The 230686-nt window shown below is 61.3% G+C and carries 207 protein-coding genes, 1 tRNA gene and 10 pseudogenes (2 of these 218 cut by a window edge); 82 read left to right on the top strand and 136 right to left on the bottom strand.

The genetic code is table 11. The annotated features are described in order from the left end of the window. Positions 1–361: the 3' portion of a DUF4197 domain-containing protein gene (locus PSH80_RS05555; RefSeq protein WP_057958683.1), read on the top strand. The gene continues 326 nt to the left of window position 1, outside the view; only the last 361 of its 687 coding nucleotides appear in the window; its start codon lies off the left edge, out of view; its stop codon occupies positions 359–361. A gap of 83 nt (positions 362–444) precedes the next feature. Here the strand turns inward: PSH80_RS05555 and PSH80_RS05550 are convergent, their stop codons facing one another. The 3 genes from PSH80_RS05550 to PSH80_RS05540 all read right to left on the bottom strand — a co-directional run bounded on the left by PSH80_RS05550 (position 445) and on the right by PSH80_RS05540 (position 4941). After that, complete coding sequence (locus PSH80_RS05550; protein ID WP_057958682.1) at positions 445–627, bottom strand: hypothetical protein; 183 nt, start codon at positions 625–627, stop codon at positions 445–447. A 138-nt stretch (positions 628–765) separates the two neighbouring features. Next, the gene (locus tag PSH80_RS05545) at positions 766–3831 is read right to left on the bottom strand and encodes an efflux RND transporter permease subunit (protein ID WP_057958681.1); all 3066 of its coding nucleotides are present in this window, start codon (positions 3829–3831) and stop codon (positions 766–768) included. 6 nt (positions 3832–3837) lie between these two features. Continuing rightward, positions 3838–4941 (bottom strand): efflux RND transporter periplasmic adaptor subunit, encoded by a 1104-nt coding sequence (locus PSH80_RS05540; protein ID WP_057958680.1) that lies wholly within the window; start codon positions 4939–4941, stop codon positions 3838–3840. 92 nt (positions 4942–5033) lie between these two features. Between PSH80_RS05540 and PSH80_RS05535 the strand changes: the two genes are divergently transcribed. Continuing rightward, positions 5034–5669 (top strand): TetR/AcrR family transcriptional regulator, encoded by a 636-nt coding sequence (locus PSH80_RS05535; protein ID WP_057958679.1) that lies wholly within the window; start codon positions 5034–5036, stop codon positions 5667–5669. Here PSH80_RS05535 and PSH80_RS05530 read toward each other — a convergent pair. Next, entirely contained in the window at positions 5647–6441 is a 795-nt protein-coding gene (locus PSH80_RS05530) for a class I SAM-dependent methyltransferase (protein ID WP_057958678.1), read from the bottom strand. The genes PSH80_RS05535 and PSH80_RS05530 overlap by 23 nt on opposite strands. Before the next feature lie 95 nt (positions 6442–6536). Here PSH80_RS05530 and PSH80_RS05525 point away from each other — a divergent pair, with 95 nt between their 5' ends. Next, on the top strand, positions 6537–7157 hold the full coding sequence (locus PSH80_RS05525; RefSeq protein ID WP_057958677.1) for a hypothetical protein: 621 nt from the start codon (positions 6537–6539) through the stop codon (positions 7155–7157). Between the two features lie 3 nt (positions 7158–7160). On the opposite strand, the gene PSH80_RS05520 is transcribed toward PSH80_RS05525, so the two are convergent. The 7 genes from PSH80_RS05520 to ppc form a co-directional block, all read right to left on the bottom strand. After that, positions 7161–7859, bottom strand: coding sequence for an extensin family protein (locus PSH80_RS05520; RefSeq protein WP_120731787.1), 699 nt, complete (start codon positions 7857–7859; stop codon positions 7161–7163). Positions 7860–7862: 3 nt separating this feature from the next. After that, the gene (locus PSH80_RS05515; protein WP_120731785.1) at positions 7863–8690 is read right to left on the bottom strand and encodes an oxaloacetate decarboxylase; all 828 of its coding nucleotides are present in this window, start codon (positions 8688–8690) and stop codon (positions 7863–7865) included. A 25-nt stretch (positions 8691–8715) separates the two neighbouring features. After that, positions 8716–9576, bottom strand: coding sequence for a DUF72 domain-containing protein (locus tag PSH80_RS05510; RefSeq protein ID WP_057441772.1), 861 nt, complete (start codon positions 9574–9576; stop codon positions 8716–8718). Continuing rightward, positions 9576–9896, bottom strand: a complete 321-nt coding sequence (locus PSH80_RS05505) for a hypothetical protein (protein ID WP_057441774.1) — start codon at positions 9894–9896, stop codon at positions 9576–9578. Before PSH80_RS05505 ends, PSH80_RS05510 begins: the two co-directional genes overlap by 1 nt. A 192-nt stretch (positions 9897–10088) precedes the next feature. Beyond that, positions 10089–10772 carry a tRNA (adenosine(37)-N6)-threonylcarbamoyltransferase complex dimerization subunit type 1 TsaB gene (gene tsaB / locus PSH80_RS05500; protein ID WP_057958675.1) on the bottom strand — a complete coding sequence of 228 codons (684 nt, stop codon included), beginning with the start codon at positions 10770–10772 and terminating at the stop codon, positions 10089–10091. A 90-nt stretch (positions 10773–10862) separates the two neighbouring features. Next, positions 10863–11510 (bottom strand): adenylate kinase, encoded by a 648-nt coding sequence (gene adk, locus PSH80_RS05495; protein ID WP_057441778.1) that lies wholly within the window; start codon positions 11508–11510, stop codon positions 10863–10865. Between the two features lie 293 nt (positions 11511–11803). Continuing rightward, complete coding sequence (gene ppc / locus PSH80_RS05490) at positions 11804–14449, bottom strand: phosphoenolpyruvate carboxylase (RefSeq protein ID WP_057441780.1); 2646 nt, start codon at positions 14447–14449, stop codon at positions 11804–11806. A gap of 184 nt (positions 14450–14633) precedes the next feature. On the opposite strand from ppc, the gene PSH80_RS05485 reads away from it, so the two are divergent. The 3 genes from PSH80_RS05485 to PSH80_RS05475 all read left to right on the top strand — a co-directional run bounded on the left by PSH80_RS05485 (position 14634) and on the right by PSH80_RS05475 (position 16533). Then, positions 14634–14978: a hypothetical protein gene (locus tag PSH80_RS05485; protein ID WP_057441782.1), complete on the top strand. Its 345-nt coding sequence runs from the start codon at positions 14634–14636 to the stop codon at positions 14976–14978. A 292-nt stretch (positions 14979–15270) separates the two neighbouring features. Beyond that, entirely contained in the window at positions 15271–15696 is a 426-nt protein-coding gene (locus tag PSH80_RS05480) for a DUF4398 domain-containing protein (RefSeq protein WP_057441784.1), read from the top strand. A gap of 54 nt (positions 15697–15750) precedes the next feature. After that, a complete protein-coding gene (locus tag PSH80_RS05475; RefSeq protein ID WP_057958673.1) occupies positions 15751–16533 on the top strand; it encodes an OmpA family protein in 783 nt (260 codons plus the stop codon). 85 nt (positions 16534–16618) lie between these two features. Here the strand turns inward: PSH80_RS05475 and PSH80_RS05470 are convergent, their stop codons facing one another. The 16 genes from PSH80_RS05470 to PSH80_RS05395 all read right to left on the bottom strand — a co-directional run bounded on the left by PSH80_RS05470 (position 16619) and on the right by PSH80_RS05395 (position 33301). After that, positions 16619–16933 (bottom strand): hypothetical protein, encoded by a 315-nt coding sequence (locus PSH80_RS05470; protein ID WP_057958672.1) that lies wholly within the window; start codon positions 16931–16933, stop codon positions 16619–16621. Positions 16934–17030: 97 nt separating this feature from the next. Beyond that, on the bottom strand, positions 17031–17357 hold the full coding sequence (locus PSH80_RS05465; RefSeq protein WP_057441790.1) for a hypothetical protein: 327 nt from the start codon (positions 17355–17357) through the stop codon (positions 17031–17033). Further along, the gene (locus tag PSH80_RS05460) at positions 17354–18268 is read right to left on the bottom strand and encodes an alpha/beta hydrolase (protein ID WP_057958671.1); all 915 of its coding nucleotides are present in this window, start codon (positions 18266–18268) and stop codon (positions 17354–17356) included. The genes PSH80_RS05465 and PSH80_RS05460 overlap by 4 nt, the downstream gene beginning before the upstream one ends. A gap of 143 nt (positions 18269–18411) precedes the next feature. Beyond that, complete coding sequence (locus PSH80_RS05455) at positions 18412–19689, bottom strand: flavohemoglobin expression-modulating QEGLA motif protein (protein ID WP_057441794.1); 1278 nt, start codon at positions 19687–19689, stop codon at positions 18412–18414. A 21-nt stretch (positions 19690–19710) separates the two neighbouring features. Continuing rightward, positions 19711–20259, bottom strand: coding sequence for a hypothetical protein (locus tag PSH80_RS05450; protein ID WP_057958670.1), 549 nt, complete (start codon positions 20257–20259; stop codon positions 19711–19713). Positions 20260–20302: 43 nt separating this feature from the next. Then, entirely contained in the window at positions 20303–21019 is a 717-nt protein-coding gene (locus tag PSH80_RS05445) for a TetR/AcrR family transcriptional regulator (protein ID WP_081044192.1), read from the bottom strand. A 109-nt stretch (positions 21020–21128) separates the two neighbouring features. Continuing rightward, entirely contained in the window at positions 21129–22628 is a 1500-nt protein-coding gene (gene lysS, locus PSH80_RS05440; RefSeq protein ID WP_057441798.1) for a lysine--tRNA ligase, read from the bottom strand. Between the two features lie 83 nt (positions 22629–22711). Beyond that, positions 22712–23807, bottom strand: a protein-coding gene (prfB, locus tag PSH80_RS05435; RefSeq protein ID WP_104911704.1) for a peptide chain release factor 2 whose coding sequence is annotated in 2 segments (ribosomal slippage) — positions 22712–23734 and positions 23736–23807 — 1095 coding nt in all. Because the reading frame shifts where the segments join, the coding sequence is not laid out codon by codon here. Positions 23808–23976: 169 nt separating this feature from the next. Further along, on the bottom strand, positions 23977–24978 hold the full coding sequence (locus PSH80_RS05430) for a diguanylate cyclase (protein WP_057441800.1): 1002 nt from the start codon (positions 24976–24978) through the stop codon (positions 23977–23979). 51 nt (positions 24979–25029) lie between these two features. Beyond that, a complete protein-coding gene (locus PSH80_RS05425; RefSeq protein WP_120731778.1) occupies positions 25030–26040 on the bottom strand; it encodes a chemotaxis response regulator protein-glutamate methylesterase in 1011 nt (336 codons plus the stop codon). After that, complete coding sequence (locus PSH80_RS05420) at positions 26037–28343, bottom strand: hybrid sensor histidine kinase/response regulator (protein WP_120731776.1); 2307 nt, start codon at positions 28341–28343, stop codon at positions 26037–26039. The genes PSH80_RS05425 and PSH80_RS05420 overlap by 4 nt, the downstream gene beginning before the upstream one ends. Beyond that, complete coding sequence (locus PSH80_RS05415; protein ID WP_120731774.1) at positions 28340–29035, bottom strand: chemotaxis protein CheW; 696 nt, start codon at positions 29033–29035, stop codon at positions 28340–28342. Before PSH80_RS05415 ends, PSH80_RS05420 begins: the two co-directional genes overlap by 4 nt. Continuing rightward, positions 29032–30300 (bottom strand): protein-glutamate O-methyltransferase CheR, encoded by a 1269-nt coding sequence (locus PSH80_RS05410; RefSeq protein WP_057958667.1) that lies wholly within the window; start codon positions 30298–30300, stop codon positions 29032–29034. Before PSH80_RS05410 ends, PSH80_RS05415 begins: the two co-directional genes overlap by 4 nt. Then, the gene (locus PSH80_RS05405; protein ID WP_057441807.1) at positions 30300–30821 is read right to left on the bottom strand and encodes a chemotaxis protein CheW; all 522 of its coding nucleotides are present in this window, start codon (positions 30819–30821) and stop codon (positions 30300–30302) included. The genes PSH80_RS05410 and PSH80_RS05405 overlap by 1 nt, the downstream gene beginning before the upstream one ends. Further along, positions 30821–32443: a methyl-accepting chemotaxis protein gene (locus tag PSH80_RS05400; RefSeq protein ID WP_057958666.1), complete on the bottom strand. Its 1623-nt coding sequence runs from the start codon at positions 32441–32443 to the stop codon at positions 30821–30823. The genes PSH80_RS05405 and PSH80_RS05400 overlap by 1 nt, the downstream gene beginning before the upstream one ends. Positions 32444–32590: 147 nt before the next feature. Continuing rightward, on the bottom strand, positions 32591–33301 hold the full coding sequence (locus PSH80_RS05395) for a tellurite resistance TerB family protein (RefSeq protein WP_057958665.1): 711 nt from the start codon (positions 33299–33301) through the stop codon (positions 32591–32593). A 308-nt stretch (positions 33302–33609) separates the two neighbouring features. Here PSH80_RS05395 and PSH80_RS05390 point away from each other — a divergent pair. Then, positions 33610–34784: pseudogene (locus PSH80_RS05390) on the top strand (integrase core domain-containing protein). 704 nt (positions 34785–35488) lie between these two features. Here PSH80_RS05390 and PSH80_RS05385 read toward each other — a convergent pair. Further along, positions 35489–36852 (bottom strand): IS3 family transposase gene (locus PSH80_RS05385; protein ID WP_090412738.1). Its coding sequence is split into 2 segments (ribosomal slippage): positions 35489–36387 and positions 36387–36852, totalling 1365 coding nucleotides; the frame shifts between segments, so codons are not numbered across the junction. Between the two features lie 339 nt (positions 36853–37191). Between PSH80_RS05385 and PSH80_RS05380 the strand changes: the two genes are divergently transcribed. Further along, entirely contained in the window at positions 37192–38817 is a 1626-nt protein-coding gene (locus PSH80_RS05380; protein WP_198818461.1) for a glucan biosynthesis protein D, read from the top strand. 49 nt (positions 38818–38866) lie between these two features. On the opposite strand, the gene PSH80_RS05375 is transcribed toward PSH80_RS05380, so the two are convergent. The 5 genes from PSH80_RS05375 to PSH80_RS05355 form a co-directional block, all read right to left on the bottom strand. After that, a complete protein-coding gene (locus PSH80_RS05375) occupies positions 38867–39052 on the bottom strand; it encodes a hypothetical protein (protein ID WP_057438021.1) in 186 nt (61 codons plus the stop codon). A 246-nt stretch (positions 39053–39298) separates the two neighbouring features. Continuing rightward, positions 39299–39832 (bottom strand): GNAT family acetyltransferase, encoded by a 534-nt coding sequence (locus PSH80_RS05370; RefSeq protein ID WP_057438019.1) that lies wholly within the window; start codon positions 39830–39832, stop codon positions 39299–39301. Between the two features lie 105 nt (positions 39833–39937). Next, positions 39938–41044, bottom strand: coding sequence for an NADH:flavin oxidoreductase/NADH oxidase (locus tag PSH80_RS05365; RefSeq protein ID WP_169960794.1), 1107 nt, complete (start codon positions 41042–41044; stop codon positions 39938–39940). A gap of 170 nt (positions 41045–41214) precedes the next feature. Then, a complete protein-coding gene (gene recJ / locus PSH80_RS05360; RefSeq protein ID WP_115127502.1) occupies positions 41215–42924 on the bottom strand; it encodes a single-stranded-DNA-specific exonuclease RecJ in 1710 nt (569 codons plus the stop codon). Between the two features lie 249 nt (positions 42925–43173). Next, positions 43174–43716: a YaeQ family protein gene (locus PSH80_RS05355; RefSeq protein WP_057438005.1), complete on the bottom strand. Its 543-nt coding sequence runs from the start codon at positions 43714–43716 to the stop codon at positions 43174–43176. Between the two features lie 147 nt (positions 43717–43863). Between PSH80_RS05355 and PSH80_RS05350 the strand changes: the two genes are divergently transcribed. Together PSH80_RS05350 and PSH80_RS05345 are read left to right on the top strand one after the other, a co-directional pair. Next, positions 43864–45063 carry a CaiB/BaiF CoA-transferase family protein gene (locus PSH80_RS05350; protein ID WP_057444507.1) on the top strand — a complete coding sequence of 400 codons (1200 nt, stop codon included), beginning with the start codon at positions 43864–43866 and terminating at the stop codon, positions 45061–45063. 25 nt (positions 45064–45088) lie between these two features. Continuing rightward, complete coding sequence (locus PSH80_RS05345) at positions 45089–45973, top strand: TIGR02285 family protein (protein ID WP_115127501.1); 885 nt, start codon at positions 45089–45091, stop codon at positions 45971–45973. Positions 45974–46143: 170 nt separating this feature from the next. Here the strand turns inward: PSH80_RS05345 and PSH80_RS05340 are convergent, their stop codons facing one another. Continuing rightward, on the bottom strand, positions 46144–46428 hold the full coding sequence (locus PSH80_RS05340; protein ID WP_057438042.1) for a DUF3509 domain-containing protein: 285 nt from the start codon (positions 46426–46428) through the stop codon (positions 46144–46146). Between the two features lie 270 nt (positions 46429–46698). Between PSH80_RS05340 and PSH80_RS05335 the strand changes: the two genes are divergently transcribed. After that, positions 46699–47361, top strand: a complete 663-nt coding sequence (locus PSH80_RS05335) for a response regulator transcription factor (protein WP_057959551.1) — start codon at positions 46699–46701, stop codon at positions 47359–47361. A gap of 28 nt (positions 47362–47389) precedes the next feature. On the opposite strand, the gene PSH80_RS05330 is transcribed toward PSH80_RS05335, so the two are convergent. The 12 genes and pseudogenes from PSH80_RS05330 to ffh all read right to left on the bottom strand — a co-directional run bounded on the left by PSH80_RS05330 (position 47390) and on the right by ffh (position 61310). Continuing rightward, positions 47390–48619 (bottom strand): EAL domain-containing protein, encoded by a 1230-nt coding sequence (locus tag PSH80_RS05330; RefSeq protein WP_128593887.1) that lies wholly within the window; start codon positions 48617–48619, stop codon positions 47390–47392. Positions 48620–48691: 72 nt separating this feature from the next. Further along, positions 48692–52315, bottom strand: coding sequence for a transporter substrate-binding domain-containing protein (locus tag PSH80_RS05325; RefSeq protein ID WP_370693718.1), 3624 nt, complete (start codon positions 52313–52315; stop codon positions 48692–48694). Between the two features lie 123 nt (positions 52316–52438). After that, a pseudogene (thrC, locus tag PSH80_RS05320) lies at positions 52439–53850 on the bottom strand (threonine synthase). A 66-nt stretch (positions 53851–53916) separates the two neighbouring features. Beyond that, the gene (locus tag PSH80_RS05315; RefSeq protein WP_029296281.1) at positions 53917–55221 is read right to left on the bottom strand and encodes a homoserine dehydrogenase; all 1305 of its coding nucleotides are present in this window, start codon (positions 55219–55221) and stop codon (positions 53917–53919) included. Between the two features lie 127 nt (positions 55222–55348). After that, positions 55349–56080 carry a thioredoxin fold domain-containing protein gene (locus PSH80_RS05310; protein WP_057437999.1) on the bottom strand — a complete coding sequence of 244 codons (732 nt, stop codon included), beginning with the start codon at positions 56078–56080 and terminating at the stop codon, positions 55349–55351. A gap of 141 nt (positions 56081–56221) precedes the next feature. After that, positions 56222–57118 carry a site-specific tyrosine recombinase XerD gene (xerD, locus tag PSH80_RS05305; protein WP_057437997.1) on the bottom strand — a complete coding sequence of 299 codons (897 nt, stop codon included), beginning with the start codon at positions 57116–57118 and terminating at the stop codon, positions 56222–56224. Positions 57119–57242: 124 nt separating this feature from the next. Beyond that, positions 57243–57656, bottom strand: coding sequence for an acyl-CoA thioesterase (locus PSH80_RS05300; RefSeq protein ID WP_057437995.1), 414 nt, complete (start codon positions 57654–57656; stop codon positions 57243–57245). Between the two features lie 82 nt (positions 57657–57738). Further along, positions 57739–58089 (bottom strand): 50S ribosomal protein L19, encoded by a 351-nt coding sequence (gene rplS / locus PSH80_RS05295; RefSeq protein ID WP_003175895.1) that lies wholly within the window; start codon positions 58087–58089, stop codon positions 57739–57741. Between the two features lie 45 nt (positions 58090–58134). Next, the gene (trmD, locus tag PSH80_RS05290) at positions 58135–58908 is read right to left on the bottom strand and encodes a tRNA (guanosine(37)-N1)-methyltransferase TrmD (protein WP_024077235.1); all 774 of its coding nucleotides are present in this window, start codon (positions 58906–58908) and stop codon (positions 58135–58137) included. Beyond that, positions 58890–59426, bottom strand: a complete 537-nt coding sequence (gene rimM, locus PSH80_RS05285) for a ribosome maturation factor RimM (protein ID WP_010565276.1) — start codon at positions 59424–59426, stop codon at positions 58890–58892. Before rimM ends, trmD begins: the two co-directional genes overlap by 19 nt. Positions 59427–59431: 5 nt before the next feature. After that, complete coding sequence (rpsP, locus tag PSH80_RS05280) at positions 59432–59683, bottom strand: 30S ribosomal protein S16 (RefSeq protein ID WP_003175899.1); 252 nt, start codon at positions 59681–59683, stop codon at positions 59432–59434. Positions 59684–59933: 250 nt separating this feature from the next. Next, a complete protein-coding gene (gene ffh / locus PSH80_RS05275; protein WP_029296179.1) occupies positions 59934–61310 on the bottom strand; it encodes a signal recognition particle protein in 1377 nt (458 codons plus the stop codon). Between the two features lie 233 nt (positions 61311–61543). On the opposite strand from ffh, the gene PSH80_RS05270 reads away from it, so the two are divergent. The 3 genes and pseudogenes from PSH80_RS05270 to PSH80_RS05260 all read left to right on the top strand — a co-directional run bounded on the left by PSH80_RS05270 (position 61544) and on the right by PSH80_RS05260 (position 65265). Further along, positions 61544–62356: an inner membrane protein YpjD gene (locus PSH80_RS05270; protein ID WP_057437993.1), complete on the top strand. Its 813-nt coding sequence runs from the start codon at positions 61544–61546 to the stop codon at positions 62354–62356. A 12-nt stretch (positions 62357–62368) separates the two neighbouring features. Continuing rightward, a pseudogene (locus tag PSH80_RS05265) lies at positions 62369–63608 on the top strand (transporter associated domain-containing protein). A 346-nt stretch (positions 63609–63954) separates the two neighbouring features. Continuing rightward, a complete protein-coding gene (locus PSH80_RS05260; RefSeq protein ID WP_029296174.1) occupies positions 63955–65265 on the top strand; it encodes an MFS transporter in 1311 nt (436 codons plus the stop codon). A 78-nt stretch (positions 65266–65343) separates the two neighbouring features. Here PSH80_RS05260 and purT read toward each other — a convergent pair whose 3' ends face one another. From purT to PSH80_RS05235, 5 genes are all read right to left on the bottom strand, one after another. Then, the gene (purT, locus tag PSH80_RS05255; RefSeq protein WP_057437989.1) at positions 65344–66525 is read right to left on the bottom strand and encodes a formate-dependent phosphoribosylglycinamide formyltransferase; all 1182 of its coding nucleotides are present in this window, start codon (positions 66523–66525) and stop codon (positions 65344–65346) included. A 69-nt stretch (positions 66526–66594) separates the two neighbouring features. Continuing rightward, positions 66595–67062 carry a VUT family protein gene (locus PSH80_RS05250; protein ID WP_029296170.1) on the bottom strand — a complete coding sequence of 156 codons (468 nt, stop codon included), beginning with the start codon at positions 67060–67062 and terminating at the stop codon, positions 66595–66597. Positions 67063–67205: 143 nt separating this feature from the next. After that, a complete protein-coding gene (locus PSH80_RS05245; RefSeq protein ID WP_057437987.1) occupies positions 67206–67421 on the bottom strand; it encodes a DUF1289 domain-containing protein in 216 nt (71 codons plus the stop codon). Continuing rightward, positions 67418–67942, bottom strand: coding sequence for a gamma carbonic anhydrase family protein (locus PSH80_RS05240; RefSeq protein WP_186626222.1), 525 nt, complete (start codon positions 67940–67942; stop codon positions 67418–67420). Before PSH80_RS05240 ends, PSH80_RS05245 begins: the two co-directional genes overlap by 4 nt. Before the next feature lie 35 nt (positions 67943–67977). After that, positions 67978–68580: a CoA pyrophosphatase gene (locus tag PSH80_RS05235; RefSeq protein WP_057959545.1), complete on the bottom strand. Its 603-nt coding sequence runs from the start codon at positions 68578–68580 to the stop codon at positions 67978–67980. Between the two features lie 146 nt (positions 68581–68726). Here PSH80_RS05235 and PSH80_RS05230 point away from each other — a divergent pair, with 146 nt between their 5' ends. The 8 genes and pseudogenes from PSH80_RS05230 (at position 68727) to PSH80_RS05195 (ending at position 83030) form a co-directional block, all read left to right on the top strand. Continuing rightward, positions 68727–69275: an NUDIX hydrolase gene (locus PSH80_RS05230; protein WP_200660296.1), complete on the top strand. Its 549-nt coding sequence runs from the start codon at positions 68727–68729 to the stop codon at positions 69273–69275. Between the two features lie 35 nt (positions 69276–69310). Then, positions 69311–69814: a murein L,D-transpeptidase family protein gene (locus tag PSH80_RS05225; RefSeq protein ID WP_057437979.1), complete on the top strand. Its 504-nt coding sequence runs from the start codon at positions 69311–69313 to the stop codon at positions 69812–69814. A gap of 261 nt (positions 69815–70075) precedes the next feature. After that, positions 70076–70834: a GntR family transcriptional regulator gene (locus PSH80_RS05220; RefSeq protein WP_057959542.1), complete on the top strand. Its 759-nt coding sequence runs from the start codon at positions 70076–70078 to the stop codon at positions 70832–70834. Between the two features lie 9 nt (positions 70835–70843). Continuing rightward, positions 70844–71950 (top strand): N-acetylglucosamine-6-phosphate deacetylase, encoded by a 1107-nt coding sequence (gene nagA / locus PSH80_RS05215; protein WP_128593884.1) that lies wholly within the window; start codon positions 70844–70846, stop codon positions 71948–71950. Then, positions 71943–72949, top strand: a pseudogene (locus tag PSH80_RS05210) (SIS domain-containing protein). The gene nagA and the pseudogene PSH80_RS05210 overlap by 8 nt, the downstream one beginning before the upstream one ends. A gap of 36 nt (positions 72950–72985) precedes the next feature. Next, positions 72986–75504, top strand: a pseudogene (ptsP, locus tag PSH80_RS05205) (phosphoenolpyruvate--protein phosphotransferase). 26 nt (positions 75505–75530) lie between these two features. After that, positions 75531–77237: an N-acetylglucosamine-specific PTS transporter subunit IIBC gene (gene nagE, locus PSH80_RS05200; RefSeq protein WP_305419450.1), complete on the top strand. Its 1707-nt coding sequence runs from the start codon at positions 75531–75533 to the stop codon at positions 77235–77237. 81 nt (positions 77238–77318) lie between these two features. Beyond that, positions 77319–83030, top strand: coding sequence for a membrane-targeted effector domain-containing toxin (locus tag PSH80_RS05195; protein WP_305419448.1), 5712 nt, complete (start codon positions 77319–77321; stop codon positions 83028–83030). Between the two features lie 92 nt (positions 83031–83122). Here PSH80_RS05195 and PSH80_RS05190 read toward each other — a convergent pair whose 3' ends face one another. Beyond that, a complete protein-coding gene (locus tag PSH80_RS05190) occupies positions 83123–83434 on the bottom strand; it encodes a hypothetical protein (protein WP_057437975.1) in 312 nt (103 codons plus the stop codon). Between the two features lie 4 nt (positions 83435–83438). Then, positions 83439–87336: pseudogene (purL, locus tag PSH80_RS05185) on the bottom strand (phosphoribosylformylglycinamidine synthase). A 287-nt stretch (positions 87337–87623) separates the two neighbouring features. Between purL and mltF the strand changes: the two are divergent. Continuing rightward, on the top strand, positions 87624–89084 hold the full coding sequence (gene mltF, locus PSH80_RS05180) for a membrane-bound lytic murein transglycosylase MltF (RefSeq protein ID WP_128593877.1): 1461 nt from the start codon (positions 87624–87626) through the stop codon (positions 89082–89084). Between the two features lie 49 nt (positions 89085–89133). Here mltF and PSH80_RS05175 read toward each other — a convergent pair whose 3' ends face one another. The 5 genes from PSH80_RS05175 to treP form a co-directional block, all read right to left on the bottom strand. Then, positions 89134–89418, bottom strand: coding sequence for a PTS transporter subunit EIIB (locus PSH80_RS05175; RefSeq protein WP_128593878.1), 285 nt, complete (start codon positions 89416–89418; stop codon positions 89134–89136). Between the two features lie 2 nt (positions 89419–89420). Then, the gene (ptsP, locus tag PSH80_RS05170) at positions 89421–91952 is read right to left on the bottom strand and encodes a phosphoenolpyruvate--protein phosphotransferase (protein ID WP_305419445.1); all 2532 of its coding nucleotides are present in this window, start codon (positions 91950–91952) and stop codon (positions 89421–89423) included. A 169-nt stretch (positions 91953–92121) separates the two neighbouring features. Further along, positions 92122–93342 (bottom strand): carbohydrate porin, encoded by a 1221-nt coding sequence (locus PSH80_RS05165; protein WP_128593881.1) that lies wholly within the window; start codon positions 93340–93342, stop codon positions 92122–92124. 72 nt (positions 93343–93414) lie between these two features. Then, positions 93415–95064, bottom strand: a complete 1650-nt coding sequence (gene treC / locus PSH80_RS05160) for an alpha,alpha-phosphotrehalase (RefSeq protein ID WP_186626239.1) — start codon at positions 95062–95064, stop codon at positions 93415–93417. Between the two features lie 119 nt (positions 95065–95183). After that, positions 95184–96626, bottom strand: coding sequence for a PTS system trehalose-specific EIIBC component (treP, locus tag PSH80_RS05155; protein ID WP_057437971.1), 1443 nt, complete (start codon positions 96624–96626; stop codon positions 95184–95186). Between the two features lie 200 nt (positions 96627–96826). Here treP and treR point away from each other — a divergent pair, with 200 nt between their 5' ends. The 3 genes from treR to PSH80_RS05140 all read left to right on the top strand — a co-directional run bounded on the left by treR (position 96827) and on the right by PSH80_RS05140 (position 98721). Continuing rightward, complete coding sequence (gene treR / locus PSH80_RS05150; protein ID WP_057960558.1) at positions 96827–97531, top strand: trehalose operon repressor; 705 nt, start codon at positions 96827–96829, stop codon at positions 97529–97531. A gap of 22 nt (positions 97532–97553) precedes the next feature. Next, positions 97554–98324: an APH(3')-II family aminoglycoside O-phosphotransferase gene (locus tag PSH80_RS05145; protein ID WP_169990401.1), complete on the top strand. Its 771-nt coding sequence runs from the start codon at positions 97554–97556 to the stop codon at positions 98322–98324. Between the two features lie 88 nt (positions 98325–98412). Next, a complete protein-coding gene (locus PSH80_RS05140; protein ID WP_305419442.1) occupies positions 98413–98721 on the top strand; it encodes a hypothetical protein in 309 nt (102 codons plus the stop codon). A gap of 80 nt (positions 98722–98801) precedes the next feature. On the opposite strand, the gene guaA is transcribed toward PSH80_RS05140, so the two are convergent. From guaA to PSH80_RS05120, 4 genes are all read right to left on the bottom strand, one after another. Continuing rightward, a complete protein-coding gene (guaA, locus tag PSH80_RS05135; RefSeq protein ID WP_017134673.1) occupies positions 98802–100379 on the bottom strand; it encodes a glutamine-hydrolyzing GMP synthase in 1578 nt (525 codons plus the stop codon). An 81-nt stretch (positions 100380–100460) separates the two neighbouring features. Further along, a complete protein-coding gene (guaB, locus tag PSH80_RS05130) occupies positions 100461–101930 on the bottom strand; it encodes an IMP dehydrogenase (RefSeq protein ID WP_003209646.1) in 1470 nt (489 codons plus the stop codon). A 159-nt stretch (positions 101931–102089) separates the two neighbouring features. Next, a complete protein-coding gene (locus PSH80_RS05125; RefSeq protein WP_057437964.1) occupies positions 102090–102638 on the bottom strand; it encodes a hypothetical protein in 549 nt (182 codons plus the stop codon). A 135-nt stretch (positions 102639–102773) separates the two neighbouring features. After that, the gene (locus PSH80_RS05120) at positions 102774–103541 is read right to left on the bottom strand and encodes a sulfite exporter TauE/SafE family protein (RefSeq protein ID WP_057960561.1); all 768 of its coding nucleotides are present in this window, start codon (positions 103539–103541) and stop codon (positions 102774–102776) included. Between the two features lie 99 nt (positions 103542–103640). Between PSH80_RS05120 and PSH80_RS05115 the strand changes: the two genes are divergently transcribed. The 4 genes from PSH80_RS05115 (at position 103641) to leuA (ending at position 108839) form a co-directional block, all read left to right on the top strand. Beyond that, a complete protein-coding gene (locus PSH80_RS05115; RefSeq protein WP_305419438.1) occupies positions 103641–104531 on the top strand; it encodes a LysR family transcriptional regulator in 891 nt (296 codons plus the stop codon). Positions 104532–104561: 30 nt separating this feature from the next. Continuing rightward, a complete protein-coding gene (gene xseA / locus PSH80_RS05110; RefSeq protein WP_057960563.1) occupies positions 104562–105941 on the top strand; it encodes an exodeoxyribonuclease VII large subunit in 1380 nt (459 codons plus the stop codon). Between the two features lie 3 nt (positions 105942–105944). Further along, positions 105945–106766: a M23 family metallopeptidase gene (locus tag PSH80_RS05105; RefSeq protein ID WP_128593883.1), complete on the top strand. Its 822-nt coding sequence runs from the start codon at positions 105945–105947 to the stop codon at positions 106764–106766. A gap of 393 nt (positions 106767–107159) precedes the next feature. Beyond that, the gene (gene leuA / locus PSH80_RS05100; RefSeq protein ID WP_057960565.1) at positions 107160–108839 is read left to right on the top strand and encodes a 2-isopropylmalate synthase; all 1680 of its coding nucleotides are present in this window, start codon (positions 107160–107162) and stop codon (positions 108837–108839) included. 883 nt (positions 108840–109722) lie between these two features. Here leuA and PSH80_RS05095 read toward each other — a convergent pair. The 21 genes and pseudogenes from PSH80_RS05095 to trmJ form a co-directional block, all read right to left on the bottom strand. Further along, on the bottom strand, positions 109723–110514 hold the full coding sequence (locus PSH80_RS05095; RefSeq protein ID WP_057438035.1) for an amidohydrolase: 792 nt from the start codon (positions 110512–110514) through the stop codon (positions 109723–109725). Then, positions 110502–111650: a pyridoxal phosphate-dependent aminotransferase gene (locus tag PSH80_RS05090; RefSeq protein WP_282405721.1), complete on the bottom strand. Its 1149-nt coding sequence runs from the start codon at positions 111648–111650 to the stop codon at positions 110502–110504. The genes PSH80_RS05095 and PSH80_RS05090 overlap by 13 nt, the downstream gene beginning before the upstream one ends. Before the next feature lie 231 nt (positions 111651–111881). Then, a pseudogene (gene der, locus PSH80_RS05085) lies at positions 111882–113340 on the bottom strand (ribosome biogenesis GTPase Der). Between the two features lie 134 nt (positions 113341–113474). Continuing rightward, positions 113475–114626 (bottom strand): outer membrane protein assembly factor BamB, encoded by a 1152-nt coding sequence (bamB, locus tag PSH80_RS05080; RefSeq protein ID WP_057437953.1) that lies wholly within the window; start codon positions 114624–114626, stop codon positions 113475–113477. Beyond that, positions 114619–115260, bottom strand: coding sequence for a tetratricopeptide repeat protein (locus tag PSH80_RS05075; protein ID WP_057437951.1), 642 nt, complete (start codon positions 115258–115260; stop codon positions 114619–114621). Before PSH80_RS05075 ends, bamB begins: the two co-directional genes overlap by 8 nt. 41 nt (positions 115261–115301) lie before the next feature. After that, complete coding sequence (gene hisS, locus PSH80_RS05070; protein ID WP_057437949.1) at positions 115302–116591, bottom strand: histidine--tRNA ligase; 1290 nt, start codon at positions 116589–116591, stop codon at positions 115302–115304. 23 nt (positions 116592–116614) lie between these two features. Further along, a complete protein-coding gene (gene ispG / locus PSH80_RS05065; protein WP_057437947.1) occupies positions 116615–117724 on the bottom strand; it encodes a flavodoxin-dependent (E)-4-hydroxy-3-methylbut-2-enyl-diphosphate synthase in 1110 nt (369 codons plus the stop codon). A gap of 2 nt (positions 117725–117726) precedes the next feature. Further along, positions 117727–118722: a RodZ family helix-turn-helix domain-containing protein gene (locus PSH80_RS05060; RefSeq protein ID WP_198818063.1), complete on the bottom strand. Its 996-nt coding sequence runs from the start codon at positions 118720–118722 to the stop codon at positions 117727–117729. Further along, positions 118722–119480, bottom strand: coding sequence for a type IV pilus biogenesis/stability protein PilW (gene pilW, locus PSH80_RS05055; protein ID WP_057437943.1), 759 nt, complete (start codon positions 119478–119480; stop codon positions 118722–118724). The genes PSH80_RS05060 and pilW overlap by 1 nt, the downstream gene beginning before the upstream one ends. A 12-nt stretch (positions 119481–119492) precedes the next feature. Further along, positions 119493–120641 carry a 23S rRNA (adenine(2503)-C(2))-methyltransferase RlmN gene (gene rlmN, locus PSH80_RS05050; protein WP_057437941.1) on the bottom strand — a complete coding sequence of 383 codons (1149 nt, stop codon included), beginning with the start codon at positions 120639–120641 and terminating at the stop codon, positions 119493–119495. A 28-nt stretch (positions 120642–120669) separates the two neighbouring features. Next, complete coding sequence (gene ndk / locus PSH80_RS05045) at positions 120670–121095, bottom strand: nucleoside-diphosphate kinase (protein WP_017846179.1); 426 nt, start codon at positions 121093–121095, stop codon at positions 120670–120672. Positions 121096–121186: 91 nt separating this feature from the next. Beyond that, the gene (iscX, locus tag PSH80_RS05040; protein WP_057437937.1) at positions 121187–121387 is read right to left on the bottom strand and encodes a Fe-S cluster assembly protein IscX; all 201 of its coding nucleotides are present in this window, start codon (positions 121385–121387) and stop codon (positions 121187–121189) included. A gap of 14 nt (positions 121388–121401) precedes the next feature. Then, complete coding sequence (gene fdx / locus PSH80_RS05035; RefSeq protein ID WP_016977666.1) at positions 121402–121743, bottom strand: ISC system 2Fe-2S type ferredoxin; 342 nt, start codon at positions 121741–121743, stop codon at positions 121402–121404. Positions 121744–121746: 3 nt separating this feature from the next. Next, complete coding sequence (gene hscA, locus PSH80_RS05030) at positions 121747–123609, bottom strand: Fe-S protein assembly chaperone HscA (RefSeq protein WP_057960568.1); 1863 nt, start codon at positions 123607–123609, stop codon at positions 121747–121749. Positions 123610–123660: 51 nt separating this feature from the next. Beyond that, positions 123661–124182, bottom strand: coding sequence for a co-chaperone HscB (gene hscB / locus PSH80_RS05025; protein ID WP_305419429.1), 522 nt, complete (start codon positions 124180–124182; stop codon positions 123661–123663). Between the two features lie 8 nt (positions 124183–124190). Beyond that, on the bottom strand, positions 124191–124514 hold the full coding sequence (gene iscA, locus PSH80_RS05020; RefSeq protein ID WP_010565230.1) for an iron-sulfur cluster assembly protein IscA: 324 nt from the start codon (positions 124512–124514) through the stop codon (positions 124191–124193). Positions 124515–124542: 28 nt separating this feature from the next. Continuing rightward, a complete protein-coding gene (iscU, locus tag PSH80_RS05015) occupies positions 124543–124929 on the bottom strand; it encodes a Fe-S cluster assembly scaffold IscU (protein ID WP_028617851.1) in 387 nt (128 codons plus the stop codon). Between the two features lie 99 nt (positions 124930–125028). Beyond that, positions 125029–126243: an IscS subfamily cysteine desulfurase gene (locus PSH80_RS05010; protein WP_057437931.1), complete on the bottom strand. Its 1215-nt coding sequence runs from the start codon at positions 126241–126243 to the stop codon at positions 125029–125031. A 50-nt stretch (positions 126244–126293) separates the two neighbouring features. Next, positions 126294–126785 carry a Fe-S cluster assembly transcriptional regulator IscR gene (gene iscR, locus PSH80_RS05005; RefSeq protein WP_038446306.1) on the bottom strand — a complete coding sequence of 164 codons (492 nt, stop codon included), beginning with the start codon at positions 126783–126785 and terminating at the stop codon, positions 126294–126296. 299 nt (positions 126786–127084) lie between these two features. Beyond that, positions 127085–127870, bottom strand: a complete 786-nt coding sequence (gene cysE / locus PSH80_RS05000) for a serine O-acetyltransferase (RefSeq protein ID WP_057960569.1) — start codon at positions 127868–127870, stop codon at positions 127085–127087. A gap of 2 nt (positions 127871–127872) precedes the next feature. Beyond that, positions 127873–128643: a tRNA (cytosine(32)/uridine(32)-2'-O)-methyltransferase TrmJ gene (gene trmJ, locus PSH80_RS04995; protein ID WP_057960570.1), complete on the bottom strand. Its 771-nt coding sequence runs from the start codon at positions 128641–128643 to the stop codon at positions 127873–127875. Positions 128644–128788: 145 nt separating this feature from the next. On the opposite strand from trmJ, the gene suhB reads away from it, so the two are divergent. Next, positions 128789–129604 carry an inositol-phosphate phosphatase gene (gene suhB, locus PSH80_RS04990; RefSeq protein WP_003175971.1) on the top strand — a complete coding sequence of 272 codons (816 nt, stop codon included), beginning with the start codon at positions 128789–128791 and terminating at the stop codon, positions 129602–129604. Positions 129605–129807: 203 nt separating this feature from the next. Here suhB and PSH80_RS04985 read toward each other — a convergent pair whose 3' ends face one another. The 6 genes from PSH80_RS04985 to queA form a co-directional block, all read right to left on the bottom strand. After that, positions 129808–130350, bottom strand: coding sequence for a glycine zipper 2TM domain-containing protein (locus PSH80_RS04985; protein ID WP_029298576.1), 543 nt, complete (start codon positions 130348–130350; stop codon positions 129808–129810). A gap of 123 nt (positions 130351–130473) precedes the next feature. Further along, entirely contained in the window at positions 130474–131388 is a 915-nt protein-coding gene (secF, locus tag PSH80_RS04980) for a protein translocase subunit SecF (protein ID WP_057960571.1), read from the bottom strand. Between the two features lie 9 nt (positions 131389–131397). Continuing rightward, positions 131398–133266, bottom strand: coding sequence for a protein translocase subunit SecD (secD, locus tag PSH80_RS04975; protein ID WP_057960572.1), 1869 nt, complete (start codon positions 133264–133266; stop codon positions 131398–131400). A 62-nt stretch (positions 133267–133328) separates the two neighbouring features. Beyond that, the gene (yajC, locus tag PSH80_RS04970; RefSeq protein WP_003175975.1) at positions 133329–133667 is read right to left on the bottom strand and encodes a preprotein translocase subunit YajC; all 339 of its coding nucleotides are present in this window, start codon (positions 133665–133667) and stop codon (positions 133329–133331) included. A 43-nt stretch (positions 133668–133710) separates the two neighbouring features. Then, complete coding sequence (tgt, locus tag PSH80_RS04965; RefSeq protein ID WP_162947783.1) at positions 133711–134826, bottom strand: tRNA guanosine(34) transglycosylase Tgt; 1116 nt, start codon at positions 134824–134826, stop codon at positions 133711–133713. Positions 134827–134831: 5 nt separating this feature from the next. After that, a complete protein-coding gene (gene queA / locus PSH80_RS04960) occupies positions 134832–135881 on the bottom strand; it encodes a tRNA preQ1(34) S-adenosylmethionine ribosyltransferase-isomerase QueA (RefSeq protein WP_057437921.1) in 1050 nt (349 codons plus the stop codon). Between the two features lie 108 nt (positions 135882–135989). On the opposite strand from queA, the gene PSH80_RS04955 reads away from it, so the two are divergent. The 3 genes from PSH80_RS04955 (at position 135990) to PSH80_RS04945 (ending at position 136903) form a co-directional block, all read left to right on the top strand. Next, positions 135990–136074 (top strand) — tRNA-Leu (locus tag PSH80_RS04955). Positions 136075–136167: 93 nt separating this feature from the next. Next, the gene (locus PSH80_RS04950; RefSeq protein ID WP_057437918.1) at positions 136168–136497 is read left to right on the top strand and encodes a hypothetical protein; all 330 of its coding nucleotides are present in this window, start codon (positions 136168–136170) and stop codon (positions 136495–136497) included. A 34-nt stretch (positions 136498–136531) separates the two neighbouring features. After that, entirely contained in the window at positions 136532–136903 is a 372-nt protein-coding gene (locus tag PSH80_RS04945) for a PH domain-containing protein (protein WP_057437917.1), read from the top strand. Between the two features lie 122 nt (positions 136904–137025). On the opposite strand, the gene PSH80_RS27280 is transcribed toward PSH80_RS04945, so the two are convergent. After that, on the bottom strand, positions 137026–137094 hold the full coding sequence (locus PSH80_RS27280) for a hypothetical protein (protein WP_370693731.1): 69 nt from the start codon (positions 137092–137094) through the stop codon (positions 137026–137028). Between the two features lie 136 nt (positions 137095–137230). On the opposite strand from PSH80_RS27280, the gene PSH80_RS04940 reads away from it, so the two are divergent. The 8 genes from PSH80_RS04940 to phnX all read left to right on the top strand — a co-directional run bounded on the left by PSH80_RS04940 (position 137231) and on the right by phnX (position 144256). Beyond that, complete coding sequence (locus tag PSH80_RS04940; RefSeq protein WP_120731731.1) at positions 137231–137710, top strand: hypothetical protein; 480 nt, start codon at positions 137231–137233, stop codon at positions 137708–137710. 12 nt (positions 137711–137722) lie between these two features. Beyond that, complete coding sequence (locus PSH80_RS04935) at positions 137723–137965, top strand: hypothetical protein (RefSeq protein ID WP_120731729.1); 243 nt, start codon at positions 137723–137725, stop codon at positions 137963–137965. A gap of 352 nt (positions 137966–138317) precedes the next feature. Continuing rightward, positions 138318–139454: a colicin E3/pyocin S6 family cytotoxin gene (locus tag PSH80_RS04930; RefSeq protein WP_120731727.1), complete on the top strand. Its 1137-nt coding sequence runs from the start codon at positions 138318–138320 to the stop codon at positions 139452–139454. Then, positions 139451–139675, top strand: a complete 225-nt coding sequence (locus PSH80_RS04925; RefSeq protein WP_120731725.1) for a hypothetical protein — start codon at positions 139451–139453, stop codon at positions 139673–139675. The genes PSH80_RS04930 and PSH80_RS04925 overlap by 4 nt, the downstream gene beginning before the upstream one ends. Positions 139676–139956: 281 nt before the next feature. Further along, a complete protein-coding gene (gene psrA, locus PSH80_RS04920) occupies positions 139957–141048 on the top strand; it encodes an iron-containing alcohol dehydrogenase PsrA (protein ID WP_305419421.1) in 1092 nt (363 codons plus the stop codon). 92 nt (positions 141049–141140) lie between these two features. Beyond that, positions 141141–142436: an MFS transporter gene (locus PSH80_RS04915; protein WP_057960577.1), complete on the top strand. Its 1296-nt coding sequence runs from the start codon at positions 141141–141143 to the stop codon at positions 142434–142436. A 37-nt stretch (positions 142437–142473) separates the two neighbouring features. After that, positions 142474–143346: a LysR substrate-binding domain-containing protein gene (locus PSH80_RS04910; RefSeq protein WP_057437906.1), complete on the top strand. Its 873-nt coding sequence runs from the start codon at positions 142474–142476 to the stop codon at positions 143344–143346. 82 nt (positions 143347–143428) lie between these two features. Next, positions 143429–144256 carry a phosphonoacetaldehyde hydrolase gene (gene phnX, locus PSH80_RS04905; RefSeq protein WP_305419418.1) on the top strand — a complete coding sequence of 276 codons (828 nt, stop codon included), beginning with the start codon at positions 143429–143431 and terminating at the stop codon, positions 144254–144256. A 63-nt stretch (positions 144257–144319) separates the two neighbouring features. Here the strand turns inward: phnX and PSH80_RS04900 are convergent, their stop codons facing one another. Further along, positions 144320–144703, bottom strand: a complete 384-nt coding sequence (locus tag PSH80_RS04900) for a cytochrome c family protein (RefSeq protein WP_057437904.1) — start codon at positions 144701–144703, stop codon at positions 144320–144322. A gap of 55 nt (positions 144704–144758) precedes the next feature. After that, positions 144759–145319, bottom strand: coding sequence for a hypothetical protein (locus PSH80_RS04895; RefSeq protein WP_169990407.1), 561 nt, complete (start codon positions 145317–145319; stop codon positions 144759–144761). A 174-nt stretch (positions 145320–145493) separates the two neighbouring features. Here PSH80_RS04895 and PSH80_RS04890 point away from each other — a divergent pair, with 174 nt between their 5' ends. Then, a complete protein-coding gene (locus PSH80_RS04890; RefSeq protein ID WP_186626018.1) occupies positions 145494–146213 on the top strand; it encodes an SDR family oxidoreductase in 720 nt (239 codons plus the stop codon). 17 nt (positions 146214–146230) lie between these two features. Here the strand turns inward: PSH80_RS04890 and PSH80_RS04885 are convergent, their stop codons facing one another. After that, a complete protein-coding gene (locus tag PSH80_RS04885; RefSeq protein ID WP_220172713.1) occupies positions 146231–147163 on the bottom strand; it encodes a hypothetical protein in 933 nt (310 codons plus the stop codon). Positions 147164–147356: 193 nt separating this feature from the next. On the opposite strand from PSH80_RS04885, the gene PSH80_RS04880 reads away from it, so the two are divergent. The 3 genes from PSH80_RS04880 to PSH80_RS04870 all read left to right on the top strand — a co-directional run bounded on the left by PSH80_RS04880 (position 147357) and on the right by PSH80_RS04870 (position 150788). After that, positions 147357–147734 (top strand): response regulator, encoded by a 378-nt coding sequence (locus PSH80_RS04880; RefSeq protein WP_057444523.1) that lies wholly within the window; start codon positions 147357–147359, stop codon positions 147732–147734. Between the two features lie 202 nt (positions 147735–147936). Next, the gene (locus PSH80_RS04875) at positions 147937–148551 is read left to right on the top strand and encodes a biliverdin-producing heme oxygenase (protein WP_057437896.1); all 615 of its coding nucleotides are present in this window, start codon (positions 147937–147939) and stop codon (positions 148549–148551) included. After that, complete coding sequence (locus PSH80_RS04870; RefSeq protein WP_305419412.1) at positions 148548–150788, top strand: ATP-binding protein; 2241 nt, start codon at positions 148548–148550, stop codon at positions 150786–150788. The genes PSH80_RS04875 and PSH80_RS04870 overlap by 4 nt, the downstream gene beginning before the upstream one ends. Before the next feature lie 70 nt (positions 150789–150858). On the opposite strand, the gene PSH80_RS04865 is transcribed toward PSH80_RS04870, so the two are convergent. Then, on the bottom strand, positions 150859–151317 hold the full coding sequence (locus tag PSH80_RS04865) for a transposase (RefSeq protein ID WP_305419409.1): 459 nt from the start codon (positions 151315–151317) through the stop codon (positions 150859–150861). Positions 151318–151493: 176 nt separating this feature from the next. Here PSH80_RS04865 and PSH80_RS04860 point away from each other — a divergent pair, with 176 nt between their 5' ends. Both PSH80_RS04860 and PSH80_RS04855 read left to right on the top strand, forming a co-directional pair. Continuing rightward, positions 151494–153413, top strand: a complete 1920-nt coding sequence (locus PSH80_RS04860) for an alkaline phosphatase D family protein (protein ID WP_305419407.1) — start codon at positions 151494–151496, stop codon at positions 153411–153413. Between the two features lie 138 nt (positions 153414–153551). Next, the gene (locus tag PSH80_RS04855; RefSeq protein WP_120731714.1) at positions 153552–154565 is read left to right on the top strand and encodes a diguanylate cyclase domain-containing protein; all 1014 of its coding nucleotides are present in this window, start codon (positions 153552–153554) and stop codon (positions 154563–154565) included. Positions 154566–154568: 3 nt separating this feature from the next. Here PSH80_RS04855 and PSH80_RS04850 read toward each other — a convergent pair whose 3' ends face one another. Further along, positions 154569–155597, bottom strand: coding sequence for an amino acid ABC transporter substrate-binding protein (locus tag PSH80_RS04850; RefSeq protein ID WP_057437889.1), 1029 nt, complete (start codon positions 155595–155597; stop codon positions 154569–154571). 148 nt (positions 155598–155745) lie between these two features. On the opposite strand from PSH80_RS04850, the gene PSH80_RS04845 reads away from it, so the two are divergent. From PSH80_RS04845 to PSH80_RS04835, 3 genes are all read left to right on the top strand, one after another. After that, entirely contained in the window at positions 155746–156672 is a 927-nt protein-coding gene (locus PSH80_RS04845; protein WP_128593804.1) for a LysR substrate-binding domain-containing protein, read from the top strand. Positions 156673–157711: 1039 nt separating this feature from the next. Then, complete coding sequence (locus PSH80_RS04840) at positions 157712–158980, top strand: aspartate aminotransferase family protein (protein WP_186626328.1); 1269 nt, start codon at positions 157712–157714, stop codon at positions 158978–158980. Beyond that, on the top strand, positions 158968–159249 hold the full coding sequence (locus PSH80_RS04835) for a hypothetical protein (protein ID WP_057960587.1): 282 nt from the start codon (positions 158968–158970) through the stop codon (positions 159247–159249). Before PSH80_RS04840 ends, PSH80_RS04835 begins: the two co-directional genes overlap by 13 nt. 32 nt (positions 159250–159281) lie before the next feature. On the opposite strand, the gene PSH80_RS04830 is transcribed toward PSH80_RS04835, so the two are convergent. The 3 genes from PSH80_RS04830 to PSH80_RS04820 all read right to left on the bottom strand — a co-directional run bounded on the left by PSH80_RS04830 (position 159282) and on the right by PSH80_RS04820 (position 164090). Continuing rightward, complete coding sequence (locus PSH80_RS04830; protein ID WP_057960588.1) at positions 159282–161315, bottom strand: c-type cytochrome; 2034 nt, start codon at positions 161313–161315, stop codon at positions 159282–159284. Positions 161316–161479: 164 nt separating this feature from the next. Further along, positions 161480–163087, bottom strand: a complete 1608-nt coding sequence (locus PSH80_RS04825; protein ID WP_305419401.1) for a 5-guanidino-2-oxopentanoate decarboxylase — start codon at positions 163085–163087, stop codon at positions 161480–161482. Positions 163088–163205: 118 nt separating this feature from the next. Next, entirely contained in the window at positions 163206–164090 is an 885-nt protein-coding gene (locus tag PSH80_RS04820; RefSeq protein ID WP_305419399.1) for a LysR substrate-binding domain-containing protein, read from the bottom strand. A 234-nt stretch (positions 164091–164324) separates the two neighbouring features. Between PSH80_RS04820 and PSH80_RS04815 the strand changes: the two genes are divergently transcribed. The 8 genes from PSH80_RS04815 (at position 164325) to PSH80_RS04780 (ending at position 172161) form a co-directional block, all read left to right on the top strand. Further along, a complete protein-coding gene (locus PSH80_RS04815; RefSeq protein ID WP_038446245.1) occupies positions 164325–165107 on the top strand; it encodes an ABC transporter ATP-binding protein in 783 nt (260 codons plus the stop codon). Between the two features lie 47 nt (positions 165108–165154). Beyond that, the gene (locus PSH80_RS04810; RefSeq protein ID WP_305419397.1) at positions 165155–165928 is read left to right on the top strand and encodes a transporter substrate-binding domain-containing protein; all 774 of its coding nucleotides are present in this window, start codon (positions 165155–165157) and stop codon (positions 165926–165928) included. Between the two features lie 18 nt (positions 165929–165946). After that, entirely contained in the window at positions 165947–166660 is a 714-nt protein-coding gene (locus PSH80_RS04805) for an ABC transporter permease (protein WP_057437878.1), read from the top strand. 12 nt (positions 166661–166672) lie between these two features. Continuing rightward, positions 166673–167362: an ABC transporter permease gene (locus PSH80_RS04800; RefSeq protein WP_057437876.1), complete on the top strand. Its 690-nt coding sequence runs from the start codon at positions 166673–166675 to the stop codon at positions 167360–167362. 21 nt (positions 167363–167383) lie between these two features. Then, the gene (locus tag PSH80_RS04795; RefSeq protein WP_057437874.1) at positions 167384–168565 is read left to right on the top strand and encodes a pyridoxal phosphate-dependent aminotransferase; all 1182 of its coding nucleotides are present in this window, start codon (positions 167384–167386) and stop codon (positions 168563–168565) included. Between the two features lie 132 nt (positions 168566–168697). Then, complete coding sequence (locus PSH80_RS04790) at positions 168698–170434, top strand: amidohydrolase (RefSeq protein ID WP_120731706.1); 1737 nt, start codon at positions 168698–168700, stop codon at positions 170432–170434. Continuing rightward, positions 170431–171348, top strand: a complete 918-nt coding sequence (locus PSH80_RS04785; protein WP_057960594.1) for a GTP-binding protein — start codon at positions 170431–170433, stop codon at positions 171346–171348. Before PSH80_RS04790 ends, PSH80_RS04785 begins: the two co-directional genes overlap by 4 nt. Before the next feature lie 108 nt (positions 171349–171456). Next, positions 171457–172161 (top strand): hypothetical protein, encoded by a 705-nt coding sequence (locus tag PSH80_RS04780; RefSeq protein ID WP_198830811.1) that lies wholly within the window; start codon positions 171457–171459, stop codon positions 172159–172161. Positions 172162–172308: 147 nt separating this feature from the next. Here the strand turns inward: PSH80_RS04780 and cyoE are convergent, their stop codons facing one another. The 5 genes from cyoE to cyoA are packed head-to-tail and all read right to left on the bottom strand — an operon-like array spanning position 172309 to position 177133. Beyond that, positions 172309–173196, bottom strand: a complete 888-nt coding sequence (cyoE, locus tag PSH80_RS04775) for a heme o synthase (protein ID WP_029300217.1) — start codon at positions 173194–173196, stop codon at positions 172309–172311. 11 nt (positions 173197–173207) lie between these two features. After that, positions 173208–173543, bottom strand: coding sequence for a cytochrome o ubiquinol oxidase subunit IV (gene cyoD, locus PSH80_RS04770; RefSeq protein ID WP_029300215.1), 336 nt, complete (start codon positions 173541–173543; stop codon positions 173208–173210). Further along, the gene (cyoC, locus tag PSH80_RS04765; protein ID WP_038446230.1) at positions 173543–174169 is read right to left on the bottom strand and encodes a cytochrome o ubiquinol oxidase subunit III; all 627 of its coding nucleotides are present in this window, start codon (positions 174167–174169) and stop codon (positions 173543–173545) included. Before cyoC ends, cyoD begins: the two co-directional genes overlap by 1 nt. Positions 174170–174172: 3 nt before the next feature. Next, the gene (gene cyoB, locus PSH80_RS04760) at positions 174173–176191 is read right to left on the bottom strand and encodes a cytochrome o ubiquinol oxidase subunit I (protein ID WP_057444528.1); all 2019 of its coding nucleotides are present in this window, start codon (positions 176189–176191) and stop codon (positions 174173–174175) included. Between the two features lie 3 nt (positions 176192–176194). Then, positions 176195–177133: a ubiquinol oxidase subunit II gene (gene cyoA / locus PSH80_RS04755; protein ID WP_029300208.1), complete on the bottom strand. Its 939-nt coding sequence runs from the start codon at positions 177131–177133 to the stop codon at positions 176195–176197. A 27-nt stretch (positions 177134–177160) separates the two neighbouring features. On the opposite strand from cyoA, the pseudogene PSH80_RS27275 reads away from it, so the two are divergent. Next, positions 177161–177375: pseudogene (locus PSH80_RS27275) on the top strand (hypothetical protein). Between the two features lie 77 nt (positions 177376–177452). Here PSH80_RS27275 and PSH80_RS04750 read toward each other — a convergent pair. The 3 genes from PSH80_RS04750 to hmpA form a co-directional block, all read right to left on the bottom strand. Further along, on the bottom strand, positions 177453–177773 hold the full coding sequence (locus PSH80_RS04750) for a hypothetical protein (RefSeq protein ID WP_128593286.1): 321 nt from the start codon (positions 177771–177773) through the stop codon (positions 177453–177455). 155 nt (positions 177774–177928) lie between these two features. Then, the gene (locus PSH80_RS04745; protein WP_057958354.1) at positions 177929–178435 is read right to left on the bottom strand and encodes a disulfide bond formation protein B; all 507 of its coding nucleotides are present in this window, start codon (positions 178433–178435) and stop codon (positions 177929–177931) included. Between the two features lie 240 nt (positions 178436–178675). Then, positions 178676–179857 (bottom strand): NO-inducible flavohemoprotein, encoded by a 1182-nt coding sequence (hmpA, locus tag PSH80_RS04740; RefSeq protein WP_115127459.1) that lies wholly within the window; start codon positions 179855–179857, stop codon positions 178676–178678. A 156-nt stretch (positions 179858–180013) separates the two neighbouring features. Here hmpA and norR point away from each other — a divergent pair, with 156 nt between their 5' ends. Further along, positions 180014–181555 carry a nitric oxide reductase transcriptional regulator NorR gene (gene norR / locus PSH80_RS04735; RefSeq protein ID WP_057958352.1) on the top strand — a complete coding sequence of 514 codons (1542 nt, stop codon included), beginning with the start codon at positions 180014–180016 and terminating at the stop codon, positions 181553–181555. A gap of 57 nt (positions 181556–181612) precedes the next feature. Here the strand turns inward: norR and PSH80_RS04730 are convergent, their stop codons facing one another. After that, positions 181613–182524 (bottom strand): DMT family transporter, encoded by a 912-nt coding sequence (locus PSH80_RS04730; RefSeq protein ID WP_057437865.1) that lies wholly within the window; start codon positions 182522–182524, stop codon positions 181613–181615. Positions 182525–182660: 136 nt separating this feature from the next. On the opposite strand from PSH80_RS04730, the gene PSH80_RS04725 reads away from it, so the two are divergent. Next, on the top strand, positions 182661–183536 hold the full coding sequence (locus PSH80_RS04725; RefSeq protein WP_120731702.1) for a helix-turn-helix domain-containing protein: 876 nt from the start codon (positions 182661–182663) through the stop codon (positions 183534–183536). Positions 183537–183567: 31 nt separating this feature from the next. Here PSH80_RS04725 and dacB read toward each other — a convergent pair. The 8 genes and pseudogenes from dacB to PSH80_RS04685 all read right to left on the bottom strand — a co-directional run bounded on the left by dacB (position 183568) and on the right by PSH80_RS04685 (position 191638). Next, positions 183568–185023, bottom strand: a pseudogene (gene dacB / locus PSH80_RS04720) (D-alanyl-D-alanine carboxypeptidase/D-alanyl-D-alanine-endopeptidase). A 69-nt stretch (positions 185024–185092) separates the two neighbouring features. Further along, positions 185093–187516, bottom strand: a complete 2424-nt coding sequence (locus tag PSH80_RS04715) for a TonB-dependent receptor (RefSeq protein WP_305419390.1) — start codon at positions 187514–187516, stop codon at positions 185093–185095. A gap of 110 nt (positions 187517–187626) precedes the next feature. After that, positions 187627–187776, bottom strand: a complete 150-nt coding sequence (gene ykgO / locus PSH80_RS04710) for a type B 50S ribosomal protein L36 (protein ID WP_020297337.1) — start codon at positions 187774–187776, stop codon at positions 187627–187629. Between the two features lie 102 nt (positions 187777–187878). Then, positions 187879–188856, bottom strand: coding sequence for a FecR family protein (locus PSH80_RS04705; RefSeq protein ID WP_198830815.1), 978 nt, complete (start codon positions 188854–188856; stop codon positions 187879–187881). After that, positions 188853–189431 (bottom strand): RNA polymerase sigma factor, encoded by a 579-nt coding sequence (locus PSH80_RS04700; RefSeq protein ID WP_289139076.1) that lies wholly within the window; start codon positions 189429–189431, stop codon positions 188853–188855. The genes PSH80_RS04705 and PSH80_RS04700 overlap by 4 nt, the downstream gene beginning before the upstream one ends. A gap of 7 nt (positions 189432–189438) precedes the next feature. Further along, positions 189439–189765: a DUF3325 domain-containing protein gene (locus PSH80_RS04695; protein ID WP_169960563.1), complete on the bottom strand. Its 327-nt coding sequence runs from the start codon at positions 189763–189765 to the stop codon at positions 189439–189441. After that, entirely contained in the window at positions 189765–191339 is a 1575-nt protein-coding gene (locus PSH80_RS04690; protein ID WP_305419381.1) for a PepSY domain-containing protein, read from the bottom strand. The genes PSH80_RS04695 and PSH80_RS04690 overlap by 1 nt, the downstream gene beginning before the upstream one ends. After that, a complete protein-coding gene (locus tag PSH80_RS04685) occupies positions 191336–191638 on the bottom strand; it encodes a DUF3649 domain-containing protein (protein ID WP_057958346.1) in 303 nt (100 codons plus the stop codon). The genes PSH80_RS04690 and PSH80_RS04685 overlap by 4 nt, the downstream gene beginning before the upstream one ends. A 211-nt stretch (positions 191639–191849) precedes the next feature. Here PSH80_RS04685 and PSH80_RS04680 point away from each other — a divergent pair, with 211 nt between their 5' ends. The 3 genes and pseudogenes from PSH80_RS04680 to fecA all read left to right on the top strand — a co-directional run bounded on the left by PSH80_RS04680 (position 191850) and on the right by fecA (position 195716). Continuing rightward, positions 191850–192338, top strand: a complete 489-nt coding sequence (locus tag PSH80_RS04680) for a sigma-70 family RNA polymerase sigma factor (protein WP_057958345.1) — start codon at positions 191850–191852, stop codon at positions 192336–192338. Beyond that, positions 192335–193279, top strand: coding sequence for a FecR domain-containing protein (locus PSH80_RS04675; protein WP_057958344.1), 945 nt, complete (start codon positions 192335–192337; stop codon positions 193277–193279). The genes PSH80_RS04680 and PSH80_RS04675 overlap by 4 nt, the downstream gene beginning before the upstream one ends. Before the next feature lie 90 nt (positions 193280–193369). Then, positions 193370–195716 (top strand): annotated as a pseudogene (gene fecA, locus PSH80_RS04670) (TonB-dependent Fe(3+) dicitrate receptor FecA). 123 nt (positions 195717–195839) lie between these two features. Here the strand turns inward: fecA and PSH80_RS04665 are convergent. Together PSH80_RS04665 and PSH80_RS04660 are read right to left on the bottom strand one after the other, a co-directional pair. Next, on the bottom strand, positions 195840–196247 hold the full coding sequence (locus tag PSH80_RS04665; protein WP_057437847.1) for an HPF/RaiA family ribosome-associated protein: 408 nt from the start codon (positions 196245–196247) through the stop codon (positions 195840–195842). Between the two features lie 212 nt (positions 196248–196459). Continuing rightward, a complete protein-coding gene (locus PSH80_RS04660) occupies positions 196460–197407 on the bottom strand; it encodes a LysR substrate-binding domain-containing protein (RefSeq protein ID WP_271043958.1) in 948 nt (315 codons plus the stop codon). A gap of 138 nt (positions 197408–197545) precedes the next feature. Here PSH80_RS04660 and PSH80_RS04655 point away from each other — a divergent pair, with 138 nt between their 5' ends. The 3 genes from PSH80_RS04655 to PSH80_RS04645 all read left to right on the top strand — a co-directional run bounded on the left by PSH80_RS04655 (position 197546) and on the right by PSH80_RS04645 (position 200859). Beyond that, entirely contained in the window at positions 197546–198922 is a 1377-nt protein-coding gene (locus tag PSH80_RS04655; protein WP_271043959.1) for an L-serine ammonia-lyase, read from the top strand. A 60-nt stretch (positions 198923–198982) separates the two neighbouring features. Further along, positions 198983–200272 carry a serine/threonine transporter gene (locus tag PSH80_RS04650; RefSeq protein ID WP_186625451.1) on the top strand — a complete coding sequence of 430 codons (1290 nt, stop codon included), beginning with the start codon at positions 198983–198985 and terminating at the stop codon, positions 200270–200272. 269 nt (positions 200273–200541) lie between these two features. Then, the gene (locus PSH80_RS04645) at positions 200542–200859 is read left to right on the top strand and encodes a DUF3509 domain-containing protein (RefSeq protein ID WP_057444533.1); all 318 of its coding nucleotides are present in this window, start codon (positions 200542–200544) and stop codon (positions 200857–200859) included. 1 nt (position 200860) lies between these two features. Here PSH80_RS04645 and PSH80_RS04640 read toward each other — a convergent pair whose 3' ends face one another. From PSH80_RS04640 to PSH80_RS04630, 3 genes are all read right to left on the bottom strand, one after another. Further along, the gene (locus tag PSH80_RS04640) at positions 200861–201310 is read right to left on the bottom strand and encodes a phosphate-starvation-inducible protein PsiE (RefSeq protein WP_057958341.1); all 450 of its coding nucleotides are present in this window, start codon (positions 201308–201310) and stop codon (positions 200861–200863) included. A 160-nt stretch (positions 201311–201470) separates the two neighbouring features. After that, positions 201471–201659 (bottom strand): antitoxin, encoded by a 189-nt coding sequence (locus tag PSH80_RS04635; RefSeq protein ID WP_081044175.1) that lies wholly within the window; start codon positions 201657–201659, stop codon positions 201471–201473. Between the two features lie 66 nt (positions 201660–201725). Beyond that, entirely contained in the window at positions 201726–202055 is a 330-nt protein-coding gene (locus PSH80_RS04630) for a DUF6124 family protein (protein WP_164844828.1), read from the bottom strand. A gap of 429 nt (positions 202056–202484) precedes the next feature. Between PSH80_RS04630 and PSH80_RS04625 the strand changes: the two genes are divergently transcribed. After that, positions 202485–202745: a YebG family protein gene (locus PSH80_RS04625; RefSeq protein WP_003188807.1), complete on the top strand. Its 261-nt coding sequence runs from the start codon at positions 202485–202487 to the stop codon at positions 202743–202745. 32 nt (positions 202746–202777) lie between these two features. Here PSH80_RS04625 and PSH80_RS04620 read toward each other — a convergent pair whose 3' ends face one another. Next, positions 202778–203818, bottom strand: coding sequence for a Glu/Leu/Phe/Val dehydrogenase dimerization domain-containing protein (locus PSH80_RS04620; RefSeq protein ID WP_057958339.1), 1041 nt, complete (start codon positions 203816–203818; stop codon positions 202778–202780). Between the two features lie 185 nt (positions 203819–204003). Here PSH80_RS04620 and PSH80_RS04615 point away from each other — a divergent pair, with 185 nt between their 5' ends. Next, positions 204004–204807 (top strand): SirB1 family protein, encoded by an 804-nt coding sequence (locus tag PSH80_RS04615; protein WP_057437838.1) that lies wholly within the window; start codon positions 204004–204006, stop codon positions 204805–204807. 77 nt (positions 204808–204884) lie between these two features. Here the strand turns inward: PSH80_RS04615 and PSH80_RS04610 are convergent, their stop codons facing one another. From PSH80_RS04610 to hmgA, 4 genes are all read right to left on the bottom strand, one after another. Beyond that, the gene (locus tag PSH80_RS04610) at positions 204885–206240 is read right to left on the bottom strand and encodes an aromatic acid/H+ symport family MFS transporter (protein ID WP_057437836.1); all 1356 of its coding nucleotides are present in this window, start codon (positions 206238–206240) and stop codon (positions 204885–204887) included. Between the two features lie 67 nt (positions 206241–206307). Then, positions 206308–206943, bottom strand: a complete 636-nt coding sequence (gene maiA / locus PSH80_RS04605) for a maleylacetoacetate isomerase (RefSeq protein WP_057437834.1) — start codon at positions 206941–206943, stop codon at positions 206308–206310. 12 nt (positions 206944–206955) lie between these two features. Next, positions 206956–208254, bottom strand: coding sequence for a fumarylacetoacetase (gene fahA, locus PSH80_RS04600; RefSeq protein ID WP_120731688.1), 1299 nt, complete (start codon positions 208252–208254; stop codon positions 206956–206958). Positions 208255–208257: 3 nt separating this feature from the next. Continuing rightward, a complete protein-coding gene (gene hmgA, locus PSH80_RS04595) occupies positions 208258–209541 on the bottom strand; it encodes a homogentisate 1,2-dioxygenase (RefSeq protein ID WP_200656629.1) in 1284 nt (427 codons plus the stop codon). 119 nt (positions 209542–209660) lie between these two features. Here hmgA and PSH80_RS04590 point away from each other — a divergent pair, with 119 nt between their 5' ends. Continuing rightward, positions 209661–210449, top strand: coding sequence for an IclR family transcriptional regulator (locus tag PSH80_RS04590; protein ID WP_057958335.1), 789 nt, complete (start codon positions 209661–209663; stop codon positions 210447–210449). 144 nt (positions 210450–210593) lie between these two features. Here PSH80_RS04590 and PSH80_RS04585 read toward each other — a convergent pair whose 3' ends face one another. The 8 genes from PSH80_RS04585 to PSH80_RS04550 form a co-directional block, all read right to left on the bottom strand. Next, positions 210594–213134, bottom strand: a complete 2541-nt coding sequence (locus tag PSH80_RS04585; protein ID WP_057958334.1) for a LuxR C-terminal-related transcriptional regulator — start codon at positions 213132–213134, stop codon at positions 210594–210596. Positions 213135–213287: 153 nt separating this feature from the next. After that, positions 213288–214655 (bottom strand): DUF1329 domain-containing protein, encoded by a 1368-nt coding sequence (locus PSH80_RS04580; protein WP_115127445.1) that lies wholly within the window; start codon positions 214653–214655, stop codon positions 213288–213290. Positions 214656–214685: 30 nt separating this feature from the next. Next, complete coding sequence (locus tag PSH80_RS04575) at positions 214686–216476, bottom strand: DUF1302 domain-containing protein (RefSeq protein ID WP_057958332.1); 1791 nt, start codon at positions 216474–216476, stop codon at positions 214686–214688. A gap of 483 nt (positions 216477–216959) precedes the next feature. Further along, entirely contained in the window at positions 216960–217871 is a 912-nt protein-coding gene (locus tag PSH80_RS04570; protein ID WP_057958331.1) for an SDR family oxidoreductase, read from the bottom strand. 198 nt (positions 217872–218069) lie between these two features. Continuing rightward, positions 218070–219014, bottom strand: coding sequence for an alpha/beta fold hydrolase (locus PSH80_RS04565; protein ID WP_057958330.1), 945 nt, complete (start codon positions 219012–219014; stop codon positions 218070–218072). Then, a complete protein-coding gene (locus PSH80_RS04560; RefSeq protein WP_057958329.1) occupies positions 219014–219796 on the bottom strand; it encodes a class II aldolase/adducin family protein in 783 nt (260 codons plus the stop codon). The genes PSH80_RS04565 and PSH80_RS04560 overlap by 1 nt, the downstream gene beginning before the upstream one ends. 153 nt (positions 219797–219949) lie before the next feature. Further along, positions 219950–220636 carry an LrgB family protein gene (locus PSH80_RS04555; RefSeq protein ID WP_057958328.1) on the bottom strand — a complete coding sequence of 229 codons (687 nt, stop codon included), beginning with the start codon at positions 220634–220636 and terminating at the stop codon, positions 219950–219952. Beyond that, complete coding sequence (locus PSH80_RS04550; protein WP_169990146.1) at positions 220626–221018, bottom strand: CidA/LrgA family protein; 393 nt, start codon at positions 221016–221018, stop codon at positions 220626–220628. The genes PSH80_RS04555 and PSH80_RS04550 overlap by 11 nt, the downstream gene beginning before the upstream one ends. Positions 221019–221110: 92 nt before the next feature. Here PSH80_RS04550 and PSH80_RS04545 point away from each other — a divergent pair, with 92 nt between their 5' ends. Then, positions 221111–222007 carry a LysR family transcriptional regulator gene (locus PSH80_RS04545; RefSeq protein WP_169990145.1) on the top strand — a complete coding sequence of 299 codons (897 nt, stop codon included), beginning with the start codon at positions 221111–221113 and terminating at the stop codon, positions 222005–222007. Here PSH80_RS04545 and PSH80_RS04540 read toward each other — a convergent pair. Then, positions 221988–222443, bottom strand: a complete 456-nt coding sequence (locus PSH80_RS04540; RefSeq protein ID WP_057444540.1) for a flavodoxin — start codon at positions 222441–222443, stop codon at positions 221988–221990. The two genes, PSH80_RS04545 and PSH80_RS04540, sit on opposite strands and share 20 nt — an antisense overlap. A 103-nt stretch (positions 222444–222546) precedes the next feature. Between PSH80_RS04540 and PSH80_RS04535 the strand changes: the two genes are divergently transcribed. Together PSH80_RS04535 and PSH80_RS04530 are read left to right on the top strand one after the other, a co-directional pair. Beyond that, positions 222547–223014 (top strand): PAS domain-containing protein, encoded by a 468-nt coding sequence (locus tag PSH80_RS04535; protein ID WP_057437813.1) that lies wholly within the window; start codon positions 222547–222549, stop codon positions 223012–223014. Between the two features lie 58 nt (positions 223015–223072). Beyond that, positions 223073–223678, top strand: a complete 606-nt coding sequence (locus tag PSH80_RS04530; protein WP_115127440.1) for a hypothetical protein — start codon at positions 223073–223075, stop codon at positions 223676–223678. Between the two features lie 2 nt (positions 223679–223680). Here PSH80_RS04530 and PSH80_RS04525 read toward each other — a convergent pair whose 3' ends face one another. Then, positions 223681–224640: a MerR family transcriptional regulator gene (locus PSH80_RS04525; protein WP_128593279.1), complete on the bottom strand. Its 960-nt coding sequence runs from the start codon at positions 224638–224640 to the stop codon at positions 223681–223683. 213 nt (positions 224641–224853) lie between these two features. Between PSH80_RS04525 and PSH80_RS04520 the strand changes: the two genes are divergently transcribed. The 5 genes from PSH80_RS04520 to PSH80_RS04500 all read left to right on the top strand — a co-directional run bounded on the left by PSH80_RS04520 (position 224854) and on the right by PSH80_RS04500 (position 227261). Then, on the top strand, positions 224854–225414 hold the full coding sequence (locus PSH80_RS04520) for a hypothetical protein (protein WP_057958325.1): 561 nt from the start codon (positions 224854–224856) through the stop codon (positions 225412–225414). 61 nt (positions 225415–225475) lie between these two features. Next, positions 225476–226183 carry a dihydromonapterin reductase gene (folM, locus tag PSH80_RS04515; RefSeq protein WP_057437799.1) on the top strand — a complete coding sequence of 236 codons (708 nt, stop codon included), beginning with the start codon at positions 225476–225478 and terminating at the stop codon, positions 226181–226183. 55 nt (positions 226184–226238) lie between these two features. Then, positions 226239–226610: a dihydroneopterin triphosphate 2'-epimerase gene (gene folX, locus PSH80_RS04510; RefSeq protein WP_057437798.1), complete on the top strand. Its 372-nt coding sequence runs from the start codon at positions 226239–226241 to the stop codon at positions 226608–226610. A gap of 23 nt (positions 226611–226633) precedes the next feature. After that, entirely contained in the window at positions 226634–226930 is a 297-nt protein-coding gene (locus PSH80_RS04505; RefSeq protein WP_057437796.1) for a DUF1244 domain-containing protein, read from the top strand. Continuing rightward, positions 226923–227261: a HopJ type III effector protein gene (locus PSH80_RS04500; protein ID WP_120731674.1), complete on the top strand. Its 339-nt coding sequence runs from the start codon at positions 226923–226925 to the stop codon at positions 227259–227261. Before PSH80_RS04505 ends, PSH80_RS04500 begins: the two co-directional genes overlap by 8 nt. An 87-nt stretch (positions 227262–227348) precedes the next feature. Here PSH80_RS04500 and trxB read toward each other — a convergent pair whose 3' ends face one another. Further along, positions 227349–228311 (bottom strand): thioredoxin-disulfide reductase, encoded by a 963-nt coding sequence (gene trxB / locus PSH80_RS04495; RefSeq protein ID WP_057958322.1) that lies wholly within the window; start codon positions 228309–228311, stop codon positions 227349–227351. 294 nt (positions 228312–228605) lie between these two features. On the opposite strand from trxB, the gene cysZ reads away from it, so the two are divergent. The 3 genes from cysZ to PSH80_RS04485 all read left to right on the top strand — a co-directional run. Beyond that, the gene (gene cysZ, locus PSH80_RS04490; protein ID WP_305419352.1) at positions 228606–229370 is read left to right on the top strand and encodes a sulfate transporter CysZ; all 765 of its coding nucleotides are present in this window, start codon (positions 228606–228608) and stop codon (positions 229368–229370) included. Positions 229371–229436: 66 nt separating this feature from the next. Beyond that, positions 229437–230114 carry a DUF6538 domain-containing protein gene (locus PSH80_RS27270; RefSeq protein ID WP_370693717.1) on the top strand — a complete coding sequence of 226 codons (678 nt, stop codon included), beginning with the start codon at positions 229437–229439 and terminating at the stop codon, positions 230112–230114. Between the two features lie 143 nt (positions 230115–230257). Further along, on the top strand, positions 230258–230686 hold the 5' portion of the coding sequence (locus PSH80_RS04485) for a recombinase family protein (RefSeq protein WP_305419350.1). It continues 84 nt past the right edge of the window; only the first 429 of its 513 coding nucleotides appear in the window; it begins with the start codon at positions 230258–230260; its stop codon lies off the right edge, out of view.

Below are 230686 nucleotides of genomic sequence, written 5' to 3'. Positions count from 1 at the left end.
GATTCTGGTGAATGCCGTGAAAAACATGAGCGTGAACGACGCCAAGGGCATCCTCAGCGGTGGCCAGGATTCGGCGACCCAGTATCTGGACAAAAGCAGCCGTGAGCAGATCCGCGCCAAGTTCCTGCCGATCGTCAAGCAATCCACGGACAAGGTCGGTGTAGCCCAGCAATACAACGCGCTCGCCAAAAAGGCGCCCCTGGGTTTACTGGGTGGCAAGAGCGACAGCGTCGAAAACTACGTGACTGAGCAAGCGCTGGACGGCTTGTTCAAGATGATTGCCCAACAGGAAGAAAGCATTCGCCAGAACCCGGCAGCCGCCGCGACCAGCCTGGCGAAGAAAGTGTTCGGTGCCCTCTAGGTACACCGTCGGTAACAAACAACAACGCCCCGAATAATTGGGGCGTTGGTGTTATTGCCCAGCGGACATGCCCCTTACTACCATCAGCTGTAGCTGATTTTTCCCTCGTACTTGATGGTACTGGAGAACTGCGGCGGTTGAGCGTGGTGGTGGTGGTGGCAGGGCGGAGGCTTGCATTTGGATTTACCGCGCTTGCCCATTTTGAAGGCCATCATCGGCATCATGCCCAGACCTATACCTATACCACCCATTGCAAATAAACCCATAGGTAATTCCTCGCAGGTTGATAAAGCCTTGTTCTGTAACAACCCCGTTGCCAGAAGAAGGTACCTGTAACTCAGGTACCCCTAAGTGGCAAACACGCAGGAAAAAGTTCCTAAACCCTGTAGCCGATTCACGCAGGCTTATGCCGAGTGCGGCTTGACCCGGAACCACGCCGCATACAGCGCCGGCAAAAACAGCAGCGTCAACGCCGTCGCCACAATCAACCCGCCCATGATCGCCACCGCCATCGGCCCGAAAAACACACTGCGCGACAGCGGGATCATCGCCAACACCGCCGCCAGGGCCGTCAGCACAATCGGCCGGAAGCGCCGCACGGTGGCTTCGATAATCGCCTGCCAAGGCTCCAGGCCTGCCTTGATGTCCTGCTCGATCTGGTCCACCAGGATCACCGAGTTACGCATGATCATCCCCGACAACGCGATGGTCCCCAACATGGCCACGAAGCCAAACGGCTGGCGGAACACCAGCAGGAACAGCGTCACCCCGATCAGCCCCAGCGGCGCGGTCAGGAACACCATGGCCGTGCGCGAGAAGCTGCGCAGTTGCAGCATCAGCAAGGTCAGCACCACCACGATAAACAGCGGCACCCCGGCCTTCACCGAGTTCTGCCCTCGGGCGGAGTCTTCCACGGTGCCGCCCACGTCCAACAGGTAACCGTCCGGCAATTCGGCACGTACATCTGCCAGGGTCGGCAGGATCTGCTGGACCAGGGTCGCCGGTTGCTCCTTGCCGTAGATATCAGCACGTACAGTCACCGTTGGCAGGCGGTTGCGGTGCCAGATAATGCCTTCCTCGAAGCCATATTCCAGGGTGGCGATCTGCGACAGCGCCACGCTGGTGCCGTTGTCGGTCGGCACCGCCAGGCTCGGCAGCAGCGACAGTTCGGTGCGCTCATGCACGGTGCCGCGCAGGAGGATTTCGATCAACTCGTTGTCTTCCCGGTATTGGCTGACGCTGGAGCCGGTCAGGGAACTCTGGAGGAATTTCGACAGGTTGGCGGTGCTCACGCCCAAGGCGCGGGCGCGGTCCTGGTCGACATTGAGGTAGACGATCTTGCTCGGCTCTTCCCAGTCCAGATGCACGTTGACCACGTGGCTGTTCTCACGCACCTTGGCCGCGACCTTGCGCGCCAGGGCCCGCACTTCTTCGATGTGCTCGCCGGTCACGCGGAACTGCACCGGGTATCCAACCGGCGGGCCGTTCTCCAGGCGGGTGACCCGCGAACGCAGGTCGGGGAATTGCTCGTTGAGGGTTTCGATCAACCAGGTGCGCAGGGTTTCGCGCTCCTCGATGGTCTTGGCCAACACCACAAACTGGGCAAAGCTGGCCGCCGGCAGTTGCTGGTCCAGGGGCAGGTAGAAGCGCGGTGAGCCGGTGCCGACATAGGCCACATAGTTTTCGATCCCCTCATGCGCCTTGAGCAAGCCTTCGAGACGCTTGACCTGCTCGGCGGTGCTGCTCAGGGAGGCGCCTTCCGCCAGTTTCAGGTCGACCATCAGTTCCAGGCGCCCGGACGCCGGGAAGAATTGTTGCGGGACAAAACGGAACAGCGCCACCGAGCCGATAAACAGCAGCACGGTCAGCACAATCACGGTTTTGCGGCGGCGCACACACCACTCCACCCAGCGCCTTACGCGCTGGTAGAACGGCGTGCCGTACGGATCCGGCCCATCAGTACCGTGCTTGGCCGCATGAATTTTCGCCAGGTCCGGCAGAAGCTTTTCCCCCAGATACGGCACAAACACCACAGCGGCGACCCACGAGGCCAGCAGCGCGATGGTCACCACCTGAAAGATCGAGCGGGTGTATTCGCCGGTACTCGATTGCGCGGTGGCAATCGGCAGGAAGCCGGCTGCGGTGATCAGCGTACCGGTGAGCATCGGAAACGCCGTACTGGTCCAGGCGAAACTGGCTGCCTTGAGACGGTCGTAGCCCTGCTCCATTTTGATCGCCATCATTTCCACGGCGATGATCGCGTCGTCCACCAACAGGCCCAGGGCTAGGACCAGCGCCCCCAGGGAAATCTTGTGCAGGCCGATGCCCAGGTAATACATGCAGGCAAACGTCATCGCCAACACCAGCGGAATCGCCAATGCCACCACCATGCCGGTGCGCACACCGAGGGAAAAGAAACTCACCAGCAATACAATCGCCAAGGCCTCGGCCAAGACCTGGACGAATTCGCCCACGCTGGTCTTCACCGCAGCCGGCTGGTCCGACACCTTGCGCAGTTCCATGCCTGCCGGAAGGTTCTTCTGCAGGCGTGCGAACTCGCCCTCCAGGGCCTTGCCCAGTATCAGGATATCGCCACCATCGCGCATGGCCACGGCCAGGCCGATTGCGTCGTCCCCCATATAGCGCATACGCGGCGCCGGTGGGTCGTTGAAGCCCCGGTGAATCTCGGCCACATCGCCGATGCGGAAGGTACGGTCGCCGACGCGGATCGGGAAATTGCGGATCTCTTCGACCGTCTTGAAGTTACCCGACACCCGCAGTTGCACGCGCTCGCTCGGGGTCTCGAAGAACCCGGCGGTGGATACCGCGTTCTGCTCCTGCAACGCCTGCTGCACCGCTGCCAGGGGCAGGCCGAGGGTGGCGAGCTTGAGGTTGGACAGCTCGATCCAGATCTTCTCGTCCTGCAACCCCAGCAGCTCGACCTTGCCCACATCCGGCACCCGTTGCAGCTGGATCTGGATACGGTCGGCGTAGTCCTTGAGCACCGCGTAGTCAAACCCCTCGCCGGTCAGGGCGTAGATATTGCCAAAGGTGGTGCCGAATTCGTCGTTGAAGAACGGGCCCTGGATGTCCGGTGGCAGGGTCTGGCGGATATCGCTGATCTTCTTGCGCACCTGGTACCACAGGTCGGGAATCTGCGCCGAGTGCATCGAGTCCCGCGCCATAAACGTGACCTGGGATTCGCCCGGGCGGGAGAACGAGACAATGCGCTCGTACTCGCCGGTTTCCATCAGTTTCTTTTCAATGCGCTCGGTGACCTGGCGCGAGACTTCCTGGGCCGTGGCCCCTGGCCAGTTGGTCTTGATGACCATGGCTTTGAAGGTGAACGGCGGGTCTTCACTTTGCCCCAGCTTGGTGTAGGACAACGTACCGACGACGGCCAACAGCAGCATCAGGAACAGGACGATCTGGCGATTACGCAACGCCCATTCGGAAAGATTGAAACCCATCGGGGACTACTCCTTGTTGGCCGCCAGATTCACCACCCGGTTGGAGCGATCCACCGGGCGTACTTGCTGGCCCTCATGGAGCACATGGACACCGGCGGCAATCACCCAGTCGGAGGGGCTCAGGCCTTCAAGCACCGGTACGCTTTTTTCGCCGAACGCGCCGATGCGCACCGCCGTGCGCTTGAGGGTGTTATCCGGCTTGACCAGCCAGACGTAGGACGCGCCGTTCTCTGCGCTGAGGGCAGACAGCGGCACCGACAACGGAATCACGCCGTCGGCCTGGATAAAGACCCTCGCGCTCTGCCCCAGCTCCGCCGGGACTTTGCCGGCGTTGAAGGCGACACGGGCGGCGAAGGTGCGCGACTTGGGATCGGCCGCCGGCGACAGCTCGCGAATGCGCCCCTCGAAGCGTTGGTCGGGCTGGCTCCACAGCTCCACGGAGACCGGCTGGCCGACCTTGAAGCGACCGAAGCTCTGCTCCGGGAAGCTGATCAACACTTCACGCTCGCCATCGGTGGCCAGGGTGAACACGGTCTGCCCGGCCGACACCACTTGCCCGACTTCCACTGCACGCTTGGCGACCACGCCATCCTGGGGGGCGCGCAGCACGGCATAGCCGGCCTGGTTATTGGCCACGTCGAATTCAGCCTTGATCTGCTGCAGGCGTGCGACACCAGAACGGTAGAGGTTTTCGGAATTGTCGTACTGGGAACGGCTGACCATCTGACGGTCCATCAGGGTCTTGTAGCGATCACGCTCGGCCCGTACCAGGCTCAGGTTGGCCTCGGCTGCCGTGACCTGGGCACGGGTGGCCTGCAGTTGCAGGCGTACATCCTGGGGGTCGAGCTCTGCCAGCGGCTGGTTGGCCTTGACGCGCTCGCCCTCCTCCACCAGCCGGCGACTGACTTTGCCACCAATGCGAAAGGCCAGGTCCGGCTCATAACGGGCGCGAACCTCGCCTGGATAACTGTCCATTGCCAGCGCCGAGGGCTGTGGCTGCACCACCATGGCCGGGCGGACGGTGGTTTGGGCCGCTTCTTCATGGCCGCAGGCAGCCAATAAAAGAGCAAGGCTGGCAGGCAACGCGAGGTGCAGAAAAATGCTGCGCATGCTGAAGGACCTTTCGCAAATGGTGCTTGGAGTAATTATACTGGCCAGTATGTTATTAATACCAAACTCACCAGTCCAGTATTAAAGTGAAAATGTCCGACAATCCTGTAAACACCAATAGCCCCGGGCGTCCCAAGGACATGGCAAAACGCCAGGCAATCCTCGACGCGGCGAAAATCCTGTTTTTGAGCAATGGTTACGCGAGTACCAGCATGGATGCCGTGGCCGTTGAGGCTGGCGTGTCGAAACTGACGGTCTACAGCCACTTCACCGACAAGGAAACGCTGTTCACCGCCGCCGTTGAGGCCAAGTGCGAAGCACAACTGCCGGTGATGTATTTCGAGTTGCCGGACGACGTGCCAGTGGAGAAGGTGCTGCTGAACATCGCCCGAGGCTTTCACCTGCTGATCAACAGCGAGGAATCGGTGAACCTGCATCGCCTGATGATGACCTCAGGCAATCAGGATCCGAAGCTGTCGCAGATCTTCTTCGAAGCCGGCCCCATGCGGATGTTGCAGGGCATGGAGCGCCTGCTGGGCAAGATCAATCAAAGTGGCGCATTGCGCATCGACAAGCCATTTACCGCAGCCGAGCACTTCTTTTGCCTGCTCAAGGGCACGGCAAACTTCTGCTTGCTGTATGGCTGCGGCGAACGCTTGAGCGAAGCGGCCGCCGAGGAGCATGTGCAGGAAGTGGTGGGATTGTTTATGCGGGCGTACCGGCCTTGAGCGCTTTCTTCGGATAAATATCGTACCGGCTGGATTTGCCATCCAGCGCATGGCTCGGCTTGGGCCCCTCAATGCACGGCGCCTTGCGTGGGCGCTTCACCACCACCCGGTGGCTGGCCAGGGCCAAGGCCGCCGCGAGCAATGCCGGGGCATCCGGATCGTCACCCACCAGCGGGCGGAACAGGCGCATTTCCTTCTTCACCAGGGCGGTTTTCTCCCGATGGGGAAACATTGGGTCGAGGTAGATCACCTGCGGCGGCTCACCTTCCCAATTTCGCATCACCTCGATGGAATTGCCCTTGAGCAGGGTCATCCGCGCAACAATCGGCGCCACTTCAAAATCCTCCGCCCCACGCGCCAGACCATCTTCGAGCAAGGCACCGATCAACGGCTGACGTTCGATCAGGCTCATCTCGCAGCCCAGGCTGGCCAGCACGAAGGCATCCTTACCCAGGCCGGCCGTGGCATCCAGCACTCGCGGGCGCACGCCTTGGGACACCCCCACCGCCTTGGCAATCATCTGCCCGCTGCCACCCCCATAGAGCCGCCGATGGGCCGCACCGCCCTCGACAAAATCCACCCGCACCGGGCCAGGCGCATCCGGGCCCAGCTGTTGCAACTGCAGGCCATGCTCACCCACTTGCAGGGCAAAATCGGCGTCCGCCAGTTGCACAGGCAAACCGAGCTGCTCGGCCCAGTGCTGGGCACGGGCCTGAAAACCGTCGGCCAAGGCCTCGACCCGAATGCGGCTGGCCGCGGGTTGTTCGCTCATCGTTTACTACGCTCAAAAATATTAAGGATCGGCAAACAGCGGCCGATAAAAAAGGATCAGGCATTTTGCCAGACCCTGAGCGTCGACCGAGAGAAATGTCAGACATTCATTCCCTATTCACCGGTGTCCTGCCGACCCACAACCACTTCGGCCTGCGCAATACCCAAGCGCTGGCCGGCGTCAGTCATGTGTGGCAGGACTTCTTCGCCCGGGCGTTGGCCGAGCAGCTTGGCCAGGAGCCAGGCGCGCAGTTGGCCGCCGATCCGGTGCCGGTGGATGCCTCGGTCGAACCCAGCGCCGGCAGCGACCTGCTGACGCAAATCGTCACCCAGCGTCATTGCGATGTCCAGGACACCGAGATCGCCCCGCCTGAGCCACTGTTCCTGCCGATTGCCGAGTTCGAACTGGACCTGCTGCCACCGGCGGCCGTGCCGTTCCCGGAGGATGAAATCGTTGCCCAGCAACGCCAGCAGAACTTCGAGAGTGGCTGGGTACGGCCGATTGTCCTGACCGCCGGCCAGCCATTGCCCGAGCCAGGCCCGGCGCCGCAACCCAAGCCGCTGTTCCTGCCGATTGCCGAATTCGAACTGGACCTGCTGCCACCGGCGGCCGAGCCATACCCCGACGAGGAACTGGTGCAACAGCAAAAGGCCCTGGACTTCGATTGCGGCTGGGCCCGCCCATTGATCCTCAACAACCTGCGCCTGGCGGCCTGACCCTTAGCGGCACACCCACCAACGCCCCATATCCAAATGGAAATGGTTGCGATGGGCGGCGTTGTAATCCGGGCTCAAGACCACGTTGAAATCATTGCACGCACTGTCGCGCACCTGCCGCAAAAAACGCGCGCTGGCCCCCTCTCCTGGCCAATCCTTCAACACATTGATGCTGCGTCCATCCGCCAGGCGAAACCCGGCAATGTCCAGGGCATTGGCCGAGGCATGCTGGCTGAGTCGCCCTTCAGCCCGCCCATACATATTGCGGCAGGCAAAACTGCCGAGGTGATCGACCCGCGTCACCGCCTGGCCAAACACCGCCTGGGCAGCCGGCTGCAAGCTGTGGCGCTCGAACAGGGCAAACGCCACCGCCAAGGGGCAACTGGCGAGAAAACTGCTGCTCAACCCCACCTCCGCGCCCTGAACCCGCAACGTGTTGCGCAATGGGCAAGCCGCATCCGCCGGGCTGTCCGCTTGATGGCTGACCCGCAACCCGGAGGTTTTCAGCACCTGGTCGCACAGGGCGGGATCGTCCTGCAAGCGCCCCAGTTTGAAGCGGGTCAGCAGGTTAGGCGCAGCTTGCACATCCAAGGGCGCCCAGGGGTTCCACTCAGCGGGCAGCGGCACCCAGCCGCGCCAGATGCCTACGAGTAGGCCGCCGGCGAGTAGCAGCAACACACCCAACACTTTGAAAAAAGCCACGTCTCAACCCTTGCACAACTGATTTGCCTGGCTGAACGGCATCGAGCGCTCGGTAAAGGTAAAGGTTCCCAGTTCCTGAACCTCCCGCGCGGCCCTGAAGAACTCCCCATAGGCCGCCAGGGCCATGGCCGAGCCGACGCTGATGCGCTTGACGCCCATCTCGCTCAGTTGCGCCACCGAGAGCTTGAGGCCACCTGACATCAACACATTCACCGGTTTTGGCGCCACCGCCCGCACCACCGCCAATACTTCCTCAGCACTGCGCAGGCCTGGAGCATAAAGCACGTCGGCACCCGCTTCGGCGTAGGCCTGCAAACGGCGAATAGTGTCGGGAAAATCCAGGCGACCATGTAGGAGGTTTTCCGCACGGGCCGTCAGCATGAAGGGAAATGGCAAGCTGCGTGCCGCAGCGACGGCAGTCTCGATGCGTTCAACCGACAGATCAAAGGGGTAGATCGGGTCGACCGCAATCCCGGTAGCGTCTTCGATAGAACCGCCGACAATGCCGGTAGCGGCTGCCCGCAACAGGCTCTGGGCACAACCTTGAGGCGTATCGCTGAAGCCGTTTTCCAGGTCCGCCGCCACCGGCAGCGAGGTGGCCTGAACGATCATCCCGGCGTTGCCCAGAGTATCCTCCAGCGATAGCGCGCCTTCAGCATCCGGACGCCCCAGACTGAAGGCAAAACCCGCGCTGGTAGTGGCCAGGGCTTCAAAACCGAGGCTGGCGAGCATCTTGGCGGAACCGGCGTCCCACGGGTTGGGCATCACGAATGCACGATCACGCTCGTGCAGGGCTCGAAAGGATTCGGCGCGAAGGGTTTGGGCATCCATGACTGACTCCAGGCACAAAAAAACCCTAGAGTAACCCCAGTTGCTCCACCGCGGGTTCCCGATGCAACTGCGCCAGCGCCGGCAACCCCGGCAACCGCTCCATCAATTGCTGATGAAAGCGTATGGCCAGTTGGGCCGCCAGGCGGTTATCCGAGGTGTGCAGGAACACATAAGGCGTGCGCCCCTCCTCAATCCAGCCTGCGACTTTCTCAAGCCACGGCACGAGGAACGGGTCGTTGGCTTCCAGGTCCGGGTGGCCGATAAAGCGTACCTGGGGAAACTGGGTCAACGCCGCTGGCCGGGGCGGTACCTTGGGCTTTTTCGATTGGGCGTGGAGCACCGCTGCCGAAGTCGACGTGCAACTGAACAAAGCTCGTGGATCCAGGCAGATACGCTCGACCCCGCGATCACGCAGCAGGCGGTTGAGGCTGCGCTCGGCGTCACCCTTGGCGAAGAACTCACGATGACGCACCTCCACCGCCAACGGGCGCTCCAGGCCGTCGATAAACCCTGCCAGCTCCCCCAGCCGCTGCGGGGTGAAGCTGGCCGGCAGTTGCAGCCACAACGGCGACACCCGCTCGCCCAGCGGGCTCATCAAGCCAAGAAAGCTTTCGGCGGCGGGCAACTGTTCGCGCAGGTCGGCACTGTGGCTGATATCACCGGGAAATTTGGCGGTAAACCGAAAGTGCGCGGGCATGATCTCGGCCCAACGCTGCACGGTGGCCACCGAGGGCCGCGCGTAGAAGGTGGTGTTGCCTTCGCAGGCATTGAACACTTGGCAATACAGCCCGAGAAAATCCGTGGCGCGGGCGTCTTGCGGATACAGGTACTCGCGCCAGGCGTTTTCACTCCAGGACGGGCAACCGAGGAAATAAGGCAACAGCATCAGATGTGGATATCGAGACCCAGCACTTCCATATCCCATTCGACAAAGCCGGCAGTGGTCAGGTAGCTGGCCAGGGCCGTAGCGACGTTTTTGCTCATGGAGCGCGGGAAGATCATGTCTTGCTGGCGGGCCGGAACGCCGCCGATACGCGAACCGCTGGCACCTTGGGCACGGGCGGAAACTGCCGCGCCCTGGGAGGTTTCGGGCTGGACTTCAATAAAGTCGGGGGATTCTTCGACGGACTCGTCTACCGTCACGTTCGCCTTGCGTGGCTTGCGCTTGAGGGGGTAGGACTGGGTAGAAAAGCCGTCTATACGCATACATGCAGATCCGCTATCAATGATGGCAATTTAGCGGCACTTTCCTTGGCACGCAAATGCTCTGGTGATAACTAGAACACATAAACGGGCAAAGGTTTAAACCCAGGGGCAAATTCTGACGATTGGCGCGAATTGCCTGCGATCAACGGTGGGGCTCGACAGCTCCCACACTAGAGGCTGAGCGCAATAAGCCTAGAGCCCGCGCTCGGCCTTGGTCTGTGCCACTTTATCGCGCAGGTACACCGGAGCGGCCTGATCAGCCGGGATCGCCTCGCCGCGCTCCCAGGCAAAACGCGCCAGGCTCAGCAGGTCTTCGGCATGGGGCAACATCCCGGCATCCTGGCCGGCCGTGGCCACGGCGATGCGTTCGCCATAACCCCACCCCGTACCAGCGCCAAACCAGTCGCCACTGGCATCGGCCGGCAACGCGGCGGCCTCGGGCGGCTGCACGGCCTCGACGCCGACCAGGCGCATCTCACCAGCGGTTTCGCGGTAGCAGCCCCAATAGACCTCATCCATCCGCGCATCAATGGCGGCCGCGACCTGGCGTGCGCCATGTTCACGCAACGCACGCTGGGCCAACACGGCCAGGTTGGACACCGGCAGTACCGGCCGCTCCAGGGCAAACGCCAGGCCCTGCACCACACCGATGGCGATGCGCACGCCGGTGAATGCACCCGGGCCGCGGCCAAAGGCGATGGCGTCTACCGCCGACAGGGTGGTGCCGGCATCGAGCAATAGCTGCTTGATCATCGGCAGCAGCTTTTGCGCGTGCAGGCGCGGGATCACCTCATAGTGGCTCGTGACCTTGCCGTTATGCAGCAGGGCAACGGAGCAAGCTTCAGTCGCGGTGTCCAGGGCCAGCAGGGTGCTCATCGGTATGGGTGTCCAAATCGAAAAAAAGTGCGCCAGTATAAACAACAACGGCCCGCAAGCGGGCCGTTGAACGTCAAGCCAATCGTCAGATCAGTTCAGCGCTTCCAGCACCTTGGCGGTGATGGCTTCCACCGAGCCAACGCCCGGGATGTGGCTGTATTTCGGCTTGCCCTGGGCAGCCGACAGCTTCTGGTAGAACTCTACCAGCGGCTTGGTCTGGGAGTGGTAGACCGACAGGCGATGACGCACGGTTTCTTCAGTGTCGTCTTTGCGCTGCACCAGGTCATCACCGGTCACATCATCCTTGCCAGCCACTTTTGGCGGGTTGTAGACGATGTGGTAGACGCGGCCCGAGGCTTCGTGAACGCGGCGACCGGCGATACGCTGGACGATCTCTTCATCTTCAACGGCGATTTCAACCACAGCGTCCAGCTCGACGCCGGCTTTCACCAGGGCTTCGGCCTGGGGAATGGTGCGTGGGAAACCGTCGAACAGGAAACCGTTCTTGCAGTCGTCCTGGCTGATGCGTTCCTTGACCAGGTTGATGATCAGGTCGTCGGAGACCAGGCCACCGCTGTCCATCACGCTCTTGGCGATCAGGCCCAGCTCGGTGCCGGCCTTGACGGCAGCGCGCAGCATGTCGCCAGTGGAGATTTGTGGAATGCCGAACTTTTCAGTGATGAACTTTGCCTGAGTACCTTTACCGGCCCCGGGAGCTCCCAGCAGAATGACGCGCATCGATGTGCTCCTCAATTTTTTATAGAGATGACGCTCGGATTCGCCGCGTGGGGCCAATCTCGTAGAATATGCTCGTAAAAATACGAATCCAGGCCGCCCAACCGGCCAAAGGCTGATCAAGATACACAGCGAGCCCTAACCACACAAGCCGCCAAAAGTCGGAAGAACCCGCACCACACAAGCCTTTTGGTCGCGGTATCCCTTGGTGCAACCCGGACACAAAACCGCCGGCACAGCCCTTTCGGGTCAGCCGGCGGTTTTGTGTGCAAGCCCTTGAGAACACGCCAGAAATGTCAGCCGGTGTTACGCAGCCCGGCGGCAATACCGGCCACGGACACCAGCAGCGCCTGTTCCAGAGGGCTGTCCTGTGTCGCTTCCTGCTGGCGGGAGCGGGCCAGCAGTTCGGCCTGCAACAGGTGCAACGGGTCGAGGTAGGTGTTGCGCAGGCGGATGAACTCCAGGGTGTCGGGGCTATGGGCCAGCAGCTGCGACTGGCCGGTCAGGCCAAGCACCACGGCGCAGGCCTGCGACAATAGGTCGCGTAAATGCGCACCCAATGGCAACAGGTCGGCTTGTACCAGGCGCTGGTCATAGAGCCGGGCGATATCGGCGTCAGCCTTGGCCAGAACCATTTCCAGCATGTCGATACGGGTGCGGAAGAACGGCCATTGTTCGCGCATCTGCCCCAGCAATTCACCTTCGCCGCGCTCCAGGGCCTTGCTCAATGCCGCTTCCCAGCCGAGCCAGGCCGGCAGCATCAGGCGGGTCTGGGTCCAGCCGAAGATCCACGGGATTGCACGCAGGCTCTCTATGCCACCGGCACGGCGCTTGGCCGGGCGACTGCCCAGGGGCAAGCGGCCCAGTTCCTGCTCGGGGGTGGACTGGCGGAAGTATTCGACGAACTGCGGATTTTCCCGCACCACCGCACGATAGGCGCTGACACCATCAGCCGCCAATTCATCCATCAAATGGCGCCAGGCCGGCTCCGGTGGTGGCGGTGGCAATAAGGTCGCCTCCAGCACTGCGGCCAGGTACAGATTGAGGTTCTGCTCAGCGATATCCGGCAAGCCGAACTTGAAACGAATCATCTCGCCCTGCTCGGTGGTGCGGAAACGCCCGGCTACCGAGCCCGGTGGCTGCGACAGAATCGCCGCATGGGCCGGGCCGCCGCCACGGCCCACGGTGCCGCCGCGACCATGGAACAACAACAGTTCCACCTGCTGCTCGCGACAGATATCCACCAGACGTTCCTGCGCCCGGTACTGGGCCCAGGCCGCAGCCGTGGTGCCAGCGTCCTTGGCCGAGTCCGAATAGCCGATCATCACTTCCTGCGGGCCTTGCAACCGCGCGCGATAACCGGGCAGCAGCAACAGGCGCTCGATTACCGGGCCGGCGTTGTCCAGGTCGGCCAGGGTCTCGAACAACGGCACCACACGCATCGGCCGCTGCACCCCGGACTCCTTGAGCAGCAACTGCACTGCCAGCACATCGGATGCCGCGCCCGCCATGGAGATGACGTAGGAACCGAGGGAAGCCGCCGGCGCAGCGGCGATTTCCTTACAGGTATTGAGCACTTCGGCGGTATCGGCCGAAGGCTTGAAATACCCCGGCAACAACGGGCGACGATTGGCCAACTCCTTCATCAGGAAGGTGATGCGCGCGTCTTCGTCCCAGTCCTCATAGCGACCCAGACCCAGGTAATCGGTGATTTCGGTCATCGCCGCCGAATGCCGGCTGGAATCCTGGCGTACATCCAGGCGTACCAGGAACAGGCCGAATGTCACTGCACGGCGCAGGCAATCGAGGAGCGGGCCGTCGGCAATCACGCCCATGCCGCAGGCGTGCAGGGACTGGTAGCACAGCTCCAGCGGCTCCAGCAGGTCACGATTGTTTTGCAGCACATCGGCCGGCGCCGGGAGGCTGCCGGTCAACGCCGCGTGCGCCCAGTTGCGGGTGGCGCGCAGGCGTTCGCGCAGTTGTTTGAGCAAGGCCCGATAAGGTTCGACGCTGTCGCCGACCTTGGCCTGCAACTCAGGGCTGGCCTGCTGCATGGACAGTTCCGAGGCCAGGTGGTCGATATCCCGTAAATACAGATCTGCCGCCATCCAGCGCGCCAGCAGCAGCACTTCACGGGTCACCGGCGCCGTCACGTTGGGGTTGCCGTCACGGTCGCCACCCATCCACGAGGCGAAACGGATCGGCGCCGCCTCCAGGGGCAGGCGCAGGCCGGTGGCGGCGTGCAAGGCTTGATCGGCCTTGCGCAGGTAGTTGGGGATCGCGTGCCACAGCGAATGCTCGATCACCGCAAAGCCCCACTTGGCCTCGTCCACCGGGGTGGGCCGGGTACGGCGGATTTCTTCAGTGTGCCAGGCTTCGGCGATCAGCCGTTGCAGGCGTTGGCGAATCTGCTCGCGCTCGGCGCTGGTCAGGTCACGATGATCCTGCAAGGCCAGTTGTGCGGCGATGGCGTCGTATTTCTGGATCAGGGTGCGGCGCGCGACTTCGGTCGGGTGGGCAGTGAGTACCAGTTCGATCTCCAGCCGCGCCAACTGCCGGGCCAGGGATTCGCTGCTGTGGCCCTCACTCTGCAGCCGCGCCAGCAACTCGGGCAGCACCCGCGATTCGAACGGGGCCGGCTGGGACTCATCGCGCCGATGAATCAGTTGGTACTGCTCGGCGATATTGGCCAGGTTGAGGAACTGGTTGAACGCCCGTGCTACCGGCAGCAGCTCGTCTTCCTGCAACTGGTTGAGGCTGGCGCTGAGTTCTTCACCGGCCGCTGCATCCGTGGTCCCGCCCCGGCGATCGGCCTTGGCGCCCTTGCGAATCTGCTCGATCTTGGCGAGGAACTCATCACCGTACTGTTCTCGAATCGTGTTGCCCAGCAATTCACCCAACAGGTGAACATCTTCACGCAAACGTGCATCGATATCGCTCATCAGCCAATCTCCAGCCAGGAATCCGTGATGCTTTGATCTTTAAGAGTGCCGATCAAGCCTTGGTCTGACAAGGAACTTTAAACCTTGGCGGTTGCAGCTAGTCTCAAGGGTACGTCGTCGCGTTATCCACGCTACGACTGGTCACTCATCACCGCCCGCTACCCCGGGCATCACTGAGGTTGCCATGAAAATCCGAGAACTGGCCCAGCAATGGGAAGAAACCGCCAAGGGTCGCCTGACCAAGACCGAATATGCCATCCACCTGGATGTAGAGGCCGCTGCCCGGCTGGCGGCCATCCGCGAGATGTACCCCAAGCGCAGCACCGAGGAATTGCTCGGCGAGCTGATCGGCGCCGCCCTGGAAGAGCTGGAAGCCAGCTTTCCGTATATCCGGGGCCAGCATGTGGTTGCCACCGATGAAGAGGGTGACCCGTTGTATGAAGACGTCGGCCCCACGCCGCGTTTCCTGTCGCTGTCACGGCGCTACTTGCACGATATGTCAGCCACGCCTGACGATCAGAAACACTGATCCACATTCGCTGATAAAAACCATCCCCCAGCGTACCGGGCCTTTCATAGGCCCGGCATACCGCTGCAGGTGGCAAAAGTTCCGATTTTTTATCGCCGCCCCCTCAGTCAGATTTGTTCAGATATTTTTTCGGGCAAATCGCCATCTTTGGCTGAACTATTCAAAAAAGCCTCGGGTCACAGCCAGTAAGCCATCACTTGGAACAGGCGTTTGAAAAGGCACACTGAGCTTCACCGCCAAACGCAGACGCTGAACACCGTAGATGGATTTGATGTTTTTCAGGAGTTATCTAATGGAGTTGAAGACGATGAAGACCAGCACTGCCAAATCCTCGTTTAACCACCTGCGCGGGCTCAAATTGGCCGCGTTGGCAATCGGCACCAGCTTCGTCCTCGCGGGCTGCGCCGGCAACCCGCCGACCGAACAGTACGCAGTGACCCAATCGGCCGTGAACAGCGCTGTAAGCGCTGGCGGTACCGAATACGCTGCCGTGGAAATGAAAGCTGCACAGGACAAGCTCAAGCAAGCCGAGCTGGCCATGCATGACAAGAAATACGACGAAGCCCGTCGTCTGGCCGAGCAGGCTGAGTGGGACGCTCGCGTGGCAGAGCGCAAGGCCCAGGCTGCCAAGGCCGATCTGGCGCTGAAGGATTCTCAGAAGGCTATTGAGGAGCTGCGTAACGAAGGCATGCGCCCTGCTGTGATCCAGCAGAAGTAAGCACCGCCATTGTTTGCATCGCACCCGAAATCGAATTGAAAGGACGACACCACTATGCGTAAACAATTGATGATCCCTGCCCTGCTGGCGATGAGCGTTGCACTGGCGGCTTGCTCCACCCCGCCTAACGCGAACCTGGAAAACGCACGGACCAACTTCTCGGCCCTGCAAGCCAACCCGCAAGCGACCAAAATCGCCGCCCTGGAAACCAAGGACGCCAGCGAATGGCTGGACAAGGCTGACAAGGCGTACCGCGACAAGGAAGACGAGAAGAAGGTCGACCAACTGGCCTACCTGACCAACCAGCGCGTTGAAGTGGCCAAGGACACCATCGCCCTGCGCGAGTCCGAAGCCAAGCTGAAAAACGCTGGCGACCAACGTGCCCGCGCCCTGCTCGAAGCCCGTGACGCGCAGATCAAGCAACTGCAAAGCAGCTTGAACGCCAAGCAGACTGAACGCGGGACCCTGGTGACCTTTGGTGATGTGCTGTTCGCTACCAGCAAGGCTGATCTGAAATCCAGCGGCCTGGTGAACATCAACAAACTGGCGCAATTCCTCCAGGAAAACCCGGATCGTAAAGTCATCGTCGAAGGCTACACCGACAGCACCGGCAGCGATGCCTACAACCAGACCTTGTCCGAGCGCCGCGCTACTTCGGTGCAGGTTGCACTGATCAAGATGGGCGTTAACCCAAGCCGCATCGTGACTGCTGGCTACGGCAAGGCATACCCGGTTGCCGATAACGCCAGCGTTTCGGGCCGTGCCATGAACCGCCGCGTTGAAGTGACCATCTCCAACGACAACCAGCCGGTCAAGCCACGTTCTTCGGTTCAATAACCGACTGACAGCTACTGGTCTGAAAGCCCTGCCTGTGTTCCAGGCAGGGCTTTTTTGCATAAGAACTGCGGGCAGACTCTGCGGATCAGCCGAAATTGATTTGGCTGTTGTTCTCTTGAGGCATCTGCATGCCTTGCTGCTGATCGCCACTCATCTGCTTGCGCAGCGGGTCCTCTTCCTCGTTAGCACCGCCACTGCCGCCACTGCCCTGGGAGCCGCCTGCACCTCCCGCACCGCCCAACAGTTGCGCCAGGAGTTTCTTCAGCGCTTCAGGGTCCATACCGCCCTGCTGCTGACCGCCTTCGACGCCCTTGCCAACCATATTGCCGGAATCCCCCATGCCGGCGCCGCCGAAGTTACCGAACCCGCTGCCACCACCGCCTACTCCATTAATACTCATAGTGATACTCCACGTAATTAAGGGTTACTCGTCAGCGCTGCTGACGACCCAATCAGTGGTGTCATACGGAATATGGTTCCAAAAACTACCGGCAGGCTCACTCCTGCAGTTGCGGGGTTTCCTGGCCCATGCAACGCACCGCCTGCTTCTTGCTGTTTACCAGCACGCCCGTCAGCCCCTTTTGCTCGGTATCGAACAGCACCAGCACACCGTCGACGCATTGCGCCACTTGGGGGGCCGGGGTCAGGGAAACTTTGTAGTCCTCGCCGGGCACGGTCTTGAGCATGGTGTAGTCGCTGAGCAGCAACGCATCCTCAGGCTTGGCGAAGTGCAGGTAGCCGTAGTACCACAGGCAGCCAACGGTACCGATGATGGTGCCGATGCCGGTGAGGATCAGGGGGATCATGTTGCGTTCTTCGCTCATTGCGGGCTCTCTGATGATTCGGTTTTAGGATTGGCAGCCGCCGGATAATTGGGAATTTCCCCCAGGCGGCGCAAACCGTTGAAATGCTGCGGATCGTCAAGATAGCGCAGCATTACGGTTTGCCAGGTCTTGTCGGCAAAGGTCTGCACGTGACCGCCCCGGGTCAGTTGCAACACCCTTGGCGGCGGCGCAGCTTGATACAGACGGATGCCGTTGGAAAGCGGCACGATCGGATCATCCAGACTGTGGAACAGCAGTTTCGGCACGCCAGTCAGCTGTGGCATGCCATGGATCGCACTGTCGGCGTCTGGCACCAGCCACGACAACGGCACCTGGAACGGCCATGTTAGCCAGGAAGTGCTCAGGGCGAATTGCCCTACATCACGATAACTGGCGGGCACGCCATCGAGCACCAGCGCTTTGAGCCGGGGCTGTCGCTCGGGGTGTGCGGCCAGGTAATGCACGGCCAACGCCCCGCCCAGGCTCTGGCCGAGGACCACCAGCGGCTGCCCTTGGGTTTCAGGGGCCTGGTCGAGCCACTGGAAGGCGGCATCCAGATCCTGGTAAATGGCCGGCAACGAAGGTTTGCCTTCTGACACGCCATAGCCGCGATAGTCCAGCATCAGCACTTGATAGCCCTGGGCCGGCAACCACCAACTGCCGCCCAGGTGCCCGGAGAGGTTGCCCCCATTACCGTGCAGGTGCAGCACCGTGCCCTTGAGCGGCACGCCGGCCTTGGCTGGCAGCCACCAGGCCCGCAACTTCAGGCCATCGGCGGTGGTCAGGGTGACGTCACGGTATTCCAGGCGCGCCTGCTGTGGACTGAACGGCAGGCCGGGCTCGGGGTAGAACAGCAGCGAGCTGCAGCCATTGAGGGTGAGGAGCAGGCATAGAATGCCGAGGAGTCTCATCCGTTGAAACCTCGCAAATGGGTGGGGACACAACCCTGATAATCAATGAAGACTAACTGTGGGAGCTGGCTGTCAGTTACTCCACCGGTGGCTGACAGACCGCGATCGCAGGCAAGCCTGCTCCCACAGTTGATGGGATTTGGTCAGAGGATATTGGAGTAATCCGCCTCGATCCGGTCCAGGCTCAGGTGGTTGAGGAAGTTGGAGAAGCACATCCATGCCGACAGCGCGTTCATGTCACGGAACTGATCCGGCAGGTATTTGGGCGGCACCACCAGGCCTTCGTCCACCAACTGGCGCAAAGTACGCATGTCTTCCAGGGTGGTCTTGCCGCAGAACAACAGCGGCACCTGCTCCAGCTTGCCCTTGCGCACGGCCAGCTGGATATAGTTGTAGACCATGATAAAGCCCTTGAGGTACGACAGATCCTTGGTAAACGGCAGCCCCGTCGGCGTCGAGCCGCGGAACACCCGGCTGGCGTTGCCGTAGCTCTCGGCCATTTCAAAGCCTTGCTCGCGGAAGAACTCGAACACCTGCAGGAAATCGGCGCCCTCTTCCACCATATGGATCGCGCGGGTGCGGTTGGTCAGCTTGCGCAGGCGGCTGGGGTAAGAGGCAAAGGTGATGATCTCCATCAAGATTGCCAGGCCTTCCTGGGTCACGGTCGACGACGGTGGGCCCTTGGACAGGAAGGTGCAGATCGGCTGGTTCTGGCCATTGAGGGTGGTGCCCACATGGACCAGCCCTTCGTGCACTTCCAGGGCCCGCACATCCCGCTCGTTGAACATCGCATCGGCGCGGATCTTGATGTAGTCGGCGCCCGCCGCCGCGTCGGCAACGATGCCGTCGGACTCAAACACGCGAATGGTTTCTTCGGCTTCGCCAAACACTTTGTTCAGGCGGCTTTGCAGCAGGCCCACAGCGTCCTTGGCGGTCAGGGTCTTGGCTTCGTCCTTGAGGTCGCCACGACCGTCGATGTTATTCAGGTAGTCGGAAAGCATCAGGCCCAGGTCGGCCAGGGTCGGGTCGCCGGCATGGAACGCATCGGAGGCGGCGCCGTAAAGCTCCTGGGAAATCAGGCCGAAATCCTCGGTGCCACGGGCTTCGAGCATGCGCACCACCATGCGGTACTCCTTGCACATGCGCCGCATGATCTGCCCGACCGGGTTGAACTGGCCCAATTGGCGGGTGATATCGCGCTCGATGTTCTGGAACTCCAGCTTCACCTTGCTGGAATCGAACGACAGTGGCCGGTTCAGGTAATAGTCGCGATCCACGGCCGGCATGTGCTTGCCCTTGCCCTGGAGGAAGCCCTTGCGAATGTTGTCGTCCCACTTCACGGCGTCGAGGACGCGAATCGGTGTCTGCGCCAGCACAATGCGATCGGACAAGGTGCGTATCGTCTGCTGGTAATCGTCCACCCGGTGCTCCCTCTTTAAACGTTATTTGCCCACATGTTTATAGCGTACGGCTTCGACAAACACGTCGGCGTTGGCCGGATCATCCAGGTAAGCCAGGATCTGGCTCATGGGGCTGTCGATCAATATGCCGTCACCTTCGACGGTATCCACGTGGCTGCCAATCAGGATTTTCTGCGCGATGGCCTGGTTGATTGCCTCGGGGTCGAGGTTGTAGACCACCAATTCGCGGGCATTATTCAATTCAAAGCCGGCGAGGATAAAATGCCCACCCAGCTTGTCCGGCAGCGGTGCCGACAGGTACCAGCGGTTGCCGTGGCGGGACACGCTGAACAAATATTCGTCGCGCTTGACCGGGTTGGTTTGCGAAGTGCTCACCGCCTTGTAGCGATGCTGTCCAGCGCGGCTGATCTGCAGGTCGAGCGGTTCGCCCCAGGCGTTCCTGCTGGCCCACTTGCCCAGCAGCGCGTCAGGTGCGGCCTCACTGGCCGGAAGGGGCTCCTTGAAGGTCACCAGGCAGCCGCTCAGGAGCAGCAACACCATTGCGGTCACAACCACACGCCAGGTTTTCATCCATCACTCCACAGCTGTTTTGGGTGGCCCGGCTCCCACACGACTAGACCGAGGCCAGTACCAGGTGCATGTAACGCTTGAGAATCTCGAGCATTTCTTCGCCAGTCAGGGCCTCGGGCTCGAACAGCAGGCCCTGATATTCCATCCGACTGATAATCGCCGTCAACACTTTGGCATCTTGCTGGGGTTCGCGGGAGCCCAATACCTGGAAAAACTGGCAAGTGCCCTGCAACAGAATCTGCTGATGGGAGCGCACCAGGTCGGCCAGGCGCGGGTTCAACAAGGCCTCCTGGCGAAACGCCTGCTCGGCCATCAGGTACTCGCGACGGTTAAGCAGTTGGCGCAGGACGTAATCGGCGGTCAGCCGCGCAATATCGTCGGCCAGTTGCGAGCGCGACTCGGCGCTGCCATCACCATAAGCCACCATCTCGCGCAGCAAGCCCTCATTGCGCACCCACAACTTGCCCATGAACGCCGCACTGCGCTCCACGTACTGGGCAAAGGTGTCGGTAAGCAGGTCGTCGATATCCTTGAAGTAGTAGGTGGTGGCCGACAATGGCACACCCGCCTCCGCCGCTACCGCCCGATGGCGCACGGCGCGCACGCCGTCGCGCACGACAATGCGCATCGCTGCATCGAGGATGTCTTGCCGACGCTGCTCGCTGCCCTGGCGACTGGCCTTGCGCCCTTGGTACTGAACACTTTCAGCCACGGCGGCAGCAATGCCAGCGGCGCCTTCTTGAGCCATTACGCGCTTCACGAAAGATCGTCCTCTCCTATCAACAGAAGCCTGGCGCCGTTTGCTTGACGTTAGTTCAGGCCCCACAAAAAAGCCGCCTTATAAAAGGCGGCTTGATGATTTACTGCGGTTACGCTTGCGGCCGCATATGCGGGAACAAGATGACATCGCGGATCGACGGTGAGTTGGTGAGCAACATCACCAGACGGTCGATACCGATCCCTTCACCAGCCGTTGGCGGCATGCCGTACTCCAGCGCGCGCACGAAGTCGGCGTCGTAGTGCATGGCTTCGTCGTCACCGGCGTCCTTGTCGGCCACCTGGGCCATGAAACGCTCGGCCTGGTCTTCCGCGTCGTTAAGCTCGGAGTAGGCGTTGGCGATTTCGCGACCACCGATAAACAGCTCGAAACGGTCGGTGACGTTCGGGTTGTCGTCGTTGCGACGGGCCAGCGGCGACACTTCGAACGGGTACTGGGTGATGAAGTGCGGCTGCTCCAGCTTGTGCTCCACCAGCTCTTCGAAAATCATCACCTGCAGCTTGCCCAGGCCTTCGAAGCCCAGGACCTTGGCCCCGGCTTTCTTGGCGATGGCGCGAGCCTTGTCGATGTCGTTCAGGTCGTCAGCGGTCAGCTCAGGGTTGTACTTGAGGATCGAGTCGAACACCGACAGGCGCACGAACGGCTCGCCGAAATGGAACACCTTGTCGCCGTAAGGCACGTCGGTGCTGCCCAGGACCAGTTGCGCCAGCTCGCGGAACAGTTCTTCGGTCAGGTCCATGTTGTCTTCGTAGTCGGCGTAGGCCTGGTAGAACTCCAACATGGTGAATTCCGGGTTGTGACGGGTCGAGACACCTTCGTTACGGAAGTTGCGGTTGATCTCGAACACCTTCTCAAAACCACCCACCACCAGGCGCTTGAGGTACAGCTCCGGCGCGATACGCAGGAACATTTCCAGGTCCAGGGCATTGTGGTGGGTTTCGAACGGCTTGGCTGCGGCGCCGCCCGGGATGGTCTGCAGCATCGGCGTCTCGACTTCGAGGAAGTCACGCGCCATCAGGAAGCTGCGGATGTGCGCGATTACTTGCGAACGCACGCGGAAGGTCTGGCGCACTTCTTCGTTGACGATCAGGTCAACGTAGCGCTGGCGATAGCGCTGCTCGGTGTCGGTCAGGCCGTGGTGCTTGTCCGGCAGCGGGCGCAGCGACTTGGTCAGCAGGCGCACGTTGGTCATTTCGACGTACAGGTCGCCCTTGCCGGAACGGGCCAGGGTGCCTTCGGCGGCAATGATGTCGCCCATGTCCCAGGTTTTCACCGAGGCCAGGGTTTCTTCCGGGAGGGTCTTGCGGTTGACGTAGACCTGGATGCGCCCGGTCATGTCCTGGATCACCATGAACGAGCCACGGTTGAGCATGATGCGACCTGCCACCTTGACCGGGATCGCCGCTTCAGCCAGCTCTTCCTTGGTCTTGTCCGCGTACTGCTTCTGCAAGGCATCGCAGTAGTTTTCGCGGCGGAAGTCATTGGGGAAGGCATTGCCCTTGGCGCGCTCGGCAGCAAGCTTTTCCTTGCGCAGGGCGATCAGGGAGTTTTCTTCCTGTTGCAGGGCCTGGTCGAGTTGTTGGTCGCTCATGTCTTTAAATTTTCCATCACAGGTTCGTTGCCCCCAGGCCTTCGGCCTGGGGATCGCGGGCAAGCCCGCTCCCACAGAGGGTGTTACAGGCCGGACTTCAGGCTCGCTTCCAGGTATTCGTCGATATCGCCGTCGAGTACCTTGTCGCAGTCGCTGCGTTCGATGTTAGTGCGCAGATCCTTGATCCGCGAAGCATCAAGCACATACGAACGGATCTGGTGACCCCAGCCGATATCCGACTTGGTGTCTTCCAGCGCCTGGGAAGCGGCGTTGCGCTTCTGCATTTCCTGCTCGTACAACTTGGCCCGCAGCATTTTCATGGCGGTGTCCTTGTTGGCGTGCTGGGAACGTTCGTTCTGGCAGCTGACCACGGTATTGGTCGGAACGTGGGTGATACGTACGGCCGAGTCAGTGGTGTTTACGTGCTGACCACCGGCACCGGAGGAACGGTAGGTGTCGATCCGCAGGTCGGCCGGGTTGATCTCGATTTCCACCTTGTCGTCGATCTCTGGGGAGACGAAAACGGCGGAGAACGAAGTGTGGCGACGGTTGCCGGAGTCGAACGGACTCTTGCGCACCAGACGGTGTACGCCGATCTCGGTCCGCAGCCAGCCAAAGGCGTATTCACCCTTGATATGCACGGTCGCGCCCTTGATACCGGCGACTTCACCGGCGGACAGCTCCATGATGGTCGCTTCGAAACCGCGTTTGTCAGCCCAGCGCAGGTACATGCGCAGCAGGATGTTGGCCCAGTCCTGGGCTTCGGTGCCACCGGAACCGGCCTGGATATCCAGGTAGGCGTTGTTCGGGTCCATTTCGTGGCTGAACATGCGGCGGAATTCAAGCTTGGCGAGGTTGTCCTCGAGACGGGCCAGCTCGGCGACGACATCGCCCACTGCGCCTTCGTCGTTTTCTTCGACGGCCATGTCCAGCAGGTCGCGGCAATCGCCCAGACCGGTGTTCAACTCGTCGAGGGTGTCGACGATCTGCGCCAGCGCAGCGCGCTCGCGGCCCAGTTCCTGGGCGTATTCAGGTTTGTTCCAGACAGCCGGATCTTCAAGCTCGCGATTGACTTCGGTCAGACGCTCATGCTTTTGATCGTAGTCAAAGATACCCCCGAATAGTTTCGGAGCGCTCGGACAGGTCCTTGATGGTGTTCAGGATCGGGTTGATTTCCATGGCGGGCAGCACTCGTTGGCGAACTTTTGAAAGCCGGCGAGTATAACGGCAAAAGGCTGGAAACGGCAGTCCGCTTGGCCGAAAAGGCCGGGTTTGTGTGATATCTACAGGCCGATAACGATCAAAGTTGGGAGCGGGCTCCCACATTGGGTTGGCGGTGTCCTGCAGGCTATTCGATCCCCACCTGGTTGCGCCCATTATGCTTGGCCAGATACAACCCCTTGTCCGCCGCCGAGATCAATTGCCGGCAATCAGTCCCCAGCAGCGGCGTCATGGTCGCCAGGCCAATGCTGATGGTCAGGCTCGCCCCTTCAGAGGGTGCGATATGCGGGATTTTCAACGCGGCAACAGCCTGGCGCAGTTTCTCCGCCACCAACCGCGCACCGCCCGGCGAGGTGTTGGGCAACACCAGGGCAAACTCCTCGCCCCCGTAGCGCGCCGGCAGGTCCGAAGGACGGCTGCTGGCGTCACGGATGCTCGCCGCCACCTTACGCAGCGCCTCGTCTCCTTCCAGGTGGCCAAAGCTGTCGTTGTAGGTCTTGAAGAAGTCCACGTCGATCATCAACAACGACAACTGGGTCTGGTCCCGCATGGCGCGCCGCCATTCCAGCTCCAGGTATTCGTCGAAATGCCGGCGGTTGGACAGCCCGGTCAAACCGTCGGAGTTCATCAACCGCTGCAGCACCAGGTTGGTGTCCAGCAGTTGTTGCTGGCTGACCCGCAATGCACGGTAGGCCGCATCCCGCTGCAACAGGGTCATGTAGGAGCGCGAGTGGTAGCGGATACGCGCCACCAGTTCGATGTTGTCCGGCAGTTTCACCAGGTAATCATTGGCCCCGGCGGCAAACGCGGCGCTCTTGATCAGCGGGTCTTCCTTGGTCGAGAGCACGATGATCGGGATGTTCTGCGTCGCCGGGTGGTTGCGGTATTCGCGCACCAGGGTCAGGCCGTCCAGCCCGGGCATGACCAGGTCCTGGAGAATCACCGTCGGCTTGATGCGGATCGCCTGGGAGATGGCCTGGTGGGGGTCGGCACAGAAGTGGAAGTCGATATTCTCCTCATGGGCCAGACCGCGTCGCACGGCTTCGCCGATCATCGCCTGGTCGTCCACCAGCAACACCATGGCGGCGTTTTCGTCGGTCTTGAAGTCGTCGAGCTGTAAATCATTCATTTGCGGTCACCTGAATTACTACGTGCAGGCCAGGACAGCGAGTTATATCGGTCATTTTGCGAATACCTCCAGCAATCGTGGCGCAATTCTGTCCAACGGGCGAATCTCAACAGCGGCATCAATCGCCGCCGCCGCTTTGGGCATGCCGTAAACCGCACAGCTCTGCTGATCCTGAGCGATGGTCAGATAGCCCTGCTGACGCATCAATTTGAGTCCCTGGGCTCCGTCACGTCCCATGCCGGTCAGTAATACGCCGACGGCATCGCCGTTCCAATGGCTGGCGACGCTCTCGAAAAACACGTCGATGGACGGCCGATAAATCTCGTTCACGGGTTCCGCCGTGTAGGCCAACGTGCCGTTTTTCAGCAGCCGGATATGATGATTGGTGCCGGCCAGCAATACCACGCCGCTTTGCGGTGGCTCACCTTCGCGTGCCAGGCGCACCGGCAGGCCCGAGGCGCTGCTCAGCCACTCGGCCATGCCGGCGGCGAACACCTGGTCCACATGCTGCACCAGCACAATGGCTGCCGCAAAGTTCCGAGGCAAGCCCTTGAGCAGGGTTTCCAGCGCCGCCGGGCCGCCCGCCGAAGAGCCGATCGCGACCAGGCTCTGGCGCTTGCCCGTCCCCCGCGGATGCACAGGTTCGGCCCGCACCCGGCTGCCCCGCTGGCCGATCAGCCAGCCAATATTGAGGATCTTGCGCAACAGGGGCGCGGCCGCCTCCTTGGCATCGCCAACCCCCAATGCCGGGGTGTCCACCACATCCAGGGCACCATGGCCCATGGCTTCAAACACGCGGCTGACATTCTGCTGGCGATCCACCGTAACGATAACGATAGCGCATGGCGTCTCGGCCATGATCTGCCGGGTGGCCTCGACGCCATCCATCACCGGCATGATCAGGTCCATCAGGATCAGGTCCGGGGTCAGCTCGGCACAGCGCTGCACCGCTTCCAGGCCATTGGTGGCAACCCACACTACTTGATGGGCCGGTTCGAAGCTCAAGGCCCGGCGCAAGGCCTCGACCGCCAGGGGCATGTCATTGACGATGGCGATCTTCATGCCCGGGCGCCTCCAATCAGTTCCACCACCGCATCGAGCAGGGCGTCATCATGGAAACTGGCCTTGGCCAGGTAATAGTCGGCGCCGGCATCCAGGCCGCGCCGCCGGTCTTCTTCACGATCCTTGTAGGACACCACCATCACCGGCAGCGACTGCAGGCGAGTGTCACGGCGTAAAAGTGTGACCAATTCGATACCGTCCATGCGTGGCATATCAATGTCAGTAATCAGCAGGTCGAAGTCTTCGGAACGCAGAGCATTCCAGCCATCCATGCCATCGACGGCGACCGCCACCTCATATCCACGATTAAGTAATAGCTTGCGCTGCAGTTCACGCACGGTAAGCGAGTCATCCACCACCAGGATGCGCTTGCGCGTGGCCTCGACGGTTTGCTGCGCGCGGCGGGCAATGCGTTCCAGGCGGCCGGTGTTGAGCAGCTTGTCCACCGAGCGCAGCATGTCTTCGACATCGACGATCAACACCACCGAGCCGTCATCCAGCAGCGCACCGGCAGAAATGTCCTGCACCTTGCCCAGGCGATCGTCCAGCGGCAGCACCACCAGGGTGCGCTCGCCGATAAACCGCTCTACGGCAATCCCGTACACCGCATCGCGCTCGCGGATTACCACGACCTTGAGGGTATCCTGGCTGGTCTGCCCGGGCGGGCGCTGCAACAACTGGCTGGCCGCGACCAGGCCGACATGCCGGCCTTCGTGCCAGAAATGCTGGCGGCCTTCCAGTTGCACGATTTCGTCGGGTTCCAGGTCGCACATACGCTCGATATGGGCCAGGGGGAAGGCGTAGGCTTCTTCGCCAACCTCCACCACCAGGCTGCGCACCACCGACAAGGTCAGCGGCACTTCCAGATGGAAGCGGCTGCCCTGCCCTGCCGTCTGCTCCAGTACCACCGCACCGCGCAGTTGGCGGACCATGTGTTGCACCGCATCCAGGCCGACACCGCGCCCGGAGACTTCGGTCACCTTGTCGCGCAGGCTGAAGCCCGGCAGGAACAGGAAGGTCAGCAATTCCTCTTCGCTCAGGCGCAAGGCGGTTTCCAGTGGCGACAGATTGCGCTCGACAATACTGTCGCGCAGGCGCGCAAGGTCCACGCCGTTACCGTCATCACTCAATTCCAGTACCAACAGGCCAGCCTGGTGCGAGGCACGCAGGCGGATCAGGCCTTCGGCCGGCTTGCCCGCCAGCAGGCGCTGCTCGGGCATCTCAATGCCGTGATCGACGGCATTGCGCAACAAATGGGTCAGCGGCGCTTCGAGTTTTTCCAGGACATCACGGTCAACCTGAGTCTTCTCGCCTTCGATTTCCAGGCGCACCTGCTTGCCCAGGCTGCGGCCCAGGTCGCGCACCATGCGCGCCTGTCCCGCCAGCACATCGGCAAACGGGCGCATGCGGCACGCCAGCGCGGTGTCATACAACACCTGGGCGCGCTGCCCGGCCTGCCAGCCGAACTCATCCAGTTCGGCGGACTTTTCCGCCAGCAGCAACTGCGCTTCGCTCAACAGGCGGCGGGCATCGGCCAGGGCTTCCTGGGCTTCAAGGCTCAGGTCGACGGTCTTGAGCTGGCCATCCAGGTTGTCCAGGGCCCGGGCGCTATTGCTTTGGATGCGCTTGAGGCGTTGCAGGCTGGACAGGTAAGGCTTGAGCCGCTGGGTTTCCACCAGGGATTTGCTGGACAGGTCCAACAGGCTGTTCAAGCGCTCGGCGGTGACCCGCAACACCCGCTCGCCACCTTCGGTCATACGTTTGTTGTGGCGCGGCGCATCACTGCTGACCGGCGGCGCGACCTCCGGCTCCGGGGGCAATAGCAGCGATTCTTCAAGGGACGGCAGCGGCTGCGCGAGCGGCGCAGCCACGGGCGGCGGCGGCGGCGGTGCAACCACCTTGGCCATGGGTTGCGACGGGTCCAGCAAGCGTTCCATCAGCGCCACATACGCCTGGATATCGGCCGGGCCCACGGTGTTGCCCGGTGTGGCGATGCGCATCAGCAGGTCGGTGCCCTGCAACAACGCGTCGATATGTTCGGGTTGCAGAAACAGCCGGCTTTCCTGGGCGCTGACCAGGCAGTCTTCCATCACGTGAGCCACGCTGACGCCGGCATCGACCCCGACAATCCGCGCCGCGCCTTTGAGCGAATGCGCCGCACGCATGCACGCCTCAAGTTGGTCGGCCTGGGTCGGGTTGCGTTCCAGGGCCAGCAGGCCGGCACTCAGGACCTGGGTCTGGGCATCGGCTTCCAGGCTGAACAGCTCCAGCAGCGAGGCGTCGCGCATCTGGTCGGGGGTCATGACAGGCTCCGGGTCACGGCAGACAGCAGTTGCGTCTCGTCCAGCCAGCGCAGGCTGCGGCCCTTGAACGGCAACACACCCTGGGTGTAGCGCGCACTGGCCTGGGTGCCGGAGGCAGACGCGGCTTTCAGGGTGCGCTCATCAATGGCATGGATGCCATCCACTTCATCCACCGGCACCACTACCGGGCCATCCTGCGCGGCGATGATCAGCATGCGCGGCATGATCCGCCCGCCACTGGCGCCGCCGCTGCTGTCGAGCCCGAGCAGCTCCACCAGGGACAGGCAGGCCACCAGAGCACCGCGCACATTGGCGACCCCGAGCAAGGCCCGCGAGCGCTGGTGGGGCAAGGAATGGATCGGCTGCAGGGGCGCCACTTCCACCAGGCAGCGAGTGGCGATGCCCAGCCATTCCTCGCCCAGGCGGAACATCAGCAAGGACCGGGTGGCCACCTCGTCGTCCGCCTGTGTCGCAGCGCCAGGGTGACGATCCTCTTGCTGCAATGCATAGCGATCCAGCAGGCGAGTGGCCGCTGCCGAATACACCGCACAATTGCGGCAGTGGATATGCTCGGCCAGCAACGGGCAGGATTTATCGCCGTGGATCCCGATGCGGTTCCAGCAATCGTCAATGGCCTGGGTATCGGCGACCGTCAGGTTCAGGCCGGTGTCCGGGGATGCGGAGCTACTCATCGTTTACGCTCACTGTCAGCGGCTCGCTCGCTACGGGCAGCACGGGCTTGCAAGCGCCGCGCCCCCGCCGTATCGCCCTGGGATTCCAGCAGTGCGGCCAGGTGCATCAAGGCCTGCGGATGCTGGGGTTCCAGGTACAAGGCTTTTCGATAATACCCCTGGGCTTCCAGGGCGCTACCCGCCACATCGCTGAGCAGGCCCAGCCAGTAAAACACCTGGGCCGCCGGCGGATGAGTTTGCAGGTACAGCTCACAGGCAGCACGGGCCTCAAGGCTCTTGCCTTCATTGGCCAGGGTTGCGATCTGCCCGAGCAGATCGGCAGCATCCGAATGCACTGGCGCAGGCTTGATCGGCGCCACCGGCGCTGCGAATGCACTGAATGCTCGCGGTTTACTCGCAATCGGCGCTGCGCTGCGTTGCGGCAGCGGCGCCGGCATGGGGGTAAAGACCGGCTCAGGCGGCGCGGCTTCGGCGTGGCGACTGAAGGCAAACGACTGCGGCACACCAATCGAGCGCATGCCCAGGCGTCCCAGCAGGCTGCCTTCGGCCGGGCCGATAAACAGCACGCCGTCGACATGGGTCAGGCCCTTGAGCACTTCAAAGACCTGCTTCTGGGTCGGCTGGTCGAAGTAGATCAGCAGGTTGCGGCAGAACACAAAGTCATAAGTCGGCTCATTGGCCAGCAACTGCGGGTCCAGGAGGTTGCCCACTTGCAGGCGCACTTGCTCACGCACCCGGTCGGCGACGCGATAGCCGTCGCTCTCGGCGCTGAAATGCCGCTCACGAAACTCGAGGTCCTGGCCACGGAAGGAGTTCTTGCCATACACCCCGCGCCGCGCCCGCTCCACCGACAATGGGCTGACGTCCATGCCTTGTACCTTGAACTGGTGGGGCGAAAGGCCCGCATCGAGCAGGGCCATGGCGATGGAATAGGGTTCCTCGCCGGTGGAACACGGCAAGCTGAGAATGCGCAGGGCGCGCATATGCTTGATTTCGCCCAGCCGTGTCACCGCCAGCCGCGCCAGGGTGGCAAAGGATTCGGGATAACGGAAAAACCAGGTTTCGGGAACGATGACCGCTTCGATCAGCGCCTGTTGTTCCTCGCTGCTGGTTTGCAGGCGTTGCCAGTACTGATCGGCACTCAGCCCCTGCAACGCCTGGCTGCGCTGGCGCACGGCGCGCTCGATGATGGCTTCGCCCACCGAGGCGACATCCAGGCCGATGCGCTCCTTGAGGAAGTCGAAGAAGCGTTGATCATTGCTCATCACGCCTCCCCAACGGTCAGGTCGGGGGCAAACAGCAAAGCGCAGACCTCGGGGGTCAGCAGGTCGGCAACGCCGATCCACTGCATCAGCCCCCGCTCGTCTTCGCGCACCGGCCCCAGGTAGGGCGCCTGGCGATTGTCCAGGCCGTAGGGCTGGAAGTCCGCCGGGTCGCAGCGCAGGGTGTCAGTGGCCTGCTCGAGGATCAGCCCCAGCCAGCGCGGCTCCAGCCAGGTTTCTGGCCGATAGTTGACCAATACCAGACGCGTACTGGTGCGGGCCTGGGCCGATGTACCAAAGGTCAGGGCGCTGAGATCGATCACCGGCACCATGTTGCCGCGATGGGCAAAGATCCCGGCGACCCACACCGGCGCATGGGCGATCGGCTTGAGCGGCAGGCGCGGCAGCACCTCGGCCACTTCCGTGGCCTTGAGGGCGTAGCGCTCGCTGCCGATATGAAACACCAGGAACAAGGCTTTTTTGGCTGCCGTCACCGCGCCGCGTTTCGCCGCTGGATCGCTCATCAGACTTTAAAACGCGACACGCCGCTGCGCAGACCCACCGCAACCTGGCTCAGTTCATCAATGGCAAAACTGGCCTGGCGCAGGGACTCCACGGTCTGGCTGCTGGCATCGCCCAATTGCACCAAGGCATGGTTGATCTGCTCGGCCCCCGTGGCCTGGGCCTGCATGCCCTCGTTGACCATCAGCACCCGCGGCGCCAGGGCCTGGACCTGATGGATGATCTGCGACAGTTGCTCGCCGACCTGCTGCACCTCGAACATCCCGCGACGGACCTCTTCGGAGAACTTGTCCATGCCCATCACGCCGGCCGATACCGCCGATTGGATCTCGCGCACCATCTGCTCGATATCGTAGGTGGCCACGGCGGTCTGGTCGGCCAGACGCCGTACTTCGGTGGCGACCACGGCAAAGCCGCGCCCGTACTCACCGGCCTTTTCGGCCTCGATGGCGGCGTTGAGGGACAGCAGGTTGGTCTGGTCGGCCACCTTGACGATGGTCACGACCACCTGGTTGATGTTGCCGGCCTTCTCGTTGAGGATCGCCAGCTTGGCGTTGACCAGATCGGCGGCCCCCATCACCGAGTGCATGGTTTCTTCCATTCGGGCCAGGCCTTGCTGGCCGGAACCGGCGGCCACCGAGGCCTGGTCGGCGGCGGTAGACACTTCGGTCATGGTGCGCACCAGGTCCTTGGACGTGGCGGCAATTTCCCGCGAGGTGGCGCCGATTTCGGTGGTAGTGGCGGCCGTTTCGGTAGCCGTGGCCTGTTGCTGCTTGGAGGTGGCCGCAATCTCGGTCACCGAGGTGGTGACCTGCACCGACGAACGCTGGGCCTGGGATACCAGAGCGGTCAGCTCGGTCATCATGTCATTGAAGCCGGTTTCCACGGCACCGAACTCGTCCTTGCGGTCCAGGTTCAGGCGCTTGCTCAGATCACCGGTGCGCATGGTTTCGAGGATATCGACGATGCGGTTCATCGGCGCCATGATCGCGCGCATCAGCAGCAGCCCGCACAGGCCGGCGGCGAGGATCGCCAGGAGCAGCGACACGCCCATACCGATTTTCGCTGCAGCCACGGCATCATCAATGGCCGCGGTGGCGTTGTCCGCGACTGCTTTGTTCTCGTTGATGATGTCATTGAGCTTCAAGCGCCCGGCGATCCAGGCCGGGGTCAGTCGCTCGTCGAACATCTTGACCGCTTCGGCTTCCTTGTTGGCCGCATGCAGCTCCAGGACCTGGGCAAGTACTTGGTTGTACTTCTGGTGCAGGGCTTCAAAGGTGTCGAACTCAGTACGATCCTGGCCGATATTGACCGTCTTGGCGTAACTGGCCATATGCTGCTCCAGCTGCGCCTCGAACGTCTTGTAATCCTGCCTATCCTCGTCGGAAATGCCCTGGTGCTCGCGCAACCCGATCAATTCCTGGGTCTGCAGGTAGCTGTCGACCCAGGCGCTACGGATCATCGAGCTGAAAAACACCCCCGGTACGGCGTCGTCGCGTACCACATTTTCGCTCGCTTCGATCTTCAGCAACCGTGAATACGAGACCACAACCATCAGCAGCATAATGGCGATAATCACCGCAAAGCTCGCCAAGATGCGTTGGCGCAAGGTCCAGTTCTTCACAGTAATTCCTCGAAGGCCGATCAAATGCCGGGGAGTATAGCTGAGGCCGTGCCATCATTTATCAATGGGTTGTGGGCCAAGTCTCACGAAATATAAAAACACCCCGCAACCTGGACGGTGACGGGGTAGTTTTCTGTACGGGGCGGGTCAGAGCGTGGCTTGGCGTACCTGTTTTTCCAGTTCGATCTTGAGGCCCGGCTCCAGCTTGAGTTGGCGGGCCAATTCGTCGAGGTAGGACTTCTCCATGAAGTTCTCCTCGTCCACCAGCATGACGCTGGCGATGTACATTTCGGCGGCCATCTCCGGGGTGCTGGCAGCCCGGGCGACATCGGTGGGATCCAGGGGCTTGTTGAGTTCGGCATGCAGCCAGCGTTGCAGTTCCTGGTCGTTGTCCAGCTTGACGAATTCGCCTTCGATCAACGCACGCTCGCGCTCGTCCACATGGCCGTCGGCCTTGGCAGCGGCCACCAGGGCCTTGAGGATGGCCTGGCTATGCAGTTCGACCTGGGCCGGCGGCAGGCGGTCGAGGGTCTGCGGTTCGCCTTTTGGCGCGCCGGCCTGTTGTGCCTGCCAGTTGCCGTAGGCCTTGTAGGCAATCACGCCTAATGCGGCAAGACCACCATAGGTGAGGGCTTTACCGCCAAAGTTGCGGGCCTTTTTGTTGCCCAATAGCAGGCCCATGGCCCCGGCGGCCAATGCCCCGCCACCTGCGCCACCGAGCAGGCTGCCGAGCCCGCCACCGCCGAGCAGGCCGCCCAAGGCACCTTTGTCATCGCCTTTGCGTTGACCGCCAGCTTTGTTTTGCAGCATGTCCTGGCCGGACTTGAGCAACTGATCAAGCAATCCACGGGTATTCATTCATAGCCTCCAGAGACTTGGGTTCATAGGGTTGATAGGCCTTCAGCGTAAAACTAAGTGCCAATAATCCTGGATATAGAGTGCTTCCAGATGTAACTCAACTGCGATGGTTTTGGGTCGGTGTACATATCCATTGCTGCGGTCACGGCGGCTATTGGTTCCGCTCTTACAGCGGGTCACTTTTGGAAAAGAAAAGAGCCCCAAAAAGTAACCAAAAGGGTATGACTCACCCACATGGGTTACAAATCAGTTCACGCACATAGGTAACAGTTATTAACTGGCAGGGTCGATTTTGTGAGGATCTGACCATGCCCTGGGAAGAGCTGAAACCTATGGACCTCAAAGTGATGTTCATCGCCGCCTATTTGGCTGAAAGAGATACCTTTAGCCAGCTGTGCCGCGACTACCAGGTCAGTCGAAAGACTGGCTACAAATGGGTCGAACGGTACGAGGCTGAAGGACCCAGAGGGCTCGAAGAACGTAGCCGGTGCCGGCACAATCAAACCTATGTTGTGCCTCTTGCTATCAGGCAAGCAATTATCGAGCTTCGTTCTATCGGGGAGACTATTCCCGGGCCGAAGAAGATTCAGAACGACTTGCGCCAGCGTTTTCCCGGGCAGGATCCACCCTCGAAAACAACCATTTACAACATCCTCAAGGCCGCTGATCTGATTGCACCTCGACGTGTGCGTCAGCGCGTGGCTGTCTATCCAAAGCCCCTGTGCAAGGCAGAGACCCCAAATCAGCTCTTTAGCGCTGACTACAAGGGGCAGTTTCTGACAGGGGCCGGAGTGTGGTGTTATCCGCTGACGATCATGGACCATGCCAGCCGCTTTCTACTGGCCTGCCAGGGCATGCGCAATACCAACTTCAAAGAAACCCAACAAACCTTCGAGCGTGTTTTCGCGAGTATGGCTTGCCTGAACGTATTCGGACCGACAACGGCATACCGTTTGCCAGCACGGGCCGTGCAGGGTTATCACAGCTGTCGATCTGGTGGCTGCGGTTGGGGATTATCCCTGAGCGAATTGAGCCCGGCCGCCCAGATCAGAATGGGCGCCATGAAAGGATGCACCGAACCCTGAAAAGCACTTTGCCCCAACCAGCGGCGATTGCTTGGGAAGCTCAGCAGAAACACTTTGATCGCTTTATGCAGCACTATAATCATGAGCGAGGGCACGAGGCGCTTGGCCAGAAAACACCAGCCTCATGTTATTTGCCCTCACCCCGCGCTTACCCGGAAAAGCTGCCTGAAATGGGGTATGCGAGCCACGTGGAGTGTTACCTGGCTGATAGTAATGGAATCATCAATCGAGCAGGTCTTAGGATCTACATAGGCAATCTGCTCAAGCATCAGACCATTGGAATGGAGCTAATTCGAGATGATGTCTGGGAGGTGATCTTCGGGCCTGTGATCCTAGGCCGTGTCGATGCTAGAGACGCAAAGAACGGGTATGTTTCAATCAAAGTGTCACCTATGTGAATGCACTTTTTTGTAACCTATGTGGTTGTCCCGTACAAAAGGGCTCTTGCCCCACCACTCGGCACCTCGCCCAGGCTCGGTGTGCCCGTCATCCGACATTGATTTGGGGGGCCGCCGCGATGGGCCATCCATGGCCCAGCGCGGCTAACCCGGCGTCCTGCCGGGTTACCCCCCAAATCAATATCGGATGACGGCCAGCGTGGTTTAACGGGGCGCCTCAGATCAAAATCACAAGCAAAGCGAGGCGGCCTGACAGCCGACCTGATCGTCGAGGCGTGCGCGTGTACCTGTGGGAGCTGGCTTGTCGGGTCGCCGCATCGCTGCGATGGCGGTGTATCAGTCGATAAATGTATTGGCTGAGACTCCGTCATCGCAGGCAAGCCAGCTCCCACAGGGGGAATGCAGCTTCGCGCTCTGGCTTTGCTGTTGCTCTGCTTTTGATCTTGATCTTAGGCGCCCCGTTAAACCACGATGGCCGCAGGCAGGTATTGCGCAGTGGGCACCCCGGCATGGATGCCGGGGTAGCCGCGACACGGCCATGGATGGCCGATCGCGGCGGGCCCACGGAGCAATGCCTGACTGCGGGCACACCGAGCCTAGGCGAGGTGCCGAGTGGTGGGGCAAGAGCCCTTTTGGTTACTTTTGGGGCTCTTTTCCAAAAGTGACCCGCCGTTGAACTGCCCCCCGAATGTTGGACAGGGACGCTATTGATTCAGCGTCTGGATACGAAATTGTACCGGACTCAAGCCATTCAGTCTGAGGCTTATGCGGTCTTGGTTGTAGTAGGCAATGTAATCCTCTATGCCTGATGCCAGCTGCTCCACACTCTCAAATGATTCCAGATAGAAAAACTCGCTCTTGAGTGTGCCGAAAAAGCTTTCCATGGCGGCATTGTCCAAGCAATTACCCTTGCGCGACATGCTCTGCTCGATGCTCTTTTCGGCCAGCATATGTCGGTAGGTAGGCTGCCTGTACTGCCAACCCTGGTCAGAGTGCAGTATTGGTTTTTCATCTCGACTCAGTCGCCCGAAGGCTTTTTCCAGCATCATCGAGACCATCCTGAATTCGGGACGTCGGTTGATCTGGTAGGCCAGGATCTCGCCGTTGTACAAATCCATGAGAGGCGAGAGAAACAGCTTTTGCCCCTTCACCTTGAACTCCGTCACGTCGGTTACCCATTTCTGGTTAGGGGCTTCTGCCTTAAATTCGCGCTTTAGTAGATCAGGCGCAACAAGCCCTTCAGCACCTCGGTAAGAGCGATATTTCTTCACTTTGACCAGCGACTTGAGGCCCATTATCTGCATCAGCCGATGCACCTTTTTGTGATTGATCAACTCACCACTGTTTCCAAGGGTCGCAGTGATACGGCGGTAGCCGTAACGCCCCTTATTCCCGTGAAAGACGCTGCGGATGCGATCTTTAAGGTCGGCATGCTTGTCGGTTAGCAGTGTTTTGCTTTGGTAATAGAAGGTGCTGCGTGCAAGTCCCGCTGCACGTAGCAACAGAGCAAGTGGATGCTCATGCCTCAATCCTTGGACGGCCTGCGTTTTTTTGGCTGCGCAGTACGGGGATCCGCTTGGATTAAGGCATCGAGCTTTTTTAAATAGGCATTCTCCGCGCGCAGATAGGCCAGTTCTGCGAGCATTTGTTCAGGGGTCAGCTCTGCGTCCGCAGGAAGAGCAGGACTTGCTTTGGGTTGTCTGGAAGGTTTGCGGGGCATGCTGGACTCTTGAAGACGATGCGGTTGTAGCGCTTCTACGCCGCCCTCATCGTACAGCTTTTGCCACTGCCTGATACTGCTTGGGCCACGGATATCAAACTGTATACAGGCCTGTTGGGCCGACAGTCCGTCTTGTTCGATGCACTGCAAAACCTTCAATTTAAACTGGGCATCGTAATGGCTGTACTTAGCAATCAAGCCAGAGGAACCGTGCTTTTCAAAACCCTTGATCCAGCGCCGCAGTAGCGATGGACTCAAGCCATGCCTGAGGGCCACCTCATGAACGCTACTGGCAGACAGACACTCTTCAATCAGTGATTGCTTGAGCGCTAGGTTGTATTTCGTCATGGAACACCCTCCCGAGGGGTCAGGTGTCCAACATTCGGGGGGCAGTTCACGTAAGGGCGGAACCAATAGCCGCCGTGACCGCAGCAATGGATATGTACACCGACCCAAAACCATCGCAGGCAAGCCGCCCCCTACAGGATCCCCCCGGCTGACACGTCTTGTTTCATATGCAACGCCATCATCCCGCTATCAATCAATTTTCCTTCCCCACCGAACCCCTTAAGCTATTCAGCATCTGTTTAATGTCCGTTGCGTTTGGCCGAAGGCATGTCCGAACCGTAATTTCTGATCCAGCACGCGCCAGGAACGGCACGGGATTGCTCACCACAGGTTGTATTTATGCACCGCAGGAATTTGCTCAAAGCGTCCATGGCCATCGCGGCCTACACCGGGCTGTCAGCCAGTGGTCTGCTGGCCGCCCAGGCCTGGGCCGGGAATCGTGCAGCCGATGGCGACGCCAAGGCGTTCGACTTCGACTGGCTCAAGCTGCAGGCCAAGCAACTGGCTGGTAAGCAGTATCAGGACACCCGCCAGGTGCTGCCGCCGACCCTGGCGACCATGACCCCGCAGAATTTCAATGCCATCGGCTACGACGGTAATCATTCGCTGTGGAAAGACCTCAAAGGCCAGCTGGACGTGCAGTTTTTCCACGTCGGCATGGGTTTCAAGACCCCGGTGCGCATGCACAGTGTCGACCCCAAGACCCGCCAGGCGCGGGAGGTGCATTTCCGTCCGTCGCTGTTCAATTATGAAAAAACCACGGTCGATACCAAGCAGCTCAAAGGCGACTTGGGTTTTTCCGGCTTCAAGCTGTTCAAGGCCCCGGAACTGGACCGCCACGACGTGGTGTCTTTCCTTGGCGCCAGCTATTTCCGTGCGGTGGATAACACCGGCCAGTACGGTCTTTCGGCACGCGGCCTGGCCATCGACACCTACGCCAATAAACGCGAAGAGTTCCCCGATTTCACCCAGTTCTGGTTCGAGACGCCGGACAAGGACAGCACCCGTTTCGTGGTCTACGCCCTGCTCGACTCGCCGAGCGCCACCGGTGCCTATCGTTTTGATATCGACTGCCAGGCCACCCAGGTGGTGATGGCCATCGACGCCCATATCAATGCGCGCACGGCAATCCAGCAGATGGGCATCGCGCCGATGACCAGCATGTTCAGTTGCGGCACCCATGAGCGGCGCATGTGCGACACCATCCACCCGCAGATCCACGACTCTGATCGCCTGGCGATGTGGCGCGGCAACGGCGAGTGGATCTGCCGCCCGCTGAACAACCCGGCCACTCTGCAGTTCAATGCCTTCGCCGATAAAGACCCGAAAGGTTTCGGCCTGGTGCAGACCGACCATGAGTTCGCCAGTTACCAGGACACCGTCGACTGGTACAGCAAGCGCCCAAGTCTGTGGGTGGAGCCGACCACCGCGTGGGGTGAAGGCTCTGTCGATCTGCTGGAAATTCCTACGACCGGCGAGACCATGGACAACATCGTCGCCTTCTGGACCCCGAAAAAACCGGTGGCCGCCGGCGACTCCCTGAACTTTGGCTACAAGCTCTACTGGAGCGCCCTGCCCCCGGTCAGCACACCGTTGGCACAAGTCAACGCCACCCGCTCCGGCATGGGCGGCTTTACCGAAGGCTGGGCGCCGGGTGAGCATTACCCGCCGGTCTGGGCCCGCCGTTTTGCCGTGGACTTCAAGGGCGGTGGCCTCGACCGCCTGCCCGCAGGTACCGGGATCGAGCCTGTGGTCACCTGCTCCCATGGCGAAGTGAAAGACTTCAGCGTGCTGGTGCTCGACGACATCAAGGGCTACCGCATTCTCTTCGACTGGTACCCGACCAGCGATAGCGTTGCGCCGGTGGAGATGCGCCTGTTCATCCGCACCAATGACCGGACCTTGAGTGAAACCTGGTTGTACCAGTACTTCCCGCCCGCACCGGACAAGCGCAAGTACAGCTGATGCCCAACGTTCCCACGCTCATTGCGGCGTGGGAACGCCCCCACCCGGTTCAAAAACGCGAAATACTCCTCATCGCACCAATCAAATAACGCATCGCAATTTGATCGTTTTCGGTCAGGGCACGGTACTGCTCAAGCAACTGCGCCTCGTCCGAGCTCAACCGGCGGCCATGCAACGACAGCTTGCGGCTGAAAAAAAGCACCAGAACCCCTGCGACACCAATGGACTTGGCCATGGACTGTTTCTCCGTGTGATAAACAACAACTCCCGATGCCCATAACCCTGTCCGCGAAGTGCAATGCCTCAGCGCGTAAACAGACTGACTTCCTGGGCCAGAAGCCGTCTTACTTCAAGCGTAGAAACTATCCTGGCGCTTGTGAGATTTTTTTAGAGTATTCACTTAAATAATTGCCTTAAGGCAAAAGGACTTCAGAAAATCCTCACGTACTGACCGCCGTGTACGCGCCTGATGCCGGACAGATCAGGGCAGCGGGCGATACAAGTGGATGTCATTGGGTTCCCGGTGGTACAGCTCGCTGTCGGGCTGCTTGAGCAAACGACAGCCGTGATGCAGATAAAAATCCACGGTGTTGCGCGACTCGGTGGCCGAGATATACAGCGCCTGCGCACCCAGCGTTACCCCGTGCGCGCAGGCCAGCGTCAGCAAGCGCCCACCCAGCCCATGCCCTCGGCCACTGTGGCTGACATGCAGGAACTTGAGCTGATGCATACGCAGGCCCTGGTTATGGATCACCCGGTTATCCACCACCGCTGCCGCCAGCAGCGTCGGACCAGCAAACACTCCATGCAACCACCCGCCGCGCAGCCAGCAGGCATGCAACTCCAGGGCATCCTGCTCGGCTTCGCCTTCGGGCCAACCGCGCATGTCGTGGTGAGCGGCGTAGAGCACCAACTCGCCGTGTTCTAGGCGATAGCACTCATCAATCTGCTCAGTGCGGTCAATCAACGCCAGCAGGGGAATGTCGCTTTCATTCAAATCACGTTCCACCAGCATCTTGGCCTCCAGTGTCCAGGACGCTCAGGATCGCTACTCCCCCGGCGACAGGCAAGAAAAAACCCACCGTGATCAGCGGTGGGTCTGGGTGACGAATGTAAAAAATCAGTCGCGCAAGTCAGACTCATGGATCGGCTGGTCGCGGTGGGTAGCCCGCTGGTACTGCGCCGGCCAGGTCGCCTTGCGGCCGCCCAGGTCGTCATCGGCGTGCAGCGGCCAGTACGGATCACGCAGCAGTTCCCGGGCCAGGAAGATGATATCGGCCTGGCAGGTGCGCAGAATATGCTCGGCCTGGGCCGGTTCGGTAATCATCCCGACCGTGCCGGTGGCCATGCCGGATTCCTTGCGCACGCGCTCGGCAAAGCGCGTTTGATAACCGGGGCCGATAGGGATTTCGGCATTGGCGGCGGTGCCACCGGAGGACACGTCGATCAGGTCCACACCCAGGTCTTTCAGGCGGCGTGCCAGTTCCACGGTTTCGTCGGGGTTCCAGCCGTCTTCCACCCAGTCGGTGGCCGAGACGCGTACAAACAGCGGCAGCTCTTGCGGCCACACATCGCGCACCGCCTGGGTGACTTGCAACACCAGGCGGATGCGGTTTTCAAAGGATCCGCCGTATTGATCCTGACGCTGATTGCTCAAGGGCGAGAGAAATTGATGCAGCAGATAACCATGGGCGGCATGGATTTCCACCACTTGGAAGCCGGCGGCCAGGGCACGCCTGGCGGCGGCCACGAAGTCGGCGATCACTTGCTGGATTTGCCCTTCGTCCAACTGCCGGGGCGCGGTGTGCTGCGGGTCGAAGGCGATGGGAGACGGACCTACCGGCACCCAGCCACCGTCTTCGGGCTTGACGCTGCCATGCTTGCCGATCCACGGCCGATGGGTGCTGGCCTTGCGCCCGGCGTGGGCCAGTTGAATGCCCGCCACCGCGCCCTGGGCGCTGATAAAGCGTGTGATGCGACGCAGCGGCTCAATCTGGGCATCGTTCCACAGGCCCAGGTCCTGGGCGGTGATGCGGCCATCGGCAGTAACGGCGGTAGCTTCGCTGAAAATCAGCCCGGCGCCGCCAACGGCGCGGCTGCCCAGGTGCACCAGGTGCCAGTCGTTGGCCAGGCCATCGACGGCGGAGTACTGGCACATCGGCGATACGGCAATGCGGTTGAGCAGGGTCAATTGGCGCAGGGTATAGGGTTCAAGCAACAGACTCATGGGGCACCTCTTCTCGTATCCGGTGGGCATTGGCTCCAGGGTTCTGTTTGACCGGTACGCGTGACGAGAAGATGAAAGGCCCGTCCCCTTCGGGCTAAAAAACAGACAAGGTCACAAGACCAATCACACAGTGCTTAGAGACTAGTCGACAACCGGGGATTGCACAGGGTTCAGCGCGGTTCGATGTGGGCAATCATCAATTGCACGGTTTCCTGGCCGCGGAACTCATTGACGTCGAGCTTGTAGGCCAACTCCACCCAGCGAATGGTCGGGTTCGGCCACACTTCGCGGTCGATGCCAAAGGCAATGCCATCGAGCTTCACCGCGCCGCACTCACTCTTGAGCACTACCTTGAGGTGCCGCTCGCCCACCACCCGCTGCTCCACCAGTTGAAACACCCCATGAAACAAAGGCTCGGGAAAGTGCTGGCCCCAGGGCCCGGCGTTGCGCAGGGCACGGGCCAGTTCCAGGTGGAACTCTTCCACCGCCAGGGTGCCATCGGACAACAGGCGCCCCGTCAGGTCTTCTTCACGCAGTTGCCGGCGTACTTCGGCGTCGAAGGCTTCGGCGAACAACGGGAAGTTGGCTTCAGGCAAGGTCAGGCCCGCCGCCATGGCGTGGCCGCCGTACTTGGCGATCAGGTTCGGGTGCTGGCTGGCCACCACTGCCAGGGCATCGCGGATATGAAAGCCCGGCACCGAACGCCCGGAGCCCTTGAGCAGGCCATCACCGGCATCGGCAAAGGCAATGGTCGGGCGGAAATAGCGCTCTTTCATACGCGAGGCGAGGATCCCGATCACACCCTGGTGCCATTCCGGGTCGAACAGGCACAGACCAAATGGCATCGACTCCACCGGCAAGTCCTTGAGCTGGGCCAGGGCCTCGCGCTGCATGCCCTGCTCGATGGCTTTGCGATCCTGGTTCATACCGTCCAACTGCGCGGCCATTTCCCGGGCCTGGGCGAAGTCGCTGGTGAGCAGGCATTCGATGCCCAGGCTCATGTCATCCAGGCGCCCGGCCGCATTCAGCCGTGGGCCGAGGATAAAACCCAGGTCGGTTGAGGTGATACGTGCGTGGTCGCGCTTGGCCACTTCCAGGATCGCCTTGATCCCTGGGCGCGCACGCCCGGCGCGGATCCGCTCCAGGCCTTGATGGACCAGGATGCGGTTGTTGGCATCCAGCGGCACCACGTCGGCCACGCTGCCCAGGGCCACCAGATCGAGCAACTCGCCGATATTGGGCTGCGGCTGCTTGTCGTACCAGCCCAGGCTGCGCAGGCGCGCACGCAGGGCCATCAGCACGTAGAAAATCACCCCGACGCCCGCCAGGGCCTTGCTGGGGAACCCGCAACCGGGCTGGTTCGGGTTGACGATGGCATCGGCCGCCGGCAGTTCATCGCCGGGCAAGTGGTGGTCGGTGACCAGCACCTTGAGACCCGCCGCCTTCGCCGCCGCCACACCCTCGACACTGGAGATGCCGTTGTCCACGGTAATCAGCAAGTGCGGCTCGCGCTGCAAGGCCACGGCGACGATTTCCGGGGTCAGGCCGTAGCCGTATTCGAAGCGGTTGGGCACCAGGTAATCCACATGGGCCGCCCCGAGCAGGCGCAGGCCGAGGGTGCCCACGGTGCTGGCGGTGGCGCCATCGGCGTCGAAGTCGCCGACGATCAGGATGCGCTGGCGCTGCTCCAGGGCCGTCACCAGCAAATCCACGGCAGCCTCAATCCCTTTGAGCTGCTGATAGGGAATCAGCCGCGCCAGGCTTTTATCCAGCTCATCCTGCGAGGTCACGCCACGGGCGGCGTAGAGACGGGTCAGCAACGGTGGCAATTCACCGAGGAACGGCAGGACAGCGGGCAATGGGCGGGGATCGATGCGCATGGGGTGATGGGGGCTTCTGTGCAATACAACGGTTAAAAAACACTATGAGTAACGACAAACATCAAATGTGGGAGCGGGCTTGTGTGGGAGCGGGCTTGCTCGCGAAAGCAGTGGGTCAGTCAACATCAATGCTTGCTGGGCCGACGTCTTCGCGAGCAAGCCCGCTCCCACATTTGATCTTCGCTGCTTTGAAGATTGCCTTCGCTTAACTGGGCAAGCCAGCTCCCACACAAACCCGTCCTGACAGGATCAGCCGCGTTCGCCGACCAGCCACTGCAGTTGCACTTCGTGCTGGCCGCGGTCATCGGTGACGAAGATCGTGCCTTCGCTGATCATCACATCCCACTTGATCACCCGTGGCATGTCCTTGGCCAGGGTTTCCAGGATTTCCTGGGGTACGGCGGCGATATGCACGTTTTTCAGGTTATTGGCCACCGGCACCACCTTGCCTTCCCACACCCGCAGGCTGCCGTAGGCCAGCAAGCTGGTACGTTCGGTACGGCGCGAACACCAGGTCAGGCGGTCGGCATCGGGCTGGCCGACTTCGATCCAGTGCAAAACCCGATCATCCAGGCTTTTTTCCCACAGGGCTGGTTCGTCTACATCTGACAGTCCGCGACCAAACGACAACTGCTCGTTGTACCAAAGGGCGTAGGCCAGCAAACGCACGGTCATGCGTTCTTCGGTTTCCGAGGGGTGACGGGCGATGGTTTGCTTGACGCTCTCGTACACCGAACGATCGAGGTCGGTCAGGTTGAGTTCAAACTTGTAGGTCGTGGACGGCTGGGCCATGAACGGACTTCTAGAGACAGGGAAAGGCGGCCAGTCTAACCGATGGCGGGGTCATTCAACGAATCCTGCGCTGCATCATCCTTATCCCTGCAGCACTCGCCTATGTTAAAAGGCAATACATACCTTCCTGCGTTAGTAAGGATCCTCATGTCGTTTACCGCCAAACCGCTCGCCGGCCTGAAAGTCATCGAACTGGGCACCCTGATCGCCGGCCCGTTCGCCTCGCGCATCTGCGCCGAGTTCGGTGCCCAAGTGATCAAGGTCGAATCCCCCGACGGCGGCGACCCGCTGCGCAAATGGCGCAAGCTGTATGAAGGCACGTCGCTGTGGTGGTTTGTCCAGGCACGCAATAAACAGTCCCTGACCCTCAACCTCAAGCATCCCGAGGGGCTGGCGATCCTCAAGCAGTTGCTGGCAGACGCCGACATCCTGATCGAGAATTTCCGCCCCGGCGTCCTGGAAAAACTCGGCCTGAGCTGGGACACCCTGCACGCCCTCAACCCCAAGCTGGTAATGGTACGGCTCTCGGGCTTTGGCCAGACCGGGCCGATGAAGGATCAACCGGGCTTCGGCGCGGTCGGTGAATCCATGGGTGGCCTGCGCTACATCACCGGCTTCGAAGACCGCCCGCCGGTGCGCACCGGGATTTCCATCGGCGACTCCATCGCCGCGCTGTGGGCGGTGATTGGTGCGCTCATGGCTCTGCGCCATCGCGAGGTCAACGGCGGCCTCGGTCAAGTGGTGGATGTGGCGCTGTATGAAGCGATCTTCGCGATGATGGAAAGCATGATCCCCGAGTTCGATGTGTTCGGGTTTATCCGCGAGCGCACCGGCAACATCATGCCGGGCATTACCCCGTCATCAATCCATACCACCGCCGATGGCAAGCATGTGCAGATTGGCGCCAATGGCGATGCAATCTTCAAGCGCTTCATGCTGACCATTGGCCGTGAAGACCTGGCCAATGACCCACAACTGGCCAGCAATGATGGCCGCGATAGCCGGCGCGACGAGCTGTACGGCGTAATCGACCGCTGGGTCAACAGCTTGCCACTGGCCCAGGTGGTGGAGCAGCTGAACCAGGCCGAAGTGCCTGCCAGCCGGATCTACAGCGCCGAAGATATGCTGGGCGACCCGCAATACCTCGCCCGGGAAATGTTCCTCAAGGCCCAGTTGCCCGACGGCAAGGATTTCAAGATGCCCGGCATCGTGCCCAAGCTCTCGGACACCCCAGGCAGTTGCGAGTGGGTCGGGCCAGAGCTGGGCGAACACAATGCCGTGGTTCTGCAATCCCTGGGCTACGACAGCGACGCCGTGGCCCGTTTGCGTAAGGATGGCGCGATCTGATGCCCCGTGGAGCACTCTCAAGATAATGGCCGGCCGTTTTATCAGGGCGTTGCGGCGCCTATGGCTCATCGCCCCGCTGCTGGGGATGCTGCCGCTCTCGAGCCAGGCACAGGACACCCTGACCTGGCTGGTGCGTGACCTGCCGCCGATGACCATTTTCGAGGGCCCGCAAAAGGGCCAGGGCAGCGTCGATAAACTGCTGCCGCTGTTAATCGAGCGCCTGCCGCAGTATCGTCACCAGATCCTGCACGTCAATCGCGCCCGAGGCCTGCAAATGCTCAACACGCCCTCCTTCACCTGCGACCCATCGTTGGTATGGACCCCCGTGAGGGCCAGGAACATTGTGTTTTCCGCGCCGGCGTTCGCCGTGCTGAGCAATGGCATCGCGATTCGCCGCAACCAGCAGGGCGCCCTGGCAAGCTATGTGGTGGATGGCCAGTTCGATCTGGCGAGGTTTCTCGACCTGCAGCAGATGCGTCTTGGGATCGTCGCCGAGCGTAGCTACGGACCTGGGGTGGACGAACAGTTGAATCACGCCGATCCACTCAAGCTGGCCCCACATTACGGTAACGACGCACTGGGCAGTTTGCTGCAGATGCAGCGCCTGGGGCGGCTGGAAGCCGTGTTGGGCTACTGGACGGAAATCCGATACCAGGCAGCGCAACAGGGTATTGATCCGCAAGACCTGGTGTTCTATCCGATCAAGGGCACGGCGCGCTATCAGCGGATTCATATCGGTTGCTCGGACACCCCGATGGGGCGCGAGGCCATTACCCATATCAATCGCGAGTTGCAGAATATTCCCCAGGAGACATTGCGCCAGTCCTACGCCAACGGGCTGGACCCGCTGATGCGCGAGCAATACCTCAAGGACAACCCGAGGTTTTTCAGCGAAACGCCGCTGCCCTGATAAATCCAGGGCAAAAAGAAACCCCGAGCAGTGGGGAGACAACTCGGGGTTAAACGTGGCCTACAAAGACCAGTACAACAAGCTACAAGCACCGGAGCACAATGCTTGATCCTGCTGTTACATGGTCTGACTGGCCTTCCTGTAGGAAGGTTCCGAAGATAAAAATTTCTTCACGCCTGGACGCTGATGCGCGTCTGGGCGGCGTTGCGCAAGGCCGCGATTACCGAAGGTTCCAGGCGCCCTTCGGCGATTTTCAGGTCGCGGAGCAGGCAGTCCACCACGTCCACCAAGGCGCGCTTGTCGGTCAATTGCGCACGATCCACTTCGCGTTCGACCACGATTGCGCCCGTGGGGCTCTTCACTGTCACCAGGCTCTCGCCGTGTACACCCGAGGTAGTCAGCGTGACCTGATAAGGGCTCAGCGCTTCACCGAGCAATAGGCTGATACTTTCCATCTCGATCACCACTCAATCATGAGAAAAATAAATAACCAGTGTAGGCGCGAGCTTGCTTGCGAAAAACCTGAGAGCGCCACGTTCGTTCAGGATGCCCTACATTATCGTTGACGTTTTTCGCGAGCAAGCTCGCGCCTACAGATAAGTGACCTACGCCAAAAGCACAAAGTTCGCCTTTGAGCTGAGCTTATCGAGCATGCATGGCAAATATGACAGAGAGAAAACAACCGCCGACAGGCTAGAATCTCCTGATTATTGCCGGAGTCCACCGTGAGAGACGCGTCTGAACAGCCCTTGCGTATTGTCATCGCCGACGATCATCCGATTTTCCTGATCGGTTTGCGGGCAGTGCTGGAGCGCGACGAGCAGGTGCGCATCGTCGGTGAGGCCACCTCGCCCCAGGCCCTGGCCGCCCTGCTGCAACGCTGCCCCTGCGATGTACTGGTCACCGATTTCATGATGCCCGCCGAGCCCCAGGCCGATGGCCTGCGCCTGATCGAACACCTGCGCCGGCATTACCCGGACCTGCCGATTGTGGTGGTGACCATGCTCAACAACGCCGGCCTGTTCCACTCGATCCTGGAACTGGGGGTCATGGGTCTGTTGAGCAAGGCCAGCCTGGCCGACGAGTTGCCCGAAGCCATCGACAAGGTGCGCCAGCAGCGGCCCTATGTGGCCCGCACCATTGAACAGGCGCTCGCCCTGGCCGGTGCAGTGGGGGCTGATCGCCTGCACTCACAGCACCAGTTGTCACCCCGGGAACTGGAGGTGATCCGCCTGCTGGCAGGTGGCAAGACGGTGGGCGAGATTGCCGCGCACCTCAATCGCAGCAAGCAGACCGTCAGCGCGCAGAAAGTCAGTGCCATGCGCAAGCTGGGGCTGATCAGCGATGCCGCGTTGTTCATCTATGTGCAGGAACACGGGTTGGCCTAGGTTTGTGCAGCGCCCGGCTTGCCGGCTCCTACAAGGCAATCGCCGTAGATTTCGCCAGCCAGTGTTGCAGCGCCTGGGCACTCATCGGATGAGCGATCAGGCAACCCTGCAGCCAGGCCGGCCCCAGCGCGCGCACCGCGTCACGGTCGGCGGGGGTTTCAATTCCGGTCACGACCACGCCAACCCCCAGGTGCTGGGCCATGCTCATGGCCCCGGCGACCACCGCACACTTGCGTTCGTCACCCGCCATCCCGCTGGCAAACGCCGGGGGAATCTTCAGCTCGGTGAACGGCAGCTCCAGCAACCGTTGCAGGCTGGTACCGCCGATGCCGAAATCGCCAATGGACAGCTTGCAACCGATCATCCGCAAGCGCAGCAAACCGGTGACATGGGCGCTGTCGGTCTTCAGGCGCGAGGTTTCCACCAGTTCCAGGGTGAGATTGCGCGCCGGGACGGCAAAGCGCTGCAGCAGGCCTTGCAGCGTGAGCGCGAAGTGTTCCTGATCCAGCAACCGCCCGGGAATGTTGACTGACACCGGCAGTTCCAGGCCCGTGTCCCGGGTCACCTGGGCGCATAGGCGCAACACCTGGTCCAGCACGTACCAGGTAAAGGCCTGCTCCAGGCCGGCCAACTCCAGCAGCGGCAGAAACTCGCTGGGCATCAACTGGCCATGCTCCGGGTCTTGCCAGCGCGCCAACGCCTCCACGCCTTGCAGATCACCGGCCTGGCTGACGATGGGTTGGTAGCAGACACGGGCGTAACGCTCAAAGGCGGCCTCGCCGACCTCAGCGCAAAGTTTCTCGGTCGCGAATTCACTCACTCCCAGCATCTGGTGCACACGCTCCCAGGACAGCGCTTGCGGGCTCGGCCGCAAGCGTTGCCGGCAGGCATCGAGCATCTGCCCGATGGAAGTGGCGGAAGCCGGCTTGGGCATGCACCCCAATACGTTCAACCCCGCATGACGCGCCATGCTCGCCACGCCTTCCAGTACATCCGGTTCGGCGTCGCTCAACAGGACCAGGACCTGGGCCTGGCTGTGCTCAGCCATTTCGCGGATCAGCCCCAGTGAGTCGCCATGCTCCAGGTACAGATCGCAGATGGCGATATCCACCGGCCCCTTGCTCGCCAGCGACTGGCGGGCGACCTCGACGCTGTCGGCCGTAAGCACGTTGAACACGCCGTTGGCGTTGAGCATCTGGTGCAGGGCCATCAGCTGGAACGGGTGATCTTCGAGAATCAGGACTTTGAGTGAGCGCATGGAAAACTCTGGGGCTGCGTGCAGGATGGCCCACATTAGCCAAAACCCGGACGCGACCACATAGGACGCGTCCTATTCTTGCTCCAGATAAGGCTGAATCTCCTCTCGCAATGCCAGCAATGCCTGCGACAAGGCTTGCCAGCGCACTGGCAGCTCAGCGTCGCGGTGTTCCCGCGCACTGCTTTCAAGGGCGATGCAGGCCTTGGCCAGCGGCAGCGCATCCACCAGGCAACAAATGCCCTTGAGGCGATGCAGGCTGGCCCGCACCTGCACCAGGTCGTGCTCGGCCATGGCGTTGCCCAACAGATGGTGCTCGTGCTCCAAATTGTTCGCCAACTCCTGCAACATGCTTTGCAGAATCGGCCCGTCGGCCTGGGTCATCTTGCGCAGGGCCTGCAGGTCGAAGGCCGGCACCGCCGTGACCCGGGCCAGCACCCGCGCCCACTGCTCCAGGGTCACCGGCTTGACCAGCAGCACATCCATACCCGCCTGCTGGTCGCGCTGGCTTTCGTCCTCCTGGGCCGCAGCGGTGCAGCCAATCAACGCGCAGCGCGGGCGCTGCTCCTGGGTTTCGATCTGGCGAATAGCCTCGGCCAGGGCATAACCGGACATGCCCGGCATATGACAATCAGTCACCAGCACGTCGAACGCCTCGCTGCGCCAACGCTGCAATGCGGCCTCGGCACTATTGAGGGCCACCACCTGGTGCCCGAGGAATTGCAACTGCTGGACCAGCACCAAGCGGTTGGCCGGCAGGTCGTCGACAATCAGCACCGACAGCACCCGGCCCGCAGCCAGCACCGGCGCGGCGGCCACCGGCGCCGGCAGGTCGTCACTGCCGACCCGGTCCAGGCGCAGGTCGATACACACGGTGGTGCCTTCGCCCAGGGTGCTGCGCAGGGTGATTTGCCCGCCCATCAGGTCCACCAGTTGCTGGCAGATACTCAAACCCAGCCCGGTGCCGCCATGTTCGGCGGCCGTCAGCGGGCTGCCCTGGATAAACGGCCGGAACACTCGTGCCTGCTGTTCGACGCTGATGCCGGGGCCAGTATCTTCGACGCACAGGTGCAAGTATTCGTGACCCTCACCATCCACCTGGCAGGCGACACGCATACGCACATCTCCGCTTTGCGTGAACTTCAGCGCATTGCCCAAAAGGTTATGCATGACCTGGCGCAGGCGCAGCGGGTCGAACCAGTAAAAGCCTTGGGCCTGGGGATCGAACGCCAGGGTCAGGTGCAGGCCCTTTTTCTGCGCAGTGGCTTCAAACAGGCGCTGGATACCTTCGAAGAAACCTTTCAGGTCAGTGGTCTGTGGCGCCAATTGCAGATGGCCGGCTTCGATCTTCGCCAGATCAAGGCTATCTCCCATCAGGGCAATCAACTCCCGTGCCGAGCGATGGGCCACCTGCAACGCCTCGGAAACAGGGGCGCCCGAGGCCAGGGCGCGCTCCTGTTCCAGCTCCAGCAGGCCGATAATCGCCGTCATCGGCGTACGAATCTCATGACTGAGGTTCGACACAAAGGCACTCTTGGCGTAGTTCGCTTCATCGGCAGCGCGACGCGCGTCCATCAGTTGGGTTTCCAGGACCTTGCGCTCGTTGATATCGACCCAGCCCCCGAGCAAACCCCGCAACTGGCCCTCGGCATCGTAAAACGGCACGGTCCATTGATAGACATGGGCGATACCGCCGTTGAACTCCAGTTGGCGGTCGATAAACAACGACTGCTGCGTCTCCAGTTGCTCCATGTGCCCCACATGCAGGCGCAAGGCGGTGGCGGCCGGCAAAATTCCACTCTCCGGCAGGGTCAGGCCCTGGATCAGTTCAAGCCGGGTGGCCAACTGCTGTTCATAGCTTTTGTTGCAGGTGACCAAACGGCCAGCGAGGTCACGCACAAACACCGGGTTGGGCATGCCGTCGAGCAGGGCGCGCTTGAACGCCAGTTGGTCATTGAGCCGTCGCTCGGCCTCCACACGCTGGCGGATCTGACGCTTGAGCCGACTGTTCCAGACCAGGGATACCAGCACAAACAGCAGCGCCGTGGCGACCGTCCAATAGGCCCATGGCGGCACACGCTGCCAGGCGGGCACCGGGACCGCCACCGCGCCCATCCAGCGCAGGCGCAACGCGCTCAGTTCGGCTACCGGCAAAGCTTCCAGGGCCTTGTTCAAAATACTCAGCAGCTCGGGATGGTCCTTGCGCACTGACAGGTTGTCACTGGACCACTTGCCATCGACACTGCGACCGACCCGCAACTCATCGGTCGGATAACTCTGCACCTCGACTTCACTCTGGATGGTCGCTGCCGCGTCTCCCCGGGCTACCAGGGCGCGAGCCTCGGTGTAGTTGGCCACCGAGCGCAGGCGGATCTGCGGGTATTCACGCCGGATGTAGCCTTCGAGCACATGCCGCGCCGGCAGCGCCAACACCTCGCCCGAAAGCTGGCTGAGGCTGTTCAGCGGTGGCGTATCAAGACGCTCGACAAACACCCAGCCGGCACCGCCAAACCCGTGGCTGAAATCCAGAAACCTTCGGCGTTCGGTGTTTTCCACCAGGGTAGTGCTCATATCCGCACTGCCGTTTTCCAGGATTGCCAGGGTCTGCGCGGTGGAAAACACTTCCTCCATGACGAACTGCAAACCGGTCATGCGCGACAGGCGGTTGAGCAGGTCGACATTCAACCCGACCCAGCGCCCGTCCTTGTCTTTGAACACATAGGGCGAGTATTGCTGGGACGCCACCACCACATGGGGATGCTGCAGCACCCAGGCCTGCTCGGCGGCCGACAGGGGAATACGCTCACCGACGACGTCCACCCCCAGCCCGGTGGTCCAACGGGCCAGGATCTCACGGCGCACCGAGTCATCAATGCTCTGCAACGCCCGGTCCATCATCTTGCCCAGCAAGGGATCGGCCTGGCGCGTGGCGAAGGCAAAACCAATCGGCGCCAGGCGGCTTTGCTCCTTGATCTGCATGCTCAGGTAAGGACGCAGGGACTTGTAGGCGCGCACGATCACTTCATTGCCGATAAACGCATCCACATCACCCTGCTCCAGGGCTTCGAGGCCGCTATAGAGATTGGGCGCCAGCATGATGTGGCTTTGCGGGTAGGCGGCATGCACGTTCTTGACGTTGGCGTAGCCATCGAGCAACACCACCTTCTTGTCCTGGAGTGCGTCATTTGGCGTGGCGTCGGCACCGCGGGTCACCACCACCGAACGGTCGGGCATATAGTCCGCCGTAAAGGCCAGGCCGGGCACGTCACGTTCATAGCCGTTGGCGCTGGTGAGGATATCAATCGTCCCGGCGCGCAGGGCCTCCACGGCCTGGGCCCGCTCGGCGAAGCCCATCACCTGCATCGACACGCCGAGTCTCGCCCCCACCAGGCTCAAGTAGTCGGCACTGATGCCCTGGTAGCGATTGCGATCGCGGGTGATGTCGATGGGTTGGTAGTCATCAATGGAAATCCCCACCCTCAGGGTTCGGTGTTGCGCCAGCCACTGGCGCTCGGCGGGTGCCAGGGGGATGGGCGCCAGGGTGATAAACGCCGGCACCAGATTGAACGGCAGGCTGACGGCGGCCAGGCTTGCAGGCAGGTGGCCGAGCAGCAGCGCGCTCAGTAGGCACAGGTGCCATCGGGTCGTGAACCGCACCGTGGGGGTTTCCTTCTTGGTTATTTTTTGTTCGGTGGACATATCCGTTGCAGGGGTAACGGGGCGCCCTGGATCAAAAACAGGGCGCGATACCCGCCAAGAAAAACGGCGCTTCCCCATCTCTGGACAAGCGCCGTTTGCCTTATTCGTGCAGCCTTTCAGAACTCAGAGCGGCTTACCACGATTGCCATGCTGGCTGACGAACGCCTGAATAGCCTTCAGGTCATTAGGCAATACCGTGCAACGCTCTTCCCGCTCAAACAGGTCAGCCAGGTGCGGCGGCAGTTCCAGAGCCTTGCCGACACCGGCCTTTCTGCACCGCCTCAGGGAATTTCACCGGGTGGGCCGTGCCGAGGATCACCATCGGAATGTCCAGGCTGCGCCGGCATTCGCGCGCGGCCTTGACGCCAATGGCGGTGTGCGGGTCCAGCAGCTCGCCGGTCTGGGCATAGACTTCAGCGATGGTCTCGCAGGTCTGGGCATCGTCCACGGCCAGGGAGTCGAACAGCTTGCGGGTCTCGGTCCAGCGTTCCTGATCGACGCTGAAACCACCACCCTGCTTGAAGCTGTCCATCAGGCCGGCCAGGGCCGCGCCGTTACGACCGTGCATGTCGAACAGCAGGCGTTCGAAGTTCGACGAGACCATGATTGTCCATCGACGGCGACAGGGTCGCGTGCAGGGTTTCCTTGACGTACTGGTTGCCGCTCATGAAGCGGTGCAGGATGTCGTTGCGGTTGGTGGCGACGATCAACTGGTTGATCGGCAGGCCCATGTTGCGTGCCAGGTAACCGGCGAAGATATCGCCAAAGTTGCCGGTCGGCACCGAGAACGACACCGAACGTGCCGGCCCGCCCAGCTGCAGCGAGGCGTGGAAGTAGTAGACGATCTGGGCCATGATCCGCGCCCAGTTGATCGAGTTCACCGCAACCAGACGCGTGCCTTTGAGGAAGCTCTGGTCAGCAAAGCTGGCCTTGACCATTTCCTGGCAGTCGTCGAAGTTGCCTTCGACCGCGATATTGTGGATGTTCTCGCCGAAGATGGTCGTCATCTGCCGGCGCTGCACCTCCGATACGCGGTTGTGCGGGTGCAGGATGAAGATGTCGACGTTTTCGCAGTGCTTGCAGCCTTCGATGGCCGCCGAGCCGGTATCACCGGAGGTGGCACCGATGATCACCACGCGCTCGCCGCGTTTCTCCAGCACGTAATCCAGCAGGCGACCGAGCAGTTGCAGGGCGAAATCCTTGAACGCCAGGGTCGGGCCGTGGAACAGCTCCAGCACCCATTCGTTGCCGTTCAGCTGACGCAGCGGGGCGATGGCGTTGTGCGAGAACACGCCGTAGGTTTCTTCGAGGATCTTCTTGAAATCGGCATCGGGGATGCTGCCGGTAACGAACGGGCGCATGACCCGGAACGCCAGCTCGTGGTACGGCAGGCCAGCCCAGGAGGCGATTTCTTCCTGGGTGAAGCGTGGCAGGTTTTCCGGCACGTACAGGCCACCGTCAGTGGCGAGGCCTGCGAGCAGGACGTCTTCGAAATTCAGGGCCGGTGCCTGGCCGCGGGTGCTGATGTAACGCATGACTGGCTCCTCTACAACATTCTTGAACAGAGGCCGCCGAACCTGCGGGGCCTCTGCAACCTATCGTTAGTTCAGGTGTTCGACGCGGATCCGCACCACCGGCCCGACCACGCCCTGCAGGGCTTCCAGCGCGGCAATGGCATCGTTCATGTGCTGTTCCAGCACACGGTGAGTCAGCAGGATCATGGGCACCAGGCCGTCGTGTTCTTCGACTTCCTTCTGCATGATCGACTCAATGTTGATGCCGCGCTCCGAGAGGATGCTGGCCACCTGGGCCAACACGCCCGGGTGGTCCTTGGCCTGGATCCGCAGGTAGTAGGAGCTTTCGCAGGCTTCGATCGGCAGGATCGGGTGGGCCGACAGCGAATCCGGCTGGAAGGCCAGGTGCGGCACGCGGTTTTCCGGGTCGCTGGTCATGGCGCGGACCACGTCCACCAGGTCGGCGATCACCGACGAAGCCGTCGGCTCCATGCCGGCACCGGCGCCGTAGAACAGGGTCGAACCGGCCGCATCACCATTGACCATCACCGCGTTCATCACGCCATTGACGTTGGCGATCAGGCGGTCGGCCGGAATCAGGGTCGGGTGCACGCGCAATTCGATACCGGCAGCGGTGCTGCGCGCCACGCCCAGGTGCTTGATGCGGTAGCCCAGGGCTTCGGCGTAGTTCACGTCGGCGGTGGTCAGCTTGGTTATGCCTTCGGTATAGGCCTTGTCGAACTGCAGCGGGATACCAAAGGCGATGGACGCCAGGATGGTCAGCTTGTGCGCCGCGTCGATACCTTCTACGTCAAACGTCGGGTCGGCTTCGGCGTAACCCAGGGCCTGGGCCTCGGCCAGCACGTCTTCGAAGGTACGGCCCTTCTCGCGCATTTCGGTAAGGATGAAGTTACCGGTGCCGTTGATGATGCCCGCAACCCAGTTGATACGGTTGGCCGACAGGCCTTCGCGGATCGCCTTGATCACCGGGATACCGCCAGCGACGGCGGCTTCGAACGCCACGATCACGCCCTTCTCGCGGGCCTTGGCGAAGATTTCGTTGCCGTGCACGGCAATCAGCGCCTTGTTGGCGGTAACCACGTGCTTGCCGTTTTCGATGGCCTTGAGCACCAACTCACGGGCGACGGTGTAGCCGCCGACCAACTCGATGACGATGTCGATTTCAGGGTTCGTGGCCACATCGAAGACATCGTTGGTAATCGCAATACCGGTCGTTTGGTACTGAGGCTTTGGCGTACGCATGGCAATTTGTGCCACTTCAATCCCGCGCCCTGCACGGCGGGAAATCTCCTCAGCGTTACGCTGAAGTACGTTCAAGGTGCCGCCACCGACGGTCCCTAACCCACAGATGCCTACTTTGACCGGTTTCACTGAAGAACTCCCCATGAAACGGCCGACTCAAGGTCGGCCGTGAAAAACAGCCGCACAACTGCGGCTCTCTGTTAACGACCCGTCGACGTGTCGGCGGGCCTGATCGTCAAAGGCTCGACAATACTGTTTATTTGGCACCCAGTGCCAGTTTGGCGACTTGTGGCGCAGGCTGGTAGCCCGGAATCACCTGGCCGTCGGCCAAGACGATGGCCGGCGTACCGTTCACCCCGATGGACTGACCCAGAGCGTACTGCTTGGAAACCGGATTGGCACACTTGGCGGACTTGATTTCTTTGCCATCGACCATCTTGTCCATGGCTGCTTTCTTGTCGGTTGCGCACCATACCGCTTGCAGTTGCTCGTCGCCCGGCGAACCGAGGCCCTGGCGCGGGAACGCTACGTAACGCACTTCGACACCCATCTTGTTCAGCGCAGGTATCTCGGCGTGCAGCTTGTGGCAGTACGGGCAAGTGGTGTCGGTGAAGACGGTGATGTGGGTCTTGGTTTCGCCAATCGCGGGGTAGACCACGGTCTCGGCCACCGGGATACCGTTGATCAGCTTGGAGATCCCAACGCGCTCGGCCTTCTCGGTGAGGTTGACCGGCTTGCCGTCTTTCAACTGGAACAGGTAGCCCTGGACGATGTACTGACCGTCGGCGCTGGCATACAGCACGCGGCTGCCCTTGAGCTTGACTTCATACAGGCCGGCCATCGGGCTGGCGCTGATGCTTTCGACCGGGGTTTCGAGCTGGAGGCTTTCCAGACTCTTACGGATTGTCTTCTCGGCGGCGTCATCGGCGACGGCAAAGGTTGAAACCAACGCAATGGCTGCGGCGGCAAAAATCTGGGTCAAGCGCATGGGAACTCCTGAAGGCAGATGCAGGGACGAAGGCCAGGACGCCGATCTGGAAACACGGCTCGGGACCGTCCCCTTTGCAAACCGGCAAAGCCTACCACAATTGGGCGCCAGGGCAGACGCTGGCGGCCAAATTGGGGCCTGTCAGCCCCTTGGGTGATGTTTGGCATGCAGGTCCTGCAACCTTGCCCGCGCCACATGGGTATAAATCTGCGTGGTGGACAGGTCGCTATGGCCCAGCAGCATCTGCACCACGCGCAAATCCGCGCCATGGTTGAGCAGATGGGTGGCAAATGCATGGCGCAGGGTGTGGGGGGACAGCGACTTACCGATCCCGGCGACCTTGGCCTGGTGCTTGATGCGATGCCAGAAGGTCTGGCGGGTCATCTGCTCGCCGCGCAGGCTGGGGAACAGCACGTCACTGGGGCGCCCGCCGAGCAGCTCGCTGCGGGCATCGCGCATATAGCGCTCGACCCACACGATTGCCTCTTCGCCCATGGGCACCAGGCGCTCCTTGCTGCCCTTGCCCATCACCCGCAACACACCCTGGCGCAGATTGACCTGCTCCAGGGTCAGGCTGATCAGCTCGGTGACGCGCAGGCCGCAGGCATACAAGACTTCCAGCATCGCGCGGTCGCGCTGACCGATGGCTTCGCTCAGGTCGGGCGCAGCCAGCAGGGCTTCGACGTCGGCTTCTGACAGGGACTTGGGCAACGGCCTGCCGAGTTGCGGCATATCGACTTGCAGGGTCGGGTCAACAGCAATCAGCTTTTCCCGCAGCAAATAGCGATAAAACCCACGCACTCCCGAGAGGAATCGCGCAGTGGAGCGCGGCTTGTAGTTCTGCTCAAGGCGCCAGGCCAGGTGATCGAGGATCAACTCACGCCCGGCGTGGCTCAGCTCGAGGTTTCTCTCCAGCAACCAGCCATTGAACAGGGCCAGGTCGCTGCGGTAGGACTGGCGCGTGTTGTCCGACAGGCCTTTTTCCAGCCAGAGGGCGTCGAGGAAGCGGTCGATCAGGGGATGGTCAATGGCGGGCATGGGGGCTCAGGCTGAGTACTTTAGTGTCTGGTAGATCCTATCGCAGGCAAGCCCGCGCCCCCAGGGAAATGCATGGCTAATGTGGGAGATGGCTGGCCTGCGATAGCGGCGACGCGGTCTCGGATCAGTCTACAAACCCAGGCAGCACTGGCACCGGGCGCTTATCGTCATCAATTGCGACAAAGCTGAACACACCCTGGATCGCCTTCTCGCGGCCATCGGCACTCATGCTCTCGACAAACACCTCCACTTCCACCTTGAGGCTGGTGTTACCGACTTTGATCACGCGGCCAATCAGCTCGACGATGGAACCGGCCGGGATCGCGTGATTGAAGTCGATACGGTCGGTAGACACCGTCACCAGCGGCAAACGGCAAAACCGCGTGGCGGTGATGAACGACACTTCATCCATCCAGGCCAATGCAGTACCGCCAAACAGCGTGTTGTGGTGGTTGGTGGTCGGCGGAAATACGGCTTTGGTTACATGGGTCACGGACAGGTCGGTGCGGCGCTGGATTTCTTCGAGGCGGGTGGTCATGAACGGGTTCCGGGCAAGGGGCAAATTTCAGGCACAAAAAAGCAGCCCGTAGGCTGCTTTTTTCTGCATCGGGAAGCTGGACTTAAGCCAGTTTTTCCTTGATGCGAGCTGCTTTACCGGACAGGTCACGCAGGTAGTACAGCTTGGCTTTACGTACGTCACCGCGACGTTTAACGGCCATGCTGTCGATTTGCGGGCTGTAGGTCTGGAAAGTACGCTCTACGCCAACACCGTTGGAGATTTTACGAACAGTGAAAGCACTGTTCACACCACGGTTACGCTTGGCGATTACGACGCCTTCGAACGCTTGCAGACGCGAACGGTCGCCTTCCTTCACTTTCACCTGAACGACAATAGTGTCGCCCGGGGCAAAGGTAGGGATCTCTTTGGTCATCTGCTCTGCTTCGAGTGCAAGGATGATTTTGTTAGTCATGCTGTGCTCCTAAGGTAGATCGTCGGATCTACCATCGATACGTTGTTAACTATCGTCCCGCGCGAGGATGTATTCCTCGAGCAGCTTCTTCTCTTCTCCAGAAAGCGAGCGGCTTTCCAGAAGATCGGCGCGTCGTTCATAGGTCCGACCAAGGGACTGCTGTAAACGCCAACGCCGGATGTGTGCGTGATTGCCACTTAGCAACACGTCGGGAACACGCTGATCCGCATACACCTCCGGTCGGGTGTAGTGCGGGCAATCCAGCAAACCATCCGTGAAGGAATCTTCCTCCGCGGAGTCCGCATGCCCTAAAGCTCCAGGCAGCAGTCGTGTAACCGCATCTATCAGGACCATCGCCGGCAGCTCACCGCCAGACAGGACATAGTCCCCAATCGACCACTCTTCATCGACATGAGCTTCAATAAAACGCTCGTCAATGCCTTCATAGCGACCGGCAATCAGGATCAGTGCTTCCTCATTCGCCAGTTCGCGTACCGCCGCCTGTTTCAGCTGACGGCCTTGAGGGGACAGGTAAATTACCTTCGCCTTCTCCCCTGCTGCTGCCTTGGCCTGAACCAGGGCGTCTTCCAGGGGCTTGATCTTCATCACCATGCCCGGGCCACCGCCAAATGGGCGATCGTCCACAGTGTGATGTCGATCCGTCGTGTAGTCTCGCGGGTTCCAACAAGTGAGCTGCAAGAGCCCTTGTTTCACCGCCCGACTGGTGATGCCGTACTCGCTGATGGCAGAAAACATCTCGGGAAACAAACTGATCACTTCAATGCGCAAATTAGCCACGCTTAGAAGTCCGCGTCCCATTCCACCTTCATCTCGCCCGCTGCCAGGTCGACGGCCAACACGCATTGCTCGGTATAGGGCAACAGGCGTTCGCGATCATCCAGGCTGCCAGCGCAAGGCTTGACCACCATTACATCATTGGCGCCGGTTTCCAGAAGATGGTCGATTTTCCCGAGCAATTGCCCGAGTTGATCAATAACCTTCAGACCTTCCAGCTGGTACCAGTAGTACTCGCCGTCGGTCAATTCAGGGAACAGGTTGCGCGGCACGCAGATCTCATAACCGGCCAGAAGACGCGCTTCTTCACGATCATCGAGACCCTTGAGCTTTGCGACCAGGAACTTATCGTTCCCGCGTCCACTGACCAGCTCGACCTGTTTCACACTACCTTCGCGCTTGAGCGTCCAGGTCTTGTACTGCAACAGGTTTTCAGTCGGATCAGTAAAGGAATACACCTTCACTTCGCCGCGAACGCCATGAACAGAGTAAATCTTGCCGATAACGATCAAATCATCAGCAACAGCTGGCGTCGCGTTCATATTGCTCAGGCTGCGGCCTTAGCCGAGTCCTTCAACAACTTGGCAACACGCTCGGAAGGCTGTGCACCAACGCTCAGCCAGTAGGCTACGCGCTCTTGGTTCACGGACAGACGAACTTCTTGACCACGAGCAACAGGATTGAAGAAACCAACCTGTTCCTTGTGCGAACCGTCGCGCGGGTTGCGGCTGTCGGTTACGGTCAAGTGGTAAAACGGGCGCTTTTTGGAGCCGCCAAGGGCAAGACGGATTGTTAGCATGTGAACATCGTTCCTGTAGTCGGTGCTGCAAATCTAAATGCACAGCGGGCATGGGTGCCCGAAAGGCCGCATATTCTAAGGAATATCCGGACTTTTGCAAATGTCTTTTTCCGGCGCCTGACCGCGGGCCATTCAGATCTGCTATAGAGCCGTCGGTTAAAACGGCGAGTCAGCTCCCGCCAACGGCGGGTTTGCTGGAGATCCCACATCCTTGTGGGTCTGCGCAAGAGCAAGCCCTTGCGCGAATTCTTTACATCTTCGGCATGCCACGGCCGGGCATCATACCGCCCATGCCGCGCATCATTTTGGCCATGCCGCCTTTGGCGGAGAATTTCTTCATCATCTTTTGCATCTGCTTGTGCTGCTTGATCAAGCGACCGATGTCCTGCACCTGGGTGCCGGAACCCATGGCAATCCGACGTTTGCGCGAACCACTGATCAGCTCAGGGTCGCGGCGCTCGGCCGGGGTCATGGAGTTGATGATGGCTTCCATCTGCTTGAACTGCTTCTCTGCCGCACCCTGGGCATTGCCCATTTGCGCCAGGTTCACACCGCCGATGTTCGGCAGCTTGTCCATCAGGCCGCCGAGGCCGCCCATGTTCTTCATCTGTTGCAGCTGATCGCGGAAGTCTTCGAGGTCGAAGCCCTTGCCCTTTTTCAGCTTCTTGGCCAGTTTGTCGGCCTTGTCCTTGTCGAGGGTCTGCTCGGCCTGCTCGATCAGGCTGAGCACGTCGCCCATGCCGAGGATCCGCGAGGCAATCCGCTCAGGGTGGAACGGCTCGAGCGCTTCGGTCTTCTCGCCCATACCGATGAACTTGATCGGCTTGCCGGTGATTGCGCGCACCGACAGTGCGGCACCGCCACGGGCATCACCGTCGACCTTGGTCAGGATCACGCCGGTCAGCGGCAGGGCATCACCAAAGGCCTTGGCGGTGTTCGCCGCGTCCTGGCCGGTCATGGCATCGACCACGAACAGGGTTTCTACCGGGTTGATCGCGGCATGCAGCGCCTTGATCTCGCCCATCATCTCTTCGTCGATGTGCAGGCGACCGGCGGTATCGACGATCACCACGTCGATGAACTTGAGCTTGGCTTCTTTAATGGCAGCGTTGGCGATGTCGACCGGCTTCTGGCTCAGGTCGGACGGGAAAAAGGTCACGCCGATTTCACCGGCGAGCATTTCCAGCTGCTTGATCGCGGCCGGACGGTACACGTCCGCCGACACCACCATCACGGATTTTTTCTTGCGCTCTTTAAGGAAGCGCGCCAGCTTGGCAGCGGTGGTGGTCTTGCCCGCCCCCTGCAAACCGGCCATCAACACCACGGCCGGCGGCACGGCGCTGAGGTTCAGGTCTTCGTTGGCCGCACCCATCAGGCTTTCGAGCTCGGCCTGGACGACCTTCACAAAGGCCTGGCCCGGCGTCAGGCTGCGGGACACTTCAGTGCCGACCGCACGCTCCTTGACCGAGTTGACGAAATCCTTGACCACAGGCAAGGCAACGTCGGCTTCGAGCAACGCCATGCGCACTTCGCGCAGGGTGTCTTTAATATTGTCCTCGGTCAGCTTGGCCTTGCCGGTGACATGGCGCAGCGTCTGCGAGAGACGGTCAGTCAAGTTTTCAAACATGCGCGATCCTTTCAGGCCCTATTCATCGAAGTGCATCGGTAGACCGAGGTAATGGCGGCCCAGGCTGTGTAAATCGCTATTAAAAACAGCGCTTGGCGAGCCTGCGGCGTGGGCAGGTCGCGGATTATAGCGAAGACTGCCGTCATGCACACCCGCTGTCTGGCCCGCTGGTCTTTCGTGGAACGCAGGTGTGTGCCAAACTCATCGGCTTTCGGGCTTGCCTAACAGGATTTATGCTCCCTTTGTCACCCAGTTTGCTACCCAGTCTCGCCGCCGCACTCTTGTATGCCGCTGCGACCCTCTACCAGGGCACCCGTCTGGCCCAACGCGCCAGGGCGGACAAACGCCTGCTGGCCGGCCTCGGCGTGTTCGCCTTGCTGGCCCACGCTGCCAGCCTGTTCACCCACCTGATGACACCAGTGGGCCTGGGCCTGGATTTTTTCAGCGCCGCCAGCCTGATTGCCGCTGCGGTCATTGCCTTGACGCTGCTGGCCTGCGCGCGGATCCCGGTGGAGAACCTGCTGTTGCTGCTCTTCCCCCTGGGGATGCTGACGGTGCTGCTGGCGCAATTTGCCCCCACCGGCACGGTGCAGGTGATCGACGAGGAGCCGGGCATCCTCGCGCATATCCTGCTGTCGATCCTGGCCTACGGCATGTTCACCATCGCCGTGTTCCAGGCGTTGCTGCTGCTCTTGCAGGACCACCAGCTCAAGCACAAGCACCCTTCCGGGCTGATCAAGAACTTCCCGCCGCTGCAGACCATGGAAAGCCTGCTGTTCGGTTTCCTCTGGGCCGGCTGGACGCTGCTGTCGCTGTCGCTGATTTCCGGCTGGCTGTTCGTCGAGAACCTGTTCGCCCAGCACCTGGTGCACAAAACCCTGCTGGCGTGCCTGGCCTGGGTGGTGTTCAGCGTGCTGCTGTGGGGCCGCAATCGCCTGGGCTGGCGCGGGCACAAGGCGATCCGCTGGACCCTGGCCGGCTTCTGCCTGCTGATGCTGGCGTATTTCGGCAGCAAGCTGGTTCGCGAATTCATCCTGCATATCTGACGGGCGGCAATCATGCACAACTTGCCCCTTGAGCCGATGCTCGCGGTAGTCGCGCTGCTGGTCTTGTGGTCGGCGCTGTTTACCGCCATCGAGGCGGCCCAGCACCATTTGCTGGCCCTGCGCCCCGGTACGCGGCAGGGCGACAAGGCCGCCGCCCGCCTCAACTTCCCGCGCAACAGCCTGATCCTGTGCAACACCCTGTGCCGCGCGGTGGTGGTGATTCTGTGCACCCTGCTGGCGATCTATGCCTGGGGCCGAAAACGGTCCCTGGCTGGGTTGGCTGGTCTCCAGCGGGCTGTTGCTGGTGCTGGCCGACTACCTGCCGCGCACCCTCGCCACCCGCTATCCGCACGCGGTGCTGGGGTTTGGCAATACGCTGCTGGGTGTGCCGCTGAAAATCCTCTATCCCCTGGCCTGGCTGCTCAATGGCCTCAGCCTGCTGTTGCTGCGCCCTTTCGAACGCAAGTCGGGGATCGTCAAGAAAAGCGACGAGCCACAGAGCGACCCGTCCGACGAGCAAGCCTCAGACGCGAACGACGACCCTCGGCCGGGTATGCCGGGTATCCACGCCCTGGACAACATTACCGTCAATGACATCCTGGTGCCGCGCAGCGAAGTCGATGGCATCAACCTCGACGACCCTATCGAGGAGATCATCGAACAACTGCGCAGCTCCAAGCGCACGCGGCTGCCGGTGTTCCACAGCGATATCAACCAGGTCGAGGCGGTGCTCAACACCCGGCAGATCCAGCACCTGCTGCCCGATGCCAGCCTGACCAAGGAAGCCCTGCTCGCAGCCTGCCACGAGCCGTACTTCGTCCCGGAAAGCACGCCGCTGCAACTGCAATTGCTCAACTTCCACAAGCAGCAACGCCGCCTGGGCATGGTGGTGGACGAATACGGCGAAGTGCTGGGCATCGTCACCCTGGAAGACATTCTGGAAGAGATCGTCGGCGAATTCGAAAGCGAGCAGAGCCTGGATAACCCGCTGATCCAGCCCCAGCCTGACGGCCGCTATGTGATCGACGGTGCCGTATCGATCCGCGAGCTGAACAAGTGCCTGGGCTGGCACCTGCCTAGCGACGGTCCCAAGACCCTCAACGGCCTGGTGACCGAAGCGCTGGAGACCATTCCCGATTGCTCGGTGTGCGTGAAGATCGGCCGTTATCGCCTGGAAATCCTCGAAACTGAAGACAATCGGGTGAGCAAGGTGTTGATCTGGCATATCGGCTCAGCGCCGATTGCCACCTGACTCACGGTGGACAAGCCCTTGTGGAAGCGGGCTTGCCCGCGATAGCCTCACCTCAGTGTCACTGATACCCCGAGGCGCCCGCTTCTCCCACATTTGATCTTTTCAGCCCCTAAGACCGCGCTCCAGCCCTTGTTTGCAGCGCAACCCCCTTCCTATAATCAATCGCGCTTACCCAAGCCCTGCCCGACCGCGTGCTATCCGCACTGAGCGTGTCCAGGCACCGCAACCCCGTGTCTGACCGGTACCCGCTCCCATCCCGAGCCAACGCCGCGCACTGCCCTGATCCATGGGTGCAAGACCAATAATAATCCGCGCCAAGCGCGCAATGACCATCAGGGATACCTCAATGAGCACCACCTATAACGAGGCCGCTCCCGCCGCCCCGACCAACTCGACCAGCCGGGTCGCCACCGCGAGCATCATCGGCACCGCCATCGAGTTCTACGACTTCTATATCTACGCCACGGCCGCCGCGCTGGTGATCGGCCCGGTGTTCTTCCCGCAGAGTTCCGGCACCGCGCAGATGCTGGCGGCGTTCCTGACCTTCGGTATCGCCTTTATCGCGCGGCCACTGGGTTCGGCGCTGTTCGGCCACTTCGGTGACCGCATCGGGCGCAAGTCGACGCTGGTGGCCTCCTTGCTGCTGATGGGCGTGTGCACCACCCTGATCGGCCTGTTGCCGGGTTACGACACCATTGGTGCCTGGGCCCCGATCCTGTTGTGCGTGCTGCGTTTCGGCCAAGGCCTGGGGCTGGGCGGGGAATGGGGCGGCGCCGCGCTGCTGGCCACCGAGAACGCGCCCAAGGGCAAGCGTGCCTGGTTCGGCATGTTCCCGCAGCTGGGGCCTTCCATTGGCTTTTTGGCGGCCAATGGGCTGTTCCTGATCCTGGCGATGAACCTGGACGATGAACAATTCCGTAGTTGGGGCTGGCGTATTCCGTTCCTGCTCAGCGCCGCGCTGGTGATGGTGGGCCTGTATGCGCGCCTCAAACTGCATGAAACCCCGGTGTTCGCCAACGCCGTGGCCAAGGAAAAACCAGTAAAAGTGCCGCTGGTGGAGCTGTTCAGCCAGCATTGGTTGCAAGTGCTGCTGGGCGCGGCCGCGATGGTGGTGTGCTATGCGCTGTTCTATATCACCACGGCGTTTTCCCTGAGCTATGGCGTGAGCACCCTGGGCTACAGCCGCGAAACCTTCCTCGCCCTGCTGTGCTTTGCCGTGTTGTTCATGGGCGCGGCCACGCCGCTGGCAGCCCTGGCCAGTGACCGCTATGGGCGCAAGCCGGTGTTGATCGTCGGTGCGGTGCTGGCGATTCTGTCGGGTTTCACCATGGAACCATTGCTGACCCACGGCTCGACCTGGGCCGTGGCGCTGTTCCTGTGCCTGGAACTGTTCCTGATGGGCGTGACCTTTGCGCCGATGGGGGCGTTGTTGCCGGAACTGTTTCCGACACGCGTGCGTTATACCGGGGCGTCGGCGGCGTATAACCTGGGCGGGATTGTCGGGGCTTCGGCCGCACCGTTTTTCGCGACCAAACTGGTGGCGATGGGTGGGCTGAGTTATGTCGGCGGGTATGTGTCGGCGGCAGCGTTGCTCAGTTTGATTGCGGTGCTGTGCCTGAAAGAGACGCGGGATAACGATTTGAACAAGGTCGCCTGATAGAGCGCTATCGCGGGCAAACCCGCTCCCACACTGGAACGCCTTCCACATGTGGGAGCGGGCTTGCCCGCGATGCTTTTACAGCTCTACAACCACCGCTTGAGAGGCACGGGTCGCCTTGGCCCGGGCAGCCTCGATCGACTCATCCCGCGCCAACGCCACGCCCATGCGGCGCTGGCCATTCACTTCCGGTTTGCCGAATAGACGCAGTGCGGTATCCGGCTCGCTCAGGGCCGCGCCGAGGTTGGCGAACGCCGTCTGGGTCGATTGCCCCTCCACCAGAATCACCGCCGAAGCCGAAGGCCCGAACTGGCGGATCAATGGGATCGGCAGGCCAAGAATCGCCCGCGCGTGCAGGGCAAACTGCGACAAGTCCTGGGAAATCAGGGTCACCAGCCCGGTGTCGTGAGGGCGCGGCGAGACTTCGCTGAACCACACCTGGTCGCCCTTGATAAACAGCTCGACCCCAAACAGACCACGACCACCCAGGGCCTCGGTCACGGCTTTGGCGACGCGCTCGGATTCGGCCAGGGCCGCCGGGCTCATGGCCTGGGGCTGCCAGGATTCCTGGTAGTCGCCCTTCTCCTGACGATGCCCCACAGGCGCGCAGAAGGTGGTGCCACCGACGTGACGCACGGTCAGCAGGGTGATTTCGTAGTCGAAGTCGATAAACCCTTCGATGATCACCCGACCTTTACCTGCACGCCCGCCTTCCTGGGCGTAGTCCCAGGCTTTCTGCACGTCATCGGCGCTACGCAACAGGCTCTGGCCCTTGCCCGACGAACTCATCACCGGCTTGACCACGCAGGGGAAGCCGAGGTCTTCGACGGCCTTGCGGTAGTCTTCCACGGTGTCGGCAAAATGGTACGGCGAGGTCGGCAGGTCCAGCTCTTCAGCGGCCAGGCGGCGGATGCCTTCACGGTTCATGGTCAACAGCGCCGCACGGGCTGTGGGGATCACGGTAAAACCTTCAGCCTCCAGTTCCACCAGGGTGCCGGTGGCAATGGCTTCGATTTCCGGGACGATGAAGTGCGGCTTTTCCGCCTCGATCACCGCACGCAGGGCTGCGCCGTCGAGCATGTTGATCACGTGGCTGCGATGCGCCACCTGCATGGCCGGCGCGTTGGCGTAGCGATCCACGGCAATCACTTCAACGCCCAGGCGCTGCAGCTCAATTACCACTTCCTTGCCCAGCTCACCGCAGCCACACATCAATACGCGGGTCGCGGTTGGCGACAATGGAGTTCCGATTCGGGTCATCTCAGGTCCTCAGGGGAGCGGATCAGGGGGAGAAAGGCCGGCATTTTACATGAACGGCGGGCATTGGCCTCAGTTGGCGACGCGCTGGCGCCGCAAACGCCAGGCCATGGCCAGCCACACCACGGTGACCCCGGCAAATTTCGAGGCCAGGGCGGTACCGACCACCGCCGGCGTCAACGCGCCGATCAGGCCAAAAAAGATAAAGGTATCGAGGGGAATGCTCAGCGCCGAGCTGATCCACAGCCGGTCATGCAACGGGCGCTTGGTGATGCTGAAGACCAGCCAGTCGATGCACTCGGAGACCGCGAACGCCGTGGCGCTGGCCAGGGCGATGGACGGATCGGAGGTGATGTAGGACAGCACCAGCGCCGCGAGCATGGCGATAATCGCCCCGTGGCCGAAGCGCGTTTGCACCATGTCCCGCAGGATAAACACCAGGCCACCCCAGGCGGACCAGATGACATCCAGGTGCGGGGCGGTGGAAAAGGCGAAGTTGATCAGCACGACGCTGCTGATATAGGCGATCAGGAAGAGCATGGGGCGAGGGACCTGTGGGTAATGCGCACAGGGTACACAATTAAAGGGATGTCGTCTGGTGGGGCCTCATCGCAGGCAAGCCAGCTCCCACATTGGAATGCATTTCAAAATGAGGGAGCTGGCTTGCCTGCGATAGCGCCCTGTCAGGCGCCAGATTTCCCAGGAATCATCCACAACACCCCACTGGCCTTAGCCCGCTCATGACATAACCCCAGCACCACCCGGCGCTCGGCGTTGTCCATGCGGCTCCAACGGGTGATTTCGTCGACATTACGCTGGCAACCGGTGCAGATATCGTCGTCATCCAGCGCACAAATGCTCACGCAGGGCGAGGCGACGGGGCGTTCAACCGGGTTCATTCCGGCTGCTCGACCAGGTCACGGGCGTAGCGCTGAGAGTTATGCACATAGTGCGCAGCACTGGCCTCCAGCATGTTCTTCTGTTGCTCGGTCAATTCCCGCACCACCTTGCCGGGGGAGCCCATTACCAGCGAGCCATCAGGGATTTCCTTGCCTTCGCCGATCAACGAATTGGCGCCGATGATGCAGTGCCGGCCAATCTTGGCGCCGTTGAGGATCACCGCATTGATGCCAATCAGGCTGTAGTCGCCGACGGTACAGCCATGCAGCATGGCGTTATGCCCCACCGTCACACCGGTGCCCAGGGTCAGCGGGTAGCCCATGTCTGTGTGCATCACGCTGCCGTCCTGCACGTTGCTGTTCTTGCCGATCAGGATCAGTTCGTTGTCGCCACGCAACACCGCGTTGAACCAGACGTTGGCGCCCTCCTCCAGCTTGACCTTACCCACCAGCGTGGCATTGGGGGCTACCCAGCTGTGTGGATGTGTCTCGACGCGGGCATCGCCCAGGCGGTATTTCATGGTCTTCCCTCACGGCTTGCCATTCAAACGATGGCTTAAGTATTGATAAAGCTTTTCGGCGGACGGTGCAGGCTGATGTCGGCATCGTCATAGAGCAGGTTGATCAACTCGACGATCATGATCGCCGTCAGGCCCCAGATCTTGTATTCACCAAAGCGATAGCTGGGCACGTACCAACTGCGGCCCTGGTAGTCGATACGGTGGGTGTGCTCACGCGGGTCCTGGCGGAAAAACTCCAGGGGCACGCTGAATACGGCGGCAATCTCGGCATCGTTGGCCAGGTATTCGACATAGTCGGGGATCACACCCACATACGGGGTCACGCGGATGCCGTGCAGGGAGATCAGGGGGCTCAAGGGCCCGATCACTTCCACCAGGCCCGGTGGCAGGCCGATTTCCTCTTCGGCCTCGCGCAGCGCGGTGAACACCAGGTCCGGGTCTTCGGGGTCACGGCGCCCACCCGGAAACGCCACTTCGCCGCCATGGGTCGACAGGCCGCTGGCACGCAGGGTCAGGATCAGCTCGGGTTCGTCACTGCGGGTAATCGGCACCAGCACGGCGGCCTCGGGGAAACGGCTGTCAGTTTCCAGCGTGCGTGGCGTGTGATTGGTTACCCGGCGAAGTAGCTCGTCCAGCATGAGTCATCTCGATCTGTTGGCTACCTTGCATCATGCACCAAAGCGTACGGGTGCCCAACCCCAAAACCCCGGCCGTGTCGCTAAACGACAACTTGCAGGCCACTGCCCTGCACGCCAAGATAGGCGCAGTCCCCAGGAACCCAAGCATGAACTTCTGCAGCCAGTGCGGTAAACCGGTCATCCAGCGCATTCCCGAAGGCGACGCGCGCCTGCGTTATGTGTGTGACCACTGTCAGACCATTCACTATCAGAATCCCAATATCGTCGCCGGCACCCTGCCCGTCTGGGGCAACCAAGTGCTGCTGTGCCGGCGCGCCATCGAGCCGCGCCTGGGCTACTGGACCCTGCCGGCAGGTTTTATGGAAAACGGCGAGACCGTGGAACAGGGCGCAATGCGCGAAACCCTCGAAGAAGCCTGCGCCAGGGTGCGCAACCTGACGATCTACACGCTGATCGACGTACCGCACATCAGCCAGGTGCATATCTTCTACCGCGCCGAACTGATCGGCCTGGACTTTGCCGCCGGCCCCGAGAGCCTGGAAGTCAAACTGTTCGATGAAGCGGACATCCCTTGGTCCGACCTGGCTTTCCGCACGGTACGGCGTACCCTAGAATGCTTTTTCGCCGACCGTCGGCAACAGGTGTTTCCCGTGCGCAGCGAATCGGTGCCACCCTTGACTCACCCTGCACAATAACAATCGAAGGTCACCGTCAAAGGGATACCGCTGCAATGCGTTGGTTGCTTGCTCTGCTCTGCCTGTCGTTCGTCACCCTGTCGTCAGCCACCACCCTGCAAACCCTGGGCGGTAAAACCGTCGATAAGATCCTGGTGCTCAAGTCCGCCCATCAGTTGCAACTGATCCACGACGGCAAACCGCTGAAGACCTACCGCATCTCCCTGGGCAAGAACCCCAAGGGCCACAAGCTGATCGAAGGCGACCGCCGCACCCCGGAAGGCTTCTACTGGATCGACTGGCGCAAGACCAGCGACCGTTTCAACCTGTCCATGCATATCTCCTACCCCAATATCAGCGATGCCGCCCGCGCCCGCCGCGAAGGGGTCAAGCCCGGCAGCATGATCATGATCCACGGCACGCCAGACAGTGAGGAGTATCCGGAACAGTGGTTCCACACCCTGGACTGGACCGACGGCTGCATCGGCATGCGCAATGTCGACATGCGCGAAGTGTGGAACCTGGTCAAGGACGGCACGATGATCGAGATCCGTCCGTAACTTCGACCGTTGGTAAAATAATTCAAAAAAAACCTGCCTCTGCCACAGCCCCTGCCGGTGAATACCATTTCATCGGCGGGGGCTGTGCGTTTCTGCGCGCGACAAAGACCTCTCTAATACCACTTGATACCACCCCCTGAAAAAGTGCCCTGCAAGCCGGTTCCGCACGCTTTTGGCGGCATTGACATGGTATTTAAGTGGTATTAATTTCCGGCCATTACCGGGCGACAACACTCCAATAACGCATCGGAAACCCTACAGATGAATCCCATCCAGACCCTGCGTCCTGACGACCGACAATCCACGCCGTTGTACCTGCAACTGGCCCGCAACCTCGAAGCGGCGATCCATGCTGGCCAGTGGAAATCCGAGCAGGCCTTGCCCTCGGAGCGTGTGCTCAGCGAGCAGTTGGGTATTTCCCGGGTCACCGCCCGTAAAGCGCTGGAAGTGTTGTTTGCCCAAGGCCTGATCCGCCGCAGCCAGGGCTCTGGCACGTTTATTACGCCACGCCTGGAACAGCCGCTGTCACGCCTCTCGGGGTTCAGCGAAATGCTGCGGCTCAAGGGGTTTGCCCCCAGCTCCCAGTGGCTGGTGCGCGAGATCACCCCGCCGACCCACGAAGAGCTGATCCGCCTGTGCCTGTCGCCCACCGACAAAGTGGCGCGGCTCAAGCGCCTGCGCAAGGCAGATGACACCGTGATGGCCATTGAAATGAGCGCCCTGCCCGCCTCGATCGTGCCCACCCCCCAGGCCATCGGCAGCTCGCTCTACGAATACCTGGAAGGCATCGGCAAACCGGTGGTGCGGGCCCTGCAACATATCCAGGCCATCAACGCCTCGGATGAGTTCGCCGCCCTGGTGGGCATCGCCCCCGGCACCGCCATGCTGCTGATGACCCGGGTCGGCTACACCGCCGACAACACGCCGATCGAAATCACCGACACCTACTGCCGCAACGACTACTACGACTTTGTCGCTGAGCTGCGTAGGTACGACTTTTCCGCCGAACTGCGGCCTTAGAGAACTGCCATGTCCGAAGACAATATCCTCACGCCCCACGGCTGGATGCGCGGCCGCCTGGTGCACCACGAAGGCAAGGTCAGCGCCGTCGAAGGTGTGCCTTGCGACCCGGCCGACAACGACCTGCCCTACCTGCTGCCGGGTTTTATCGACCTGCATGTACACGGCGGCGGCGGCAAGGACATCATGGAAGGCCGCAGTGCCTTCGAGACCATCACCCGCACCCATGTGCGCTTCGGCACCACTTCGCTGCTGGCCACCACCATGACTGCACCGGTCGAGGAAATCTCCCGCGTGCTCGGCGAACTCGGCCAGTTCTGCGAAAACCGTCCAAGCGGCAGCGCCCGGGTGCTGGGGGTGCATCTGGAAGGCCCCTACATCAACCCAGGAAAGCTCGGCGCACAGCCCAACTTTGCCCACACGGCATTGATGGCCGAGGTCGAGGAGTACCTGCGCCTGGCACCGATCCGGGTCATCACCATTGCCCCGGAAATCGCCGGGCATGACGGCCTGATCCGCACCCTCAGCCAACGCGGCGTGCGCATGCAGATCGGCCATACCCTGGGCAGCTATGAAGAAGGCGTCGCAGCGCTGGCCGCCGGCGCCACCAGCTTCACCCACCTGTACAACGCCATGAGCCCGCTGCATCACCGCGAGCCGGGCATCGTCGGTGCCGCACTGGCCCACGCGCAATACGCCGAACTGATCCCGGACCTGTTGCACGTACACCCCGGGGCCATGCGCGTGGCCCTGCGCTCGATTCCCTGCCTGTACTGCGTCACCGACTCCACCGCCGCCGCCGGCATGCCCGACGGCGAATACAAGCTGGGCAGCCACACCGTGACCAAATGCCTGGGCGGCGTACGCCTGGCCGACGGCACCCTGGCCGGCAGCACCCTGACCATGGATCAGGCGCTGCGCAACCTGGTGAAGATCGGCCTGCCCATCAGCGAAGCCTCACAGCGCCTGTCGCAATTTCCTGCGGATTACCTGGGCCTGGAACAACGCGGCCGCCTGCAACCCGGCAGCTTTGCCGACTGCGTGCGCCTGGACCGCTCCCTGCACCTCACCGACGTAATGGTCGAAGGAGAAACCATTGACTTCAAAAATGCTTGAAGAGGCCCTGTCCTCCTGTGAGGCCGTCGCGGCCCAACTGCAATGCCTCGACCCGCTGCTGGCCGAGGTCGCCGGCCGCCTGCGCCGCCAGCCGCCGCAAGTGGCGATGACCGTCGCCCGTGGCAGTTCGGACCACGCCGCCAGTTACTTCGCCTACCTGACCATGCAGCATGTGGGCGTTCCCGTGGCGTCGCTGCCGATGTCGGTGGTGACCCTGGCGCAGGCGCCGCTGAAAGTCAGCGGCCAGGCGGCCTTCGGCTTCTCTCAGTCGGGGCAGAGCCCGGACCTGGTCAACAGCCTGCGCCTGCTGCGCAAGCGCGGGGCCTTGAGTGTGTCGATGGTCAACGCTGAAGACTCGCCCCTGGAAGCCGCCTGCGAATTCCATGTGCCGCTGTGCGCCGGCCCCGAGCGTAGCGTGGCCGCGACCAAGAGTTTTATCGCCACCTTGAGCGCCAGCGCCCAACTGGTCGGGCACTGGAACCAGGAAGACGGCCTGCTCGAAGCTTGCCACGCCCTGCCTGCCGGCCTGCGCGAAGCGGCGACCCAGGATTGGAGCCTGGCCATCGACGCCCTGCGCGACTGCCAGCGCCTGATGGTCATCGGCCGTGGCGCCGGGTTTGCCATCGCTCAGGAAGCCGCGCTCAAGCTCAAGGAAACCTCGGCGATCCAGGCCGAAGCCTTCAGCAGCGCCGAAGTGCGCCACGGGCCGATGGCCTTGATCGACGATAACTACCCGTTGCTGGTGTTCGCCCCGCGCGGCGCCGAACAGCCGGGCCTGCTGAGCCTGGCCACGGAAATGCGCCAGCGCGGGGCTCGGGTGCTGTGGCCCGCCCGACGATATCGCCGAACGCGACCCTGACCCTCAGCCGCGCCGAACACCGGCCTGGACCCGATCCTGGCAATCCAGAGCTTCTACGTGATGGCCGCCGGCCTGGCGCAGGCCCGGGGCATGGACCCGGACCAGCCCGCCACCTGAGCAAAGTCACTCGCACCCACTGAGTTGATTTCTGTCGTTTCCTGATGAGTACCGTGCCCATGCCCGACAATAATAATGACCTCACCCTCAGCGCCCCCCTCAGCGGGCCAATGCTGACCCTGGGCAATGTGCCTGACGACGTGTTCGCCAGTGGCGCCATGGGCGACGGGATTGCCATCGACCCCCTCAACGATTGCCTGCATGCGCCGTGTGCCGGGGTCGTGATCCACGTTGCCCGTACCGGCCACGCCCTGACTATCCGCGCCGACAATGGCGCCGAGGTGCTGCTGCATGTGGGCATCGACACCGTCGAACTGCAAGGCGAAGGCTTTGCCTTGCTGGTCCAGCAAGGCGCACGGGTCAGCAATGGGCAGCCCCTGGTGCGCTTTGACCTGGATCGCATCGCCCGCCAGTGCAAAAGCCTGGTCAGCCTGATCATCCTCACTAACGGTGAGCAGTTCGAACTGCGCCCCGTGGCCGTGAACGCCGTCAAGCAAGGTCGGCGAAGCCCTGCTGCGCATCGTTGCGCGTCAGGCTGGCGTCGTGCAGCCCGTGATGGCCGACACCGCCGAGGCGCACGCCAGTGCCAGCGTGCGCATTACCCACCGGGGCGGTTTGCATGCGCGGCCCGCTGCGCTGATCCGCAAGACTGCCCAGGGTTTCAGCAGCCTGTCGCAGCTGCATTTCGCCGGCAAATCGGCGTCGTGCGCCAGCCTGATCGGCTTGATGGGGCTGGGCATTGGTGAACAGGATGAAGTGCAGGTCACGTGCCGTGGCCAGGATTGCGACGCGGCGTTGCAGGCACTGGTCGCCGCCCTTTCGCTCACCACTGCCGAAGCCGTACAGGCCCCAGTGATAGCCGCTGCGCGTCCAGTCAACCGTGAAGCAGGCGTATTGCAAGGGGTGTGCGCCGCGCCGGGCCTGGTCTGCGGGCCGTTGTTCCGACTCAACAGCATCGAGTTGCCAGAAGACCCACGTAACCATGCGCGCCATGAGCAGTTGCAGCACCTGGACAGCGCCCTGGAACAGGTGCGCGGCGAAATCCGCAATACCTTGGAGCATGCCCGCCAGCGCCAGGCCGTCGAGGAAGAAGAGATCTTCGCCGCCCACCTGGCGCTGCTGGAAGACCCGACCCTGCTGGAGGCCGCCACCGCTGCCATCGAGCACGGCAGCGCCGCCACCCATGCCTGGCGCGATGCGATCCAGGCCCAATGCGCGGTGTTGCTGGGCTTGGGCAAGCCGTTGTTTGCCGAACGTGCCAACGACCTGCGGGACTTGCAGCAACGGGTGCTGCGCGCGCTTTTGGGTGAGGCGTGGCAGTTCGAATTGCCCGCTGGCGCGATTGTTGTCGCCCATGAGCTGACGCCTTCGGACCTGCTGCAATTGAGCGCGCAAAACGCGGCCGGTATCTGCATGGCCGAAGGCGGCGCCACGTCCCATGTGGCGATCCTGGCCAGGGGCAAAGACTTGCCCTGCGTGGTGGCGCTGGGCAGTGAAGTATTGGCAATAACCCAAGGGCAACGGGTGGTGCTGGACGCCGCCAATGGGCGCCTGGAACTCAACCCGGACGATGCCCGCCACGCCCAGGTCCACCAGATCCGCGATGCGCAGAAACAGCGGCGCCAGTTGCAACAGGCCCAGGCCCATGCTGCCGCCAGCACCCTGGATGGCGTGGGCATTGAAGTGGCCGCCAATGTCGCCTCCAGCAGCGAGGCGCAGATTGCCTATGACAACGGTGCCGATGGCGTGGGTCTGTTGCGCACCGAGTTTCTGTTTGTCGACCGCCGCACCGCGCCCGATGAACAGGAACAGCGCCAGGCCTATCAAGCGGTAATGGACGCCATGGGCGACAAATCGGTGATCATCCGCACCATTGATGTCGGCGGCGACAAGCAACTCGACTACCTGCCCTTGCCCGCCGAAGCCAATCCGGTACTGGGCCTGCGCGGTATTCGCATGGCCCAGGTACGCCCGGAACTGCTCGACCAGCAACTGCGTGCCCTGCTGCAGGTCAGCCCATTGCAACGTTGCCGGATCCTGTTGCCGATGGTCAGTGAAGTCGACGAGTTGCTGCACATTCGCCAGCGCCTCGATGAACTGTGCGCCGAACTGCAACTGACCCAGCGCCCGGAACTGGGGGTGATGATCGAAGTCCCGGCCGCCGCGCTGATGGCTGAGCAACTGGCCGAGCACGCGGACTTTTTGTCGATCGGCACCAATGACCTGTCCCAGTACACCCTGGCCATGGACCGCGACCATGCCGGCCTGGCCGCACGGGTCGACGCCCTGCACCCGGCGCTGCTGCGCCTGATCGCCCAGACCTGCAGCGGCGCCGCCAAACACGGGCGCTGGGTCGGCGTGTGCGGCGCCCTGGCCTCTGACCCGCTGGCCACCCCCGTGCTGGTGGGCCTGGGGGGTGCGGGAACTGTCCGTCAGCCCGCCGCAGATTGCCGCCATCAAAGACCGCGTGCGTCACCTCGACGCCGCGCAATGCCGGCAACTGAGCCAGGCCCTGCTCAACCTGAGCAGCGCCGGCGCCGTGCGCCAAGCCTGCCAACACCACTGGCCGTTGAGCTGACAACAACAAGAAAAAGGAGACTCGCCATGTACCAATTGTTTATCGAAGGCCTGCAACGCCTGGGCCGTGCGCTGATGCTACCCATCGCCATCCTGCCGATTGCCGGCCTGCTGCTGCGCCTGGGTGACACCGACCTGTTGAACATCGCGGTGATGCACGACGCCGGGCAAGCGATCTTTGCCAACCTGGCGCTGATCTTCGCCATCGGCATCGCCGTGGGCTTTGCCCGCGACAACAACGGCACCGCCGGAATGGCCGGGGCCATTGGCTACCTGGTGATGGTCTCCACCCTCAAGGTCATGGACAGCACCATCAACATGGGCATGCTCGCCGGGATCGTCAGCGGGCTGATGGCCGGGGCCCTGTACAACCGCTTCAAGGACATCAAGCTGCCGGAGTACCTGGCGTTCTTTGGCGGGCGACGCTTTGTGCCGATTGTCACCGGGTTTTCGGCGGTGGGCCTGGGGGTGATCTTCGGCCTGATCTGGCCGCCGGTGCAGCACGGCATCAACAGTTTTGGCGTGCTGCTGATGGAAAGCGGCAGCCTCGGCGCCTTTGTGTTCGGCGTGTTCAACCGCTTGCTGATCGTCACCGGGCTGCACCATATCCTCAACAACATGGCCTGGTTTGTGTTTGGCAGCTTCACTGATCCGGCCACCGGCGCAGTGGTCACCGGCGACCTGACCCGCTACTTTGCCGGCGACCCCAAAGGCGGCCAGTTCATGACCGGCATGTTCCCGGTGATGCTCTTCGGCCTGCCCGCCGCGTGCCTGGCGATGTACCGCAACGCCCTGCCGGAGCGGCGCAAGATCATGGGCGGGATCTTCCTGTCGATGGCCCTGACCTCATTCCTCACCGGGGTCACCGAGCCGATCGAATTCGCCTTTATGTTCCTCGCGCCGTTCCTGTACCTGCTGCATGCGCTGCTCACCGGCCTGTCGATGGCGGTCACCAACCTGCTGGATATTCACCTGGGCTTTACCTTCTCCGGTGGGTTCATCGACATGGTCCTGGGCTGGGGCAAATCCACCAATGGCTGGCTGGTGATCCCGGTGGGCCTGGCCTACGCGGTGATCTACTACAGCGTGTTCAATTACTGCATCCGTCGCTTCAACCTGAAGACCCCTGGCCGTGAAGATATCCAGGTGGTACAGGCCGAAGCGATGAGTGATAACCAGCGGGCCAGTGCCTATATCCGCGCCCTGGGCGGCGCCGACAACCTGCTCAGCGTCGGCGCCTGCACCACCCGTCTGCGCCTGGACATGGTCGACCGTAACAAGGCCGTGGACGCCGAGCTCAAGGCCCTGGGGGCGATGGCCGTGGTGCGCCCTGGCAATGGCGGCAGCTTGCAGGTGGTGGTGGGGCCGATGGCCGACAGCATTGCCGATGAGATTCGCTTGGCCATGCCGACAGCCGGCCAGCCCTCGCCCTCATCCCCCAGCCCTCAGCCCGCGGTGGCCAACGTTGCCCCGCCCCAGGCCGAACAATGGCTGAACGCACTGGGCGGCGGCGACAATGTGCTGCAGCTCGATTGCGTGGCCATGACCCGTCTGCGCCTGCGCCTGGCCGATGACCGGGCATTGTCGGAATCCCAGCTCAAGACCCTTGGTTGCCAGGGCATCAGCCGGCTCGACGGCGGTATCTGGCACCTGCTGGTGGGCGAGTCGGCCCAGGGCTTGAGCACTGCCCTCAAGGCCCTTGCCAGCCGCGACCCGGTGCGTACCGGGGCCTGAGCCCGCTACTTATCTACCGCCCTGCCCAAGGCACGGCTGCCCATGCTGAGGGTTCTTATCCTCAGCATGGAGAGCGTGCCTGTGAGCACCACATCCCCAACCTTTGAAGGCATCAAAGGCCACCTCAATCAGATCGGTCATCACCTGCTTCAAGTCGATGCGCCGCTAGTGCCCGAACACAAACCCTCTGCTGCACTGGCCTATCTGGAAAAACTCAACGGCATGCTGATGTCCTATCGGCAGCTGTATCTGAACAAGAGCCGGCCGCTCTACCGAGGGCTTACCCAGAGCAACCTGGCCAGCCGCGTGGCAACGCTCAAGACCACGCTCAACGTCCATCTGCAGCACCTCGACCGCTATGAGCAGATAGATGGCAAGCCACGCAAATCCTTTATGACCTTTGAAGCCGGGTACGTCGCCCTGGCCCATGCAACAACCCTCAGTGCCGAGGACCGCCTGTTGCACCCGCAACAGCAGGCCTTGCTTGGGCGTATAGCGCAGGGCATAACGCTGCGCCCAGGACTGTATGCGCTGACCTTGCGTTATCAGGAGCAGAGCGTCGAGCTGGCGGGGGCCTTTGTGGTGACCGAGAAATCCAGCCCGGTGCCCAGCGATCTGAGTTCTGCCCTGCCCCTGGGTGAGGTAATGCTGTTTACCCCCACCCGCGGGATCGAGTGCCTAGGCTCCCTGGCGCACCTGAATACGCACTTGCGCCAAGGCATGGACGATGCCGAGCAACGGCGCGACTTCATGCAACTGCTGCCCGTGCGTTATCGCGATATAACACCGGCCGCGATCTGGCCACTGGAATTGACGCCGATCGACAAGACCCCGCTGTTTGAACACACCGACGCCGCCCTGATCGCCAAGCGCACCCAGGACATCGAGCGGGCGCTGAGCCTGGTCGACAATCCGCAGCCGTCAGCCGCTCAACTGATCAGTGACCTGGATCGCGCCATCAGCGCCTCTGTGCCGGACATCAGCCCACGCCTGGCATGGCGTGCCCGCCGCTTGCTGGAGCGCTACCTGCGCCAGAGCGCACCGGACTGGTACCGCAGCGCCAGTGCAGACCGTCGGGCCACACTCGCCACCCACTTGGCGAGCTACAACGAGGCACGCCAGCACCTGCTCGACCTGCTGAGTCCGGTCACCAGCCCCGAGGCGCTGGCCCGCTACCAACTGCTCGAACGCCTGAGCGATGAGCTGGACATCCACGACCTGCTGCCCGAACACCTGGTGATCAACACCCGGCGCTACGTGGAGCCCATCGGCGAGTACGAACATGACCGCAACCTGATCGAGCTGGCCCTGCGCGGCCTGCAAACCGGCGATGCACTGGCGGGCTCGGACTTCCTCAACAAAACCACACTCACCTACCGGGATGGCGCGCTGCCCAAGGCCTATCGGGACCTGACACCCGCCTGGCTGGCGCAGACGCTGAGCACCCTGCAGCCACGTATCGACTTTGCCGACGCCCAGCAGCAGATGCACGGCAAACCCGCCGTCAGCCGGGCAATCGAACAGATGCTCGACCAGCGGATCAACGCGCTGGCCTACACCGCCTTGCTTCAGGGGCACCTCACTGAAGAGGACTTCCAGTTGGTGCAGAGCCTGCGCCAAGGCACCGACCCGCGCCTGAGCGCCGCCACCCTGTCGCTGCACGAAGCCCAGTTGCAGGATATGTGGGTGCTGCGCCAGACCGATGCCAACGGCAGCGTGATCCGTGTGCTGTTATGCACCCCCGAGGCACCGCGCGAGCAGCAGTTTCAGGCATTCGACAGTGAGATCGCGTGCCAGAACCATATCCTCGGCTGGAGCCAGGACAGCGGCGGCCTCACCGACTACCTGATCAAGCGGGTTGCCCTGCGTTTTCGCGATGCAATGAAACAGGTATTGACGGGCCTGAGCTTCAAGTTTCACGCCCGGGAATACACACAGATCCGCTTTGGCAATATCGGCAAGCATGCCGACTGCCTCCAGGCCATGTCGGCCCATGTCCTGGCAACCCGGGTCGATGACTATGAGTTCGGCACCCCGAACTGGTATCGCTCCACCAGCGTCGACAACCGCCAGAAACTGCTGAAACTGGCGCAAGACAGCGAAGGCGCACTGCAGGCCTACAACGACTTCCCGTTGTCCGATGCACACGTTCCCAGCTTCTCCACCTACGTGCACGAACGGGCCAGAAAACGCCTGAACGAACTGCTCGGACGCCGTCAGAACGACATCGACCCCGATACGGTCTGGGCCTTCTCGCCCCCGGCGCTGCTCGCCTCATGGACCCCTACCCCCCTGACCTACACCCAGCTGTACCGCGATGGCTACGCCGACGGCGTAGGCTTTCTTGACGCGAAATTTTCGCGCGCCGCTCGCTTCAAAGGCCCGCCCGGTGTTGACCTGAGCCCGCTGACCGCTGAAAAGGTCGCCCGCTCGATCACCGGCACCTGGGTTGGCCAACACTACATCAACGAAGTCAAACGCCGGCTGCTCAACGCCGGCAGTGCCGACTATGCCTTACGGCGCAATGCCACCCTGAGCATTACCCAACGGCAGATGCAGAACGCCGCCCTGGAATGCCGCCTGCAAGGGCATATCGCCGGGGTCGATGGCGACTGGCTGGAACGCAGCATTGCCAGCATGGGCGATACCCGCACCGAGGTCCGTGGCACCTACGCCCTCCACCGCTTGCTGGTAGACGGCGAATGGGTGATCGATAACTTCCTCTTCAGCCACGCCGGTTTCCCGACGTTGCTTTACACCCCAAACGCACCCGACGGCATCAGCTTTCGTGAGGCGCGACAGTTCAACTATCTGCTGAAAAAGACTCCCGGCATGGTCGGCTATTTCACCCTGCGGGTCGGTGCTCAATCCCAGGCGCGCGTACGCACCCTCCTGGAAGAGGCCAAGGCGCAATTACCCGAGGACTTGAACAAAACCTCCGTGAGTCCGTCGCGCTACGACTCGACCCACGGGCAAACCCCATTACTGGATCTGCGCCAGGCGCTGTATGACATGAAGCAGCAGCGCAAGATTGACGACGTTGAAGGCACCACGGCGAATCGCAGCCAGATGATCAACAGTATTCTGTGGACCTGCGTGGAGTGGGTCAGCGGTATCGCTACCGCGCCGTTCCCCACCCTCAGCCTGAGCCTGGGCATGCTGTTGGCATTCAAGGACGGCATGCTGGCCCTGCACGCCTATCAGCAGGGCGATACGGGGGCGGCCGTGGAACACTTGATCGGTTACGTGCTCAACAGCGCCGGGGCGGCTTTTACCGATCTGCGCCCGGCCCTGGTGTCGCTCAAACAACTGGTAAAACCGGCCGTGCGCCCGGCCACCGACGCTGCTGCGGCGCTGAACGAGGTCTTGAGGCTGATCCAGCCACTAGAGCCCAAGCCGCTGGCGCTTGAGGACATGCAAGCCGTGCTGTTCGGTGGCGAAGGCCTATGGGCAAAAAAGACCCCCGACCCGATCGGCCGTTATTTGCTGTACCGCCTGGACCCGGCGACCGGCAGACTGGTTTCCACTACCCGCCTCGCCGCCCCCGATGCGCAAGGCGTCTGGCGGCGTACCGGGGTGACTGGCGGCGCGCCGAAATATGAAAAGCTGCCCGAGCCACCCGAGCCATTGAAGAACTATGAAATCCCGGCGAAGTACGCGGGCAAACTGGAGCTGGCCCTGAACCCGGATGTACGGGCCGGGATAGTGCAGCGAACCGAATGGGAGTTCGGCTCCCGGGACGTCGCACTGGAGAATGCTGCCCGAGACTTGAAAGCGGTGCGCGCCGCCTACTTGCAACAGGCCGAGCAACTGACAGCCGACGCCCGCCACTTTTTCAAACATCTCGCCCCACTACCAGCCCGCACCGATGTGCCGGCCATCGGCGCCGACACGTCCTTCTCGCAATGGATCGCCAGCAATGCCTTTGCCGGGAACAAGCCCCTGGTCATCGGCGCGATACCCGGCTCCATTGCCGCTAAACAACTGCTGATCACGCAGATGGACAGCTTGCTCAACCAAGGCTTCAAACACCTGTACATCGAGCACCTGCCAGCCGATATATTCCGGGCGAAACTGGAGAAGCTGAACAGCGGGAAATCCTGGCAACATATCCAACGGCACCTGAAAACCATCGATACCGCCTTGGGTTTTGCCGAGAATGCCGAATACTCCTACGTGGCCCTGGTGCGCAAGGCCCAGGCAAAGGGCATGAAGATCAGGGCCCTGGACGCATCCACCTCCTATCTACTGGATGACGTCCTGCAAATGGCCGACACCCCGACCACCACGCCCCGGGACAACGGGATCAGGAACTTCTACTCCCACAAAGCCCTCGAGACCGACGCCATCGGCACACCCGGTGAGCGCTGGGTGGCCCTGGTGGATTCATCGCGCCTGCGCACTTTCGATGACACCCCCGGCCTGGCCGACTTGCAAGGTGCCGTTGCCCTGCGGGTGGACGACGTGGCCCCGGGCCAACCCGTGGGGATCTGGCTCGACACCGCCGGTGCCATTGCGGGCGATCCCTTGGCCAAGGGCGATTACCGCCTGGCCCTGCAGACCGCGTACAAGGCACCCGAACCCGCAGCGTCGTCCAGCGCGGCGACTGCCGCGGTCGTGACGCATTACAGCGACTACGACATTCCCCTACCGCTCAGGGACAACCTTGCGCAACAGATCGTCGCCCACCGCGGGTTGGACAGCCGCTACTTTGCGCTGAATCCGCACGAGCGCGAAGCATTCCAGGCCTTCCAGAGCGCCAGGGATCGCCTGAGTAGCGATGCCCAGGCCTACCTGGCCAGCCAGGTACCGCCGGCAAGGCCAGACCCGGCCGAACTGGCCGCCCACACGACCCCAGAGGCATTTCTGGAAAAACTGCGTCAAAGCGAGTTCCCGGGACTGATCCTTGGTGAAGGGCACCAGGAGCAATCCAGCAAGCGCTGGCTGCGCGACCACATGAAAAAACTCAAGGAACTGGAGTTCAAGACGCTGTACGTCGAACACCTGCTGACCGATATGCATCAGGCGGACCTGGACATGTTCCTCAGTACGCAACGGCTGCCGGACACACTCAAGCGCTACCTCACACGGCTGGATCGCGGCCATATGCCAGGCTACAACGGCGACGATACCTACACCGAAGTCATCCAGGTGGCGGCCAGGCATGGCCTGCGCATCCGGGCCCTGGACTGCACGGCCAGTTACCACGTCAAGGGGCTGCGGGACACGGTGCAGTCGCGCAACCAGATGTTCAGCTACTTCGCATCGCAGGTGATCAAGGCCGACCAGGCGGCCCACGGACCGCATAAATGGCTGGCCTTCATCGGCAGCGCCCACACCAACATCAACCTGGGGGTGCCCGGCCTGGCGGAGCTGCAAGGCGCCGTCAGCCTGCAAATCCGGGACACGGCCCCGGCACTGGCGCAGAACATTCGCCCCGGCACCTGGGAGACGTTTGCCGAAGGCCTGACGCCTTACACCCGAGCCCTGCGCAGCGATTTCATCCTGGACGCCGGCGTAGAAGGCATCAAGGCCCCCTCCCCCTTCGTCCCCGCGGACAGGACACGCCTGAACCGTCCCGGCCTGTTCCTGATCGAACGCCCGTCGCCGGCGCAGAGCAACCTGCTGCATCGTTCCCGCAGCGGGGAAATCGTCTCGACACCGATCAAGGTCGACCACAACGGCCTATTTTATGTCGAGCGCTGGGAGCCGATGCAGGGCAAGCGGTTCGGCTACGAAAACCTGTTGATCAGCGCCTTGAAGGCTGAAGTGGGGCTGGTGCCCGCACCGTGAGTGATTGAGGCTTGCCCATGGCGGCATGATCGCCCACAAAAAAACCCGCTGGCCAAGTCGGCCCAGCGGGTTTTCTGTCTACAGCCGGCCGATCAGAAATCCGCCAGCTGCCACACCTCATAAGCCGGTGTTTCATAGGGGTGGCTGAGCTTCAACGCAGCGACAACTGCCTTGATCAACTCATCAGCCACCACCAGCTCGACCTTCCATTCTTCAACCACTTCGACCTGGCCCACCTGCCCGATAAACGGCTGGCTGCCGTCCATCGGGCGGAATTGGCCCTGGCCCAGCACTTGCCAGGCACAGCTGTCGTAGTCGCCGATGCGCCCGCCACCGGCCGCGAAGACGGCGCTTTTCACCGCCTCCACATGGCTGTCGGGCACAAAGAAGCTGAGCTTGTACACGGCCTTAGTTCACCCACACACGAGCGTTACGGAACATGCGCATCCACGCACCGTCTTCGTTCCACTCTTCCGGGCGCCACGAGTTCTGCACCGCGCGGAACACACGCTCCGGGTGCGGCATCATGATGGTCACACGACCGTCGCGGCTGGTCAGCCCGGTGATCCCGCGCGGCGAGCCGTTCGGGTTGGCCGGGTAGTTTTCGGTGACCTTGCCGTGGTTGTCGACAAAGCGCAGGGCCACGGTGCCGGACAGGTCGGCTTCGAGCAGCGCTTCTTCGCTGGCGAACTCGGCATGGCCTTCACCGTGGGCAATGGCGATTGGCATGCGCGAACCGGCCATGCCTTGCAGGAAGATCGAGTTCGATTCCTGCACCTGCACCATGGCCACACGGGCCTCGAACTGCTCGGAACGGTTACGCACGAAGTGCGGCCAGAACTCGCTGCCCGGGATCAGTTCGTGGAGGTTGGACATCATCTGGCAACCGTTGCACACACCCAGGGTGAAGCTGTCGTTACGCTCGAAGAAACCCTGGAACGCATCGCGGGCACGGCTGTTGAACAGGGCCGACTTGGCCCAGCCTTCACCGGCACCCAGCACGTCGCCGTAGGAGAAACCGCCGCAGGCCACCAGGCCCTTGAACTCATTGAGGTCAACACGACCGGCGAGGATATCGCTCATGTGCACGTCAATCGCATTGAAGCCGGCACGGTCGAACGCGGCCGCCATTTCCACCTGGCCGTTGACGCCCTGCTCACGCAGCACGGCAACCTGTGGGCGGATGCCTTTCTTGATGTACGGCGCGGCGATGTCCTGGTTGACGTCGAAGCTGAGCTTGGTGCTCAGGCCCGGGTTGTCTTCTTCCAGGATCACGTCGAATTCCTGCTCGGCACAGGCGACGTTATCGCGCAGGCGCTGGATCTGGTAGCTGGTCTCGGCCCACTGGCGTTGCAGCAGGCGGCGCTGGCCTTCAAACACGGTGTCGCCGTTGAACACGATGTTGATCACACCGTTGTTGATCGGCTGGCCGACCACGGCCACGCAGTCGCCCAGGCCAGCGGCGCTGAACTGTGCAAGCACGTCCGGGGTGGCGTCCTGGCGCACCTGGATGACCGCGCCCAATTCTTCGTTGAACAGGATGGCAGCGATGTCAGCGGAAGTTTCCGCCAGGCCGTCGAGGTTCAGGCTCAGGCCGCAGTGACCGGCGAAAGCCATTTCCACGACGCTGGTCAGCAAACCACCGTCGGAACGGTCGTGGTAAGCCAGCAGGTGGCCATCGGCATTCAGGCCCTGGATCACGGCGAAGAAGGCTTTGAGGTCTTCGGCGTCATCGACGTCCGGCGCCTGCTTGCCGAGCTTGCCGTGGGTCTGGGCAAGGATCGAGGCGCCCATGCGGTTCTGGCCACGACCGAGGTCGATCAGGATCAGGTCGGTGGTGCCCTTGTCCATGCGCAGTTGCGGGGTCAGGGTCTGGCGGACATCGGTGACTGGCGCAAAGCCGGTGACGATCAGCGACAGCGGCGAGGTAACGCTCTTGTCGGTGCCTTCATCGTTCCAACGGGTGGCCATGGACATGGAGTCCTTGCCCACCGGAATGGTGATCCCCAGTTCCGGGCACAGCTCCATGCCGACTGCCTTGACGGTGTCGTACAGGCGCGCATCTTCACCGGGGTGGCCGGCAGCGGACATCCAGTTGGCCGACAGCTTGATATCGGACAGCTTGCCAATACGCGATGCGGCGATGTTGGTGATGGTTTCACCAATGGCCATGCGGCCCGACGCCGGGGCGTCCAGCAGGGCCAGCGGGGTACGCTCGCCCATGGCCATGGCTTCACCGGTGTACACATCAAAGCTGGTGGCGGTCACGGCAACGTCAGCCACCGGCACCTGCCAAGGGCCGACCATCTGGTCACGGGCAACCAGACCGGTGATGGTGCGGTCGCCGATGGTGATCAGGAAGCTTTTGCTCGCCACGGCCGGGTGGTGCAGCACGCGCTCGATGCTGTCGGTCAGGTCCAGGCTGCTTGGGTCGAAATCATCGCCCAGTTCGGCTTCACGTACCGCCGAACGGTGCATGCGCGGGGGCCTTGCCCAGCAGCACTTCGAGGGGCATGTCCACCGGGCTGTTGCCGAAGTGGCTGTCGGTCACGGTCAGTTGCGGCTCGGCAGTGGCTTCGCCGACCACGGCAAACGGGCAACGCTCGCGTTCGCAGATGGCCTGGAAGCGCGCGAAGTCTTCAGGGCCGACCGCCAGTACGTAACGTTCCTGGGATTCGTTGCTCCAGATTTCGTGCGGGGCCATGCCCGGCTCGTCGTTTGGAATATTGCGCAGTTCGAAACGGCCGCCACGGTCGCCGTCATTGACCAGTTCCGGGAAGGCGTTGGACAAACCGCCGGCGCCGACGTCGTGGATAAAGCTGATGGGGTTCTTGTCACCCAACTGCCAGCAACGGTCGATGACTTCCTGGCAACGGCGTTCCATCTCAGGGTTTTCGCGCTGAACAGAAGCAAAGTCCAGGTCCGCCGAGCTGGTGCCGGTGGCCATGGAGGAAGCCGCGCCGCCGCCCAGGCCGATCAACATGGCCGGGCCGCCGAGCACGATCAGCTTCGAGCCGACGAGGATCTCGCCCTTCTGCACGTGGTCTTCACGGATGTTGCCCATACCGCCGGCCAACATGATCGGCTTGTGGTAACCGCGCACTTCATCGCCACGGGGGGTGGTGATGGACTGCTCGAAGGTACGGAAGTAACCGGTCAGGGCCGGACGCCCGAATTCGTTGTTGAACGCGGCGCCGCCCAGCGGGCCTTCGATCATGATGTCGAGTGCGGTAACGATGCGCTCAGGCTTGCCGTATGGCACTTCCCACGGCTGTTCGAAGCCTGGGATCTGCAGGTTGGACACGGTGAAACCGGTCAGGCCCGCCTTGGGCTTGGCGCCACGGCCGGTGGCGCCCTCGTCGCGGATCTCGCCGCCCGAGCCGGTGGCTGCGCCCGGGAACGGGGCAATCGCGGTCGGGTGGTTGTGGGTTTCAACCTTCATCAGGATGTGCACCGGCTCCTGCACCGCGCCGTACTGGCGGGTTTCCGGGTCCGGGAAGAAACGGCCGGCGACAGAGCCGACGATCACCGAGGCGTTGTCTTTATAAGCCGACAGAACGCCTTCGCTGTGCATCACGTAGGTGTTCTTGATCATGCCGAACAGGCTTTTTTCCTGGCTCTGGCCGTCGATATCCCAACTGGCGTTGAAAATCTTGTGGCGGCAGTGCTCGGAGTTGGCCTGGGCGAACATCATCAGTTCGATGTCGTGGGGGTTGCGCTGCAAACCGTTGAAGGCGTTGACCAGGTAGTCGATCTCGTCTTCGGCCAGGGCCAGGCCCAGCTCGGTGTTGGCCTTCTCGAGGGCGGCGCGGCCACCGGCGAGCACGTCAATCGCGGTCAGCGGCTTGGGCTCGGCATGGCTGAACAGGCCGGCAGCCTGTTCCAGTTGGCTGACGATGATCTGGGTCATGCGGTCGTGCAGGCTGCTGGCAATCAGCTCGGCTTCGGCATCGCTGAACTGGCCAGCCACGTAGAAGGCGATCCCGCGTTCCAGGCGCTGGATTTTTTCCAGGCCACAGTTGCGGGCGATATCGCTGGCCTTGCTCGACCAGGGCGAGATGGTGCCGAACCGTGGCAGAACCAGGAACAAGCGGCCAGTCGGCTCTTGAACGGGAACGCTGGGGCCGTACTTCAGAAGGCGTGCCAGCACTTGCTGTTCGTCGGCGGTCAAAACGCCGTTAACGTCGGCGAAGTGAGCAAATTCAGCATACAAGCCAGTGACAGCTGGAACCTTCTGGCTCAGTTGCTCAAGGAGTTTGCTGTGGCGAAAGGCAGAAAGGGCAGGAGCGCCGCGCAGGATCAACATCTTCGGGACAGCCTCGGGAAGGGGGTGTGCTTTGAGGCCGTGCATTCTAGCGTAAACCTGCGCCAACGGCACCCGAAACGGTGCCGCTGGCCGCTGCCGAACGTCAGTTGGCACAGATTGCACGGTATCGGGGCGTTTTCCAGGGTGGCCGACGCAGTTATTTTCACCCTCACCATTGCGCCCCAGGCCACGTTTCTGCGGGCTGCAGCACAGTTTCGCAGGCGCTAGCAGACAACTCCCATGCTGTCGAGATATGGCGCCGTGGGCCGTTTGCGTATACTGCCCAGATGTTCTCCCCAACTGCTTTGCGCCCGCGATGTGCCAAATGGCTCCTCGCCACCGGACTCTTCCTGATGCTCAGCGCCTGTGTTGATAAGCCCAGCACGCTCGAGCGAATCAAGGAGGATGGCGTATTGCGGGTGGTCACCCGAAACAGCCCGGCCACCTATTTCCAGGACCGCAACGGCGAAACCGGTTTCGAATACGAACTGGTCAAGCGCTTTGCCGACGACCTGGGGGTCAAGCTTGAAATCGAGACCGCCGACAACCTCGACGACCTGTTCGACCAGTTGGGCAAACCCGACGGTCCGGTATTGGCCGCCGCTGGCCTGGTCAGCAGCGAGCAGCGTAAACAACAGGTGCGCTTTTCCCATGCGTACCTGGAAGTCACCCCGCAGATCATCTATCGCAACGGCCAGTCCCGCCCCACCAACGCGGCCGACCTGGTGGGCAAAAAGATCATGGTGCTCAAGGGCAGCACCCATGCCGAGCAACTGGCCGAGCTGAAAAAGCAGAATCCTGCGATTGAGTACGAAGAGTCCGATGCCGTTGAAGTGGTCGACCTGCTGCGCATGGTCGATGAAGGGCAGATCGACCTGACCCTGGTCGACTCCAATGAAGTGGCGATGAACCAGGTGTACTTCCCCAACGTGCGGGTGGCCTTCGATCTGGGCAACGCCAGCAACCAGAGCTGGGCCGTGGCTGCCGGTGAAGACAACAGCCTGCTCAACGAGGTCAACAGCTACCTCGACAAGGTCGAGAAGAACGGCACCCTGCAACGCCTCAAGGATCGTTATTACGGGCATGTCGATGTACTGGGGTACGTCGGCGCCTACACCTTTGCCCAGCACTTGCAGCAGCGCCTGCCCAAGTACGAGAAGTTCTTCAAGACCTCGGCCAAGGAAGAAAAGGTCGATTGGCGGCTACTGGCAGCCATTGGTTACCAGGAATCGCTGTGGCAACCGACCGTCACTTCCAAGACCGGCGTGCGCGGCCTGATGATGCTGACCCAGAACACCGCCCAGGCCATGGGCGTGTCCAACCGCCTGGACGCGCGGCAGAGCATCAAGGGGGGCGCCAAGTACCTGGCGATGATCAAGAGCGAACTGGACGACAAGATTCTCGAACCTGACCGCACCTGGTTTGCCCTGGCGGCCTATAACGTCGGCGGCGGTCACCTGGATGACGCGCGCAAGCTGGCGCAAAAGGAAGGCCTGAACCCGAACAAGTGGCTGGACGTGAAGAAAATGCTGCCGCGCCTGTCGCAGAAGCAGTGGTACAGCAAGACCCGCTACGGCTACGCCCGGGGCGGCGAGCCGGTGCACTTCGTGGCCAACATCCGCCGTTACTACGACATCCTGACCTGGGTGACCCAGCCGCAGCTGGAGGGCAACCAGATGGTGGAAGGCAACCTGCATGTGCCGGGCGTGGACAAGACCAAGCCGCCGCAAGATACCCCCCAACTCTGACCCCCGGGTCCGATCAGACAGCCCGCTCCCACATTTATTTTGTGGTGTTCTACAGGCCAGTGATCAGATGCACCACCCCGCCCGCCAGCACCATCACCGCCGTGATACCCGCCGCCTTCAGCGCCGCCTCGTCCACTAGCGCCGGGTCCTGTAGCTGCACGCGGGTCCGCGTCAACGCCACCCGCTGCTGTGTCTTGAGATTCGCCGCCCCACCCAATGCACTCAGCACCGCCGGCGCCAACATGCCGTCAGCCTTCGGCTCGGCAACCGCCGTTTCCGCCACCAGGTCCGGGGTCAGGGCTTTCCAGAATGCCTGCTGCAATTTCTCGAACATATTCAGTTCTCCACAACCAATGAGGTTTCGACGGTCGCTGCGTGGTATTGGCTCAGGGCCTCGCGCACCTGGGCGGCCTCTTCCAGGTTCAACACCTGGTGGGCGATCAGTTGGCAGTCCGCCAGGTCCAGGTCACGCACGGTGGCCTTGATACTCGGGATCAACGGTACGCTGACGGACAACTCGTCCACCCCCAGCCCGATCAACATCGGCACCGCCAGTGTTTCGGACGCCAGCGCGCCACACACACCCACCCACTTGCCATGGGCATGGGCGGCCTTGACCGTGGTGGCGATCAGGCGCAGCACCGCCGGGTGAAAGCTGTCGGCCTGGCTGGCCAGGCGCGGGTGGTCGCGGTCCATGGCCAGGGTGTATTGGGTCAGGTCATTGGTGCCGATCGAGAAAAAGTCCACATGGGGCGCAAACACATCCGCCATCAATGCCGCCGACGGCACCTCAATCATGATCCCCAGCTTCGGCAGCTCGGCAAGCCCCAGGGCCAGCGCTTCCTCTTCGAGGATCTGCCGGGCCTGATGCAGCTCCGACAACAGGCTGACCATCGGCAACATGATATGCAGCCGCGCCAGGCCCGCGCTGGCAAGGATTGCGCGGAACTGCTCGTGCAACAGTTGCGGGCGCTCCAGGCACAGGCGAATGCCGCGCAGGCCAAGAAAGGGGTTGGTCTCGCTGTCCATCGGCACATAGGCCAAGGGTTTGTCACCGCCCACATCCAACGTGCGTACCACCAGATTGCGCTCGGTGCCCAGGACACCGGCAATGGCGCTGTAGGTCTGGGCCTGTTCCTGCGGGCTCGGCGCGCGGTTGCGGTCCAGGTAGAGAAACTCCGAGCGCAACAGCCCGACCCCCTCGGCCCCCAGGACCAGGGCTTGCTGCACCTCCTGCAGCGAAGCGACGTTGGCGGTCACCTCAATATGATGACCATCGCGAGTGATGGCGGCCAAGGCGGCCTGCTGCAGATCGCGCTGGTGGCGCACAACCTGCTGCTCGCGCGCAGCCCGCAGCGTCTCGATCACCGCCAGGTCCGGGTCGAGGTGCAGTTCGCCTTTGTCGGCGTCCAGCAACACGGGCTTGCCATCGGGCAACGCCAGGACCTGGGCCGACACACCGCACATCGCCGGCAAGCCCAGGGCGCGAGCAAGAATGGCGACGTGGCTGGTGGCCCCTCCGGCCACGGTGATAAACCCCAACACCTTGCCCGGATCGAGGCTGGCGGTTTGCGAGGGGGTCAATTGCTCGGCAATCAGGATGGCCTGCTCCGGCAACTCCCAGGCGCCGTCTTGAACCCCGAGAATCAGCTTGAGCACGCGCTGGCCAACATCCGCCATGTCGGCGGCGCGTTCGGCCAGCAGGGGGCTGCCTGATTGCTCGAACAGCCCGGCGGTAGCGAGTGTGGCGCTGTTCCAGGCAAACGCGGCGCTCTTGCCTTCGGCGAGCAGGGCGTGGGCTTGTTCAAGCAGGGTCGGGTCTTCGAGCAATTCCTGATGGGCACGGAAAATCTCTACCTGGGCACTGCCGCCGGGCTTGTCCTGCAACGCCTGCAGCGCCTGGGTTGCAGCGCGCAAGCCACGTTCCAGGGCGGCCCGTTCCAGCGCCTCGCCAGCCCCCTCTTCAGGCACATTCAGCTGCGGCTCGGCCACCTGCACTACTTGGCCAAACGCCGAACCGGGCGACGCACAGACGCCGCGCAACACGCTCGCCGACGACAGCGGCGCGACCGGTTTAACCTCCTCGGCCAGCACCGCTACGGTTTCGCCACAGCCCTCCAGCAACAGCGCGACCAGCGCCTGAATCGCCGCCTCGGCGTCCTGCCCCGCGGCGCTGACTTGCAAGGTATCGCCCTGCACCGTCTGCAACGCCATGATCGCCACCAGGGACTTGGCGTTGGCGCTCTGGGTTTGCTTGTGCAGGCAGATGCTCGCATTGAAGCCCTTCGCCGCCTGGGCCAGCACCGCCGCCGGGCGGGCATGCAAGCCGTTGGCATTGGGCAGCGTGAGGGGTTTGGAAAACAGTGCGTCGCCCTCCTCTTCCTCGTCGTTGGCCGCACGGATTGCCGGGGTCACCCGCAGCAACGGTTGCCCGGCGGCGACGAGCCCGGTGTCCGTCGCCAGCAGCACAAATGGCTCGCCGCTGACCACCAGCATCAGGGTCAGCAGGCTGCGAGCATTGAGCGCGATAAAGTCGGCATCAAACTCGATCAACGGCTGACCCGCCTCGACCCGCTGGCCTTCCTCGACCAGCCGGGTGAAGCCCTTGCCCGCCAGGTTCACGGTATCCAGGCCGATATGCATCAGCACCTGCACGCCGTAGTCGTCGGTGACGCTGACCGCATGCCCACTGTCCTGGACATTGCTGATCACCCCGGCCAGCGGCGCGCAGAGGGTCTGCGAGGTGGGGTCGATACACACGCCATCGCCGATCAGGCGACTGGAGAACACCGGATCCGGCACCTGGTCCAGGGGCAACAGCACACCCGCCAGGGGCGCCAGCAGTTCCAGGGGTTGAGTTGTGGTCATGACATCACCTGCTGTTTGGTTCTGTAAAAATCATCGGCCGAGTACAAATCCCGGGGTGAAATGGGCCCCAGTGGGAGCTGGCTTGCCTGCGATTGCATCAATGCGGTTGCACTGGAACACCGAGCCGCCGGTATCGCGGGCAAGCCCGGCTCCCACATAAAGCCGGTGTTTATTTCCACCAGTATTCGACCTGCACACCGAAGTTGGAGCCATGCCGCGCGGTGCCATAGGAGCCGGTGTCGGACAACGCCGAACCCGCCGCCAGTTCGTTGGCCGCACGCTTGGCCGCTTCGTTCCAGGTGGCATAGGTGTAGTACAAACGCACCTCCGGCCGCGCCCAGAAATCCGGGCCTTTGGGCGACCAGGTCGGGGCGAAGGTGAATTTGCTGAGTTTGCGCGTGCCGCCGCTGGCGTCGACCTGATCATGTCCCAGTTCGGTGACCAGCTTGAACTGCTCGCTGATGGCATACGCCGGGCGCACACCGATGGACATCCAGGTCTGGTCCTGGCTGCCGGGGCGCACGTCTTTCTGGTACACCGCCTCGACCTGGCCGCCAAAACGCGGGGTCACTTGCCAGTCGAAAAACTCCACCGCGCGGTAGCTTTTGCTGCTGCGCTCCAGTGCCGTGTTGCCGGTGTAGCCAAGGCCAGTGCCCGGCCCTTCGCCGTACTGCAGGGCGAACTTGTTCTTGCCTCCGAGGAACGCGGCCTGCACATGCTGCGCAGTGAGGGCCCAGCCGCTGTGGGTGTCGCGCCCGCCCGCCTGTTCGATATAGCTCAGGCCCAGCTCCAGCTCGCCGCCGGGGTTGGTCTTGAAGCCTGCGACGTTGAAGTCGTGACGGGTGGCGTATTCCTTCTGGTACAGGTTGTCCTTGCGCGACAGGGCGTAGCTGTATTTCAGATCGCCGATCAGCACGTCCTCGATGCCGCCGCCGGTGGCGCTCTGGTTCCAGTAGTAGAAGTCGGAAATATGGATGTCATTACGTTTGTAGTAGCGCCGGCCGGCCCACAATGAGCCGCCATTGAGGCTGGGCATATTCGACCACTGCGCATACATCTGCGGCATGCGCGCCGAGCCGTTGTTTTCGCCCTGGAACTTCAGCTCGCGGTCGTACTTGTTGTACAGCGAGGCCATGGCATCCACGCTCAGCACCGAGCCGTCACCCAGGGTGAACAGGTCCTGGCGCAACTCCAGCTCGGCATATTGTTCGCATTCGTTGCCCAGGCGGTATTTGGATTGGGCGCCCGGCAGTTGGAAACATTGCTGCGGGCCGCTGCCGGTCGAGGTGCCGGCGCCGCTGCGCAGGTAGCCGGCAAATTCCAGGGCATGCGCCGCCAGGGGCAGGGTCAGACAGGATGCAACGAGGCCCAGCTTTATTGTTGTTTTCATGAAGCGCTCCATTATTTTTTCTTATTTTTTCCCTGTCGGAGCCGGCAAGCCGGCGCCTGAAAAGGGGATGTTTCAGTCGGTCAGGTGCAGCACAAAAGACTCGTAAGGACGCAAGATGACCGTGTCCGTGGGCACCGGGCAGTCGGGGTAGTTGCTGATCAGCAGGCGTTGCTCACTCGCCGCGCTGATCAGGTTGTTGGGCAACTGGATTTCGCAGGGCTGGCCATAGAAGTTGTTCAGCACCAACAGGCGCTCGCCATGGCCTTCACGCAGGTACGCCCAGACCTTGTCGTGGTCTTGCAGCAGTTGGCGGTAGACGCCTTCTTGAATCAGCGGCTCAAGGCGCCGCAAGGCGATCAGCGCGCGGTAGTGATGCAGCACCGAATCCGGGTCATCCAGCTGGCTCTGGACATTGATCTGCGCCGCATTGGCCGGGATGCCGATCCACGGTTCAGCGCGGCTGAAGCCGGCATTGGCCTGGCTGCTATCCCACTGCATCGGCGTGCGGCCGTTATCGCGGGATTTCTGCATGATCGCGGCCATGCTCGAGGCCTCGGACTCACCGGCATCGCGCTTGAGGCGGTAGATGTTGAGGGTCTCGACATCACGGTACTGCTCGATGCTGTCGAAGCCCGGATTGGTCATGCCCAGCTCTTCGCCCTGGTACACAAACGGCGTGCCCTGGAGGAAGTGCAGGGCCGTGGCGAGCATCTTGGCTGAGACCACGCGGTGCTCGCCGTCATCGCCAAAGCGCGAGACCACCCGCGGCTGATCATGGTTGCACCAGAACAACGCGTTCCAGCCGCCCCCGGCCTGCATGCCCAGTTGCCAGTCGGAGAAAATCCGTTTGAGTTGCTGGAAGTCGAAGTCGGCGCGCACCCACTTTTGCAGGTTGGGGTAATCGACTTTCAGGTGATGAAAGTTGAAGGTCATCGACAGCTCTTTCGACTCTGGTCGCGAGTAGCGAATGCAGTGTTCGAGGCTGGTGGAGGACATCTCGCCAACGTTGATCAGCGCGTGGCCCTCGAACACTTCGCGGTGCATTTCCTGCAGGTAGGCATGCACGTTCGGCCCATCGGTGTAGAAGCGCCGGCCGTCGCTGTTGTCTTCGGGGAAATCCGCCGGCTTGGAGATCAGGTTGATCACGTCCAGACGGAAGCCGCCCACGCCCTTGTCACGCCAGAAGCGCATGAGCTTGTAGACTTCGGCGCGCACCTTGGGGTTGTCCCAATTGAGGTCGGCCTGGGTGTGGTCGAACAGGTGCAGGAAGTACTGGCCGGTCTGCGCCTCGTATTCCCAGGCCGAGCCGCCGAACTTGGATTCCCAGTTATTGGGCTGGTCGCGCCAGATGTAGAAGTCGCGGTACGGGTTGTCGAGGCTGCTGCGCGCCTGCTGGAACCACTCGTGCTCGATGGAGGTGTGGTTGACCACGATATCGAGCATCAGCTTGATGCCGCGCTTGGCCGCTTCGCTGATCAGCAGGTCGCAGTCGGCCATGGTCCCGTAGCTGGGGTCGATGGCGTAGTAGTCGCTGATGTCATAGCCATTGTCGCGCTGGGGCGAGCGCAGGAACGGGGTGATCCACAGGCAATCGACGCCCAGCCACTGGAGGTAGTCGAGTTTGTCCACGATGCCCAGCAGGTCACCGGTGGCGTTACCCGCATGGCTGTGGAAGCTTTTGGGGTAGATCTGGTAGATCACCGAGTGTTGCCAGTCTTGCATGGTGGGCTCCTTCAGTAGAGTGGTGTGCTGGTCTTGCGGGCCTCATCGCGGGCAAGCCCGGCTCCCACAGGGGAACGCATTCCAGATGTGGGAGCTGGCTTGCCTGCGATGGCGATCTATCAGGCGACGCGATAACCCGGCCGAACAATTTTCATGCTCAACCCACAGGTCAGAACAAACGGCACGACAATCGCGATGACCATGCCGATCACAAACATCGCGATGGATTGCGGCACGATCGAAATAAATCCGGGCAGGCCGCCCACGCCGATGGCCGAGGCCTGCACCTTGTTCAGCGAGAGGAAAATGCTGCCCAGGGCCGAGCCCAGCAGGGCGGCATAGAACGGGAACTTGAAGCGCAGGTTCACCCCAAACATCGCCGGTTCAGTGATGCCGAAGTAAGCGGAAATCGCCGAGGTCGAGGCCATGCTTTTGTCCCGCGCATTGCGGCTCATGTAGAACACCCCGAGGGCCGCGCTGCCCTGGGCCAGGTTGGACATGACAATCATCGGCCAGATAAACGTGCCGCCCTGGGTCGAGATCAGCTGCAGGTCCACGGCAAGGAACATGTGGTGCATGCCGGTAATCACCAGCGGCGCATACAGCAGGCCGAAAATCGCCCCGCCCACCATTGGCGCCAGGTCAAACAGAGTGACCACGCCTTCGGTGATCAGGATGCCGAGGTGCCGGGTCACCGGGCCGATGATTGCCAGGGCCAGCACGCCGGTGACGACGATGGTGGTGATCGGCACGACGAGCAATTGGATGGCATTCGGCACCCGCGCCCGCAGCCATTTTTCAATCACGCTCATGACGTAGGCGGCCATCAGAATCGGCAGGATCTGGCCTTGATAGCCGACCTTCTCGATCTGGAACCAGCCCAGAATATCGAAGTACGGCAAGCTCTGGCCGTCGAGCCCGGCCACCGCCTTGCCGTAGTTCCAGGCGTTGAGCAAGTCCGGGTGGACCAGCATCAGGCCGAGCACGATGCCGAGGATTTCACTGCCGCCAAAGCGCTTGGCCGCCGACCAGCCCACCAGCGCCGGGAGGAACACAAACGAGGTGTTGGCCATCAGGTTGATCAGGCTCCACAGGCCATCCAGGTTCGGATAAGCCTCGAGCAAGGTCTGGCCCTCGATGAACATGCCCTTGGCGCCCATCAGGTTGTTGATGCCCATCAGCAGGCCGGCAATGATCAGCGCCGGCAGGATCGGCATGAACACATCGGAGAACACCCGCACCAGGCGCTGCATGGCGTTGGTCTTGTCGGCGCCCTTCTTCTTCACATCGGCAATGGTGGCGGCGGCCAGGCCAGTCTGCTCGCGCAAGGCGGCGTAGACCTTTTCGACTTCGCCGGGGCCGATGACGATCTGGAACAGACCGCCGGTGAAGAACGAGCCCTTGACCAGGTCGACCTGGTTCAACGCACTGCCGTTGACCAGGCTCGGGTCCTTGAGGGCCAGGCGCAGGCGCGTCACGCAGTGGGCCGCCTGCTCAAGGTTATCGCTGCCCCCGAGGTTCTGGAGAATCTCGCGGGCGATGTTGGAATAGTCGTGGCTCATGCTTGTTCTTCCACTTTAGATTCTTGTTATTGGCAGCATGCCGAGGGCAAAAGTACTCGTACAGACGAGTTAAAGCAACAACTCGTCTGTACGAGTTACAAAAATAGTCGCCCACCGCTTTCCAAGGGGCCAATGGACAAAGCCCGCCTCTGCCACTAAGGTTCCTGCCTTGAAAGCAAACGCGGCACAGAGCCCTCTCCATGAGTAAATACAACCAGATCTACACCGATCTGCTTGCCAGCATCACCACCGAACGCCTGCAACGCGGCACGCGCCTGCCCTCCGAAACCGAATTGATGGACACCTACCAGGCCAGCCGTGGCACCGTGCGCCGGGCCATCGAGCAATTGCAGGAGCGTGGGTTCGCGCAAAAAATCCATGGCAAGGGCACCTTCGTGCTGTCGCCCAACCCGATTGAGTTTCAACTGGGCGGCATCGTCAGCTTCCACGAAACCCACGCCGACCTGGGCGATGATGTACGCACCGAAGTGGTCGAGTTCACCCAACTCCCGCTGGAAGGCTCGCTGCTGCAACATATCGAGGCCGAGCCCGGCACCCTGATTACCCGCATCAAACGGGTGCGGCGCATCGGCGGCAAACGGGTGATCCTCGACATCAACCACTTCGTCGCCGAGTTGATCCCCGGATTGGACCAGGCGATTGCCGAGCAGTCGATCTACGCCTTCATCGAACAGACCCTGCATCTGCAGATCAGCTACGCCCAGCGCACCATCGAAGCCCTGCCCCGCAGCAAGGACGACCAGGCGCACCTGGACCTCGACGGCCAGAGCCATGTGATTGTGGTGAGCAACCAGACATTTTTGCAGGACGGGCGGCAGTTCGAATACACCGAGTCGCGGCATACGCTGGATAAGTTTTACTTCTCGGATATTGCACGGCGCTAAAGCAGGAAAAAGGAAAAGCCCTGTGAATATTCCAAACAAATGGCGTGAACAGTTCCCCCATGCGCTGATCGAGCAGCAGGCCATCGGCGAGTCGCGGGCTGACGTCTTCCGGCTACGCAGGGACAACGGCACGGACCTGTTCCTGAAGGCCGAGCCCCTCGTAGAACACGCCGAGCTTGCCGATGAAATCGAGCGCCTTCACTGGCTGCAACAGCAGGGCCTGCCGGCGCCGGTGGTGCTGGATGAGGTGCAGGAAAACCTTCACCACTGGCTGCTGATGAGCGCCATCCCGGGACAGGACCTGGCCAGTAGCAGTGACCTTTCTGCCGCGCAGATCATCGACATCCTGGCCAACGCCCTGCGTACATTGCACCAGATCCCCGTGGCGCAATGCCCCTTCGATCACACCCTGGAACTGCGCATCACCGTCGCCCAGGCACATATCAACGCCGGGCTGATTGATGTAACGGACTTCGACGATGAGCGATTGGGACGTAGCGCCACCGATGTGTTCGCCGAACTCCTGTCGACACGGCCCACCACCCATGACTTGGTGGTAACCCACGGCGACGCCTGCCTGCCGAACTTCATGGCAGCGGACGGTCACTTCAGTGGTTTTATCGACTGCGGCCGCCTGGGGGTCAGTGACCGTTATCAAGATCTGGCCCTGGCGGCCCGCAGTGTCGAGCGCAACTTGGGGCAGGAATGGGTCAGGCCGTTCTTTGAGAGGTATGGTGTGGAACCTGATGAGCAGCGAATGGCTTTTTACTGCCTGTTGGATGAGTTTTTCTAGTTACTCCTGAGCAGCCCTCGACACTACCTCGACAAGCTCGCTGATACGACGCATACGATATCCGAGCCAAACCATGAGGAAGAACGCCATGCTCACGAAGAGCCTGTTGCTGAGTTTTTGCGCTGTGTTATTGATTGGCTGCACGGGCAGGGGCTTTCAACCTCCGCCGCCGGAATTTACCAATTGGAAGAAGAACGGAGTGTCTGAAGAAGGCGTCAAGAGTGCTATGACCGCCTGCGGCTATACCATGACAGGGACAGGGGACAGGACGCCGATTGACCAGGTGCTCACGCAGTTTTATTGCATGAAAGACGCCGGCTTCAAGCGCACAGATAACATCGACCTGTGCAAGGAAGGCCGCATCGGCGAATCACCGGTGTGCGAAGGCCGCCGGTAACCCATTACCAAAAGCCCGCAATTAAGCGGGCTTCAGGGTACTTTTTGCTAGAGGGGTGCCGGTCAGTGCCGGACGCCCGATCATTCCCACTCAATCGTCGCCGGCGGCTTGCTCGACACGTCATACGTCACGCGCGAGATACCTTCGATTTCATTGATGATACGGCCGCTGACAGTCTCCAGCAGTTCGTACGGCAGGTGTGCCCAGCGGGCGGTCATGAAGTCGATGGTTTCTACGGCACGCAGGGCCACGACCCAGGCGTAGCGACGGCCATCGCCTACAACCCCAACCGATTTCACAGGTTGGAACACGACGAAGGCCTGGCTGACTTTGTGGTACCAGTCGGCCTTGCGCAGTTCTTCGATGAAGATGTGGTCGGCACGACGCAGCAGGTCGGCGTATTCCTTTTTCACTTCACCGAGGATGCGCACGCCCAGGCCCGGGCCTGGGAATGGGTGGCGGTAGACCATGTCGTACGGCAGGCCCAGTTCCAGGCCCAGACGACGAACTTCGTCCTTGAACAGTTCGCGCAGCGGTTCTACCAGCTTGAGGTTCATTTCCTCAGGCAGGCCACCCACGTTGTGGTGGGACTTGATCACGTGGGCCTTGCCACTCTTGGCGCCGGCCGACTCGATCACGTCGGGGTAGATGGTGCCCTGGGCGAGGTACTTGATGTTGTCCAGTTTGTTGGACTGGGCATCGAAGACGTCGATGAAAGTGCGGCCGATGATCTTGCGCTTCTTCTCTGGGTCGGACTCGCCGGCCAGGTTGTTGAGGAACTGATCTTCGGCGTTGGCACGGATCACCTTGACGCCCATGTTCTCGGCGAACATGGCCATCACTTGCTCGCCTTCGTGCAGGCGCAGCAGGCCGTTGTCGACGAACACGCAAGTCAGTTGGTCACCGATGGCCTTGTGCAGCAGCGCAGCAACCACGGAGGAGTCTACGCCGCCGGACAGGCCGAGCAGGACGTTGTCAGTACCGACCTGGGCACGCACGTTGGCGATGGCGTCTTCAGCGATCTTCGACGGGGTCCACAGGGCTTCGCACTGGCAGATGTCGAGGATGAAGCGCGACAGGATGCGGCCGCCCTGCTTGGTGTGGGTCACTTCCGGGTGGAACTGCACGCCGTAGTAGCCGCGCTCGTCGTTGAACATGCCGGCAATCGGGCAGCTCGGCGTGCTGGCCAGGATGTGGAAGTCTTCCGGCATCTTGGTGACCTTGTCACCGTGGCTCATCCAGACGTCGAGGCCGAACAGGCCGTCGGCGTCGATGTGGTCTTCGATGCCGTCCAGCAGGCGGCTCTTGCCGACCACGTCGACACGGGCGTAACCGAATTCACGCAGTTCGGAACCTTCAACCTTGCCGCCCAGTTGCTCGGCCATGGTCTGCATGCCGTAGCAGATACCGAAGACCGGCACGCCCAAGTCGAACACCGCTTGCGGGCAACGCGGGCTGTTGGCTTCGTGCACGGACTCGGGGCCACCGGCCAGGATGACACCTTTAGGGGCGAATTCGCGGATCGCTTCGTCATCCATGTCGAACGGGTGCAGTTCGCAGTACACGCCGATTTCACGCACGCGGCGGGCGATCAGCTGGGTGTACTGGGAACCGAAGTCGAGGATCAGGATGCGGTGGGCGTGAATGTCGAGGGCCATGAAGTCAGTCTCGTCTAATGAATCAGAAACAACTCGGGGCTGAAAGAACAGCCCCGGTTACTTAACGTTTTGCTGGAAGCCTCAACCTACGCGGTAGTTTGGCGCTTCCTTGGTGATCTGCACGTCGTGGACATGGGATTCAGCCATGCCGGCGCCGGTGATCCGTACGAACTCTGGCTTGGTGCGCATTTCTTCGATGTCGGCGCTGCCGGTGTAGCCCATCGAGGAACGCAGGCCGCCCATCAGCTGATGGATGATGGCGCTCAGGGTGCCCTTGTACGGCACACGGCCTTCGATGCCTTCCGGTACGAGCTTCTCGGCGCCTGCCGAGGAGTCCTGGAAGTAACGATCGGAGGAACCTTGCGCCTGGGACATGGCGCCCAGCGAACCCATGCCACGGTAAGCCTTGTAGGAACGGCCCTGGAACAGTTCGATCTCGCCTGGTGCTTCTTCGGTACCGGCGAACATCGAGCCCATCATCACGCAGGAGGCACCGGCTACGATGGCCTTGGACAGGTCACCGGAGAAACGGATGCCGCCGTCGGCGATCAACGGTACGCCAGTGCCTTCAAGGGCAGCGGCAACATTGGCGATGGCGCTGATTTGCGGCACGCCCACACCGGCGACGATCCGCGTGGTGCAGATCGAGCCAGGGCCGATACCGACCTTGACCGCGTCAGCGCCCGCTTCGGCCAGGGCCTTGGCCGCTGCGCCGGTGGCGATGTTGCCGCCGATCACCTGTACGTCAGGGAAGTTCTGCTTGACCCAGCGCACGCGGTCGATCACGCCTTTGGAGTGACCGTGGGCGGTGTCGACTACCACCACGTCAACCCCGGCAGCGACCAGGGCCGCAACGCGGTCGCCGGTGTCTTTACCAGTACCAACGGCGGCGCCAACGCGCAGACGACCTTGGTCATCCTTGCTGGCCAGCGGGTAAGCCTTGGCTTTTTCGATGTCGTTGACGGTCATCATGCCTTTGAGGGCGAATTTGTCGTCGACGATCAGCACGCGCTCGATGCGGTGCTTGTGCAGCAGTTCACGCACATCGTTCTTGTCGGCGCCTTCCTTGACCGTGACGAGGCGCTCTTTAGGCGTCATCACTTCACGGACGGTGACTTCAAGACGGTTTTCGAAGCGCACGTCACGGGAAGTGACGATGCCGACCAGGTCGCCATCATGCAGCACGGGAACACCGGAGATGTTGTGCAGGCGGGTCAGGTCGAACAGGTCGCGTACGGTGGCGTCGGCTTCGATGGTGATTGGATCTTTCACCACACCGGCTTCGTAACGCTTGACCTTGCGCACTTCGGCAGCCTGCTGCTCGATGGTCATGTTCTTGTGGATGATGCCGATGCCGCCTTCCTGAGCCATGGCGATTGCCAAACGGGCTTCGGTGACGGTGTCCATGGCAGCGGAAACCAGGGGAATATTCAGCTCGATGCCACGGGTTAGGCGGGTCTTGAGACTGACTTCGTTAGGAAGCACCTCGGAATAACCGGGCACTAAGAGAATGTCGTCGAATGTCAGAGCTTCTTGGCTGATACGCAGCATCGCGGGGGCTCCCGAGCGGGAAAATGGAAGCGCGTCATTATACTCAGACACCCCTCGGGCCTCAACGTAAAACTCTGACAAACTTGGTAATACTGATAGATGGGGAATTTCCAGGCCCTGATCGTTCCCAGGCGGAGCGTGGGAATGATCGGGGCGCTCCTAGAGTTCGACTTTGACCCAGCTGATTTTCTGATCGAGCCAGTCGGCAAACTCGTCGATAAAGCTCTGCTTGAAACCCGCTTCCGCCCAGTTGTTGAAGATGAAGCCCAGGTTGGAGAAGCCGCATTCCTGCAGGAACAGAAACCCGTTGATGTCATCTTCATGCCCACACAACGGGCAGGTGAAGTTGTCGGTGTGGCCGGGCATCCAGTCTTCCAGGCTGTCGAACAGCGCCTCGCCGACTTCTTTAAGGCATTCCGGGCAGCCGGCTTCTTCGAGAAAGCCCTTGGCCGGGGTGTAGATGCAGCGTTTGTAGATGATTTCCAGGCCATTGACCGGCTCGTTGAACGGCAGCGCCTCGGGGTGCAGCACCACGGCGCGGGCACCGTCGGCCAGGGCGTAGCCCATGCGGTTGCCGGTGCGCCCGCAGGTGGTCAGTTCTTCCTTGATGATGTTCTTGCGCACCAGCCAGCGCACGATGGCCCGGGCGCGGGGTTCGTGGACGGGCAAGGTGGAGATTTTCGGGACAAGGATGCTTTGGGAATTCATGGGAGTCCTGCGGTGTGGCGTCTGACGCCATCGCGGGCAAGCCCGCTCCCACATTCGATTGCATTTCAATGTGGGAGCGGGCTCGCCCGCGATGAGGCCCTAGAGCCCGGCAGCTTAATCCCTGAAACCCACAGGTCAAGTACTCAAATACCGCCCAATCAAGGCAATGCCACTGGCCAGCACCAACCATGTCACCAAGCGCACAAACGCCTCACGGGACATGCGCAGGGTCAATCGCCGCCCCGCCCACAGCCCCAGGGCCATCGCCGGCAACAGGCACACCGCCAACATCAGCAGCGGCAACTCGGCATACACCCCGGCGATCAAAAACAGACTCAGGCGCACCACCGTGCTCGCGCTGATCAGCGCGCTTTGGGTCGCCCGCGCGCCGTCCTTGGGCAGGCGGCTGTTCAGATAGATCGCATATAAAAAGCCGCCACTGCCAAACAACGCACCAAACAATCCGCCCACCACGCCCATGGGGACCGACCAGCCGGCAGCCAGGGCCGTGGGCTTGGCCCTTACCGCCAGGCTGTAGATGGCATAGGTGCTGATAAACAGGCCCATCAACAGCAGCAGCAGGTCCGAGTGCAGGTTGAGCAAGAAGATCACGCCGAGGGTGCAGCCAATCGCCATGCACGGCAGTAATCGCAACAGCTCCGGCTTGACCACATCCCGCCGCGATTGCAGCAGGTTGCCAAAGGCCGCGACGAAATCCAGCAGCACCAGCAGCGGGATGATCTTCGACAGCGGCATAAACATAATCAGGATCGGCCCGGCCACCAGCGCCGTGCCGAAGCCGGCGATGCCAAACACGATGTAGGCCAGGGCAATCCCCAGGCCGATTACCAACCAGTCCAGCGTCCCGAACGACCACTGCCCCATCCATTCAACCAGGCTCATGCAATATTCCTTGTCAGCGATGGCCCTCACTTTAGCCAAGCGGATGGGTTGCGACTAATATCTTCCAGACCCTCCACCCATCTCGAAAAGGCATGGCTCGTGATTTCCACCCGGCAACTGCGTTACTTCGTCGAAATCGCCGAGAGCGGCAGCTTCAGCGCCGCCGCCGAGCGCCTGTTTGTCGCGCAATCGGCCCTTAGCCGGCAGATCAAGGAGCTGGAAATTATCCTGCAAACCCCGCTGTTCGAGCGCACCGCCCGCCAACCCAGACTGACCGCCGCCGGCGAAGCGTTTTATCCACGGGCGCGCAACCTGCTGGGCGAGTTGCACAAGGCCAGTGAACTGGCGACCCAGGTCGGCCACGGCCAGCTCGGCACCCTGCGCCTGAGCCACTCCAGCACAGTGCCGATGAGTGGGCGGGTACTGCGCGGGATCAGCACCTGGCTGGAACAGTGCCCAGGGGTGTCGATGGATATCGTCAAACTGTCCTCCGAAGCGCAGTTGGAAGACATTGCCGATGGTCGCCTGGAGGTCGGCCTGCTGCGCCTGCCGGTACTGCGTCAGCGCGAAGGGGTGCGCATCGTGCCTTTATATAAGGAGCCACTGTTGCTGGCCGTGCCGCCGGCGCACCCTTTGGCCCGGCACACATCGGCCATTGAACTGGCACAGCTGAAAGACGAAGCGTTTATCTCGATCCCCCACCCGCAACGCGGAGGTCTGAGTTATCTGTCGGCCGAATTGTGCATGCGTGCCGGATTTTTCCCCAAGGCCGCACGGGTGATGTCACGCAAGACCACCCAGTTGCAACTGATCCAGGCCGGGTTTGGCATCGCCCTGCTGCCCGAGTCGATGCGCGATATTGCCCCGGCCAATATTCACTTCCGGCCCCTGGCCGACCACGATTGCCACAGCACCGTGGCCCTGGCCTGCGCGCAGGCGCCGAGCGCGTTGGTGGCGCAGTTCTGTCAAACCTTGGGCGAATGCCTATAAACTGCCGCCCATGACTAAAGATCTCTTCCCATGATTAAAGACCCGTTTGCCCGCCTGGGCCTGGACCGCGAAGTCCTGACTGTCAGCCAGCTCAACGGCCGCGCGCGGGTGTTGCTGGAGGACGTGTTCACCAATATCTGGGTCGAAGGCGAGATCTCCAACCTCGCCCGCCCCGCCTCCGGCCATGTGTACTTCACCCTCAAGGACAGCGGCGCGCAGGTGCGTTGTGCACTGTTTCGCAACAATGCCGCACGGGTGCGCCAGGCACTGAAGGATGGCCTGGCGGTCAAGGTGCGGGGCAAGGTCTCGCTGTTCGAGGGCCGTGGCGACTATCAGTTGATCCTCGACACAGTGGAACCGGCCGGTGATGGCGCGTTGCGCCTGGCCTTCGACGCCTTGAAGGAAAAGCTCAGCGCCGAAGGCTTGTTCAGTGCCGAGCGCAAGGTGGCGCTGCCGGCCCATCCACGCCGCATCGGGATTATCAGCTCGCCCACGGGCGCGGTGATTCGCGACATCATCAGTGTGTTCGGCCGCCGTGCGCCGAACGTGCAACTGACCCTGATCCCCACCGCCGTGCAAGGCCGCGAAGCCGTGGCGCAGATTGTCCGCGCCCTCAAGCTGGCGGATGCCCGTGGCTTCGACGCGCTGATCCTGGCCCGTGGCGGCGGCTCCCTGGAAGACCTCTGGTGCTTCAACGAAGAAGCCGTGGCGCGGGCCATTGATGCCTGTATCACGCCCATCGTCAGTGCGGTCGGCCATGAGACCGATGTGTCCATCAGTGACTTCGTGGCCGATGTGCGTGCGCCTACGCCGTCGGCGGCGGCTGAGTTGCTGGCGCCGGATGCGAGCAATCTGGTGCGCCAGGTCGAAAGCCTGCACCGGCGCCTGGTGATGCTGATGCGCAATCGCCTGACCCACGACCGCCTGCGCCTGGAAGGCATGGCCCGCCGCCTGCGTCACCCCGGTGAGCGCCTGCGCCAGCAGGCCCAGCGCCTGGATGACCTGGATATGCGCCTGCGCCGCGCGTTCGAGCGCAGCCTCAACACCCGCCGCGAACGCCTGATCCGCCTGGAAACGCGCCTGGCCGGCCAGCATCCGGGGCGGCAACTGGCCCTGCTGCGCCAGCGCCTGGACAGCCTCGCCGAGCGCCTGCCCCGGGCCATGCGCGAAGGGCTCAAGGCCCGTCGTCTGCAACTGCAAAGCCAGGTGCAGACGTTGCAGGTGGTCAGCCCGCTGGCGACCCTGGGCCGTGGCTACAGCATCCTGCTGGACGAGCGCGGCCAGGCGATTCGCAATGCCGCGCAAACCCACACCGGCCAACGCCTGACCGCGCGCCTCGGTGAAGGCCAATTGCAAGTGCGGGTGGAAGATAACCACCTGACACCCGTCACCCTTTCATTACTGGATTGATTGATGCCTCGTCTATTTAGCCTGCTGATGCTGCTGTGCCTCGCCTTCAATGCCCACGCCGACAGCTACATCACCCGCACCCTGAACAAGCCGGTACCCGGCGGTGTGGCCGTGGTCGACCTGGGCCCCGCCGCCGCCGCACCGAAAGCCACCTACCAGGGCAAACCGGTGCTGGTGGTCAAGGAACAGGACAACTGGCTGGCGATTGTCGGCATCCCATTGACGGTAAAGCCCGGTAACGAGCGCATCAGCAGCGGTGGGCGCACCCTGCCGTTTATCGTCGGTTTCAAGAAGTACCCGGAACAGCGCATCACCCTGAAGAACAAAAGCCAGGTCAACCCCGCTCCGGCGCAGCTCAAGCGCATCGAAGGCGAACTGGCCGTGCAACTCAAGGCTTACCGCAGCTTCAGCCCGAACCTGCCAAGCAACCTGGTGTTGGACAAACCAGTGAACGGCCCGCTGTCGAGCAAGTTCGGCGTGCGTCGCTTCTTCAACGGTGAAGAACGCAACCCGCACTCGGGCCTGGACTTCGCGGTGCCTGCCGGCACGCCGATCAAGACCCCGGCCAATGGCAAGGTGATTCTGGTGGGCAATTATTTCTTCAACGGCAATACGGTGTTTGTCGACCATGGCCAGGGCTTTATCAGCATGTTCTGCCATATGTCGAAGATTGACGTGAAGGTGGGCCAGCAATTGGTGCGTGGAACGGTGGTGGGCAAGGTCGGGGCGACGGGCCGGGCGACCGGGCCGCATATGCACTGGAATATCAGCTTGAATGATGCGCGGGTCGATCCGGCGATCTTTATTGGGGCGTTCCAGCCTTGATGTGATCGCTGGGCATACGGGCGTTATCGCGGTGCAACGATTCAACGTGCCCGCGATGACGCCAGCTCAATTCCACTGATTGCGCATCCTGAAACCCTCACGCAAACAAAACAAAGCCTTGAGCGTTTCTCAACCATAAAATCTCGTTTCCCACAGAAATAGCAGAACTTCTCTCAATTTTTTTCGACTGCTTGCCATCTTTCACCCCGACGGTTAGGGTTGAGCTTATGAAAACCTCTCACACCCTCATTCAGCTCCGCCAGCACCGCAGCCTGTGCCTCGTCAGCGCACGACTGCCAGGCTGAATCGATCTGCCTCGTCCCCGGTTTGCATCCCTAATAAACGCTTTCTGGCAGGCCGCCTCTTCTCGGCCCTACAACAAGGATTCTTCTGATGAGCATGCTCAAAGACCCGTCTTCGAAATACCGCGCATTCCCGACCATTGATATCCCGGACCGCACCTGGCCGTCGAAGACCATCACCACCGCGCCGATCTGGTGCAGCTCCGACTTGCGCGACGGCAACCAGTCGCTGATCGAACCGATGGATGCGGTGAAAAAACTGCGCTTCTGGAAAACCCTGGTCGCGGTGGGCGTTAAGGAAATCGAAGCCTCGTTCCCGGCCGCTTCGCAGACCGACTTTGACTTCGTGCGCACCCTGATCGAAGACAACCACATCCCCGAGGACACCACCATCCAGGTGCTGACCCAGGGCCGTGAAGACTTGATCGCCCGCACCTTCGAATCCCTGCGCGGCGCCAAGAAAGCCATCGTGCACTTGTACAACGCCACCTCGCCGTCCTTCCGCCGTATTGTGTTCAACCAGGACAAGGACGGGATCAAGGCCATCGCGGTCGACGCGGCCAAGCTGTTCGTCAAGTACGCCGCCCAGCAGCCGGAAACCCAGTGGACCTTCGAATACTCCCCGGAGACCTTCAGCGCTACTGAACTGGAATTCGCCAAGGAAGTGTGTGACGCGGTGATCGAGGTGTGGAACCCGACGCCTGAGCACAAGATGATCCTCAACCTGCCGGCCACCGTGGAATGCGCCACGCCGAATATCTATGCCGACCAGATCGAGTGGTTCGGTCGCCATATCAACCGTCGTGACAGCGTGATCATCAGCCTGCACACCCACAACGACCGTGGCACCGGTGTCGCGGCTACCGAGTTGGGCCTGATGGCTGGCGCCGACCGTGTCGAAGGCTGCCTGTTCGGCAACGGCGAGCGTACCGGTAACGTTGACCTGGTCACTGTGGCGTTGAACCTCTACACCCAGGGTGTGGACCCTGAGCTGGACTTCTCCGACATCGACGGCGTGCGCAAAGTGGTCGAGGAATGCAACCAGATCCCGGTGCACCCACGTCACCCATATGTCGGCGACCTGGTCCACACCGCATTCTCCGGCTCCCACCAGGATGCGATCCGCAAGGGCTTTGCCCAGCAGAAACCGGATACCTTGTGGGAAGTGCCGTACCTGCCAATCGACCCGGCCGACATTGGCCGCAGCTACGAGGCGGTGATCCGCGTCAACAGCCAGTCGGGCAAGGGCGGCATCGCCTACCTGCTGGAGCAGGAATACGGCATCAGCTTGCCACGCCGCATGCAGATCGAGTTCAGCCAGGTGGTACAGGCCGAAACCGACCGTGTGGGCCTGGAAATGACCGCCGCGCAGATCCACGCGTTGTTGCAGCGTGAATACCTGCAAGCCAACACCCCGTACGCGTTGGTCAGCCATCGCCTGCAGGAAGAAAACGGCAACAGCTCGGTAGAAGTCGAAGTTTCCGGCAAGGGCCAGGGCGAAACCAACCTGCGCTGGCACGGCAAGGGCAATGGCGCACTGGAAGCACTGGTGGCCGGCCTGCCGATTGGGGTCGAGATCATGGACTACAACGAACATGCGATCGGCGCGGGGACCAACGCCAAGGCCGCGGCTTACATCGAGCTGCGCGTGAACGGCGAACGTCCGGTGCATGGCGTGGGGATTGATGAAAACATCACCACCGCCAGCTTCAAAGCGGTGTTCAGCGCCCTGAACCGCTCGTTGAGCCAGCTGGAAGCGAAAGCAGCGTAACTGACCGCTGAAAAGCCAAAGGCCCCTGGATGCGAATCCAGGGGCCTTTTTAGTTTGGGGTTGTGGTGGTGCTGATGGCCTCATCGCGGCATAGGTATCTACACAACTCTTTTATCTAGTGCTTATTGGGTTTGTGTACATATCCGTTGCTGCGGTCATGGCCACTTAGGGTTCCGCCCTGACGGCGGCTCACTTTGGAGAAGCCCCAAAGTAAGCAAAGCGCTCTTGCCCCACCACTCGGTGCCTCGCCTAGGCTCGGCATACCCGCAGTCAGCCATGGTTTAACGGGGCGCCTAAGATCAAGATCAAAAGCCAGATCAAAAGCAGAGCAACAGCAACAGCAAAGCCGGGGCGCGAAGCTGCATTCCCCCTTGTGGGAGCTGGCTTGCCTGCTCCCACAGGAGTCCGCGCACGCTTCGACGATCAGGTCGGCTCTAAGGCCGCCTCGCTTTGCTTTTGATCTGAGGCGCCCCGTTAAACCACGCTGGCCGTCATCCGATATTGATTTGGGGGGTAACCCGGCAGGACGCCGGGTTAGCCGCGCTGGGCCATGGATGGCCCATCGCGGCGGCCCCCCAAATCAATGTCGGATGACGGGCACACCGAGCCTGGGCGAGGTGCCGAGTGGTGGGGCAAGAGCCCTTTTGGTTACTTTTGGCTGGGCCGGCACTCCGGGCTCTTTTCCAAAAGTGACCCGCCGTAAGGGCGGAACCAATAGCCGCCGTGACCGAAGCAACGGATATGTACACAAACCTAAGAATCACTAAAAAAATCTGTAGATACCTATCCTCATCGCGGGCAAGCCCGCTCCCACATTTGGAATGCATTCCCCTGTGGGAGCGGGCTTGCCCGCGATAGCTATCCCACTGACAACAGGCCCCTGTCAGACAAACTGAAAACTATCGGCATCCAGATTTGCCGGAAACCGCGTGCGATAGTCCGCCAATTGCGCCGCCTCCAGGCACACCTGGAACACCCCGTCCGCCTCCCCTGCGCTCAGCAGGCTTTCGCCCTGAAAGTCCAGGACCTGGCTGTCGCCGGTGTAGGCAAAGCCCTTGCCATCCGTACCCACTCGGTTCACCGCCGCCACATAACACAGGTTTTCGATGGCCCGAGCCGGCAACAGGCGATTCCAGTGCTGGCGCCGTGCACCCGGCCAGTTGGCGGTATACAGCAGCAGGTCAGTGTCCTGGGCATCACGGCTCCACACCGGGAAGCGCAGGTCATAGCAGATCAGCGGGCGAACCCGCCAACCCTTGAGCTCGAACTGCACCTGGCGCTCGCCGGGGGTGTAGTGATTGTGTTCACCGGCCATGCGAAACAGGTGGCGCTTGTCGTAGTGCAACACCTCGCCATCGGGCCGCGCCCACAACAGGCGGTTGCGGTGGCTGCCGTCAGCGGCCTGGATGATCACGCTGCCGGTAATCACCGCGTTGTACTTCCGGGCCTGGGTCTTGAGCCATTCATGGGTCGGGCCGTTTTCGGCTTCGGCCAGCAATTGGGACTCCATGGAAAAGCCGGTGGTGAACATTTCCGGCAGCACGATCAGGTCGGCGCCCCTGGCCTGCTCCAGCAGCAGCTCGAAATGCTCCAGGTTGGCCTGGCGGTCATGCCAGGCCAGGGTGGTCTGCACCAGGGCAATGTTCAGGTCGGGTAAAGCACTCAGATCACGCATAGTTTCTCGGCTGCTTGACGCAGCGTCTCCTCGCGTTTGGCAAAGCACAGGCGCACCAGGCGCTGGCCTTGGGGTGGGGTCTGATAGAACACCGAGACCGGAATTGTCGCCACGCCATGCTCGCGGGTCATCCACAGCGACATGGCCACGTCATCCAGGTCCGGGCGAATCTGTGAGTAATCCACCAGTTGAAAGTAAGTACCGGCTACCCGCGTAAAACTGAAACGCGAGGGGGCCAGCAGATCGCAGAACAGGTCACGTTTGGCCTGGTAGAAAGCGGGCAGTTCCTCGACATGCTCCGGGTGTTCGGCCATAAAGTCGGCCAGGGCATACTGCAATGGCGTAACACCGCAGAAACTGACGTATTGATGCACCTTGCGCAGCTCCGCACTCAAGGCCGCTGGCGCCACCACGTAGCCGGTCTTCCAGCCGGTGACGTGGTAGGTCTTGCCAAAGGAGCTGACCACGAACGCGCGCTGATACAGCTCTTCGTGGGCCAGGACGCTGACGTGGGGTACGCCATCGAATACCAGGTGCTCGTAGACCTCATCGCTGACCAGATAGATATCGCGATCGCGGATCAGCTCGGCCAATTGGTCGAGCTCGGCGCGAGTGATCAGGGCACCACTGGGATTGTGCGGGGTGTTGAGGATGATCATGCGTGTACGCGGGGTCAGCGCGGCCTTGATCTGTTCGAAATCCAGGCTGAAATCCGCCAGCCCCAGTTGCACATGCACGCAACGCCCTCCAGCCAGCTCCACCGAAGGCTCGTAGCTGTCGTAGCACGGGTCAAAGACAATCACCTCGTCACCGCTGCGGATCACTGCCTGGATCGCACAGAAGATTGCCTGGGTGGCGCCGGGGGTGATGGTCACTTCGCTGTCGGGATTGACCGACACGCCGTAGCTGCGAGCGATCTTGGCTGCCACTTGCTGGCGCAGGGCCGGCAGGCCGGTCATCGGCGCGTATTGGTTATGACCACTGGCAACGTGTTTGCCCACCGCGTCGAGCAAGGCCTGGGGACCATTGAAATCAGGAAAACCCTGGGACAGGTTCAACGCGCCGGTTTCGACAGCGAGTTGCGACATGGTGGTGAAAATGGTGGTGCCGACATTCGGCAACTTGCTGGTGATCATGCGGTGGGCCCCTGGCGGTGAGTTACAAGTTGTAAGCTGCATGCGCCGAGGGGTCAATCGTGAGGCACAAAAAAGGGCTCATTCAGAGCCCTTTTTGGGTAACGCCTAACGTCTGTAGGAATTGGCTTGCCTGGGATGGCGCTGGGTCAGTCAGCAGGTTGGTGTCTGATCTATCGCTATCGCGGGCAAGCCCACTCCCACACAAGCCCACTCCACTGTCAGCGGCGGTCTTTACGCTTTTTTGTCAGCCTTTTTGTTGTGGCTCATCAAGCGACGTTTCTTGTTCACTTGGCGGTCAGTCAGGCTGTTCTTGTTACCTTCGTACGGGTTCTCGCCACCTTTGAACTCGATGCGGATCGGTGTGCCGACCAGCTTCAAGACACGGCGGTAAGTGTTTTCCAGGTAACGCACGTAGGACTTGGGCACCTTCTCGATCTGGTTACCGTGGATCACGATAATCGGCGGGTTGGCACCACCCAAGTGGGCGTAACGCAGCTTGATCCGGCGGTTGTTGACCATCGGTGGCGCGTGTTCGCCCACCGCGTCTTCAAGGATCTGGGTCAGGCGGTTTGGTCGGCCAGCGGGTGACCGCCGACTTGAACGAGTTCTGTACCGAAGCGTAGAGGTTGCCCACGCCAGTACCGTGCAGCGCCGAGATAAAGTGGATATCGGCGAAGTCGACGAAGAACAACCGGCGTTGCAGCTCGACCTTGACGAAGTCACGCTCGCTTGGGGTCATGCCGTCCCATTTGTTGATCGCGATCACCAACGCCCGACCAGCCTCCAGGGCAAAGCCCAGCAGGTTGAGGTCGTGGTCGACCACGCCTTCGCGGGCGTCCATCACGAAGATCACCACGTTGGCGTCTTTGATCGCCTGCAGGGTTTTGACCACCGAGAACTTTTCAACTTCCTCGTGGATCTTGCCGCGCTTGCGCACACCGGCGGTGTCGATCAGCGTGTACTTCTCGTCGTTACGCTCGAACGGGATGTAGATGCTGTCGCGGGTGGTGCCGGGCTGGTCGTAGACGATTACCCGGTCTTCACCGAGCATGCGGTTGACCAGGGTCGACTTGCCCACGTTGGGGCGGCCGATGATAGCGATCTTGATCCCGTCTTTTTCACTCGGGCCAGGAATGCGCTTGGCTTCCTCACCTTCAGCGACGATCTCTTCTTCGCCTTCAACTTCTTCGGCGTCATCCTTGGGGAAGTCGCGCAGGGCGATTTCCAGCATCTGGGTGATACCGCGACCGTGGGCACCGGCGACAGGAATCGCGTCACCCAGGCCCATCGGGCTGAATTCGGCACGGGCCGCTTCAGGATCGATGTTGTCGATCTTGTTGGCGATCAAATAGGAGCGCTTGTTACGTTTGCGCAAGTGCTCGCCGATCATCTGGTCGGCGGCGGTGTAGCCCGCACGGGCGTCCACCAGGAACAACACGACATCAGCTTCTTCAATGGCCAGCAGCGACTGCTCGGCCATCTTTTCGTCCATGCCATGCTCGTCACCGGAGATACCACCGGTGTCGACAATAATATAGGAGCGCCCTTGCCACTTTGCCTCACCGTATTGGCGATCACGGGTCAGACCGGACAAGTCGCCGACGATGGCGTCGCGAGTCCTGGTCAGGCGGTTGAACAAGGTGGACTTGCCGACGTTAGGTCGGCCCACCAGGGCGATTACGGGAACCATGCGGCTCTCCACTGCGTTATTTCAGAAAATACAAAAGCCGCTGCAAGGCAGCGGCTGGTGCTCGGGGCAACACCCGAAGGTGTCGCATGCCCTGCCGAAGCAGGGCCGCCTGGGGGTTACCCCAAGCATAGTTCTTACTTGATGGTCAGGGCTTCCAGCTTGCCGCTGTTACCAAACACATAAAGCATGTTGCCTACTACCAGCGGACGCGCACGCAGGCCGTCGCTGTCGATACGTTCACGGCCGACAAAGCGACCATCTACCTGGCTCAGCAGGTGCAGGTAACCTTCCAGGTCGCCTACCGCTACATAGCTGGAGAACACTTCCGGAGCCGACAGTTGACGGCGAGCCAGCGAGTCATTGCTCCACAGGGCTGTGGTGGAACGCTCATCGACGCTTTCAACGGTGCCCGATGCCAGGCTCACGTAGACGCTGCCAAAACCTTGGGCGACACCGGCGTAGCTGGAGGCATCACGCTGCCAGAGGACGCGGCCGCTTTGCAGGTCCAGCGCCGCGACACGGCCCTGGTAAGTGGCGACGTACAGGGTTTCACCCGACAGCAGCAAGCCGCCGTCGATGTCCACCACACGGTCCAGCTCGGAACGACCTTGCGGAATGGCGACCCGCGATTCCCAGGCTGGCACGCCGTTCTGGGTATCCAGGGCGACCACTTTACCGGTCGAAAGACCTGCCAGCGCCAGGTTATTGGTCACAACCGGACCACTGGTACCGCGCAACGTCAACACCGCAGGGGTGCTGTCGTACAGCCAGCGCTGCTCGCCGGTGTTGGCGTCAAGACCGATGACACGGTCATCCTGGGTCTGCACCACGACGATATCGCCGTTGGTGGCAGGCGGTGCGAGGACTTCACTGGTCACGCGAGCGCGCCATTTCTCTTCACCGGTGCTCGAATCCAGGGCCACGACTTCGCCTTTCAGCGTGCCGATCATCACCATGCCGTAACCCACGCCGACGGCGCCGGAAACAGGCAACTCGAGGTCTTTCTTCCACTTGACGTCGCCGTTCATGCGATCCATGGAGATCACCACGCCGGTCACGTCAGCGGCCACAATGTTGTCACCGTCGATTGCCGGTACCAACATGTTGTAGGTGTCGCCCTGGCCGTCACCGATAGAGCGGCTCCACTGCTTTTGCAGGACCACTTCTTCCTTGAAGCTGGTCAGCTCGGCCGGAGGCAGTTCTTTTTTGCTGTTGCTGCTGCAACCCGCGGCCAAAACGGCCAGAGCCAGCAATGCTGCATGTTTCCAACGGATCACGTCACGCATCCCCTTTGGCCAAGTCGTCCAGCTTGATTTGTAAGCCACCGACCGCTGCTTCATCAGACAGCGCAGCCTTGGCTTTTTGGTACGCAGCATTGGCTTCGTCGGTACGACCCAATTGGACCAGCAGGTCGCCCTTGAGCTCTTCGCGAGTGGCTACAAATGCCTTGTCAGCATCGCCGTCGAGCAGTTTCAGTGCTTCGTCGGCCTTGTTTTGTGCGGCCAGGACCTGGGCCAGGCGCTGACGTGCGATTTCACCCAGGGTCGGGTTGCTCGGCTTGTCGGCGATGGCTTTGAGCTCGGAGGCTGCATCATCCAGCTTGCCGGTATCGACCGCGACTTTCGCGACGAACAGGCTACCGTATTGGGCGTAGGTGCTACCGCCAAATTCGTTTTTCAGCTTGCCGGCCAGGTCCGCCACTTGGGCAGGATCAGGCTTGCCGGTAGGCGTCAGCGTGGTTTCCAGCAGTTGCTGATAGAGCATCGAGGCGCCTTGCGACTGATTGCCCTGATACTTCTGGAACGCCTGCCAACCGAACACCACCACCAGCGCCAGCAGGCCGCCAGTTACCAGGGGTTTGCCGTTACGCTGCCACCAGTCTTTGAACTCGGCCAGCTGATCATCTTCAGTACTCGACACCCCAATACTCCTTAATCGCTAAATTCGGCTGTTTGACAGCTTCAACCCTGCACGATGCAGGTGGCCAAGTGCGCGGCAAGCGCATCAAAGGCAATGCTTTGTTGTTCGCCCTGGCCACGCAGGGGTTTGACACTTACCACTTGCTGGGCCAGTTCATCGTCGCCCAGGATCAGCGCGTACAACGCGCCGCTCTTGTCGGCTTTCTTGAATTGGCTCTTGAAGCTGCCAGCGCCGGCATTGACCTGCAGGCGCAGGTTCGGCAGTTGGTCGCGCAACTGTTCGCTCAAGGCCAGGCCAGCCAGTTCGGCTGCCTCGCCAAAGGCGCACAGGTACACGTCCACCTGACGGGAAATTTCTTCAGGGATCTGCTCCAGGGTTTCCAGCAGCAGGATCAGCCGCTCGATGCCCATGGCAAAACCCACGCCCGTGGTCGGCTTGCCACCCATCTGCTCGACCAGGCCGTCGTAACGACCACCGGCACACACGGTGCCCTGGGCGCCGAGCTTGTCAGTGACCCACTCAAACACGGTCTTGCTGTAGTAATCGAGGCCGCGCACCAACTTGGGGTTGATCACGTAGGGAATCCCGGCCGCATCCAGGCGTGCCTTGAGGCCCTCGAAGTGCGTGCGGGACTCGTCGTCCAGGTAGTCGGCCATTTTCGGCGCGTCGACCAGCACAGCCTGGGTCTCGGCGTTCTTGGTATCAAGGACGCGCAATGGGTTGGTCTTCAGGCGACGCTGGCTGTCTTCATCGAGCTTGTCCAGGTGAGCGGACAGGTACTCGACCAGGGCTTCACGGTAACGGCCACGGGACTCGCTGGTGCCCAGGCTGTTGAGCTCGAGCTTGACCGCGTCGCGGATGCCCAGTTGGCCCCACAGGCGCCAGGTCAGCACGATCAGCTCGGCGTCGATATCCGGGCCATCGAGGTTAAAGACTTCGCAACCGATCTGGTGAAACTGGCGATAACGGCCTTTTTGTGGGCGCTCGTGGCGGAACATCGGGCCGATGTACCACAGTTTCTGGGTCTGGCCACCACCGGTGATGCCATGCTCGAGCACAGCGCGCACGCACGCGGCGGTACCTTCCGGACGCAAGGTCAGGGAGTCGCCGTTGCGATCTTCGAAGGTGTACATCTCTTTTTCGACGATGTCAGTCACTTCACCGATGGAGCGCTTGAACAGCTCGGTGAACTCGACGATTGGCATGCGGATCTGCTTGTAACCGTAGTTATCCAGCAGGCGCGCGACCGTGCTCTCGAAATAGCGCCACAGGGGCGTCTGTTCGGGCAGGATGTCGTTCATGCCACGAATGGCTTGCAGAGACTTGCTCACATCAAATCCTTAAATTCGTTCGATCAGCCGCGAGCGATCAGCGCTGCGTCAGAGGCGACCTTCTCGGCCGCTTTCTCGCGGATCAGCCGTTCCAACTGATCCACCAGATTATCATTCGTCAATTTCTGCGACGGCTTGCCGTCGATGTAAATCAGGTTCGGGGTACCGCCGGTCAGGCCTACGTGCGCCTCCTTGGCCTCACCCGGCCCGTTGACCACACAGCCGATCACCGCAACATCCAGCGGTACCAGCAGGTCTTCCAGGCGTACTTCCAACTCGTTCATGGTTTTCACCACGTCGAAGTTCTGCCGCGAGCAACTCGGGCAGGCAATAAAATTGATGCCACGGGAGCGTAAATGCAGGGATTTGAGAATGTCGTAGCCGACTTTCACTTCCTCTACCGGGTCCGCCGCCAGGGAGATACGAATGGTATCGCCAATCCCGTCGGCCAGCAGCATACCGAGACCCACCGCAGATTTCACTGTGCCTGAACGCAAACCACCGGCTTCGGTGATGCCCAGGTGCAATGGCTGCACGATTTCCTTGGCCAGCAGGCGGTAGGCTTCTACCGCCATGAACACGTCGGAAGCCTTTACACTGACCTTGAAATCCTGGAAGTTCAGGCGTTCAAGGTGCTCGACATGGCGCAGTGCCGACTCGACCAGGGCTGCCGGGGTAGGCTCGCCGTATTTCTTCTGCAGGTCTTTTTCCAGGGAGCCAGCGTTGACACCGATGCGGATCGGGATCCCGCGGTCACGGGCGGCGTCGACCACGGCACGCACGCGGTCTTCGCGACCGATGTTGCCCGGGTTGATCCGCAGGCAGTCGACGCCCAGTTCGGCCACGCGCAACGCGATCTTGTAGTCGAAGTGGATATCGGCGACCAACGGTACCTTGACCAATTGCTTGATGCGGCCGAAGGCTTCGGCAGCGTCCATATCCGGCACGGAAACCCGCACGATATCGACGCCAGCGGCTTCCAGGCGGTTGATCTGGGCCACGGTGGCCGCTACGTCATTGGTGTCGCTGTTGGTCATGCTCTGCACGGCGATGGGGGCATCACCACCCACCGGCACGGAGCCGACCCAGATCTTGCGCGATACGCGACGTTTGATTGGAGATTCGCCGTGCATGACTATTGTCCCAACTTCAGGCGAGCGGTCTCGCCACTGGTGAACGGCGCCACGTCTACAGGCTGGCCGTTATAGGCCACTTGCGCGCCACGGGCAAAGCCCAGACGCAGCGTCAAAGGAGGCTTGCCGACCTGCTCAAGCGTATCTCCCTTACGCTTCAAAGCACTGAACAGGACTTTGCCATTGCCATCGGTGACTTGTGTCCAGCAGTCAGCGACGTAGGTAATGTGGAGACGGCCATCCCCCGGCAAGCCGGCAGGCGTCTGGGCGGCAGGTGCAGCGACTGTTGGTGCGACTGGCGCGGCCGGAGCCTGGGCCGGGACAACAGGCGTCTGGACCGTGGCGGCCGGGGCCTGGGTCACGGGAGCCGTTGGAGCCGGTGCAACGGCAGCCGGAGCTGGCTCACCGCCGGTTTCGGCAGGCTGCTGGCCCGCTTGCAGCTCAAGATTGGTTTCAGGGGCAGCCTGGCCCTGGACGACAGCCTGGTCTTCCGGCTCGTCCAAGGGGTGAATCTGGGTGGTACCGTCAGCGCTTTCGACTTCGACGTGTTCCAGGGCGTTGCTGATCAGATCCTTGCTGCGCAGCGAGGTCTGGTCCTGCCACCAGATAAAACCACCACCGATCACTGCAATCAGCAATAGCAGGCTGACAATTCGCAAAATAGTATGGGAAACCCGCACCGGCTCTTCAATACGACCGAGACCGTGTACGTTACTGCCCTGGGAATCCGTACCGGTGAACTGGTCGAATTGCTGGACCAGGATGGCCTGGTCGGTGCCCAGCAGCTTGGCATAGGCGCGGATGTAACCACGGGCGAAGGTATGCCCTGGCAGTTTGTCGAACGCGCCGTTTTCCAGGTTACCCAGGGAAGTGGTGGTCAAATTGAGCTTGAGGGCCACTTCTTCCAGCGACCAACCATTGCTTTCGCGGGCCTGACGCAAGGTCTCGCCTGGGTTTACGCGATTAGCGGCTACAACTTCCGGGTGCGCGGCTTTCATCATTGCTCCGACAGGTATTGCTGATATTCCGGGGTACCGGGATAGAGTCGTTCTAATTGCTGACCAAAACGTGCGGCCTTGTCGCGTTCTTCATGAACCGTGGCCAGGCGCACACCAAGCAATAGACTACGTGCATTTTGCCCACTGAGCAGGCTAAAACGCTCGTAATAGTCACGTGCCGGCACATAATGCCTGTCTTCAAACGACAACTGGGCCATTTCGAGCAATGCCCGTGGCTGGCGCTGATTCAGGTGCAGGGCTTTTTCCAGTTGCTGGCGGGCATCTTCACGCTGGCCGAGACGCACGGAGGTCACTCCCAGGTTCTCGAAAACCCGCGAACGTTCAGGATATAGGGTATCAGTGGCTGCTTGCTGGAAATAACCGGACGCTTGCTTATAACGCTCCTGCTGAAACAGGAAGCTGCCGTAGTTGTTGAGCAGGCGTGGATCATGGGGGCGAACAGCCAGGGCCTTGCGGTAATACTGGTCGGCCAGCTCGGGCTCGGCCTGGGCCTGGAACACCAGGGCCAACGCCGCATTCGCGTCGGCATCATGGTTGTCGAGGGCCAGGGCCATTTGCAGCGGCACCTTGGCCTGCTCGCTCAGGCCCTGGCGCAGGTATCCCAGCCCCAACTGCACATAGGCAGCACGCGCTTCGTCACGGCCCTTGCCGGTTTGCAACGGACTATCAGAGCCCGATGAAACACAGCCAACCGACAGGCTGGCAACAAGCAACAGCAGCGCAAGGCGCAAGGGCATAGAGATCCTCTCTCAGGTTCGTGTCGCGGCGTTCTGCGCCAGATCGCTGTCGGCGCTCAATTCGCGCACTGCGATGTAACGCTCGCTACGACGGGTGCGATCCAGCACCTGTCCTACCAATTGGCCACAAGCGGCGTCGATGTCCTCACCACGGGTGGTGCGCACAGTCACATTGAAGCCAGCCTGGTGCAGTTGATCCTGGAAACGACGGATGGCGTTGTTGCTCGGCCGCTCGTAGCCAGAATGGGGAAACGGGTTGAACGGAATCAGGTTGATCTTGCACGGGGTGTTCTTGAGCAACTCGATCATCTCGACCGCGTGTTCAACCTTGTCATTGATATCTTTGAGCAAGGTGTACTCGATGGTCAGGACGCGCTTTTCGCCCAGGGACGACATATAACGCTGGCAAGATTCGAGGAGCATCTTAAGCGGATACTTCTTGTTGATCGGCACCAATTGGTTACGCAATGCGTCATTGGGTGCGTGCAGCGACAACGCCAGGGAGACGTCGATGTGCTTGGACAGCTCATCAATCATCGGCACCACGCCGGAGGTCGACAGGGTCACACGGCGCTTGGAGATGCCGTAGCCCAGGTCGTCCATCATCAGGTGCATGGCCGCAACCACGTTGTCGAAGTTCAGCAGCGGCTCACCCATGCCCATCATCACCACGTTGGTGATGGCACGGTCGACGGTCGCCGGGACGCTGCCAAAGGATTTGTTGGCAATCCACACCTGGCCAATGACTTCGGCGGCGGTGAGGTTGCTATTGAAGCCTTGCTTGCCGGTGGAGCAGAAACTGCAATCCAAGGCACAGCCTGCCTGGGACGAAACGCACAAGGTGCCACGTTTGCCCTGGGGAATGTAGACGGTCTCGACGCAGCTGCCGGACGCCACGCGCACCACCCACTTACGGGTGCCGTCGCTGGAGATGTCCTCGCTGACCACTTCAGGACCACGGACCTCAGCAATCGCCTTGAGCTTGTCGCGCAGGGCCTTGCTGACGTTCGTCATGGCGTCGAAATCGTCGACGCCAAAGTGGTGAATCCACTTCATTACCTGACCGGCACGGAAACGCTTCTCCCCGATTGAGTCGAAGAATTTTTCCATTTCCTGTTGAGTCAGACCCAGCAGGTTGGTTTTTACAGTCGATGTAGTCATGGATTCACCTTCACTCTTAAGCCAATGCTTAGCGAGTGGTTACTTCAGTAGCTGCGAAGAAGTACGAAATTTCGCGAGCAGCAGCGGCTTCGGAGTCCGAACCGTGTACAGCGTTGGCGTCGATGGAATCAGCGAAGTCAGCACGGATAGTGCCGGCAGCTGCTTCTTTAGGGTTGGTAGCGCCCATCAGCTCACGGTTCAGAGCGATAGCGTTTTCGCCTTCCAGAACCTGAACAACAACAGGACCGGAGATCATGAAGGCAACCAGGTCACCGAAGAAACCACGAGCGCTGTGCTCAGCGTAGAAGCCTTCAGCTTCAGCCTTGGACAGTTGCTTGAGTTTCGAAGCTACAACCTTCAGGCCGGCTTTTTCGAAACGAGTGGTGATCTCGCCGATGACGTTTTTTGCAACAGCGTCAGGCTTGATGATGGAGAAAGTACGTTGAACAGCCATGGTGTAACTCCAGAAACGGTAATTTGCGAAAAATTAAACCCGCGAATTATACGCGGGTTCTTGGGTATTGCCTAACTGCGTAAGGGAGGCTTCAGTCCTGTTCTTCTTTCCAGGCAGTCTGGATCGCTTCGAGAACCTTTTCACCACCACGATCCCGCTCGTCTTCGAACCCTGGCAAAGCCATGACCATGTCACGCAAAGCTACAAAGTTCACCGAATAGGGATCCGTATCCGGATGGCCGTCGGCCAGCAGAATAGCGATTTCTTGCACATCAACCCATTTAAGACTCATGACACTTCCTTGAATCAGTGCGGCGCTTCGGCGGCATGGTTGAGCGAATACTTCGGAATTTCGACGGTGAGGTCTTCTGTCCCCACCTTGGCCTGACAGCTCAGGCGCGAAGTCGGTTCCAGGCCCCACGCCCTATCAAGATAGTCCTCTTCCAGCTCATCAGCCTCTTCGAGACTGTTGAAACCTTCGCGGATAATGCAGTGACAGGTGGTGCAGGCGTTAACACCACCACACGCACTCTCGATCTCGATATGGTTGTCATGGGCAACTTCGAGAATGGACTTGCCGGTCTCAGCCTCCACGACCATACCGTCCGGGCAATGCTCGGCGTGTGGCAGAAAAATGACCTGTGGCATCAGTTATTCCTCGATTTCATTCAGGTTGCGTCCCGCCAGGGCGGCTTTCACCGTCTGGTTCATACGACGGGCAGCAAAGGCATCGGTTACTTGTGAAAGGCGCTTGGTCTGTTGTTCGATGGCATAGCCATCGGTGCCTTTCATCAATTGGGCCAGTTCCTGCATCTGCAGGTCGATGACCAGACGCTCTTCAGCATCCAGCAGGCGCTCGCCGTCGGCCTCAAGGGCGCCCTGCACCGCTTCAAGCAGGCGCTGGGCATCGACTTGCTGCTCACGCAACACCCGGGCGACCTTGTCATCACCGGCGTACTGGAACGAATCCTTGAGCATCTTGGCGATTTCGCCGTCAGTCAGGCCGTAGGACGGCTTGACCTGGATGCTCGCCTCAACGCCCGAACCCAGCTCGCGTGCTGCCACGCTGAGCAGGCCGTCGGCGTCAACCTGGAACGTCACGCGGATCTTCGCCGCACCCGCGACCATGGCCGGGATACCGCGCAATTCAAAACGCGCCAGGGAGCGGCAGTCGCTGATCAGCTCGCGCTCGCCTTGCAGCACATGAATCATCATGGCCGTCTGGCCATCTTTATAAGTGGTGAAGTCCTGGGCGCGGGCGACGGGAATGGTGGTGTTGCGCGGAATCACCTTCTCCATCAGGCCGCCCATGGTTTCCAGGCCCAGGGACAACGGAATCACATCAAGCAGCAACAACTCGCCGCCATCGCGCTTGTTGCCGGCCAGGGTATCGGCCTGGATCGCGGCACCGATGGCCACCACCTGATCCGGGTCGATTTCGGTCAGCGGCTGGCGACCGAAGGCGTCGGCTACCGCTTCGCGAACCCGTGGCACACGGGTCGAACCGCCAACCATGACCACCGCGCCAACTTCTTCCAGTTCGATGCCGGAATCACGTACGGCGCGACGGCAAGCCTTCAGACTACGGGCGACCATTGGCTCGATCAGCGCATCAAAGGCTTCACGGGTCAGTTGGGCCGACCAGGAGCCGTAGGAAACTTCAACAGATGCGGCGTCAGTCAGCGCTTCCTTGGCGGCGCAGGCGGTTTGCAGCAGGTTACGCTGCTCGCCCGGATCCAGGTCGGCGGACAAACCGGCACTGGTGATCATCCAACCGGCAATGGCGTGGTCGAAGTCATCCCCACCCAGGGCACTGTCGCCACCGGTGGCCAGCACTTCAAACACACCGCCAGTCAGGCGCAGAATCGAAATATCAAAGGTGCCGCCGCCCAGGTCATAGATAGCAACCAGGCCTTCAGCGTGCTGATCCAGGCCATAGGCCACAGCTGCCGCCGTCGGCTCGTTGAGCAGGCGCAGCACGTTCAGACCGGCGAGTTTCGCCGCATCCTTGGTGGCTTGGCGCTGGGCGTCATCAAAATAAGCCGGGACCGTGATGACCGCGCCGACCAATTCGCCACCCAAGGTAGTTTCTGCACGCTGGCGCAGCACCTTGAGGATATCGGCCGACACTTCCACCGGGCTTTTCGGCCCCTGCACGGTGTCGATGAACGGCATATGGGATTCGCCGCCGACAAAGCGGTACGGCAGTTGGTCGCCCAATTGCTTGACGTCGGACAACCCACGACCCATCAAGCGCTTGACCGACAGTATGGTGTTCAGCGGGTCGGCAGACGCCGCCAACCGAGCGGACTCGCCCACTTCGATGCGGTCAGCGTGATAGCGCACGGCGGATGGCAGGATGACCTGGCCATCAGCATCGGGCAGCGGCTCGGAGAGACCGCTGCGCAGTGCGGCGACCAGTGAATTGGTAGTACCCAAGTCGATGCCAACCGCCAGGCGACGCTGGTGCGGTTGAGGACTTTGGCCGGGTTCGGCGATCTGCAGTAGAGCCATGGTAATCAGGTCTTATCTGTCTATCAGGCGTGCAATCTGTGCAGCACTGGGTTAATCGTCGAGGCGCTCTTCTAGCTGGCGCACTTCGTAAGTGAGCTTGTCGAGGAACTGCATGCGCCGCATCAGGCGTTCGGCCTGTTCACGTTGCGCTGCATCGTCCCAACAGGCTGCGAAGCTTTCGTTGAGTTCATCCTGGGCCACTTTCAGACGCCGCTTGAAGACTGCGACGCCAGCCAGATCGGCCTCGTCCTGCAAGTCTTCAAGCTCTTCACGCCACTGCATCTGCTGCATCAGGAAATCAGGGTCATGGACCGTGACTTCCAGCGGCATTTCGCCACCACCCATGGCGAGCAGGTAACGCGCGCGTTTGGGAGGGCTTTTGAGCGTCTGATAGGCTTCGTTGGGGCTGGCTGACTGCTCCAGCGCCAGGCGCTGCTCACGCTCGGAAGCGTCGGCAAAGCGATCCGGATGCACCCCACGCGCCAATTCACGGTAGCGCGTGGCAAGCTGCTCGAGGTCCAGCCGAAAGCTCGGCTGCAGCTCGAATAAAGCGAAATGACAAGGAGTACCCACAAATAGCCTCAGATGTTGAAGCTTTCGCCGCAGCCACATTCACCGCGTACGTTGGGGTTGTTGAACTTGAAGCCTTCGTTCAACCCTTCCTTGACGAAATCGAGTTCGGTGCCGTCCAGGTAGGTCAGGCTTTTCGGGTCGATGATCACTTTCTCGCCGTGACTTTCGAACACCTGATCTTCCGCAACCACCTCGTCGACGAACTCCAGCACGTAGGCAAGGCCGGAACAGCCTGTGGTGCGCACACCCAGACGAATCCCCTCACCTTTACCGCGCCCATCCAGGGAGCGTCGCACGTGCCGCGCAGCCGCTTCTGTCATGCTGATAGCCATCGTTGACTCCTTACTCGTCGCCAAATGCTTAGATCAAGCCTTTCTTCTGCTTGTAATCGCGAACGGCCGCCTTGATGGCGTCCTCTGCAAGTACCGAGCAGTGAATTTTCACGGGCGGCAGGGCCAGCTCTTCGGCCAACTGGGTGTTGCTGATAGTGACAGCTTCATCCAGGGTCTTGCCTTTCATCCATTCGGTCGCCAGGGAACTGGAGGCGATGGCTGAACCGCAGCCGTAGGTCTTGAACTTGGCGTCTTCGATAACGCCAGCGTCATTGACCTTGATCTGCAGGCGCATAACGTCGCCGCACGCCGGAGCGCCGACCATGCCGGTGCCCACATCAGGATCTTCCGCGTCCATCTTGCCGACGTTGCGCGGGTTTTCGTAGTGGTCGATGACCTTTTCGCTGTAAGCCATGGTACTGAATCCTCACTCATCAGGGCCGCTCTGGAACCCTGTAAAAACGCCTGCGTTTTCCGCCACGTTCCTACAGAGCTTGGGTGGCGGCTTCTATATTTAGTGTGCCGCCCACTCGATCTTGGAAATATCGACACCGTCTTTGTACATGTCCCACAGCGGCGACAGAGTGCGCAGCTTGGTGACCGCTTCGCAGACTTTCTGCGCTGCGTAGTCGACTTCTTCTTCGGTGGTGAAACGGCCGAACGTAAAGCGGATCGAGCTGTGCGCCAACTCGTCGTTGCGGCCCAGGGCGCGCAGGACGTAGGACGGCTCAAGGGAAGCCGAGGTGCAGGCCGAACCGGACGAAACCGCCAGATCCTTGAGCGCCATGATCAGCGACTCGCCCTCGACGTAGTTGAAGCTCAAATTCAGGTTGTGCGGTACACGGGCGGTCATGCTGCCGTTGATGTACAGCTCTTCAAGGTTCTCGACCTGCTTGTAGAAGCGATCGCTGAGAGCCTTGATGCGCACATTTTCGGCAGCCATGTCTTCTTTGGCTACACGGAAGGCTTCGCCCATGCCGACGATCTGGTGGGTCGCCAGGGTGCCCGAGCGCATGCCGCGCTCGTGACCGCCGCCGTGCATGGTGGCTTCGATACGGACGCGAGGCTTGCGGCTCACGTACAGCGCGCCAATGCCTTTAGGGCCGTAGGTCTTGTGGGCCGAGAACGACATCAGGTCGACTTTCAGCTTGGACAGGTCGATATCGACCTTGCCGGTGGACTGGGCAGCATCGACATGCAGCAACACGCCTTTGGAGCGGGTCAGCTCGCCGATGGCGGCGATGTCGTTGATGGTGCCGATTTCGTTGTTCACGTGGATCACGGAAACCAGGATGGTGTCTTCACGCATCGCGGCTTCGATCATTGCCGGGGTGACGATACCGTCGGTGGTGGGCTCGAGGTAAGTAACCTCGAAACCTTCACGCTCCAGTTGGCGCATGGTGTCGAGGACAGCCTTGTGCTCAATCTTGGTGGTGATCAGGTGCTTGCCCTTGGTCGCGTAGAAATGCGCGGCGCCCTTGATTGCCAGGTTGTCGGACTCGGTGGCACCGGAGGTCCAGACGATTTCACGCGGGTCGGCATTGACCAGGTCGGCGACCTGGCGACGAGCGTTTTCCACCGCTTCCTCGGCCTTCCAGCCGAAAACGTGGGAACGGGAGGCCGGGTTGCCGAAGTTTCCGTCAACCAGCAGGCATTCGCTCATCTTTTGCGCGACACGCGGATCAACCGGGGTGGTCGCTGAGTAATCAAGGTAAATCGGCAATTTCATGGACTTTCTCCTAAATCAGGCTGGCTGGCGTGCCGTTAGCTCTTCGGCTGTCACTCGACGGCGGACGCTTCAATCTTGTCCAGACGCGGCACCTTGGTGTTGCATCGGCGCTGGTCCTGACGCTGGGCTACTTCCTGCACCTCACGGCGAGTCACAAGATCAGCCAAGCTGATACCACTCAAAAACTCATGGATCTGCAGGCTCAGGTCACACCACAAGTGGTGTGTCAGGCAGGTGTCGCCGGCATGGCAATCACCCAGACCCTGGCACTTGGTAGCATCGACGGACTCATTGACCGCGTCGATCACCTGGGCCACCTGGATGCCCTGCATATCGCGGGACAACTGATAACCGCCACCCGGGCCACGCACACTAGAAACCAAGTTGCTGCGGCGCAGCTTGGCGAACAGCTGCTCAAGGTAAGACAGGGAAATGCCTTGGCGCTCGGAGATATCGGCCAGGGACACCGGCCCGTTTTGCGCGTGCAGGGCCAGATCGAGCATGGCGGTCACCGCATATCGGCCTTTTGTAGTCAGTCTCATGGACAAGTACCAAGGTGTTTCAGAATGGGAGCAAGTATGCGATTCCCGAGTATTTAAGTCAACTATAAGACCTAGTACTTTAGTCAGGAATACCCGTAAAAAGGGCGCGCGAATCATAGCAGGATGGGGTGGGATCGAACAGCAGGAACAGGGCCAGGGCTCAATCTCAAGACCAATGGAGATCAAATGGGGGAGCTGGCTTGCCTGCGATAGGGGTGGATCAGCAGCCCAAGGGGTGACTGGCAGACTGCTATCGCAGGCACGCCAGCTCCCACAGGGCATTTTATCGGACTTAAAACCTAACCAGCCTTGGTGGCACCGGCCTCATCCTTGATCTCAGCGAAGTCCTCTTCGCGCAACTCAGGGAGATCTTTCGCACAGTAAGGACTACCCAGATCCTTCAGCGCGCCGCACATGCCGTCCAGCTTGCCATCCACCGCCTGCAGGTGGTCGAGCAACTGGCCGATGGCGCGAGCCACCGGGTCCGGCATGTCTTCGCTGACGCCATAGGCGTCGAAGCCGATCTTCTCGGCCATGGCCTTGCGCTTGGCCTCCTGCTCATCGCCGACTTCCGGCTTGACGATGATCCGCCCAGGAATGCCCACCACGGTTGCGCCCGGTGGCACCGCCTTGGTCACCACCGCATTGGAACCAACCTTGGCACCGGCACCCACGGTAAACGGCCCCAACACCTTGGCGCCCGCCCCTACCACTACACCGTTTTCCAGGGTTGGGTGACGTTTACCCTTGTTCCAGGTGGTACCGCCCAGCGTCACGCCTTGATACAAGGTCACGTCATCACCAATTTCGGCGGTCTCACCAATAACGATGCCCATGCCGTGATCGATGAAGAAGCGACGACCGACCTTGGCCCCCGGATGAATCTCGATCCCGGTCAGCCAGCGACCAAAGTTCGACACCAGCCGCGCCAGCCACTTCCAGCCCATGCCCCACAAGGCACCGGACAAGCGGTGAATCCAGATCGCGTGCATGCCCGGGTAGCAGGTCAGCACTTCAAAGGCGTTGCGCGCCGCCGGGTCACGATGGAAAACACTCTGGATATCTTCTCGCAAACGCTCGAACATTTTTAATCCTTCCGCTTAAGAAGCTCGCCACGGGCCGCTTTCTGGGTTTCCGTGAGGATGCCACGCAATATATTCATCTCTGCCCGGCTGACCGAGCTGCGCCCATACAGCCGGCGCAGGCGCGCCATCAAGTGCCGTGGTTTTTCCGGATCAAGGAATTCAATGGCCACCAGGGTCTGCTCCAGGTGTTCATAGAACCGTTCCAGTTCATCCATGGTGGCCAATTCACCACTTTTGGTGGATGCGACCTCGTCCTTCTCCATCTTGCTCGGCTGGCCTTGTGCTGCCAGCCAGGCCATGCGCACTTCATAACTCAACACCTGCACGGCTGCCCCGAGGTTCAGCGAGCTGAATTCAGGGTCTGATGGAATGTGCACGTGATAATGACATCGCTGCAGCTCGTCATTGGTCAGGCCGGAGTCTTCACGGCCAAATACCAGAGCGATTTCAGCACCGCCAGCAGCCTCTTCGACCACTTTGGCCCCGCACTCGCGGGGATCGAGCAGCGGCCAGGGGATGCGCCGGTCACGAGCACTGGTGCCGAGCACCAGGTTGCAACCGACCAGGGCGTCTTCCAGGGTGGCGACAACCTGGGCTTTTTCCAGGATGTCATTGGCGCCTGAGGCACGAGCGTCAGCTTCGTGGTGCGGGAACACCCGTGGCTCCACCAGCACCAGGCGCGTCAGCCCCATGTTTTTCATGGCCCGCGCCACCCCGCCGATATTGCCGGGGTGACTGGTATTGACGAGGACGACACGAATGTTTTGCAGCAAGGGAGGCGCTCTCGGACATGGGAAAGGGGGGCAAATATTACAGAACAGCCTAAGGTTATGCCATGAAAGCGAACGTCGTCCTTCACCTGAAGAAAGTTTCTGCTAGAATGCCCGGCTTTCTTTAACAACCTTAGGTGACACATCCATGCAGCCCATGCTGAATATCGCGCTGCGCGCCGCCCGCAGCGCCAGTGAATTGATCTTCCGCTCCATCGAGCGCCTGGATACCATCAAGGTCGACGAAAAAGACGCCAAGGATTATGTATCCGAGGTGGATCGCGCCGCCGAACAGAAAATCATCGACGCCCTGCGCAAGGCCTACCCTACCCACGGCATCCTCGGTGAAGAAACCGGCCTGCACAAAGGTAGCGGCGAAGGCGAAGACTACCTGTGGATCATCGACCCACTGGATGGCACCACCAACTTCCTGCGCGGCATCCCACACTTTGCCGTGAGCATTGCCTGCAAATACCGTGGCCGCCTGGAACACGCCGTCGTGCTGGACCCGGTTCGCCAGGAAGAATTCACCGCCAGCCGTGGCCGTGGCGCCCAGTTGAACGGTCGTCGCCTGCGTGTCAGCGGTCGCACCAGCCTGGACGGCGCCCTGCTGGGCACCGGCTTTCCGTTCCGTGACGACCAGATGGACAACCTGGAAAACTACCTGGGCATGTTCCGCGCCCTGGTTGGCCAGACCGCCGGCATCCGCCGCGCCGGCGCCGCCAGCCTGGACCTGGCATACGTTGCCGCCGGTCGTTTTGATGCGTTCTGGGAGTCGGGCCTGTCCGAGTGGGACATGGCCGCAGGCGCCCTGCTGATTCAAGAAGCCGGCGGCCTGGTGAGCGACTTCACCGGCGGTCACGACTTCCTGGAGAAGGGTCACGTGGTAGCAGGCAACACCAAATGCTTCAAGGCAGTCCTGACGGCGATCCAGCCGCACCTGCCGGCTTCGCTGAAGCGTTAAGCGAGCGAGCACAAAAAAGCACCCCTCGGGGTGCTTTTTTTATGCCTGGGATTTGGCCATGCCTCGCTTTCAGCGACAACACAAATCAAATATGGGAGCGGGCTTGCCCGCGATAGCGGAGTGCCTGGTTAGACACATTTGACTGATTCACCGCCATCGCGGGCAAGCCCGCTCCCACATTTTGAGCTGCGCCAGGCCTGGGATTACTGTTGATTTTGGCCCAAGATCAAACGCCCTTCTTTATCCACTGGAATCTGGCTACCCGGATCACGCTCCATGCGCACCGATCCTTCCTTGCCATCCAGGTTGTAACGCACGTCATACCCGACAACCTTGTCGCTGATGTCGTTGACGGTATTACAGCGCGTCTGGGTGGTGGTGTAGGTATCACGGTTCTGCATGCCTTCCTGAACCTTGTTACCGGCATAACCACCACCGACTGCGCCAGCTACGGTGGCAATCTTCTTGCCTGTACCGCCACCGATCTGGTTACCCAGCAGACCACCTGCCAGGGCGCCGACCACGGTACCAGCGATTTGATGCTGATCCTGCACCGGACGCTGCCGGGTTACGGTGACGTCCTTGCAGACCTCACGCGGGGTTTTGATCTGGGTCTTGACCGGCTGCACTGCCAGCACTTGCGCATACTCAGGGCCGCTTTTTACCAGGCTGTAGGTGGCGACAGCACCCCCGGCAGTCACACCGACAGCACCCAATACCGCACCAACCAGTAACGACTTGTTCACGTGAACCTCCTGACCATCACAAGCGGACTGAAACGTCCGCGCTATACCCAGCCTTGGAGCAAAAAAAAAGGCGCGAGTTCAATACTCGCGCCTTCTTTGTAACAGCCGATCAACAAAAACCCATCAAGGGCGCTCGTCGACCTCCTTGTCTGTCGCAACAGGAGGAATCAGGTCTTCGCTGTTGAGGTTCAGCCAGATCAGCACCACGTTGGCGATGTAGATCGACGAGTAGGTACCTGCCAGGACGCCGATGAACAGCGCCAGGGAGAAGCCCCACAGGTTGTCGCCACCGAAGATCATCAGCGCGCCAATCGCCAGCAAGGTGGAGATCGACGTCGCCATGGTACGCAGCAGGGTCTGGGTGGTGGAGATGTTGATGTTCTCGATCAACGTCGCCTTGCGCAGCACCCGGAAGTTCTCGCGAACCCGGTCGAATACCACGATGGTGTCGTTCAAAGAGTAACCAATGATCGCCAGCACCGCCGCCAGTACCGTCAGGTCGAAGGTGATCTGGAAGTACGCCAGGATACCCACGGTCACGATCACGTCGTGGATCAGCGAGATAATGGCACCGACGCCGAACTTCCACTGAAAGCGGAACGCCAGGTAGACCATGATGCCGGCCAGCGCCATCAGCATGCCGAGGCCGCCCTGGTCGCGCAGCTCTTCACCCACCTGCGGGCCGACGAACTCGACGCGCTTGACCGAAGCCGGGTTGTCGCCACCGACCTTGAGCAAGGCCTCAGCTACCTGGTGACCCAGTTGCGGGTCTTCACCGGGCATCCGCACCAGCAGGTCGGTGGTCGCACCAAAGCTCTGCACGATCGCCTCGTCATACCCGGCCTCGTTCAGTTGGGCACGCACCTTGGTGACGTCGGCCGGTTTCTCGTAGGTCAGCTCGATGAGCGTACCGCCGGTGAAGTCCAGGCCGTAGTTCAACCCCTTATGGAACCAGCTGAACAGCGCCAGGACGGTAAGGAGCACAGTGACGCCGAACGCAACGTTGCGAACGCCCATGAAGTTGATTGTACGTAACATGGCAGCCCCTTAAATCCACAACTTCTTGAAGTCACGCCCGCCAAAGGTCAGGTTGACCATTGCGCGGGTCACCAAAATGGCCGTGAACATCGAGGTAAAGATACCGAGGGACATGGTCACCGCAAAACCCTTGACCGGGCCGGTGCCCATGGCAAAGAGAATCCCGCCGACCAGCAATGTGGTCAGGTTGGAGTCGAGAATCGCGGTAAATGCCCGGCCGAAGCCTTCGTTGATTGCCCGCTGCACGCTCATGCCCGCTGCAATCTCTTCACGAATCCGCGAGAAGATCAGCACGTTGGCGTCTACCGCCATACCCATGGTCAGCACGATACCGGCGATACCCGGCAGGGTCAGTGTAGCCCCCAGCAGCGACATCAGGGCCAGCAGCATCACCATGTTGCCCGCCAGGGCTACGGTGGCGATGACGCCGAAGAAGCGGTAGATGGCAATGATGAACAGCGAAACGAACAGCATGCCCCACAGCGCCGCATCGACACCCTTGGTGATGTTGTCAGCACCCAGGCTTGGACCAATGGTGCGCTCCTCGGCGAAGTACATCGGTGCCGCCAGGCCACCGGCACGCAACAGCAGCGCCAGCTCGGAAGACTCACCCTGGCCGTTCAGGCCGGTGATGCGGAATTGAGCACCCAGAGGCGACTGGATGGTCGCCAGGCTGATGATCTTCTTCTCTTCCTTGAAGGTCTGTACCGCCACGTCTTTCTCGACGCCATTGACCATTTGCTTGGTGTAGGTGGTCACCGGGCGTTGCTCGATGAAGATCACCGCCATGCTGCGACCGACGTTGCTGCGCGTGGCGCGGTTCATCAGTTCGCCACCATGACCATCCAGACGGATGTTCACTTCAGGCGTGCCGTGCTCGCCGAAACCAGCCTTGGCATCCGTCACCTGGTCACCGGTGATGATCAGGCTACGCTCGATCTGCGCGGCTGGGCGGTTGCCCTCGCGGAACTCGAAGGTTTCGGAAGTGGCCCTGGAAGCACCCGGCTCGGCCGCCAGGCGGAACTCCAGGTTGGCAGTCTTGCCGAGGATGCGCTTGGCTTCAGCAGTATCCTGCACGCCCGGCAGCTCAACCACGATGCGATTGGCACCCTGGCGCTGAACCAGAGGCTCGGCCACACCCAGCTCGTTGACGCGGTTACGTACCGTGGTCAAGTTCTGCTTGATGGAGTATTCACGGATTTCCGCCAGCTTGGCCGGGGTCATCGCCAGACGCAGTACCGCCTGACCATTGAGGTCGGCCGGAACAATGTCGAAATCGTTGAAGTTTTTGCGGATCAGTGCACGGGCCTGTTCGCGGCTTGCTTCGTCAGCAAAACCCAGCTGGATGGCACCATTGAGCTGCGGCAGGCTGCGATAACGCAGGCGCTCTTTACGCAACAGGCTCTTCACATCGCCTTCGTAGACTTTCATGCGTGCGTCGAGGGCTTTGTCCATGTCCACTTCCAACAGGAAGTGCACACCACCGGACAAGTCCAGACCCAGCTTCATGGGATGCGCGCCAATGCTGCTCAGCCATTTTGGCGTGGTCTGAGCCAGGTTCAGTGCAACGACGTAGTCATCACCCATGACCTTGCGTACAACATCCTTGGCCGGCAATTGGTCTTCTTGCTTGGTCAGGCGCAGCAAACCGCCCTTCGCATCAGCTGCCAATGTTGCCGCTTTAACCTGGATACCCGCGTCGATGAGCGCCTTGCTCGCACGGTCCAGGTCAGCCTGATTGACCTGCAGCGAAGTGCTGGCACCGGTGATCTGGATCGCCGGGTCATCAGGATAGAGATTGGGAGCGGAATAAATAAAGCCGATCGCCAGCACCGCCAGGATCAGTACGTATTTCCACAGAGGGTATTTGTTCAGCATCACGCCGCCCGCTTATGACGCGGGGCGCCTTGCGCGCCCCGTCGATTGGTAAAAGTTGTTACTCAGATCGCTTTGAGCGTGCCTTTTGGCAGCGTGGCGGCAATGGCGCCTTTCTGGAACTTCATTTCAACGGTGTCGGAGACTTCCAGTACCACGAAAGCATCGGAAACCTTGGTGATCTTGCCAGCGATACCGCCGGTGGTGACCACTTCGTCGCCTTTTTGCAGGCTACCCAGCAGGTTTTTCTGCTCTTTGGCGCGCTTGGCCTGTGGGCGCCAGATCATCAGGTAGAAGATGACCAGGAAGCCGACCAGGAAAATCCACTCGAAACCACCGCCCATAGGACCGGCAGCGGCCGGTGCAGCGGCGTCAGCCATAGCGTTAGAGATAAAAAAGCTCATTTAGCACTCCAGTTGCAAATAGTGAATCTTAGGGTCGGGAAACTCAGTCCAAGGGCGGCACGGGCAGCCCGCGCTTGGCATAGAAGGCATCGACAAAGGCGGCCAATGTACCCTGTTGAATAGCCTCGCGCAAACCAGCCATCAGGACTTGGTAGTGACGCAAATTGTGGATGGTATTCAACATGCTACCCAGCATTTCCCCGCATTTGTCCAGATGGTGCAGATAAGCACGGGAGAAGTTCTGGCAGGTGTAGCAATCACAGGTGGGATCCAGCGGCGAATCATCATGGCGATGGAACGCGTTACGGATCTTCAGCACGCCTGTATCAATGAACAGATGCCCATTGCGGGCATTACGGGTTGGCATCACGCAATCGAACATGTCCACACCGCGGCGCACACCCTCTACGAGATCTTCTGGTTTGCCAACGCCCATAAGGTAACGAGGTTTGTCAGAAGGCATCAGGCCTGGCAGGTAGTCCAGCACCTTGATCATTTCATGCTTGGGCTCGCCCACCGACAGACCGCCAATGGCCAGGCCATCAAAGCCGATCTTGTCCAGGCCTTCCAGCGAGCGCTTGCGCAGGCTTTCGTGCATACCGCCCTGGACGATACCGAACAACGCCGCCGTGTTTTCGCCGTGGGCATTCTTCGAGCGCTGGGCCCAGCGCAACGACAGCTCCATGGAGATCCGCGCCACGTCTTCATCGGCCGGGTACGGCGTGCACTCGTCAAAAATCATCACAATGTCGGAGCCCAGGTCGCGCTGGACCTGCATCGACTCTTCCGGGCCCATGAACACCTTGGAACCGTCCACCGGCGAGGCGAAGGTCACGCCCTCCTCCTTGATCTTGCGCATGGCGCCCAGGCTGAACACCTGGAAACCACCGGAGTCAGTCAGGATCGGGCCTTGCCACTTCATGAAGTCATGCAGGTCGCCGTGCTTCTTGATCACTTCCGTGCCCGGGCGCAGCCAGAGGTGGAAGGTGTTGCCAAGGATGATCTCGGCGCCGGTGGCGACGATGTCACGCGGCAGCATGCCTTTGACCGTGCCGTAGGTGCCGACCGGCATGAACGCCGGGGTCTCCACGGTACCGCGAGGGAAGGTCAGGCGGCCGCGACGGGCCTTGCCGTCGGTGGCCAATAATTCAAACGACATACGACTCATAGTTGTTCCTCTGGGCCGCGCGGCGCCGGATTACGGGTGATAAACATCGCATCACCGTAGCTGAAAAAGCGGTATCCATTGTCAATGGCTGCGTTATACGCGGCCATTGTTTCGGGATAACCCGCGAAGGCCGACACCAGCATCAACAGCGTGGATTCCGGCAAATGGAAGTTGGTGACCAGGCAGTCGACCACATGAAACGGCCGGCCTGGGTAGATAAAGATGTCGGTGTCGCCACTGAACGGCTTGAGCACGCCATCGCGCGCCGCGCTCTCCAGGGAGCGCACGCTGGTGGTGCCCACTGCGACCACCCGCCCACCGCGCGCCTTGCAGGCGTTGACCGCGTCCACCACGGCCTGGCTGACTTCCAGCCATTCGCTGTGCATATGGTGATCTTCGATGTTCTCCACACGCACCGGCTGAAACGTCCCGGCCCCCACGTGCAGGGTCACATAGGCAGTCTCGACACCCTTGGCGGCAATCGCATCCAGCAGCGGCTGGTCAAAATGCAACCCGGCCGTCGGCGCGGCGACGGCGCCGAGGCGTTCGGAGTAAACCGTCTGATAGCGCTCGCGGTCCGAGTCTTCATCGGGACGGTCTATATAAGGAGGCAACGGCATATGGCCGACACGCTCCAGCAGCGGCAACACTTCCTCGGCAAACTTGAGCTCGAACAGCGCGTCATGGCGCGCGACCATCTCGGCCTCGCCACCGCCATCAATCAGAATGCTCGACCCCGGTTTCGGCGACTTGCTGGAGCGCACATGGGCCAGCACACGATGGCTGTCCAGCACCCGCTCGACGAGAATTTCCAGCTTGCCGCCGGAAGCTTTCTGGCCAAACAGCCGCGCCGGAATCACCCGGGTATTGTTGAAGACCATCAAATCGCCTGGGCGCAAATGCTCAAGCAAATCAGTGAATTGACGGTGTGCAAGGGCACCGCTGACCCCGTCCAGGGTCAACAGTCGGCTGGCGCGACGCTCGGCCAAAGGGTGGCGGGCGATCAGCGAATCCGGGAGTTCAAAAGTAAAGTCAGCAACGCGCATGATGGGGTTCGTCTAGCAGGGCCGGGAAGTCTAGCGGAAATAGTGAAAATAGACCATGAAACGTGATTGACCAACGGTAATCACCTCTCTATACTTCGCCGCCATTGAGCCCTGATGGCGGAATTGGTAGACGCGGCGGATTCAAAATCCGTTTTCGAAAGGAGTGGGAGTTCGAGTCTCCCTCGGGGCACCATCTTAAAAAAGACCTTGAAATTCAAGGTCTTTTTTTTCGCCTGCAGAAAAGTGATCATCGCCCACCGCACCAGACAGTAGAGGTACCAGGACCATGGAATTGACACTCGAAGCCGTTGCTCTGTTCGCCCTCAAACTGGTGCATGAGACGGAAGATGGCAGCCCGATCCTGCGCGACGATCTGGTCATGGATGGGTATGAGCGGGAGGTGTTTGGGTTGTTGGTGCGCACTGGCGACCTGACAACTATCCAACGCAAGTTGGATGAATGCATGAAGTTGGCCCTGGAGACGTTGGGGGGTGCCAACACGGTCATGGGCCGTGAGCTGCAAAAGCTGGCGGCTGAAGTCCAGCAAGCCTCGACGCTGGAGGAACTAAAGACCCCGCTCGACGCACTTATGGACTACCTCAAGGCCATCTTGTAACGCACCCTCCCTGCCCCACCACAAGGACCGCCCAATGATCGACTTCAACAACAAAGGCTTCTTCAAGCTCAAGCAAAACAATGAATACGCCGAACGCGTTGCATCCCTGCTGCTCGATGACGAACAGGTAGTAGATGCCTACAAAGCCATGCGCGACGGCGTAGTGTTTACCACCAAGCGCATCATCGCCGTAAACGTGCAAGGCATCACCGGCAGCAAGAAGGACTTCACGTCCCTGCCGTACAAAAACATTGTCGCGTACTCGGTGGAAACCTCCGGCACGTTCGACCTGGATTCGGAGTTGGAGATCTACTTCTCGTCATTGGGCAAAGTGAAGTTCGAGTTCACGGGCAAGACCTCGATGGTGGAAATCTCCAGGCTGATTTCCAAACACCTGCTGGGTTGATCGGCCGGTAAAAACCAAGGTCTTTTTACCGCAAGCCGTGTGATTCAGCGGCTGTACGCCATCAAATGTGGGAGCTGGCTTGCCTGCGATAGCGCCCACCCCGGCACCATCGAACTACCCGTCTACAGCAACTCTCTCACCCAGCGCTCCAGTCCTTCCTCGGTCAACCATACCGATTTGTTCCGGCTCACCGGATCACAGATGCCCCCTGCTCATGCAATCAGCACCTTACGGCGGGCAACGCACCTTGCCAGGCAGGTGAAATGATTTGAATCCAGCGCGCGCCTTCTAGACAATCCCCACCTTTGGCTCGAAAGGATGCGTGCAATGAAGTTCGAAGGGACTTTCCAATACATGGGCAATCACGGGATCGTGTTCAACGTCTCGCAGATCACCCTCACCGACAGCGAGCGCGGACGCCTGGGCGAGCTGCATTTTGGTGAAGCGAAAAGCGCCCACTATGAGGTCAACCGCAAGGTCGTCGAGGTGTACGACAAGATGCTGGCCAAGAACCTGCCGTGCCTGATGATGATCGGCATCTCCAAGCCGCTGACCCGGCAACAGGGCGATGTTCTCAATGCCCAACGCACCAAGATCGCTAACCTCGCGGCCTCGGCCTTCGCTGGCGCCACCTCTTATATAGCCTCCCCCTACGTGGGTGCCCCTGTCGGCGCCGGTGTGCGCATGTATGTGAATGAAACCCTGCCCACCTATCATGCAGGCGACATACTGGTCAGCATCGAGGCGCAGGTGAATGGCGGCATCGGCCCACAACGTAGCGCCTCGACACTGATCATCAAGACCTGATGGGAGAAACACATGTCTGACATAACCCAGTTGGTCATTGCCCTGGTGCTGTTCTTTCTGCTCGATCGGTTTCTGAAGCCGTACCCACTTCGCAAATGGCTAGGGGGGCTGCTGGTAGCGATCGGAGCGGTCGGCTGCGTGGCTGCAAGCCAAATCCGTTTGTTTGGGTTTGACCTGGGGCTGCTGTCGATCTTTGCCGTTGCACTGGGGGTGGGGTTGTTCCTGAAGCGGCGGCGGTTCGAACAGAGGGGGTGAAGGTGGCAGGAATTTGCGCTGATTAGCGCCCCAAAGCCCCAGCAGTAAAAGGGGACGGACTTGTTTGAAAATAGGTCCGTCCCCTTTTCCCGGTATCTTCAATCAGTTGGTCGTCGTAGTTCATGATCGTTACTCCGTTCAGGTTCAACAGGTATCGTCGAGTTGGTGATGTATACCCGATATACGCCCCACTGCCTTCCATCTGAATACTGCACTCAGCCAGAGTCATACCGACGAGCAGTTCCTGTCATTAGTAGATAACTTTTCCCACATACACCATCGAACACCCCCCATATCCAGCACCAATGCTCTCCCATAGGCTCACTCCCTCGCACAAGGAAGTGATCCCGTCATGCCAGAGCGCGCATATCCCATCACCGAAGAGGAACAGCTGAAACAGCGGATTCTGACGCCAAAACCGTCGCGAGCGCCCTGTCCTGCGCCTATCGACTTGCTCGGCCCAGTACCCGCCTCGATACCGACACCTGTAAAACGACCCGGCTGCGTCTTTACCAAACCCTGCCAACTGCCCGACGGCATCGTTCGCTACTCCAACCCCACCGGCTATGTACCTCTGGAGTTGATCAGCGAATACGGACACTTCAGCCTGCTGGGTGGGCGCGAGGTGGACAGCCAGGGCGAAGTGGCCCTGCGCAAGATCAGTGGCAGTGCGCTGCCCGTCGGCTTGGGTCAGCTGGCGTTGCGTTCTGCGGTCGTGGAATCAGCCGCCACCGCTGTTGGCACCACGGCCGGTGGGCTGCTGGCAGGTCTGGTGGCGTTGGCATGGCCATCGGCGTTGGCTGACAGCGCGCTGTATAGCGATGAGCAACTGCGCTCGCTGCAACAGGCGCGTTCGCAGATGCGTTTGCACATCGAGCAGCGCGAGGACGGAACACTTCAGGGCTATGGGTTTTACACCGGTAACCATACCGATTGGCAGATGATTGATGTGGTGCAACCACAGAGCCGTGGCGATCAGTTTGTGGCAGATCTGGGTGATGGCGTTGAGTTGATCTGGACGCCCGCCACTGATCCTGGCGATACCCTCGGCATCCCCGCATTGGAAGCTGCGCCACAAGCACCGGTGATATGGATTTATCCGCCGACGGAGCGAGCCCGGCAGATTCTGGTGAACCCGATATACCCGCCGGAGTATCGGGATTTTATTTTGGTGTTTCCGATAGAGTCGGGTCTCAGGCCGCTTTATGTAGTGGTGAGTGTTCGTGCGGGAGACCACAAATACCACCCAAAACCAAAATATCTGACTGCATTCCCAAAAGCAGTCCGCGCACAAAGTAAAACACTGATAAACGGCGGAGGAGGGCTTAGACCTCGCTGGAAAGATGCGGACGGCTATCTTTATGAGTGGGACTTTGAACGAGGAAAGGTGGAAAAATATAACAAACGAGGGAGGCATCTGGGAGAGTTCGACCCTATCACTGGTGCACGCACCAAAGGCCCAGAGGACAAACGGAGAATAACGCCATGAAACATTTGATCTATGTAGTCCCCGTAGGATCCGACGATGTTTCGATTGAAATCCCGCTCCGCCTGCAAGCCAAGGATTTGCTGCCCATCATGGGCTGGAAAACCGAGAACGAATGCATCTATGACTACCTACTTACACACCAACAGATAGATGAAATTGAAAAGCTCACATCACAGTCTTTTCCAAGAAACGCATCCATTTACTTGGCTTGCGACGATTGACAAGCCACCAAACCTGCACGCTAGAGAAATCCCCCAGAGCAACCGACATAAATGGCGCGGTGATAGCGATCCAGGCGACGAGCGCTGAAAACCCGTTCAATCAGTTCAGGCACAAACCCCGCATTTCACCCGCAACGACATCTGTCGCAACCTTTCAGGGAAACCATTTAATTCCCACTATCGGCCCAGCCAATCCATCCCCCCAATCTATCGATTTGAGCTCTCCCCCACCCTCCCCGACTATTGGTGCCACTTCCAACAACAAAAACCAGGAACACGCCATGACTGCCCGATTCCATAACCCGGTAGACACCCGCTTCGGCTGGGGCTGCCTGCAAGACCTGGTCAGTATCACTGCGCAGCAGACCGTCGCCCTCGTCACCTTCCCGGAGGCCCGTGGCCTGGGCTTGGTCGAGCGGATCCAGGGATTGCTGGGCGAGCGTCTGGTGTATGTCGTCGAGGATGTGCAGCCCAATCCCGATGTCGCGCAATTGCGTGAAACCTACGAGCGCTTCTGGCTGCAAGCCGGGGATTGCGATGTGGTGCTGGCCGTCGGTGGCGGCAGTGCGATTGATACGGCCAAGGCGCTGATTGTCGGCACTGAGTCCGGGCAGTTCGATGAATTACTGGCATTGTTGGCGACCGGCCAGCCGTTTGTGCCGGCGCACTGCAAGACCTTGATCGCTGCGCCGACCACGGCGGGCACCGGCAGTGAGGTGACGCCCTGGGCGACAATCTGGGATTCGGCCAGCCACAAGAAGTATTCCCTGCACCTGGATTGCACCTGGCCGAAGGTGGCGATTGTCGACCCACAATTGATGCTGACCGTACCGGCCGGGGTCACGGTGTCGACGGGGCTGGACGCCTTGTCCCACGCGCTGGAGGCGATCTGGAACATCAATGCCAATCCGATTTCGGACACGTTCGCGGTATCGGCCATCGAGGACATCCTGGAATGCCTGCCACCGCTGCGGCGCGACCTCGGTAATCAGGAGTTGCGCTCGCGCATGGCCTTGGCCGCGCTCAAGGCCGGCCTGGCGTTTTCCAATACCAAGACTGCGCTAGCCCACTCCATTTCCTACGAGATGACCCTGCACCACGGCCTGCCCCATGGCATCGCCTGCTCCTTTACCTTGCCGCTGGTCCTTGGCTTGGCGTGGGGACATGACGCGGCGCGGGATCGCACCCTGCAACGGGTGTTCGGTGATGACCTGGACAAAGCCCAGACCCGGTTGCGCAACTTCCTGCATAGCCTGGAGGTAAAAACCGAGTTTGCCGATTACGGCGTCACGCCCACCGAGGCCGCCGCGATGATCCGCTTCGCCCTGCAAGGTGCACGCGGCAAAAACTTTATCGGTTCGAAAGCCGCCTAGGCTCAACGCAATTCAGTCTTTCCTCTTGCACCTGTAAAGGGTGCCACCCCGTCGCTGCGGCTTCGGGGGCGAATAACAATAAGGAAAACATCATGAATCGTGCACAAACCCTGCCTGTCCCTGCCGCTCGCTCGGCGTCGTTCCGTTTTGCCCAGTGGCGCATGCTGCTCGCGGCGATGTTTTGTTACCTGTTTTTCTACACCGGGCGCCAGACCTTCGGCTTCGCCATCCCGGGAATCCAGGCCGAGTTCGGCCTGACCAAGGAGGTGCTGGGCTGGATCTCGGCCGTCATGCTCTGGTCCTATGCCATCGGCCAGGCGATCAACGGCAACCTGGCCGATAAGTTCGGCGGACGGCGCATTATGACCCTGGGCGCGGTGCTGTCCTGTGGCGCCAACTGGGTCACCAGTTTTGCCAGTGGTTTTGCCGGATTGATCCTGCCGTGGGGCATCAACGGTTACTTCCAGGCCCTGGGCTGGGCGCCGGGCAGTCGCTTGATCTCCAACTGGTGGAGCGCCAGCGAGCGCGGCCGGGTCTATGGCTTCTACGTGTTCGCCGCCGGCTGCGCGTCGGTGCTGTCCTATGTGACCTCCATCGTGGTGTTGGAGGTGCTGCAACTGGAGTGGCGCTGGATCTTCCGCCTGCCGGTCCTATTGATGTTGGCCGGGGGCATCCTGTTTTACCTGGTAGCCCGTGAGCGCCCGCAGGACCTGGGCTTCGAACCCCTGGCCGATACCGGCGTGGCCAACGCCGAGGATAAGGGCCATGAAGTGGCCCACGGTGAAGAGGAAACCTCGGCCCAGCGCTACAAGGCGGTGCTGAAAAACGCGCGCCTGATCATTGCCGCCGTGTCCCTGGGTTTCCAGAACGCTGCGCGCTACGGCCTGATCGTGTGGGTGCCAGTGCATTTCCTCGGCGCCAACTGGAAAAGCGGCGACAGCATGATCGATCCAAAGTGGATCACCGTCGCCCTGCCGGTGGGCATGGCCGTCGGCGCCCTGAGCAATGGCTGGGTGTCGGACAAGCTGTTCGGCTCCAAGCGCTACCTGGCGATCATGCTCTATATGTTCCTCGGCGCCGCGACCAGCCTGTGGATGTGGAGCCTGCCGCCCCATAGCGCGGTCGGCCTGGTGGCGCTGTTTCTCTGCGGGTTCTTTGTCTACGGCCCGGCGTCCAGCTTCTGGGCTTTGTGCCCGGACCTGGTGGGTGCCAAGCGCGCAGGCACGGCCACGGGTGTGATGAACTTCTCGTCTTATCTGTTCGCCGGCCTGGCAGAACCGCTGATCGGCAGTATGCTCGACAGTACCGGCAATACGTCGCTGATCTTCATCGTCGTCACCTCGGCCTGCCTGTGCAGCGCGGTGGTGGCCCTGTTTATCCGCCGTTGATGACCCGGCTCGGCTGATCCCTGGAACAGGATGTGTTATGTACCAGTACCACAAGTGGCTACGGTCCTTTCATGCGGTGGCGAAGACCGGCAGTTTCACCCTCGCCGCCGAGTACTTGAGCGTCGGCCAGCCGACTGTCAGCGAACAGGTCAACGGCCTGGAAAAGCAGTTCTCGGTGGAGTTGTTCCACCGCCGTGGGCGCTTTATCGAGATGAGCTCGGCCGGCCATGCGCTCTACGGGATCACCCAGGGCCTGTTCGGCCAGGAGGATGAGGCCATGCAACTGCTGCACAGCTTCAAGCAGCGCAAGACCGGGATGTTGCGCCTGGGCGCTGTTTCGCCGCCCATTGCCATGAACCTGACGTACGAGCTGATGCAGCGCCACCCGGATATCACGCTGGAGACCTCGTTTTCCCCGGAGAAGGAGACCCTCGACCGCCTGTTCAATTTTGATATCGACGTGGCAATCCTGGCCCTCTCGGAGTTTGACCAACGCTTCGATACGCAGCTGTACCGGCGTTACCCAATCATTGCGGTGGTGCGCGACGACCATCCCTGGGCTGCGCAGAAAGAGGTACACGTCGAGCAGATCAGCCAGGAGCGTTGGGTCATGCGCGAACGCAGCTCGCGCACCCGGCAACTGGTGGAAGAAAGCTGCAAGCGCCTGGGGGTGGACCTCAACTGCGTGATGCAGCTCAACAGCCGCGAAGCCATCGTGCATGCCATCGCCAAGGGTATCGGCATTGGCTTTGTATCCGCGGTGGAATACGCCGAAACGCCGGGTACCACACCGATCACCTTCGTCGACCACCCGTTTTCCATCGACTACCACCTGTGTTGCCTGGGCATCCGGCGCAACCGACCGATGATCGCCGAACTGTTCGAGGCCAGCCCCATACCGGCTACCTGATTCGCTTCACCCTTTTGCACTCAACCGGCTTACCTCGTGAATCGAGGGACGGCCTGCTCATACCCGAAAATGGAGATTGATCATGCATTACCAACAACCTTCTACCTTGCAAGCCGTGGTCCTGGACTGGGCCGGCACCGTCGTCGACTTCGGCTCGTTTGCGCCCACGCAGATTTTCGTCGAGGCCTTTGCCGAGTTCGGCGTCGCCGTGTCCCTGGAGGAAGCCCGCGGGCCGATGGGCATGGGCAAGTGGGATCACATCCGCACCCTGTGCAATCAGACGCAGATTGCCGAGCGCTATCGTGCGGTGTTCAACCGCCAGCCGACCGACGCAGACGTCACCGCCCTGTACGAGCGTTTCATGCCGTTGCAGATCGAGAAAATCGCCCTGCACTCGGCAGTGATTCCCGGTGCGCTGGAGGCGATTGAAACCCTGCGCGCCAAGGGTTTGAAGATCGGCTCGTGCTCGGGCTACCCGGCGGTGGTGATGGCCAAGGTAGTCGAGTTGGCGCGGCAAAATGGCTATGTGGCCGATCATGTAGTGGCCACCGACGAAGTGCCCAACGGTCGCCCGCATCCGGCCCAGGCCCTGGCCAATGTGATCGCCCTGGGCATCAGCGATGTGGCGGCGTGCGTCAAGGTCGATGACACCTGGCCAGGAATCCTGGAAGGACGCAGTGCCGGCATGTGGACAGTCGCCCTGACCTGCTCGGGCAACGCACTGGGACGGACCTACGCGCAATACAAGGCGCTGCCGGCCGAAGAACTGGCGCAGGAACGCGAGCGTATTACACAGATATTTGAAGGGTCACGGCCGCACTACCTGATCGACACCATCGTCGACCTGCCGGCAGTAATCGACGATATCAATGCGCGACTGGCACGCGGGGAAACACCTCAAGGCAGTTGAAATCGCTGCCAATCCTGCAGGAGCCGGTTTGCCGGCTCCTGCAATGGATTTGGGTGTATCGCGCTATTGCGCCTGAAAGGTCTCCAGATAGGTCAGCAGATTCTCGATCTTCTGCTGATCACTGATCCCCCAGAAAATCATGCGGGTGCCGCTCACCACTTTTTTCGGGTTCTCGATATAGGCCGCGAGGGTCTCCCGCGTCCACACCACGCCCGAATTTTTCATCGCGTCGGAATACTGATAGTCCGCCGTGGTGCCCGCCAGCCGCCCGATCACCCCGTTGAGCTGTGGCCCAAAGCCGCCACGGGCGTTCAACCCGACACTGTGGCAACCGCCACAGGTCTTGGCGAACAGCCGGCCGCCTGCCTCGGCATCGCCTGCTGCCACCGCCGACGTGTTGAAAAGCATGGCCGTGAGTAACAGGGTCAGTAAGGCAGCGGGTTTCATCAGGGGCTCCAGGTCACGGGCTTCAGGCGGTAGAGGCGGCAATTATGCCTGCGGTTTACTTGTCCTCGTCCACGTTATTGAAGCGTGCCCGGTTGATCTGCCAAGGCAGGGCTGGCTGTGTGCGCTCTCGCTTGTGTTTGCCATGGCTGAAAACGTGCGTTTGCAGTTCCAGGAAGTGCCGGTCGCGCCCTACCTGTTCAAACGTCACAACAAAAAAGATCAGCGGTTTGCTGGCTTCGGCCCAGAGGTTGGAAACCCTCTCGATAGCTGCGGGCAAATGGCTAATGGTGCTGTAGGAGATGAACGTGGAAAACGCCGCAGGTTCAGATTGCTCCAACAGCTTGGTGATTTCCTTCACTTTTTCGTTATGAGGCTCGTCCCACTCCCATTCGACATGGGACAGGACGCTTTTGTCAGGGAATCTCAATACGGCATCAGTGCGCCGGCTCTGTTCGAAATAGGCGCGCGCGCCGAGCAACTTGGCACACTCGCGTATCACCAGCCCCACATGAATTGTCCAGCCGGCACGGTTGGTAACAGCATCGACCTCCACCGGAAAATCCTGGTACCACAGGCAATTGAACAGGGTGATGAAGTCGCGTTCGATCTGTTTCATTTTCTTCCTTGACTTTGACTGAATAAATAGCAAAGAGCCATCACTCTAAATCAGCCGAAGAAAAGTCGCGCCCTCCCCCGCAAAACATTTGGACACAGCCATTCAATTGCCATCATTCCCGCCCTCTGTTTGCATGCGCACTTTCCATCAGCACGTCAGTTCAAGGAGAGATCAATGAGAACCATGGTGGTCGGTGCAAGCAAAGGTTTGGGCAGGGCATTTATGGAAGGCTTGGGCGGCGTGGGGGATACCTTGATCGGGGTCTCGCGCAGCCGTCCTACAGGCTTGGTATCCAGCAGCGGCGCCGAAGTGTCATGGGTCGAAGCCGACCTTGGCCAGCCGGCGCAAGCCGCGCAGCTCATCGAGCAGGCGGTGGCACAGGACGGCCTGGATACGCTGATCTATAACCTGGGTATCTGGGAAGAACAGGCGTTCGATGAGGCCTACAGCTTCCTCAAGGATGAAGACACGCAGTTGGAAGCCATTGTCAGCTGCAACATCACTGCCCCCCTGCTGCTGATCAAGCGCCTGCTGCCCGTGCTGTTAAAAAGCCCCAACCCACGCATCATCTTTACCGGCTCCACCTCAGGCCTGCCACAGAGTGGGCGCCCGGAGGTGACGTTCGGCGCGTCGAAGTTCGCCTTGCGCGGCATGGCCGATGCCTTGCGTGAAGGTTATCGGCACCAGCGCCTGGGCGTGACCTGCCTGAACCTGGGCTACCTGAATACCGAGGATCCATTGAGCACCTCCCGCCTCGAGGCCGAGCAGCGTGGCGACGGGCAGTTGATCCCGGTACACGACGTGGTGCAAGTGGTGCGCATGGCCTTGAGCCTGTCATCGGCCAGCTTTGTCAAAGAGCTGACTTTGCCGGCCCTGCTGGACGAACGCTTCTGACGGAACAGGCCGAATCTTCAGACAGCCAGATAAAGCGCCATCAGGCACAACGGCACCAACACCAGCCCCAGCAGCATCATGAACACCACACTCATGGCGTTGGTCCGGGGCGTGCCGACGTGGCTGACAAAGCCCATGCACAACCGTCGCAACAGCTCCGCGCCTCGGGCGAATTGATAGACCACGCCGATGGTGAGCAGCGAGAGGGTTCCGGTCGCCGCGCAGTAAAACAGGATCGGCTCGGGCATGAAATAACTGGAGATAAAGCCTTCGGAGGTGGCATAGATAAACGTCACGGGCTGAAACAGCGCGATCGAATACAGCACATTGCGCAACGGGTTGAACGCGATCGTCGGCCGCACTTCGTCAGCGGGCAACATGGCGTACAGCTCGTTCATGTCCGACCAGCGAAACCAGTAGACCGCCACACTGAACAACAGGTAGGCCAAGGCAATCGTCGCCGAAAAGCACCCCAGGAACTGCCACGAACCAAACCCGCGACGCGCTCCCACGTTGATGCTCCATTTGGTCAACTGGATGGTCACGCAGTCGATCACCATCGCCACCAGCAGCCCCTTGCCGTAGAAGTCCTTGATGGCTTGCAGCACATTCGGCGGCGGCGGCACATTGAACACGTGCTCGGGATTTTTAAACAGGTAGAGATCCAGCAGCCACACCACAAAAAACACCAGCGACACGAGCAAGGTGTACAGCGGGATACTGATCAGTTGGCGCCGGGCGAGGTACGTTTGCCCGAACACCCGTTGGAAGAGGTTGGCCCACAACTGGGCGATCCCGATAAAGCGGTCGCGGCCAAGGCTCATGCCGCCCAAGGTCTTGAGTATTTCCAGGCGGCTTTTCTGGGTGGTAAACGCGACGGCGACCAATACCCCGGTACACCCGAACAACACGGTGGCAACGACGATCAACGCCCCAATCAGTTCTTTCACACTCGCATCCCTTGCTGTGAAGTTACGTGGCCCACATCCTGGCTTATCCCACCCGCGGCTCGCAAGCAGCGGCCGTTTTATCCACGCTGGCGACACGCCCAAGTGACCACCCATCGAATAAAAAATATTCAGTAGAACCTATCCCGTGGCCTGCCACTCCACCTTACTCAACCCAGATGGTGGAGTAAGGATCATGGCTCAGCCATCGATATTGGTACTGGAAGACGACGAGATCATTCGCTCGTTGATGGTGGATGTGCTGGAGGAGTTCGGCGCGGTGGTGACCTCGTTCCCATCGGCCGATGAAGGCATGATTTTTCTGGAGCGGACCAGTGATCCGGTAGACCTGATTGTCAGCGATATCCAGATGCCCGGCCTGCTCAACGGGTATGACCTGAGCAAGGTCGTGGCTCATCGCTGGCCGTCCTTGCCGGTGGTGCTGACCTCGGGCAATACGGTGATGGCGGCGCAACTGGGCAATACGGTGAAATTCCTGCCCAAGCCATGGAGCACCGAGCGCCTGCTTGACTGTGTGCAGTCGGCATTGGTGCAGGGTACCTCCCTGCACTGATAGCGTCACAACACGGCGGCAATCGAACTTCGCGATAAGGTGTGGGGTCTGTTTTTGAATATTGGGTTATTTTTCTGACAACAGCGTCAGATTTTTTACCTAACTTTTCAGATAGAGACGACGGGACAAACAGAATCGTTGCCCGCCCTTCACCCACGCGTCAGCCATGGTTTGCCCTGGCCGACCAGTCCGAGCTTACTGCATGCATCCACAGGCCCATGACGTCGCGGCGCCCTCCCTGCTTGAAGCCTTGCGCGCAGGCACAGCCCTGCTCCATGTGGCCCTGGAAAAACGCTTGCCATTCTTTTCCCCGCAGTTGGATGCCGACGGGTATCGGCGTTTGTTTGAGGCTTACTACGGTTTCTACCACCCGCTGGAATCACGACTGTACGACTGCGCCTTGATTCCTGTGGGATTCAACCAGGCGCTGCGGGTGAAAACTCCTACCCTACACAGTGACCTGATTGCCCTGGGCCTCACCAGCCAGGCGATTGCCGCCCTGCCCCTCTGCCCTCGCCTGCCACGCCTCGACACCCCGGCCGCCTGCCTGGGCGTGTTGTATGTGCTCGAAGGCGCGACCCTCGGCGGCCAGGTACTGCGCCGGGAGATGGCCCGGCGCCTGGCGCTGGACGCCAGCAATGGCGGCGCCTTTCTCGATATATACGGCACCGAGACTGGTCGGCGCTGGAAAGACTTTCTCGACTACTTGGGCCACGTCCCGCTGGACGACCTCGGCCGGCAGCAGGCGGAGGACGCGGCCTGCTCGACATTCAGCTGTTTTGAGCAATGGCTCGACAGCCAGGAGGTACTGCTATGAAACCCGAAGATTTTGAAGAACTGCTGGCCAACTGTGCCGACGAGCCGATCCGCTTCCCTGGCGCGATCCAGCCTCATGGCGCACTGCTGACCCTGCGCGAACCGGACCTGCAGATCGTGCAAGTCAGCGCCAACGTGGCCAGCCTGTTCAATCACCCGCCTGAGACCTTGCTTGGCCAGCCACTGGATACGCTGTTGGGCGCGGACAACGCGCGCACGGTGCAGCAGATCGCCAGTCAACTTAACTTTATCGACGCCCCGGCGCTGCATGTCACCCTCAACGGGAGCGAGTTCGAAGGCCTGCTGCACCGCCATCAAGGCGTGCTGGTGCTGGAGTTCGAGCCACGCTACGAGCACTTCCAGCCCAAGTCGGTGAACGGCCGCGCCAGCAACCTGGGCAAGATGTTGCAACGTTTGCAGTCGGCGAAAACCCTGCAAGCCTTGTACGAAATCAGCGTGAGCGAAATCCAGGCCATGACCGGCTATGACCGTGTGCTGATTTATCGCTTCGAAGAGGAAGGCCACGGCCAGGTCATCGCCGAAGCGTCCGCGCCGTCCATGGAACTGTTCAACGGCCTGTTCTTCCCGGCGTCCGACATTCCGGAACAGGCCCGCGAGTTGTACCGCACCAACTGGCTGCGAATCATCCCCAATGCCGACTACGAGCCGGTGCCGCTGCTACCCAAGCTGCACCCGGATACCGGGCAACCGCTGGATTTGAGCTTCGCGACCCTGCGCAGCGTGTCGCCGATCCACTGCCAGTACATGAAGAACATGGGCGTGCTGTCGTCCATGAGCATCTCGCTGATGAAAGGCGACAAATTGTGGGGGTTGATCAGTTGCGGCAACCGCGAGCCGCTGCACGTGCCCAACGACCTGCGCACCACCTGCCAGACCATCGGCCAGGTGCTGTCGTTGCAGATCAGCGCCATGGAGGCCCTGGATATCAGCCGCCAGCGTGAAGAAAAAGTCGAGGCCCTGGACACACTCAACCAGGCAATGAGCGCGTCAGCGGACACGGTGTTCGACGGCCTGGCCCAATGCCCGCAGGTGTTGATGGACCTGGTCCTGGCCGGTGGCGTGGCGATCATTGAAGGCCAGCAACTGCATCGCTATGGCAACTGCCCGGATCCGGCGCAGATCCGCGCCTTACACAAATGGCTGCAGGACACCGGGCAACCGGTGTTTGCCAGCCACCACCTGTCAGCGGTCTACCCGCCCGCAGCCGACTATCAGCCAGTGGCCAGTGGCGTCCTGGCCATGAGCCTGCCCAAGCCGGTGGACAACGGCGTGCTGTGGTTCCGCCCGGAAGTCAAAGAGAACATCCAGTGGAGCGGCGACCCGCAGAAACCGCTGGCCCTGGAAAAATCCGACGCGGGCCTGCGCCTTCGCCCACGCACCTCGTTTGAAATCTGGAAGGTGGAAATGGCTGGCATCTCCACCAAGTGGAGCTCTGGCGACCGTTTCGCCGCCAACGACCTGCGCCGTTCGGCCCTGGAAAACGACCTGGCCCGCCAGGTCCTGCGCGAACAACAAGCGGTGCACGCCCGGGATGAACTGGTGGCGGTGGTGTCCCATGACCTGCGCAACCCGATGACCGTGATTTCAATGCTGTGCGGCATGATGCAAAAGGCGTTCAGCTCTGATGGTACCCACACCTCGCGGCGAATTTCCTCGGCCATCGACACCATGCAGCAGGCCGCCGCGCGCATGAATGTGTTGCTGGAGGATTTGCTCGACACCTCAAAGATCGAGGCGGGCCGCTATACCGTCAAGCCGGTGCCCCTGGACGTCAGCCAGATCCTCGAAGAAGCCTATGCGCTGCTGGCGCCCCTGGCCCAGGAAAAGGGGGTTGACCTGTCGTTCAACGCCGAACCCGGCCTGCAGATCAACGCCGACCCGGAGCGTTTGTTCCAGGTACTGTCGAACCTGATCGGCAACGCCATCAAGTTCACCCCGCGCCAGGGCAAGATCGGGATTTCGGCGATGAGCAATGGCGAGGAGATTGTGTTTGCGGTGCGCGACTCCGGCGAAGGCATTGCCCCTGACCAACTGCCCCACGTGTTTGATCGCTACTGGACCCTGACCGAAAACAACCCCACGGGCAGCGGCCTTGGGCTGTACATCACCCAGGGCATCGTCAAGGCCCACGGCGGGCGGATCGAAGCCGAAAGCGAGCTGGGGCGTGGCAGTGAATTCCGCTTTACCGTCCCCAAGGTCACGCAGCCCCCATGCTGACCGCGCGGCCCACTGTGCCTACCTCTGTGGCGAGCGGGCAAGCCCGCTCGCCACAACCACATCACAAAACTCAGAGCCAGACCGCATCCCATAATGGGTAGTCACCGATATGCTTCACCAGCCCTGCCCTCAGCGGATTGGCAATAATATAGCGAGCGATTTTCCGGTGGTCCTCTTCAGCCCTCACCGCACGGTCATGATAACCACGCTGCCAAAACGGCCCCGTGGTACCGCGAGCACGGTTTATCGTCAGCGTGCTCCGGGACTTGGTCCGCCCCATGACTTGCGCCAACCCCATCTCTTGCAGCTCAAACAGCCAATGAAAGTGATCCGGCATAATGACCCAGGCCAGCGAGTTGACCTGGCCTGAGTCATGGGTACGCTTAAGCTCGGCCACCAACAATCGGCCCAGGCGCAGATCACGGAACAATGGCCGTCGCCCATACACGATGGCGGTTATCAGATAGGATCGGCCTGGCTCCGAGTACCGGCCACGGCGTAACAAATGAGAGTCTGGCTGACGAAGCATTCCTTTGCGCCTTTGAACAATAAGTACATGTCGAGGCTAGCAGCGGGTATCAGCCAATGACCGTAAGATTGGTGAACACATGTATCCGCTCGCCACAACAAGCCTGCTTTGACAAAACACCGACATCCACTGCGTTAACCTAGCCAGTCCAATCCCGCACGAAGAGCCGTGTTTTCATGCTGCAACCCGACACATTGCCCGCCGTCCTCGCCGGCCCCCTATTGCGTCGCCTGGAGCCGGGTCGCCTGGTGTTGTGGCTGGTGGGCAGTCGCGCGCTGGCATTGACCTTGCGGTTGCAGTTCAGTCAGGACGAGGGCGAACAGTCCCTGGATATCGACCTCGACGCCACACGCTGCCAGGTCATTGCCGTGGGCCGCGCGGCGTTTATCCACCTGATTGATGTGTCGCTGGCCACGCCGCTGCCCCAGGACGTGCCCATCCGTTATGACCTGCTGATCGAGGGTGGCGCCGGCATCGCCCAATGGGCCCCGCATCTGTTGTACCCAGGCGCCCAGGCCCCGGACTTCATCCTGCACAGCCGTATCCGCCAGTTGCTGCACGGCTCTTGCCGCAAACCCCACCATTACGCCGACGAGGGCCTGCTCTGCGCTGATCGCCTGTTGGCCGCCGACCGCAGCCTGGCCCAGCGCCCGGCGTTGTTGATGATGAGTGGCGACCAGGTGTACGCCGACGATGTGGCCGGGCCGATGCTGCGCGCCATCCATGGGCTGATTGCGCGCCTGGGCCTGTTCGATGAGCGCCTCGATGGCGCCGTGGTGGACGACAGTGCCAAGCTCTACGACCACCCTGCCAGCTATTACCATCGCGCCGATCTGTTGCCGGCCCTGGAGAGCAACGAGACCCTGCGCGAACGCTTTTTTGGCGGGGTGAAAAAGCCGATCTTCACCAGCAGCACCGCCGACAACCACCTGGTGACCTTCGCTGAAGTCATGGCCATGTACCTGCTGGTCTGGTCGCCCACCCCCTGGACCCTGATCGCCACACAGCCGCCCACTCGGCTCACTGCCGAGGAACGGGCGCGCTACGCCCGCGAACAGGTGCCTGTGGATAAGTTTCGCGACGGTCTGGGCGGTGTGGCCCGGGTGTTCGCCCATGTGCCGTGCCTGATGATTTTCGATGATCACGACATCACCGATGACTGGAACCTCAGCGCCCAGTGGGAACAGACCGCCTATGGCCATCCGTTCTCCAAACGCATCATCGGCAACGCCTTGCTCGCCTATATGCTCTGCCAGGGCTGGGGCAACAACCCCGATGCCTTCGCCGCGCTTGTGGAAAAAACCCTGGCCCTGAGCGCGACGGCCCAGCAGCACGACAACCATTTACCCGCGCCCGCCCAGGACCAATTGCTCGAAGAACTCCTGCAGTTTCAACAGTGGCATTACGTGCTGCCCACAACCCCGGCGCTGGTGGTCATCGACACCCGTACGCGTCGCTGGCGCAGTGAATTCACCCTCAAGCAACCGTCCGGCCTGCTGGACTGGGAAGCCTTGAGTGAGCTGCAACAAGAACTGCTCGACCACCCTTCGGCAATCATCGTGTCGCCCGCGCCGATCTTCGGCGTCAAGCTGATCGAGACGGTACAGAAAGTCTTCAGTTGGTGCGGTTACCCACTGTTGGTCGATGCCGAAAACTGGATGGCCCACCGTGGCGCCGCGCAGGTGATCCTGAATATCTTCCGCCACTCGCGCACCCCAGGTAACTACGTGATTCTGTCGGGGGATGTGCACTACTCGTTCGTCTACCAGGTGCTGATCCGCCATCGCAACGGCGGGCCGAATATCTGGCAGATCACCAGCAGCGGCATCAAGAACCAATTCCCGCCGCGCCTGCTGGAATGGTTCGACCGCCTCAACCGCTGGCTCTACTCACCACGCTCGCCCCTGAACTGGCTGACCCGGCGCCGGCGCATGCAAGTGGTGCCGTATATCCCGGAACATGCCGAAGCGGGAGAGCGTCTGTGGAACAGTGCCGGCATCGGCCAGGTGTTTTTCAATGAGCAAGGGCAGCCGGAGGCGATTTACCAGCACAACGCCAACGGCTCGGCTCCTACCCGCATGGTGGAACCGCTCTAGCTTGGCCATCAACAATAATGGCGTTTAGCCACAATTTTACCCAGGCAAACCTCGCTGTACAGTACGCCCAGCCACGGAGTATCGGCGTTAACACCTGACTGGCCACAATGAGCCGGCATCCTCGCAGGGAGCGCGCAGATGGGCGATACATCCGATTTGGATCCGTTGAACAGTGAGCTTTTCGACGTCAACGCCGACCTGGTCCATGCCATCATGGAACTGGTCAGCGATGGAATCTGGGACTGGAATGCCAACACCGGGTTTGTCTATCGCAACCCCGGCTGGTACGAAATGCTCGGTTACGATCACCATTCCCTGGAAAACACCGTCTTCACCTGGGAAAGCGTGATCCACCCCGACGATTACCCCCATGTGATGAAAGTCTTCGATGACTACATCAATAGCCGCACCCCTCACTATCAAGCCGAATACCGCTGTCGAAAAAAAGACGGTACCTGGCTGTGGATCGAAGACCGTGGCTACATCATTGCCCGCAATGCCGATGGCTCGGTGTCGCGCATGGTCGGCGCCCACCGCAGCATTCATGAGCGCAAACGCTCCCTGGAACAGCTTGAGCGGCGCAACCAATCCCTTGAAGCGCTGGTGGCTGAACGCACCCGCGAACTGTCGCGGGTCAACCAGCAACTGCAGTTACAGCTCGAGGAAAACCGCTCCCTGGCCGAGCGCGATACCTTGACCCGCATCGCCAACCGCTATCGCCTGGAAAAAGCCCTGCTCGAAGAGTGCGCGCGCGCTCAGCGGTTTCGTCTGCCGCTGGCGGTGATTGCCATGGATGTCGATGACTTCAAGTCGATCAACGACCAGCATGGACACGCCGTGGGCGATGCCACCCTGCTGCGGGTAGTCGAATGCCTGGAGCATTGCGTGCGTCAGGGCGACCTGCTGGCACGTTGGGGGGGCGACGAGTTTATGCTGATTATGCCCAAGAGCACCGTGGAAACCGCCCGGATACTGGCCGAGCGCATTCGCCGGGCGGTGCTCGACCTGCCTCCCATGGGCGATTTCAACGTGACCCTGAGCCTGGGGGTGGTACAGCGCCTCGATGGCGAATCACCCGCCGACCTGATGGCCCGGGCGGACCAGGCGCTGTACCGGTCCAAGGCCGCGGGCAAGGACCGGGTTTCGCAATAACCGTTAGCGCACCGGCGGCGCGTACTGGATGCCGCCGTTGTTCCACAGCGCATTGAGGCCGCGCGGGATCTTCAGCACGCTGCCCTGGCCAATGTTGCGCTCGAACACCTCGCCATAGTTGCCTACTTGCTTGACGATCTGCACCACCCAGTCCTTGCGCAGCTTCAAATCCTTGCCGTACTCCCCATCGGCCCCCAGCAGGCGGGCGATGTCGGGGTTCTTGGTGGTCTTGGCCTGTTCCTCGACGTTCTTCGAGGTGATGCCCATTTCCTCGGCATTGAGCATGGCAAACAGCGTCCACTTGACGATGCTGAACCAGTCGTCATCACCCTTGCGCACCAGCGGGCCCAGGGGTTCCTTGGAGATCACTTCCGGCAGCACGATAAACTCATCCGGGTGCGCCATCTTGATCCGCTGGGCGTACAGGCCCGACTGGTCGGTGGTCAGCACGTCGCAACGGCCGGCTTCCAGGCCCTTGGCACTTTCATCGGCGGTGTCGAAGGTGATCGGGGTGTATTTCATGCCATTGGCACGGAAGTAATCCGAGACGTTCAACTCGGTGGTGGTGCCGGCCTGGATGCAGATGGTCGCGCCATCCAGCTCCTTGGCGTGGGCCACTCCCAGCTTGGTATTCACCAGAAACCCGATACCGTCGTAATAGGTCACGCCGGTAAACACCAGGCCCATTCCGGAATCCCGTGAGCTGGTCCAGGTGGTATTGCGCGAGATCACGTCGATTTCCCCGGATTGCAACGCAGTGAAGCGCTCCTTGGCGGTCAGTTGGGTGAATTTAACCTTCGAGGCATCGCCAAACACGGCGGCGGCAACGGCATGGCACACATCAACGTCGATGCCGGTCATCTTGCCCTGGGCGTCCGGCACGCCGAAGCCTGGCAAGCCGTCGCTGACCCCACATTGGATAAAGCCCTTTTTCTGGATCGCGTCCAGGGTCGCGCCTGCGTGAGCGGTGCCGGCCAGGCCCAGGACAGTGGCGGCGGTGAGTGCTGCCAGGGTGGATTTCAGATGCTGCATGCAAGGCTCTCCGTGTTGGATTTTATTATTTGGCGCCGCAAACCCGGGCCAGTTTATTTATAGTGTTGCCGGTCAGTATCAACGGCTTTACACCTGGGTCACAAATGACGTTTAGGCAAAGGCTCCTTCCTGTTTGGAATGAACTCCCATGATCTCAAAACGCTTGACCCCTTCGATGACTGCCCTGCAATGCTTCGAAGCCGCTGCCCGGCACCTGAGCTTCACCCGTGCCGCCGAAGAACTGCACCTGACCCAAAGTGCGGTGAGCAAGCAAGTGGCGCAACTGGAGGAAATGCTCTGCCACAAGCTCTTCGAACGCGTGCGCCAGCGTCTGTACCTGTCGCCGGCGGGCTCGCTGTACCTGGCAGAAGTGCACAAGATCCTGACCCAGGTGGATATCTCCAGTCGCTATATCCTCACCTACGGTGGTGAAACCGAGGTGCTGCGCATCGCCACCCAACCGACCTTCGGCGACCGCTGGCTGGTGCCCAAGCTCAAGGACTTTGCCGCCCGTCATCCGAATATCCACCTGGATGTGCGCAACGAGCTCGAACCCTTCGACGTGCTGCAGGCCAAGGCCGATATCGCGTTCTTCTTCGGCCAGGGGTCATGGCCGGGGGCCACCTGCATTGAGCTGTTTCGCGAAGCGGTAGTGCCGGTGTGCGCACCGGGGTTTGTCGCCCAGGGCAGCGACGCTTCATCGCAACACACCTTGCTGCAATGCACCTCCCGGCCCGAGGCCTGGCACGAGTGGTTCCTGGAACAGGGCCTGCATTCACAGAACAGCTACCACGGGCCGCGCTTCGACACGTTCTACATGTGCATACGCGCGGCGCAATCGGGTTACGGCGTGGCACTGGTGCCGCACTACCTGGTGGCTGACGAATTGGCCCAGGGCAGCCTGGTGGTGCCATGGGACTATGCGATGCCCAGCAGTGGCGCGCACTTTATCGCCCATGCCGAGCATGCTGGGGAGATTCCCAAGGTGAAGGCGTTTTTGCAGTGGATGGTGGAGTACACCCACTCTCACTGTGGGGGCGGGCTTGCCTGCGATGGTGGTGTATCAGTCAACTGATGGGCTGCCTGATGCTCCCCCATCGCGGCATAGGTATCTACACACTCTCTTCTGGGTATGTGTACATATCCGTTGCTTCGGTAACGGCGGCTATTGGTTCCGCTCTTACAGCGGGTCACTTTTGGAAAAGAGCCCCAAAAGTAACCAAAAGGGCTCTTGCCCCACCACTCGGCACCTCGCCTAGGCTCGGTGTGCCCGTCATCCGACATTGATTTGGGGGGCCGCCGCGATGGGCCATCCATGGCCCAGCGCGGCTAACCCGGCGTCCTGCCGGGTTACCCCCCAAATCAATGTCGGATGACGGCCAGCGTGGTTTAACGGGGCGCCTAAGATCAAAATCACAAGCAAAGCGAGGCGGCCTTAGAGCCGACCTGATCGTCGAAGCGTGCGCGTACCCCTGTGGGAGCTGGCTTGCCTGCGATGACGGTGTCTCAGTCGATAAATGTATTGGCTGATACACCGCCATCGCAGCGATGCGGCGACCCGACAAGCCAGCTCCCACAGGGGGGGAATGCAGCTTCACGCCCCGGCTTTGCTGTTGCTGTTGCTCTGCTTTTGATCTGGCTTTTGATCTTGATCTCAGGCGCCCCGTTAAACCACGATGGCCGCAGGCAGGTATTGCGCAGTGGGCACCCCGGCATGGATGCCGGGGTAGCCGCGACACGGCCAGGGATGGCCGATCGCGGCGGGCCCACGGAGCAATGCCTGACTGCGGGCATGCCGAGCCTAGGCGAGGCACCGAGTGGTGGGGCAAGAGCGCTTTGCTTACTTTGGCGCTCTTCCAAAAGTGAGCCGCCGTAAGGGCGGAACCCTAAGTGGCCGTGACCGCAGCAACGGATATGTACACATCCCCAACAACCAAATCAACCAACCCATCTGCTGACTGATACACCACCATCGCGGGCAAGCCCACTCCCACCGCAAAGCCATTGCCACATCCCGATTTTTGCGAATGACCCGGCGACTTTATTTCGTTTGCCGGGCCACCGCGCTCGCGGCTTAGATAGGCGCAAACCGCCCCTTTGCGAGCCCGTGATCCATGAGCCACGAAACCATCAGCCAGTCGATTTCCATCGTCCATCCCATCTGCCTGAGCCACGGGCGCAACGCCGAAGTCTGGGACACCGAGGGCAAGCGCTATATCGACTTTGTCGGCGGCATTGGCGTGCTCAACCTCGGCCATTGCCACCCGACTGTGGTCGAGGCGATTCGCGAGCAGGCTACCCGGCTCACCCATTACGCCTTCAATGCCGCGCCGCACGCGCCCTATATCCAGTTGATGGAGCGCCTCAGCGCCTTTATCCCGGTGGCTTACCCGGTCAGCGGCATGCTGACCAACAGCGGCGCCGAAGCCGCCGAGAACGCGCTGAAGATCGTCCGTGGCGCCACCGGCCGCACCGCCGTGATTGCTTTTGACGGCGGCTTCCACGGGCGCACCCTGGCCACCCTCAACCTCAACGGCAAGGTGGCGCCCTACAAGCAAAAAGTCGGCGTGCTACCCGGCCCGGTTTATCACCTGCCCTACCCCAGCGCAGACAATGGCGTGACCACAGACGATGCACTCAAAGCCATGGAGCGCCTGTTCAGCGTCGAAATCGACATCGCCGACGTGGCCTGTTTCATCCTCGAACCGGTGCAGGGCGAAGCCGGTTTCCTGGCCCTCGACATTCCCTTCGCCAGAGCCCTGCGGCGCCTGTGCGATGAACACGGCATTCTGTTGATCGCCGACGAAATCCAATCCGGCTTTGGCCGCACTGGCCAGCGTTTCGCCTTCTCACGCCTGGGCATCGAACCCGACCTGATCCTGCTGGGCAAAAGCATCGCCGGCGGCGTGCCCCTGGGCGCCGTGGTCGGACGCAAGGCCTTGCTGGACAACCTGCCCAAAGGCGGCCTGGGCGGCACCTATTCCGGCAACCCGATCGCCTGCGCGGCCGCCCTGGCCACCCTGGATGTGATGAGCGACGAACACCTGCAAGCCTGGGGCGAACAACAGGAAGCCGCGATCTGCGGGCGCCATGCCGCCTGGCAGGCGAAAAAAATCTCGCCCTACCTCGGCCGCCTGACCGGCGTCGGCGCCATGCGCGGTATCGAGTTGGTCAACCCCGACGGCAGCCCAGCCAGCGCCCAACTCCAACAACTGCTGAACCTGGCCCGCGACGCAGGATTGCTGCTGATGCCCAGCGGCAAGGCCCGGCATATCATCCGCTTACTGGCCCCGCTGACCATCGAGCCGGCGGTGTTGGAGGAAGGCTTGGATATTCTGGAGAAATGCCTGGCACAGCTCGACGCGCCGGCATGTCGCAGATGACCCAGCGGGCTCTGGAGCGAGGCGATGCGGCTGTCACCCTCGGCCTGTCTGTGCTGCAGGTACTGGGTTTGGGACAGGACATAGCCCATATCGCCGCCAAAGGTGGCGATTGGCAACGGATACTGATTGCTCCAGGCAGAACATTGGGCGGCGCACGTCCAATGCGACGGCCACCTGCGGATCGCCAATGGCCGACATTGGCCAACGCCATGGACGTATCTCGTCAAGAACAGGATCGGATGAGCCGGGAATTCAGGCTGGCGCTGTAGGAGCCGACAAGTCGGCCCCTACAGGGTTGAGGTCAGTAACGCGCGTCCACCGGCTTACCGCCGTTCGGCCAGTCCTTCACCTTGTCCGGGAAGTCCGGGCGTGGTTTTTGCGAGAAGTAGGCGGCAACGTCTACCGCTTCCTGGTCCGACAAGCCGCCCTGGCCCAACGGGAATTTCTCGTGGAAGCCGATCGGCATATTGCGTTTGACGAACGCGGCCGCCGTGTAGGTGCGGGCCATGCCAGCGCCGATGTTGAAGGACTGGTCGCCCCACAACGGTGGGTACACCAGGCTGCCGTCGGCACGGGCCAGGCCCTCGCCGTCGCTGCCGTGGCACACCGCGCATTGCTTGGCGTAGACCTGCTCGCCATTGGCCAGGTCGGGCTTGATGGCCGGGTCGATCTTGCCGACACCACGGCCAGGGACTTTATCCTCGGGCTTGGTGTTGTTTTTCATCCAGTCGAAGTACGCCACCATCGCCTGCATATCCGCCGATTGAGGCTGTATTGGCTTGCCGTTCATCGAGCGGCGGAAGCAGCCGTTGATGCGCTCCTCCAGGCTCACCACCTTGCCGGCACGTGGGGCGTAGCTGGGGAAGAAGGCCGATACGCCCACAAACGGCGAGCCATCCGCCACGGTGCCAGCGTTGAGATGGCAACTGGTGCAGTTCAGCGCGTTGCCGACATTGTCTGGCAGCAGTTCCTTGGTCTGCAGGTGCAGGCGCATGCCGCGGACCACTTGATCGGCATTGGATGCTGCCAGCAGGTTGGCCAGGCGCGGCGTCTCGAACGCCGAGGAGTCGGTGCTCACCGGGTTGAGTTGGTCACGCATTTTCTTCACCTGGGCGGTGCTGATCGGCGTGCCTTCGTTGCCCCAGCGTGTGCGCACAAAGGTGAGGATTTCCGCCACTTCGTTGTTCGCAAGCCTGGCAAAGCCCGGCATGGTGTAGACCCGTGGATGGGCGGCGGTCTCGGCGGTTTCCCAACCGGTCAGGGTGATGTGCAGCAACGAGGTCGGGTTGCTGGCAACCACGCCGGTGTTGCCGGCCAATGCCGGGAACAGGCCCTTCACGCCCGCGCCATCGCTGCGGTGGCAATCGCTGCAGAACTGCATATAGCCCAGGCCGCCACGGCTGGTGAACAAGTCCTTGGGCAGTTCGGCCGGGCCTTTGGCGACGGCCGGCATCGGCAGGTCATCCTTGCCCGGTGGCAGGGATTTGAGATAGGTAGCAATGGCCGTCAGGTCAGCATCCGTGAAGTGCTGGGTGCTGTGCCGGATCACGTCCACCATGTTGCCCGATACCGTGGCAAAGCGGTTCTGCCCGGTCTTGAGCAGTTGCACGGTGTCTTGCACCGTCCATAGGTTGCGCAGGCTCAAGGCGCGCCAATGCTCGACGGTTTCCCCGCCCAGGTAATGCTCGCCGCTGCTGCCGGCGTCGCTCATGGCTTTTTCCTGGAAGGCGATACCGCGCGGGGTGTGGCACGAGCCACAGTGGCCGAGGCCCTGGACCAGATAGGCGCCCCGGTTGAGCACGGCATCCCGGGCCGGGTCGGGCTGGAACGGTTGCTTGTCGAGGAACATGAAATTCCACAACGCCAGGCCCCAGCGCTGGTTGAACGGGAAGCCCATGTCGGCTTCGAGGTTGGCCTGTTTCACCGGCTCGACGGCGTGCATCAGGTAGGCGAACAAGGCACGCATGTCCTCTTCGCTCATCTTCGCGTAGGACGGATACGGCATCGCCGGGTACAGGTTCATACCCGCCGGCGTCACGCCTTCGCGCATCACACGGTCGAACTGTTCGAAGGTATAGGCACCAATCCCGGTCTCGCGGTCCGGGGTAATGTTGCTGGAGTAGATGATGCCCATGGGCGTGCTCAGCTCCAGGCCACCCGCCATCTCGGGGCCTTGCTTGGCGGTGTGGCAGGCGATGCAGTCACCCAGTTGGGCAACGTATTTGCCCTGGGCAATCAGTTCGGTATCGGGTTTGGCGGGTTCGTTGGCGTGCAGGGGAAGCGCAAGACACAGCGTCGCCCCCATCCAGGCCAAACGTGACAGAGAAAGGGCCATCGCATTATTCCTTTAATAACCTGGCCTGGGGGTTGGCCCCTGGGTACAGGTTTGTCTGCGTTTTTATGAGGTCATCAGGCGGACAACCGGGGCTTTGTAAGCCCCGGTTTGTTGTAGCGGATTTTCGAGGGGAGCCCGTTGATATGGATCAGGCCGAGGGCGGTTCAGGCGTTTTGCAGGTAGTGCGCGGCGTCGAGCTCGATCATCACCGGTTGACGGCTGTCGACCAGGGTTTGCAACAACCCGTGCAAGGCCTGTGGCGTGTCGGCCGTGTGATAGGCGACGTGGCAGCTGCGGGCCATCGCGGCAAAGTCCGGGGTCAGGATATCCACCCCCAGCGGCGCGATTTCCCGGGCCTGCATATAGTCCCGGATCTCGCCGTAGCACTGGTTGTTCCACACCACCAGGATCACACCGATGCCGGCCTCGCGGGCCGCGATCAGTTCGTTGCTGGCAAACTGCAGGCCGCCATCGCCGACCAGTGCCACCACTGGCCGTTCAGGCTTGGCCAGCTTGGCACCAATGGCCGCTGGCAATCCGTAGCCGAGGGTGCCGTAGCCGGTGCCGGCGTTGAACCAACTGTTGGCCGCCGGCGCTTGGTAGCCCACCGCGCCCTGGTACACCGGCTGGGTCGAATCGCCAACGATCAGCGGGTCGACCAGGCTGTCGCGCAGCAGGTCCAGCAAGCCTTGCAGCCCCTGTTGCTTGGCGTTCCAGTTCTCGCGTTCCAGACGGTTGACGCGCTGCACGCTGTCCTGTGCCCAACGCCCGCTCGGCGCTGGCGGGCTGACCGCAGCCAGCAACGCCTGCAAGCCTTCGCGGGCATCGCCCACCAGCCCGACATGGGCGCGTTGCACGCCCATGACTTGCATCGGGTCGATATCCAGGCGGATCAGCGGTGCCTTGAATTTCAGTGGGCCAAGGCCGAAGAAGTCGTAGTCGGTTTCTCCCAATTCAGTGCCCACGGCGAGGATCACATCGGCCTCGTCAAACAACGAGCGGCCATGCCTGGACGACTGCACACCATCCAGCAACAGCGGGTGACCCATGGGCAGCAGGCCACGGGCATTGGTGGTCAGGGCCACCGGCGCTTGCAGGCGTTCGGCCAGTTGCTGCAACACCTCAGCGCAATCACGGGCGCCGCCGCCGGCGAGGATCAGCGGCCGCCGCGCTTCATTGAGCAGGCTCACCGCCGCCCGCAGCGAGGCCGGCGCCGGAGCCGGGGCGCCGGGCAGGCTGCGGGGCATCAGGTTGAGGTCGATGGCCGGCATCTCCAGCACATCCAGGGGGATTTCCAGATGTACCGGGCGCGGGCGCGCGCACTTGAACACGGCGAAGGCGCGGGCCAGCAGTTCCGGCAATTGCTCCGGTGATTGCAGGGTATGGCTGAAGGCACACACACCGGCGACCATCGCCCGCTGGTCCGGCAGCTCGTGCAGATGCCCGTGGCCCAGGCGCAGATGTTCGCGGCGGTTGGTGGTGGAAATCACCAGCATCGGCACCGAGTCGGCATAGGCCTGGCCCATGGCCGTCAGAATATTGGTCATGCCGGGGCCGGTAATGATGAAACACACGCCCGGCTTGCCACTGGCGCGGGCGTAGCCGTCGGCCATAAACCCGGCGCCCTGCTCATGGCGCGGGCTGACATGCCGCAGACGGCTGCCATGCAGGCCGCGATAGAGCTCGACGGTGTGCACACCGGGGATGCCGAACACGGTATCTACCCCATAACCTTCCAGCAGGCGAACCAGGGACTGGGCACAGGTGGTCATTGCTCATTTCCTTCTTATTGTTCTGTGTCGATTGGTCGGACCTTAGGGGGCGCTCCGAGGGCGGACAAGCAAAAAATTTGCCGGCCATTGGCAAAAAAAATTCACGGATTGCCGCGCACTACAGCCCGCCACCCAGCTGCGACTTCACCCACTCGCTAAACGCCTGCACCACCGGGCGCTCGACTTTCTGGTGATCGGCCACCAGGTAATAGCCACGGTTGGATTCGATCTCGGTCTCGAACGGCCGCACCAGCAAGCCCCTGGCCAGGGCCTCGCCGCTGATCAGGTTGTCGCCCATGGCGATGCCCTGGCCGGCGATGCACGCCGACTGCACAAAGTGCGCATCGGCAAACACGATGCCACGCTGCACATCCACATTCGGCGCCCCGGCGGCGGCCAGCCATACGCGCCAGTCGGAGTAGTCGATCATATGCAGCAGCGGTGCGCCGGCCAGGTGTTCCGGGTTCTTCAGGCCGCCCATGGTGTTGACCAGGCGCGGGCTGCACACCGGGAAATAACGCAGCGAGACGATTTTCTGCACATGCTGGTTAGGCCAGTCGCCCATGCCGTAGGCGATAAACAGGTCGGCGCCGTGGTCGCTGGTGTCGTCCGGGGTGCGCGGTGATATCAGGTGCAGTTCGACCTGTGGATAAAGTGCCTGGAAGTCGGCGATATGGGTGCACAGCCAATAGGTGGCAAACCCCGCCGGGCTGCTGATACACAGGCGCCCGCTGACCTGCTGGCCATCGAAACGCTGCCCGGCTTCAAGGATATTGGCCAGCAGCCCATGGATATCCCGGGCATAGCGCTCGCCCTGCCAGGTGATGCGGATGTTGCGCCCGGTGCGCTCGGTCAGGGCAAACCCCAGGGTCTGTTCCAGGCTCTTGATCTGGTGGCTGATGGCGCTGGGGGTGAGGTTCAGCTCGGCGGCTGCCTCGGACACGCTGCCCAGCCGGGCCACCGCGTCCAGCGCCCGCAAGGCGGTCATGGAGGGGTAACGCATGGATGTTCACCTGCTCGAAGATACCCGCACCATAGCCGGAATCAGCCGTCAGACATAGCCACCGGCGAACGGGACAGTTGAATTAAATTTCAATATCGAGCGAAAAATGCTCGATTGACCTCATGTGGCCAGTGGCTATTCTCGATCCTCATCACTGCATGCCTGTGCAGCTTTGCGCAGGAGCCGGCTCCTGCAGAAAACTGCCTCATCTACAAAAATAAAGAGGGATAACCCTTGAACCCAGTCACCCCGGTGGTCGCCATTGATGCTCTGCACAAGAGCTATGCCGCGCACCATGTTCTCAAAGGCATTTCCCTGCGCGCCAACGAAGGCGATGTGGTGTCGCTGATCGGCTCCAGCGGTTCGGGCAAAAGCACCCTGCTGCGTTGCATCAACCTGCTGGAGATCCCGTGCAGCGGCAGCCTGCGCATCAATGGCGAAGAAGTGCGCCTGAAAAAGGACCGCGCCGGCAACCCGCTGATCGCCGATCCCGACCAGGTGGCACGCCTGCGCACGCAACTGGGCATGGTGTTCCAGAGCTTCAACCTGTGGCCCCACCGCACCGTGCTGGAAAATGTCATCGAAGCACCGGTGTATGTGCTGGGTGAAGACCGCAAGGACGCCATCGCCCACGCCGAGCACCTGCTGGAAAAAGTCGGCCTGGCGAGCAAGCGCGATACCTTCCCGGCCTTCCTCTCCGGTGGTCAGCAACAGCGCGTGGCCATCGCCCGCGCCCTGGCCATGCGCCCGCGCGTATTGCTGATGGATGAACCCACCTCGGCCCTCGACCCGGAGTTGGTCGGCGAAGTGCTGAAGGTGATCCAGGGCATCGCCGAAGAAGGCCGCACCATGATCCTCGTCACCCACGAAATGGCGTTTGCCCGGGATGTATCGAGCAAGGTCATGTTTTTGCACCAGGGATTGGTTGAAGAAGAAGGCACGCCCCAGCAAGTCTTCCAGAACCCCACCAGCGAGCGTTGCCGCCAGTTCGTCATGGCCCAGGACAATCGCGTTTGAACTGCCGCTTCCATCCTTCAAAACAATAACTTCGAAAGGGTCAAGCCATGCATAACTCTCTGAAATCCCTCGCCGCCGGCTGCGTGCTCGCCGTGCTTTCCCACAGTGCAGTGGCCGCCGAAAAAATAGTGTTCGGCATCGCCCTGGAACCCTACCCGCCGTTCTCCGAAAAAGCCGGCAATGGCGCCTGGAGCGGTTTCGAACCGGACCTGATCAAGGCCCTGTGCGAACGCCTGCAAGCCCAATGCCCGCTCAAGGAAGTGTCCTGGGACGGTTTGATCCCGGCGCTGCAATCGAGCCAGATCGACGTGATCCTCAACTCCCTGAGCATCACCGAAGAGCGCGAAAAGGTCATCGCCTTTACCGCCCCCTACTACCAGACCCCGGCCATGTGGGTCGCCGACAAAAGCCTGGACCTGGTCACCACCCCCGAAGGTCTCAAGGGCAAGTTGATTGGTGTGCAGGGCTCGACCTCCAACGCCACCTACCTCAAGGCCTACTACGCCAAGGGCTCGACCCTGCGCTACTACAACACCCAGGACGACATGACCGCCGACCTGCAAAGCGGGCGCATCGACGTGATGCTGGCCGACGCGCTGACCATCGAGCCGATGCTCAAGTCCAATGCCGGCAGTGGCCTGGCTGACAAGGGCCTGGCGCCCAAAGACCCGTTGTTCGGTTCCGGTATCGGTGCCGCCGTGCGCAAGGGTGACGACCGCCTGCGCGAGCAGCTCAACACCGCGCTGGCGGCAATCAAGGCCGACGGCACCTACGACAAAATTCGCAGCCGCTATTTCAGCGTCGATATTTCCGCGCAATAACGTCCAACGGAACGCGCCATGATTTCTTTGTCCGAACTCACCCAGTTGTTCGTCGCCGACGGCTGGCTCAACGCGCTGCTCCAGGGCGCGGTGGTGACCTTGCAGATTTCCGCCGGGGCTTTTGTGCTGGGCCTGGGCATCGGTTTGCTGGTGGCCATGATCAAGCTCAAGGGCCCACGCTGGATGGTGCGCCTGGCCAACCTGTACACCACGCTGTACCGCGCGGTGCCGGAGCTGCTGCTGATTTTACTGCTGTATTACGCCGGCACCGACCTGCTGAATATGGCGATGGCCGCCATGGGCCGCGACAGCGTGACGGTCAACGGTTTTATCGCCGCCGTGCTGGTGCTGGGCATCGTTCAGGGCGCGTACTCCGCGGAGATCATTCGCGGCGCGATCCAGGCCATTCCCGTCGGCCAGCTGGAGGCGGCGCGGGCCTTTGGCATCGAGCGCTGGCTGCTGGTGCGCCGGGTGTTGCTGCCGAGCATGTTGCCGTTTGCCATGGCCGGCCTGTCGAACCTGTGGCTGGTGCTGGTCAAGGACAGCGCGCTGATCAGCATCGTCGGCTACAGCGAGTTGCTCTCGGTGGGCAAACAGGCGGCCGGCTCCACCAAGCATTACCTGGTGTTCTACCTGGCGGTGGCGGCGGTGTATTTCATCATCACCCTGATTTCCAACGGCGCCTTCCGGGTGTTCGAGCGACGGATCAACCGCTGGATGCCGCAGCACTAAGGAGCGCAGCCGATGGACTTTTCATGGATCAACAGTTTTGGCAACGAGCTGCTGCACGGCCTGGGTATCACCCTGAAGTTGCTGGCCCTGTCCGGGGTGTTTGGCTTTTTGCTGGCGGTGCTGGTGGCCTTGGGGCGCTTGTCGTCCAACCCGCTGATCAGTGGGCCGTTACGCGCCTATACCGCGGTGTTCCGAGGCACGCCGCTGCTGGTGCAGATCTACATCCTGTATTACGGCGTGGGCAGCGTGTTTGCCAGCTACCCGCTGATTCGCGGCAGCTTCCTCTGGCCGTATTTGCGTGAAGGCTTCTGGTACGTGGCCCTGGCCCTGATTCTGTGTGTCGGTGCGTATGTCGGCGAGGTGCTGCGCGGCGCCCTGCGTGCAGTACCACGGGGCGAGCTGGAAGCGGCGCGGGCGTTTGGCATGAAACGCCTGATGGTGCTGCGCCGAGTCTGGTTGCCACGGGCCCTGGAGCTGGTGAAGCCGACCCTGGTGGGCGAAACCGTGTTGCTGCTCAAGGCGACCGCGCTGGCCTCCACCGTGGCCGTCACCGACCTGCTCGGCGCCGCCAACCTGGTGCGGGCGCAGACGCTGCGGGTGTATGAGCCACTGTTGGCCGTGGCGGTGATCTACATTGTCCTGGCGTTCGTGATCGAACACGTCTTCTCGCGCTGGGGCAAAGTCCCGCAGCGCCAGGCTTGAATCAATTTTAGGAGAACAAGGATGCGTTATTCACCGTTTGTCGAGCGCATTAGTGGCGAGTCCGTCAGCGCCTGGGATATTCACTACGCGGCCGTCGAAGCCCGTGGCCGTGGCGAAGATGTGATTGTGTTGAGCGTCGGCGATCCCGACTTCGCCACCACCAGTGCCATTTGCGAAACCGCCGTCGATGCCCTGCGCGCCGGCGACACTCACTACACCCATGTCCTCGGCCGACCGGCCCTGCGCGAGGCGATTGCGGCCAAGCAAAGCCGTCTGCAAGGTATCGCCGTACACGCCGATAACGTGGCCCTGGTGGCGGGTGCGCAAAACGGCCTGTTCGCCACCTCGCTGTGCCTGTTCAGCCATGGCGACGAAGTGCTGGTGCCGGAGCCGATGTACCTGACCTATGAGGCGTGCATCCACGCTTCCGGTGCGCGCATCGCGACCATCGAGCAACCGGCAGCCAACGGCTTTCGCCTGACCCGCGCGGCCCTGGAAAAAGCCATTACCGCCAAGACCCGGGGCATTGCCCTGGCCACGCCGTGCAACCCCACCGGGAACGTCTACAGCCGTGAAGAGCTGGAGTGGGTGGCCGAAGTCGCCCGTGAGCACGACCTGTGGGTAATTTCCGATGAGGTCTACGGCCAGATCACTTACGACCAGCCGCACCTGAGCATTGCCTCGCTGCCAGGCATGGCCGAGCGCACCGTGGTGCTCAACAGCCTGTCGAAAACCCACGCCATGACCGGCTGGCGCGTGGGCTGGGTGGTGGCGCCGACCGCGTTGGTCGGCCACCTGGATAACCTGCTGCTGTGCATGCTCTATGGCTTGCCCGGGTTTATCCAGGAAGCGGCGATCAAGGCCCTGGAGCTGGATGATGAGGTGGTGAGCGACGCGCGCACGGTGTATCGCCGCCGGCGCGACCTGGTGGTGGCCGGCCTGGGTGGCATCGCCGACCTTGATTGCCGGGTGCCACAGGCCGGCATGTTTATGCTGGTGGACGTGCGCCGCACCGGGCTGTCGAGCATGGACTTTGCCTGGCAGCTGTTCCGCGCCACCGGGGTGTCGGTGCTCGATGCCCAGGCGTTTGGCGCCAGTGCCGAAGGCTTTGTGCGCATCTCCTTTACCGTCGCCGACGACACCCTCAAAGACGCTTGCCAGCGGATTGCCGGGTTTGTCGAGGGCCTGCGCGCCAACCGCTGAGCTTTATGTGGGAGCGAGCGTGCTCGCGATGCGGGCAACTCGGTCCCACAGGCACAACGCGGTGATGCCATCGCAGGCAAGCCAGCTCCCACCCTTTGATCGTCGCCGCTTCTGAATATTGAGGTTTCCCCCGTGACCGCTTCCGACCAATTCACTTCCACCCACTCCGTTGTCGGCGAGCACGCTGACCTGGTGCTGCACCACGGCCGCTTCTACACCCTCGACCCGGCCCAGCCGTGGGCCGACGCGGTGGCGATTCGCGGGGGACGTTTTATCGCAGTCGGTACATTCGCCGACCTGCAACACCTGATCGGCCCGCAGACCCGCCAACATGACCTGCTGGGCGCATTCTGCATGCCCGGCCTGCACGATATGCACACCCATCCCGACCTCGCCCTGGCGCCACGCTACAGCGATGACCTGGATGTGGGCATCGAAGATCCCACCCCCGAACAACTGGCGGCGGCGATCCACGCCTACGCCGATGCCCACCCCGGCGATGGCTGGATCTACGGCCAATACTGGGTGCGCTACACCTTCCGCGAAGCCGGGCTGACCCCAGGGCGCGAATGGCTCGACAGCATCATGCCGGACCGCCCGGTGGCGCTGCTGGACCGTATGTGGGGGACCATGATGGTCAACTCCTGCGCCTTGAAACTGGCCGGCATCGACCGCCACACCGCCGACCCGCGCAACGGCTATATGGAGCGCGACGAACTCAGCGGCGAACCCAACGGATTGATGATCGACGGTGCCTACGCGCTGATCCACGCGGCCATGCCGCCGACCCCGGTGGCGGTGCTGCGCCGGGCCTATCGCGACGGCGTGCATTTCCAGAGCTCGCGTGGCGTTACCGCGACCAAGTATGTTCACGTCTGCGAGCGGCGTCTGGACGCCCTCAAGGAGCTGGACGATGCGGGCGAATTGAGCCTGCGCGTGGAAGCCGCGATCAGTTGGCAGGACGATATCTTCCCGGTGCGCCGGCGCTGGGAACTGCTCGGCGGCGAGCGTCACTACTATCGCAGCGCGCGGCTGAACGCCAACGCGGTGAAATTCCACTTCGACGGCACCGTGGAGCCCAAGTCTTCGTACCTGATGACCCCCTGGGCGGCCGACTCCACCTGGCGCGGCAAGCTCAACCTGACCCCGGAACATATCACCGACATGGTGGTGGACATGGACCGCCGTGGCCTGCGGGTGATCGCTCACTGCACCGGCGACGGCGCTTCCGATGTATTCCTTGATGCGGTCGCCGAAGCGCGGCGGGTCAACGGTGACAGCGGCATTCGTCACCAATGCGCCCACAGCACGTTGCTGCATCCGGGCAACCTCAAGCGCTTCAAGGCGCTGAATGTGATCGCCGAATTCTCCCCGGCGGCCTGGTACCCGACGCCGTTTGCCAGCGGCGCCCGCTCCGGTTATGGCGCCGAGCGCCTCAAGCGCATCTACGACTTCAAAGGTGTGCTGGCCGAAGGCGGCCTGGCGGTAATGGGCACCGACTGGCCGGTGGCCTCGATTGACCCGTGGCTGGCCCTGGAAACCATGGTCACCCGGCAGAACCCCTGGAACCAGGAACCGGACTGCTTCGGCGAGCCGATCACCCTGGAACAGGCACTGCAAGTGGCGACCCTCAACGGCGCCCACGCCATGGGCCTGGAGCACTCCACCGGCAGCCTGGAGGTGGGTAAGTGCGCCGACCTGATCGTGATCGACCGCGACCTGTTCGCCCAGCCGGCGCGCAACTACATCCACCAGACCCAGGTGCTGCTGACCCTGGTCGATGGTCGGCCGGTGTACGACCGCCTCAACACCTTTGAAGGCACGGCGCTGCAAGCCGTGTGGCAAGGCCTGCCGCCGGTGATCGAATGAATAGCGAGAGCATTGCAGTCACGGTAGTTTCGGGCTTTCTCGGCGCAGGCAAGACCACCCTGCTCAACCGCATCGCCCAGCAGCCGCAACATGGGCGCATGGCGGTGATCGTCAATGACTTCGGCGAGCTGAACATCGATGCGGCGATCATCGCCGAAGTCACCGACGCCGTGTTCAGCCTGCAGAACGGCTGCATCTGCTGCACTGTGCAAGAGGACCTGCTGGCGCAGCTGGTGAGCCTGAGCCAACTGCGCCCCCGCCTGGACCGTATCGTCATCGAGTGCAGCGGTGTGTCCGACCCGCAACGCATTGTGCAAACCCTGGGTTATCCACAGCTCAAGGCGCACCTGCATCTGGATACGGTGATCACCCTGGTGGACGCCAGCGGCTATGGCGCCCTGGAGGGTGAGTTCGCACGCTTGTCCCGGGCTCAGGTGGCCTGTGCCGACCTGGTGTTGCTGAACAAGGCCGACCTGGTCAGCGCCGCCGAACTGCAAAGCCTGCGCGCAACTATCGGTGCCCGCACACGCGTGATCAGCACCGTGCAGGCGCAGATCCCCGATGCCCTGCTGCTGGGCGAGCGCACCCCGCGCAACGGCTTCACTCCCGTGCCGACGCCGCACCACGAACTGTTCGAAAGCTGGACCTGGCAAGCCACCCAGGCCCTGCCGGCCAAAGCCCTGCGCGATTGGCTGGGGCAACTGCCCAAGGACTTGTTCCGCCTTAAAGGCCTGGTGCATTTACAGGGCAATGAGCAACCCTTCTGGTTGCAACATGTGGGCAACCGCAGCCAGTTCAGCCTGGCCAGCGGCGAGCACGCGCAGGACTCGGCGCAACTGGTGTTTATCGCCCGACGGGATAGCGGGCTGCGGGAAACGCTGGAGGCGCAATTGCAGGAGATGCAGGAACTGTAAGCGCGGATGACGATGAAGGCAGAGTGCCGCCTTGACCTTGCTACCCCGGCCCTTGAAAATGCCCGACGTTTTTCCCGTCTCCCCGCTTACAGAAGTAGTGAAATTTCAATGTCAGATTCCCGTACTGAAGAATCCGTAGTCACTTTGCAGTCCAAAGCTGAATACGAAAACGCCATCAATCTTTCACAGCATGTGCCAGCGGCCAAGAACATCAGTGAAATGGTGCTGGACGCGTTCCACACCTCCAAGGAAAGCGACCAGATCCGCGAATTGCGCGTCGCCATCCGCCAGGCCCACGATGCCTTTGACGATGACCAGGCCTATGACCTGATGGGCCAGCTCAAGCAGCTCAAAGACGCCGAAGCCGCCGACAACGCAGCCCTGGAAGACCTGAGCAGCAAGTTTTCGATCAGCCGAATCCTTTCCAGCTTCAAGGACGACCCCGAGTTCCAGGAACTGGTGTATGGCCTGGCGCTCAAGGTGTTGAACCAGACCCACCAGGCCATCAGCAACCCGAGCGTCGGCAAGGGCAAGGCTGCGCGGGCGAAGAAGGAAGTTGAGGTGTTTGTGATCAGCAAGGACGGGATCAGCGTGACCCTGCCGATGCGCACGCCGCGCTCCAAGCTCAATGTTGACCGCGAGGCGCTGGAGTTTTTGGGCTTTAGTTTTGTGGGTGAAGGGGATGAGGCGGAGCTTGAGAGTGAAAGCTTTGTGGATAACTCCGGTGCCGAGCAGCCTTTGACGCGCAAGAGTATTGTGACGGCGCTGCAACAGCAGACGGCGTTTGATGGGTATAGCATTGCTCAGCAATAGGTCTTGATTGAGTACATATCCGTTTTTTGTAATGGCGGCTATTGGTTCCGCCCTTACCGCAGAAATGGATATGTACCCATACCAAACCACCCCCACAAAAAAGCCCCGCTCTTCTCTCAAAGGCGGGGCTTTTCATGACATCCCAACTCAGTGGGCGTAAGTCAGCAACAACTCTTTCGGCACCTGGAAATCCAGGGACATCATCACGCTCAAAGCCGTAATGGTGAAGATCGAGAAGACAAACAACTTACGCGCCCAGACAGTGTCATCCACCGCCTTGTAGCCGGTCCAGGCCATGTACAACCAGTACATGCCCATGGCCGCGGCGACGGCGAGGTAGCTCATGCCGGCATACCCACTGAAGGTCAACATCAAGGTCGCCACAAGGAAGGCCAGGATGTACAGCAGGATGTGTTTCTTCGCCACCTGGATGCCACGCTTGACCGGCAATACCGGAATCGAAGCCGCCAGGTAGTCGTTGAAACGGAAGATCGCAATGGCGTAGGAGTGCGGCATCTGCCACAGGCTGAACATCACCAGCAGCACCAGCGCAGCCATGTCGAAGCTATTGGTCACAGCCACATAACCAATCACCGGCGGCATCGCCCCCGACAGGCTGCCCACCAGCGTGCCGTGAACCGACTTGCGCTTGAGGTACAGGCTGTAGAGGCCGACGTAGATGACAAAACCGATCACGGCAAACAACGCCGCCAGCGGATTGGCCACCGTGTACAGCAATGCCACGCCGGCAACACCGAGGACGGTCGCGAAGATCAGTGCCAGTTTCAGGGAGATAAGGCCCTGGACCAGCACGCGATTCTTGGTGCGCTCCATCTTGATATCGATGTCACGGTCGATGCAGTTGTTGAACACGCAACCGGACGCCACAACAAGGGAAGTGCCGATCATTGCCGCCAGGAAGATGGCCAGATCGACATGCCCCTTGGAGGCCAGGAAGAAACCGCCTGCCACAGAAAGCACGTTACCGAAAATGATCCCCGGTTTGGTGATTTGGATAAAGTGCTTAAGCGACATCGGGTCTTACCTCACTTCGCCATCATGTAGGTGTGGATGCTGAACATGATCCACAACGACAGGCCAACCAGCAGCAGGATCACAATGGCCGTGAACACAAACGCAATCACGTTGTTGCGCTGGGCCTGGGAGCGATCCAGGTGCAGGAAGTAATACAGGTGGACAACCACCTGGATCACCGCGAACAACAGCACGATGGCCAGTGTCGTGGCCTTCGGCAAGGTTGGGTACATCACCAGGCCGAATGGGATGATCGTCAGGATCACCGACAGGATGAAGCCGATAGCGTAAGACTTTACGCTGCCGTGGCTCGCATCATGGCTGTCATGGGAGTGTGCATTAGCCATTACAGAGTCCCCATCAAGTAGACAACGGTGAAGACGCAGATCCAGACCACGTCCAGGAAGTGCCAGAACAGGCTCAGGCAGCTCAGGCGGGTCTTGTTGGTCGACGTCAGGCCATGCTTGTTGACCTGGTACATCATGATCGCCATCCAGATCAGACCGGCGGTTACGTGCAGACCGTGGGTACCGACCAGGGTGAAGAACGCCGACAGGAAGCCGGAACGGCTAGGGCCGTAGCCTTCGGAGATCAGCAGGTGGAACTCGTTGATCTCCATGGCGATAAAGCCAAGGCCGAGCAGGAAGGTCAGGCCCAGCCACTTGAGCACGCCTGCCTTGTTGCCACGGAAGAACGCCAGCATGGCGAAGCCGTAGGTGATCGAACTGAACAGCAGCAAGGCGGTTTCGCCCAGCACGTAATTCAGTTCGAAGATGTCGTGGCCCGACGGGCCACCCGCTACGTTGTTTACCAGTACCGCGTACACCGCGAAGATCGACGCAAACAGGATGCAGTCGGTCATCAGGTAGAGCCAGAAACCGTATACGGTCATCTCGCCCGAGTCGTGGTGATGGTCATCGTGCCCATGGTCATCGACATGGGCGTGTCCAGCATTGGTCACTAAGTTCGACATGGTTTAAGCCTGTTCCAACGAGGTTTCAACACGGTTGGCCGGAATCTTCTTCTCGGCTACCAGGCGAGCGTGCTGCTCGGCTTCGATGCGCTCGATCACGTCGACCGGCACCATGTAGCCTTGATCATCACGCGCCGCGTGGATCACGAAGTAGATCACGGTGCCAGCCAGGCTAGCGATGGCCAGCCACCAGATGTGCCAGATCATCGCGAAACCGAAGACCGTCAACAGCGCGCCCATCACCACGCCAGTGGCGGTGTTGTTCGGCATGTGGATCGGTTCGTAGCGCACAGGTCGCTGGTACGCAGTACCGTTTTCCTTGGCTTCGGTGAACGGGTCGATGGTCTCGGCCTTCGGCAGTACAGCGAAGTTGTAGAACGGCGGTGGCGACGAGGTCGACCATTCCAGGGTGTGTGCATTCCATGGGTCGCCGGAGTCGCAGGCGTTTTGCTTGCGGTCACGGATACTCACGTACAGCTGGATCAGCTGGCAGGCGATGCCGACAGCGATCATCACCGCACCGAACATGGCGACGTACAGGTACGGCACCCACTCAGGGTTGGTAGTGGCGTTCAGACGACGGGTCATGCCCATGAAGCCCAGTGCATAGAGCGGCATGAACGCGACGAAGAAGCCGGTGATCCAGAACCAGAACGCAGCCTTGCCCCAGCCTTCGTGCAGCTTGAAGCCGAACGCTTTCGGGAAGTAGAAGCTGAAACCAGCGATGTAGCCGAATACCGCACCACCGATGATCACGTTGTGGAAGTGCGCGATCACGAACAGGCTGTTGTGCAGCACGAAGTCAGCACCCGGGATGGCCAGCAGTACGCCGGTCATGCCGCCGATGGCGAACGTCACCATGAAGCCCAGGGTCCACAGAACCTGGCTGGTGAAGCGCAGGCGGCCGTGGTAGATGGTGAACAGCCAGTTGAATAGCTTCACCCCCGTAGGGATCGAAATCAGCATCGTCGCCAGGCCGAAGAAGGCGTTGACGCTGGCCCCCGAACCCATGGTGAAGAAGTGGTGCAGCCAGACCATGAAGCCCAGTACGGAGATCGCGCCCGAGGCGTAGACCATCGAGTGGTGACCGAACAGGCGCTTGCCGGTAAAGGTCGAGATCACTTCGGAGAAGATACCGAACGCTGGCAGGATCAGGATGTACACCTCAGGGTGACCCCATGCCCAGAACAGGTTCACGTACATCATTGGATTGCCACCAAGTTCATTGGTGAAAATGTGGAAATCCATGTAACGGTCAAGCGTCAACAGTGCCAGGGTAGCGGTCAGGATCGGGAACGAAGCCACGATCAGAACGTTGGCCCAGGTGCAGGTCCAGGTGAAGATCGGCATGTCCATCAGTTTCATGCCTGGGGTACGCATTTTCAGCACGGTGGCCAGGAAGTTGACCCCCGTCAGCGTCGTACCTAACCCGGATAGCTGTAGCGCCCAGATGTAGTAATCCATCCCCACGCCCGGACTGTATTGCAGCCCCGACAACGGCGGATAGGCAACCCAACCGGTCTTGGCGAATTCGCCGACGCCCAGGGACAGGTTGATCAGCACCACGCCGGAAACCAGCAGCCAGAAGCTCAGGGAGTTGAGGAACGGGAACGCAACGTCACGCGCACCGATCTGCAGCGGCACTGCCAGGTTCATCAGGCCGGTGAAGAAAGGCATCGCCATGAAGATGATCATGATCACACCGTGGGCGGTGAAGATCTGGTCATAGTGTTCAGGCGGCAGGTAGCCAGGCGAACCCTCGGTGGCCATGGCCAACTGGGTACGCATCATGATGGCGTCGGCAAAACCACGCAGCAGCATGACCATGGCGACGATGATGTACATCACGCCGATTTTCTTGTGGTCGACCGACGTCAGCCACTCGGTCCACAGGTAGGTCCACTTCTTGAAGTAGGTGATTGCCGCAAACAGTGCCAGACCACCCAGCGCGATCATGGCGATGGTCACCATCACGATCGGCTCGTGGAATGGGACCGCTTCCCAACTTAATTTACCAAACATCGTTTACTCCTCTGCCCCGGCAGCTGAATGCGAATTTGCGTCCGTCCCTTCCACAGCAGCCACTTCTTTCTTCTCGTGCTTGACCGGCTTGCCTGGTTTCATCCCTTCATACTTGTCGATGATTTTCTGAAACAGGTCCGGCGTGTACGAGGAGTACAGCTCTACAGGGTTGTTCTGGCTTGGCTTGGCAAGGGCTTCGTATTCAGCTTTTTCAAGCTGTTTTGGTGAGCTCTTGGCTTCTTGTACCCAGGCGTTGAAGTCTTCCTGGGTGGTGGCGATTGCTTTGAATTTCATGCCGGTAAAGCCCGCGCCACTGTAGTTGGCGGAGATACCGTCGAGCTCGGCGTTCTGGTTGGCAATCAGGTGCAGCTTGGTCTGCATGCCCGCCATCGCGTAGATCTGGCCACCCAGGCCCGGGATGAAGAACGAGTTCATCACCGCATCCGAGGTCACTTTGAAGTTGATCGGGGTGTTGGCCGGGAACACGATCTTGTTGACGGTGGCGATCCCTTGCTCGGGATAGATGAACAGCCACTTCCAGTCCAGCGCGACCACTTCGATAGTGATTGGCGGCACGTCGGATTCCAGCGGACGGTAAGGGTCCAGCTCGTGGGTCGACTTATAGGTGATGTAACCCAGGGCGATAATGATCAGTACAGGTACCAGCCACACCGCGATTTCAATCTTGGTGGAGTGCGACCACTTCGGCGCGTAGGTCGCCTTGGTGTTGGACGCGCGGTATTTCCAGGCGAACGCGAAGGTCATCACGATCACCGGCACCACGACCAACAGCATCAGCAAGGTGGCCGTGATGATCAGGTTACGTTGCTCTACGCCGACCTGACCCACAGGGTCGAGCAGCGTCCAGTTGCAGCCTCCCAGCAATAACATGCCGAAAAGCGGCACTATGCCTAGTAATCGGGTGTACCTGTTTTTACTCATCTCACGACCTCTAAAGCAGCTTGCGCAATGCAGTTGGGTTTTGATCGCCAACACTTCACCCTGCCAAGGGTTGGCATTTCTCTTCGATTGAATAAGGGCCTGCCCGGCGCTTCATGCGCTGATCGACACGTCCAGGTCTGGCGGTGAATTCTTATTCGATTTCGTTGGTCAAAGGCCTTGTTACAGACCAATTCCATTTGGTGCGGATAGTTGAAAGGCTGCCGGCACCTGGGGTCGCATGAAGCATTGTTTCCGCCTCTCGACCGCCCTATTTGCTCAGGGTTGAGCAGCACCGGACACTCAGTGCGGGCGATTGTAGTTAGCTGGCGATGTATAAACCATGACCTATAAAGAAATAATTTTTATCGTTTCCAGCAATAATCCTGCGCCATTGTTGCAAAGGTTCGGGATCGTATCGCGTTTGATTCTCAACAAAAACCCCAAAAAAAGCCGTGTTATTGCCCATTCTGTCGCACCCAGAGACCTCTTCCAGGGTCGCCAAACCCCAGGCAAGCCCGCTAAAAACAAGGCATTCGCCCATCATCGGATGTTCTGTAGAGCACGCCGCGCGCGGGGTCGGCCAGGGTGGAAAGTGACAGGCAAAAGCGCCCAACCCATGGTCGATTAAGCGCTGTGCCATGGGGTATGAAATGTCCTGCGGCGCCCTCAGTGTGACAACGTGTCGCACGTTGCGCGCAGCCAATCTTGTCCAGCGTCATGACCCCTTCACAAAATGCCCACACACAAAAACGCCCCTGCCTGCATCAGCAGGACAGGGGCGCTTTGTAGGACGATTTAAGCGTTGTGCTTGCGATTACGGTAAATGCCCAGGGGCACCAGGATCACCGTCAACACAAACGCCACCAGCGCCCACTGGGCCAGGGACAAGCCCAGGACCGGCGGGTACGGGGTACTGCAGAAACCATCGACCTGGAAGCCCAGGGGGAAGATCTTCGCCAGGGGCAGGTCATCGACAATCGGCTGCAGCACATCGACGCCACAACTGATGGTCGGATAGAACTGGGTATACACATGGTGCCCGGCGGCAGCGACACCACCGAGGGCGCTGAGCACGACCAGCACTTCAAAGACCGTGACACTGCGCTGGGTGCGCATGGCCGCGCCAATAAAGGCAAAGAGCGCAATCAGCAACAAGGCATAGCGTTGCAAGATGCACAAAGGGCATGGCGCTTCGCCCAGCACTATCTGCATATAAAGCGCGCCACCGATCAGCGCCAGGCAGATGATGCCCAGCAACACCAGGAAGCGCCGCTCACGGCCCAACCGCATTTCGTCAATCATCCCCGTTTCCCTTTGCCTAATGATGGGTGTGCCAATGGCCGCAAGTTTACACACAGGTGGTGAAAATTTAGCAGTAGGCGTCGCAATCTTAGGCGCAGGCGGGTTAACGACACATTAATGTGGTGGTCTTTCGGGCCTCTTCGCGAGCAAGCCCGCTCCCACATTTGAATGTATTCACAGATCAAATGTGGGAGCGGGCTTGCTCGCGAAGAGGCCAATACGGTGTTGAAGAGCGGCCGCTTATTCCAGCGCCGCCGCCGGCCCGAAGAACTCATACCGGCTCTGCTTCTCAGGTACACCGAGCGCCTTGAGGTGACGCTTGATCGCGCTCATAAAACCCTTCGGCCCCAGGAAGTAGGCATCCACATCACGCTCTTCGGGCAACCACGCCGCCAGTTGCTCCTGGGTCAGCAAACCGAGCTTGTCCGCCGCCGGGCTGATGCCGTCGTCTTCGGCATAGCAGTAAAAGCGCTGCAGTTGCGGATGGCGCGCAGCCAGGGCATCGACCCAATCGCGGAACGCATGCACGCCGCCATTGCGTGCGCAGTGGATAAAATGCACCGGGCGCTCGGTGGCCAGGGCCGCTTCCAGCATCGGCAAGGTCGGGGTGATGCCCACCCCGCCGCTGATCAGCACCAGGGGTTTGTCGCTGGGCACCAGGGTGAACTCCCCCGATGGCGGGAACAGGTCGATGGTCGCGCCCACGTGCATCTGGTCATGCAGGTAATTGGACACGCGCCCGCCCGCTTCACGCTTGACGCTGATGCGGTACAGGCCCGCATCGGTGCGCGCCGACAATGAATAGTTGCGGCGCACTTCTTCGCCATCGAGGATCAGCTTCAGGCCGATGTACTGGCCGGGCTCGGCGGCGAGGATCGGGCCATTGTCCACCGGGGCAAAGTACAGGGAGACGATTTCACTGCTCTCCTCCACACGCTTGACCAGCAGAAACGCACGCGCCCCGCGCCAGCCGCCAACGGCCTGGGCTTTTTCGTCGTAGATGGCGCTTTCTGCGCCGATCAGAATGTCGGCCAACTGACCATAAGCCGCGCCCCACGCGCTCATCACTTCTGGGGTGGCGATTTCGTCACCCAGCACCTCGGAAATCGCCCGCAGCAGGCAGTTGCCGACAATCGGGTAGTGCTCCGGGAGGATTTGCAGGGCCACGTGCTTGTTGATGATCTTGGCCACCAGGTCGCCCAACTGATCCAGTTGGTCGATATGCCGGGCGTACATCAGCACGCCATTGGCCAGGGCGCGGGGCTGGTCGCCGCTGGCCTGGTGGGCCTGATTGAACAGCGGGCGCACTTCGGGGTACTCGGAGAGCATCATGCGGTAGAAGTGGGTGATCAGGGCTTCGCCACCGCTTTCGAGCAGCGGCACAGTGGACTTGATGATGGCACGGTCTTGAACGCTAAGCATGGGGAGACTCCTGAGCCTTTAAGGCTTCTGAATGATTACCCTGTAGCAATCAGTATTCATGCCAACTAACAAACCATTATTTATCAACAACTTAAATTAAACATAGTCAATATGACTTCCTACACCTTATAGTCATTAGGACTACAAGGAGTCATTATGACTGCACATTCCCTGCTCACCACCCTGCTGCCACTGGTGGCTGACCTGTCCCGTGAACTGCCGGAAGGCGAGCGTTACCGACGCCTGCTGCAAGCCATGCGCACCCTGCTGCCCTGCGATGCCGCCGCGCTGTTGCGCCTGGACGGCGAATGGCTGGTACCCCTGGCCGTGGACGGCCTGAGCCCGGATACCCTGGGCCGGCGCTTCAAGATCAGCGAACACCCGCGCTTTGCCGTGCTGCTGAGCAGCCCCGGCCCGACCCGCTTTGACAGTGACAGCGAACTGCCCGACCCCTACGACGGCCTGGTCGATGGCTTGCACGGGCATCTGGAGGTCCACGACTGCATGGGCTGCCCGCTGTTTGTCGACGACCATCCCTGGGGCCTGCTGACCCTGGATGCCCTGGACACCGAGCGGTTTGACCGGGTCGAACTGGACGCCTTGCAGGCCTTCGCCAGCCTCGCCGCCGCCACGGTCAATGTGGCCGAACGCATGGAGCACCTGGCCCTGCGCGCCGAAGACGAACACCAGCGTGCGGAAATCTATCGCCAGGCCAGCGGCCAGCAGCACAAGGAAATGATCGGCCAGAGCAAGACCCACAAGCGCCTGGTGGAAGAAATCAAACTGGTGGGCGGCAGCGACCTGACCGTGTTGATTACCGGTGAAACCGGGGTCGGCAAGGAGCTGGTGGCCCAGGCCATCCACGCTGCCTCGCCCCGCGCGGAGAAGCCGCTGATCAGCCTCAACTGCGCCGCCCTCCCGGAAACCCTGGTGGAAAGCGAGCTGTTCGGCCACGTGCGCGGCGCGTTTACCGGCGCGCTGAACGAGCGTCGGGGCAAGTTTGAATTGGCCAACGGTGGCACCCTGTTCCTCGACGAAGTGGGAGAGTTGTCACTGACGGTCCAGGCCAAGCTGTTACGCGTCCTGCAAAGCGGGCAGTTGCAGCGGCTGGGTTCGGATAAGGAGCATCAAGTGGACGTGCGCCTGATCGCCGCCACTAACCGCGACCTGGCCGCCGAGGTGCGCAACGGCCGCTACCGCGCCGACTTCTATCACCGCTTGAGCGTGTACCCCCTGCAAGTGCCGGCCCTGCGTGAACGCGGGCGCGACGTGTTGTTGCTGGCCGGATTTTTCCTTGAACAGAACCGTTCACGCATGGGCCTGGGCAGCCTGCGCCTGACCAGCGATGCCCAGGCGGCATTATTGGCTTATGGGTGGCCCGGGAATGTGCGCGAGCTGGAACACCTGATCGGCCGCAGCGCATTGAAGGCCCTGGGCAATTGTCGCGAGCGACCGAAGATCCTCAGCCTCAGTGCCAAGGACCTGGACTTGCCCAATGACTCTGCGCCCTTGATAGAAGAGCCTGGCGAAATCCCCGTGGTGACTGGCGATCTGCGCCAGGCCACCGAGCACTACCAAAGGCAAGTGATCAGCGCCTGCCTGGAGCGCCACCAGCACAACTGGGCCAGCGCCGCCCGCGAACTGGGCCTGGACCGCGCCAACCTGGGGCGCATGGCCAAGCGCCTGGGCCTGAAGTAACGCGGATCACACTGTGGGAGCTGGCCTGCCAGCTCCCACATTAGATCTTCTTGCACATTAGGTTTGCTTCGGTTGCAAAAGCGGGCTCACAGGCGCGACCGCCCTGGGCTTACGAAACACCAGCACATTCCCCAGCATCACCAATACCAACCCGGCCAGCGCCGGGGCGCTCCATTGGTAGCCCTCGAACAGCGCCGAGACGTTCAATGCCACCACCGGGAACAGCACCGTGCAATACGCCGCCCGCTCCGGGCCCATGCGGCCGACCAGGGTCAGGTACGCGGTAAAGCCAATCACCGAACCGGGGATCACCAGGTACAGCAGCGAGCCGATATAGCGGGTGTTCCACTCCATCTCAAACGGAATGCCCTGGACCACGCAGTACAGCGCCAGCATCGACGCGCCATAGGCCATGCCCCAGGCGTTGGTGGTCAACGGCCTGAGCCCGGCTTTCTGTTGCAGGCTCGACAGCATATTGCCTGCCGAGAAACACAGGGTGCCCAGCAGCGCCAGGCCCAGACCCAACAGTGTTTCGGGGCTGGCCGTGTGCCCGACCAGTTCCGGCCAGAACAGCAGCCCCAGCCCCAGCAACCCAAGGCCGCCGCCCAGCAGTACATTGCGCGCAACTTTCTGGCCGAAGAACACCCGCGCATTCAACGCATTCCACAGTGTCGCGGTGGAGAACACCACGGCCACCAGGCCACTGGGGATCCACTGGCTGGCCGTGAGGAAGCACATGAAGTTCACACAAAACAGGCACAAGCCCTGGGCCAGGCAGATCAGGTGACCCCGACGGTTCATCACCTGCAATTTGCGGCTGAGCAACAGCAGCCCAAACAGCACCAGTGCCGCCAGGCCGAAGCGATAGACGATCGAGACCGGAATTTCCACCACGCCCAATTGCCACTTGAGGGCAATCCAGGTGGTGCCCCAGATCAGCACGGTCAGTAAATACAGGGATAGGTTCATGGCGCACTCCGGTGGTTGAGCCACAGTTTCACCCCGCCTTGCTGCTGGGCACTTGCAGATTCTTGCGCTTTTGTCGGGCCGAGGGATCACAGCGCCAGCCGCCGGGAGTAGGATGCAAGGCGTCGGAGAGAACCCCATGTCTGCACTGGAAAACCTGCAAGTCTTCAAAGCCCTGAACAGCTCGCCCAACGCTCGCCTGGAGCTGTCTGCCGAGCTTGGGGACGGCTTGTCTGCAGCTTTGTGGAGCAACCACCACGACGCCCAGGATTACCAGGCGCCCAGCCATCACACCTTGTCTTGCTATGTGGCCGGCGGCACCGGCACTTTCCGGCGCAACCAGCCCGGCACCAAGGGCGGCCCCGACAAGCTGTGCATCCTGCCCGCCGAGCATCAGTCGGCCTGGGTGATCAATGGTGAAATCCGCCTGGCCCATGTGTACTTCAGCCCCGAGCAATTTGCCCTGGGTTGCGTCACCCTGCTGGACCGTGAACCCCGCGCCCTGCAACTGCGCGAAAGCACCTTTCTGGAAGACGAACCGCAAGCGCGACGTTTTCATCAACTGATCCGCCTCAATTGGCAGGAACCGGCAGAACGCTTGCTGACCAGCAGCCTGGCCTTTGAAATGCTCAACCATACCCTGCTCAGCCAGGTCGGCCTGCGTGAGGGGTTGCGACTCAAGGGCGGCCTGGCGGCGCACCAGCGCCGGCAGTTGGTGGAGTACATCGACCAGCAACTGGCCGAGCCGATCAGCCTTGGGCAACTGGCGGGGCTGTGCGCCTTGTCGGAATACCACTTCGCGCGGATGTTTCGCACAAGCTTTGGCCTGCCGCCCCATCAATATGTACTGGCCCGCCGCCTGTCCCGGGCCCAGGCCCTGTTGCGCAGCGGCTCACTGCCGCTGGGGGAAATTGCCCTGGCGTGTGGGTTTTCCAGCGCCAGCCACTTTACCAACCGGTTTCGCCAGGCAATGGGAGCGACACCGGGGGAATACCGGCAGGCGTTCCAGCCCTAGAGGCCTTACACAAAACCAATGCGTTCGGGTTTCAATCGAGGCTTTGTGCCAGGACCACGGCCAGTCGATCTTCCAGCGCCTTGATCCGGCTCCCCTGCACCACATAGTTGTTGGTCAGCATCGAAAACACCAACCGCCGCCCACCCGCATCGGTGATGTAGCCCGTCAACGAAGACACCCCACCCATCGACCCCGTCTTGGCCTGCAGGTTGTTTTGCGCCGCTGTCCCGCGCAGGCGGTAACGCAGGCTGCCGCCGTCCAGGCGGTCCGGGTTGCCGGCGATGGGCAGCGCGTCGTACCAGGCGTTGAACCACGGCTGCTTGCTAATGGCCAGCAACAGGTCGGTGAAGTTCTGCGCCGACACCAGATTACGTCGCGACAAACCCGAGCCATCCACCTGGCTTAATGTTGCCGGGTCCAGGCCCTGGCGCTTGATAAAGTCGGCCACCGCCGCAACCCCGGCCGCCGCCGTGCCGGCATTCGCCTGCTGGCGCCCCATGGCCTTGAGCAGCGCTTCGGCCATGCTGTTATTGGACAGTTTGAGCAAGGGCCTGATCAGCTCCTGCAACGGTGCCGACTGGTGTGTTTGCCAGGACAGTGGCGGTCGCCGGACTCACACCACCGATCACCCGCCGCCCCTGCACGCTGATCCCCTGCTCCGCCAAGGCCTGGGCAAACAGATTGGCCACCAGTTGCGTCGGCTCCCACACGCTGACCCATTGGCGGCTTTGCTTGCCCGGCGGTAACGCGCCGCTCAGGCGCAGCAGGTTGCTGCCATGCTGGCGATTGAGCCCATAGCTATTGCCTGGGCCGCTGACGGCCAGGTTGCTGAGCTGTACATAGTCGGTGGGCGGACTCAGGGTGACACTCACCAACTGGCCGACCGTTGTGGGCGCCTTGGCCGTGACGATCAAGGTGCCCGCATCAAAATCAGCATTGGGTGACACGGTCAGCGCGGAAATCTGCGCGCCGTAATACTTGTCTTCGTCGTCATGGGCCCAATCCACACCCAAGCGCTCGGCGTCGAACCAGCTGTCATCGAACACCATATCGCCCTGGACCTGCCGGATGCCCTGGGCGGCGAGGCTCGCCGCCAGCGCCTGGTAATCCGCCCACTGGATCGTCGGGTCACCCAGCCCCCGCAGGTACAGGTTGCCCAGCAGGCGCGTGCCCTGTTGGCTGCCATTGCTCAGCAACTGCGTAGAAAACCGATACTGCGGGCCCAGTACATCCATGGCCGCCGCAGTGGTCAGCAGTTTCAGGCTGGAGGCCGGCACCAGCCGCGTGCGTGGGTTGTGCTGGTACAGCGTGTTGCCGCTGCGAGCATCACGCACCATCAGCGAAACACTGGCACCCGCCAAGGCAGGATCAGCCAGCAATTGGTCCAGCGCCTGTTCGCCGGTTTTCGAAGGCGTGGCACAGCCACCCAATAACAGGCTCACGCCCACCAGCATGGCGCTGGTGTGTATCCATCGTCCCAACTGCATCAAACCGTCCCGGCAATCATCAAAGAGCGCAACGCTAGCAGCTCAGGCCGCCAGCGTCATCGCCGACGGTCAGAACTCCAGGGTGCTGGACAACGACACCTGGCGCGCATCGCCCATGGACACAAACAAGCGGCTGACGGCCGAGGTGTAGTAGGTACGGTCAAACAGGTTCTTCACATTGAGCTGGAACTTGACCTTCTGCCCGTCAACCTTGGTGTCATAGGTGGCAAACGCATCGGCCACGGTGTAGCCCGGCAGGTCGAAGCTGTTGAGGGCATCGCCAGCCCGCTCGCCCACGTAACGCGCACCGGCACCGACACGCAGTTGATCGCCGCCGACGATGGTGCCGAAGTCATATACGGCTGAAACAGAGCCGGAATTTTTCGCCACGTTCTGCAGGCCCTTGCCTTTGAAGGTCGGGTGTTCGGTGACCTCGGCATCGGTGTAGGCATAGCTGCCGATCAGGCTCCACTGGTCGGTCAACTGCCCACTCAGGTCCATTTCCAGGCCACGGGAGCGCACCTTGCCGGCGACGCTGTAGATCGAGGTCGCGCCCTCGGTGATCGACACCAGCACGTTGCGTTTTTGGATATCAAACAAGGCCACGTTAGCGGTAATACGCCCCGGCATATCGAGCTTGGCCCCCAGCTCCCAGGATTTGGACTGTTCCGGGGCGATGCTGCCGTCGATCACCATTTTGTTGTCCAGCGGCGCAATGGTGGAGTTGGGTTTGAACGATTCGGTGTAGCTGCCATAGAACGACAGCTCATCGGTGTAGCGATACACCAGGCCGGCACGAGGTACCCACTTCTGGCCGTTGCTGTTGGTGTTGGCCGTGAACGGGCGGCCCTTGCCGGCGTATTGGTCGTATGCTTGGAAGCGCGCACCGCCGACCAGGATCCACTGGTCGGTGAGGTGAATGGCGTCCTGGAAAAACACCGAATCGCTGCGCAGCAGGTCGGTCTGGTTGCTGTCCGGCGCGCTGACGTTGGTGCCCGCCACTTCGCGGCCGTACACCGGGTCGTTGTAGTTGAACACGCTGCGGCTGGCCTGGCGGATCAGGTCGGCGCGGTAGATTTTGCGGTACTCGTCATCCAGGCCGAATACCAGGTCATGGCGCATGCCGGCCACGTCCACCTTGCCTTCAAGGCTCACAGTGGTGAAGCGGTCGGTGGTCAGCGCGCCTTGGGTGCCGTCCATGTTGCGCGTCAAGGTGCCATTGGCATTGACCTTAGTCACGCGCACCTGGCTGGCGTCGTAGGTTTCGCGGTTCCAGCTGTAGCCGAAGTGGGCCGTCCAGTCGTCGTTCAGGTCGTGGTCGACTTGGACGCGATACAGGTCCGAGCGGCCTTCCATATTGTTGAAGGGCTCATCCAGGCGGCGCGTGGCAGGGATGTTAAGCGGGTGATTGGTCTTGGGGTCGATGGCCGTGCCACGGTCGAACGGCGAGAGAAATTCGCGGTGCTCGTAGGCCAGCAGCACCTGGGTGGTGTCGCCGTACCAGGCTAGGGACGGCGCGATCAGGCTTTCGCGATAGGTGCCGAAGTTGCGCCAGTAGTCCTCATCCTGATGGTCGACGATCAAGCGGTAAGCCAGGCCGCTGTCGCCCAACGGGCCGGTGGTGTCGAGGTTGCCGCCGCTGCCGTTCTTGCCGCTGCCATAGGTCGAGCCACGCACGGTCAAGGCGGTGGATTGGGTCAGTTCGGGTTTCTTGCTGACAATGTTGATCACCCCGCCCGGGTCCTGGATGCCATATAGCAACGATGCCGGGCCTTTGAGCACTTCGACGCGCTCGGCGGTTTCGTTCAGCGACCGGCCTTGCACCACGGGCATGCCGTCGCGCATGACCGAGCCATTGCGGTTGTCGCCAAAGCCACGCAGCATCACCGCATCCTGGGTGCTGCCCAAGGTGTTGGTCTGGGTGATGCCGCTGATGTTGGCCAAGGCATCGTCGAGGTTGCGCGGCACCTGGTCGCGCATCACCTGGGCCGGCACCATGTTCACGGTTTGCGGGGTTTCCAGCAGCAAGCCCTGGGAGCGCATCACCGAGCTGGTGGGCGGTGGCTGGTAGCTGGTGGTTTGCTGCTGGTTGACGCCACTGATGGTGGTGGCGCCGAGGTTGACCGCACCTTCGCTAGGCAGCGGTTCCAGGGCCAGGGTGCGGGCGTCGATCTGGCGGAAGGTCAAGCCGGAGTTGCCCAGCAGGCGCTGCAGAGCCTGGGCGGCACTCATCTGCCCACTGACGGCCGGGGCGTTGAGGGTGTAGGGGGCTTCGTCGGTGTAGACCACGCTGATGCCGGTCACCCGGCTGAAATCGCTCAGGGCCTGGGGCAACGGCTTGGCCGGCAGCGCAAAGCTGAAGACTGCGCTCTGCTCCTGCGCCGCTTGCGCCAGGCTCAGGGGTTGTAATGCCAGGCCTGAAGCGGCCAGAAGGGAGGCTCCCAGCCACTGTTTAACCGAACCGCCTACCGCCGCTTTTGCCCTGGACTTCATGCTTGAGAACCCGTGTAGAAAACGCTGTTAATGCGAATTGATCGCAGTTTCAAGCACTACACGGATGGCGTGGGGTTTTACCTCAGGTGAAATTGAAAATAATTTCAACATCAGCCTTTATTCTTGTTTTTCGCCCCGCCCTGCCGGGCCTTGAAGCGTGGGTTGGATTTGCAGATCACATAGATCCGCCCCCGGCGCTTGACGATCTGGCAGTCGCGATGACGGTTCTTGGCTTCTTTGAGGGAGGACAGGACTTTCATAGGGTGGCTCCTTTGCATGAATGTAATAACATATCATAAATGCAAATAAGAATAATTATCAACTTTCTCTTCAGGCGCTCACTATTGCTGTGGGGCTGGTTTTTAGCGGACCACGATCAACCGCCCCAACACACTGTGCTGCTCAAAGCCCAGCACCGCTTGCAATGCCTTGAGCACCGCCTCGGGGTCTTTGCTCGGAAAGCTGCCGCTGACCCGGCGGGCGCCGAGTTCGTCATTGAGCAGCAGGATGCGGCCGGGGTAGTAACGGCCCAGGTCCTTGACCACATCGGCCAGCGGGGTCTTGTAGTAGTTGAGCCAGCCATCACGCCAGCCCAGGCGCGATTCACTGTCCACCGCATGCCGCTCATCAGCCACACCCTCGGCGTAGGCCACTTGCTGGCCGGCCGTCAGTATTTGCTGAGGACCCTGGGCCGACGGCGTAACCCCTACCCGCCCCGACAGCACCGTCACCTGGGCACCCGCTGGTTGCAGGCGCACTTCAAATTGGGTGCCCAGCACCCGCACTTCGCCGCTGTCGGCGTGCACCACAAAGGCTTGCCCGGTGTGGGCCACGCTGAAAAAACCGGCACCGCGGCGCAATTGGATATGCCGCTCACCGTGACTGAAATCCACGGCAATCGCGCTGTCGGCATCCAGGGTGACTTGGCTTTGATCAGCCAGGGTCACGGTTTTGACTTCACCCGGCGCACTGACGTAATCGGCGCCCAGGTCATCGACCCAGCGCTGCGGCTGCCACCCCGCGCCCAGCGACACCATCAGCACCAGGCACGCCGCCACTGCCAGCGCTGCAGACCAGCGGCGCATGCGGGAGCCTTTCGCACCGTCCATGGCCTTGAGGTAACGCTGCAAGGCCAACGCGTCTTCGTCAGCCAGAGTGCTCGCCGGGACTTCGCTCAGTTCCCACAGCACCTGGGCCTGGGCATACGCCTCGACATGGGCCGGGTCGGCGCGCAACCAGTGGCTGAAGGTAGCCTGGTCGCCACTGCTCGGCGCATCGTGCAGCAGGCTGAGCCAGGCCAGGGCGGCCTGTTCCTGGGCGGGTGTCGGGGTGACGTTCACGGTGCTTTCCCTGGCGAGCGTGGCGGATGGGCTTGCCGAAGGCTGGCTTTGCAGGCCTCGAGGGCGCGCATCATATGTTTTTCCACGGCACTTTGGGACAGGCCCATGGCCTTGGCGATTTCTGCGTATTTGCGCCCGTGGATGCGGTTGAGCAAAAAGATCTGCCGCGTACGCTCCGGCAAGCTGCGCAGCGCCGCTTCGACATGGCGCAGATCGTTGCCCGCTTCCAGCGCGGCCTGGGGCTCGGAGCTGTGATGGTCGTGCTGCTCCGGCATCCAGCCTTCAGTGCCGCGCACCCGCGCGTTTTCGCTGCGCAGGTGGTCGATGGCGATATTGCCGGCGCAGCGCAGCAGGTAGGTGCTGAGTTCTTCGACCTGCACCAGGGGCCGGCGCCAGAAACGCAGAAACAGGTCCTGTACCAGGTCCGCTGCCGTCGCCCGGCAGCCTACGCGGCGGCTGACCAACGCCTCCATCTGTGAACGCTGGGACAAAAATACCTGCAGGAAATGTGCGCGCCCGCCCGACGCTTCTGCGTGGGGCTGATCCTGGGGCTCGGGCGGCGTGGTGATCATCAAAAGGGGCTCAGAGGGTCGCGAAAGCCGCAACGGGGCTGACCAGCAGGCCGACGCCCGCGAGAACCAGGGCCAGCCTGGGTCGATACGGCAACAGCAGCACCAGCAACAGCCCACTGAGCATCAGCACCGCGCACCAGTCCACCAGGCCCCGGCTCCAGCCGGCCATGTGTACCGCCGGCCAGATCGACAGCCCCAGCAACAACCAACCGCCCACGCGCAACCCCAGGCGCCGTCGTGGCGAAGGTTTGCTGTGCAGCAACTCGCCATGGTGACGGTCCTGGGACAGGCACAGTGCAACAAAGCCCGCATAGCACAGCAACAAGGCCAGCAACATCAGTGCACCTCGCTTTTGAGGGTCAGTGGGCGGGCGCGCTCGGCCCGGGGCTGGGCGGCGCTGCGGTGCTGCATTTTCCAGGCAGCCCAGGCCAGGAACAGGCCGCTGCCCAGGCAGGTCAGGTCAAAGCCGGCCATGGCCCAATCGCCCTTGGCCACTGACACGCCCAGGTGCTCGGAGGTTGTCAGCGCATTGAGCAGCGGCACCGCCATAAACAGCACGGCGCCCAGGCCCAATTGCTCGATCCAGGCACGGCGGCCACGGCGCAACATGGCATGGAGCAGGGTCAGGCCCCAGGCGATAAAGAAACTCTGCACCTCCCAGTGCGAGCGTTCGGCGAAGCTCACAGGCAGCAGGCGATTGGCCCAGAAAAACGCGGCAATGGCGATGACCAGCCCGGACATGCTGGCAATGTTCAGCACTTCCACCAGGCGCAACTCAAACGGCATCACCCCGGTCTTTACATGCTTGAGCTGACGCTTGCCCAGCCAGATCACCAGGCCGGTGCCAATCATCGCCGTGCCCGCCAGGCCGCAGATAAAGTACAACCAGCGCAGCAGCGGGCCGGCGAAGTGCCCCATGTGCAGGCCGTAGAAACTGCCACCGATTGCCATCGGCAGCGACTGCTCGGCACTGACCCGCAGCAGTTCGCCGGTGGAGCCATTAAAGGACACGGTGCTGCCGAAATCATGCACCACCCGGTCAGAACCGGCGCGGGAGACATTGACTGCGGCATTCACATCGCCGGGGTTGTTCACCGCCAGCCGCCCCACGTGCCCACCGTCCCACTGCGCCCGTGCCTGTTCTACCAGCGGCGCCAAGGGCAGCAGCTTGCCCGGCTGGCCGAGGGCCGGTGCGTTGTTGGTGGCCGGGAACAGTTCATTGAAGAAGGCGCGGGTATCGCCGTCATAGGACGCAAGGATGCTGGCGGGCATGACCATGGTCATGAAGATCACCAGGCTGCTGTAGGTGATCATCAGGTGGAACGGCAGCACCAGCACGCCCACCGCGTTGTGCCCATCGAGCCAGGAGCGCTGGCCCTTGCGCGGGCGGAAGGTGAAGAAGTCCTTGAAGATTTTCTTGTGGGTGATGATCCCGGTGATCAGCGCGACGAACATCACCATCGCCGCAATGGTCGACAACCAGCGACCCCACGGGTGAGGCATCTGCAACTGGAAGTGGAACCGGTAGAAGAACTCGCCGCCCATGGTTTCCCGGGCCTGGAGTTGCTCGCCGGAGACCGGGTCGAGCATTTTCTCAATGAAATTGCCGCGCCGGCCAGGGTCGACCTTGTCTTGCCACATCACCGACAAACCGGGGTCGCGGCTGTTGGGCAGGCCGATAAACCAACGCGCCGCCGTGGGGGCGTGCTGTTCCAGATAGCTTTGCGCCACGGCCACACTGCGCGCATCGTCCACCGCATGGGCGGGCACTTCCGGCTGCATCCAGTGGGTGATTTCGCCCTTGAAGTAAGCCAGGGTGCCGGTGAGGAAAATCGCGAACAGCAACCAGCCGAAAATCAACCCGGCCCAGGTGTGCAACCAGGCCATGGCCTGACGGAAACCCTCTTTCATGGGCGCGCCATCCAATAGGCCAGGCCTGCCAGGGTGGCCAGTATCGCGCAGGGCACCAGCACGCCAAACCAGGCGCGGGCGGCACTGCGGCAGGCAAAACACCAGATCACTGCCAGCAGGTAGAACACAAAGGAACTGAGCATGCCGCTGACCACCGCATCGGCGCGGGAGATTGGCAGCCACAAGGTCAGGCACACGCTGGCCAGGGACGCCAGCACATAGCCACCGACCACAGCCGCCAGCAGCCGCGACGTCACGCCGAGACGATAGGAAACAGGAAGTGATGCTTTGCTTTTCATGCCAGTGGCACCTGGTTTATCAGGGGCGGGAGTTTAATGATAATTATTCTTATAAGCAAAAGAGAACGGATGAAGCCAACACCCACAGGGTCTTGTGGCGACTTTAAAACGGCTATCGGTCCTGTGCTAATTGCCGAATGCCACCTGGCCACTCTACAATGCGAACAATTCTCGTTATCTAAAGCATGCAGATGCTGCCGGAGTGTTCGCGTTGCGGCCGTCCAATACCGTCGAAGTCCTGTATCACGACCATCACCACTGGCTGACCGGCTGGTTGCGACGCAAGCTCGGCTGCCCGCACAGCGCCGCCGACCTGGCCCAGGACACGTTCATCCGGGTGTTAAGCGCCCGCGAAACCCCGACGTTGATCGAGCCCCGCGCCTTCCTCACCACCATCGCCAAGCGCGTGCTGTTCAACCACTACCGCCGCCAGGACCTGGAGCGCGCCTACCTCGACGCCCTGGCGCAAATGCCTGAACTTGCTGCGCCATCGGAAGAAGCGCGGGCGATCATCCTGCAAACCCTGATGGAGCTGGACCAACTGCTCGACGGTTTGCCCGTGCTGGTCAAACGCGCCTTCCTGCTGGCCCAGCTCGATGGCCTGACCTACGCGCAAATCGCTGCCGAACTGGGTATTTCCATCGCCACCGTCAAACGTCATCTGAACAAAGCGGCCATGCGCTGCTATTTCGCCCTATGAACCCCACCACACACTTCTCGACCCAGGTCGCCGAACAGGCGGTGCAGTGGCTGATGCAAATGCAGCAAGGCCCGCTCAACCCGCGCCAACAGGCCAAATGGCAACACTGGCTGGAGGCCCACAGCGAGCATCAACGGGCGTGGGAGCATATTCAGCGGGTCAACCAACGCCTGCGCGGCATGCCCTCGCCCCTGGCCCATGCGGCGTTGAACGCACCGCAATCCAGCAGCCGGCGCCAGGCCCTGAAACTGCTGCTGATCCTCGGCGTCGGCTCGGCGGCTACGTGGGGCTTGCGCCAGCAGCACTTGATCCCGCCGTTGACCGCCGACTATCGCAGCCCCCTCGGCCAGCGCCGCAAGGTACAACTGGCCGACGGCAGCCAGCTGCAACTCAATACTGCCAGTGCGGTGGATGTGCAATTCGATGGCCCACAGCGCCTGATCCGCCTGCTCGAAGGCGAGATATTGCTGCGCACCAGCACCCCGTTGCAGATCATCACCGGCCAGGGCGTCGTCAGCACCCAGGCGGCACAGGTGAATGTGCGTCAGTTCAACGATCACACCCAGGTCGCGGTGCTGGATGGCCAGGTGGAGATTGCACCCAGGTCCTACAGCGGCCTGCCCCTGCCCTTGGAAAAATCCCACCAGGTCAACCTCACCCGCAAAGGTTGGGATACCCCGCGCCTCACCGATGCCAACACGGGTGCCTGGGCCGACGGCATGCTGGTGGCATCGCACATGCGCCTGGCAGATTTCCTCGAGGAACTGAGCCGTTATCGCCGTGGCCAATTGCAGTGTGATCCGCAGGTGGCCAACCTGCTGATCTCCGGCAGCTACCCGCTGGACGACAGCGAGCGCATCCTCGACCTGCTGCAAATCAGCCTGCCGGTCAAAGTGCGGCGGTTTACCCGCTATTGGGTCAGCGTCGAAGCCCGCGCCTGAATTATTTTCGACACCCGTGAGCCGTTTTCCGTACCTCGCGTGACAGAGAGGGAAAGCCACCCTGTTTCCCACCTCTGAGGAACGTTCTTCATGCCCCAGCAACCGACTCGCCTGACGCCACTTGCCCGTACGCTGCGCCACTTGCTGCTGGGCGCCAGCCTCAGTTTCAGCGCCCTGCCTTACGCCCTGGCGGCCGAGGCCAAGCCTTATCACATCGCCCCGGCGTCTCTGGAAGCGGCATTGAATCAATTTGGGCGTGAGGCTGGCGTGCTGATTTCGTTTGGCTCCGAAGTGACTGCCGGCGCGCAAAGCCAGGGCCTGCGGGGCAACTACACCACCGAGCAAGGTTTGAACGCATTGCTCAAGGGCACCGGCCTGCAAGCCCGCGCCGAAGGTGACAATGCCTATAGCCTACAACCCCTGAACGCGCCGGCCCCCCTGGAGCTGGGCACCTCCAATGTGGTGGGCGACTGGCTCGGCGATGCGGCGCAGATCAATGTGTTCGAACACCCCGGCGCCCGTGATGTGATCCGTCGTGAAGAATTCGAGCGCCAGGGCGCAACCCAGGCCCGTGACGTGCTCAACCGTATTCCCGGGGTCAACGCGCCGGAAAACAACGGCACCGGCAGCCACGACATGGCGCTGAACTTCGGCATTCGCGGGCTCAACCCGCGCCTGGCGTCGCGCTCGACGGTATTGATGGACGGCATTCCGGTGCCTTTCGCGCCGTATGGCCAGCCGCAGCTGTCGTTCGCGCCCATCAGCATGGGCAACATGGATGCCGTGGACGTGGTGCGCGGCGGTGGCGCGGTACGCTACGGGCCGCAGAACGTCGGCGGTGTGGTCAACTTCGTGACCCGGGCAATTCCCGATGCACCGACGGTCAAGGGCGGCCTGCAGACCGAGACCAGCCCGTCTTCCAGCCACGATGGCTTCAAGACCACCGGCAACCTGCTGGCCGGCGGCACCGCCGACAATGGCCTGGGCGGCGCGCTGCTGTATTCCGGCACCCGCGGCGGTGACTGGCGTGAACACAGCGACACCCAAATCGACGACCTGATCCTCAAGGGCCACTACCAGCTGGACGAAGCCAACAGCTTCAATGCCATGGCCCAGTACTACGAGGGTCAGGCCGATATGCCCGGTGGCTTGAGCACGGCGGCCTACAAGGCCGACCCGTATCAATCCACCCGGCCCTACGACAAGTTCTGGGGCCGCCGTACGATGTTCAACGTAGGCTATCGCTACCAGGAAGATCGCCGGGAATTCACCGTCAACAGCTTCTTTACCAAGACCTTGCGCAGCGGTTATCTGGACCAGGGCAGCTTCCTTTCGCTGTCGCCGCGCGAATACTGGGTACGCGGCCTGGAAACCCGCCTGGCCCAAGGCTTCGACCTCGGCCCGAGCAGCCACGAGGTGGGCGTGGGCTACCGCTACATCAACGAGGCCGGGCATGAATTGCGCTACCGCACGCCGATCAGCGCCAACCAGCAACTGCCCAACACCGACAGCCGCAACGACCGCGACACCCGGGGGTGGCACCGAAGCCAACGCGTTCTTTATCGACGACCGGATCGATATCGGCAAATGGACCGTGACCCCGGGCATCCGCTACGAGATGATCAAGTCCCAGCAGACCAACAACCTGACCGACGTCAAATACAAGGGTGACTACAACACCGCCCTGCCGGCGTTGAACGTGCTGTATCACCTGACCGACGACTGGAACCTGTACGCCAACACCGAAGGTTCCTTCGGCAGCGTGCAGTACAGCCAGATGCCCAACCGTGTGAGCAGCGGTGCGGTCAAGCCAGAAAAGGCCCGCACCTGGGAAGTCGGCACGCGCTACGACAATGGCGCGCTGCGCGCAGAAATCGGCGCGTTCCTGATCAACTTCGACAACCAGTACGAAAGCAACCAGACCAACGACTCGGTGATCGCCCGGGGCGAAACGCGGCACCAGGGTATCGAGTCCAGCGTCAATTACGCCCTCGACGGCTTGAGCCCGGCGCTGGCTGGCTTTGATGTGTACGCCAGCTACGCCTATGTCGATGCAACCATCCGCGAAGACGGCCCGAACAAAGGCAACCGCGTGCCCTTCTCGTCCAAGCACAAAGGTACCCTGGGCGTGGGCTACACCGAAGGTCAATGGAAGTTGAACCTGGACAGCACCTACCAGAGCAGCCAATTCGCCGATAACGCCAACACCCAGGCCGAAAGCGTGGATGGCAGCAATGGGCGCATCCCCGGCTACATGCTGTTCAGCAGCCGCGCGGCATACGACTTCGGCCCGCAGTTGTCGGATCTGAATGTGGCGGTGGGGGTGAAAAACATCTTCAACACCCAGTACTTCACCCGTTCGTTTGACGATAACAACAAGGGCAAATACGTGGGAGAACCGCGCACCGTGTATGTGCAGACCTCAGTCGCGTTCTGACGGGCCGGCAAAGATCCTGAATACACTGCTGGCCAGCTCCGACATTTGATACCTATCAGCCACAAAAAAAACGGGCCTGCATCTGCAGGCCCGTTTTGTATGGGGTTGAAAAACAGTCAGCAATCAGCTGTTAAGCGCAGCCTGTTCGTTTTCCAGGAATTCCTCTTCAAGCCCGGCTTCATCGACTTGGTTGTTGGGCGTGCGTTTCTCTGCACGCGGCTTGCCTTGCAGTCTGCCGAACAGATGCTCCAGCGCGTTATCCAGTTTGGTGGCCGCACCGTCGATCGCTTGTTCCAGGGTGTCGGCTTTATGGATGACCGAAATCGGTTGATGACCCTTTGGCCGCGCTTCCAGGCGGCAACTCAAATCATGGGGGCCCGGCTTGTCGCCGTTCTCATCCCGCAGGTAGACCTCGACGCGGGTCAGGTCTTCTTCATAACGTTCGAGCGTGCTCTCAATGGTAGTACGTACCCACTCCTCCAGTCGGATGCTGCTTTCAATATGGTTGTCGCTGTTGACTTGGATTTGCATAGTGTTTCCCTTATTTCAGCTAGCTCGCCAGAGATCACAACTGCAACACCGATGCGGTGAAACCATGACCTCTTAACTACACAATTGAGCACCTGAAGGAACAATTCAACCCCTATGCAAAGATAAATCCCACATTACAAATTAAGCCTGACAGCCGCCCAAAGCGCTGTTATCGTCGGGAGTTGGGTATCCCCGCCTACCTGCGTAATTCCTCACAATTGCCCCTCTCCCAAGGGGTGCAATCCGCGAAAAATCCCCGCCTCTTCCACCAGCCAATCATGCACCGCACGCACGCCGGGATGGTTCAGCGCGCCTGGCGCATACAGCAGTACATAGCGCTTGTGATTCGGCACCGCGAGACCGAACGGCACGATCAGGGTGCCGCGCTCCAATTCGTCATTGAGCAGGGTGCGCCGGGCAATCGCCACGCCCATGCCGGCAATTGCCGCTTCGATGGTCAGGTGGTTGCGGTTAAAGGTGTGCCCACGTCGCACGTCGGCGTCGGGATAGCCGATCGCATTCAGGTAAAACTCCCATTCGGCGTATTCATAACTCCCACGCCAGGCAGTGATGTCGTGCAACAGCGGGAAGTGGGCCAGGTCGGCCGGACCGTGCAGCGGCGGCCGCCCGCGCAACAGGCTTGGCGCACACACCGGAAATATCTGCTCGTCGAGCAAGGCTGTGGATAACAAACCGGGATAACTGCCGTCGTTGAGGTCGATGGCCAGGTCAAAGTCGCCTTCGTGCAAGGCAATGCTGCTGTCCTCGGCCACCAACCGTAACTGGATATCCGGGAAACGCTGCTGCAAACGCGGCAAACGCGGCGTCAACCATTTGCCCAGAAAGGACGGAATCGAGCGCAGCCGCAGGGTGCCGCTGATCATCCCCGCATCCAGGCGCTGCAACTCGGCATCAATGCTGCCGTAGGCCTCGCTTACCGTGGTCGCCAGCCGCTGCCCTTCGGCACTCAACTCCACGCCACGCGCCCGGCGATGGAACAGGCGAAAGCCCAGACGCTCCTCCAGTTGGCGAATCTGCTGGCTGACCGCCCCAGGGGTGATGTGCAGTTCTTCGGCGCAACGGGTAAAGGATAAATGCCGTGCAGCGCAGGCAAATACGTGCAACCAGACATAGGTCTGGGCATGCAGGGGGCGAGTCATAGAGTTTAGTCCTGCTAAAGGGTGTCTTAGGATAATTCGTTGGTCAGTGCCGATCTAGAGGCTCAGTATCGCGCCTCTTCCGCTTGTCCTACAAAACATGGCAGCGATTTCCTACTCCATAGCTTGTAAGGCTTTAGCATGGCTATCAGCGTTTTTGATCTATTCAAGGTGGGCATCGGCCCATCCAGCTCCCATACCGTGGGCCCTATGCGGGCTGCGGCAACCTTCGCCCAGTCCCTCACCAACCAACAATTGCTGGAGCACACCCAACGCGTGGAAGTGCGCCTGTACGGCTCGCTGTCTGCCACCGGCGTGGGCCACGCCACCGATCGCGCGTGCGTGATGGGGTTGATGGGCGAATGGCCAGATCGGGTTGACCCCACCTCGATTGGGCCGCGTATCCAGCAGTTGCGCGAATCCTCCAGGTTAATGCTTGCAGGCCAAAAAGAAATTGCCTTCAACTGGCAGCACGATCTCCTGTTGCTGGAAGAAAGCCTGCCCTACCACCCCAACGCCATGTCCCTGCATGCCTACGGGGCAAACGGCCTGTTGAGCGAACAGACCTACTACTCGGTGGGCGGTGGTTTCATCATTGAGGCGGCCGAGGCCGAGTCGGGTATTGCTCCCACCAGCGATGTAGAACTGCCCTACGACTTTTCCAGCGCCGTCGAACTGCTGGCCCTGTGCAACAAGCATGGCCTGCGGGTTTCTGAATTGATGATGGCCAACGAACGCGCCTGGCGTAGCGATGAAGAAATCCGTAGTGGCCTGCTGCATATCTGGTCGGTAATGCGCGAGTGCGTCGAGCAAGGCCTGCGTGATGAAGGCATCTTGCCCGGCGGCCTGGATGTGCCGCGCCGCGCCGCAAAACTGCACCGCAGCCTGCTGGAAATCGGCAAACCGAATGTGATCACCTCGACCTTGTCGGCCATGGAATGGGTCAACCTGTTCGCCCTCGCCGTCAACGAAGAAAACGCCGCCGGTGGGCGCATGGTCACCGCACCGACCAATGGTGCAGCCGGGATCATTCCGGCAGTGCTGCACTACTACATGAAGTTCAATGCCGACGCGTCCGACGATGATGTCGTCAACTTCTTCCTGGCCGCAGCCGCCGTCGGCATCCTGTGCAAGAAAAACGCCTCGATCTCCGGCGCTGAAGTCGGCTGCCAGGGCGAAGTCGGTTCGGCCTGCGCCATGGCCGCTGCGGGCCTGGCGGATATTCTCGGCGCCACCCCCGAGCAACTGGAAAACGCTGCCGAAATCGGCCTGGAGCACAACCTCGGCCTGACCTGCGACCCCGTCGGCGGCCTGGTCCAGGTGCCCTGCATCGAGCGCAACGCCATCGCCGCCGTCAAAGCCATCAACGCCACACAAATGGCCCTGCGTGGCGACGGCAAACACTTCATTTCCCTCGACCGGGTGATCCGCACCATGCGCGATACCGGCGCCGATATGCATGACAAATACAAAGAAACTTCACGGGGCGGCCTGGCGGTCAGCTGGGTGGAGTGCTGAGGAGCACTGCTACCTGCCCCCTACGTGAGCCCGCGCAAAAATAATAATGAGGCAATAACGATGACCGATGTACGTACACCTGCTGCCGAAAATCCCGCTGCTGTCACGCAAACCGTAACGACCGGCTGGAGCAAGCACGACACCACCTGGATGCTGGGCCTCTACGGTACCGCCATCGGTGCTGGCACTCTGTTTCTACCGATCAACGCCGGGGTCGGCGGCTTCTGGCCGCTGATCGTGCTGGCGCTGCTGGCCTTCCCCATGACCTTCTTCGCCCACCGTGGGCTGACGCACTTTGTGCTGTCGGGCAAATCCGGCGACATCACTGACGTGGTGGAAGAACATTTCGGCGTCGGTGCCGGCAAGCTGATCACCCTGCTGTACTTCTTCGCCATCTTCCCGATCCTGCTGGTGTACAGCGTCGCGCTGACCAACACCCTCGGCAGTTTCATGGAACACCAACTGCACATGACTGCGCCGCCACGGGCGATCCTGTCTCTGGTGCTGATCCTCGGCCTGATGGCCATTGTGCGATGCGGCCAGGGCGTGATCGTCAAGGCCATGAGCGTGCTGGTCTACCCGTTCGTCGCCGCCTTGCTGCTGTTGGCCGTGAGCCTGATCCCCAACTGGAACGGCGCGTTCTTCGCCTCCGCCAGTGAGGGCATGCCCCTGCCGGTGTTCTTCAAGACCCTGTGGCTGGCGATTCCGGTGATGGTGTTTTCGTTTAACCATTCGCCGATCATCTCGGCCTTTGCGGTGGACCAGAAACGCGTGTACGGCGCCCAAGCCGAACGCAAGAGCAGCGGCATCCTGGCCACGGCCCACGGCATGATGGTGCTGACGGTGATGTTCTTCTGCTTCAGTTGCGTACTGGCGCTGTCACCGGCTGATCTTGCCGCCGCCAAGGCGCAGAACATTTCGATCCTGTCCTACCTGGCCAACCACTTCCAGACCCCAGTCATCGCCTACGCGGCGCCGTTGATCGCGCTGGTGGCCATCACCAAATCCTTCCTCGGCCACTACATCGGCGCCAGCGAAGGCTTCCAGGGCCTGATCGTCAAAACCCTGCGCGGGCGCAACCGCACCTTGTCGGCGCGCTGGCTGGAACGCTGCACCGCGGTGTTCATGATCCTCAGTTGCTGGGCCGTGGCCACGTTCAACCCAAGCATCCTGGGCATGATCGAAACCCTCGGCGGGCCGATCATCGCGTGCTTGCTGTTCCTGATGCCGATGTACGCAATCCGCCGCGTGCCATCGCTGCGCCAGTATTCGGGCCAGGTGTCGAATGTGTTTGTGGTGTTGGTGGGGCTGATTGCGCTGTCAGCGGTCATTTTCTCGCTGGTGCCCTGAAACAGCTCACTGCACAGATCAACCTGTGGGAACGGGCTTGCCCACGATAGCGCTGCATCAGTCACTGAATGGTTGGCTGATCCACCGCAATCGCGGGCAAGCCCGCTCCCACAGGGGCAGTTCGTCGTCAGAAAGATAGCTGTACGGCACGCCCCTTGCTGTACACCCACTGAAGGAAAACGGAGCTTGCGACCGGTGGTCAGGCAACACGAACCAATCGCCATACCGGTCGTCAATCAGTGCATGTTCTTATCAGGCGGTAACGCACCATGGACAATCCTTTTCAACTGATCACCGACACGTTCGCCCCCCAATACCGGGTCAACCTGAGCATCCAGCGCCTGGACGGCAGCATCATGCTGACCCTCTCCGACGACAGCGGCGTGGTCGCCAAACGCATGATCAGCGCCGAACAGCGCAATGACCCGCAACGCCTCAAACGCCTAGTGCAAAGCGTGCAATTCGGCATTGCCATTGAACAAGGGCACAGCGCCATGGAGATTTTGGCAGTGATGACCGACGGCGACAGTCACAAACTGCTGCAGCGCCCGCCGAGCAACCGACCGCCCATTGCGGCCGGGCTCTGACTCAGGATTCGGACTTTTCCTTGACCGATGGGTAGCGCGACGAAGCAAAACGCACCACCAGGATGGCGAACGCCAACAACAGAATCCCGCCACACAAGTAAATGATGCCCAGGTCCGGGGCATTGTGGTGGGACACGTCGCCGATCAGCAGGCGGGTCAACGCCGTGATCGCCACGTAGAGCAGGAAGCGGATGGGCATGTGGTTGGTCTTGAAGTAGATCCCCACCATGGCGCCCAACTCCAGGTAGATAAACAGCAGCAGGATGTCATCAACGCTGATGCCGCCTTTTTGCAACATGTCGATAAAGGTCATTATTGCCGCATAGGCGGTGATTGCACCGATACCAAAAAGCGCCAGATAGTGAAATGCCTCCACTGCCAGGTTGCCCAGGGAATCTGCACTCGCGTGCAGGCTTTTGCGCACTTTGTCGGCCCACTTCATTTCTGTCATTGCTCACCACCACTGTTTAAAAAATAGCCAACCCGGCCAATACCTGCGTCGTGCCTCACGGCGGATCGGATAATGCCCGTTCGGCGTGACGATAGTTAGGCATGCAGAAAAAAGGCCAGGGATTGCAGAGTGAGATGATGGCGGCTTGATATGAGGCACTTCAATCAATTGAATGTCTTGCGACCCTGGCGTCAATCAGCGCCCGCATTTCTGCCATGACGTGATCATGAGGGACGCCACGGCTTGGATCATCAAGGGCAGCGTTCACCTGGGAACGGAACCAGCGGTCATAACTGGCGGCGGGCTCTTGGGTATCTGCGGGGATATCTGAGGGAAAAGAAGTCTCGATAAAAATTCAAAGCCTATGCCGATTTTGTAGGAGCTGGCTTGCCAGCTCCTGTGTATTGGGATCGGCCTATGCCACCTGCTCTAGCGCGCGGTCAACCAGTAAACCACCCATCTCCACCAACTGGTGAATTGCCAACAGCAAGCTGCGCTGTGAGCCATCAAGATCAAAAGCCAGTGTGCTTGCCATTTCACGGGCGCTATTCAAGGTTTCGCTGGCGTTGACCAGTAAGGTTTGCGTGTCAGCCCGAGGCGTTACGCTGAAAAGCGTCGCGGGGGGCTCCGGAGCAGGTTGAAGCGATTCAGACCGCAAGTAGTGATCAATGGCCCGATTGGCAGCCGCTTGCAGCCGAGCGTCATTGCGTGAGTTGTCTGGGGGGTTGGGGGAGTTCTTTTTCATGGCGTATCTCTTCTTGATCGAATGGAGATCCACCGCCGTCTGCCGCCAAGCAGATTGGGTGACGGATTGCACAAGGTTGGCGGACCGGTAAGAAGAAACCCAGCACCCCGAAGGGTCCCTGCGCAACCCGCCATGACATAGGAAAGCAGGCGTTAAAACGCCAGCAATCTTGTTGGGGGTCGTTGCGCTATCTTCTACCGGGCCGCCAAGCCCACTCGCTGCATACGCAGCGCCCGAGGAAGGTAAGCCACCGGACAAATCCAGCGCAACCCCGGCAAGTTGTCAGAAATTTCCGTTGTAGCAAACCCCCATTTCCCAACTACATTAAAAAGCTGCTACCCAAACCCCATGGATTGGCTTATCCTTTTAGCTGTATATAAATACAGTAGTCGCAATAGACAACTATCGTGAAGGCATGTGAGGTGGTGAATGGCCGTCGAAGTGGTATACCGCAGCAGCCGAGATCTGGAGCGTTTGTTCATGGATAAAGCCGAAGCTGACCGTCATGACAAGATGCTTGAACTCGCTGAGTTGCTCGCAGAAGTGTTGCAAAAAGCCGTGCCGTCCCTGAGCGAGCAGCAGGTGGAGGAAGCCGGGATCTACATGGCGAAGAATCGCGATGTGTTTGCCAAGGCGTTCAAGAGCCAGCCGGATGCGTTGTCCGAGTTGCTGAACCCGGCGGCGGAATAAAGCCCGAATTGAACAGGCCCTGAATCATTGATTCAGGGCCTTTTTAATAAGGGCTCGGCGTACAGCAGCCGTTCGGCCAGCTCATCGGCCACTCGGGCAGGTGAGCGTTTTTCGGCCTGGGCGTGGCCGAAGATTTCGGTCAGGCGGGTGCCGATGTTGGACAGGTGCGCGGTGATGGTCGCCAGGTCCGCGCCGTTGTGCTTGAGGGCGACATAGATCAGGCCGCCGGAGTTGATCACGTAGTCCGGTGCGTAGAGGATCCCACGCGCCTCCAATTGGTCGGCCACTTGCAGGTGGGTCAGTTGCGCGCTGGCGGAGCCGGCCACGGCGGCGCAGCGCAGTTGGGCGACGCTCTGGCGGTTGAGGACGGCGCCCAGGCCGCACGGCGCGAGAATGTCGCAGGGGGTGCTGAGCAAGGCTTCGTTGGCAATCGGGTGCGCGCCCAGTTGCTCCATGGCCAGTTGCACTTTGCCAGGGTCGATATCGCTCACCAGCAATTCGGCGCCAGCGGCGTGCAGTTGTTCGGCCAGGGCGTAGCCGACGTTGCCCAGGCCCTGGATTGCCACACGCAGGCCTTCCAGGTTGTCGCTGCCCAGGCGGGCCATGGCGGCGGTGCGGATGCCGGCGAATACGCCCATGGCCGCATGGGGTGACGGGTCGCCGGCGGCGGTGGTGCTGGTGACAAAGCGCGTGTGCTGGGCGATGCAGTCCATGTCGGCCACAGAGGTGCCGCTGTCGATGGCGGTGATATAGCGGCCATCGAGCTGCTCGATACACCGGCCGAAAGCTTCGAACAGCGCGGCGCGGCTTTCCACATGGGCCGGGCGGATGATCACCGCGTTGCCACCGCCCACCGGCAGACCGGCCAGCGCGGCCTTGTAACTCATGCCTTGGGCCAGGCGCGCGGCATCGGCCACGGCGCTTTCATCGTCGGGGTAGGCCAGGTAGCGACAGCCACCCAGGGCCGGCCCCAAGCGACTGCTGTGGATGGCAATGACCGCCTTCAACCCGGTCACCGGGTCAACGCTCAGGTGCAGGGATTCAAGGCGGGTGCTGTGCATGAGAGCAAACATCGTCAAGCTCCCGAATCACTTCTTGTAGTCGCCAAGTATAGGCTGCCGGGAAAAGGTTGCCGGAGCGTGCAGGAATAAGCAGCCCGCAATTACAGGCTTTGCGACATATCCAGGTAGGCCGGTTCTCAAGAAGCTGGACGAAAGTTCTTGGCAAGGCTAAAACGGGACATCCGACGGAGAATGCAATGAATCCCCGCCAAGCCTTTTTCGAATGCCTGCACCGCTCGCCTCCGGCGCTGTTTGAAGCCGCGTTATGGATCGCTGCCGAGCACGACCCTGCCGTGGACCCGCAGGCGATCCTGGCTGACTTCACGGTGCTGCAACAGCAAGTCAGCCTCGGCATGCCGCTGCTGCCGGCCGATGAGCTGGGCCAGCCGTTGCTGCGGATAATGAATGACCTGGGGTTCGCCCAGGATGACTTCACCCCCTTGCGCCCCGCCGCCGCCCTGTTGGACAAGGTGTTGCAGCGCCGCCGCGGACAACCCCTGGCCCTGGGCCTGATCGCCCTGGAGTTGGCGCGGCGCCTGGAGATCCCTATGGTGGGGGTCAATTTTCCGGGGCACTTCCTGCTGCGGGTAAGCGGTGCCGATCATTTGCTCGACCCCTGCGGCGGGCGGCGGCTGTACCCCAACGACTGCCGCGAACTGCTGCAACGCCAGTACGGCCCCAATCTCAAGCTGCAAGCCGAACACCTGCGCAGCGCCGAGCCGCGACTGATCCTGCAGCGGCTGTCGCGCAACCTGCGGCAACTGCACCTGACCAATGACCATCACCTCGCGGCGCTGATCGACGCCGAGCGCGTGCTGGAGCTGGGCGACGCCAGCGCCGCCGACTATCTGGCGCGGGCCAGTCTGTACAAGCACCTGGATTGCCCGAATGCCGAGCGCTTCGATCTTGAGCATGCGCTGTTGCTCAGTGAAGACCCGGTGCAGCGGCTGCGCCTGACGGAGCGGCTGGGGCATTTGCCGCCTGGGGCGGTGGTGCATTGACGGAGACCTTGAACCGCGCCGCCCCCATCGCAGCCTCGCTGGGGCTCGACAGCTCCCACAAATAAGGGGGTTGCCCCTCAGGATTCAAGCGGGTGCTGAAGGATCTCAACCGGCGCCTTGGCCTCGGGCGAGCGCACCTGAATGATCAACAATGCGGCGATCACCGCCGGAATCGCGCAGAAGAAGAAAATCTGCTGCACCGGCACGTGCATCGCCAGCAACATGCTGCCAAACAACGGCCCCAGGATCGAACCAAACCGCCCGACACCCAGTGCCCAGCCGGTGCCCGTGGCACGTACATGGGCCGGGTAGAAGTTGCTGGCAAATGCATTGAGGGTCAACTGGCCGCCGATGATGCAAAAGCCCGCCGCAAACACAAACGCCACCAGGTAACGCGGGTTGTCATGGTTGAGCCCCAACAGAATCGTGCACACCGCCGCTGCCGCCAATACACCGGAAAGCAGGCGCACTTTGCTTTTCAGGCGGTCGGCAAACCAGGCCATGCCAATCGCGCCCAGGGTGCCGGCGAACAGGAACATCGAGGTCACCAGGTTGGCTTTGTTCAAGGCCATGCCACTTTCCAGCAGCAGTGACGGCAACCAACTGATCATGAAATACAGCAGGATCAGGCTGACAAAAAAGGTCGACCAGATCAGCAGCGTCGGCCGTGCATAGCCATTACGAAACAACTCCACGACAGTCAGCTTGCTGCCCTGCTCCTGGCGATTCTGTTCTTCGCTGGCCGCCGGTGCCTGCCAACCGGGCAGCATGCGCGCCGTGACTTTCTGCAGGCGCGTATAGGGCGGTGCATCGCGCAACAAACGCGGCAAGGATTCAGGCAGCAGCCATACCAGAAAGGGAAACAGCAGCAACGGCGTCACGCCACCGGCAAGGAACACCGCCTGCCAGCCAAAGCTGTCGATAAACCCCGCCGCGACAAAACCGCCTGCTGCCCCGCCGAACGAGAACCCGCAGGCCGCCAGCGTCACCATCAACGTGCGCATACGCGGTGGCGAATATTCCGACATCAAGGCCATGGCGCTGGGCATCGCGCCGCCCATGCCAATGCCGCAGATAAAGCGCGCGGCCATCAGGGTATTCAGGGAGTTGGCGAATACCATCAGCACCGTGAGGCTGGCGTAGATCAGTACGCAGGCGAGCAGGATGCGGCGCACGCCGAAACGGTCGGCCAGGGGCGTCACAGCCAGGGAGCCCAAGGTCAGCCCCAGCAGGTTGGCACTGAACACCGGGCCGAAGGCGGCCTTTTCCAGGCCCCAGTCCTGGGCCAGGGCCGGGACCACGTAGCCCAACACTTGAGCGTCATAGCCATCGGTGACCAGCAACAACGCTAACAACAGGAGAATCAACCACTGGTAGCGCGACACCGGACGGGCGTCGAGTGCCGCGCGAAAGCTGGCAATCTGATTGTGCATCGCAAGGACCTTTTTATTTTTATGGGGCATCACTTGTGGGAGCTGGCAAGCCAGCTCCCACATGGATCTAGGGGGTGTCAGGTTGGTTGGAGGGGTGGGCCTGGATGAAGGCGGGGTGTTTGGCTGCCAATGCGGCGACACGCAGGATTCGCGGGTAACCCTCCAGCGCCACCTTGAAGCGCTCTGCCGCATACAACTGCGGGATCAGAAACGCATCCGCCAGCCCTGGCTGGTCACCGAAGCAATAGCCCTGGTCACCGATCAATTGCTCCACGGCGCCCAGGCCCTGGCTGATCCAGTGCCCGATCCACTCCAGCAATTGCGCCTCGTCATGCCCCCACTGACGCAGCAGGTTCTGAGTGCTGGAGTTGTGCAGCGGGTGGATGTCACAACCGATGATCGACGCCACTGCACGCTGATGGGCGCGGGCCGCCAGGTCCTTGGCGAGCAGCGGTACCTGTGGATAACGTTCGTCCAGGTATTCGATGATCGCCAGCGACTGGATCAACAGTTCGCCCTCGTCGGTACGCAACGCCGGGACACGGCCCTGGGGGTTGATCGCCAGGTACTCGGGCTGGCGGTTGGCGCCGCCCTTGGGCACCAGCAGGTTGACCGGCAGCGCGGTAAAGTCCAGGCCCTTGAGCGCCAGGGCGATGCGCACCCGATAAGACGCCGTGGAACGATAGTAGGTATAGAGCTCCATCCCCTCGCCCCCTTAGCGCGCGGCGACCACAGTGCCACGGCATTCGCCGAAACCAATGGAGGCAAACCCCTCACGCTGGCAGCGGGCGCGCAGGATGATTTCATCGCCGTCTTCAAGGAACTTGCGCACTTCGCCGGAGGCCAGTTCGATCGGCTTTTTGCCGCCTTCGGTGATTTCCAGCAGGCTGCCGAACTGACCGGCCTCGGGGCCCGACAGGGTGCCCGAACCAAACAGGTCGCCGGCCTGCAGTTGGCAGCCGTTGACGCTGTGGTGCGCGACCATTTGCGCCACGGTCCAGTACATGTGCTGGGTGTTGCTCAGGGTCAGGCGATGGGGCGCCAGGTTCTGCTCGCGCATCGCGGCGGTGGTCAGCAGCACTTCCAGTTCGATATCAAAGCCGCCAGCGGCCTGATCACGGGGGTCCAGCAGGTACGGCAGCGGTTGTGGATCGCCGGCCGGGCGTGCGGGCTGGGCCTTGCGGAACGGTTCCAGGGCTTCGGCCGTGACCACCCAGGGCGAGATGCTGGTGATAAAGCTTTTCGACAGGAACGGCCCCAGTGGCTGGTATTCCCAGGCCTGGATATCGCGGGCCGACCAGTCGTTGAGCAGGCAGAAGCCAGCGATATGCTCGGCGGCATCGCCAATGGCAATCGAGTCGCCCATGGCATTGCCCTGGCCGATCCAGATGCCCAGTTCCAGCTCGTAGTCCAGGCGTGCGCACGGGCCGAAGGTCGGTTCGGTCTGGCCGGCTGGCAGGGTCTGGCCCTTGGGCCGGCGCACCTCGGTGCCGGAGGTACGGATGGTCGAGGCGCGGCCGTGATAACCAATCGGCACGTACTTGTAGTTGGGCAGCAAGGGGTTGTCCGGGCGGAACAGTTTGCCGACGTTCTGCGCGTGTTCGATGCCGACGTAGAAGTCGGTGTAATCGTTGATTTTCGCCGGCAGGTGCATCTGGCAATCGGCGGCCAGTGGCAACACCTGGGCGCCCAGGGCTTGCAGCTGGGCTTGCTGGCTGCTGCCCTCGGCGAGCAGTTCCAGCAGGCGTTCGCGCAGTGCCACCCGTGGGCCGCGGCCCAGTTCGAAGAAGGCGTTCAGTTGGCCGTCCGCCATAGCGTCGATGGCGCGGCGCGCTTCACCGTCAAACAGGTCACGGGCCGCTTGCAGATCAAAAATGTGCTCGCCGATCGCCACGCCACTGCGCGGTGCCGAACCGTTGATGCTAAAGATGCCAAGGGGCAGGTTCTGCAGGGGGAAATCCGTGTGACCGTTGGCCGAGGCCACCCAACTGCGGGTGAGAGTGGACTGCGTCATGGCTTATCTCCGATTCGGGTTGAAGGTTGCCGGCAGCGTGGCCCAGCAAGCGTCGTAAGTGTTTTGCAATTGCGGGCAATCCAGGGCGAAGCGGGTCGGGCGCAGCACCTGGCTGGTCTCGAACATAAAGGCCATGGTGTTATCAATTTTGTGCGGCGCCAGATCGACGGCGATGGCCTTGGTGCAGGTCTCGCCATCCGGACCGTGGGCGCTCATGCAACTGTGCAGCGACGCGCCGCCAGGCAGGAAACCTTCGGCCTTGGCGTCATAGGCACCCTGGATCAGGCCCATGTATTCGTTCATCAGGTTGCGGTGGAACCAGGGTGGACGGAAGGTGTTCTCGGCCACCATCCAGCGCGGCGGGAAGATCACGAAGTCGAGGTTGGCCAGGCCGTGAACGCTGGTGGGCGAGGTCAACACAGTAAAGATCGACGGGTCCGGGTGATCGAAGCTCACCGTGCCGATGGTGTTGAAGCGGCGCAGGTCATATTTGTACGGCACGTTATTGCCATGCCAGGCCACCACGTTCAGCGGCGAGTGGTCGAGGGTGCAGCCCCACAGCTCGCCGAGGAACTTCTGCACCAGAGGCGTGGGTTGCGAAAGATGTTCGTAGTGGGCGACCGGGGTCAGGAAGTCCCGGGGGTTGGCCAGGCCATTGCTGCCAATCGGCCCCAGGTCCGGCAGGCGCAGCGGCGCGCCGTGGTTTTCGGCGACGTAGCCGCGAGCCTGGGCATCCAGCAGCTCGATGCGAAATTTCAGGCCCCGTGGCAACACGACGATTTCCAGCGGCTCGACCTCCAGCCCCCCCAGTTCGGTGGCGATGCGCAGGCGGCCTTGCTCAGGGACGATCAACAGTTCGCCGTCGGCATTAAAGAACACCCGCTCCATGGAGCAGTTGGCACGGTAGTGATAGATGCTGATGCCGGAGGGCTTCTCGGCGCCGGCGTTGGCCACCATGCCGACCAGGCCGTCGATAAAGTCGGTGGGTTCTGCAGGTATATCCAGCGGGTTCCAGCGCAGGCGGTTGGGCGTGACCTCGCCCAGCGGGCCGCCGGCCAGTTGCCGGTCCAGCTTGATGAATGCCGGGTGATTGGCCGACGGCTGGATGCGATACATCCAGGTGCGCCGGGCTTCGCTGCGCACCATGGTGAACGCGGTGCCGGAGAACAGTTCGGTGTACAGCCCGTAGGGCGCTTTTTGCGGGGAGTTCTGGCCGACCGGCAGTGCACCTGGCAAGGCTTCGCTGGCGAATTCATTGCCAAAGCCCGATTGATAATCGAGGGTCATGGATCGTCCTCAGTAAGGAAGTTGTTTTTATCGTAATCCAGTTACGCATAACGTAATTTGCTCCGTATCGACCGTCAAGCTATAAAGACCGCCATTCGTCTTTCGGACACACGCTCTCCATGGAAAAGCCGCCCGCCCCCCGCGACACCGGTAAACAGAAAGTCCGCTCGGCCGAGGTCGGCACCGACATCCTCAAGGCCCTGGCCGAACTGTCGCCGGCCACATCCCTGTCGCGTCTGGCCGAGCACGTGCAGATGCCGGCCAGTAAGGTCCACCGCTACTTGCAGGCCCTGATTGCCTCGGGGTTTGCCGAACAGAACGCGGCCACCAACCATTACGGCCTGGGCCGCGAGGCCTTGCGCGTGGGGCTGGCGGCGCTGGGCAGCATGGACGTACTGAAAGTCGCCACCCTGCCCCTGGCGCAGCTGCGCGACGAGTTGAATGAAACCTGCTTTCTCGCGGTATGGGGCAACCACGGCGCGACCGTGGTGCATATCGAACCGGCGGTGCGTGCGGTCACGGTGGTGACGCAATTGGGCTCGGTGCTGCCGCTGCTCAGTTCCTCGACGGGCCTGGTGTTCAGCGCGTTTTTGCCTGAGCGCGAAACCGTTGACCTGCGCGCGCAGGAGATCCAGGCCGGCATCGCCCATGCGCTGGCGGACGACCAGGCGTATGTGCAGGCCTGTGAACAGATTCGCCAGCGTGGCCTGCACTTTGTGCATGGTTTGCTGATGCCGGGGGTCGATGCGCTGTCGGCGCCGGTATTCAATGCGCTGGGGCAGGTGGTGGCGGTGATGACGGTGGTGGGGCCGACCTCGTTGTTCCATGCCGATGAAGATGGACCGGCGGCCCGGCAATTGCTGGCAGCGAGCCAGGCGGTGAGTTGGCGGATGGGTTATCAACCCTGATCCACCAATCCTGAATGCACACAGGCTAATGTGGGAGCTGGCTTGCCTGCGATGGCGGTGGGTCAGTTGATACATTCTGCGACTGATACACCGCCATCGCAGGCAAGCCAGCTCCCACCTGTTGATCGGCGTTGCTGGGAGTAATCAGGCCATCAGGCCCAGGCTCTTGGCCTTGGCCACCGCCTGGGTGCGCCGCTCCACCCCCAATTTGCTGTGAATCCGCCGTGCATGGGTTTTCACCGTGTGCAGCGAGATAAACAACAGGTCGGCAATTTCCAGATTGGAGTTGCCCAGCGCGATCAGTTGCAACACTTCCAGCTCCCGTTGGCTCAACGGGTTTTCCCCCGGCGCCGCCACTGCCTCCTGAGGTTCAAGCCCCAATTCACTGAGCAACCCCGGCTGGCGCAGGCGCAGTTCACGCACCGCCTGCTGCACCTGACAGCGCGCCGCCAGGGCCAGACCGGTTTGCAGCGCACGCACTGCCAGCGCTTTCTCCCCCAGTTGCCAGGCCACCTCGCCCAGCACCAACTGCAACTCCACTTCCAGGCACTGCATGCCAGACTCGCGGGCGCTGTCGAGCAAGGCGGTGAGCCGCTGGATGGGGTGCTCGGCACGGCGCAATTTGACCTGGGCCAGCACCAGCAGGTACTCCAGCCGGGGGATCAACTCCAGGGTCGCCGGCGGCGCCTGCTTGGCGTGGGGGCCGTGATAATGGCGCAGCACCCGGCTGACCGCTTCCAGGGTCAGTTCGGCCCGCCCCTGCTGCAGCCAGAAATGCCCGCTGAGCAACAGCAGCACCGCCCGGTACACCGTGTCGGGCACCTGTCGGCGCTGCATCAGGCGCTCGGCGTCGCGCAGTTGGATAAACGCCTGGGCATAGTCGCCGCGGTTGGCCGCCAGCATTGCCAACCCGAGGAAGCCATACAGCACGCGCTTGTCCTGGCTATGCAGGCACATGCCCAGGCCGGCTTCGAGGCATTCGGTGGCCAGGGCGTCATGCCCCTGGCGCAGTGCCAGATGCCCTCGGCGCAAGGCAATCCGGCCCATCAGCGGCCCGGTCTTGAGACGCTGCTGGATCAACATGGCCTGCACGCCTTCCAGCAGGCTCTGGGCCCGGTACGGTGCGCCCCGCTGCTCCAGCAGTTGCGCATGATCCAGCTCCAGTAGCGCCTCCAGCAGCAGCGAACCATGGGCCCGCGCCAGGCACAGCGCCTCGCGGTTGAGGGCCTGGGCCACGTCCAGTTCGCCGCGCAACAGCGCTTGCTGGGTCAGCCCGGACAGGCACATCAGGCGCGACGTCCAGGCGCTGTCCGGCAGATCATTCAACGCATCGAGAAAGTGCGCGCGGGCCCGCACCGCTTCGCCCCCCAGATGCAACAACCACCCCCACTGCGCCTGCCAGCGCGCCAGCAGATGCCGTTGCAAGGCGGCCGTGGGTTGCGGGGTGAAACGTGCCAGTTGATCAACACATTGCGCGGCCTGCTCGAAACGCCCGGCAAACAGCAAGGCGGCGGTGACCAGCCCCACCCGTTGCGCCGAGCCGAGCATCAACTCGTCACCGTGCTGCTCATGCAGGCGCAACAACAACACGGCGTTTTGCTGACGGAACAGGTCTTCGAAACTGAAGTGCTCCAGCAGGCTCACCGCCGCTTCGTACTCCTCGGCCAACAGCGCCTGCTCGAACGCCGCCTGCCAATCCTGGGCCGCGCTGAACCATTGGCAGGCGCGCCGGTGCCAGGAGCGCCGGGCCGGCCAGGGTTCGTCGCGCAGCAACTGGGCCAGGGGGGTGAAGACCTGCAGCCAGTCCGGCGAGTCTTCCCAGGGCTCGATAAACGCCCCCAGGGCCTGAAGTTCGCGCAGGTAGTCGGCGCCATCGCCAAAGCCAAACAGGTGTTCGCATAGCCCCTGGTTAAAACGTGGCAAGTGCGCCAGTACGCGCCAGGCCTCCTCCAGCTCTTCAGGCAGGGTGCTGAACAGCTCGTGCTGCAGATAGTCGAGCAGGGTCTGGGAACGCCCATGCCAGGCGCCGCTGTCGGGATGGCTGTCGCCTTCCAGCAGGGCAATACGCACGCCAGCGCACCAACCGGCGCTGAATTGCAGGACCTTGTCGGCAGTCTGCCCGGCGCCGGCGTGATGCTCGAGCAGTTGCTGGACCTCGCGCTGATCGAACGCCAACTCGGTGCCGCCGCACTCCCACAATTCATCATCGAGCAGCAGCCGCGGCCAATTGCAGGCCGGTCGGCGCCGCGCCCCCAGCCACCAGACCAAGGCCGGGCTGCTGGCCGTCAGCACCCGGTCGAGCAAGGCATCCAGGGCCGGTGCCGACACCCGGCAATAGTCATCGAGAAACAGCCAGGCCGGCGCTTGCCAGCGGCTCAGGTCCAGCAGCAAGCTGGCTTCATCGACAAACGCCAGGCCCAGGCTCTGGGCCAGGCGCTGGCAGAAATCCAGCGGGGCCAAAGCCGCGCCATTGAGCGGCAACCAATACACCTGGCAGCTCGCCGGGGCCTGCAGGGCACATTCGGCCAACAACGCACTCTTGCCGCTGCCGGCCGGCGCGCACAGCAACCGGACCCGCGCCTCGGTACCCCGCAACGGCTCGGCCAGGCGTGGGCGCAGCAAATGGTGGGAAGACAGACGTGGCATGAATCCAGGACGATCCAGGCGACGAGTCATGGCGGTCATTACAGCGTCCCTTTTTTATTGTTATGCGGCGTGCGGACTACCGTAGTCCTGTCAATGGGCGTTGTTGAAGAAGTATTCAGCGGGCTGATTGCCGAGCATAAAAAAGCCGGGCTTCATGTGAGCCCGGCACAGGATTGGGTTTACAACCTCAGGTCAGCGTACGCCCGAGGCGCGCAAGGCCGCCGGGGTGTAGTCCGCTGCCTTGGCGTTGAAGCCGAACACAAAGCTGCTCTTCTCCTCGTTCTTCATGCCCAGGGCGATGTAGCGCCCGGCGATGATGTCGTACAGGGTCTCGACCGTGTAGGCCGGGGTCTGGTGGTTGTAGTAGAACTGCGCATGGCCTTCGGCAACACGCCACAGTTGGCCACGGCCGTCATAGTGATCCACCAGCGCCACTTGCCAGCTGTCTTCGTCGATGTACATGTGGCGCTTGGCATAGATGTGCCGTTCGTTGGGCTTGACCGTGCCGACCACTTCCCAGACCCGGTGCAGTTCATAGCGGGTCAGGTCCTGGTTGATGTGGCCGGCCTTGATGATGTCGTCGTACTTGAGGGATGGCGAGTCGAGCTTGTAGGCGTTGTAGGGAATGTACATTTCCTTCTTGCCCACCAGCTTCCAGTCGTAGCGGTCTGGCGCGCCGGAGAACATGTCGAAGTTATCCGAGGTGCGCAGGCCGTCGGACGCGGTGCCCGGCCCGTCATAGGCCACTTGCGGTGCACGGCGCACGCGGCGCTGGCCGGCGTTGTAGATCCACGCCAGACGCGGCTCCTTCACCTGGTCGAGGGTTTCGTGCACCAGCAGCACGTTACCCGCCAGGCGGGCGGGCGCGGTGACCGACTGTTTGAAGAAGGTCAGCACGTTGGCGCCCTTGGCCGGGTCCATGTCCGGGATCAGTTGCGGCACCGCCACTTCTTCTTCGAAGCGGATCGGCGTGTAGCTGCCGTTGGTCTGCGGTGTGGCCTGGGTGATGATGCGTCGCAGGTTGCCGCCGTGGTAACGGGTGATGTGGTTCCACAACACCTCGACGCCATTCTTCGGAATCGGGAAGGCGTAGTAGCGGTTGCCGGTGAAGTTTTCCAGGCCGTTGCCGTCGTTGATCGACTTGACGTTGAGCGCGCTGCGCTTGATCGACTCGTAGATATCGTCGGGCAGGTTGACCGTGCGGTGAGTGGTGTAGACCGGGATTTTGTAGGTCTCGGGATAACGCTTGAACATCGCCACCTGGCCGTCCGAGAGTTTGTCCTTGTACTTGTCGACCGTGGCCGCAGTGATCACGAACAGCGGTTTTTCATTGGCAAACGGGTCGGCCAAAAAGCCCTTGCTGTCCACCGCACCGGCGTTTTTCGGGATACCGCCGGTCCAGGCCGGGATCGAGCCATCGGCGTTACCGGCCTTCTCCGCACCCACCGGGGTCAAGGTGGTCCCCAGCTTGGCGGCTTCTTGCGGTGACACCGCGGCCATCACGTTGGCGGCCAACAGGCTGAGGGCCAGCACACCGCACTGCAAAATCGTCTTACGCATGGTTGTTGTCCTTGTTCTTTTTTAGCCGAATCAGAAGTTCACGCCGAAGCTGAGGGCGAGGAAGTCACGGTCGGTCAGGGTGTTGTAGTCACCGCCAAAAAAGTCGGTGTAGCTCAGGCTCGCGGTGTAGGTGTTGCGGTAGTCCGCATCGACCCCGACGCTGAGCGCCTTGGCCCCTTCGTTGAACAGGCCGTTGGGGCCATAGCCCTTGACGTCATGGGACCAGGACAGGTTGGGCTTGAGGTTGATCCCGGCGATCACGTTGTTGTAGTCGAGGATCGCCCGGGCGCGATAACCCCAGGAGGTCGCGGTGACGAAGCCGTCGGTGTCACCGCCAAAGCCGTATTGGCCATAGACCGAATCGCGGCCGTAGCGCAGCTTGGTTTTGTTCTCCAGCCCGCCGACCCGCACGATGGCCGCCTCGCCCACCACGGTCAGGCGCTCGGCGCCCAGCACCTGGTCGAAAAACTGGGTCATGGTGGTCTGGAACTGGGTAATTTCCTTGCGCCGGTAGCCGATGTTGTCGGCGCCAAATGAGCTGCTGATTGGCGACGCGGCGTTACCGGCGATGGGGTTGACCAGGGCCAGGGTCAGGTCAGTGGTGTTGAGTTGCACGGGGGCGTTGGGGCGGTAACTGATTTCCCCGGTCCAGGCCGTGCCGGTGGGCAGGGTCGTGGAAAAGCTGGCGCCGTACAGGCGGATATCTTCGGGGTAATCCAGGTAGTACTGGCCGCGCCCGAGCATCACGCTCTGCGCCAGGCCGGCGCCACTGCCGGGGGCAATGCCGTTGGCGGTATTGGTGATATTGCCGATGGTCGCCAGGTTGGTGTTGGCCGTGAGGGTGCCCACCGTCGGCGTGCGGCTGTGGTAGTTCATGAAGTACAGGCCGTACTCGGTGTCATCGCCCAACCAGCGCAAGGCCATGCCGAACTGCCCGGAATCCCGGGCGTCACGGTCGGCGGCGCGGCGTACGATCACCCCTTCATTGGTTACGCCAAAGCCCTGGCCGAACGCGGCAGCGACCGGTTGCAGCGGGCGGATCGCCGGGCTGCCAACGGTGTAGTTGTCGGTGCAGCCATCGGCCGCCACGTCGCCACCAAAGTAGGTGCCGCAGTTATCCAGCACGGTCTGGTCCCATTCCAGCTGGTAGAAGCCTTCCACGGTCAGTTGGTTGGTCAGGCCCTGGGAGGCGAACAGCATGTTGACTGGAATCAGGCCCTCCTTGATCTCGGCGCCCGGCCGGCGGAAGGCCGAGACGTCAATGGGGTTGATGCTGTTGATGGAGTTGCCGATGAAGGTACTTTCGCCCCAACTGACCACCTGTTTACCGGCGCGCACGGTGCCCGGCAGGTTGCCCAGGGAATAGTTGTGATAGACGAAGGCATCGAGGATCTGCGCACCGCTGGATTTGGAGCCTTCCTTGCGGTTGTGGTCGCTGATCGGCTTGAACTCGCGGTCTTCGTCCTTGAGTTCGAAGTCGTACCAGTATTTGCCCCGCACAAACACACCGGTATCGCCGTACTTGAGTTCCAGGTCGTGCAGGCCCTTGAAGATTTTCGAGAAGGTTTCGCCCTTCTTGAAGTTCAAGCGCCCGTCATCCCCGGTGGAAGCCTGGCCACTGCCGCCGTTGACCGTCCCCACCAGCTTGCGGTCGGCATCGCGCATGCCCCAACTGGCCCCGACCGACAGCGATGAATCGAATTGCCCCTCGATCTCGCCGATATTGAATGAAACAGCCTGCGCCTGAACGCAGCAGCCCAAAGCAACCGCAGCGGCCAGCGCCTGTGGCCTGAAGATGGCGCGCATTGTTGTTTTTGTCATGCGTCTTCCCCGGTGGTGTGACAGAAGGCCCCACCCTACTGCCCGCCAGCAGGAGCGATAAGCGCACCAAGGAGGTATTCGTTGTGTCGCTCGAAAGGATTAGCGCAGGCTCTAGCGTGGGTATCGGCGGGGCTATGGACGCAGTGGATGGAACGCCATCAAGAGAATGGATACCCCCGCCCGGCAGGGGCGCCACTGTTGTTGTTTTGGTAACAGTCCTTGTCCTGAATCAGTGTTTTTCATTCTGTTACAACGGACTATTCTTGCCGGGCGTTCAAGGCAAACCGCCTGCTTCACGAAAGCCAGTTTTGGATGGATTGAAGCTTATTTTCAGTCTGTTAACGGTGTTCACTGACGTTGATTTGTAGCTCCTTGATCCAACGTCTTACTTCGGCCGCTGCTTTTGCAGCGGCCTTTTTTATGCCTGAAAAAAAGCGGGGCGCTCTCAGCGCCCCGCAGGATTAAATGTTTTTCAGGTAACGATCACAGGCTGTACTTCTGCAGGTTGTCCATCATCTCTTTCAAGGCTTCGATATTGTCCTTGGGATGGGCCGCCCCTTCAAAGTCGCAGATCTGCTGCCAGTGCGCCGCCACATCCTCTGGCGAGAAGCCAGCCTCAGGATCAAAGCCTACGCCCAGGCTGCGTTCCCAGCGGGTCTTGCCGATCCAGCCGCCGCCCACTTCAAACAGCCCCGAGGTTTCCTGGCAGGCCTCGCTGCCCAGGTACACCACCAGCGGGCTGACCAGCTCGGGCTTGAGTCGCTCGAACACCTGCGGCGGAATCAACCCTTCAGTCATGCGCGTGCCGCCAGTGGGCGCGATGGCGTTGACCAGGATGTTGTGCTTGCGCCCTTCCAACGCCAGGGTGCGGGTCAGGCCATACAGGCCCAGCTTGGCCATGCCGTAGTTGGACTGGCCGAAGTTGCCGTAGATGCCTGAAGTGGACGCGGTGAAAATCACCCGGCCGTAGCCTTGCTCGCGCATATGCGGCCAGGCGGCGCGGGTCACTTTGTAGGCGCCTTCGACGTGCACGCGGTACACCAGGTCCCAGTCGCTGTCCTCCATCTTGTGGAAGGTCTTGTCCCGCAGGATCCCGGCGTTGTTCACCACCACGTCGATGCGGCCAAACACGTCGAGGGCGTGTTGCACGATCTTTTCGCCGTCGGTCACCGAATCGTGATTGGCCTCGGCAATGCCGCCGGCCTCACGAATCTCGGCCACTACGCGGTCGGCCGCCGAGGCGTTGGCGCCTTCGCCCTGAGTCGAGCCGCCAAGGTCGTTGACCAGTACCTTGGCCCCGTGCCTGGCGAACAGCAGCGCATGGGCACGGCCCAAACCACCCCCGGCCCCGGTGACGATCACGACTTTATCTTGGAACTGCACAGACTCACTCATAGGGAACTCCAGCGAAGACAGTGGACGATGGCTTGAGTGTCAGGCACCGGGCTTGTGGTCACAATAAATACGGGCGGGGGTGAATGGTGCGCAATAAGGCACGGGGATGATTGAACTGATGCAGGAGATAGCTTGTGTGGGAGCTGGCTTATGTGGGAGCTGGCTTGCCTGCGATTGCATCACCTCGGTACAACTGATTTACCGAGGTGTACCCATCGCAGGCAAGCCAGCTCCTACACAAGCCAGTTCCCATAGCGGGTCTTTGCTGTTGCCGATGCCGTCGCGAAATACCAGGTAATGCTTGAGCACCTGCACCGGCGCCTCGATCTGCGGGTAGTGGCCGATATTGGCCAGCAACACCGTGTCGGCGTCCGGTATCAACTCGCGGTAACGCGCGACCATGTGCGCGCCGGAGACCGGATCGACTTCGCCATCGATCACCCGCAACGGCACTTCGCCGCGCTGCATGGCCGCCACCCAGCGCTCACGCTGGCGACGGCGCTGGGGAATGTAGGCGATGAGTTTGTGCAGGATCCGCGGGCCGTCGTTGTTTTCGATCAGGCTCCAGAAATCATCCAGGGCACTTTCGCTGGGACGGGTGTCGGGGCCGAAGATCTGCTTGAAGCTGTCGGCCAGGGCGTTGCGCCCGAATGCGCGACCGATCATCCACCCCAGGGGGCTGAGCAAGAGTTTTTGCACCAGCGCCGCGCGGTGGGTCTCGGGGAACAGCCCGCCATTGAGAAATACACAACTGGCCAGTTGAAAGCGACCTTCGTAGTGCCGGGCGAGCAGTTCCTGGGCCACGCTGTCGCCGTAGTCATGGGCCATGACATGCACCGGCTGTTGAATCCGCAGATGGGCCAGCAGCGCCTGTTGCAGGTCGGCCTGTTCCAGCAGGCAATAAGTGTGGTCCAGGGGCTTGGCCGAGTCGCCGAAGCCGAGCATGTCGCAGGCGATCACCTGATAACGCTGGGCCAGGGGCTGCCAGAGGTAATGCCAGTCCCAACTGGCGCTGGGGAAACCGTGGATCAGCAGCAAGGGCTCGCCCTGCCCGGCCACCCAATAACGCAGGGTCTGCCCGCGAAAGACAAAACTCTGCCCGCGCTTGCGCCAGGCGCTCAGGGGGATCTCGGCCAGTGGCATCAGAGTCGGTATCCTGGGTCTTGTTGGTCCAGCTTGCGCAACAATGCCGGCCAGGCCAGCGCGCCGCCCATGCCTTGGGCGCTCTTGGTCACGCCCGCAATCATCGCCTTGGCCCCCGCCAGAATCTGCGGCTCGATGGCAATCAATTCCGCACCGCCGTTTTGCGCCAGCACCTGGATATCGCAGGCGCGCTGGAAGGTGAACATCATCAAGAACGTATCGGCGATGGTCGCACCGCAGGTCAACAGGCCATGGTTGTGCAGCATCAGGAAATTGTTCGGCCCCAGGTCGGCCTGCAGGCGGGCCTTTTCCTCGTGGTTCAGCGCTACGCCTTCGTAGGCGTGATAGGCCAGGCTCGACAGCACGAACAGCGATTGCTGGCTGATGGGCAGCACGCCCTGCTTCTGCGCCGACACGGCCACGCCGGCCGCCGTGTGGGTGTGCAGCACGCAGACCACGTCGTGGCGTACTTCGTGTACCGCGCTGTGGATGGTGTAGCCGGCCGGGTTGATCTCGTAGGGGCTGTCCATCAACTTGTTGCCGGCCTGGTCGACCTTGACCAGGCTGGAGGCGGTGATTTCGTGGAACATCAGCCCGAACGGGTTGATCAGGAAGTCTTCGGTGCCCGGCACCTTGGCCGAGATATGGGTGAAAATCAGATCATCCCAGCCATGCAGGGCCACCAGGCGATAGCAGGCGGCCAGGTCGATACGGGCCTGCCATTCGGCGGCGCTGACCTGGTCTTTCACACTCTGTGTCGATTGAACGGGGGCTAGGCTCACGGCAATGACCTCGACGCGGTGGTGTTCTTATTATTTTTTTAGGGTGATGGGCCAGTCTAGTCAGACCTCGGGGCAGCCGTAGTTGCGTTGGCAGCCAGCTTGATGACCGAGCGAGTCAACTACGAGGATAGTTCAGATTCGTACAACAAGGTGTCAGAGAAGCGACGCCAATAAAGGCGCGGCAAACAGGTTGAGCAAACCGGTCAGGACCATCACCAGTCCGGCCACCGAGCCCTCCTCGCCCCCCACTTCATGGGCACGGCTGACGCCCGCACCGTGGGCGCCCACGCCAAACAACGCGCCCCGCGCCAGGGCACTGCGCAGCGGCAACCACTTGAGCAGTACCCCGCCGAGCATGGCGCCGAACACACCGGTGAACATCACAAATACTGCCGTCAGCTCCGGTACACCGCCCAAGTCATGGGCCAGGGGCATGGCAAAGGGCGTGGTGATCGAGCGTGGCACCAACGACATCGTGACCGAACTGTCCAGGGCCAGGGCCTTGGCCAGGCCAAATGAGGTGCCAATGGATGCCGCGCTACCCGCCAGCATCCCCAGCAGCAACGCCGACCAGTGCCGCATCAATAACTGGCGCTGCTGCCAGATCGGAATGGCGAACGCCACCGTGACCGGCCCCAGTACCAGCATCAGCCAATGGGTGTCGGTGGAGTACTCGGCATAGGCGGTGTTCAGTGGCACGGCCACCGCCAGCAGCAGCGCGGGCACCAGAATCAGTGGCGACAGCAGGTAGCGCCCGGTACGCCGATAGATCCAGCGGCTGAAACCATAGGCCACCAGGGTCAGGGCCAGCCAGAACAGCGGCATCAGTTCAAGCTTCATGGCGCAACTTCCAGCGGCAGACCAGTTCGACGGTAAACGCCGTGACCAGCATCACCATCAGGGTACTGAGGGCGATCACCAGCATGATCCGCCAGCCGTCATGGCGCATCAGGCCGCCGTAATCGAGCAGGCTCATCAGCGCCGGGATAAAGAACAGCAGCATCTCTGCCATCAGCAGGCCAGCGCCCAACTGCAGGGCCGCCGGCTTGATCAGGCCGCTGGCGAACACCAGCAACAGCAAGCCCAGGCCAATCACCCCGCCAGGGATCGGCCAGGCCAGCCACACGGCCACTTGGCAGCCCAGCAAGTAAATCGCCAGCAACACCAGCAACTCAACCAGCAGCCGGCCCAGATGTTTGAGGGTTAAGCGTTTAGTAGACATAGGTTCCTCGCAGGCCTTCATTTTAAAGAGCCGCGTGGCATACCCGAAGCGAATTGTTAGACTGCAAGCCATTCCAAACAGGAATTACCGCAATGGAATTCAAACAACTGCGCAGCTTTATCGAAGTGGTCCACCGTGGCGGGTTTACCCAGGCCGGGAAAACCTTGCATATCAGCCAGTCCGCCGTGAGCAAGCAAGTGGCGCAACTGGAGCAAAGCCTGGGCACGCCGCTGCTCGACCGCATTGGCTCCCAGGTGCGCCTGACCGCCGCCGGGCAGGTGGTGCTGCAACGGGCCGAAGCCATGTTGCGCCTGCAAACCGAGCTGCTGAGCGAGCTGGACGACTTGAATCAACTCACCCGTGGCGAGTTGCGCATGGGCCTGCCGCAGTTGGGGGGCGACACCCTGTTTGCCGGGCTGTTTGCCGAATATCGCCGGCGCTACCCCAATGTCAGCATCCAATTGCTCGAAGGCGGCAGCCGCAATATTGAGCAGGCGATCCTCGCGGGTGAGCTGGACGTCGGCGGCAGCCTGCTGCCCACCGATCCGGCTTTCGCCTGGCAAACCTTCTGTGATGAACCGCTGGATGCGCTGCTGCCCGTGGACCACCCACTGGCGCAGCACACAGAGATTGGCCTGGAGGAGTTGGCCGACACGCCATTTTTGATGTACCAGCGCAGCTTTGTGCTCAATGACCGGCTACTCCAGGCCTGCCAGCAACTGGGCTTCACACCCCGGGAAAGTGGGCGCAGTGGCCAGGCGGACTTTCTGGTGGCACTGGTGGCCGCCGGCCAGGGCGTGGTGCTGCTGCCCAGCGTGGTCGCACGTGGGCTGGAACGGCCCGGCGTGGTGCGCCTGACACTCAGGGCACCGCAATTCCTACGATGGGATATCGCCTTTATCTGGCGCAAGGGCGCCTATCTGTCGAAAGCCGCCCTGGCCTGGCTGGCGCTGCTGCGCGAATACCCGATCAGCCGCGCAGTGCGCTGACCAACTCTGCCAGCCATGGCTCCGCGTCAGCTTCCGGGGTGACGCTTTCGCTGGCATCCAGGCGCAGCATTGGCAGGACTTCGCGCACGCCCAATTCGCCGAACAGCTCACGCATCTGCTCGCCGCCGCCACAGAAGGTGTCGCCGTAGCTGGCGTCGCCCAGGCCGATCACCGCGCCAGGCAAACCGCGCCAGGCGGCGGGCAGTTGGTCGCGGATCATCGAATACAGCGGCATCAGGTTGTCCGGCAGTTCGCCCATGCCGGTGGTGGAGGTGACGGCCAGAAAGGCGTCCGGGGCGAAGGCCTGCACATCGGCCAGGGTCGCCCGCGGGTTATGCCAGGCCTCGAAACCGGCTGCATTGAGGATACCCATGGCGTGGCGGGCAACTTCTTCTGCCGTGCCATAGACCGAGCCGGAAAGGATGGCGACTTTCATCAATCTGATCCTGTAGTTGAGTGAAAACCTGGGATATTAACAGTTGGCAGCCGGGTGGGTTGCCCTACACTAAGAAATCCACAAACACGCTATGGATCGCTCAATGATCAACGCCAAGCTCATGCAAATGGTGGTCAATGCCTCCAACGACGGGATTGTCGTGGCGGAACGGGAAGGCAAGGACAAACCGCTGATTTACGTGAACCCCGCCTTCGAACGCATGACCGGCTACAACCTAGACGACGTCCTTTATCAGGATTGCCGCTTCCTGCAATCGGGTGACCGCGACCAGCCGGCCCTGATGGCCATTCGCGAAGCCCTGGACAGTGGCGGCGCATGCCGGGAAATCCTGCGCAACTACCGCAAGGACGGCACGCATTTCTGGAATGAACTGTCATTATCGACGGTTTATAACCAGGCCGATCAACAGACTTACTTCGTCGGCGTGCAGAAAGATGTCACGGTTCAGGTCAAGGCCCAGCAGCGTGTGACCCAGCTGGAAGCCCAGGTAGCAGCACTTACGGCCGAGTTGGCAACGCTCCGGGCGACGAGCGGATCTAACAAACTTTAGAAAATATGGTCTTTAGGGTGATAATCAGTTTAATCACGCATTTCCTTGAGCCACATCAATGCAACGCGACGCGCTTTTGACCCAGGACGAGCTGGATTTCATCCAGAACATGCACCACAACCCGCAGCTGAATGTGCGGGATGTGTCGTCGAGCCTGACGGTCAACGGTGGCGCGCAGATCCGCGACCTGCTTACGCGCCTCGCGGCCCATGAGCAGGTGACGATCCAGGCGCAGTTCGATAACCAGCAAATGACCTTTCCACTGCAACTGGTGGAAGACGAGTTCCATGCCGTGCACTTGCGTCTTGGGGTGCCGAGTATTTTCGAGGATGGGCCGATGATCCGGCCCTGGCGCCTGGTGCTTGAAGAGCCGGTCGCCCTGGAAAACGTCAGGGGTCAGCCCGGAGCGTTGTGGGTGCATGAAGTGTCGTTCAAGGGCCTGCTGGTGCAGTGTCGCGGCCGCAGCAAACCACCGCGCACGTTCTCGATGTGGTTCAGCCCCTCCGGCTACGAACGGATTGCCGTGCGTGGCACGTTAGAGCGCGAAACGGCTCGCGGTCTGTTTGCCTACCGCTTGAGCCAGGGCGATGCGGATGAAACCGAGCGCCTGCGCCAGTTCATCCTGCAACAGCATCGCCTGGCCCACCCCGAAGTGCATGCCTGATCTCAGGTATCCAGGGTTCCACTGAGAAACTGCTGCAAGCGTCGCTGCATCAACCGCCCCTCATTGCCCAGGCAACCGATGGCAGTACCGGCCAGTTGCTTGTCGGCCATGTCCGAGGCATCACCGGCCAATAGCAGCGGGCACTCCAGGGTCAGGGCCAAGCGCTCCAGCCGATTGGGCAAATCGTGGGTCGGTGAGTGGTTGGAGAACAGCACCAGCGCCTGCGGCCGGGTCTTCTCGCAGATCAGCGTCAACTCATCCAGGGGATGGCCCAAGCTCAACACGTGAACGGCCAGTTCATCACCACTGAGCATCAGCCCCGCCACCAGCAACTCCAGTTCTCGGCACTCACCGGCAATGGCCGCCAGCAATACCTGTGGCGTACGGCCGGCACGGGCCATCTGCAGGCGCTGGGAAATCCGCGCCCGCAGGAAACTGTCGAAAAACAGCCATTCGCTGGCCTGGCCGAAACGCCCCTGGTGACGCAACAACTGTTGCCAAAGGGGCATCAGGATGTCCTGGAACACCACCGCAACGGGGTACGCCGCAAAAATCTGCCCGTACAGACGTTCCAGTTGCAGCTCATCAAAAGCGCCGATGGCAAGTTGCAACTGCTGCTGCCACTGAGTCGACTCGTGTTCTGCGTCGCCTTCCTGCAACTGGCACACGAAAGAGGCCTGCGCATCGTCGCGAGCGAGGATCTTGCCGACTTTGCTGACCGCCACGCCACGCTCGATCCAATCCAGAATGCGATGGACGGTCTCAATATCCTTCTGCGTGTACAGGCGATGCCCGCTTTCGGTGCGTACCGGTTGGATCAAACCATAACGCCGCTCCCACGCTCGGAGCGTGACCGGGTTGATACCCGTCAATCTCGCAACTTCGCGAATCGGGAACAACTCATCTGCCGCACAGTGGGCGCTTGGTGCAATACCTTGGGATGGTGCTGTGATTACAGGCATCGGCGGACCAAAACTATGCAAATTTGGATCCTATTTAACGCTTTTATACCTGTCTTTTTCAAGGGAATTGCCCAGCCGTCCAATGTCGCTGGCGTATTTCGTCAAATCAGGAATAATCCTTGCCTGTTTTTTCTGCGTCGCCGCTCTACCCCGCGGTTTCGCCAGGGACGCCACCTACCCGGTACAGCGCTCCCACACATTCGGAGATACACAATGTCTACCCTCCCCGTCACCTTGATGGTCGCGCGCCGCGCTGCCCAAGGTCGCTATCAAGACATGATGAGCTGGCTGCGTGAAGGCGAGCAACTGGCCACTGACTTTCCCGGTTACCTGGGCTCCGGCGTGCTTGCCCCGCCTGCCGACGGTGGCGAATTCCAGATCATCTTCCGCTTCGCCGACGAGCAGACCCTGCACGCCTGGGAATTCTCGGCCTCGCGCAGCGCCTGGCTGAGCCGTGGCAGCGAGTTGTTTGCCGACCCTATGGAGCATCGGGTCAGCGGCATGGAGGGCTGGTTTGGTGCCGTAGGCCAACGCCCGCCGCGCTGGAAACAGGCCGTGGCGATCTGGCTGGCGTTTTTCCCGGTGTCGCTGCTGTTCAACTTTGGCCTTGAGCCCTTGCTGGCCGAACTGGGCCTGTTCAGCCGCGTGCTGGTCAGCACCCTGGCCCTGACGCCGTTGATGGTCTATCTGTTCATTCCGCTGTCGACCCATTTGCTGGCAGGCTGGCTCAATCCTGCGCCGCCACGGGTAAAACCTGCCGAAGCAACCGTTTGAGCCGATCCGCAACAGGCCGGTCGCTGGTATAGTTTTAGCTTGCCCGCGACTCGAGCTTCCCATGACTTCTCCCGCTCCGATCCTGATCACCGGCGCCGGCCAACGTGTCGGCTTGCACTGCGCCCTGCGCCTGCTGGACGACAACCAGCCGGTGATCTTCAGCTATCGCAGTGAGCGTCCCGGCGTGCAGGCCCTGCGCGAACGTGGGGCGATTGGCGTGTTTGCCGACTTCTCCTCTGAGGCCGGCATCCTGGCATTTATCAGCGAACTCAAGAGCCATACCGATAGCCTGCGGGCGATTATCCACAATGCCTCGACCTGGGCCGCAGAAACACCTGGCGACGAAGCCCACGCCTTTATTGATATGTTCAGCGTGCACATGCTTGCGCCGTACCTGATCAACCTGCATTGTGCTGACTTGTTGCGCTGCTCGACGCTGGCCGACATTGTGCACATCAGCGACGACGTGACCCGCAAGGGCAGCCGCCAGCATATCGCCTACTGCGCCACCAAGGCCGGGCTCGACAGCCTGACCCTGTCCTTCGCCGCCCAATACGCGCCCCGGATCAAGGTCAATGGCATCTCGCCGGCCATGGTGATGTTCAACGACGGCGACGACGCGGCCTATCGCGCCAAGGTCCTGGCCAAGTCTGCATTGGGTATCGAACCCGGGCCTGAGGTGATTTACCAGAGCGTGCGTTACCTGCTGGACAACCCTTATGTCACTGGCACCACCCTGACCGTCAATGGCGGGCGGCATGTCAAGTAAACCCGAACACCAGCCGCCTGGGGTTCCTGCAACTGATTGGACGGAGCAAGTAGCAATGCCACAACTTCAACCAGGTATGGCGCGCATCCGGGTCAAGGACCTGTGTCTGCGCACCTTTATTGGCATCAACGAGGAGGAGATCCTCAACAAGCAGGATGTGTTGATCAACCTGACCATCCTGTATGCCGCACAAGACGCGGTGCGCGATAACGACATTGACCACGCCTTGAACTACCGCACCATCACCAAGGCCATCATCGCCCACGTCGAAGGCAACCGCTTTGCCCTGCTCGAACGCCTGACCCAGGAACTGCTGGACCTGGTGATGAGCAATGAGTCGGTGCTGTATGCCGAAGTCGAAGTCGACAAGCCCCATGCGCTGCGTTTTGCCGAGTCGGTGTCGATCACCCTGGCGGCCAGCCGTTAACCCCCTGAATCTGCGTGAACCCCATGACTGATCAACAACGCCTGGAACTCGAAGCCGCCGCCTTCCGCCGGCTGGTCGCACACCTGGACAGCCGCAAGGACGTGCAGAACATCGACCTGATGAACCTCGCCGGGTTCTGCCGCAACTGCCTGTCCAAGTGGTACAAGGCCGAAGCCGACGAACGCCAGATCGAGGTCAGCCTCGATGACGCCCGCGAAGTGGTCTACGGCATGCCGTACGCCGAGTGGAAAGCCCAATACCAGCAAGAAGCCAGCGCCGAACAACAAGCGGCGTTTGCCAAAGGAAAACCCCATGACTGACCTGAACACCCTGCGCGCCAGCCTCAACAGCGGCGTACACGTCTTTGCCGACACCCTGGCGTTTATCGCTGCTGGCTACGACTACCAGCCCCAGGCCTTCACCAACGGTGGTGTAGAAAACGCCGCCGGGCAAAACGAGGGCTCGTGCAAGACCCTGGGCCTGGCGCTGCTGGAAGGCTTGAGCGACCAAGAGGCCCTGCTGGCGTTTGGTGAGCACTATCGTTCGGTGCTGGCGACGCCTGAGGGCACAGATCACGGCAATATCCGCGCGTTGATCGAGCATGGGTTGGCGGGTGTGAAGTTCGGCGCCCAGCCCTTGAGCCGGCGCTGATCGGGTTAACACGTCTGTACTCTGGCGTTGCTTGAATCGCGCCCATAAAAAAACCGGCCTCGCAGCCGGTTTTTTCATTGCAACGGTTTAGAAAGCAGCGTCTTTCAAGCCGTCGAGGTAACGCTCGGCATCCAGGGCCGCCATGCAGCCGGCGCCGGCCGAGGTGATGGCCTGGCGGTAGACGTGGTCAGCCACGTCGCCAGCGGCAAAGATGCCTTCGATGTTGGTCGCGGTAGCATTGCCTTCACGGCCGCCCTGCACCACCAGGTAACCGTCTTTGGCGGTCAGCTTGCCTTCGAACAGCGAGGTGTTCGGAGTGTGGCCGATGGCGATGAACACGCCGTCGACTTTCAGCTCGTCGAAGCTGCCGTCGTTGTTTTTCAGGCGCGCACCGGTCACACCCATGTTGTCGCCCAGGACTTCATCCAGGGTGGCGTTGAGCTTGAGGATGATCTTGCCTTCGGCAACCCGCGCGTGCAGCTTGTCGATCAGGATCTTCTCGGCGCGGAAGGTTTCGCGGCGGTGAACCAGGGTCACGGTGCTGGCGATGTTGGCCAGGTACAGTGCTTCTTCGACAGCGGTGTTACCACCACCGACCACAGCCACCGGCTTGTTGCGGTAGAAGAACCCGTCGCAGGTCGCGCAGGCGGAAACGCCTTTGCCCATGAACGCTTCTTCCGATGGCAGCCCCAGGTAACGGGCGCTGGCGCCGGTGGCGATGATCAGCGCGTCACAGGTGTAGACGCCACTGTCGCCGGTCAGGCTGTAGGGCTTTTTCGAGAAGTCCACGGCATTGATATGGTCGAAGACGATTTCGGTCTCGAAACGCTCGGCGTGCTCTTTCATGCGCTCCATCAACACCGGGCCGGTCAGGCCGTGGACGTCGCCCGGCCAGTTGTCGACTTCAGTGGTGGTGGTCAACTGACCACCCGCCTGCATGCCGGTGATCAGCAACGGCTTGAGGTTGGCCCTGGCCGCGTAGACCGCAGCGCTGTAACCGGCAGGGCCGGAACCGAGAATAATCACTCGCGAATGACGGGTATCAGACATGACTCACTCCTATCGACCGCCCGGACTACAGAGCGGCTGGAATAAAAAAGGACCGCGAAGCACTTGGGGAAGGCTTTTTAACTCGCAGGCCCTAAAAATAATGGGTGCAGCGTATAGAGGGGGGCAAGATTAAGGAAATACGGATTAACAATCCAGCTCATAGGCGGTCTCTATGCTGTGGCACCTATTAATCAACATGTTTGTTACCGTTAATGTCGGCTTGCTGACCGTGCTTTCACCCTACCGGCAAAGCCGGTAAGGTCGGCGCGTTTACCCTTTTGCCCGGAGTTTTCCATGCCCGCCCCCGTTCTGTCAGGCCCACAATACCTGCGTGAAGGCCTGAAACTGGTCTTGAGCCCAGGCCTGCGCCTGTTCGTCCTGCTGCCCCTGGCGATCAACCTGATACTGTTCGTCGGGTTGATTTATTTTGCTGGCCATCAGTTCAGCCTGTGGGTCGACACCTTGATGCCGACGCTGCCCAACTGGCTGAGCTTCCTCAGCTACATCCTGTGGCCGCTGTTTGTGCTGCTGGTGGCCTTTATGGTGTTTTTCAGCTTCACCATGCTCGCCAATATCATCGCCGCGCCCTTCAATGGCTTCCTCGCGGAAAAAGTCGAAGTGGTGGTGCGCGGTACCGATGATTTCCCCGCCTTCAGCTGGGCCGAGCTGTTCGCCATGGTCCCGCGCACCCTGGCCCGGGAAATGCGCAAGCTGGGCTACTTCCTGCCCCGGGCCATCGGCCTGTTTATCCTGTCCTTCATCCCCGTGGTCAACCTGATTGCCGCACCGCTGTGGCTGCTGTTCGGGGTGTGGATGATGGCGATCCAATACATCGACTACCCGGCCGACAACCACAAGCTGGGCTGGAACGAAATGCTCGCCTGGCTGCGCCAGAAGCGCTGGCAGAGCATGAGCTTCGGCGGGATTGTTTACCTGGTGTTGCTGGTGCCGGTGGTCAACCTGCTGATGATGCCGGCGGCGGTGGCCGGGGCCACGTTGTTCTGGGTGCGTGAGCAAGGGGCCGAGGCAATGGCGATGTCGAAAGTGGCCAAGTCATAAATCCATCGGGCGACCGCTCGCCTGAACAGCCCTTTCCCAGCCCATTGATACACAAGGCTGGTACATATGGCATTAATAGCACAACCATTCCGGCACCCCGACTCTAGTATCTATTACCTAAGGCGCAGGGTGCCGGATGACCTACGACCGGTGATTGGCGGAACTGAAATTCGCCGCTCGCTGAACACGCGGAATCACCACGAAGCGAAGGCAGCATTTGCGATTGCATACGCTGGGTCAGAGCGCTTTTTCCATCAGGTAAGGAACGACAATTCTGTCCCAGTCGGAATTCCGCTCTGTAACGCCTTCTACATAACGAACTGCGCCCATACGAGACCTGCATACGAAACCGCCAGCTCAACCAAACCCAGCACCACCAGACTCTCAGAAGCATTTCTTCGGTATACGGAATCAATAGGGCTAGCGAACAACCCTGCTCACGTGATCCGACGCCACACTGTTGACTATAAAAGGGCGGTTGATAGATTCATCACCCTAATGGCAGACCACCACGTAGCTGAAATCGGTCCACAGCACATCCAAAACTTCGCGGAAAAGCTAACTAAATCCTGTGTAAAACACAGCAACACGTCGCTGGCCAGATCGTCGATTCGACTCATTATTTCCCGACTTTCATCTGTGTTTTCTTATGCAGTTGATACAGGACTGATGGAGCACAATCCCGTAAGCACATCGCGCATCAACAAACATCCGATTTACGATCCCAAGAAAAATGGCATATAAAAGAATCATAAAAATAGCTATTTATAATTAATGATCCCGCTCTACAGTGATACCACGTTTAATGACCCCTTAGGTGCGTGTCAATGTCCCGTGTCTTTCTATATGCCCGAGCCTCGACAGCTAACCAGTTCACAGAGAACTAGTTGCAGGAAGTGAAAGCGGCTGGGTTTGATGTACAGTCTGGCAGGGTTGTTGAAGAAACCGTATCGGGTAGCGTCGCCGCGAAAGAACGTGCGGGTTTTCAAAAGCTGCTTGAACGGATGGAGTCGTCGGATGTTTTGATTGTGACCAAACTAGATCGCTTGGGCCGTAATGCAATGGACGTTCGGTCCACAGTTGAACACCTAGCAGGCATTGGTATTCGAGTTCACTGCCTCGCGTTGGGAGGTGTGGACCTCACATCACCAGCCGGAAAAATGACAATGCAGGTGCTAGGAGCTGTTGCCGAATTCGAACGCGATCTTCTAATTGAACGCACGCAGGCTGGTTTGAGGCGCGCCAAAGCAGAAGGCAAGAAATTGGGACGTCCAGCAGCAAACGATACAACAGAAGCCGTACAACGGCTCAAGGCA

The organism is Pseudomonas sp. FP818 (assembly GCF_030687335.1).
GTDB classification, from domain to species: domain Bacteria; phylum Pseudomonadota; class Gammaproteobacteria; order Pseudomonadales; family Pseudomonadaceae; genus Aquipseudomonas; species Aquipseudomonas shahriarae.
This window is presented reverse-complemented; position numbering and strand designations above follow the sequence as displayed.

What these genes read in the sequence shown, in the direction of transcription:
- PSH80_RS05175 (WP_128593878.1), bottom strand. Translation starts at nt 89,418, where the DNA reads ATGTTCGAGAAATTGCAGCAGGCATTCTGGAAAGCCCTGACCCCGGAC.
- hmgA (WP_200656629.1), bottom strand. Translation starts at nt 209,541, where the DNA reads ATGACCCTCGATTATCAATCGGGCTTTGGCAATGAATTCGCCAGCGAA.
- nagE (WP_305419450.1), top strand. Translation starts at nt 75,531, where the DNA reads ATGTACCAATTGTTTATCGAAGGCCTGCAACGCCTGGGCCGTGCGCTG.
- norR (WP_057958352.1), top strand. Translation starts at nt 180,014, where the DNA reads ATGACTGCACATTCCCTGCTCACCACCCTGCTGCCACTGGTGGCTGAC.
- PSH80_RS05240 (WP_186626222.1), bottom strand. Translation starts at nt 67,942, where the DNA reads ATGAAATACCGCCTGGGCGATGCCCGCGTCGAGACACATCCACACAGC.
- PSH80_RS05545 (WP_057958681.1), bottom strand. Translation starts at nt 3,831, where the DNA reads ATGGGTTTCAATCTTTCCGAATGGGCGTTGCGTAATCGCCAGATCGTC.
- PSH80_RS04610 (WP_057437836.1), bottom strand. Translation starts at nt 206,240, where the DNA reads ATGCACAATCAGATTGCCAGCTTTCGCGCGGCACTCGACGCCCGTCCG.
- cyoC (WP_038446230.1), bottom strand. Translation starts at nt 174,169, where the DNA reads ATGTCGAACTTAGTGACCAATGCTGGACACGCCCATGTCGATGACCAT.
- PSH80_RS05325 (WP_370693718.1), bottom strand. Translation starts at nt 52,315, where the DNA reads ATGTCCACCGAACAAAAAATAACCAAGAAGGAAACCCCCACGGTGCGG.
- PSH80_RS04925 (WP_120731725.1), top strand. Translation starts at nt 139,451, where the DNA reads ATGAAACATTTGATCTATGTAGTCCCCGTAGGATCCGACGATGTTTCG.
- ykgO (WP_020297337.1), bottom strand. Translation starts at nt 187,776, where the DNA reads ATGAAAGTCCTGTCCTCCCTCAAAGAAGCCAAGAACCGTCATCGCGAC.
- PSH80_RS04945 (WP_057437917.1), top strand. Translation starts at nt 136,532, where the DNA reads ATGATCGACTTCAACAACAAAGGCTTCTTCAAGCTCAAGCAAAACAAT.
- PSH80_RS05340 (WP_057438042.1), bottom strand. Translation starts at nt 46,428, where the DNA reads ATGGAAAGTATCAGCCTATTGCTCGGTGAAGCGCTGAGCCCTTATCAG.
- PSH80_RS05510 (WP_057441772.1), bottom strand. Translation starts at nt 9,576, where the DNA reads ATGCTGTTGCCTTATTTCCTCGGTTGCCCGTCCTGGAGTGAAAACGCC.
- PSH80_RS04795 (WP_057437874.1), top strand. Translation starts at nt 167,384, where the DNA reads ATGCGTTATTCACCGTTTGTCGAGCGCATTAGTGGCGAGTCCGTCAGC.
- PSH80_RS04750 (WP_128593286.1), bottom strand. Translation starts at nt 177,773, where the DNA reads ATGGCACAGCGCTTAATCGACCATGGGTTGGGCGCTTTTGCCTGTCAC.
- PSH80_RS04880 (WP_057444523.1), top strand. Translation starts at nt 147,357, where the DNA reads ATGGCTCAGCCATCGATATTGGTACTGGAAGACGACGAGATCATTCGC.
- PSH80_RS05450 (WP_057958670.1), bottom strand. Translation starts at nt 20,259, where the DNA reads ATGAAAACCTGGCGTGTGGTTGTGACCGCAATGGTGTTGCTGCTCCTG.
- PSH80_RS04585 (WP_057958334.1), bottom strand. Translation starts at nt 213,134, where the DNA reads ATGACCGCCATGACTCGTCGCCTGGATCGTCCTGGATTCATGCCACGT.
- tsaB (WP_057958675.1), bottom strand. Translation starts at nt 10,772, where the DNA reads ATGAGCACCCTGCTGGCCCTGGACACCGCGACTGAAGCTTGCTCCGTT.
- PSH80_RS04650 (WP_186625451.1), top strand. Translation starts at nt 198,983, where the DNA reads ATGACCGATGTACGTACACCTGCTGCCGAAAATCCCGCTGCTGTCACG.
- PSH80_RS04800 (WP_057437876.1), top strand. Translation starts at nt 166,673, where the DNA reads ATGGACTTTTCATGGATCAACAGTTTTGGCAACGAGCTGCTGCACGGC.
- fdx (WP_016977666.1), bottom strand. Translation starts at nt 121,743, where the DNA reads ATGCCACAGGTCATTTTTCTGCCACACGCCGAGCATTGCCCGGACGGT.
- PSH80_RS04685 (WP_057958346.1), bottom strand. Translation starts at nt 191,638, where the DNA reads ATGAAAAGCAAAGCATCACTTCCTGTTTCCTATCGTCTCGGCGTGACG.
- PSH80_RS04640 (WP_057958341.1), bottom strand. Translation starts at nt 201,310, where the DNA reads ATGACAGAAATGAAGTGGGCCGACAAAGTGCGCAAAAGCCTGCACGCG.
- PSH80_RS05260 (WP_029296174.1), top strand. Translation starts at nt 63,955, where the DNA reads ATGAGCACCACCTATAACGAGGCCGCTCCCGCCGCCCCGACCAACTCG.
- treR (WP_057960558.1), top strand. Translation starts at nt 96,827, where the DNA reads ATGAGTAAATACAACCAGATCTACACCGATCTGCTTGCCAGCATCACC.
- hmpA (WP_115127459.1), bottom strand. Translation starts at nt 179,857, where the DNA reads ATGCTTAGCGTTCAAGACCGTGCCATCATCAAGTCCACTGTGCCGCTG.
- PSH80_RS04590 (WP_057958335.1), top strand. Translation starts at nt 209,661, where the DNA reads ATGGAAAAGCCGCCCGCCCCCCGCGACACCGGTAAACAGAAAGTCCGC.
- PSH80_RS05230 (WP_200660296.1), top strand. Translation starts at nt 68,727, where the DNA reads ATGAACTTCTGCAGCCAGTGCGGTAAACCGGTCATCCAGCGCATTCCC.
- PSH80_RS05460 (WP_057958671.1), bottom strand. Translation starts at nt 18,268, where the DNA reads ATGAGACTCCTCGGCATTCTATGCCTGCTCCTCACCCTCAATGGCTGC.
- PSH80_RS04665 (WP_057437847.1), bottom strand. Translation starts at nt 196,247, where the DNA reads ATGCAAATCCAAGTCAACAGCGACAACCATATTGAAAGCAGCATCCGA.
- tgt (WP_162947783.1), bottom strand. Translation starts at nt 134,826, where the DNA reads ATGTCGTTTGAATTATTGGCCACCGACGGCAAGGCCCGTCGCGGCCGC.
- PSH80_RS04575 (WP_057958332.1), bottom strand. Translation starts at nt 216,476, where the DNA reads ATGACAAAAACAACAATGCGCGCCATCTTCAGGCCACAGGCGCTGGCC.
- PSH80_RS05515 (WP_120731785.1), bottom strand. Translation starts at nt 8,690, where the DNA reads ATGGATGCCCAAACCCTTCGCGCCGAATCCTTTCGAGCCCTGCACGAG.
- PSH80_RS05140 (WP_305419442.1), top strand. Translation starts at nt 98,413, where the DNA reads ATGCTCACGAAGAGCCTGTTGCTGAGTTTTTGCGCTGTGTTATTGATT.
- ispG (WP_057437947.1), bottom strand. Translation starts at nt 117,724, where the DNA reads ATGCACGGCGAATCTCCAATCAAACGTCGCGTATCGCGCAAGATCTGG.
- PSH80_RS04570 (WP_057958331.1), bottom strand. Translation starts at nt 217,871, where the DNA reads ATGAGTGAGTCTGTGCAGTTCCAAGATAAAGTCGTGATCGTCACCGGG.
- secD (WP_057960572.1), bottom strand. Translation starts at nt 133,266, where the DNA reads ATGCTGAACAAATACCCTCTGTGGAAATACGTACTGATCCTGGCGGTG.
- PSH80_RS04860 (WP_305419407.1), top strand. Translation starts at nt 151,494, where the DNA reads ATGCTGCAACCCGACACATTGCCCGCCGTCCTCGCCGGCCCCCTATTG.
- PSH80_RS04910 (WP_057437906.1), top strand. Translation starts at nt 142,474, where the DNA reads ATGTACCAGTACCACAAGTGGCTACGGTCCTTTCATGCGGTGGCGAAG.
- PSH80_RS04875 (WP_057437896.1), top strand. Translation starts at nt 147,937, where the DNA reads ATGCATCCACAGGCCCATGACGTCGCGGCGCCCTCCCTGCTTGAAGCC.
- PSH80_RS04695 (WP_169960563.1), bottom strand. Translation starts at nt 189,765, where the DNA reads ATGTTGCTGGCCTTGTTGCTGTGCTATGCGGGCTTTGTTGCACTGTGC.
- rpsP (WP_003175899.1), bottom strand. Translation starts at nt 59,683, where the DNA reads ATGCTAACAATCCGTCTTGCCCTTGGCGGCTCCAAAAAGCGCCCGTTT.
- PSH80_RS05425 (WP_120731778.1), bottom strand. Translation starts at nt 26,040, where the DNA reads ATGAAGATCGCCATCGTCAATGACATGCCCCTGGCGGTCGAGGCCTTG.
- PSH80_RS04655 (WP_271043959.1), top strand. Translation starts at nt 197,546, where the DNA reads ATGGCTATCAGCGTTTTTGATCTATTCAAGGTGGGCATCGGCCCATCC.
- PSH80_RS04530 (WP_115127440.1), top strand. Translation starts at nt 223,073, where the DNA reads ATGCAACGCGACGCGCTTTTGACCCAGGACGAGCTGGATTTCATCCAG.
- PSH80_RS05355 (WP_057438005.1), bottom strand. Translation starts at nt 43,716, where the DNA reads ATGGCCCAGCCGTCCACGACCTACAAGTTTGAACTCAACCTGACCGAC.
- folX (WP_057437798.1), top strand. Translation starts at nt 226,239, where the DNA reads ATGCCACAACTTCAACCAGGTATGGCGCGCATCCGGGTCAAGGACCTG.
- trmD (WP_024077235.1), bottom strand. Translation starts at nt 58,908, where the DNA reads ATGGGACGCGGACTTCTAAGCGTGGCTAATTTGCGCATTGAAGTGATC.
- PSH80_RS05395 (WP_057958665.1), bottom strand. Translation starts at nt 33,301, where the DNA reads ATGAATACCCGTGGATTGCTTGATCAGTTGCTCAAGTCCGGCCAGGAC.
- folM (WP_057437799.1), top strand. Translation starts at nt 225,476, where the DNA reads ATGACTTCTCCCGCTCCGATCCTGATCACCGGCGCCGGCCAACGTGTC.
- PSH80_RS04660 (WP_271043958.1), bottom strand. Translation starts at nt 197,407, where the DNA reads ATGACTCGCCCCCTGCATGCCCAGACCTATGTCTGGTTGCACGTATTT.
- PSH80_RS04940 (WP_120731731.1), top strand. Translation starts at nt 137,231, where the DNA reads ATGAAGTTCGAAGGGACTTTCCAATACATGGGCAATCACGGGATCGTG.
- PSH80_RS04950 (WP_057437918.1), top strand. Translation starts at nt 136,168, where the DNA reads ATGGAATTGACACTCGAAGCCGTTGCTCTGTTCGCCCTCAAACTGGTG.
- recJ (WP_115127502.1), bottom strand. Translation starts at nt 42,924, where the DNA reads ATGCGCATCGATCCCCGCCCATTGCCCGCTGTCCTGCCGTTCCTCGGT.
- iscX (WP_057437937.1), bottom strand. Translation starts at nt 121,387, where the DNA reads ATGAGTCTTAAATGGGTTGATGTGCAAGAAATCGCTATTCTGCTGGCC.
- PSH80_RS05060 (WP_198818063.1), bottom strand. Translation starts at nt 118,722, where the DNA reads ATGAAAGCCGCGCACCCGGAAGTTGTAGCCGCTAATCGCGTAAACCCA.
- PSH80_RS04895 (WP_169990407.1), bottom strand. Translation starts at nt 145,319, where the DNA reads ATGAAACAGATCGAACGCGACTTCATCACCCTGTTCAATTGCCTGTGG.
- PSH80_RS05420 (WP_120731776.1), bottom strand. Translation starts at nt 28,343, where the DNA reads ATGACCCCCGACCAGATGCGCGACGCCTCGCTGCTGGAGCTGTTCAGC.
- pilW (WP_057437943.1), bottom strand. Translation starts at nt 119,480, where the DNA reads ATGCCCTTGCGCCTTGCGCTGCTGTTGCTTGTTGCCAGCCTGTCGGTT.
- PSH80_RS05090 (WP_282405721.1), bottom strand. Translation starts at nt 111,650, where the DNA reads ATGATCACCAGCAAGTTGCCGAATGTCGGCACCACCATTTTCACCACC.
- ppc (WP_057441780.1), bottom strand. Translation starts at nt 14,449, where the DNA reads ATGAGCGATATCGATGCACGTTTGCGTGAAGATGTTCACCTGTTGGGT.
- PSH80_RS05535 (WP_057958679.1), top strand. Translation starts at nt 5,034, where the DNA reads ATGTCCGACAATCCTGTAAACACCAATAGCCCCGGGCGTCCCAAGGAC.
- PSH80_RS04615 (WP_057437838.1), top strand. Translation starts at nt 204,004, where the DNA reads ATGAATCCCCGCCAAGCCTTTTTCGAATGCCTGCACCGCTCGCCTCCG.
- PSH80_RS05410 (WP_057958667.1), bottom strand. Translation starts at nt 30,300, where the DNA reads ATGAGCAATGATCAACGCTTCTTCGACTTCCTCAAGGAGCGCATCGGC.
- PSH80_RS04745 (WP_057958354.1), bottom strand. Translation starts at nt 178,435, where the DNA reads ATGATTGACGAAATGCGGTTGGGCCGTGAGCGGCGCTTCCTGGTGTTG.
- PSH80_RS04780 (WP_198830811.1), top strand. Translation starts at nt 171,457, where the DNA reads ATGTCAGATTCCCGTACTGAAGAATCCGTAGTCACTTTGCAGTCCAAA.
- PSH80_RS05415 (WP_120731774.1), bottom strand. Translation starts at nt 29,035, where the DNA reads ATGAGTAGCTCCGCATCCCCGGACACCGGCCTGAACCTGACGGTCGCC.
- PSH80_RS05250 (WP_029296170.1), bottom strand. Translation starts at nt 67,062, where the DNA reads ATGCTCTTCCTGATCGCCTATATCAGCAGCGTCGTGCTGATCAACTTC.
- PSH80_RS04545 (WP_169990145.1), top strand. Translation starts at nt 221,111, where the DNA reads ATGGAATTCAAACAACTGCGCAGCTTTATCGAAGTGGTCCACCGTGGC.
- iscR (WP_038446306.1), bottom strand. Translation starts at nt 126,785, where the DNA reads ATGAGACTGACTACAAAAGGCCGATATGCGGTGACCGCCATGCTCGAT.
- guaB (WP_003209646.1), bottom strand. Translation starts at nt 101,930, where the DNA reads ATGCTGCGTATCAGCCAAGAAGCTCTGACATTCGACGACATTCTCTTA.
- PSH80_RS04525 (WP_128593279.1), bottom strand. Translation starts at nt 224,640, where the DNA reads ATGCCTGTAATCACAGCACCATCCCAAGGTATTGCACCAAGCGCCCAC.
- PSH80_RS05350 (WP_057444507.1), top strand. Translation starts at nt 43,864, where the DNA reads ATGTCGTTTACCGCCAAACCGCTCGCCGGCCTGAAAGTCATCGAACTG.
- PSH80_RS05370 (WP_057438019.1), bottom strand. Translation starts at nt 39,832, where the DNA reads ATGCTGGTGGAACGTGATTTGAATGAAAGCGACATTCCCCTGCTGGCG.
- PSH80_RS04620 (WP_057958339.1), bottom strand. Translation starts at nt 203,818, where the DNA reads ATGTTTGCTCTCATGCACAGCACCCGCCTTGAATCCCTGCACCTGAGC.
- PSH80_RS05475 (WP_057958673.1), top strand. Translation starts at nt 15,751, where the DNA reads ATGCGTAAACAATTGATGATCCCTGCCCTGCTGGCGATGAGCGTTGCA.
- PSH80_RS05330 (WP_128593887.1), bottom strand. Translation starts at nt 48,619, where the DNA reads ATGCGCTCACTCAAAGTCCTGATTCTCGAAGATCACCCGTTCCAGCTG.
- rlmN (WP_057437941.1), bottom strand. Translation starts at nt 120,641, where the DNA reads ATGACTACATCGACTGTAAAAACCAACCTGCTGGGTCTGACTCAACAG.
- PSH80_RS04555 (WP_057958328.1), bottom strand. Translation starts at nt 220,636, where the DNA reads ATGAAGCTTGAACTGATGCCGCTGTTCTGGCTGGCCCTGACCCTGGTG.
- PSH80_RS04935 (WP_120731729.1), top strand. Translation starts at nt 137,723, where the DNA reads ATGTCTGACATAACCCAGTTGGTCATTGCCCTGGTGCTGTTCTTTCTG.
- bamB (WP_057437953.1), bottom strand. Translation starts at nt 114,626, where the DNA reads ATGCGTGACGTGATCCGTTGGAAACATGCAGCATTGCTGGCTCTGGCC.
- PSH80_RS05530 (WP_057958678.1), bottom strand. Translation starts at nt 6,441, where the DNA reads ATGAGCGAACAACCCGCGGCCAGCCGCATTCGGGTCGAGGCCTTGGCC.
- PSH80_RS04715 (WP_305419390.1), bottom strand. Translation starts at nt 187,516, where the DNA reads ATGAAGTCCAGGGCAAAAGCGGCGGTAGGCGGTTCGGTTAAACAGTGG.
- xseA (WP_057960563.1), top strand. Translation starts at nt 104,562, where the DNA reads ATGATTAAAGACCCGTTTGCCCGCCTGGGCCTGGACCGCGAAGTCCTG.
- PSH80_RS05125 (WP_057437964.1), bottom strand. Translation starts at nt 102,638, where the DNA reads ATGAATTCCCAAAGCATCCTTGTCCCGAAAATCTCCACCTTGCCCGTC.
- PSH80_RS04855 (WP_120731714.1), top strand. Translation starts at nt 153,552, where the DNA reads ATGGGCGATACATCCGATTTGGATCCGTTGAACAGTGAGCTTTTCGAC.
- phnX (WP_305419418.1), top strand. Translation starts at nt 143,429, where the DNA reads ATGCATTACCAACAACCTTCTACCTTGCAAGCCGTGGTCCTGGACTGG.
- PSH80_RS04675 (WP_057958344.1), top strand. Translation starts at nt 192,335, where the DNA reads ATGAACCCCACCACACACTTCTCGACCCAGGTCGCCGAACAGGCGGTG.
- PSH80_RS04550 (WP_169990146.1), bottom strand. Translation starts at nt 221,018, where the DNA reads ATGTCTACTAAACGCTTAACCCTCAAACATCTGGGCCGGCTGCTGGTT.
- queA (WP_057437921.1), bottom strand. Translation starts at nt 135,881, where the DNA reads ATGCGCGTTGCTGACTTTACTTTTGAACTCCCGGATTCGCTGATCGCC.
- leuA (WP_057960565.1), top strand. Translation starts at nt 107,160, where the DNA reads ATGAGCATGCTCAAAGACCCGTCTTCGAAATACCGCGCATTCCCGACC.
- PSH80_RS05105 (WP_128593883.1), top strand. Translation starts at nt 105,945, where the DNA reads ATGCCTCGTCTATTTAGCCTGCTGATGCTGCTGTGCCTCGCCTTCAAT.
- purT (WP_057437989.1), bottom strand. Translation starts at nt 66,525, where the DNA reads ATGACCCGAATCGGAACTCCATTGTCGCCAACCGCGACCCGCGTATTG.
- PSH80_RS04870 (WP_305419412.1), top strand. Translation starts at nt 148,548, where the DNA reads ATGAAACCCGAAGATTTTGAAGAACTGCTGGCCAACTGTGCCGACGAG.
- secF (WP_057960571.1), bottom strand. Translation starts at nt 131,388, where the DNA reads ATGTTACGTACAATCAACTTCATGGGCGTTCGCAACGTTGCGTTCGGC.
- PSH80_RS05540 (WP_057958680.1), bottom strand. Translation starts at nt 4,941, where the DNA reads ATGCGCAGCATTTTTCTGCACCTCGCGTTGCCTGCCAGCCTTGCTCTT.
- PSH80_RS05310 (WP_057437999.1), bottom strand. Translation starts at nt 56,080, where the DNA reads ATGCGCTTGACCCAGATTTTTGCCGCCGCAGCCATTGCGTTGGTTTCA.
- PSH80_RS05345 (WP_115127501.1), top strand. Translation starts at nt 45,089, where the DNA reads ATGGCCGGCCGTTTTATCAGGGCGTTGCGGCGCCTATGGCTCATCGCC.
- trxB (WP_057958322.1), bottom strand. Translation starts at nt 228,311, where the DNA reads ATGTCTGATACCCGTCATTCGCGAGTGATTATTCTCGGTTCCGGCCCT.
- PSH80_RS04825 (WP_305419401.1), bottom strand. Translation starts at nt 163,087, where the DNA reads ATGACCACCTGTGCCCAGTCCCTGGTTCGCCTGCTGGAAGGTTATGGG.
- PSH80_RS04505 (WP_057437796.1), top strand. Translation starts at nt 226,634, where the DNA reads ATGACTGATCAACAACGCCTGGAACTCGAAGCCGCCGCCTTCCGCCGG.
- PSH80_RS05165 (WP_128593881.1), bottom strand. Translation starts at nt 93,342, where the DNA reads ATGAAAACAACAATAAAGCTGGGCCTCGTTGCATCCTGTCTGACCCTG.
- PSH80_RS05465 (WP_057441790.1), bottom strand. Translation starts at nt 17,357, where the DNA reads ATGAGCGAAGAACGCAACATGATCCCCCTGATCCTCACCGGCATCGGC.
- PSH80_RS05270 (WP_057437993.1), top strand. Translation starts at nt 61,544, where the DNA reads ATGCTCCCTTTGTCACCCAGTTTGCTACCCAGTCTCGCCGCCGCACTC.
- adk (WP_057441778.1), bottom strand. Translation starts at nt 11,510, where the DNA reads ATGCGCGTCATTCTGCTGGGAGCTCCCGGGGCCGGTAAAGGTACTCAG.
- nagA (WP_128593884.1), top strand. Translation starts at nt 70,844, where the DNA reads ATGTCCGAAGACAATATCCTCACGCCCCACGGCTGGATGCGCGGCCGC.
- PSH80_RS04845 (WP_128593804.1), top strand. Translation starts at nt 155,746, where the DNA reads ATGATCTCAAAACGCTTGACCCCTTCGATGACTGCCCTGCAATGCTTC.
- psrA (WP_305419421.1), top strand. Translation starts at nt 139,957, where the DNA reads ATGACTGCCCGATTCCATAACCCGGTAGACACCCGCTTCGGCTGGGGC.
- PSH80_RS04580 (WP_115127445.1), bottom strand. Translation starts at nt 214,655, where the DNA reads ATGCGTAAGACGATTTTGCAGTGCGGTGTGCTGGCCCTCAGCCTGTTG.
- treC (WP_186626239.1), bottom strand. Translation starts at nt 95,064, where the DNA reads ATGCAAGACTGGCAACACTCGGTGATCTACCAGATCTACCCCAAAAGC.
- lysS (WP_057441798.1), bottom strand. Translation starts at nt 22,628, where the DNA reads ATGAGCGACCAACAACTCGACCAGGCCCTGCAACAGGAAGAAAACTCC.
- PSH80_RS05245 (WP_057437987.1), bottom strand. Translation starts at nt 67,421, where the DNA reads ATGAACCCGGTTGAACGCCCCGTCGCCTCGCCCTGCGTGAGCATTTGT.
- PSH80_RS05430 (WP_057441800.1), bottom strand. Translation starts at nt 24,978, where the DNA reads ATGAATGATTTACAGCTCGACGACTTCAAGACCGACGAAAACGCCGCC.
- PSH80_RS05300 (WP_057437995.1), bottom strand. Translation starts at nt 57,656, where the DNA reads ATGACCACCCGCCTCGAAGAAATCCAGCGCCGCACCGACCTGTCCGTG.
- PSH80_RS04865 (WP_305419409.1), bottom strand. Translation starts at nt 151,317, where the DNA reads ATGCTTCGTCAGCCAGACTCTCATTTGTTACGCCGTGGCCGGTACTCG.
- PSH80_RS04890 (WP_186626018.1), top strand. Translation starts at nt 145,494, where the DNA reads ATGAGAACCATGGTGGTCGGTGCAAGCAAAGGTTTGGGCAGGGCATTT.
- PSH80_RS04915 (WP_057960577.1), top strand. Translation starts at nt 141,141, where the DNA reads ATGAATCGTGCACAAACCCTGCCTGTCCCTGCCGCTCGCTCGGCGTCG.
- PSH80_RS05365 (WP_169960794.1), bottom strand. Translation starts at nt 41,044, where the DNA reads ATGAGTCTGTTGCTTGAACCCTATACCCTGCGCCAATTGACCCTGCTC.
- PSH80_RS04540 (WP_057444540.1), bottom strand. Translation starts at nt 222,443, where the DNA reads ATGAAAGTCGCCATCCTTTCCGGCTCGGTCTATGGCACGGCAGAAGAA.
- PSH80_RS04850 (WP_057437889.1), bottom strand. Translation starts at nt 155,597, where the DNA reads ATGCAGCATCTGAAATCCACCCTGGCAGCACTCACCGCCGCCACTGTC.
- PSH80_RS27270 (WP_370693717.1), top strand. Translation starts at nt 229,437, where the DNA reads ATGGCATTAATAGCACAACCATTCCGGCACCCCGACTCTAGTATCTAT.
- PSH80_RS04900 (WP_057437904.1), bottom strand. Translation starts at nt 144,703, where the DNA reads ATGAAACCCGCTGCCTTACTGACCCTGTTACTCACGGCCATGCTTTTC.
- cysE (WP_057960569.1), bottom strand. Translation starts at nt 127,870, where the DNA reads ATGTTCGAGCGTTTGCGAGAAGATATCCAGAGTGTTTTCCATCGTGAC.
- PSH80_RS04835 (WP_057960587.1), top strand. Translation starts at nt 158,968, where the DNA reads ATGTCGCAGATGACCCAGCGGGCTCTGGAGCGAGGCGATGCGGCTGTC.
- iscU (WP_028617851.1), bottom strand. Translation starts at nt 124,929, where the DNA reads ATGGCTTACAGCGAAAAGGTCATCGACCACTACGAAAACCCGCGCAAC.
- ptsP (WP_305419445.1), bottom strand. Translation starts at nt 91,952, where the DNA reads ATGACCACAACTCAACCCCTGGAACTGCTGGCGCCCCTGGCGGGTGTG.
- PSH80_RS04500 (WP_120731674.1), top strand. Translation starts at nt 226,923, where the DNA reads ATGACTGACCTGAACACCCTGCGCGCCAGCCTCAACAGCGGCGTACAC.
- maiA (WP_057437834.1), bottom strand. Translation starts at nt 206,943, where the DNA reads ATGGAGCTCTATACCTACTATCGTTCCACGGCGTCTTATCGGGTGCGC.
- PSH80_RS05550 (WP_057958682.1), bottom strand. Translation starts at nt 627, where the DNA reads ATGGGTTTATTTGCAATGGGTGGTATAGGTATAGGTCTGGGCATGATG.
- PSH80_RS05380 (WP_198818461.1), top strand. Translation starts at nt 37,192, where the DNA reads ATGCACCGCAGGAATTTGCTCAAAGCGTCCATGGCCATCGCGGCCTAC.
- PSH80_RS04830 (WP_057960588.1), bottom strand. Translation starts at nt 161,315, where the DNA reads ATGGCCCTTTCTCTGTCACGTTTGGCCTGGATGGGGGCGACGCTGTGT.
- PSH80_RS05375 (WP_057438021.1), bottom strand. Translation starts at nt 39,052, where the DNA reads ATGGCCAAGTCCATTGGTGTCGCAGGGGTTCTGGTGCTTTTTTTCAGC.
- xerD (WP_057437997.1), bottom strand. Translation starts at nt 57,118, where the DNA reads ATGCCCGCCATTGACCATCCCCTGATCGACCGCTTCCTCGACGCCCTC.
- PSH80_RS05470 (WP_057958672.1), bottom strand. Translation starts at nt 16,933, where the DNA reads ATGAGTATTAATGGAGTAGGCGGTGGTGGCAGCGGGTTCGGTAACTTC.
- PSH80_RS05220 (WP_057959542.1), top strand. Translation starts at nt 70,076, where the DNA reads ATGAATCCCATCCAGACCCTGCGTCCTGACGACCGACAATCCACGCCG.
- ndk (WP_017846179.1), bottom strand. Translation starts at nt 121,095, where the DNA reads ATGGCTGTTCAACGTACTTTCTCCATCATCAAGCCTGACGCTGTTGCA.
- PSH80_RS05120 (WP_057960561.1), bottom strand. Translation starts at nt 103,541, where the DNA reads ATGAGCCTGGTTGAATGGATGGGGCAGTGGTCGTTCGGGACGCTGGAC.
- PSH80_RS05405 (WP_057441807.1), bottom strand. Translation starts at nt 30,821, where the DNA reads ATGAGCGATCCAGCGGCGAAACGCGGCGCGGTGACGGCAGCCAAAAAA.
- rplS (WP_003175895.1), bottom strand. Translation starts at nt 58,089, where the DNA reads ATGACTAACAAAATCATCCTTGCACTCGAAGCAGAGCAGATGACCAAA.
- PSH80_RS05010 (WP_057437931.1), bottom strand. Translation starts at nt 126,243, where the DNA reads ATGAAATTGCCGATTTACCTTGATTACTCAGCGACCACCCCGGTTGAT.
- PSH80_RS04690 (WP_305419381.1), bottom strand. Translation starts at nt 191,339, where the DNA reads ATGAAAGAGGGTTTCCGTCAGGCCATGGCCTGGTTGCACACCTGGGCC.
- PSH80_RS04645 (WP_057444533.1), top strand. Translation starts at nt 200,542, where the DNA reads ATGGACAATCCTTTTCAACTGATCACCGACACGTTCGCCCCCCAATAC.
- PSH80_RS04625 (WP_003188807.1), top strand. Translation starts at nt 202,485, where the DNA reads ATGGCCGTCGAAGTGGTATACCGCAGCAGCCGAGATCTGGAGCGTTTG.
- PSH80_RS04725 (WP_120731702.1), top strand. Translation starts at nt 182,661, where the DNA reads ATGTCTGCACTGGAAAACCTGCAAGTCTTCAAAGCCCTGAACAGCTCG.
- PSH80_RS04805 (WP_057437878.1), top strand. Translation starts at nt 165,947, where the DNA reads ATGATTTCTTTGTCCGAACTCACCCAGTTGTTCGTCGCCGACGGCTGG.
- treP (WP_057437971.1), bottom strand. Translation starts at nt 96,626, where the DNA reads ATGAGCCACGACTATTCCAACATCGCCCGCGAGATTCTCCAGAACCTC.
- hscA (WP_057960568.1), bottom strand. Translation starts at nt 123,609, where the DNA reads ATGGCTCTACTGCAGATCGCCGAACCCGGCCAAAGTCCTCAACCGCAC.
- suhB (WP_003175971.1), top strand. Translation starts at nt 128,789, where the DNA reads ATGCAGCCCATGCTGAATATCGCGCTGCGCGCCGCCCGCAGCGCCAGT.
- PSH80_RS05505 (WP_057441774.1), bottom strand. Translation starts at nt 9,896, where the DNA reads ATGCGTATAGACGGCTTTTCTACCCAGTCCTACCCCCTCAAGCGCAAG.
- PSH80_RS04565 (WP_057958330.1), bottom strand. Translation starts at nt 219,014, where the DNA reads ATGCCACTGGCCGAGATCCCCCTGAGCGCCTGGCGCAAGCGCGGGCAG.
- cyoD (WP_029300215.1), bottom strand. Translation starts at nt 173,543, where the DNA reads ATGGCTAATGCACACTCCCATGACAGCCATGATGCGAGCCACGGCAGC.
- fahA (WP_120731688.1), bottom strand. Translation starts at nt 208,254, where the DNA reads ATGACGCAGTCCACTCTCACCCGCAGTTGGGTGGCCTCGGCCAACGGT.
- guaA (WP_017134673.1), bottom strand. Translation starts at nt 100,379, where the DNA reads ATGGCCCTCGACATTCACGCCCACCGCATCCTGATCCTCGACTTCGGT.
- PSH80_RS04785 (WP_057960594.1), top strand. Translation starts at nt 170,431, where the DNA reads ATGAATAGCGAGAGCATTGCAGTCACGGTAGTTTCGGGCTTTCTCGGC.
- PSH80_RS04535 (WP_057437813.1), top strand. Translation starts at nt 222,547, where the DNA reads ATGATCAACGCCAAGCTCATGCAAATGGTGGTCAATGCCTCCAACGAC.
- PSH80_RS05235 (WP_057959545.1), bottom strand. Translation starts at nt 68,580, where the DNA reads ATGCTGGACGAGCTACTTCGCCGGGTAACCAATCACACGCCACGCACG.
- iscA (WP_010565230.1), bottom strand. Translation starts at nt 124,514, where the DNA reads ATGGCTATCAGCATGACAGAAGCGGCTGCGCGGCACGTGCGACGCTCC.
- PSH80_RS05525 (WP_057958677.1), top strand. Translation starts at nt 6,537, where the DNA reads ATGTCAGACATTCATTCCCTATTCACCGGTGTCCTGCCGACCCACAAC.
- rimM (WP_010565276.1), bottom strand. Translation starts at nt 59,426, where the DNA reads ATGAACGCGACGCCAGCTGTTGCTGATGATTTGATCGTTATCGGCAAG.
- PSH80_RS05095 (WP_057438035.1), bottom strand. Translation starts at nt 110,514, where the DNA reads ATGCGTGATCTGAGTGCTTTACCCGACCTGAACATTGCCCTGGTGCAG.
- yajC (WP_003175975.1), bottom strand. Translation starts at nt 133,667, where the DNA reads ATGAGCTTTTTTATCTCTAACGCTATGGCTGACGCCGCTGCACCGGCC.
- PSH80_RS04520 (WP_057958325.1), top strand. Translation starts at nt 224,854, where the DNA reads ATGTCTACCCTCCCCGTCACCTTGATGGTCGCGCGCCGCGCTGCCCAA.
- cysZ (WP_305419352.1), top strand. Translation starts at nt 228,606, where the DNA reads ATGCCCGCCCCCGTTCTGTCAGGCCCACAATACCTGCGTGAAGGCCTG.
- PSH80_RS04810 (WP_305419397.1), top strand. Translation starts at nt 165,155, where the DNA reads ATGCATAACTCTCTGAAATCCCTCGCCGCCGGCTGCGTGCTCGCCGTG.
- PSH80_RS04840 (WP_186626328.1), top strand. Translation starts at nt 157,712, where the DNA reads ATGAGCCACGAAACCATCAGCCAGTCGATTTCCATCGTCCATCCCATC.
- PSH80_RS04820 (WP_305419399.1), bottom strand. Translation starts at nt 164,090, where the DNA reads ATGCGTTACCCCTCCATGACCGCCTTGCGGGCGCTGGACGCGGTGGCC.
- mltF (WP_128593877.1), top strand. Translation starts at nt 87,624, where the DNA reads ATGTTCTCCCCAACTGCTTTGCGCCCGCGATGTGCCAAATGGCTCCTC.
- PSH80_RS05485 (WP_057441782.1), top strand. Translation starts at nt 14,634, where the DNA reads ATGAAAATCCGAGAACTGGCCCAGCAATGGGAAGAAACCGCCAAGGGT.
- PSH80_RS04930 (WP_120731727.1), top strand. Translation starts at nt 138,318, where the DNA reads ATGCCAGAGCGCGCATATCCCATCACCGAAGAGGAACAGCTGAAACAG.
- PSH80_RS04630 (WP_164844828.1), bottom strand. Translation starts at nt 202,055, where the DNA reads ATGAAAAAGAACTCCCCCAACCCCCCAGACAACTCACGCAATGACGCT.
- cyoE (WP_029300217.1), bottom strand. Translation starts at nt 173,196, where the DNA reads ATGTCGCTTAAGCACTTTATCCAAATCACCAAACCGGGGATCATTTTC.
- cyoB (WP_057444528.1), bottom strand. Translation starts at nt 176,191, where the DNA reads ATGTTTGGTAAATTAAGTTGGGAAGCGGTCCCATTCCACGAGCCGATC.
- PSH80_RS04730 (WP_057437865.1), bottom strand. Translation starts at nt 182,524, where the DNA reads ATGAACCTATCCCTGTATTTACTGACCGTGCTGATCTGGGGCACCACC.
- cyoA (WP_029300208.1), bottom strand. Translation starts at nt 177,133, where the DNA reads ATGAGTAAAAACAGGTACACCCGATTACTAGGCATAGTGCCGCTTTTC.
- PSH80_RS05225 (WP_057437979.1), top strand. Translation starts at nt 69,311, where the DNA reads ATGCGTTGGTTGCTTGCTCTGCTCTGCCTGTCGTTCGTCACCCTGTCG.
- PSH80_RS05480 (WP_057441784.1), top strand. Translation starts at nt 15,271, where the DNA reads ATGGAGTTGAAGACGATGAAGACCAGCACTGCCAAATCCTCGTTTAAC.
- ffh (WP_029296179.1), bottom strand. Translation starts at nt 61,310, where the DNA reads ATGTTTGAAAACTTGACTGACCGTCTCTCGCAGACGCTGCGCCATGTC.